189 protein-coding genes, 5 tRNA genes and 9 pseudogenes (1 of these 203 running past the window's edge) are annotated in these 229,070 nt (G+C 71.7%); 98 read left to right on the plus strand and 105 right to left on the minus strand.

What is annotated here, in order from left to right; translation table 11 throughout:
* Positions 1-628: 628 nt before the first annotated feature.
* A complete protein-coding gene (locus tag ACFYOV_RS14880) occupies positions 629-1,996 on the minus strand; it encodes an SGNH/GDSL hydrolase family protein (protein WP_389087398.1) in 1,368 nt (455 codons plus the stop codon).
* A 245-nt stretch (positions 1,997-2,241) separates the two neighbouring features.
* On the opposite strand from ACFYOV_RS14880, the gene ACFYOV_RS14885 reads away from it, so the two are divergent.
* The 3 genes from ACFYOV_RS14885 to ACFYOV_RS14895 all read left to right on the plus strand — a co-directional run bounded on the left by ACFYOV_RS14885 (position 2,242) and on the right by ACFYOV_RS14895 (position 5,798).
* Entirely contained in the window at positions 2,242-3,609 is a 1,368-nt protein-coding gene (locus tag ACFYOV_RS14885; RefSeq protein ID WP_389087400.1) for a DUF445 domain-containing protein, read from the plus strand.
* Positions 3,610-3,751: 142 nt separating this feature from the next.
* Positions 3,752-5,272, plus strand: coding sequence for an MFS transporter (locus ACFYOV_RS14890; RefSeq protein ID WP_389087403.1), 1,521 nt, complete (start codon positions 3,752-3,754; stop codon positions 5,270-5,272).
* Positions 5,273-5,438: 166 nt separating this feature from the next.
* On the plus strand, positions 5,439-5,798 hold the full coding sequence (locus ACFYOV_RS14895; protein WP_389087405.1) for a VOC family protein: 360 nt from the start codon (positions 5,439-5,441) through the stop codon (positions 5,796-5,798).
* 158 nt (positions 5,799-5,956) lie between these two features.
* Here the strand turns inward: ACFYOV_RS14895 and ACFYOV_RS14900 are convergent, their stop codons facing one another.
* On the minus strand, positions 5,957-6,262 hold the full coding sequence (locus tag ACFYOV_RS14900) for a hypothetical protein (protein ID WP_389087408.1): 306 nt from the start codon (positions 6,260-6,262) through the stop codon (positions 5,957-5,959).
* A gap of 178 nt (positions 6,263-6,440) precedes the next feature.
* On the opposite strand from ACFYOV_RS14900, the gene ACFYOV_RS14905 reads away from it, so the two are divergent.
* The 4 genes from ACFYOV_RS14905 (at position 6,441) to ACFYOV_RS14920 (ending at position 9,007) form a co-directional block, all read left to right on the plus strand.
* Positions 6,441-6,863 carry an Hsp20/alpha crystallin family protein gene (locus tag ACFYOV_RS14905; RefSeq protein WP_389087410.1) on the plus strand — a complete coding sequence of 141 codons (423 nt, stop codon included), beginning with the start codon at positions 6,441-6,443 and terminating at the stop codon, positions 6,861-6,863.
* Between the two features lie 121 nt (positions 6,864-6,984).
* Positions 6,985-7,461 (plus strand): DUF2267 domain-containing protein, encoded by a 477-nt coding sequence (locus ACFYOV_RS14910; protein WP_389087413.1) that lies wholly within the window; start codon positions 6,985-6,987, stop codon positions 7,459-7,461.
* A gap of 325 nt (positions 7,462-7,786) precedes the next feature.
* A complete protein-coding gene (locus ACFYOV_RS14915; protein ID WP_389087914.1) occupies positions 7,787-8,161 on the plus strand; it encodes a VOC family protein in 375 nt (124 codons plus the stop codon).
* Positions 8,162-8,437: 276 nt separating this feature from the next.
* Positions 8,438-9,007 (plus strand): hypothetical protein, encoded by a 570-nt coding sequence (locus tag ACFYOV_RS14920; protein WP_389087415.1) that lies wholly within the window; start codon positions 8,438-8,440, stop codon positions 9,005-9,007.
* A gap of 110 nt (positions 9,008-9,117) precedes the next feature.
* Here the strand turns inward: ACFYOV_RS14920 and ACFYOV_RS14925 are convergent, their stop codons facing one another.
* Both ACFYOV_RS14925 and ACFYOV_RS14930 read right to left on the minus strand, forming a co-directional pair.
* Positions 9,118-9,423: a transcriptional regulator gene (locus ACFYOV_RS14925; protein WP_389087417.1), complete on the minus strand. Its 306-nt coding sequence runs from the start codon at positions 9,421-9,423 to the stop codon at positions 9,118-9,120.
* Between the two features lies 1 nt (position 9,424).
* The gene (locus ACFYOV_RS14930; RefSeq protein WP_389087419.1) at positions 9,425-9,838 is read right to left on the minus strand and encodes a hypothetical protein; all 414 of its coding nucleotides are present in this window, start codon (positions 9,836-9,838) and stop codon (positions 9,425-9,427) included.
* A gap of 406 nt (positions 9,839-10,244) precedes the next feature.
* Between ACFYOV_RS14930 and ACFYOV_RS14935 the strand changes: the two genes are divergently transcribed.
* A complete protein-coding gene (locus ACFYOV_RS14935) occupies positions 10,245-10,841 on the plus strand; it encodes a GNAT family N-acetyltransferase (protein WP_389087422.1) in 597 nt (198 codons plus the stop codon).
* Positions 10,842-10,865: 24 nt separating this feature from the next.
* Here ACFYOV_RS14935 and ACFYOV_RS14940 read toward each other — a convergent pair whose 3' ends face one another.
* The 3 genes from ACFYOV_RS14940 to ACFYOV_RS14950 form a co-directional block, all read right to left on the minus strand.
* Positions 10,866-11,714, minus strand: coding sequence for a PhzF family phenazine biosynthesis protein (locus ACFYOV_RS14940; protein ID WP_389087424.1), 849 nt, complete (start codon positions 11,712-11,714; stop codon positions 10,866-10,868).
* Between the two features lie 149 nt (positions 11,715-11,863).
* Complete coding sequence (locus ACFYOV_RS14945; RefSeq protein ID WP_389087427.1) at positions 11,864-12,061, minus strand: DUF397 domain-containing protein; 198 nt, start codon at positions 12,059-12,061, stop codon at positions 11,864-11,866.
* Entirely contained in the window at positions 12,062-12,907 is an 846-nt protein-coding gene (locus ACFYOV_RS14950) for a helix-turn-helix domain-containing protein (protein WP_389087428.1), read from the minus strand.
* Between the two features lie 222 nt (positions 12,908-13,129).
* Between ACFYOV_RS14950 and ACFYOV_RS14955 the strand changes: the two genes are divergently transcribed.
* A complete protein-coding gene (locus ACFYOV_RS14955; RefSeq protein ID WP_389087431.1) occupies positions 13,130-13,750 on the plus strand; it encodes an ATP-binding protein in 621 nt (206 codons plus the stop codon).
* 12 nt (positions 13,751-13,762) lie between these two features.
* On the opposite strand, the gene ACFYOV_RS14960 is transcribed toward ACFYOV_RS14955, so the two are convergent.
* Complete coding sequence (locus ACFYOV_RS14960) at positions 13,763-14,494, minus strand: HNH endonuclease (protein ID WP_389087433.1); 732 nt, start codon at positions 14,492-14,494, stop codon at positions 13,763-13,765.
* A gap of 160 nt (positions 14,495-14,654) precedes the next feature.
* On the opposite strand from ACFYOV_RS14960, the gene ACFYOV_RS14965 reads away from it, so the two are divergent.
* Entirely contained in the window at positions 14,655-15,710 is a 1,056-nt protein-coding gene (locus ACFYOV_RS14965) for a DNA cytosine methyltransferase (protein ID WP_389087436.1), read from the plus strand.
* A gap of 15 nt (positions 15,711-15,725) precedes the next feature.
* Here the strand turns inward: ACFYOV_RS14965 and ACFYOV_RS14970 are convergent, their stop codons facing one another.
* The 7 genes from ACFYOV_RS14970 to ACFYOV_RS15000 form a co-directional block, all read right to left on the minus strand.
* The gene (locus tag ACFYOV_RS14970) at positions 15,726-16,199 is read right to left on the minus strand and encodes a very short patch repair endonuclease (protein ID WP_389087438.1); all 474 of its coding nucleotides are present in this window, start codon (positions 16,197-16,199) and stop codon (positions 15,726-15,728) included.
* 21 nt (positions 16,200-16,220) lie between these two features.
* The gene (locus tag ACFYOV_RS14975; protein WP_389087916.1) at positions 16,221-17,165 is read right to left on the minus strand and encodes a NaeI family type II restriction endonuclease; all 945 of its coding nucleotides are present in this window, start codon (positions 17,163-17,165) and stop codon (positions 16,221-16,223) included.
* A gap of 80 nt (positions 17,166-17,245) precedes the next feature.
* Positions 17,246-17,851, minus strand: coding sequence for a hypothetical protein (locus ACFYOV_RS14980; RefSeq protein ID WP_389087441.1), 606 nt, complete (start codon positions 17,849-17,851; stop codon positions 17,246-17,248).
* Positions 17,842-19,275: a PIN-like domain-containing protein gene (locus ACFYOV_RS14985; RefSeq protein WP_389087443.1), complete on the minus strand. Its 1,434-nt coding sequence runs from the start codon at positions 19,273-19,275 to the stop codon at positions 17,842-17,844. Before ACFYOV_RS14985 ends, ACFYOV_RS14980 begins: the two co-directional genes overlap by 10 nt.
* A 152-nt stretch (positions 19,276-19,427) precedes the next feature.
* On the minus strand, positions 19,428-25,010 hold the full coding sequence (locus ACFYOV_RS14990; protein ID WP_389087445.1) for a DEAD/DEAH box helicase: 5,583 nt from the start codon (positions 25,008-25,010) through the stop codon (positions 19,428-19,430).
* Positions 25,003-25,950, minus strand: a complete 948-nt coding sequence (locus tag ACFYOV_RS14995) for a hypothetical protein (RefSeq protein ID WP_389087448.1) — start codon at positions 25,948-25,950, stop codon at positions 25,003-25,005. Before ACFYOV_RS14995 ends, ACFYOV_RS14990 begins: the two co-directional genes overlap by 8 nt.
* A complete protein-coding gene (locus ACFYOV_RS15000; RefSeq protein WP_389087450.1) occupies positions 25,947-28,049 on the minus strand; it encodes a hypothetical protein in 2,103 nt (700 codons plus the stop codon). Before ACFYOV_RS15000 ends, ACFYOV_RS14995 begins: the two co-directional genes overlap by 4 nt.
* A 520-nt stretch (positions 28,050-28,569) precedes the next feature.
* On the opposite strand from ACFYOV_RS15000, the gene ACFYOV_RS15005 reads away from it, so the two are divergent.
* The gene (locus ACFYOV_RS15005) at positions 28,570-29,115 is read left to right on the plus strand and encodes a pyridoxamine 5'-phosphate oxidase family protein (RefSeq protein WP_389087452.1); all 546 of its coding nucleotides are present in this window, start codon (positions 28,570-28,572) and stop codon (positions 29,113-29,115) included.
* Positions 29,116-29,211: 96 nt separating this feature from the next.
* On the opposite strand, the gene ACFYOV_RS15010 is transcribed toward ACFYOV_RS15005, so the two are convergent.
* Positions 29,212-30,228 (minus strand): hypothetical protein, encoded by a 1,017-nt coding sequence (locus tag ACFYOV_RS15010; RefSeq protein WP_389087454.1) that lies wholly within the window; start codon positions 30,226-30,228, stop codon positions 29,212-29,214.
* 242 nt (positions 30,229-30,470) lie between these two features.
* On the opposite strand from ACFYOV_RS15010, the gene ACFYOV_RS15015 reads away from it, so the two are divergent.
* The 3 genes from ACFYOV_RS15015 to ACFYOV_RS15025 all read left to right on the plus strand — a co-directional run bounded on the left by ACFYOV_RS15015 (position 30,471) and on the right by ACFYOV_RS15025 (position 32,652).
* Positions 30,471-30,791 carry a DUF6412 domain-containing protein gene (locus ACFYOV_RS15015; protein ID WP_389087456.1) on the plus strand — a complete coding sequence of 107 codons (321 nt, stop codon included), beginning with the start codon at positions 30,471-30,473 and terminating at the stop codon, positions 30,789-30,791.
* Between the two features lie 135 nt (positions 30,792-30,926).
* Entirely contained in the window at positions 30,927-31,643 is a 717-nt protein-coding gene (locus ACFYOV_RS15020) for a YidC/Oxa1 family membrane protein insertase (protein WP_389087459.1), read from the plus strand.
* A 151-nt stretch (positions 31,644-31,794) separates the two neighbouring features.
* The gene (locus tag ACFYOV_RS15025; protein WP_389087461.1) at positions 31,795-32,652 is read left to right on the plus strand and encodes a fumarylacetoacetate hydrolase family protein; all 858 of its coding nucleotides are present in this window, start codon (positions 31,795-31,797) and stop codon (positions 32,650-32,652) included.
* Positions 32,653-32,789: 137 nt separating this feature from the next.
* Here the strand turns inward: ACFYOV_RS15025 and ACFYOV_RS15030 are convergent, their stop codons facing one another.
* Both ACFYOV_RS15030 and ACFYOV_RS15035 read right to left on the minus strand, forming a co-directional pair.
* Positions 32,790-33,308: a heme-degrading domain-containing protein gene (locus ACFYOV_RS15030; protein WP_389087463.1), complete on the minus strand. Its 519-nt coding sequence runs from the start codon at positions 33,306-33,308 to the stop codon at positions 32,790-32,792.
* Positions 33,305-34,378 (minus strand): Gfo/Idh/MocA family oxidoreductase, encoded by a 1,074-nt coding sequence (locus ACFYOV_RS15035; protein WP_389087465.1) that lies wholly within the window; start codon positions 34,376-34,378, stop codon positions 33,305-33,307. The genes ACFYOV_RS15030 and ACFYOV_RS15035 overlap by 4 nt, the downstream gene beginning before the upstream one ends.
* A gap of 56 nt (positions 34,379-34,434) precedes the next feature.
* Between ACFYOV_RS15035 and ACFYOV_RS15040 the strand changes: the two genes are divergently transcribed.
* The 6 genes from ACFYOV_RS15040 to ACFYOV_RS15065 all read left to right on the plus strand — a co-directional run bounded on the left by ACFYOV_RS15040 (position 34,435) and on the right by ACFYOV_RS15065 (position 40,144).
* Positions 34,435-35,550, plus strand: coding sequence for an ROK family protein (locus ACFYOV_RS15040; RefSeq protein WP_389087468.1), 1,116 nt, complete (start codon positions 34,435-34,437; stop codon positions 35,548-35,550).
* Positions 35,551-35,649: 99 nt separating this feature from the next.
* On the plus strand, positions 35,650-36,486 hold the full coding sequence (locus tag ACFYOV_RS15045) for a hypothetical protein (protein ID WP_389087470.1): 837 nt from the start codon (positions 35,650-35,652) through the stop codon (positions 36,484-36,486).
* Between the two features lie 227 nt (positions 36,487-36,713).
* A complete protein-coding gene (locus ACFYOV_RS15050) occupies positions 36,714-37,493 on the plus strand; it encodes an HAD-IIA family hydrolase (RefSeq protein ID WP_389087473.1) in 780 nt (259 codons plus the stop codon).
* Between the two features lie 127 nt (positions 37,494-37,620).
* The gene (locus ACFYOV_RS15055) at positions 37,621-38,175 is read left to right on the plus strand and encodes a hypothetical protein (protein WP_389087475.1); all 555 of its coding nucleotides are present in this window, start codon (positions 37,621-37,623) and stop codon (positions 38,173-38,175) included.
* Positions 38,176-38,177: 2 nt separating this feature from the next.
* The gene (locus tag ACFYOV_RS15060; protein ID WP_389087477.1) at positions 38,178-38,846 is read left to right on the plus strand and encodes a class F sortase; all 669 of its coding nucleotides are present in this window, start codon (positions 38,178-38,180) and stop codon (positions 38,844-38,846) included.
* Between the two features lie 263 nt (positions 38,847-39,109).
* On the plus strand, positions 39,110-40,144 hold the full coding sequence (locus ACFYOV_RS15065) for a glycoside hydrolase family 6 protein (protein WP_389087480.1): 1,035 nt from the start codon (positions 39,110-39,112) through the stop codon (positions 40,142-40,144).
* Between the two features lie 96 nt (positions 40,145-40,240).
* On the opposite strand, the gene ACFYOV_RS15070 is transcribed toward ACFYOV_RS15065, so the two are convergent.
* The 4 genes from ACFYOV_RS15070 to ACFYOV_RS15085 form a co-directional block, all read right to left on the minus strand.
* Positions 40,241-41,617 carry a M1 family metallopeptidase gene (locus ACFYOV_RS15070; protein ID WP_389087482.1) on the minus strand — a complete coding sequence of 459 codons (1,377 nt, stop codon included), beginning with the start codon at positions 41,615-41,617 and terminating at the stop codon, positions 40,241-40,243.
* A gap of 281 nt (positions 41,618-41,898) precedes the next feature.
* Positions 41,899-43,839, minus strand: coding sequence for a galactose oxidase-like domain-containing protein (locus ACFYOV_RS15075; RefSeq protein WP_389087485.1), 1,941 nt, complete (start codon positions 43,837-43,839; stop codon positions 41,899-41,901).
* Positions 43,836-45,848, minus strand: a complete 2,013-nt coding sequence (locus tag ACFYOV_RS15080; protein ID WP_389087487.1) for a glycosyltransferase family 2 protein — start codon at positions 45,846-45,848, stop codon at positions 43,836-43,838. The genes ACFYOV_RS15075 and ACFYOV_RS15080 overlap by 4 nt, the downstream gene beginning before the upstream one ends.
* A gap of 463 nt (positions 45,849-46,311) precedes the next feature.
* Positions 46,312-46,385: transfer RNA gene (locus ACFYOV_RS15085), tRNA-Lys, on the minus strand.
* Positions 46,386-46,580: 195 nt separating this feature from the next.
* Here ACFYOV_RS15085 and ACFYOV_RS15090 point away from each other — a divergent pair.
* The 4 genes from ACFYOV_RS15090 to ACFYOV_RS15105 all read left to right on the plus strand — a co-directional run bounded on the left by ACFYOV_RS15090 (position 46,581) and on the right by ACFYOV_RS15105 (position 50,458).
* A complete protein-coding gene (locus tag ACFYOV_RS15090; protein WP_389087490.1) occupies positions 46,581-47,915 on the plus strand; it encodes a peptidoglycan-binding protein in 1,335 nt (444 codons plus the stop codon).
* A gap of 94 nt (positions 47,916-48,009) precedes the next feature.
* Positions 48,010-49,140 carry an SPFH domain-containing protein gene (locus ACFYOV_RS15095; protein ID WP_389087492.1) on the plus strand — a complete coding sequence of 377 codons (1,131 nt, stop codon included), beginning with the start codon at positions 48,010-48,012 and terminating at the stop codon, positions 49,138-49,140.
* Between the two features lie 141 nt (positions 49,141-49,281).
* On the plus strand, positions 49,282-49,887 hold the full coding sequence (locus ACFYOV_RS15100; RefSeq protein WP_389087495.1) for a lytic polysaccharide monooxygenase: 606 nt from the start codon (positions 49,282-49,284) through the stop codon (positions 49,885-49,887).
* Positions 49,888-49,996: 109 nt separating this feature from the next.
* Positions 49,997-50,458 carry a hypothetical protein gene (locus ACFYOV_RS15105; RefSeq protein WP_389087497.1) on the plus strand — a complete coding sequence of 154 codons (462 nt, stop codon included), beginning with the start codon at positions 49,997-49,999 and terminating at the stop codon, positions 50,456-50,458.
* Between the two features lie 49 nt (positions 50,459-50,507).
* Here ACFYOV_RS15105 and ACFYOV_RS15110 read toward each other — a convergent pair.
* The 7 genes from ACFYOV_RS15110 to ehuB all read right to left on the minus strand — a co-directional run bounded on the left by ACFYOV_RS15110 (position 50,508) and on the right by ehuB (position 55,261).
* A tRNA-Lys gene (locus ACFYOV_RS15110) sits at positions 50,508-50,581 on the minus strand.
* 45 nt (positions 50,582-50,626) lie between these two features.
* The gene (locus tag ACFYOV_RS15115) at positions 50,627-51,427 is read right to left on the minus strand and encodes an IclR family transcriptional regulator (protein ID WP_389087500.1); all 801 of its coding nucleotides are present in this window, start codon (positions 51,425-51,427) and stop codon (positions 50,627-50,629) included.
* 192 nt (positions 51,428-51,619) lie between these two features.
* A complete protein-coding gene (locus ACFYOV_RS15120; RefSeq protein ID WP_389087502.1) occupies positions 51,620-52,069 on the minus strand; it encodes a hypothetical protein in 450 nt (149 codons plus the stop codon).
* Between the two features lie 130 nt (positions 52,070-52,199).
* Entirely contained in the window at positions 52,200-53,012 is an 813-nt protein-coding gene (ehuA, locus tag ACFYOV_RS15125) for an ectoine/hydroxyectoine ABC transporter ATP-binding protein EhuA (protein ID WP_389087504.1), read from the minus strand.
* The gene (gene ehuD, locus ACFYOV_RS15130; RefSeq protein ID WP_389087507.1) at positions 53,002-53,652 is read right to left on the minus strand and encodes an ectoine/hydroxyectoine ABC transporter permease subunit EhuD; all 651 of its coding nucleotides are present in this window, start codon (positions 53,650-53,652) and stop codon (positions 53,002-53,004) included. Before ehuD ends, ehuA begins: the two co-directional genes overlap by 11 nt.
* Positions 53,649-54,350, minus strand: coding sequence for an ectoine/hydroxyectoine ABC transporter permease subunit EhuC (ehuC, locus tag ACFYOV_RS15135; protein ID WP_389087509.1), 702 nt, complete (start codon positions 54,348-54,350; stop codon positions 53,649-53,651). Before ehuC ends, ehuD begins: the two co-directional genes overlap by 4 nt.
* Positions 54,347-55,261 (minus strand): ectoine/hydroxyectoine ABC transporter substrate-binding protein EhuB, encoded by a 915-nt coding sequence (gene ehuB, locus ACFYOV_RS15140; RefSeq protein WP_389087512.1) that lies wholly within the window; start codon positions 55,259-55,261, stop codon positions 54,347-54,349. The genes ehuC and ehuB overlap by 4 nt, the downstream gene beginning before the upstream one ends.
* Positions 55,262-55,358: 97 nt before the next feature.
* Here ehuB and ACFYOV_RS15145 point away from each other — a divergent pair, with 97 nt between their 5' ends.
* Positions 55,359-55,853, plus strand: a complete 495-nt coding sequence (locus ACFYOV_RS15145) for a DUF3830 family protein (protein ID WP_389087514.1) — start codon at positions 55,359-55,361, stop codon at positions 55,851-55,853.
* On the opposite strand, the gene ACFYOV_RS15150 is transcribed toward ACFYOV_RS15145, so the two are convergent.
* Complete coding sequence (locus ACFYOV_RS15150; RefSeq protein WP_389087515.1) at positions 55,834-57,237, minus strand: amidase; 1,404 nt, start codon at positions 57,235-57,237, stop codon at positions 55,834-55,836. The genes ACFYOV_RS15145 and ACFYOV_RS15150 overlap by 20 nt on opposite strands.
* A 17-nt stretch (positions 57,238-57,254) precedes the next feature.
* Positions 57,255-58,208 carry a D-2-hydroxyacid dehydrogenase gene (locus ACFYOV_RS15155; RefSeq protein WP_389087518.1) on the minus strand — a complete coding sequence of 318 codons (954 nt, stop codon included), beginning with the start codon at positions 58,206-58,208 and terminating at the stop codon, positions 57,255-57,257.
* A gap of 171 nt (positions 58,209-58,379) precedes the next feature.
* On the opposite strand from ACFYOV_RS15155, the gene ACFYOV_RS15160 reads away from it, so the two are divergent.
* From ACFYOV_RS15160 to ACFYOV_RS15170, 3 genes are all read left to right on the plus strand, one after another.
* Positions 58,380-59,243, plus strand: coding sequence for an aspartate/glutamate racemase family protein (locus tag ACFYOV_RS15160; RefSeq protein ID WP_389087919.1), 864 nt, complete (start codon positions 58,380-58,382; stop codon positions 59,241-59,243).
* Positions 59,240-59,971 carry a decarboxylase gene (locus tag ACFYOV_RS15165; protein WP_389087520.1) on the plus strand — a complete coding sequence of 244 codons (732 nt, stop codon included), beginning with the start codon at positions 59,240-59,242 and terminating at the stop codon, positions 59,969-59,971. Before ACFYOV_RS15160 ends, ACFYOV_RS15165 begins: the two co-directional genes overlap by 4 nt.
* A 722-nt stretch (positions 59,972-60,693) precedes the next feature.
* The gene (locus tag ACFYOV_RS15170; protein ID WP_389087523.1) at positions 60,694-61,800 is read left to right on the plus strand and encodes an LLM class flavin-dependent oxidoreductase; all 1,107 of its coding nucleotides are present in this window, start codon (positions 60,694-60,696) and stop codon (positions 61,798-61,800) included.
* On the opposite strand, the gene ACFYOV_RS15175 is transcribed toward ACFYOV_RS15170, so the two are convergent.
* Positions 61,776-63,656 (minus strand): putative bifunctional diguanylate cyclase/phosphodiesterase, encoded by a 1,881-nt coding sequence (locus tag ACFYOV_RS15175; protein ID WP_389087525.1) that lies wholly within the window; start codon positions 63,654-63,656, stop codon positions 61,776-61,778. The genes ACFYOV_RS15170 and ACFYOV_RS15175 overlap by 25 nt on opposite strands.
* Before the next feature lie 416 nt (positions 63,657-64,072).
* Between ACFYOV_RS15175 and ACFYOV_RS15180 the strand changes: the two genes are divergently transcribed.
* Positions 64,073-65,311, plus strand: coding sequence for a M6 family metalloprotease domain-containing protein (locus tag ACFYOV_RS15180; protein ID WP_389087527.1), 1,239 nt, complete (start codon positions 64,073-64,075; stop codon positions 65,309-65,311).
* 64 nt (positions 65,312-65,375) lie between these two features.
* On the opposite strand, the gene ACFYOV_RS15185 is transcribed toward ACFYOV_RS15180, so the two are convergent.
* From ACFYOV_RS15185 to ACFYOV_RS15215, 7 genes are all read right to left on the minus strand, one after another.
* Positions 65,376-65,449: transfer RNA gene (locus ACFYOV_RS15185), tRNA-Lys, on the minus strand.
* A complete protein-coding gene (locus ACFYOV_RS15190) occupies positions 65,440-66,123 on the minus strand; it encodes a bifunctional DNA primase/polymerase (RefSeq protein ID WP_389087921.1) in 684 nt (227 codons plus the stop codon). Before ACFYOV_RS15190 ends, ACFYOV_RS15185 begins: the two co-directional genes overlap by 10 nt.
* A 64-nt stretch (positions 66,124-66,187) precedes the next feature.
* Positions 66,188-66,553 (minus strand): hypothetical protein, encoded by a 366-nt coding sequence (locus ACFYOV_RS15195; protein ID WP_389087530.1) that lies wholly within the window; start codon positions 66,551-66,553, stop codon positions 66,188-66,190.
* Between the two features lie 192 nt (positions 66,554-66,745).
* Positions 66,746-68,122, minus strand: a complete 1,377-nt coding sequence (locus ACFYOV_RS15200; protein ID WP_389087532.1) for an AAA domain-containing protein — start codon at positions 68,120-68,122, stop codon at positions 66,746-66,748.
* A complete protein-coding gene (locus ACFYOV_RS15205; protein ID WP_389087534.1) occupies positions 68,119-69,768 on the minus strand; it encodes a hypothetical protein in 1,650 nt (549 codons plus the stop codon). The genes ACFYOV_RS15200 and ACFYOV_RS15205 overlap by 4 nt, the downstream gene beginning before the upstream one ends.
* On the minus strand, positions 69,759-70,937 hold the full coding sequence (locus ACFYOV_RS15210) for a hypothetical protein (RefSeq protein WP_389087537.1): 1,179 nt from the start codon (positions 70,935-70,937) through the stop codon (positions 69,759-69,761). Before ACFYOV_RS15210 ends, ACFYOV_RS15205 begins: the two co-directional genes overlap by 10 nt.
* A complete protein-coding gene (locus ACFYOV_RS15215; RefSeq protein WP_389087539.1) occupies positions 70,888-71,895 on the minus strand; it encodes a phosphatase PAP2 family protein in 1,008 nt (335 codons plus the stop codon). Before ACFYOV_RS15215 ends, ACFYOV_RS15210 begins: the two co-directional genes overlap by 50 nt.
* A gap of 184 nt (positions 71,896-72,079) precedes the next feature.
* Between ACFYOV_RS15215 and ACFYOV_RS15220 the strand changes: the two genes are divergently transcribed.
* The gene (locus ACFYOV_RS15220; RefSeq protein WP_389087541.1) at positions 72,080-72,676 is read left to right on the plus strand and encodes a histidine phosphatase family protein; all 597 of its coding nucleotides are present in this window, start codon (positions 72,080-72,082) and stop codon (positions 72,674-72,676) included.
* 144 nt (positions 72,677-72,820) lie between these two features.
* Here ACFYOV_RS15220 and ACFYOV_RS15225 read toward each other — a convergent pair whose 3' ends face one another.
* Positions 72,821-74,266, minus strand: coding sequence for a hypothetical protein (locus ACFYOV_RS15225; RefSeq protein ID WP_389087544.1), 1,446 nt, complete (start codon positions 74,264-74,266; stop codon positions 72,821-72,823).
* A 284-nt stretch (positions 74,267-74,550) separates the two neighbouring features.
* Here ACFYOV_RS15225 and ACFYOV_RS15230 point away from each other — a divergent pair, with 284 nt between their 5' ends.
* Both ACFYOV_RS15230 and ACFYOV_RS15235 read left to right on the plus strand, forming a co-directional pair.
* Entirely contained in the window at positions 74,551-74,973 is a 423-nt protein-coding gene (locus ACFYOV_RS15230; RefSeq protein WP_389087546.1) for a hypothetical protein, read from the plus strand.
* Positions 74,974-75,061: 88 nt separating this feature from the next.
* A complete protein-coding gene (locus ACFYOV_RS15235) occupies positions 75,062-75,931 on the plus strand; it encodes a spermidine synthase (RefSeq protein WP_389087548.1) in 870 nt (289 codons plus the stop codon).
* Positions 75,932-76,154: 223 nt separating this feature from the next.
* On the opposite strand, the gene ACFYOV_RS15240 is transcribed toward ACFYOV_RS15235, so the two are convergent.
* The gene (locus ACFYOV_RS15240; RefSeq protein ID WP_389087551.1) at positions 76,155-76,709 is read right to left on the minus strand and encodes a hypothetical protein; all 555 of its coding nucleotides are present in this window, start codon (positions 76,707-76,709) and stop codon (positions 76,155-76,157) included.
* Positions 76,710-76,820: 111 nt separating this feature from the next.
* Here ACFYOV_RS15240 and ACFYOV_RS15245 point away from each other — a divergent pair, with 111 nt between their 5' ends.
* The 3 genes from ACFYOV_RS15245 to ACFYOV_RS15255 all read left to right on the plus strand — a co-directional run bounded on the left by ACFYOV_RS15245 (position 76,821) and on the right by ACFYOV_RS15255 (position 80,586).
* Positions 76,821-77,540 carry a response regulator transcription factor gene (locus ACFYOV_RS15245; protein WP_389087553.1) on the plus strand — a complete coding sequence of 240 codons (720 nt, stop codon included), beginning with the start codon at positions 76,821-76,823 and terminating at the stop codon, positions 77,538-77,540.
* Positions 77,537-78,946 carry a sensor histidine kinase gene (locus ACFYOV_RS15250; RefSeq protein ID WP_389087555.1) on the plus strand — a complete coding sequence of 470 codons (1,410 nt, stop codon included), beginning with the start codon at positions 77,537-77,539 and terminating at the stop codon, positions 78,944-78,946. The genes ACFYOV_RS15245 and ACFYOV_RS15250 overlap by 4 nt, the downstream gene beginning before the upstream one ends.
* Positions 78,947-79,113: 167 nt before the next feature.
* Positions 79,114-80,586 carry a cellulose binding domain-containing protein gene (locus ACFYOV_RS15255; protein ID WP_389087557.1) on the plus strand — a complete coding sequence of 491 codons (1,473 nt, stop codon included), beginning with the start codon at positions 79,114-79,116 and terminating at the stop codon, positions 80,584-80,586.
* Positions 80,587-80,768: 182 nt separating this feature from the next.
* Here the strand turns inward: ACFYOV_RS15255 and ACFYOV_RS15260 are convergent, their stop codons facing one another.
* The 4 genes from ACFYOV_RS15260 to ACFYOV_RS15275 all read right to left on the minus strand — a co-directional run bounded on the left by ACFYOV_RS15260 (position 80,769) and on the right by ACFYOV_RS15275 (position 85,605).
* Positions 80,769-82,208: a GH1 family beta-glucosidase gene (locus ACFYOV_RS15260; protein ID WP_389087560.1), complete on the minus strand. Its 1,440-nt coding sequence runs from the start codon at positions 82,206-82,208 to the stop codon at positions 80,769-80,771.
* Positions 82,209-82,306: 98 nt separating this feature from the next.
* Positions 82,307-83,212 carry a carbohydrate ABC transporter permease gene (locus ACFYOV_RS15265; protein WP_389087562.1) on the minus strand — a complete coding sequence of 302 codons (906 nt, stop codon included), beginning with the start codon at positions 83,210-83,212 and terminating at the stop codon, positions 82,307-82,309.
* A gap of 12 nt (positions 83,213-83,224) precedes the next feature.
* The gene (locus ACFYOV_RS15270) at positions 83,225-84,238 is read right to left on the minus strand and encodes a carbohydrate ABC transporter permease (protein WP_389087923.1); all 1,014 of its coding nucleotides are present in this window, start codon (positions 84,236-84,238) and stop codon (positions 83,225-83,227) included.
* Between the two features lie 5 nt (positions 84,239-84,243).
* Positions 84,244-85,605, minus strand: a complete 1,362-nt coding sequence (locus ACFYOV_RS15275; RefSeq protein WP_389087564.1) for an ABC transporter substrate-binding protein — start codon at positions 85,603-85,605, stop codon at positions 84,244-84,246.
* A gap of 345 nt (positions 85,606-85,950) precedes the next feature.
* Here ACFYOV_RS15275 and ACFYOV_RS15280 point away from each other — a divergent pair, with 345 nt between their 5' ends.
* Entirely contained in the window at positions 85,951-87,006 is a 1,056-nt protein-coding gene (locus ACFYOV_RS15280; protein WP_389087567.1) for a LacI family DNA-binding transcriptional regulator, read from the plus strand.
* A 211-nt stretch (positions 87,007-87,217) separates the two neighbouring features.
* Positions 87,218-87,358 (plus strand): hypothetical protein, encoded by a 141-nt coding sequence (locus ACFYOV_RS15285; protein WP_389087569.1) that lies wholly within the window; start codon positions 87,218-87,220, stop codon positions 87,356-87,358.
* A 90-nt stretch (positions 87,359-87,448) separates the two neighbouring features.
* Here the strand turns inward: ACFYOV_RS15285 and ACFYOV_RS15290 are convergent.
* From ACFYOV_RS15290 to ACFYOV_RS15300, 3 genes and pseudogenes are all read right to left on the minus strand, one after another.
* Positions 87,449-87,521 (minus strand) — tRNA-His (locus ACFYOV_RS15290).
* Between the two features lie 115 nt (positions 87,522-87,636).
* The gene (gene orn, locus ACFYOV_RS15295; protein ID WP_389087572.1) at positions 87,637-88,239 is read right to left on the minus strand and encodes an oligoribonuclease; all 603 of its coding nucleotides are present in this window, start codon (positions 88,237-88,239) and stop codon (positions 87,637-87,639) included.
* 161 nt (positions 88,240-88,400) lie between these two features.
* A pseudogene (locus ACFYOV_RS15300) lies at positions 88,401-89,719 on the minus strand (helix-turn-helix domain-containing protein).
* A gap of 949 nt (positions 89,720-90,668) precedes the next feature.
* Between ACFYOV_RS15300 and ACFYOV_RS15305 the strand changes: the two are divergent.
* Positions 90,669-91,196 carry a universal stress protein gene (locus ACFYOV_RS15305; RefSeq protein WP_389087574.1) on the plus strand — a complete coding sequence of 176 codons (528 nt, stop codon included), beginning with the start codon at positions 90,669-90,671 and terminating at the stop codon, positions 91,194-91,196.
* Positions 91,197-91,304: 108 nt separating this feature from the next.
* On the opposite strand, the gene glmS is transcribed toward ACFYOV_RS15305, so the two are convergent.
* The 3 genes from glmS to ACFYOV_RS15320 all read right to left on the minus strand — a co-directional run bounded on the left by glmS (position 91,305) and on the right by ACFYOV_RS15320 (position 94,338).
* Positions 91,305-93,122, minus strand: a complete 1,818-nt coding sequence (glmS, locus tag ACFYOV_RS15310) for a glutamine--fructose-6-phosphate transaminase (isomerizing) (RefSeq protein ID WP_389087576.1) — start codon at positions 93,120-93,122, stop codon at positions 91,305-91,307.
* 12 nt (positions 93,123-93,134) lie between these two features.
* Positions 93,135-93,392 carry a hypothetical protein gene (locus ACFYOV_RS15315; RefSeq protein WP_030869322.1) on the minus strand — a complete coding sequence of 86 codons (258 nt, stop codon included), beginning with the start codon at positions 93,390-93,392 and terminating at the stop codon, positions 93,135-93,137.
* A 64-nt stretch (positions 93,393-93,456) separates the two neighbouring features.
* The gene (locus tag ACFYOV_RS15320) at positions 93,457-94,338 is read right to left on the minus strand and encodes a DUF4429 domain-containing protein (protein WP_389087579.1); all 882 of its coding nucleotides are present in this window, start codon (positions 94,336-94,338) and stop codon (positions 93,457-93,459) included.
* 131 nt (positions 94,339-94,469) lie between these two features.
* Between ACFYOV_RS15320 and ACFYOV_RS15325 the strand changes: the two genes are divergently transcribed.
* On the plus strand, positions 94,470-96,044 hold the full coding sequence (locus tag ACFYOV_RS15325) for a beta-N-acetylhexosaminidase (protein WP_389087581.1): 1,575 nt from the start codon (positions 94,470-94,472) through the stop codon (positions 96,042-96,044).
* Between the two features lie 61 nt (positions 96,045-96,105).
* Here ACFYOV_RS15325 and ACFYOV_RS15330 read toward each other — a convergent pair whose 3' ends face one another.
* The 6 genes from ACFYOV_RS15330 to ACFYOV_RS15355 form a co-directional block, all read right to left on the minus strand.
* Entirely contained in the window at positions 96,106-97,878 is a 1,773-nt protein-coding gene (locus tag ACFYOV_RS15330; RefSeq protein WP_389087583.1) for an IucA/IucC family protein, read from the minus strand.
* On the minus strand, positions 97,875-98,399 hold the full coding sequence (locus ACFYOV_RS15335) for a GNAT family N-acetyltransferase (RefSeq protein ID WP_389087586.1): 525 nt from the start codon (positions 98,397-98,399) through the stop codon (positions 97,875-97,877). The genes ACFYOV_RS15330 and ACFYOV_RS15335 overlap by 4 nt, the downstream gene beginning before the upstream one ends.
* Entirely contained in the window at positions 98,396-99,682 is a 1,287-nt protein-coding gene (locus tag ACFYOV_RS15340) for a lysine N(6)-hydroxylase/L-ornithine N(5)-oxygenase family protein (RefSeq protein WP_389087588.1), read from the minus strand. The genes ACFYOV_RS15335 and ACFYOV_RS15340 overlap by 4 nt, the downstream gene beginning before the upstream one ends.
* Entirely contained in the window at positions 99,666-101,108 is a 1,443-nt protein-coding gene (gene desA / locus ACFYOV_RS15345; RefSeq protein ID WP_389087591.1) for a lysine decarboxylase DesA, read from the minus strand. Before desA ends, ACFYOV_RS15340 begins: the two co-directional genes overlap by 17 nt.
* Before the next feature lie 143 nt (positions 101,109-101,251).
* On the minus strand, positions 101,252-102,151 hold the full coding sequence (locus tag ACFYOV_RS15350) for a siderophore-interacting protein (RefSeq protein WP_389087593.1): 900 nt from the start codon (positions 102,149-102,151) through the stop codon (positions 101,252-101,254).
* A gap of 55 nt (positions 102,152-102,206) precedes the next feature.
* Positions 102,207-103,253 carry an ABC transporter substrate-binding protein gene (locus ACFYOV_RS15355; protein ID WP_389087596.1) on the minus strand — a complete coding sequence of 349 codons (1,047 nt, stop codon included), beginning with the start codon at positions 103,251-103,253 and terminating at the stop codon, positions 102,207-102,209.
* Positions 103,254-103,436: 183 nt separating this feature from the next.
* Between ACFYOV_RS15355 and ACFYOV_RS15360 the strand changes: the two genes are divergently transcribed.
* Entirely contained in the window at positions 103,437-103,778 is a 342-nt protein-coding gene (locus ACFYOV_RS15360; RefSeq protein WP_389087598.1) for a hypothetical protein, read from the plus strand.
* Positions 103,779-103,823: 45 nt separating this feature from the next.
* On the opposite strand, the gene ACFYOV_RS15365 is transcribed toward ACFYOV_RS15360, so the two are convergent.
* The 4 genes from ACFYOV_RS15365 to ACFYOV_RS15380 are packed head-to-tail and all read right to left on the minus strand — an operon-like array spanning position 103,824 to position 109,584.
* Positions 103,824-104,984, minus strand: coding sequence for an acyl-CoA dehydrogenase family protein (locus ACFYOV_RS15365; protein ID WP_389087600.1), 1,161 nt, complete (start codon positions 104,982-104,984; stop codon positions 103,824-103,826).
* A 6-nt stretch (positions 104,985-104,990) separates the two neighbouring features.
* The gene (locus ACFYOV_RS15370; RefSeq protein ID WP_389087602.1) at positions 104,991-105,938 is read right to left on the minus strand and encodes a hydroxymethylglutaryl-CoA lyase; all 948 of its coding nucleotides are present in this window, start codon (positions 105,936-105,938) and stop codon (positions 104,991-104,993) included.
* Complete coding sequence (locus ACFYOV_RS15375; RefSeq protein ID WP_389087604.1) at positions 105,935-107,953, minus strand: acetyl/propionyl/methylcrotonyl-CoA carboxylase subunit alpha; 2,019 nt, start codon at positions 107,951-107,953, stop codon at positions 105,935-105,937. Before ACFYOV_RS15375 ends, ACFYOV_RS15370 begins: the two co-directional genes overlap by 4 nt.
* A gap of 14 nt (positions 107,954-107,967) precedes the next feature.
* Positions 107,968-109,584 (minus strand): carboxyl transferase domain-containing protein, encoded by a 1,617-nt coding sequence (locus tag ACFYOV_RS15380; RefSeq protein ID WP_389087607.1) that lies wholly within the window; start codon positions 109,582-109,584, stop codon positions 107,968-107,970.
* A gap of 87 nt (positions 109,585-109,671) precedes the next feature.
* Here ACFYOV_RS15380 and ACFYOV_RS15385 point away from each other — a divergent pair, with 87 nt between their 5' ends.
* The 3 genes from ACFYOV_RS15385 to ACFYOV_RS15395 all read left to right on the plus strand — a co-directional run bounded on the left by ACFYOV_RS15385 (position 109,672) and on the right by ACFYOV_RS15395 (position 112,490).
* Positions 109,672-110,268 carry a TetR/AcrR family transcriptional regulator gene (locus ACFYOV_RS15385; protein WP_389087609.1) on the plus strand — a complete coding sequence of 199 codons (597 nt, stop codon included), beginning with the start codon at positions 109,672-109,674 and terminating at the stop codon, positions 110,266-110,268.
* Between the two features lie 163 nt (positions 110,269-110,431).
* Positions 110,432-111,589 carry an acyl-CoA dehydrogenase family protein gene (locus ACFYOV_RS15390; protein WP_389087611.1) on the plus strand — a complete coding sequence of 386 codons (1,158 nt, stop codon included), beginning with the start codon at positions 110,432-110,434 and terminating at the stop codon, positions 111,587-111,589.
* Positions 111,590-111,620: 31 nt separating this feature from the next.
* The gene (locus ACFYOV_RS15395; protein ID WP_389087613.1) at positions 111,621-112,490 is read left to right on the plus strand and encodes an acyl-CoA thioesterase; all 870 of its coding nucleotides are present in this window, start codon (positions 111,621-111,623) and stop codon (positions 112,488-112,490) included.
* A 15-nt stretch (positions 112,491-112,505) separates the two neighbouring features.
* Here the strand turns inward: ACFYOV_RS15395 and ACFYOV_RS15400 are convergent, their stop codons facing one another.
* Together ACFYOV_RS15400 and ACFYOV_RS15405 are read right to left on the minus strand one after the other, a co-directional pair.
* Entirely contained in the window at positions 112,506-113,294 is a 789-nt protein-coding gene (locus ACFYOV_RS15400; RefSeq protein ID WP_389087615.1) for a phosphatase, read from the minus strand.
* A gap of 211 nt (positions 113,295-113,505) precedes the next feature.
* Entirely contained in the window at positions 113,506-114,993 is a 1,488-nt protein-coding gene (locus ACFYOV_RS15405; RefSeq protein WP_389087618.1) for a PucR family transcriptional regulator ligand-binding domain-containing protein, read from the minus strand.
* A 111-nt stretch (positions 114,994-115,104) separates the two neighbouring features.
* Here ACFYOV_RS15405 and speB point away from each other — a divergent pair, with 111 nt between their 5' ends.
* A complete protein-coding gene (speB, locus tag ACFYOV_RS15410) occupies positions 115,105-116,085 on the plus strand; it encodes an agmatinase (RefSeq protein WP_389087620.1) in 981 nt (326 codons plus the stop codon).
* Positions 116,082-117,767 (plus strand): thiamine pyrophosphate-binding protein, encoded by a 1,686-nt coding sequence (locus ACFYOV_RS15415; protein ID WP_389087623.1) that lies wholly within the window; start codon positions 116,082-116,084, stop codon positions 117,765-117,767. The genes speB and ACFYOV_RS15415 overlap by 4 nt, the downstream gene beginning before the upstream one ends.
* 52 nt (positions 117,768-117,819) lie before the next feature.
* Here ACFYOV_RS15415 and ACFYOV_RS15420 read toward each other — a convergent pair whose 3' ends face one another.
* Positions 117,820-118,623, minus strand: a complete 804-nt coding sequence (locus tag ACFYOV_RS15420) for an endonuclease I family protein (protein WP_389087625.1) — start codon at positions 118,621-118,623, stop codon at positions 117,820-117,822.
* A 159-nt stretch (positions 118,624-118,782) separates the two neighbouring features.
* Here ACFYOV_RS15420 and ACFYOV_RS15425 point away from each other — a divergent pair, with 159 nt between their 5' ends.
* From ACFYOV_RS15425 to ACFYOV_RS15445, 5 genes and pseudogenes are all read left to right on the plus strand, one after another.
* On the plus strand, positions 118,783-119,634 hold the full coding sequence (locus ACFYOV_RS15425; RefSeq protein ID WP_389087628.1) for a serine hydrolase: 852 nt from the start codon (positions 118,783-118,785) through the stop codon (positions 119,632-119,634).
* A 59-nt stretch (positions 119,635-119,693) separates the two neighbouring features.
* Positions 119,694-120,714, plus strand: a pseudogene (locus ACFYOV_RS15430) (esterase-like activity of phytase family protein).
* A 95-nt stretch (positions 120,715-120,809) separates the two neighbouring features.
* Positions 120,810-124,574 carry an ABC transporter ATP-binding protein gene (locus ACFYOV_RS15435; protein WP_389087630.1) on the plus strand — a complete coding sequence of 1,255 codons (3,765 nt, stop codon included), beginning with the start codon at positions 120,810-120,812 and terminating at the stop codon, positions 124,572-124,574.
* 99 nt (positions 124,575-124,673) lie between these two features.
* Positions 124,674-125,060, plus strand: a complete 387-nt coding sequence (locus tag ACFYOV_RS15440) for a hypothetical protein (RefSeq protein WP_389087633.1) — start codon at positions 124,674-124,676, stop codon at positions 125,058-125,060.
* A gap of 145 nt (positions 125,061-125,205) precedes the next feature.
* Positions 125,206-126,639, plus strand: coding sequence for a S28 family serine protease (locus tag ACFYOV_RS15445; RefSeq protein WP_389087635.1), 1,434 nt, complete (start codon positions 125,206-125,208; stop codon positions 126,637-126,639).
* Here the strand turns inward: ACFYOV_RS15445 and ACFYOV_RS15450 are convergent.
* From ACFYOV_RS15450 to ACFYOV_RS15460, 3 genes are all read right to left on the minus strand, one after another.
* A complete protein-coding gene (locus ACFYOV_RS15450) occupies positions 126,636-127,301 on the minus strand; it encodes a hypothetical protein (RefSeq protein WP_389087637.1) in 666 nt (221 codons plus the stop codon). The genes ACFYOV_RS15445 and ACFYOV_RS15450 overlap by 4 nt on opposite strands.
* A 159-nt stretch (positions 127,302-127,460) precedes the next feature.
* Positions 127,461-129,305 carry a glycoside hydrolase family 3 protein gene (locus ACFYOV_RS15455; RefSeq protein ID WP_389087639.1) on the minus strand — a complete coding sequence of 615 codons (1,845 nt, stop codon included), beginning with the start codon at positions 129,303-129,305 and terminating at the stop codon, positions 127,461-127,463.
* Between the two features lie 538 nt (positions 129,306-129,843).
* Complete coding sequence (locus tag ACFYOV_RS15460; RefSeq protein ID WP_389087641.1) at positions 129,844-130,791, minus strand: LysR family transcriptional regulator; 948 nt, start codon at positions 130,789-130,791, stop codon at positions 129,844-129,846.
* A gap of 150 nt (positions 130,792-130,941) precedes the next feature.
* Between ACFYOV_RS15460 and ACFYOV_RS15465 the strand changes: the two genes are divergently transcribed.
* Together ACFYOV_RS15465 and ACFYOV_RS15470 are read left to right on the plus strand one after the other, a co-directional pair.
* Positions 130,942-131,907: an EamA family transporter gene (locus ACFYOV_RS15465; RefSeq protein WP_389087644.1), complete on the plus strand. Its 966-nt coding sequence runs from the start codon at positions 130,942-130,944 to the stop codon at positions 131,905-131,907.
* Positions 131,904-132,542 carry a GNAT family N-acetyltransferase gene (locus tag ACFYOV_RS15470; RefSeq protein WP_389087646.1) on the plus strand — a complete coding sequence of 213 codons (639 nt, stop codon included), beginning with the start codon at positions 131,904-131,906 and terminating at the stop codon, positions 132,540-132,542. Before ACFYOV_RS15465 ends, ACFYOV_RS15470 begins: the two co-directional genes overlap by 4 nt.
* A 214-nt stretch (positions 132,543-132,756) precedes the next feature.
* Here the strand turns inward: ACFYOV_RS15470 and ACFYOV_RS15475 are convergent, their stop codons facing one another.
* The 3 genes from ACFYOV_RS15475 to ACFYOV_RS15485 all read right to left on the minus strand — a co-directional run bounded on the left by ACFYOV_RS15475 (position 132,757) and on the right by ACFYOV_RS15485 (position 135,718).
* Positions 132,757-133,557, minus strand: coding sequence for a sugar phosphate isomerase/epimerase family protein (locus ACFYOV_RS15475; RefSeq protein ID WP_389087648.1), 801 nt, complete (start codon positions 133,555-133,557; stop codon positions 132,757-132,759).
* A 102-nt stretch (positions 133,558-133,659) separates the two neighbouring features.
* Positions 133,660-134,271 (minus strand): dihydrofolate reductase family protein, encoded by a 612-nt coding sequence (locus tag ACFYOV_RS15480; RefSeq protein ID WP_389087650.1) that lies wholly within the window; start codon positions 134,269-134,271, stop codon positions 133,660-133,662.
* Between the two features lie 400 nt (positions 134,272-134,671).
* On the minus strand, positions 134,672-135,718 hold the full coding sequence (locus tag ACFYOV_RS15485) for a LacI family DNA-binding transcriptional regulator (RefSeq protein WP_389087652.1): 1,047 nt from the start codon (positions 135,716-135,718) through the stop codon (positions 134,672-134,674).
* Positions 135,719-135,951: 233 nt separating this feature from the next.
* Between ACFYOV_RS15485 and ACFYOV_RS15490 the strand changes: the two are divergent.
* Both ACFYOV_RS15490 and ACFYOV_RS15495 read left to right on the plus strand, forming a co-directional pair.
* A pseudogene (locus ACFYOV_RS15490) lies at positions 135,952-136,137 on the plus strand (hypothetical protein); the annotation flags it as partial.
* A 34-nt stretch (positions 136,138-136,171) separates the two neighbouring features.
* Positions 136,172-136,353 (plus strand): annotated as a pseudogene (locus tag ACFYOV_RS15495) (DUF993 family protein); the annotation flags it as partial.
* A gap of 252 nt (positions 136,354-136,605) precedes the next feature.
* Here the strand turns inward: ACFYOV_RS15495 and ACFYOV_RS15500 are convergent.
* Both ACFYOV_RS15500 and ACFYOV_RS15505 read right to left on the minus strand, forming a co-directional pair.
* Positions 136,606-137,508, minus strand: a complete 903-nt coding sequence (locus ACFYOV_RS15500) for a ribokinase (RefSeq protein ID WP_389087655.1) — start codon at positions 137,506-137,508, stop codon at positions 136,606-136,608.
* Between the two features lie 129 nt (positions 137,509-137,637).
* The gene (locus ACFYOV_RS15505) at positions 137,638-138,048 is read right to left on the minus strand and encodes an ATP-binding protein (protein WP_389087657.1); all 411 of its coding nucleotides are present in this window, start codon (positions 138,046-138,048) and stop codon (positions 137,638-137,640) included.
* A gap of 221 nt (positions 138,049-138,269) precedes the next feature.
* Here ACFYOV_RS15505 and ACFYOV_RS15510 point away from each other — a divergent pair, with 221 nt between their 5' ends.
* From ACFYOV_RS15510 to ACFYOV_RS15525, 4 genes are all read left to right on the plus strand, one after another.
* Positions 138,270-139,106, plus strand: coding sequence for a helix-turn-helix domain-containing protein (locus ACFYOV_RS15510; RefSeq protein WP_389087660.1), 837 nt, complete (start codon positions 138,270-138,272; stop codon positions 139,104-139,106).
* A 10-nt stretch (positions 139,107-139,116) separates the two neighbouring features.
* Positions 139,117-139,302, plus strand: coding sequence for a DUF397 domain-containing protein (locus ACFYOV_RS15515; protein ID WP_389087662.1), 186 nt, complete (start codon positions 139,117-139,119; stop codon positions 139,300-139,302).
* Positions 139,303-139,341: 39 nt separating this feature from the next.
* A complete protein-coding gene (locus ACFYOV_RS15520; RefSeq protein WP_389087664.1) occupies positions 139,342-141,648 on the plus strand; it encodes an ATP-dependent RecD-like DNA helicase in 2,307 nt (768 codons plus the stop codon).
* 178 nt (positions 141,649-141,826) lie between these two features.
* Positions 141,827-143,116, plus strand: a complete 1,290-nt coding sequence (locus tag ACFYOV_RS15525; protein WP_389087667.1) for a citrate synthase — start codon at positions 141,827-141,829, stop codon at positions 143,114-143,116.
* Positions 143,117-143,656: 540 nt separating this feature from the next.
* Here ACFYOV_RS15525 and ACFYOV_RS15530 read toward each other — a convergent pair.
* The 3 genes from ACFYOV_RS15530 to ACFYOV_RS15540 form a co-directional block, all read right to left on the minus strand.
* A complete protein-coding gene (locus ACFYOV_RS15530) occupies positions 143,657-145,942 on the minus strand; it encodes a heavy metal translocating P-type ATPase (RefSeq protein WP_389087669.1) in 2,286 nt (761 codons plus the stop codon).
* Positions 145,943-146,125: 183 nt separating this feature from the next.
* Positions 146,126-146,365: a heavy-metal-associated domain-containing protein gene (locus tag ACFYOV_RS15535; protein ID WP_389087672.1), complete on the minus strand. Its 240-nt coding sequence runs from the start codon at positions 146,363-146,365 to the stop codon at positions 146,126-146,128.
* 81 nt (positions 146,366-146,446) lie between these two features.
* Complete coding sequence (locus tag ACFYOV_RS15540; protein ID WP_389087674.1) at positions 146,447-147,094, minus strand: TetR/AcrR family transcriptional regulator; 648 nt, start codon at positions 147,092-147,094, stop codon at positions 146,447-146,449.
* Between the two features lie 204 nt (positions 147,095-147,298).
* Between ACFYOV_RS15540 and ACFYOV_RS15545 the strand changes: the two genes are divergently transcribed.
* Positions 147,299-149,581, plus strand: a complete 2,283-nt coding sequence (locus ACFYOV_RS15545) for an MMPL family transporter (protein ID WP_389087676.1) — start codon at positions 147,299-147,301, stop codon at positions 149,579-149,581.
* A gap of 125 nt (positions 149,582-149,706) precedes the next feature.
* A complete protein-coding gene (locus ACFYOV_RS15550; protein ID WP_389087926.1) occupies positions 149,707-150,750 on the plus strand; it encodes a zinc-dependent alcohol dehydrogenase family protein in 1,044 nt (347 codons plus the stop codon).
* A gap of 130 nt (positions 150,751-150,880) precedes the next feature.
* Here ACFYOV_RS15550 and ACFYOV_RS15555 read toward each other — a convergent pair whose 3' ends face one another.
* The gene (locus tag ACFYOV_RS15555; RefSeq protein WP_389087677.1) at positions 150,881-151,081 is read right to left on the minus strand and encodes a helix-turn-helix transcriptional regulator; all 201 of its coding nucleotides are present in this window, start codon (positions 151,079-151,081) and stop codon (positions 150,881-150,883) included.
* A gap of 429 nt (positions 151,082-151,510) precedes the next feature.
* Between ACFYOV_RS15555 and ACFYOV_RS15560 the strand changes: the two are divergent.
* The 4 genes and pseudogenes from ACFYOV_RS15560 to mmsA form a co-directional block, all read left to right on the plus strand.
* Positions 151,511-151,687: pseudogene (locus ACFYOV_RS15560) on the plus strand (5-dehydro-2-deoxygluconokinase); the annotation flags it as partial.
* Between the two features lie 100 nt (positions 151,688-151,787).
* Positions 151,788-151,886 (plus strand): annotated as a pseudogene (locus tag ACFYOV_RS15565) (5-deoxy-glucuronate isomerase); the annotation flags it as partial.
* 44 nt (positions 151,887-151,930) lie between these two features.
* Positions 151,931-152,122 (plus strand): annotated as a pseudogene (locus tag ACFYOV_RS15570) (3D-(3,5/4)-trihydroxycyclohexane-1,2-dione acylhydrolase (decyclizing)); the annotation flags it as partial.
* Between the two features lie 14 nt (positions 152,123-152,136).
* Entirely contained in the window at positions 152,137-153,639 is a 1,503-nt protein-coding gene (gene mmsA, locus ACFYOV_RS15575) for a CoA-acylating methylmalonate-semialdehyde dehydrogenase (protein WP_389087679.1), read from the plus strand.
* Positions 153,640-153,709: 70 nt separating this feature from the next.
* Here mmsA and ACFYOV_RS15580 read toward each other — a convergent pair whose 3' ends face one another.
* On the minus strand, positions 153,710-154,546 hold the full coding sequence (locus ACFYOV_RS15580; RefSeq protein ID WP_389087682.1) for a hypothetical protein: 837 nt from the start codon (positions 154,544-154,546) through the stop codon (positions 153,710-153,712).
* 350 nt (positions 154,547-154,896) lie between these two features.
* On the opposite strand from ACFYOV_RS15580, the gene ACFYOV_RS15585 reads away from it, so the two are divergent.
* The 12 genes from ACFYOV_RS15585 (at position 154,897) to ACFYOV_RS15640 (ending at position 167,000) form a co-directional block, all read left to right on the plus strand.
* Positions 154,897-156,312: an APC family permease gene (locus ACFYOV_RS15585; protein ID WP_389087684.1), complete on the plus strand. Its 1,416-nt coding sequence runs from the start codon at positions 154,897-154,899 to the stop codon at positions 156,310-156,312.
* 128 nt (positions 156,313-156,440) lie between these two features.
* On the plus strand, positions 156,441-159,101 hold the full coding sequence (locus ACFYOV_RS15590) for an alpha/beta fold hydrolase (RefSeq protein ID WP_389087687.1): 2,661 nt from the start codon (positions 156,441-156,443) through the stop codon (positions 159,099-159,101).
* Positions 159,098-160,051, plus strand: coding sequence for an ABC transporter permease (locus ACFYOV_RS15595; RefSeq protein ID WP_389087689.1), 954 nt, complete (start codon positions 159,098-159,100; stop codon positions 160,049-160,051). The genes ACFYOV_RS15590 and ACFYOV_RS15595 overlap by 4 nt, the downstream gene beginning before the upstream one ends.
* A gap of 409 nt (positions 160,052-160,460) precedes the next feature.
* Positions 160,461-160,814: a hypothetical protein gene (locus tag ACFYOV_RS15600; RefSeq protein WP_389087692.1), complete on the plus strand. Its 354-nt coding sequence runs from the start codon at positions 160,461-160,463 to the stop codon at positions 160,812-160,814.
* Positions 160,815-160,947: 133 nt separating this feature from the next.
* Positions 160,948-161,220: a hypothetical protein gene (locus ACFYOV_RS15605; RefSeq protein WP_389087694.1), complete on the plus strand. Its 273-nt coding sequence runs from the start codon at positions 160,948-160,950 to the stop codon at positions 161,218-161,220.
* 315 nt (positions 161,221-161,535) lie between these two features.
* Positions 161,536-161,796 (plus strand): hypothetical protein, encoded by a 261-nt coding sequence (locus ACFYOV_RS15610; RefSeq protein ID WP_389087696.1) that lies wholly within the window; start codon positions 161,536-161,538, stop codon positions 161,794-161,796.
* A 428-nt stretch (positions 161,797-162,224) separates the two neighbouring features.
* A complete protein-coding gene (locus ACFYOV_RS15615; protein ID WP_389087698.1) occupies positions 162,225-162,500 on the plus strand; it encodes a hypothetical protein in 276 nt (91 codons plus the stop codon).
* Between the two features lie 227 nt (positions 162,501-162,727).
* The gene (locus ACFYOV_RS15620) at positions 162,728-162,979 is read left to right on the plus strand and encodes a hypothetical protein (protein WP_389087700.1); all 252 of its coding nucleotides are present in this window, start codon (positions 162,728-162,730) and stop codon (positions 162,977-162,979) included.
* A gap of 868 nt (positions 162,980-163,847) precedes the next feature.
* Positions 163,848-164,570 (plus strand): LPXTG cell wall anchor domain-containing protein, encoded by a 723-nt coding sequence (locus tag ACFYOV_RS15625; protein ID WP_389087703.1) that lies wholly within the window; start codon positions 163,848-163,850, stop codon positions 164,568-164,570.
* A gap of 391 nt (positions 164,571-164,961) precedes the next feature.
* The gene (locus tag ACFYOV_RS15630) at positions 164,962-165,213 is read left to right on the plus strand and encodes a hypothetical protein (RefSeq protein ID WP_389087705.1); all 252 of its coding nucleotides are present in this window, start codon (positions 164,962-164,964) and stop codon (positions 165,211-165,213) included.
* 388 nt (positions 165,214-165,601) lie between these two features.
* Entirely contained in the window at positions 165,602-166,150 is a 549-nt protein-coding gene (locus ACFYOV_RS15635; RefSeq protein WP_389087708.1) for a tyrosinase family oxidase copper chaperone, read from the plus strand.
* A complete protein-coding gene (locus ACFYOV_RS15640) occupies positions 166,134-167,000 on the plus strand; it encodes a tyrosinase family protein (protein ID WP_389087710.1) in 867 nt (288 codons plus the stop codon). The genes ACFYOV_RS15635 and ACFYOV_RS15640 overlap by 17 nt, the downstream gene beginning before the upstream one ends.
* A gap of 621 nt (positions 167,001-167,621) precedes the next feature.
* On the opposite strand, the pseudogene ACFYOV_RS15645 reads toward ACFYOV_RS15640, so the two are convergent.
* The 4 genes and pseudogenes from ACFYOV_RS15645 to ACFYOV_RS15660 all read right to left on the minus strand — a co-directional run bounded on the left by ACFYOV_RS15645 (position 167,622) and on the right by ACFYOV_RS15660 (position 168,920).
* Positions 167,622-167,952 (minus strand): annotated as a pseudogene (locus ACFYOV_RS15645) (VOC family protein).
* A 33-nt stretch (positions 167,953-167,985) separates the two neighbouring features.
* On the minus strand, positions 167,986-168,444 hold the full coding sequence (locus ACFYOV_RS15650; RefSeq protein WP_389087713.1) for a type II toxin-antitoxin system VapC family toxin: 459 nt from the start codon (positions 168,442-168,444) through the stop codon (positions 167,986-167,988).
* Positions 168,434-168,703, minus strand: coding sequence for a type II toxin-antitoxin system Phd/YefM family antitoxin (locus ACFYOV_RS15655; protein WP_389087715.1), 270 nt, complete (start codon positions 168,701-168,703; stop codon positions 168,434-168,436). The genes ACFYOV_RS15650 and ACFYOV_RS15655 overlap by 11 nt, the downstream gene beginning before the upstream one ends.
* 144 nt (positions 168,704-168,847) lie before the next feature.
* Positions 168,848-168,920, minus strand: a tRNA-Arg gene (locus ACFYOV_RS15660).
* 322 nt (positions 168,921-169,242) lie between these two features.
* Between ACFYOV_RS15660 and ACFYOV_RS15665 the strand changes: the two genes are divergently transcribed.
* The 8 genes from ACFYOV_RS15665 (at position 169,243) to ACFYOV_RS15700 (ending at position 179,155) form a co-directional block, all read left to right on the plus strand.
* On the plus strand, positions 169,243-170,847 hold the full coding sequence (locus ACFYOV_RS15665) for a dynamin family protein (RefSeq protein WP_389087718.1): 1,605 nt from the start codon (positions 169,243-169,245) through the stop codon (positions 170,845-170,847).
* Between the two features lie 3 nt (positions 170,848-170,850).
* On the plus strand, positions 170,851-172,872 hold the full coding sequence (locus ACFYOV_RS15670) for a GTP-binding protein (protein ID WP_389087720.1): 2,022 nt from the start codon (positions 170,851-170,853) through the stop codon (positions 172,870-172,872).
* Positions 172,873-173,109: 237 nt separating this feature from the next.
* On the plus strand, positions 173,110-173,589 hold the full coding sequence (locus tag ACFYOV_RS15675) for a single-stranded DNA-binding protein (RefSeq protein ID WP_389087722.1): 480 nt from the start codon (positions 173,110-173,112) through the stop codon (positions 173,587-173,589).
* Between the two features lie 280 nt (positions 173,590-173,869).
* Positions 173,870-175,285, plus strand: coding sequence for a Cys-Gln thioester bond-forming surface protein (locus ACFYOV_RS15680; protein ID WP_389087724.1), 1,416 nt, complete (start codon positions 173,870-173,872; stop codon positions 175,283-175,285).
* 246 nt (positions 175,286-175,531) lie between these two features.
* Positions 175,532-176,050 carry a hypothetical protein gene (locus tag ACFYOV_RS15685; protein WP_389087727.1) on the plus strand — a complete coding sequence of 173 codons (519 nt, stop codon included), beginning with the start codon at positions 175,532-175,534 and terminating at the stop codon, positions 176,048-176,050.
* A 333-nt stretch (positions 176,051-176,383) separates the two neighbouring features.
* Complete coding sequence (ettA, locus tag ACFYOV_RS15690; RefSeq protein ID WP_389087729.1) at positions 176,384-178,048, plus strand: energy-dependent translational throttle protein EttA; 1,665 nt, start codon at positions 176,384-176,386, stop codon at positions 178,046-178,048.
* A 4-nt stretch (positions 178,049-178,052) separates the two neighbouring features.
* The gene (locus ACFYOV_RS15695) at positions 178,053-178,493 is read left to right on the plus strand and encodes an acyl-CoA thioesterase (RefSeq protein ID WP_389087732.1); all 441 of its coding nucleotides are present in this window, start codon (positions 178,053-178,055) and stop codon (positions 178,491-178,493) included.
* Positions 178,490-179,155, plus strand: a complete 666-nt coding sequence (locus ACFYOV_RS15700) for a hypothetical protein (RefSeq protein WP_389087734.1) — start codon at positions 178,490-178,492, stop codon at positions 179,153-179,155. Before ACFYOV_RS15695 ends, ACFYOV_RS15700 begins: the two co-directional genes overlap by 4 nt.
* Positions 179,156-179,438: 283 nt before the next feature.
* Here ACFYOV_RS15700 and ACFYOV_RS15705 read toward each other — a convergent pair whose 3' ends face one another.
* From ACFYOV_RS15705 to ACFYOV_RS15745, 9 genes are all read right to left on the minus strand, one after another.
* Complete coding sequence (locus ACFYOV_RS15705; RefSeq protein ID WP_389087736.1) at positions 179,439-179,852, minus strand: globin; 414 nt, start codon at positions 179,850-179,852, stop codon at positions 179,439-179,441.
* Positions 179,853-180,160: 308 nt separating this feature from the next.
* The gene (locus ACFYOV_RS15710) at positions 180,161-181,339 is read right to left on the minus strand and encodes an FHA domain-containing protein (RefSeq protein ID WP_389087738.1); all 1,179 of its coding nucleotides are present in this window, start codon (positions 181,337-181,339) and stop codon (positions 180,161-180,163) included.
* A gap of 81 nt (positions 181,340-181,420) precedes the next feature.
* Complete coding sequence (locus tag ACFYOV_RS15715) at positions 181,421-182,767, minus strand: VWA domain-containing protein (RefSeq protein WP_389087741.1); 1,347 nt, start codon at positions 182,765-182,767, stop codon at positions 181,421-181,423.
* Positions 182,768-182,923: 156 nt separating this feature from the next.
* Positions 182,924-184,438, minus strand: coding sequence for a PP2C family serine/threonine-protein phosphatase (locus ACFYOV_RS15720; protein WP_389087744.1), 1,515 nt, complete (start codon positions 184,436-184,438; stop codon positions 182,924-182,926).
* Positions 184,439-184,441: 3 nt separating this feature from the next.
* Positions 184,442-187,135 carry a tetratricopeptide repeat protein gene (locus ACFYOV_RS15725; protein ID WP_389087746.1) on the minus strand — a complete coding sequence of 898 codons (2,694 nt, stop codon included), beginning with the start codon at positions 187,133-187,135 and terminating at the stop codon, positions 184,442-184,444.
* Positions 187,136-187,157: 22 nt separating this feature from the next.
* On the minus strand, positions 187,158-188,492 hold the full coding sequence (locus ACFYOV_RS15730; protein WP_389087748.1) for a hypothetical protein: 1,335 nt from the start codon (positions 188,490-188,492) through the stop codon (positions 187,158-187,160).
* Positions 188,493-188,638: 146 nt separating this feature from the next.
* Positions 188,639-189,688, minus strand: a complete 1,050-nt coding sequence (locus tag ACFYOV_RS15735; RefSeq protein ID WP_389087750.1) for a glutamate ABC transporter substrate-binding protein — start codon at positions 189,686-189,688, stop codon at positions 188,639-188,641.
* 14 nt (positions 189,689-189,702) lie between these two features.
* The gene (locus ACFYOV_RS15740) at positions 189,703-191,082 is read right to left on the minus strand and encodes a hypothetical protein (protein WP_389087753.1); all 1,380 of its coding nucleotides are present in this window, start codon (positions 191,080-191,082) and stop codon (positions 189,703-189,705) included.
* Between the two features lie 405 nt (positions 191,083-191,487).
* Positions 191,488-192,576: a mechanosensitive ion channel family protein gene (locus ACFYOV_RS15745; RefSeq protein ID WP_389087755.1), complete on the minus strand. Its 1,089-nt coding sequence runs from the start codon at positions 192,574-192,576 to the stop codon at positions 191,488-191,490.
* A gap of 311 nt (positions 192,577-192,887) precedes the next feature.
* Here ACFYOV_RS15745 and ACFYOV_RS15750 point away from each other — a divergent pair, with 311 nt between their 5' ends.
* The gene (locus tag ACFYOV_RS15750) at positions 192,888-193,424 is read left to right on the plus strand and encodes an HNH endonuclease (protein ID WP_344642092.1); all 537 of its coding nucleotides are present in this window, start codon (positions 192,888-192,890) and stop codon (positions 193,422-193,424) included.
* 78 nt (positions 193,425-193,502) lie between these two features.
* Here ACFYOV_RS15750 and ACFYOV_RS15755 read toward each other — a convergent pair whose 3' ends face one another.
* The 4 genes from ACFYOV_RS15755 to ACFYOV_RS15770 form a co-directional block, all read right to left on the minus strand.
* Positions 193,503-194,846 (minus strand): FtsX-like permease family protein, encoded by a 1,344-nt coding sequence (locus tag ACFYOV_RS15755; RefSeq protein WP_389087758.1) that lies wholly within the window; start codon positions 194,844-194,846, stop codon positions 193,503-193,505.
* A complete protein-coding gene (locus tag ACFYOV_RS15760; RefSeq protein WP_389087760.1) occupies positions 194,843-195,553 on the minus strand; it encodes an ABC transporter ATP-binding protein in 711 nt (236 codons plus the stop codon). Before ACFYOV_RS15760 ends, ACFYOV_RS15755 begins: the two co-directional genes overlap by 4 nt.
* Positions 195,550-196,083 (minus strand): PadR family transcriptional regulator, encoded by a 534-nt coding sequence (locus tag ACFYOV_RS15765; RefSeq protein ID WP_389087762.1) that lies wholly within the window; start codon positions 196,081-196,083, stop codon positions 195,550-195,552. The genes ACFYOV_RS15760 and ACFYOV_RS15765 overlap by 4 nt, the downstream gene beginning before the upstream one ends.
* Positions 196,084-196,208: 125 nt before the next feature.
* A complete protein-coding gene (locus tag ACFYOV_RS15770) occupies positions 196,209-199,238 on the minus strand; it encodes a beta-N-acetylglucosaminidase domain-containing protein (protein ID WP_389087765.1) in 3,030 nt (1,009 codons plus the stop codon).
* A 247-nt stretch (positions 199,239-199,485) separates the two neighbouring features.
* On the opposite strand from ACFYOV_RS15770, the pseudogene ACFYOV_RS15775 reads away from it, so the two are divergent.
* The 3 genes and pseudogenes from ACFYOV_RS15775 to ACFYOV_RS15785 all read left to right on the plus strand — a co-directional run.
* Positions 199,486-199,716: pseudogene (locus ACFYOV_RS15775) on the plus strand (hypothetical protein); the annotation flags it as partial.
* Between the two features lie 168 nt (positions 199,717-199,884).
* Complete coding sequence (gene malQ / locus ACFYOV_RS15780) at positions 199,885-201,981, plus strand: 4-alpha-glucanotransferase (RefSeq protein WP_389087767.1); 2,097 nt, start codon at positions 199,885-199,887, stop codon at positions 201,979-201,981.
* Between the two features lie 345 nt (positions 201,982-202,326).
* Positions 202,327-202,602 (plus strand): hypothetical protein, encoded by a 276-nt coding sequence (locus ACFYOV_RS15785; RefSeq protein WP_389087769.1) that lies wholly within the window; start codon positions 202,327-202,329, stop codon positions 202,600-202,602.
* A gap of 148 nt (positions 202,603-202,750) precedes the next feature.
* On the opposite strand, the gene ACFYOV_RS15790 is transcribed toward ACFYOV_RS15785, so the two are convergent.
* Positions 202,751-203,413: a TetR family transcriptional regulator gene (locus ACFYOV_RS15790; protein WP_389087772.1), complete on the minus strand. Its 663-nt coding sequence runs from the start codon at positions 203,411-203,413 to the stop codon at positions 202,751-202,753.
* 128 nt (positions 203,414-203,541) lie between these two features.
* Here ACFYOV_RS15790 and ACFYOV_RS15795 point away from each other — a divergent pair, with 128 nt between their 5' ends.
* Complete coding sequence (locus tag ACFYOV_RS15795) at positions 203,542-204,984, plus strand: FAD-dependent monooxygenase (protein ID WP_389087774.1); 1,443 nt, start codon at positions 203,542-203,544, stop codon at positions 204,982-204,984.
* A 103-nt stretch (positions 204,985-205,087) separates the two neighbouring features.
* Here the strand turns inward: ACFYOV_RS15795 and ACFYOV_RS15800 are convergent, their stop codons facing one another.
* Entirely contained in the window at positions 205,088-205,606 is a 519-nt protein-coding gene (locus tag ACFYOV_RS15800) for a MarR family winged helix-turn-helix transcriptional regulator (RefSeq protein ID WP_389087777.1), read from the minus strand.
* A 136-nt stretch (positions 205,607-205,742) separates the two neighbouring features.
* Here ACFYOV_RS15800 and ACFYOV_RS15805 point away from each other — a divergent pair, with 136 nt between their 5' ends.
* A complete protein-coding gene (locus tag ACFYOV_RS15805; protein ID WP_389087779.1) occupies positions 205,743-206,723 on the plus strand; it encodes an EamA family transporter in 981 nt (326 codons plus the stop codon).
* A gap of 322 nt (positions 206,724-207,045) precedes the next feature.
* Here ACFYOV_RS15805 and pepN (ACFYOV_RS15810) read toward each other — a convergent pair whose 3' ends face one another.
* Positions 207,046-209,667 carry an aminopeptidase N gene (pepN, locus tag ACFYOV_RS15810; RefSeq protein WP_389087782.1) on the minus strand — a complete coding sequence of 874 codons (2,622 nt, stop codon included), beginning with the start codon at positions 209,665-209,667 and terminating at the stop codon, positions 207,046-207,048.
* Between the two features lie 196 nt (positions 209,668-209,863).
* Here pepN (ACFYOV_RS15810) and ACFYOV_RS15815 point away from each other — a divergent pair, with 196 nt between their 5' ends.
* On the plus strand, positions 209,864-210,343 hold the full coding sequence (locus ACFYOV_RS15815) for a DUF1203 domain-containing protein (RefSeq protein ID WP_389087784.1): 480 nt from the start codon (positions 209,864-209,866) through the stop codon (positions 210,341-210,343).
* Positions 210,344-210,702: 359 nt separating this feature from the next.
* Here ACFYOV_RS15815 and ACFYOV_RS15820 read toward each other — a convergent pair whose 3' ends face one another.
* A complete protein-coding gene (locus ACFYOV_RS15820; RefSeq protein WP_389087787.1) occupies positions 210,703-211,722 on the minus strand; it encodes an aspartate-semialdehyde dehydrogenase in 1,020 nt (339 codons plus the stop codon).
* A gap of 342 nt (positions 211,723-212,064) precedes the next feature.
* On the opposite strand from ACFYOV_RS15820, the gene ACFYOV_RS15825 reads away from it, so the two are divergent.
* Together ACFYOV_RS15825 and ACFYOV_RS15830 are read left to right on the plus strand one after the other, a co-directional pair.
* Complete coding sequence (locus ACFYOV_RS15825; protein ID WP_389087928.1) at positions 212,065-212,601, plus strand: RNA polymerase sigma factor; 537 nt, start codon at positions 212,065-212,067, stop codon at positions 212,599-212,601.
* A 1-nt stretch (position 212,602) separates the two neighbouring features.
* A complete protein-coding gene (locus tag ACFYOV_RS15830; RefSeq protein ID WP_389087789.1) occupies positions 212,603-213,910 on the plus strand; it encodes a hypothetical protein in 1,308 nt (435 codons plus the stop codon).
* Positions 213,911-213,974: 64 nt separating this feature from the next.
* Here the strand turns inward: ACFYOV_RS15830 and ACFYOV_RS15835 are convergent, their stop codons facing one another.
* Positions 213,975-217,280 carry a S8 family serine peptidase gene (locus tag ACFYOV_RS15835; RefSeq protein ID WP_389087792.1) on the minus strand — a complete coding sequence of 1,102 codons (3,306 nt, stop codon included), beginning with the start codon at positions 217,278-217,280 and terminating at the stop codon, positions 213,975-213,977.
* Between the two features lie 257 nt (positions 217,281-217,537).
* Positions 217,538-218,086, minus strand: a complete 549-nt coding sequence (locus tag ACFYOV_RS15840; protein WP_389087794.1) for a CGNR zinc finger domain-containing protein — start codon at positions 218,084-218,086, stop codon at positions 217,538-217,540.
* Between the two features lie 135 nt (positions 218,087-218,221).
* Here ACFYOV_RS15840 and ACFYOV_RS15845 point away from each other — a divergent pair, with 135 nt between their 5' ends.
* From ACFYOV_RS15845 to ACFYOV_RS15855, 3 genes are read left to right on the plus strand one after another with little or no spacing between them, the layout of a single operon-like run.
* Positions 218,222-218,665, plus strand: a complete 444-nt coding sequence (locus tag ACFYOV_RS15845) for a VOC family protein (RefSeq protein WP_389087797.1) — start codon at positions 218,222-218,224, stop codon at positions 218,663-218,665.
* A 14-nt stretch (positions 218,666-218,679) separates the two neighbouring features.
* A complete protein-coding gene (locus ACFYOV_RS15850) occupies positions 218,680-219,579 on the plus strand; it encodes a pyridoxamine 5'-phosphate oxidase family protein (RefSeq protein WP_389087799.1) in 900 nt (299 codons plus the stop codon).
* Between the two features lie 9 nt (positions 219,580-219,588).
* A complete protein-coding gene (locus ACFYOV_RS15855; RefSeq protein WP_389087802.1) occupies positions 219,589-220,047 on the plus strand; it encodes an NUDIX hydrolase in 459 nt (152 codons plus the stop codon).
* Between the two features lie 186 nt (positions 220,048-220,233).
* Here ACFYOV_RS15855 and ACFYOV_RS15860 read toward each other — a convergent pair whose 3' ends face one another.
* Positions 220,234-221,268, minus strand: coding sequence for a hypothetical protein (locus ACFYOV_RS15860; protein WP_389087804.1), 1,035 nt, complete (start codon positions 221,266-221,268; stop codon positions 220,234-220,236).
* Positions 221,269-221,672: 404 nt separating this feature from the next.
* A complete protein-coding gene (gene pepN / locus ACFYOV_RS15865) occupies positions 221,673-224,267 on the minus strand; it encodes an aminopeptidase N (protein WP_389087807.1) in 2,595 nt (864 codons plus the stop codon).
* Between the two features lie 137 nt (positions 224,268-224,404).
* On the opposite strand from pepN (ACFYOV_RS15865), the gene ACFYOV_RS15870 reads away from it, so the two are divergent.
* Positions 224,405-225,061, plus strand: coding sequence for a DsbA family protein (locus ACFYOV_RS15870; RefSeq protein WP_389087809.1), 657 nt, complete (start codon positions 224,405-224,407; stop codon positions 225,059-225,061).
* 3 nt (positions 225,062-225,064) lie between these two features.
* Here ACFYOV_RS15870 and ACFYOV_RS15875 read toward each other — a convergent pair whose 3' ends face one another.
* Together ACFYOV_RS15875 and ACFYOV_RS15880 are read right to left on the minus strand one after the other, a co-directional pair.
* The gene (locus ACFYOV_RS15875; protein ID WP_389087812.1) at positions 225,065-225,301 is read right to left on the minus strand and encodes a hypothetical protein; all 237 of its coding nucleotides are present in this window, start codon (positions 225,299-225,301) and stop codon (positions 225,065-225,067) included.
* 256 nt (positions 225,302-225,557) lie between these two features.
* A complete protein-coding gene (locus ACFYOV_RS15880; RefSeq protein WP_389087814.1) occupies positions 225,558-226,937 on the minus strand; it encodes an amino acid permease in 1,380 nt (459 codons plus the stop codon).
* Between the two features lie 477 nt (positions 226,938-227,414).
* Here ACFYOV_RS15880 and ACFYOV_RS15885 point away from each other — a divergent pair, with 477 nt between their 5' ends.
* Entirely contained in the window at positions 227,415-227,999 is a 585-nt protein-coding gene (locus ACFYOV_RS15885) for a biotin transporter BioY (protein WP_389087817.1), read from the plus strand.
* Here the strand turns inward: ACFYOV_RS15885 and ACFYOV_RS15890 are convergent.
* On the minus strand, positions 227,986-229,070 hold the 3' portion of the coding sequence (locus ACFYOV_RS15890; protein WP_389087819.1) for an FAD-binding oxidoreductase. 253 nt of this gene lie beyond the right edge of the window; only the last 1,085 of its 1,338 coding nucleotides appear in the window; its start codon lies off the right edge, out of view; it ends in the stop codon at positions 227,986-227,988. The two genes, ACFYOV_RS15885 and ACFYOV_RS15890, sit on opposite strands and share 14 nt — an antisense overlap.

Here is a 229,070-nt window from a genome sequence, read left to right on the forward strand (position 1 = left end):
GGCGGGGTGTCGGCCGTGGGGGTGCCTGCCGGGTGGCGGGGACGGGGCATGCGGCCCGGGGCGACCCCCGTGTGCCCGGGTGGGGCGCGGGTCGGCCCGGTGGGGGTCCGTGCTGTTTCCGCCTTGTTCCGCCGCGGGAGTTTGTCGTCGTCGTCCGTCGCGGGACGGCGCATGCCGTGAGCCGGTCGGCGGGGTGTCGGCCGTGGGGGTGCCTGCCGGGTGGCGGGGACGGGGCATGCGGCCCGGGGCGACCCCCGTGTGCCCGGGTGGGGCGCGGGTCGGCTGGGTGGGCGCGGGTGCTGCCTCGGCTGTCCAGCGCGGGGTCTGCCCGGCTCGCTCGTCGGCGGACTCCGTGCCATGAGCCCGGTCCTCGGGACGGAGGTCCGCCCACGGCGCTTGCGGCGCGAGCCACCCGCATTCCCAGCCCCGCGGTCTCCGCACTCGTCCGTGAGGATCGCCGTCCCGCACGGCGGCCACCGCCACGCGCCCCGACGCGTCCAACGCCGCCGCCGCGCTCCCGGTCCGTGCTTCCGGTCCGCGCTTCCGGTCCGCACCCGCCGCCGCGCTCCCGGTCCGTGCCTCCGTCCGCGCTCCCGGTCCGTACCGCCGGGTCGCGCCCCGTGTCGCCCTACAGCCGCGCCGGTGCCCCGCCCTTCAGGCTGTCCAGGTCGACCGCCGTGGCCATCCGGCGGTAGCCCTTGTCGCTGGGGTGGAGGTGGTCGCCGGAGTCGTAGTCGGCGCGGAAGCGGCGGGGGTCGTAGGGGTCCCGGAGGGCCTTGTCGAAGTCGGCGACCGCGTCGAAGACGCGCCCCGCACGGATCTCCGCGTTGATCCGCTGCCGTACCTCCTCGCGCGCGTCGGTGTAGCCGCGGTGGCCGCCGAACGGCATCAGCGTCGCCCCGACGACCTTCAGACCGCGGGCGTGGGCCCGGCCGACCAGGGTGCGCAGACCGGTGACGATCTTGTCCGGGTCGGCGGCGCCCGGATGGCGCAGGATGTCGTTGACGCCGAGGACGATGACCACGACCTTGACGTTCGGTCGGCCGAGGACGTCGCGCTCGAAGCGGTTCAGCCCACTGGCGTTCTCCGCGGGGCGTCCCAGACCGTCCGTGAGGACCCGGTTGCCGCTGATGCCCTCGTTGACGACGCTGTAGCGCGGCACGTCCCGCCCGGCCGCCCGCGCGGCCCGCAGCCGGTCGGACAGCACGTCCGGCCAACGGTTGTTGGCCCCCGGCGTCGAGGTGACGCCGTCGGTGAGCGAGTCGCCGAGGACGACGACCGTGCCGTCCGACTCGTTGCTCAGCACGTCCAGCGCGGTCACGTAGCGCCAGTACGACGTCCGCTCGGTGTACACCGCCCCCGTCAGGTCCCGGGTGTGCTCGCCCCGGGCCGCGTAGGAGACCTGGCGCGCGTGCGGGTGGTACGTGACCGGCCCCGAGGCGGTGGGGGAGTACGTGGTGATCAGCACGTCCCCGTCGTGCGGCACGGCGATGCGCACGGCGTCGCTCACCACCTGGCCCCCGGGCGGGACGACCACCGACGGGCTGCCGGCGAAACTGAGCGGGCGCAGGGTCCCGGCCAGTGCCGCCGCGGAGCCGGGGCCCGCGGCGACCGCGACCGAGGCGTGGGAGATGCTCAGCGGGGACTGGCCGTAGAGGTTGGACAGCGTGACGCGGGCACTCGTACCACCCGCGCTGGTGTGCACGACGTTGCGCACCGAGCGGCCCGCCAGGCCGGTCGTCTCGGTGCCTGGCTCGCCCCCGACCGGGGACGTGGCCCAGGAAGCGACCCAGGTGCCGGTGGACGCGGGTGCGGCCGGGTTGTTGTGGTCGGCCCGGCCGCCGGCCAGGGTGTCGCGGCCGGGCGTACCGGAGTCGGCCGCCACACCGACGTAGACGACGGCGGAAAGGGCCACGATCGCGGCGACCATCGCGGCGAGCAGGGCGAGGTGCTTCCCAGGAGGTGCCCCCGCGCCTCCGTCACGACCCTGGGTCATGCTCTTCTGTTCTCCTCGGGAGATGGGAGCCCGAGGCTCCGATCCGACGAGCCCATGATGCGCCATGGGCGTGGGGGAGCCGACGAGACCCCGGGCAGTCCCCCTCCGGACAGACGCCGGGAACTCCTGTTCCGTTCCGGGAGTCGGTCAGGAAGGGACAATTGTGGGCGGGATCACCGAGCGGGCGGACCGGACGGGCAGGTCGAGCGGGCGGTACGCACGGGTCGACCGGACGGGTGGAGCGAATGGATCAGGCGAAGACAGCAGCACAGGCAGAGCACGGCGCCGAGCGCGGTGAGCGGGGCGCCGGAGCCCAGCATGCCCGCGCCGGCGCCGCCGTGAACCGCGCGATGACCACCTTCAGCCCCGCGGACGAGGAGAAACGGCGCGGCGTACGCCGGATGAAGCTCACCGCCACCGGGCTGCTGCTGTTCGTCGCCCTGGTCTACGTCCTCGCCAAGTGGGCCTCCCACCAGGGTGCCGGCCCCTGGGCGGGCTATGTCGCCGCCGCCGCCGAGGCCGGCATGGTCGGCGCGCTCGCGGACTGGTTCGCGGTCACCGCCCTCTTCCGCCACCCCATGGGCCTGCCCATCCCGCACACCGCGATCATCCCCACCAAGAAGGACCAGCTCGGCGTCTCCCTCGGCGAGTTCGTCGGCGAGAACTTCCTCTCCGAGGACGTCGTACGGCTGCGGCTGCGCGCCGTCGGCATCGGCAGCCGGCTCGGCACCTGGCTCGCCGTGCCGGAACACGCCGACCGGGTCACCGCCGAACTGTCGGCCGCCCTGCGCGGCGCGCTGACCGTGCTGCGCGACTCCGACGTCCAGGCCGTGGTCGGTGAGGCCATCACCCGCCGCGCCGACGCCCAGGAGATCGCGCCCGGCATGGGCAAGATGCTCGAGAAGATCGTCGCCGACGGCGGTCACAAACGCGCCGTCGACCTCGTCGTCACCCGCGCGCACGACTGGCTGGTGCTGCACAGCGACTCCGTGATGGACGCCGTGCAGGGCGGCGCCCCCGGCTGGACCCCGAAGTTCGTCGACCGCAAGGTCGGTGAGCGCGTCTACAAGGAACTGCTGCGCTTCTGCGCCGAGATGCGGGACATGCCCGCCCACCCGGCGCGCGGCGCCCTCGACCGCTTCCTCACCGACTTCGCCTCCGACCTCCAGTCCGACAGCGACACCCGCGCCCGGGTGGAGCGCCTCAAGGGCGAGGTGCTCGGGCGCGGCGAGGTGCAGGACCTCATCGCCTCCGCGTGGACGGCCGTACGTTCCATGATCGTCTCCGCGGCCGAGGACGAGCGCAGCGAGCTGCGGCTGCGGGTGCGGGCCTCCCTGCTCTCCCTGGGCGCGCGGATGGCCGCCGACCCCAAGGTGCAGGCCAAGGTCGACGGCTGGGTGGAGGGCGCGGCGGTGTACGTGGTCACCACCTACCGCAAGGAGATCACCTCGCTGATCACCGACACCGTGGCGAGCTGGGACGCCGAGCACACCACGAAGAAGATCGAGGCGAACATCGGCCGCGACCTCCAGTTCATCCGCATCAACGGCACGGTGGTCGGCTCCCTGGCCGGACTGGCGATCTACACGGTGTCGCGGGCGCTGGGGGCGTAGCCCGCGGACGCGGCGCGCGTCGGCGGAGCGCGGGCGGCGCCCCACGGCGGGGCGCGGGCGCGGACGGCGGTTGCGCGGCGGGGCGTGAACGGGCCTGCCCCAGGGCACCCGAGGGGGGTTCGCTTCGCAGAGGAGGGGGCCCATGGCCATCGCGCAGGCCGAGTCCGGCCGGACCGTCACCACCAGTATCCCCGCCCGCCTGGACCGCCTGCCGTGGTCCCGCTGGCACTGGACGATCGTCATCGGTCTCGGCACCGTGTGGATCCTCGACGGCCTGGAGGTCACGGTCGTCGGCAACATCGCCGGGCGGCTGTCGGAGCCCGGCAGCGGACTGCCCATCACCTCCGGCGAGGTGACCGGCATCGCCGCCGCCCTGTACGTGGCCGGGGCCTGCCTGGGTGCCCTGTTCTGGGGCCGGCTGACCGACATCTGGGGGCGCAAAAAACTCTTCATGATCACCCTCGCGGTCTACCTGGGGGCCACCGCCCTGACCGCGATCGCCTTCGACACCTGGTGGTTCTTCCTCTTCCGCTTCCTCACCGGCTTCGGCATCGGCGGCGAGTACGCGGCCATCAACTCCGCGATCGACGAGCTGATCCCCGCGAAGTACCGGGGCCGCGTCGACCTGATGATCAACGGCAGCTTCTGGCTCGGCGCGATCGGCGGCTCCCTGCTGTCGATCGTCGCGCTCGACACCGCGATCTTCCCCGCGGACGTCGGCTGGCGCCTGACCTTCGCCCTCGGCGCGGTCCTCTCCCTGGTCATCCTCCTCGTACGCCGCCACGTCCCGGAGAGCCCGCGCTGGCTGCTCATCCACGGCCGCGAGGAGGAGGCGGAACACATCGTCTCCACCATCGAACGGCAGGTGGAGGCCGAGAAGGGCGAGCCGCTGCCGCGCGCCGAGGGTGAGCTGACCATCCATCAGCGCAAGAATGTCACCTTCCTGGAGATCGGCCGCACCGTCTTCGCGCGCTACCGCAGGCGGGCGGTCCTCGGCTTCTCCCTCTTCATCGGCCAGGCGTTCCTCTACAACGCCATCACCTTCGGCTTCGGCGCCATCCTGACCAAGTTCTTCGACGTGCCCAGCGGCAGCACCGGCTACTACTTCGCCGTGATCGCGCTCGGCAACTTCCTGGGCCCGCTGCTGCTCGGCAAGCTGTTCGACACGGTCGGCCGGCGCGTAATGATCTCCGGGACCTATCTGCTCTCCGGCCTGCTGCTGTTCGGCACCGCCTGGCTCTTCGACCAGGGCACGCTGAACGCCACCACGCTGACCGCCTGCTGGTGCGCGGTGCTGTTCTTCGCCTCGGCGGGCGCCTCCAGCGCCTACCTCACGGTCTCCGAGATCTTCCCGATGGAGACCCGCGCGATGTCCATCGCCTTCTTCTACGCCCTCGGCACCGCCGCCGGCGGCATCAGCGGCCCCCTGCTGTTCGCCGACCTGACCAGCACGGGCAAGGTCGGCGACACGGTCCTCGCCTTCCAGATCGGCGCCGGCCTGATGTGCGCGGCGGGCCTGGTGGCCGCGTTCCTCGCGGTCCGTGCGGAACGCCGTTCCCTGGAGGACATCGCCCAGCCGCTGACGGCGTCGTCGTCGCAGCTCAAGGGCACGGGGGCGACCACGGGCACCGCCTCGTCCTCCTCGTCGACGGCTACGGCGTAGGCATCCGGGTACGTCTCGTGGGTGCCCGGTTTCCGGGCGCCCCGCCGCCACCCCGGGTCGCCGCCGGCCCCGGGCGGGGACGGGACGGACGAGGAGAGCCGATGAGAGCGCCGACAAGAGCGCCGACAAGAACGCCGACAAGAACGCCGACGAGGAGCCGATCGCGATGACCGTGCGCAGGATCATGCCCGACGTCCAGGTCGCGTCCGAGGAGGCGATGCGCACCAGCTGCGACTTCTACGGCCTGCTCGGCTTCGAGGAGGCCATGGACATGGGCTGGATGGTGACCCTGGCGTCCCCCGCCAACCCCACCGCCCAGATCAGCTTCTTCACCGAGGAGCGCACTGCCCCGCTGGTCCCCGACCTGAGCGTGGAGGTGGAGGACGTCGACGCGGTGTACGAGCGGGTCCTGGCCTCGGGCGCGGAGGTGGTGCGGGAGATCCGGGACGAGGAGTGGGGCGTACGCCGCTTCTTCGTCCGTGACCCGAACGGGCGGGTGGTGAACGTGCTGACGCACCGGCGCTGACCCGGGGCCCGGCCGGAATCGAGCCGCTGACCACCGCTCAGGCGAGCCGCTCGACGCCCCCCCGCCCCGAGAACCGCCCTGACCTGGCCGCTCTTCAGCGACGCCGCTCTTCAGCCACGTCGCTCTTCAGCCACGGTGCTCCTCAACCGCGGTGCTCCTCAACCGCGCCGTCGGTCGGCGACCGCCCAGGACGCCGCCGCGACGGCGCCCGCCACCCCGAACACTGCCGGCCAGGCGCCCACCTTCTTGGCCAGCGGGTGGGATCCGGCGAAAGCGGCGACGTACGCGGCCGACAGCGCGCCCGCCGCCTTCCCGCCGGCCCGCTCCCGCCACTGCCGGGCGGCCGCGGCCCCCGCCACGGCGAGGACCGCGCCGCCCAGCTGCCGCTTCCTGGTCCAGCGGGCCACGCCGTACCCGCCAACGAGACCGCCCGCGGCCACCACCGAGCTGGGAACCTTCGCCATGATGCCTGCCTCCTGCCACTGAGCCACGCCACTACCGGATCCCCGAGGCTAACTCCCGCGATCCCGGGCCCCCTCGACTTGAGTCAGGGGTTGTCAAGTTTGTTCCCCCGAGCTATATAAGAAGGCGAGAACCGTAGGGCATCGCACGGATTGCACCTGAAGGAGGGAGTGAACTGTGATGCTCATGCGTACGGACCCGTTCCGTGAATTCGACCGGCTGGCGCAGCAGGTGTTCGAGTCCACCAGCCGCCCCTCGGCCATGCCGATGGACGCCTACCGGGCAGGTGACGACTTCGTCGTCCACTTCGATCTTCCCGGCATCGACCCGGAGAGCATCGAGCTGGACGTCGAGCGCAACGTCCTCAACGTGCGCGCCGAGCGCAGGTCCCCGGCCCCCGCGGACGCGGAGCTGGTGGTCGCCGAGCGCCCCACCGGCACCTTCACCCGCCAGCTCTTCCTCGGCGAGACGCTCGACACGGAGCGCATCGACGCGTCGTACGAAGCCGGCGTCCTGACCCTGCGTATCCCGGTGGCCGAGCAGGCCAAGCCCCGGCGCATCCGGATCACCGGCGGCGACAGCCGCAAGCAGATCAGCAGCTGACCCACGCACGAGAAGCGTCCCGCGGGCACCTCCCGCGGGACGCGCCCATGCCCGCCCGGCGCGTCCGGAGCCGCCACGCAGGCCCCGGCCGGCCCCGCAGGAGGAGAGGAGCACCAGACCAATGACCACGCTGACGCCGCAGAAGCCCGCGATCCCGAGCCAGGACCGGGCGATCCGCTCCCGCACCCGCCGTGACGACACCGGCTGGCAGCAACTGGTCGACGCGGTCAGGGAGTCGGGCCAGTACTCGACCAGAGCGGAGGCGGAAAGCGTCACCCGGATCGTCCTCTCCGCCCTCGGCGGCCACGTCGTCGGTGAGGAACGCGTCGACCTGGCCCGCGCCCTGCCCGAGGAGGCGGCGAGGGTGGTCGCCTCCCAGATCCCGGCGACTCGCGAGCTGGCGGCGGCGGAGTTCGTCGACTCGGTGGCGACCCGCATCGACGGCGCGACCCCGGCGACGGCCCGCTGGGACGTCAGCTCGGTCCTGAGCGTCCTGCCGTCCCTGGTCGGCGACGCCCTGATCACCCGCATCCTGACCCAACTTCCCCCGGGCTACGCCCTCCTGTTCGGCCGGGCGGAACTGACCCCGGCGGAGTAGACACACCCGCACCTGTCCGGAACCTCTCGACCGGCCGGGCCCCGCCCCCACCGCGTGCGGCGGTGAGGGCGGGGCCCGGCCGCGTCCGGCTCCTGGCCCGCTGTCCCCCGACCGCGGTCGAGCCCCTCCGTTTGCTCGCGTCCAGCCCGCGCCCACCACCCCCTGCGGGAGGCGGCCTCCCTACCCGGGCCGGAACCGTGCGGACGGGCCCCGCAATTCGTTCGACGTCCGCCCGCCCTCAGTGGATGCTGCGAGCGCCCAAGCAACCAAGCAACCAAGCAACCAAGCACCCTGCGACGCGGCCCCGGGAGGGACGTTGAACACCCTGCACCCCACCATCCGCCACATCACCTTCGACTGCACCGGCGACCCCTATGAACTGGCCCTGTTCTGGAGCGCCCTGCTGGGCAACCCCCTTGCCGACGACGACAAGCCGGGCGACCCCGAGGCCCTGATCGACGACCCCGCCGGAGGCCCCGGCCTGCTGTTCGTCCGTGTGGGCGAGGGCAAGTCGGCGAAGAACCGCCTTCACTTCGACCTGAAGCCCACCGGTCGCACCCGTGCGGAGGAAGTGGCACGGGCCCTGGCCCTAGGTGCCCGCCAACTGGCCGACCACACCCGCCCGGACGGCGGAGGCTGGGTGACCCTGTGCGACCCGGAAGGCAACGAATTCTGCATCGAGCGAGGCGACCTGGGCTGATCGCGGAGTTCGCCGTCCGCCGTCCGCCGACCGATCGACGGGTTTCGACACCGTGTGACGCCGTCCTCAGACGACGAACTCGTTGAATCCTAAATGCAATTACCTCAGATCTTCCTCAGCTCCGTGTCCGCGGTTTTGGGCCAACATGTCCCGTGTGATTAGGTGATCTTCGTCCGGCGCGCGGGGGAACTCCGGCACGAACGACCAACGTGCGTGCGCGCCCGACGAACTGATGGGGACACAGGTCTCCGCTCTTCCCTGACCAAGGAGCAGTTTGTGAATACCTTCCGCCGTCGTGCGGCGCTCGTTTCTCTCGTGTGCGCGGCCGCCGTCACTTTCAGCGGTGTCAGCACGGCGCATGCCGCCCCGCAGGGCCCGGCCGCCACTTCGGTGGCGGCGGAGGAAGTCTCCGAGCAGCAGATCGCCGAGCTGGCGAAGTTCCTGGAGGCCATGCACAGCGGTGAACTCACCGCAGCGGACGGGACGTTCGACCGTGCCGCCGCCGAAGCGAAGTTCGGCAAGGAATTCGCGGACGCGGTGGCGACCCAGCTCGCCGAACAGCGTGCGGCCGCCGTCAAGTCGAACTCGACGTCCGGGCCGGCTTTCGCCGCGAAGAAGGACAGCTACGGCAAGTGCCTGCTCAAGGCGGTGGGGCTGGGCGGTCTCGGCGGAGCCACGTCCGCCATCATGAACAAGCTGTCGGAGAAGAAGTGGTCCGACGCCGCCCGCCTCATCACCAAGGAAGCGGCCAAGCGCGGAATCAAGATCGCCGTGAAGGGCGGAGTGGTGGGGCTGGCCGCCACTCTCGCCGCCAGTGGTATCTGGTGCGCCACTCCCTGGGCGTAACGGCATTGAGGGCCTACGTACTCCGCTGAGGCCGTAGGGCTCGACCGCGACGACGGGGCGGGCTGTTCCCGGCCCGCCCCGTCGTCGTACCCGGAATTCCGCGTGTCCTGCTAATCCAGCTCCGCCTGGACGACCTTGCGGAGTTCCTCCAGATACTCCTGGAACTGTTCCCGTCCCGCAGGTGAGAGGCGGACACGGGTCACGGCATGCCGCCGCTCACGGAACTTCGCGATCTCGACCAGATTCTCCTTCTCCAGGATGCCCAACTGGCGGGACAGCTCGGACGTGGAGAGTTCCAGAGAATCCTGCAGATCGGCGAAGTTGATCTGCTGCACGTGTCTGAGCACACCCAGAATGGCGAGACGCGTGGGGGAATGCATCAGCGTGGTCAGGCGGGTACGGGGCTGCGGAGGCATGTCAGCGCCTCCACCGCAGCGCGAGGTAGCCGGCGAAAAGGGCGGTCGGCACCGCGGCCGCGACCAGAGCGCCCGCGAGCGCCACCGGGTTGTTCCACAACAGCCCGAGTCCGGGAATCGCCAGCGCCACGGGGACGAGGAAGGACATCCACTCCTCCACCTTGGTGTGCGGCCGTCGACCGGGGGCACGCAGGTGGTACCAGCGCCAGCGCAGTACGAGAGCGAGGGCCAGCAGCAGCACCACGCACCCCAGTACCACGGGGATCTCGACCGCGGCCGCACCGGCGAGCACGGCGCACAGCGCCAGGGCTGACAGCGCGCCCAGGACGCGCTCGCCGGTGGAGGCGGCTTGGGTCAGTACCGGCGCGCCCTCTACGGCGCGCAGCTGCTCTGCGGAGTTCACGTTCTCCCCCATGGATCTGTGGTCGCGGTGGTCGCTTGCTGTACCGGCAGCTTACGCATGTGGTTTCCAAATATGCAACTACTGCCGAGTCCGGCAACCAAAGACGACGGGACCAGGCGTTCGCCGTTCCCGGCGCACGCCGACTGACCGATCCGACCCGCCTCGACGCCGGGACGGGAGGCGGCGGCGGACCGTTCACTGACGACCTCTGCACCGACCGGGGCCCGTCGGGTCACCGCACCGCCGGCACCGCCCGTACCGCCGGCACCCCCTCACGGCCGCGCCGACCCGCGCCGGCCGCAACCCGCCGCGGCCCCCCAACCCGCCGTTGCTGCACCCAACTTGACGGACTTCCTGTGAGCCGGAGGTCACGCCCCCGCCCCACCGCTCGTGATCACCGGGGTGCAGAATGACCGGTATGCCGATGACGAACACCCCGAAGACGGCAACGACCGACGACGCCGCGTTCATCAGCCGCACCCTGGCCCGCGCGTTCGACGACGACCCGATGATGCGCTGGTTCTTCCCCGACGACACCTCCCGTGAGGAAGAACTGGCCCGCTACTACTCCACGCTCTTCACCCGCCAGTACGCGCACCACGCGGTCTGCGAGTACACGGAAGCGGCAGCCGCCTTCTGGGCCCCGGCCGAGGCGCAGGCCCAGGCCGTCCCGGACGCGGAGACCATCGCACAGCTCCGGAACATCCTCGGCGACCGCGCCCCCCTCTTCAGGGACGCCGTGGAGGCGGCCGCACGGCACACACCCCGGGAACCGCACTGGTACCTGGCGGTGATCGGTGCCGATCCGGCCGCCCAGGGCCGGGGCCACGGCGCCGCCCTCCTCCGCTCGGGCCTGTCCAAGGCCGACGCCGCCGGCCTCCCCGCCTACCTGGAGTCCTCCAAGTCCTCCAACCTCCCCTTCTACGAGCACTTCGGCTTCACGGTGCGCGAGGAGATCCAGCTCCCGGGAGGCGGCCCGACCCTGTGGGGGATGTGGCGGGAGCCGCGCGGCTGACCGGGCCCGGGTGATCCGGATGATCTAGGAACTGATCGGCACGGCGCCACCCGAAACACCGATCCCGCTGCCCGGTTCCGCCGCCACCGACACGACGATGGTGCTGGGCCGCCCCATGTCGTACCCCTGATACACGGTGACCTCGGCAGGAGCCTGTACGAGCCCCAGCTCGCGCAGGTACCCGCCGAAGGCGGCGGCAGCGGCCCCCGTGGCGGGATCCTCGACCACACCACCGGGCGGGAAGGGATTGCGGGCGTGGAACACGGTCGGCGCCTCACGGTGGACGAGGTCCACCGTGGTCCACCCCTCGCGCGCCATCAGCGCGGCCAGACCGTCGAAGTCGTAGTCGAGCCCGGCGAGCCGCCCCCGGTCGGAGACACCGACGATGGGATGCCAGGCACCGGCGTAGGCAACGCGCGGCGGCAGAGCGGGATCCATATCTCCGCGCGACCACCGAAGCGCCCCCAGCAACTCGTCCAGCACATCGTCCGCGAGGGGCTTGGTCTGCGGCGCCACGCTGACGAGGGTGGCGGTGACGGCCCCCTTGTCTTCCGCGCGCGTGGTGACGGTGACCGCCCCGGCCTGCGTCCGCAACCGCATCTCACCGACCCCGTGCCGCTCGGCGTACGCGACGGCCGTCGCGATGGTGGCATGCCCGCAGAACGACACCTCGGCCAGCGGACTGAAGTACCGCACCCCGAACTCACCGGTCGCTCCCTCTGGCGGCACAAGAAACGCCGTCTCGGAATACCCGACCTCGGCGGCAACGGCGAGCATCTCCGCCTCCCCGACCCCCCGGGCATCCAGCACGACCCCAGCGGGATTCCCACCCTCAGGCACGGCGGTGAACGCCGCATATCTCAAGATTTCCATGGGGGGACGCTATCGCGGGGTGTCTGGGGGGGGCCGGGGAAGGGGCGGCGGTTCCTCAGCCCCTTGGGGGCAGATCGAGCGCCATGACGTCATGAAGAGGCGTCTCACTAGCAGATTTGCGACGGCAAGGTTCGGAGCGCTTGGACCAGTCATGGAAGCTGGGCCGCGACGAACCTCCTCCAGGCCCGTGGTGACACGGTCAGCCACGGGCCCTCAGGGTGCTTTGAGTCACGTATGAGAATGCGCGACTGCACGAAGGCGGTCTCCACACACTCGGTGGCGTTGCCACCGCTGTACGACGACTTGAGCCACTTGGGCTCGAAGGCCACCTTGGGGCCACTGGACATTCAGAGCTCCTTGCGTGCGCGATGGATCAGGTCGGAGGAGGCCTCCATGTCCAACGCTTGTGCGCGAAGGTACTCGAACGCAAGTCTGTATCGGTCTAGTTCCTCCTCCTTCTCTAGGAAGAGGCAACCTGCGTGGTAGTCGACGTACACCACGTCGAGTGCCGGCTCGGGGCCGCCGATGATGACGAAGCTCCCCAGAGCCGCGGCGTGTGCTCCCTTGGCAAATGGCAGCACCTGGAGGGTGACGTGAGGAGACTCGTTGGCTTCCAGCAGCCGGTTGAGCTGCTCTTTCATGATCTGCGGTGATCCGACGACGCGACGGACGACTGACTCGTCGAGGATCGCCCACAGGTGCAGCGGCTTCCGGCGAGTAAGAATCTCCTGCCGCTTCATGCGAATATCGACCAGCCGCTCGATCTCCGTGTCGTCGAGAGGTACCTCATTGGCCCTCTGCAGCGCTGTGCTGTAGGCGCGAGTCTGAAGGAGTCCAGGCACATAGACGCAGCAGAAGTGGCTTTCGCGGACGGCTTCGTCCTCAAGTGTGAGAAGCAGGTTCATGCTCTCCGGAATGGATTCGGCGAAGGAACTCCACCACCCTTGCTGCTTGGCGCCTTTGGCCAGGCCGACGACAGCCTGACGCTCGGCTTCCGTCGCTCCGTACTCCCGGCACAGTGCGTCTACGACGATCCACTTGACCGGACCGGCCTGGGTCTCGTACCTGCTGACCGTTGCTTTGGACACACCGACGAGCCGCCCTGCCTCTTCAAGGGTTAGCCCCTTGCGGGCACGCAACTTGCGCATCATCGCGCCAAGTTGCCGACGACGGGTGGTGGTGCGGTCGGACATCGGACTCCTTCACGTTCGCCGGGCAGCAGGTTGCTCGCAGACCGTGATCAGGCTAGGCGCCCCCGGAGTCGGCCCACTATCGGATTCACTCGATAGATCCTCATGAGAAGTTACATAGTGAGAGTTCTCTGTGTCATGCTGCATCCGTAGACGGCTACGCAGCGCAGTCGCGCGGACACGGACGCGCTCGGCAGAGGCGTGGCCTTCTAGGGAGGAGAGGTCTTGAACTGCTACGACGTCACCGGACCCCGACTTCGCTGTGTGCTGCCCTTCCGGGCAGCGCCGACCGAAGTCGGCCTGCTGCGGAGAGCCACTGCGAAGCAGCTCAGCCGGTGGGGCGTACCCGGCCCGACGGATGAAGTAGAGCTGCTGGTGACAGAGCTGGCCACGAACGTCGTGAAGCACGTAGGTGAGGGCGCCGCAGCGACTCTGATCCTCGAAAGGCGAGGTGCGCTACTTCGCCTCGAAGTCCACGACAAGAGCCAGGAGACACCACAGGTCAGGGCAGGTGGCTGTGACCAAGAGTGTGGACGCGGCCTGCATTTACTTGCCGCACTGGCGGTGGACTGGGGCACCGTCCTGACCGCGGAGGGTAAAGCCGTGTGGTGCGAGGTCTCGATCAGTGAAGGGCAGGCCTGCCGACGTGTCGAGCGGGCTGTTGAGACGCTGGAGGCCTATCAGGCGGCCAACGGCGGCGTCGTCGCGCACAAGGCCGGGCTCGTAGAGTCAGCGGTGGAACTGATTGCCGACCTGCTTTACTGGACCACCGCCCGGGGACACGACCCAGATGACATCCTGGACCGCGCCCAGATGCACTACGAAGCAGAGATGGACGCGGCCTAGTGTCGGCAGCCGTCACGGCCTGCGCAGCTGCTTCCTCAGCTCTGCCGGAGTGCGCCAGGATCCTCCAGGACGACTGCGGTGGCACATTCGGTGACAGTTGGCACACACGCACGTCAGGTCGTCCAGCTTGGTCTCCCCGATACCGGAGACATGGAGAGGCGTGACGTGGTGCACTTCGATGTAGCCAACGCCCGTCTCTCCATAAGTGCTGGCGAAATCGAACTGGCACACCTCGCACCGCAAAGGGAGTCCGCGCTCCTCCACCTCCGCAATCTTGCGCCCGCGAAGCTTCGGGTCGCGCTCGCGGACGAGCGCCCGGCGGACCAGGAGGCGGCCTTCGACCGCTGTGGCGCCCGTCTCGTCCAGTTCTTCTGGCTGCGGCGGAAGCAGGTGAAGCTCGCCAGAGCCGATGCCCTCTTCGATGGCCTGCGCCGCCTGGACCATCTCGATCTCACGCTCGGTGAAGGCCTTGATCATGAGGAGTGTGGGCTTGCCGCAGCGCGTGGCCTTTCCGGAGTACCCGGCATGGTTAGTCATGAAGTCCGTAGTCTTCCGGCTGATGCTGTCGGGAGAGCGGAAGGCGGGCAAGGCGCGGGCTTCCGGCTCATGGATCGGCAAAGACCGGAGCAGCTCCGAGAGCTCGTGCACAGCAGGGTCCTTCGTGCGCAGCTCCCGCCACCCGTTCTTCACCACCAGCGCCCCGGCCAGCACCAGCTCGTCTTCAGCCCACGCAGGGATCCGCATGGGCCATATCGTATGAGTGTTCGGGAGGCGGAGGGGTGCGTTCAACCATCCGCGGTGCATGCTGCAAACTTGGGGAGTCTCGTTGTCAGTGGGGTCTGTCACCCTCAGTGATGGTGGATTGCAAGCTGTGTCTGCCGCCGAACGGCTGAAAGGAGGGGGCATGACCCGCACGAACAGGCTCAAGTACACCTCGGTGGAGATCTGTGCCGGAGCTGGCGGCCAGGCCGTAGGGCTGCACAATGCCGGGTTCAAGCACGCGGCCTTGATCGAGATCGACAGGGATGCATGCCAGACCCTCAGGACGAACATCGCACGGCACTCCGAGTGGGATGGCTGCAGAGTCATCGAAGCGGACCTGAAGAACTTTGATTCGGAGGAGCTGGGGCTAGAGTCAGGAACGCTTGACCTCCTGGCCGGTGGCGTGCCGTGCCCTCCGTTCTCGGCAGCCGGAAAGCAGCTGGGAGCGGATGACGAGCGCGATCTCTTCCCTACCATGCTTCGCCTCGTCGACGAACTGGAACCCAAGGCCGTCATGATCGAGAACGTGCGTGGTCTGCTCGATCCGAAGTTTGCCGAGTACCGCAAGGACATCGTGAACCGCCTGGAGTCCATGGGGTACGAGGTGTGCTACTGGGACCTCCTTGAAGCCAAGAACTACGGGGTACCGCAGCTCAGGCCCAGGGCCATCCTGGTGGCGATGAAGCCCGAGTACGCCAAGCACTTCCAGCACTCCAAGCCGGAGGAGCGCGAGATCGTCAGCGTGGGGCAGGCGTTGCACGACTCCATGCGTGCGCGCTATGACGCCGTTGCGAGTGACCCCAGGGCTGAGTTGGCCTTCAAACGTTGGTACGAGAAGGCCCTGGAGGGCGTGGCGCCCACAGTCGTCGGCGGTTCCAAGAAGCACGGTGGTGCTGACCTCGGTCCGACCCGGGCGAAGCGTGCGTGGGCCGAGCTGGGAGTCTGCGCTCTTGGGGTTGCGAATGAGCCGCACGAAATGAAGGACTCTGAGCGGGACTTGTTCGCCCCTGCCGGCCCGAAGCTCACGGTGACGCAAGCGGCCCTGATCCAGGGGTTCCCTGAGGACTGGAAGTTCTACGGCCGTAAGACGGCCGCGTATCGACAGGTCGGAAACGCCTTCCCACCCCCGGTCGCCCAAGCTGTCGGGGAACAGATCTATGCCGCTCTTGAGGCTGCTGCAGAGGTGCAACAGTCCTAAGGCACGGCGTGCCCTTCAGGACCGCTTCTTCCTCAGGCGGCTGACTGTCGCCGCGATCTTGACGGCGCAGTCCTCGGCTGGATCGTGCTCCCAGAAGCGGAGCACCGTCCAGCCTGCGGCTTGCAGCTGTTCATCTGTGTCACGATCACGGGCCATATTGCGAGCCACCTTGTCGGACCAGTAGCCAGAGTTGGTGCGTGGCGGCACGTAGTGTTTCGGGCACCCATGCCAGTAACAGCCGTCGATGAACACGGCTAGTTTGGCGGGACGGAAGACGATGTCGGCCGTTCGGCGAAGACCCGGGAGCGGTTTCGCGGCGACGCGGTACCGCAAGCCCTGGGCGTGCAGCAGGCTGCGGACAAGTCGCTCCGGCTTGGTGTCGCGACTGCGGATGGCCTGCATGTTGCGGCGGCGCGCCGCCGAAGACGCCCAGGAGCCTTCCGGGGCGACCCACGGTTCGTCGGCAGCGCCGTCAGTCTCTTTCTGCATACCTATCTCCGTCCGGACCACTCAGCCCGGCGTGTTTGTCTTCTTCTTCGTCTCAGGCAGCAGGGGAGCCCGCTCCGCTGGGTCGGCAGGGCCTGCCTCGGCCCAACGCCGACCTTCCAGCACCACGCTGGGCTGACCTTGGTGGTGCGGTTTAGCCTCGACAACACGAATGCTAACGTTCTCGCCCTCCTGGGGGACGGGGAGACCGAGCTGGGCAGCCACGGCTTGGTGGTTGGGATAGTCACCGCAGATCAAGATCCCCTCGTTGCGGAGCTTTTCACGGGCGCCGCCGTTGTAACGCACGCGCTTCATGTAGTCCTTCTGCTGCGCCACGGTTCGCACCACGGTGCGGCTTATGCGGCGCTTTTGCACGAGCCGGAACAGCTCGTTCACTCTTGCTTGACCGGGGCTTCGCTTTGAGCCGGAGCCGGCCGAGAAGATCGCCGCTCTGATGTCTGGGCTGATATGGAGGAGAAGATTCTCTTCCAAGGGCTCTTTGTGCCAGAGCCAGCTGACAAGTGAATGGTGCTCCCTGGTCAGTCGGAACTTTCCATCGCGGTTGCCCTTCTTTGTGACGTTCCCACTCGTCGTGAGTTTATCGCGATTGGCGCGCAGCAGCCCTGCACTCCATAGGCTCTGGTGATCGTCTGCCCACACCACAAGACAGATTTCATCCAGGGCTTCCGGTGGGATCATCCAGCCGTACAGCTTCTGCGAGAACTTACAGTCGACCTCGACTCCCTCAATGAGGTAGTCCATGTCGATGCCACTGGCGAATCCGAACTCCCGGAGCAGATTGATTTCGACCAGCGTGCCGGCATGCGTCTTCTCGGTCTTGTGAAGGTCGTCCCAGTCGTACCGGCCCGTGTGCTCACCGTCGAGAAGCTGATCGATGGTCTCCCGCAATACGCGAGCGAAACGCTCACCCTTGGGATCGAGGCCAAGAAGGTGCCCCCGCACGAGCATCAGTTCAGGATCATCGAAAACGCCAGGTGCGGGGCCGAAGTGTTCGAAGAGGGTCAAGTGGAGACTCCGAAATAGAGGTGTTAGGAATAGTGGTGCTCGAGGCGGCTCAGGATCTCTTGTTTTTCCTCGTGGCCCAGCCCTTTTGCTCTGGACACGCCCTGGAACACAAGGGTGTGAATCCGCTCACCATCGAGCTCAAGTGAGGTGAGGGTATAATGTCGGCGGCCGTTCACTGTTATGGCGGTGATATCAAGGCCAAGTTCCCGAAGCTCTCGTATTCGGCGCTCAGTATGAACGTCATCACCGTTGATTGTGCGAAGGCGGGCTATGTCGACGGGTTGCCCAAGTGACTGATGGAGGACGGCGAACAGCTCTTCATTCGCCTTCGTTCCGTATGGTACGTTGAGGTATTTTTCCGGTACGGCGCGTCCGAATCTGGCGAGCATTTCTTCCCGGATTCGTTCCCGCACCTCGTGGAACTTCTCGCCGGACGACGGCAGCTGCGACCTGATGAGGGACTGCATGGAATGAGCCAGCGTACGCTTGGCGAACAAGTATGCATCCAGGATATCGTCAGGTGACGCCTGTGGGTCTTCCAAGGCGGAGCTGAGCGCCCTGACTGCGAACTCGGTATTCGGCTTCAAACGCTGCCACGCCTGGAACGCTTCCCCGTTCTCTACCGCCACGTCGGATACCCCTCCTTGCGGATTTCTGCTGCTTGCTGAGCTGCGAGTCCGCGCAACATAGTGCGGTCTACTTGCGGGGTGCTGTCGATCAATTCCATAAACCAGGGAGCGATCCACGACGAGTCTCTGTGCAGCCACTCGCCTGGGGCGAAATCCGTGCCTGGCCGCCACAGCGGCGAGGGAGGATGTGGTCCTCTCCAAGCTGCCGCAATTTCAACGATGGGTTCGGAAGCCTCGCGTTCCCGGCGTCCCAGCTGTGTGGTCACACCGATCAGCCACCACTGGAACAGCCAGTGTGACGGGGACGTCGATTCGATGACGGACCGCAGAGTCGACGAGGTGAGCCCAACGGACTTGAGCGCTGCCAGGGCCGCCTCCTGTGGAGGTTGGAGACGCGTAGCATTCTCGGTTGTCACCACCGCTCGACCCATTGAAGCGAAGTCGAAGGCTTCTGAAACACGCTCGATCTCGGCGTACGTGTCATCGGCTAGTTCAGCATCCAAGAACTCCTTGATTCCCCCATAAAATTTCAGTTGCGTCTCTATTCTCAGGGAGGCGGAGGCTCGGCGTTGCAATTCATCGATGAGACTCGGCCATGGACGCGGACCGGAAGCGCCTGATTCCGACTGGTACCAGTCCTCTTTCGTGTCATTTGAGACGAAGAGCACGCGTCGCCTGTCTTCTGGTAGCTGGCTAACGTGCTCGATGAGCTCCTCCCATAGCAGGAAGTCGCCTGCTGACTGAAGCGGAGTTTCCTTTCCGGAGTCCGCGAATCCCGGCGGGATCTTGTTCGGAAAACGGAACGTCGTGGCATCCTCGATGCGTTTGCGCAGAACTTCGTCATCTGGCTGCTCGCCTATGCTGTCGCCGTACAGATCGGCGATGCGAGGTAGGATGGGATCCTCTGCATCGGAAGAGCTCAGTGCAAGTCCATGATCTGACTTCAACATGTCCAGATGACGCTTGAACGCCTGACGGTAAACATCCAAGTGCTGATCAACCAAGCCATCGGCGACCAGGCTATTCAGCTCGGCTATTTCTCCTTCTGCCCGGGCGTATTTATTGAGCTGCGCGCAGACGACATTGCGTGCTTCCACAATCGCCTTGCGTGCAGCCATGAGTTTCTTGTTGACCTCTGCGGCGGCGTCTGACAGCGCTCGCTTCCGTGACTCCAACGTGCTGCGACGACCTCGTACGAACTCAAGGCCCACTTGATACGGCATCCAGAGACGGCCAGCCGCCTGCTGGAGAGCTGCCAGAACCTCTTCCCGTGACGTCTCCGTGTACTCGTACAGGCTGAGGAGCACATTGGTATCGAGAACGATGATCCCGTCCTGAAAAAACGCACGGCGCTCCACGTCGTCTGCTGACGGCTGCGGCCGAAGCCATGCCGCGAATCGCTGCAACAGTACGGGGTCGCTCATATCCGCCTCCGGGTCAGCAACGACTAAAGTATTGAAGTGATCATCCTGGCACAGCCTGTCGGTGGCCGGAGGGTGTCTTTCCGGCCACCGATGCGTTCCTGGGCTGCCGGTCCCAACTGCTGTGCAATTGCCGTCTTCGCGGCCGACGACGACTAATGAGCGTCAAAGTCGGCGATCAGCGCCGTCACCCGTGCTGGAGCCTTGTCGAGAAGGAAGTCGTCGACGAAGATGACGTCCTGCGCCGGGCCACTATCCGACACCGCTGCGTCGCGGACCTCTCGGAGACGCGCGGACTGCAGCCCGTCATCAGCGGCTTCGAATGGACTCTTGGCAGCAACCCACAGGCGTTCCTCGAACAGCACAGCAGGCCCAGTGCCACCGAGATCGTCGACGAACTCTGCGTCTTCTGAAGGGAAATCTGATGCCCAGTTACTGAGCAGACTTCCTGCTGTCCTCATCAGGCGATCTGTGCCGGTCTGTCCTGTTTCGAGAATGGTCAGCAGCTCGCTGGCCAGCCGCCAGTCGAGCAGGCTGTGATAGGCCATGTTCGTGTAGTCGCGGAGGCACTCGTAGCAAGAACCGCGACAGTCCTTGCTGTGCCGACCTGACGCGAAGCTCCTCAGCATGCCCTTCGCTGTTTGCATGAGGTCTTTGAAGACCTCGGATTCGGCGAGGTGCGTGCAGTAGCCGGCACCGTTGTCCAGAGTGTCAGACAGGAAGGCGAATGTACGCGCCTCACGCGTCGTCGAGGCTGCACCGTGAATACCGGCTGCGATCTCGTTCGGCTGTACCTGGAGCACGGACCCTGCGGCAGTACGGAGCAGCGCAGCGAGGGAGAACCAGGCTGCCCGCCTTCCTGACCGATCATCTGGGAACCCAGTGCTTTGAGGAACGGAGGCAAGGTTCAGCCGTAGACCCCCTTCGGGCATCTCGCCTGCCTGCGGCCCGAGCAGGAACAAGTCAGTGAGCTGTGCCGCGCCGATCGCGGTACTCAAGATCTCGGAGTTCGACGCGACATCCCTCGTCAGCCACGGGTAGAGCTCTGCGGCTCCGGCCTCTAGGTAGGCACCGGACCAGTGGGCCGCGGGTTTCACCTTCGTGAAATCGAAGAGCCGACCGCCGTTGTCGTTGACCGCATATCGTCGCCCCTTCCCAGCGTGAACCACGAGGTTTGACTGCCTGAGCCTTTCCCGTGCATCCCGCTTAAGATTGGCAGCGGTCCTGGGCGCGAGGGACCGTGCCCGCCATGCGAAGTTGCCGTCGAAGTCGCGGGCTTTGCCGCCGCAGTAGAAGCCGGCCGGTTCCCGGAGCTGGATCTCGCGGTATGAACCATCCGCAGCTCCACAGGCGGGGCAGGGCTGGGGCGTGGTGTCATCGCTTGGCGTGGAAGGCATCTCCACCTCTTCCGCCAGATGACCGCATGCGCGGCAAATGCCGAGCGGGGCCGCCGGCCCAAGCGGCTCATCGACTGCCCGTGGCGTCCTGCCCGAGGGCTCAAACGCGACGACTCCGACAGCTGTGTGCACCCGGCCGTCCTTCACCGTCTCGGCACCGGGGGCGAACTGCGAGATGGCGATGTCCAGCGAACGGTCGATAGTGCCACTCGGTGGCCATGGATAAGAGTCAGCGGGGCGCTTGGTGTAGAGGTACCTGGCAGATGTGGGGAACCCGAACATCGGAAGCAGGCCAGACTCGGCTAGCCGTTGGCTGAGTTCATGGTGTCCGTGCTGCTTCGAGGCAATCGTCGTGACGAGTGGAACGAGTTTATCCGTGGCCCATTCCGCGGCATCTTCTGCTGCCCAGGCACCGCGAGTCATGTGGCCGAGTGCTTCGGCAAGATCACGGATTTCCGTCTCGTGTGACTTAAGCCATGTCGCCACTGTCTCTCTTAGGGCGAGCCAGTCAGAGCAGAGACCGAACTGGCCATGCACGTTGCGAGTGGGGTCGAGCGTCGCATCCGCGTCTGCTACTGGCCGCACCGCGTCAAACGCGCGACGGAGCACTTCAGCAGCAAGGACACGCTGGTAGATATCCTTCATGTCCGTGGACAGGTAGGGCCGTGGTGTCGCGTCGTTAGTGATGCGCTTCGGGTCCTGGAAGTAGTGCTCGTCGTGGCTACGGCCCCGGCACACGGTCAGCGCGAGTGCGACGGGAGAAGTGCGGCGTCCCGCCCGGCCCACCCGCTGCTGGTAGTTGAAGCGGGTCGGTGGCATGTTGGCCATGAGGACTGCGGATAGCGGCCCGATGTCCACGCCGGCTTCCATCGTCGTGGTGACCGAGAGGACGTCGAGAGTATCGGGAAGCCTGTGCTCCTGACCATCGAGGAAGATGCCCTGGAAGCGAGCCTGACGTGCCTGCGCATCAAGCCTGTCTGTCTGTCCAGTGAGTTCCGCGGCGCTGAGCCTGAACCGTCCGAGCTTCTCTGCGGCCAGCCACGAGTAGTAGTCGTCGTTGATCCCCTTGAACGCTTCAGGCTCGGCAGGCAGGGGGCGGCGGCACTTGGTGCAGAGGCCGACTCCGGGGTGGAGATGGCGCCGATAGCAGTTGGTACAGGTCCAGGACTGCTCGCGGCCGTGCCGCAGAGCGACATGGTCCGGCTGGATAAGGTAGTTGATGACTGCCGTTCCCCAGACCCGTTCCACAGTGGTCTGGAGATCGTCAGGATCCTGGCCTAGGTGATCAGCAGCGCTGGCCCAGAACTCCCGGAGCGCCTTGGGGGGCGAGTCCGCCGACGTGCGCAGCCCCGCGAAGCGGCGCATGTGCCCGAGAACCCGGAGGCTAGCGCGGGCGAGCGCCGCGTCCGAGGCCCTTTCAGCCTGAAGCGGCGCCTGGTCGCTTGCCAGGGTCAGCCAGCCCAAACCGAGGGACTCGAAGTCACGTCCCGCGCTGCCGAAAAGACCTGTCAGGAGTTCAATGCGAAGTGCTTCGCGGATCTCCTGGCGCAACTGCTCTTGCCGCTCGCTCAGGTGCAGGCTCGACCTCTGCCGGACCGTGCTGCTTTCGTTCTCAGGCCAGTGGTACAGCGTCGTCCAGGGCTGGGCGTCCATGCCCCTTTGGTAGGCCGTCTGCTGAAGGGAGGCCTTCGGACCTCCAGGGTTGACGCCCATCTGCACGAGGCGCTCTTCTACCGCTGCGGTATGGCTGTCCAGGCTAGGGACACGGCTGAGCGTGTTGTACAGCTCGGCTTCCTCAGCTGGGTCAGGCTCATCGTCGTCAAGGGCGTGTGCGAGGTCCGGGCTCTGCAGTTTCTCCCATCTGTCGTACACGTCTCTGTCCCGTGACCGAAGCCGCTTGCGGGCCGCTAGGGCCGCCGCCTTGTCGACAGCCTCTCCAGGGGGCTGACGGAAGAATGCGGATACCGTTGCAAGATCTGCGGCGGGGTCTCCTTGCTGGTCAACCTCTTCAGCCAGGAGCAGACGGATCAGGTCCTGGTAGTGCCGTAGCCCGAGTCCGGCGGAAAGCTTCGCGGCATCCTGTCGGCTGTCGGAGAAGAGCACGGCCTGCTTGTTGGGCAGCAGTGAAAGAATCCCTGTGGTCAATACTTGGTTGACCTTCTCGAAACCAGTGCGCATCGAGCGCACCGGTGTGCGCATGCGGCGGGGGTCCGTCAAGCTCAGGAATTCGTTCCCCAGGCGCTGAGTCTCCCAATCGTCGCCGCAGGAGGGACATTGAGTCGGAGCGGCGGGCAGATGCTCGGGCTTGAGGCGCCCGGGCCCTCTCTTGGAGCGCGGAACGCTGACATGGAATGACCAGCCAGTGTAGTTTCTGTGGTTCCGGAGCATGCCGGTGCGAGGATCGTATTTGCTGCGCCTGAACTCGAAACTGGCGCTCAACGCCCCCTTGTCGGAGCTGGCTTGCCAGGCGAGCTTGTTGGTGGCCGGCTCAGCCCGCTTGGGCCAGTAGACAACGTAATTGGCTGCGCTTGGCCCCAGCGCGGCGCCATCAGGCAATGAGTCGAGGTCTGGCAGATCGGCGAGCAGTCCAGCCTCGAACGGGCCTTCCTCTGCTTTGCGGAATGCTGACTCCGGAGCATATCCGCCGAGGAATACGTCTCCGCACGTCTGGCAGTACAGAAGCTCCAGCACTCGTGCGGTGCAGCTACAGCGGGGCGTGGGACGTGAATGCAGTTTCCCGACTGTCCTGTTCCTGGCACCTTCCGAACGGGGAGCGTCGGGACATGCAGCGTCTGAACACGCCCAAACCCCTGGGATGTTCCTGAAGAAGAGGTGACCGCGAAGCTTGGGTGCCTTCTTGTCGTCTGAGCACCGCAGGGCGGTGAGTACGCCCTTAAGTGCAGCTGCGCGCACGGCTGCATCTGCAGCGGGGAAGAGCCGAGCGGACACCTGCTTATCGAAGTCGGCGATGAGCCTGTCACCGTCTCGGAGGCTGTTAGTGAAAGCATCTGCTGCTCCAGACTCGGCGAGAATCGCATCTGCTTCCACGGGAGGTACGGACGTGCCGAGCGCCGCAAATTTGTCTGCGTGGCGAGAAATGTCGGTTCTAGTGTGTGAAGGCAGCTTGAGCCTTCCGCCGAGAACTTCGAAGCGATTCCTGTCCGCGCCGAAGAACTCCTCCAAGAACGCGAGGTCGCGAGACGCTTCGAGGGACGCGGAGGCCGCAATGATGCGGAATTTCTCTGGCTTGTCAGCGAGGCCGAGGCGATAGCTCAGGTTCCGAAGAAGATATGCGATCTCTGTACCTGCTGTTCCGCGATACATGTGCAGCTCATCGACAACCAGGGTGAAGCGTGCGTCAGGGACTTCTTGCAGCCACCGGCGTGTCTTCTCGAAGATGGTCGACTCGCGCGACCGCATCAGCATCACGTTGAGCATGCTGTAGTTGGTGATCAGGATGTCCGGCGGCGCCTGGATCATGTCCCAGCGGCATCGCATTTCTGCGCCGTCAAGCCTTGGAATGAAGAACCTGCCTTCAGTTCCCGCTTTTTGCGCCTGCCGTGAGCGCTCCTCAGTGGCAGTGAACTCTTTGCGCAGTGTTTTGACGCCAGCAGGTGATCCCACGTCTCCAGGAACGGGTGTCGCCCCGGTGTAGCGGCCGAAGTAGAACCGGTGGCCCGGACGGTTGCGCTTGAGCCATGCCCGCACTTCATCACTGTCCAGTGCCTTGCGCAGGCGCATCATCTGGTCGTCAACGAGCGCGTTCATGGGGTAGAGAACCATGGCACGGACGGCTGCGTGTCGGCCGTTTTCACCCGCTCGTTGCGGCTGATAACTGCCGTCGGGCGAGCCCCACCAGCGGTTCACAGGTTCCTTGGTCGCAGGCCAAGCGGCGGATTCGCGCACGAGGTCTGCGAGCACGGGCAGCATGAAGGACTCAGTCTTACCGGAGCCGGTACCCGCTGTAACCACGACATCGCGCCCGTGCCGAACCGCTGCGATCAGGGCTCGGTGCTGGTGCTCATAGAGTGCTGGAACGCCCTCCAACAGGCCAAGTTGCACCAGTTCCGCTAGTTCGGGCGCAGCGTCGGCCTCCTGAACCGACGCGGCGATCCCAGCATCCACTGTGGCGTACCGTGGCCGAACTTCCAGCAGCGGGTTGCGCCATGCACCGCCATCGTCGTCGAAGAGTTGCTGGCGCTCGCGCTCAAGACGATCGTCAGCGAGACCGAACGGCGTGTTGTAGTAACGGAAGAGGGCATCCTTGAGGTGCCCGAACGCCCCCAGGATGTCGAGTTCCTTCCCGGTGCCGCCGGGTTGTTCTGAGGCGATGTCACTCATTGCTCTCCCTAAGACGCTGCCCAAGCGATTCGGCGATCTTTATAGCGACGGCCTTGGGGACGTTGTCGTAGGCCAGGTTTTCGGCGTGCTCGTTGATGCGCGGAGCGAGGCCCGAGCACATGGTGGCGGTCCGTCTGTGCAGGTCTGGTAGCGGGTATCCCCAGTCAACGTACAGAGCGCCGAACTCTTCCCGCCCACAGTACTGTTCGGGGAGCCAGCGCAGTACGTCGGCGTCTGTGCTTTGCATTCTGAGTACGGCGTAGATGCCCTCCTCATGACTGGTCTCGTACCAGACTCCGTGCTGCAACACCTGGCAGACCCGTTTACCCTCGCGCTGCTTCAGCCTGTACAGCCCGTCTTTCTGCGGGCGCTTCACCCACTGATAGTCACCTCGGTCGAGGTCGTAATACTCCAGTGGCTTACCGAACTCGGGTGCAGATGCTCTAGTCTCCAGCCGCAATGGTGGTAGCAGTCCTGCACTTTGAAGGGCGAAGCAAGGGGAGTACAAGACACCTAGCTCTTCTGCCCACTTTGTTAGCCCGGCCTCATCATCGAACTGGATGAACAGGGAGACGGGCAGGGGGATGTCGCGTCGTGGACGATCGTTGGGGACTCGGTGGAGTTCGACCAGTCCGTCCCGTACGGCACTGTCGAGCTGGCGCTCAAAGGCTGCAGTCCTGCTTCCAGTCAGCACGGCCAGGCCTCGTGCCTGCGGCACCCTGGTCAGTACTGAAGGGGCGGCGCACCACCGCCTGTTGCGCCAATCGATGTCCATGTATCCGAGGGATACAGCGTCGCGAAGCCAGCGGCCGGGGGCTCCGGATTCGGCTTCAGGACAGTACCTGGCGGCAAGCCACCACATGCCCTGTTTGATGTCCGGCAGGGCACCCTTGCCCAGCTCACTCACCCAGCGCAGAAGCAGGTCCCCTGACTCGGTCATGGCGTCCCCCGTTTGCCACTGACAGCTTCTGCTGCCGCCACATAGTCAAGCCAAGCCGGCAGCCGTGAACGCGAAGCTGCACTCAGGACCGCGTACGCCCAGGCAAAGTCGTCTGCTGATGGCGAAGGGGGAGGGATGCCATCGGACGAGACAAGTGGTCGTACGGACCAACGGGTCGAGGTGCGGTAGGTCAACCAGACGTAGCCTTCCGGGACTTCGAGTCCCAGGCACGGGCCCAAAGCATCTTGCGGTAGCCGTTTCTGCATCCAGGTCGGAACTGACTGGCTCTTCACACGGTGCACGCCGCCGTCCGCAGCGATCAGCATCGCCTCCAAGACGGTCTGACGCACGATCTCCGGCCGGGGCAGGGCCCCGTTGTGGGGGGCGTATGCACCGCGGATAGCTGACTCAGTGCTGTCCACCTCAGTGAGTTCCCCCTCGGTGATGCCACGGCAGCGGTAACCGAGCGTCCCCGTCCCTGGAGGCAGTCCTTCATGCAGTCCGTCGTGCAGAGTGAAGACTTGGCTGCTGTCTTCTGTGCCGACGCGATGTGTTCCTTCTTCGAGAGGGACGACACATAGCGGAAAGGGGATGCGTGGATCAGCCCGGAGCACCTGGGGCTGGTCGTCGAGTACGACCTTCACCAGCCCGTCTGGTCCTTCACCAGAAGGAAGGAGGAGATCGGGGGCACCTCCGCAGAGGAAGTGGCCCGCGACGCCGATTCCACCCCGGTATTCATGGGCGATGCGGAGTCCTCCGGTGAGCTCGGAACGCTGCCTGATCTGAGGCTCCAGGACACGCACATGAGGGCCGCCCCGATCCAGGGTCCGAGTGAACGCTGTGCCATTAACCGCACGCACACCCTTGAACAGCTTCCAGCCCGGCGCTGGTGCAACGACTTCACGCACGGTGCGGCCGCCAAGGGCGCCGATCATGGACCGAACGTCCCGGACGGCCGGGTCTGCCGCGAGGATCCAGTGCTGTTCGCCGGGCTCGAAGTACTCGGTGCTCGCCCAGTCACCAAGTTGAGGATGCTTACGCAGCAGAATGACCTCTTGTGGTGCCCACTCTAGGACCAGAGTTTCGCCCTCAAGGCGTATCCCGTGCGCGAGTTGCTGATGGGAAGGAGTCAAGGACTCCATGCCGCCGTACATGCCGCCGTACTCCTCGCGGAGCACGAATGAGCGGCCTCCAGGCAGACCAACCTCGACCTCAGGAAGGCCTGGCACGACTTCGGCCAGCCATTCGAGGCGCTTGCCGTTGTCGGCCACCATGAGCCGCAGCCCTAGGGCCCGACGACGGTGGGCGCGCTCAGGTTCGTGGAGCGTCCCGTCCCAGTCGTCTGCGAGCCGCCTGAGGAGGCTGGCGATGAGGGTGTCGTCGATGTCAGGCGCATTCTCAAGTTCGCTGAGCAGCCGATGGGAGAGATGACGGTCGCGCCCAGCTGTCCACATGCGAAGCCGACGTAGCAGCTCGCGGCCCGACGCCTGGTTCGGATTGCGCGGCTGCAAGCGAGTGGCGGCGAAAAAGCGAGTGAGGACCTCCCTGTCCGAGCCCCGGATCAGCGCCTGTGAGATCGGATAGCCGATCTTCCAGTAGAAGTCGTCTGTGCTGATGGTGCTCGTGCCGTAGAGGCCGAGGGTCTGCTTCAGCCACGTGTCGAGCTGCTCCCACATCGCGGCAACGTCCGGAAACGAATGTTCCAGTCTGTTCGCGCGTGGGCTGCGTGGCTCCTCACCGAACACCTGGCCCCACCGGCCGTAGAAGTTGCTCTTGAGCATTCCGTCTGACGACGCCATGCGGGTGGCTGCCAACACCGACAGCGCCAGAACCGGAAGACTGGGCGGTGGTCCTACGGCCCCGCCGCGAGTCCATGATCCGCACGCATCCTGGACTCGGCAGAACAGCGGCTTCCCCTGGTTGATCCAGTTCAGCTCGGAGGCGACCGCTTGGGCTAGCCCTTCCTTGATGCCATTGCGGTCCGCAAGGGCCTTCTCTGTCTCGTCATCTACATACAGGACGATGCTTCGATGTGCATGGTCGTCCCCGAAGAACTCTGCCGAGAGAACCTCGTGCCACTGTCTGTACGCCGCCCTCATTGTTTCGCCCCCCTGACCGACCGCGGGCCTGCCGTGTCACGGAGCACTGGTGAAAGGAACCCGTTCAGGGGTCGCACTGTTCAGCCGAAGGCAGGGCCGTGTGTCCGCTGAGCAGGCCAAGCGGAAGGAACGCACTGCGTGCGTTTACAGCTCAAACACCTTACTCTGGAATGCTTTGATATGGCAGGCATATGCAGGGATCGCTGGGGGCGACGTTGACTGAGACATAGCTGTAGGACCGCCCGCTTCCTCGTAGTGTCGTGCCTCCGCGCCCCGCGTCAAGGGCGCTGTGCCTCGGCTGCGCCGATGGCCCTTCGGGCCACCCTGGACAACGGGGCGCTCCGGCACGGGGAAGAAGCGAGCGGGCGGCCCGGGGAGTGTGGGCCCTCCTGCCTCGGGGATGGGGCCGTTCGTGGGCACGGACCGGTGTGGTGTGACTGTGCTCCCCCAGACGTCGGCACCGAGCGCTGCCGGCCCCGGCTGTATAGCCTCGTTGGAAGGAGAGCGAGAGGAGTTCCGTATGACTCCGAAGCAGCCCACGACCGAGCTCGACGCCCGTTACAGCGCCGCGCTCAACCCGCGCCCCGGTGCGGACAGCGTCACCGCCACCGACTGGGCCGAGGTGCAGCGGCGGCTGCGGGACGCCGAGGTCTTCTGGATCACCACGGTGCGGACGGACGGCCGGCTGCATGTCACGCCGCTGATTGCCGCCTGGCACGACGGGGCGCTGTACTTCAGCACCGGGCAGGGCGAGCAGAAGGCGAAGAACCTGGCCGGCAACGCCCACTGCGCACTCACCACGGGGCACAACTCACTCTCCGGAGGCCTCGACATCGTGGTCGAGGGTACGGCGGAGCGGGTGACGGATCCGGCGCGGCAGGAGGAGGTCATCGCCTCGTTCGAGGCGCAGTACGGGGACCACATCACCTCGCCGAAGGGGGTCTTCTACGGCTTCGGCGACAACATCCGCAAGGGCACCGACCTGCTGTTCGCGGTGGCACCCGGCACGGCGTACGGCTTCGGGCACGACGGTCAGGTGTTCAGCCACACCCGCTATACCTTCTAGTCCTTGCGGGCCTGCGCCCTTTTTCCCCGGGGGCTGCGCATCTCGAGCCGCGCACCCTGCTGTGTGTCTCGAGGTGCGCGATTTCCCCGGGGCGCTTCAGGGCGCGGTGCCGTGGCAGGTCTCGTACGGGTGGGTCGAGCCGCACCAGCATGCGGCTCCCGGGTCCGGCGGCCACGCCACCGCCCGGCCCCGGGCTGCGAGCGTCGTCGCGTACTGGGGGAGCAGCGTGGCGTCCGCCGGGGAGGCGCCCTCCGAGGCCGCGAAGGCCTCGTAGGAGGGGACCGTGCCGGTGACGATGCCCAGGTTCGCGGTGCCCGAGGAGGCGAGTTCCCTCAGGGCCGCCTCTATCGTCGCGAGGTGGGTCTCGTAGGAGGGGTATTCGTCCGCCAGGGGCGGGTACGCCGCCAGCAGTTCCGCCAGTTCATGCGCCGGCCAGTGCAGGATCGCCACCGGGAAGGGGCGGGACAGGGCCTCCCGGTAGGCGCCGAGTTCCGCGCGGAGGCGGGAGATTTCGGCCTCCAGTTCCGCCGGGTTCTCCGAGCCCAGGGACCACACGCGCTTCGGGTCGTGGAGTTCGTCCAGCGTCACGGGGGACGAGTGCACCGAGTCCGCCAGGGTGTCCCACTCGTCGTGCGCCGCGCCCAGCATCCTGCGGACCCGGTGGCGGCCGAAGAGGAGGGGATGCGCGGCCTGCGGCGCTTCGGGGGCGTCGGTCAGCAGGAGGCGTACCGCCTCGGTGAACGTCTCGTGCGCCTGCTCGAGCTCGTCGTGGGCCTCCAGGGCCTCTGCGACGATCACCCAGGGGGCCGGGTCGCGCGGGGACGCCGTGCGGATGCCGTCGATGATCGCGCGGGCCTCCGCCTCGTGGCCGTACTCCCAGAGGTTGGACGCCTTCAGGGCGCGGACCAGGTACGGGTTCTCCAGGCCGGTGTCGGAGGTCAGGAGGCGGTCGTAGAGGGCGGTCGCGGCGGGGCGGTCGCCGGAGAGTTCCAGGTGGGCGGCGGCGCGCAGCAGCAGGGCCTCGGCGTCCTCGGGATACAGGCCGGCGGTCCGCTCCAGGCGTGCCGCTTCGGCGGTGTGGTCGACGTTTTCGGCAGGCGTGTCGGGGCGCATGGGGGACACCGTACTGCCGACAGCCGGCAAAGGTGAGGGAGCCGCAGGCCAGAGGGCGCCCCGGTGGCCGGGAGCGGAGGGCCGACACGGTCGTGCGCCGCCGCTCCCCTCCGGCCATGTCGGATTCCCGGGCCGGGAACCGGCACGCCGCGCCGGACGTTTCAAAAGGTGCCGGGTGCGGAATCGAGTCCGACCCGGATCAGCAGGTCGGTGTCGGCGTCAGGGAGAGGGGAGGGTGATCGGTGAACCGTAGCCGGGTCAACGCGCGCCCTGCCTTCCTCGTGCTCTTTCCTCTGTTCCAGGTCGTCCTCCTCGTCCTTCTGGACGCCGGTGGTCTTTCCGCCACCGTCGCGCTCGCCGCTACCGCCGCGGCCGGGACGGCGCTCGTCACCTGCGCGCTCGTCCTCGCGCGCTGCGCGCCCGCCGTGCCGCCCACCCGGGTGCGTACGGCCATACGCGACCGTGATCGGCGCACCGCCTTCCTGCCGCAACGCGACCCCGACGCCAAGGGGCGAATACGGCCCCGGGCACCCGGACACGCCCTCCCGGCGATCGCCACGTAGGGCACCCGCGGGGCCGTCCGGCCTCGTGTGACCCCGCGTGGGTCGTCATGCCGCCATGTCCCTACCTCACCCCGGTCATTTCGCGTCATCTCCCGGGGTGCTTCCGGCACGACGAGACCCCCGGAGGGCTCACCCTTGTCCGTCTTCGCCCACCTGGTCGGGCAACTGGCCGACCTGCTCCAGCCGTTGTTCGGCGCGTCCGCGGCGGCCGCCGCGATCGTCCTGTTCACCGCATGTGTACGACTCCTCGTCCACCCCCTGTCCCGGGCCGCCGCGCGCGGCCAGAAAGCGAGGGCCCAACTCCAGCCGAGGATCGCCGAGTTGCGCCGCAGACACGGGTGTGACCCGGAGAGGCTTCAGCGGGCCGTGCTCGAACTGCATGCGAAGGAGAAGGTGTCGCCGCTGGCGGGATGTCTGCCGAGCCTCTTCCAGGTACCGGCGCTCTTTCTCCTGTACTACCTGTTCTCCAGCGAGACGATCGGCGGCCGGCCCAACGAACTGCTCGGGCATCAGCTGCTCGCCGCGCCGCTCGGCGGGCGGTGGGCCGACGCGCTGGGGGACGGAGGCGCCTTCGGCGGGCCGGGGCTCGTCTACGCGGGGCTGTTCGCGGTCGTCCTGGTGGTCGCCGCCGTCAGTTACCGGCTGACCAAGCGGATGATGGCCGCGAACACCGCGCTGACCGGTGGTGACGTGGGGGAGCAGGTGCCGGGCATGGGGGCGGTGACCAGGGTGATGCCGTTCATGTCGTTCCTCACGCTCATCACCGTGGCCGTGATGCCGCTGGCCGCCGCGTTGTACGTGGTGACCAGTACGACATGGAGCGTGGTCGAGAGGGCCGCTCTCTACCGCTGAGAAAGGGGGCGGGGGGGCCGGGTCCGCTACGTGAACAAGGTCTTGCGGAGTGGACGGTGGCCTTGGAGGATCGACCAGGTCCTCCGACGGCTGCGCCCGGCCGCACCCCGCGCACGCGCCGGAGGGACCCGCGATCGAGGGAGACGTGATCATGAAGCTGCTGAGAGTCGGCACGGCGGGGCGGGAGCGGCCGGCGTTGCTCGACGCCGAGGGAACCCTGCGGGACCTGTCGGGTCTCGTCGCCGACATCGACGGGACGCTGCTCGCCGACGAGGCCGCCCTCGGCCGGATCCGGGCGGCCGCCGACGCGGGCGACCTGCCGGTGCTGGACGGGGTGGGGCTGCGGATCGGGCCGCCGCTGGCACGCATCGGCAAGATCGTCTGTATCGGGCTGAATTACCACGACCACGCGCGCGAGACGGGCGCCGAGCCGCCGACCGAGCCGGTGATCTTCTTCAAGGCGGCGGACACGGTCGTCGGGCCGAACGACACGGTGCTGGTGCCGCGCGGGTCCGTGAAGACCGACTGGGAGGTCGAACTGGCGGTCGTCATCGGGCGTACGGCGCGGTACCTGGAGACGGCGGAGGAAGGGCTCGCGCACGTCGCCGGGTACGCGGTGGCGCACGACGTGTCCGAGCGGGAGTTCCAGATCGAGCGGGGCGGCACCTGGGACAAGGGGAAGAACTGCGAGACGTTCAACCCGCTGGGGCCGTGGCTGGTGACCGCCGACGAGGTCGCCGACCCACAGAACCTGTCGCTGCGGCTCTGGGTCAACGGGGAGCTCAAGCAGGACGGCACGACCGCCGAGCAGATCTTCCCGGTGGGGGAGGTCGTGCGGTACGTCAGCCGGTTCATGACGCTGTACCCGGGTGACGTCGTCAACACCGGTACGCCGGCGGGGGTGGCGCTCGGGCAGCCGGAGCCGAAGCCGTTCCTGCGGGCCGGGGATGTGGTGGAGCTGCAGATCGAGGGGCTGGGGCGGCAGCGTCAGGAGTTCAAGGACGCGTAGCGCTCCGCGGGGGTGGGCGGGGGACTACGGGGCGGGGAGCCGCGGCTTCTTGTCGGCTGCGGGTTGTGTGTGGCCGGTCGCGCAGTTCCCCGCGCCCCTTTCAAGTGGGCCCCTCGCCCCGGAGAGGCCCCGTCGTGTCAGTACCCCTGGTCGTTCAGGAACCGTTCCAGGGCCTCCACCACCAGGCGGTGGTCCTGGAGCTGGGGGAGGCCGGAGACCGTCACCGCGCCGATCACGCCCACGCCCTCGACGGTGATGGGGAACGAGCCGCCGTGGGCCGCGTAGGTGTCGGGATCCAGGCGGGAGGACTCCTCGAACGTGGTGCCCTTGGCGCGGTGGCGGGCGCCCACGAGGTAGGAGGCGGAGCCGTAGCGCTCCACGACCCGGCGCTTGCGGGCGATCCAGGCGTCGTTGTCGGGCGTGGAGCCGGGCAGGGCGGCGTGGAAGAGCTGCTGGCCGGCGCGGTGGATGTCGATCGCGACCGGGGCCTGGCGCTCGCGGGCCAGCTCCACCATCAGCGAGCCCAGTGCCCAGGCGTCGTCGTGGGTGAACTGCCGGAACACCAGGCGCCGCTCCTGCGCCTCCAGCTCCTCGACGCCGGGGGTGAGCTCCGGGTGGAACTTGGGGGTGACTTCGGGGTGCTGATGGGGGGTCACAGGGTCACCGTCACCTTCTCGTGGGCGGAACGACGCGCCGCTTCCAGTACGTCCAGGGCGGCGGCCGCCTCCTGCGCGGTCACCGGGTTGGGGCCGCCGTCCCGCAGGGCCTTCGCCACGGCCGCGTAGTAGGCGGGGTAGTCGCCCGGCAGGGTCGGCACGACGCGCCCGCCGCCGGTCACCGGGGACTCCCCGGCGCCGATCCTGCCCCACAGCTCCTCAGGCTCCGCGCCCCACTCGCCGCCCCCGCCGGGCCGAGATCCCTCGCGCAGTGCTGCCTCCTGCGGATCCAGGCCGTGCTTCACGTAGCCCGCCTCGGAGCCGAGGACCCGGAAGCGCGGGCCGAGCTGGGCCGTGGTGGCGGAGACGTAGAGGTGGGAGCGGACGCCGTTCTCGTGCGTGAGCGCGATGAAGGTGTCGTCGTCGGTCCGCGCGCCCTCGCGGCGGATGTCCGACTCGGCGTACACGGAGGCCACCGGGCCGAAGAGGACGAGCGCCTGGTCGACGACATGGCTGCCGAGGTCGTAGAGCAGACCTCCGATCTCCGCGGGGTCGCCGGACTCCCGCCAGCCGCCCTTGAGCTGCGGCCGCCAGCGCTCGAAGCGGGACTCGAAGCGGTGGACGTCGCCCAGCTCGCCACGGGAGAGCAGGTCGCGCAGCGTGAGGAAGTCGTTGTCCCACCGCCGGTTCTGGAACACGGAGAGCAGCACCTCGCGCTCCTCGGCCAGCGCGGCCAGTTCGCGCGCCTCGTCCGCCGCGCCCGCGATCGGCTTGTCGACGACGACCGCCAGCCCGGATTTCAGGGCGGCGGTGGCGAGCGGGACGTGCGTCCTGTTCGGCGAGGCGATGACGACCAGGTCCAGCTCGGCGGCCCGGGTGAACAGGTCGTCCGGGGTGGCGGCGAGACGGACGTCCGGGAACTCGGCGTGGGCCTGCCGCTGCCGCTCGGGGTTCGAGGTGACCACCGTGTCGAGCGCGAGGCCCTCGGTCGCGGCGATCAGCGGGGCGTGGAACACGGAACCCGCGAGGCCGTAGCCGATCAGGCCGACGCGGAGGGGAGTGCCAGTCATGACTCCACTTTCGCAACGCTGTTGCCAAAGTGCAAGCACAGAATGAGAATGGGTGGGTGAACTGGACGAACGGCGCAAGCGGCGGCACGGGCGGGGGCGCGAATCTGCTCGCCCTGCGCCACCACAACACCGCGCTGGTCCTGGACCTGCTGCGCACGGCCGGCCCGGAGGGCATCAGCCGCCTGGAACTCGCCGAGCGCACCGGCCTCACCCCGCAGGCGGTCAGCAAGATCACCGCCCGGCTGCGGCAGGAGGGCCTCGCTGCGGAGGCCGGCCGCCGGGCGTCCACGGGCGGCAAGCCGCGTACGGTGCTGCGCCTGGTCCCGGAGGCCGGGTACGCGATCGGGGTCCACCTGGACCGCGACGAGCTGCGCACGGTCCTGGTCGACCTCAGGGGCACGGTGACGGCGGAGCGCCGGACCCCGCTGGACCTGGGGGCGGGCGCGGAGGCCGTGCTCGCCGTGGTGGCCGAGGAGACCGGGCGCCTCACCGCAGGCACCGCGGTCCCGTCCCTTCTCGGCGTCGGGGTGGCGCTGCCCGGCCCCCTCGACCACCGGCGCGGCGTCCTGCACCGTGTCACCGGCTTCCCGGAGTGGGACGGCTTCCCGCTGCGCGACGCGCTCGCCCGGCGCCTCGGCGTACCGGTGGTGGTCGACAAGGACACCAACGCGGCGGCCCTCGGCCTCGCGGCCGGCGGTGAGGGCGGCTCCTTCGCGTACCTGCACCTCGGTACGGGTCTGGGGGCCGGCCTGGTGATCGACGGAACCGTGCACCGGGGTGCGCGCACGGGCGCGGGGGAGTTCGGCCACCAGGTCGTCCAGCTCGACGGCCCGCCCTGCGGCTGCGGCGACCGGGGCTGTATCGAGGCGCTGTGCCTGGCCGCCGTGGCGCGCGGCGACACCCAGGAGGCGGCACGCGTGCTCGGCACCGGCGCCGCGAACCTGGTCGGCCTGCTGGACATCGACCTCGTCCTCCTCGGCGGGCGCACGATCGACGCGGCTCCCGCGCCCTTCATCGACGGAGTCGCCGCCGTCCTCACCGCCCAGGCCCACCGGGAGGGCCGGGCCGACGGCACCCTCCCCGTACGCCTCGCCCCCGGCGGCCCCCGGGGAGTCGCGGAGGGCGCGGCCCAGCTCCTGCTGGCGCCGTTGTTCGGAAGAGCCGAGGGGTGACCGCACCGGCACGGCCTCCCGCTGTCCGGGCGATTTTCATCTGAGCGTACGGAGCGCCGCCGCACCGCGCCCCTCCCCACCGGGCACAGTCACGTGTTCATGCGACTGTGCACACCCCTGCCCCTCTGCCTGGCCGCGGCGGCCACCCTCGTCTCCGTGCCGTTCCCGGCCCACGCGACCGGGAACGGCGCACAGCGCCCCCGCCCCACCTGCGCCGCTCCCGACGGCCGGTCCTTCCCCTTGGCCACCCGCATCCACGGCGGCCCCGGCTCCTACGAGGCCGGCGGCGGCTACGGCACCTGGTACCTGGACCTGAAGAACACCACCGGCCGGGTGTGCGAGGACGTGCACCCCGTCGTGGTCCTCGTCGACAGGGAACGCGCCCTCCGGCCGTCCCAGCCGACCCTGGAGTTCTTCGCCGGAAGCACGCCGCACCCCGTCCGGTTCGAGAGGACCGACCGGGACGAGCTGGTCGGCCCCTTCGACGACGGCTTCCCCGGCTTCACCGTCGGCCCCCACCGGACCCTCACCGTCAAGCTGCGACTCGCGATCACCTCGGACGCCGTGGCCAACGAGGTCACCGCCACCGCCGCGGTGGTCCAGCGCCGCGCGTCCGACGGCGACTGGGTCGGGCAGTCCGACGACTACCGCTTCCGCATCGACGCCGCGACCGCCCACCGGCCCCGCCCCGACACCCCGGGCACCGCCCAGCCCCCCGGCACCGGAGCCCCCACCGACCAGAGCGCCACCCCACCCCCGCCGGCACCGGAAACCGCCTCCCCCCTCCCCACCGCCCCCGGCACCGCCCCGCCCGGCCGTCCCCTCCCCGGACAGCTCGCCGGCACCGGCTTCCGCCCCCTCCACGCCGCCCTCACCGCCGCCGCCGTCCTGGTCACCGCGGCCGGCGTCCTGCTCCTGGCCCGCGGCCGCCGCTGACCCCGGCCCGCGGCCGCCGCCCACCGCGAGCCGCCGCCCCCGACCGCGACCGGGTGCGGGCCCCGGGCCCGGCTTCGGTGTCCTGCCGCGGTATACGGCGGCCCACATCTGGTACTGGGTGATCGACGGGGTCCGTCCGACCCTGTCCTGACTAGGCTGGGGGTGTCGGTACGCCGTGGTTCCGGCGCCCCAGTCCTGCCCGTACGCACGCCAGGAGTTCGACACACATGGCAGACCGCAAGCCCATAGAGTCATGGCTCACCGACATGGACGGGGTACTGATCCACGAGGGCGTACCGATCCCCGGCGCCGACGCCTTCATCAAGAAGCTCCGCGAGTCCGGCAAGCCCTTCCTGGTCCTCACCAACAACTCGATCTACACCCCGCGCGACCTGCACGCCCGGCTGCGCCGCATGGGCCTCGAGGTGCCGATCGAGAACATCTGGACCTCCGCGCTCGCCACTTCCAAGTTCCTCGACGACCAGCGCCCCAACGGATCGGCGTACGTCATCGGCGAGGCCGGTCTGACCACCGCGCTGCACGACATCGGCTACATCCTCACCGACCACGACCCCGACTACGTCGTCCTCGGCGAGACCCGCACCTACTCCTTCGAGGCCATGACCAAGGCGGTCCGCCTGATCAACGCCGGCGCCCGCTTCATCTGCACCAACCCCGACGAGACCGGCCCCTCCACCGAGGGGCCGCTCCCCGCGACCGGCGCGGTGGCCGCGCTGATCACCAAGGCGACCGGGAAGCAGCCGTACTTCGCCGGCAAGCCGAACCCGCTGATGATGCGCACCGGGCTCAACACCATCGGGGCGCACTCCGAGAGCAGCGCGATGATCGGCGACCGCATGGACACGGACGTGCTCGCGGGCATCGAGGCCGGGATGAAGACGTTCCTGGTGCTCACCGGGCTGACCGCGCCCGAGCAGGTGGAGAACTTCCCGTACCGCCCGTCGAAGGTCGTCGACTCCATCGCGGACCTCGTCGACCTGGTCTGACACCGGTTCCGCGCGGTGGCCCAAACCCCACCCGCGCCGGTGTCCACCCGTACGGAGCAGCGAACCCACCCCCGGGGATGCGGCACACCGCCGCGCGGGGGAGGCTCCAGACGACTGGAGGTTCACGATGGGTTCACTGCGCTTCACTCTGTGTACGACCGTCCTGGCTGCCGCGGCACTCGCCCCGGCGGCGTACGCCGCGGACGACGGGGGCATCTCGGTGACCCCGACGGCGCCCGCCCCCGGTACCGACGTCACCCTGAAGGTGGCCGAGTGCACCGAGCGCACGGCGGTCGCCGTGTCCGCGGCGTTCGTCTCCGAGGTACGGCTCACCGTCGCCGACGGCGTGCTCGTCGGGGAGAGCCGCGTCCGCTCCTCCCTCACCGCCGGCGTCTACGACGTGAAGGTCAACTGCGGCGAGAAGGAGCGCAAGGGCCTGATCACCGTCGCCCCCGCCCACCACAGGCCCGGGAACACGACCGAGCCGCCCACCGGCCGGGACACCCCCTCGCCCGTCGCCCCCGTGGCGGCCGGCGGAGGCGGCACCGCCCGGCTGTCCGCCACGGACACGGACGAGGAAGGGCCCGGCACGGGTCAGGTGGTGACCGGGCTGCTGCTGGCCTCGGTCGCGGGCGCGGCCGTCGTGCGCGGCCGGGTCCGGCGGAGCCGCGGAACGGGCTGACCATGTCCGACCACGATCACTCCCCGTCCGGCACCGGGCGCCTGATCACCGGCGTGGCCTGGGTGGTGCTGCTGCTCGGGCTCTGGATGTGGGGACGCGAGGTGACCGACGTACCGCCCGGTACCTCCGGCCCCACCACCGGCGACATGGCCGCGGCGGGCCGCCCGCCGCGGGTCGACCTCCCGCCCGCGCACCGCCCCCTGGGCGCCGCGCTGCCCCAGCGCCTCGACATCCCCGGCGTGGGCGTCCAGGCGCCGGTGGTCTCCCGCGGTCTGGACTCCGGCGGCGCGCCGGCACCCCCGCCCTTCGAGCAGCCCGGAGTGGTCGGCTGGTACAAGGGCGGGGCGGCGCCCGGGGCGGCGGGCACCGCGGTGATGGTCGGTCACGTCGACACCGAGTCCCGGCCCGCCGTCTTCTACAAGGTGAGCACGTTGCGCCCCGGCCAGAAGATCCGGGTGGTCCGCGCCGACGCCCGGGTCGCCGAGTTCACCATCGAGGACGTCCAGGTCCTCACCCGCGACGGCTTCGACGCCCACCAGGCCTACGGTCCGCGCCGCACCGGCCGGGCCGAACTGCGCCTGATCACCTGCGGCGGCAGCTTCGACCGGGCGAGCCGCTCCTACACCGCGAACGTCGTCGTCTCGGCGTACCTCACGGGAACCGCCCACTGAGCCCTCCGCCGTCACCCCACCGGACCCGCCCCCGTCCCCCGTCCCCCAGGGCTTGGCGTGCACCGCATCCCGCCCGCGTCACGTTTCGTGATCGTCGCAGGTGGCCGGCGGTCCGTCCGGCGGCGGGGACGCGCGGGCGGGTCCCGGGAGCCCGAGTGTCACAGGTCGTGGACCAAGGAGCGATCACGCTCGTGGCCCCCACCGGGCGTATGTCAGGATTGGGGCTCGGAACACGTGGAACAAGTGCACCCAAGGGGGGTTGGATGTACGGCAGCAGGGGGGTCGGGGCGTTCGCCGGGAGGCGGGCGGCCGCAGTGGTGCTGGGAGGAGCACTGCTGGTCACGGGGTGTTCCTCGGCCGACGACAAGGGTGAGGACACCGGCGGCGCGGCCGGCCCGGTGATCACGCAGCAGCCGAAGGAGTCCGCCCCCTACTGGGTCAACCCCGAGGGTCTCGCCGCGCGGAAGGTCGCCGAGCTCCGCAAGGACGGCAAGAAGGCGGAGGCCGAGCAGATCCGCAAGATCGCCGAGCAGCCCGTCGCCGAGTGGATCAGCCCGGAGAACCCCGAGGAACAGGCCCGCGGCTTCACCGAGGCCGCCGACAAGGCCGGCCGTACCGCGCTGCTCGTCCTCTACAACATCCCGCACCGCGACTGCGGCCAGTACTCCCAGGGCGGCGCCGCCGACGGCAACGCCTACCGCGGCTTCGTCGACGCCGTGGCCAAGGGCATCGGGGACCGCCCGGCGACCGTGATCCTGGAGCCCGACGCGATACTCCACCTCGTGGACGGCTGCACCCCGCAGCAGTTCCACGAGGAGCGCTACGACCTCCTCAAGGGCGCCGTCACCGAACTCGCCGGCCTGAAGAACACCAAGGTGTACCTGGACGCCGGCAACGCCGGCTGGGGCAACCTCGACCAGATATTCGATCCCCTCAAGCGGGCCGGGATCGACCAGGCCGACGGCTTCTCGGTGAACGTCTCCAACTTCTACTCCACCGGGGACTCCATCGCCTACGGCAAGCAGCTCTCCGCCAAGGTGGGCAACAAGCCCTTCGTCATCGACACCAGCCGCAACGGCAACGGCCCGTACACCGAGGGCTCCCCGGACGAGCGCTGGTGCAACCCGCCCGGCCGCGCCCTCGGCGAGACGCCCACGGTGAAGACGGCGGACCCGCTGGTCGACGCGTACCTGTGGGTCAAGCGCCCCGGCGAGTCGGACGGCGAGTGCAAGGGCGGCCCCAAGGCCGGCCAGTGGTGGGCGGACTACGCCCTCGAACTCGCCAAGGCCAGCGACTGACCCGGCCCCGGCGTCCGTCTTCAACGGATCCCGCCCGCAGCGGAACGACGTGAGACCGACCGCCGCCCGGTACGAGGTGGCGGCCCGGTCGCACCGTCACATCCGGGACGGCTTCTTCTCGTCGAAGAGCCAGACGTCGAAGAGCTGCTTCAGGTTCTTCCCGGACCTGGCCTCGCACAGGGCGACGAACTGTCCGGTGTCGGCGTTGCCGTGCCGGTGCTGTCGGGTCCAGGTGCGGAGAATGCCGAAGAAGATCTCGTCGCCGACGGCCTCACGCACCTTGTGCAGGACCATGGCTCCGCGGCCGTAGACGGGCGGGTCGGAGACGTGTGCCGCGTCGGGAGGATCGGCCGGAGGGAAGGCCCAGATGCCCTCGCTCTCGGGATCCGTACCGCCGTAGAAGTCCTCGAAGATCTCCTCGGTGTTCCTGCCGCCCCGCTCCTCCTCCCAGAGCCACTCCGCGTAGGTGGCCATGCCCTCGCTCAGCCAGATGTCCTTCCACCTGCGCGGGGTGACGGAGTTGCCGAACCACTGGTGCGCGAGCTCGTGCACGAGCAGTGACTCGTCCGGCGCCTCCTCGAAGTAGGGTTTGGTCTGCGTCTCCAGGGCGTAGCCGAGCCCGGGCAGATGGTCGACGACGGCGCCGGTGGACGAGAAGGGGTAGGGCCCGAAGCGTTCGCTCGCCCAGCCGACGATCTCGGGCACCAGAGCTTCGACGTGTGCGGCACTCGCGGACTCGTCGGGATCGGTGGCGATGTAGACGGGCAGGCCGTCCGCGGTCCAGCCCTTGTCGACCTCGAAGTAGCCGACGGAGACGTGGGCGAGGTAGCCGGCCATGGGCTCCCTGGTGCGCCAGTGCCGGGTCGTCTTCCCGCCCTTGTCCGCCTCCCCGGTCAACTCCCCGTTGGCGACCACGTCGTAGGGGTTGCCGTCCTCGTCTTCGGGCACGGTGACCGTGATGTCGTACGTGGCCTTGTCCGAGGGGTGGTGGTTGCCCGGGAACCAGGTCATGGAACCGGCAGGCTGGCCGAGGGCGGTCGAGCCGTCGTCGGTCTCGATCCAGCCTTCCAGGCTTCCGTCGTCGTCCTCGATCGTGCGGGGGGTGCCGTCATAGGTGACGACCGTCCTGAAGACGTCGCCGTCGTCGACCGGCTTCGCCGGTGTCACCAGCAACTCGTCCTTCTCACGGGCGTATGGGGCCTTCTCGCCCTGCACCGTGACCAGGCGGACCTGCAGCCCTGCCAGGTCCAGGTTGAAGCGGCTCAGGTCCTGGGTGGCGCGCGCTGTGATGACAGCCGTGCCCCTGAGACGGTTGGTCTCGGGCACGTAATCCAGGGACAGGCCGTAATGCGTCACGTCGTAGCCGCCATTGCCCAGTGCGGGAAACAGCCGGTCACCCACCCCGGCCGCGCCGGGCTTCGACGCCCCAGCGGCACCGTCCCCCGACATGGAGCCGGTGCAGGAGACCGTCATGGCCAGAAGGCACGCTGCGGCCGGAACCCAGCCGGGCCGACGGACGGGGGCCGACGGCCGAAGCCGGTGGTCATGCGTTCTCCCAGGGCTCATCTCGTGTCTCCAATCGATCGGGGGACGCGAGTGGTCAGAAACCCTCCACTGCCTCCGGGTTGCCCCGGGGCCGGTAAAACCTTTGTCGGAGGTCGGGGACCCTTCGGGCCGGGACACCGGCAAGGGGCGCCCTCCGCGGTCGCGGAGAACGCCCCTTGCCGGTGTTCGCTCCGGGTGAGCCGACGTGCTCAGGGCACCTTGACCCACTGCGCCCGGCTGGGCGTGCCCTCGCCGTCGGTCACGAACATCATGTACCAGCCCGCCTGCACCAGGTTCCGGTTCTTCGGCATCGTCACCGTGAGCCGGTCGCCGTCGGCCTCGAAGTCCAGCGCGACGGAGCGCTGATCCACGTCGGTGACGTGGGTGGTGGCGCTCGGCCGGATCAGCCGCACCTTCTTGACCGAGGCGGCGTCCTTCGAGGTGAAGGTGGCCGACTCGCCGTGTGCGATGGTCTTCGGGCCGCCCGACAGGTCGGGCTGCTCGCCGTCGCCGTACAGGTACGGCGGCGTGTAGATCTCGATGCGCTGCTCGAACTTGCCCGGCTTGGTGTTGGCCTTGTCGGCGAACAGCGAGTCGGAGCCGAAGAACATCACCCGGCCGTCGGGCAGCAGGATGGAGCCCGAGTGGTAGTTGCGGCCCACCAGCGGGTCGGCGACGCGCTTGAACTCGTTCTTCTCCGTGTCGTAGATCCGCGCCTGGAGGATGTTGGAGTCACCGCGGCCGCGGTAGTCCTCGGAGCCGCCGGACACCAGCACCTCGTCGTTCGGCAGGATCGAGGCCTGCGGGTAGCGGGTGCCCTTCTCCATGGAGGGGCCGTCCACGAAGCGCGGGCTGCCGGCCTTGAGGTCGACGATCCGGGTCTTCTCGCTGGCCTCGCGGGACTCGCCGACGCCGCCGCCGCCGATCACCATGTACTTCTCGTCCTGGGCCGGCGGCAGCAGCACGGTGCCGGACGTCTCCATCAGCTTGGGGTCGCTGAGCCCGGGGATCTTGGTGAACTTGTTGGTCTCCACGTCCCAGACGCCGGGGTCGCGGCCCACGTCGTCCGGCCCGTAGCCCGCGTTGGAGCCCGAGTAGAAGACCTTGCCGTTCTGCATCAGGAACAGCGCGGGGTAGGTCGGGAACTGGCGGACCTTCTCGGTGTAGGTCCACTTCTTGGTCTTCGGGTCGTAGATCTCGTTCTTGCCCGGGACCAACTGGCCTATGTCGTCGAGGCCGGAGACGCTGAGGATCTTCCCGTCGCTCAGGGTGGTGAGCGTCGGGTACCAGCGGGCCTCCTTCATCGGGTCGACCTTGATGTACTTCTCGGCCACGGGGTCGAACTCGTAGGCGTCCCGGATACCCTGGAAGTCCTTCTTGTCCAGGGCGAGCTTCTCGGCGATGCCGTACGTGTTGCGCGCGTCGACGCCGGTGAGGCCCTGCACGCGGTAGTTGTCCTGCGTGCCGGTCTCGTACTTGGCGCCTTCCTTCTGCGCCTCGACGTAGATGCGGCCGACGCCCGCGGTGGTGCCCAGGAACTCGCCGGTCGTCTTGTCGAAGTTCTTCTTGGCGCGCGGGACGAGCACCGGGTCCTTCGAGACGAAGGTCTTGCCGTTCTCCTTGCCGGTGAACCTGGTGCCCGCGGGCAGGGTGATCGGCTTGTCCGGGTTCTCGTTGTGGACGAGCATCAGGCCGCCGGCCTTCTGCACGTCACCCTTGAGCTTCTCGTACCGCTTGGTGCCGCCCGCGATCAACAGGTTGCCGTTGGCGAGCTGGGTGTGGCCCGTGCAGAACAGGTCGGACGGCGTCGGGACCTTCTTGATGGTGCCCTTGATCGGGTCCCAGATCCGCGTGTCGTACTTCTTCGCGTCGAAGTTGTCCTGGTTGTTGCCCGACCCCGCGACGAGCAGCACCTTGCCGGTGCGCAGCAGCGCCGCGTGGATCGTGTTCTGCCGGTACTCCTCGGGGAACTCGACGATCTCCCACTTGCCGTTGGCGGCCTTGTACTCGGGTTGATTGATCTTGTACTGGTGGTATTTCTCGGTGCCGACGCGATACAGCCACGGCCCGTTCATTCCGGCCAGCGCGAGTACCACCGCCGTGCCTATCGCGATCCGACGGGCGCGACGGCGGCCTGCACGGTCCTTCATTCCTTACGTCCCCCAAGTCCACCAAGGGCGATCTGCATGGTCTGGTCGTTGCCCGGGGCACCCCCGGGGCCCGCGGGCCCACCCGGTCCGGCGGCCGCGTCGGCCCAGCTGGGCCGGTCCTGCGGCGCGTGCGGCTGTCCCGCCTGCGGCAGTGGCCGGGTCCCCGGGTCCCCGCCGCCGTCCTGCGGCCGGCCCGCGGAGTGGGCGCCCGGCTTCTTCCGGTCCTGCCGCATGCCGTGGCGCCAGGCGAACATCGGCGCCGCCGTGATCAGCAGGGCGAACGTGGCCCAGGTCACCATCGCCGGGTGCGCGTGTCCGTAGACGATGCCGGCGGCGATGGAGCCACCGAAGATCAGGATGAAGTACCAGTGGTACCGGAAGGTGCCGAACCAGGTGTCCGGGCTCGCGGAGTCGCCCTTGGGTGTGACCACGAACTTGCTCTTGCGGCGCAGCACCGAGTCGATCAGCGCCTTCGCATAGAGCGGTGCCGACAGCGCGGACATGACCATGCCGGCCACACCGCCGGAGCCCTCCGGCTCGTGCGGCGAGACGTTGTGGCGGCGGTTCCAGACGTACAGGCCGATCTGCAGCGCGGAGGCGTTGCCGTAGAGCATCAGCCAGATGGTCGGGTCGATGTTCACACCCGAGGCGCCCAGGCCCAGGAACAGCGCACAGCTGAGCGCCGCCAGGATCCAGTTGAGGGCCGACATCGGGTAGAAGATGATCATCATCGTGTAGTTGAAGAGCTTGCTCGGCGGAAGCGAGAACCAGCCCTTCCAGTACTGCTTGAGGATCGTCTCGTACGTACCCCGCGACCAGCGCATCTGCTGGGTGAAGAAGTCCGTCCAGGCGTTGGGGCCCTCACCGACCGCGAGCACGTCCGGGGTGTAGACCGAGCGCCACTTGCGTCCCGTCGCCGGGTTCTTGGCGCGGTGCATCTCGAAGCCGGTCGCCATGTCCTCGGTGATCGAGTCGTACAGACCGCCGATCTGCTTGAGGGCCTTGATGCGCACGGCGTTGGAGGTGCCCACGAACATCGGAGCGCCGTAGGCGTTGCCGGCGCGCTGGATCAGCGCGTGGAAGAGGAACTGCTGCGACTCGGCGGCCTTGGTGACGAAGTTGTCGTAATTGCCGTAGACCTGGGGGCCGATGACGAAGCCGACGTCCGGGTCGCGGAAGAAGCCGAGCATCCGCTCCAGGTAGTTCGGCAGTGGCACGTGGTCGGTGTCGACGGAGGCGAAGAAGTCGTAGTCGTCGCCGTGCGCCTCGAGCCACGCGTTGTAGTTGCCGTGCTTGGTCTTGGCGCGGTGCGGGCCCTTGGCCTGGTTCCACTTCGCGACGCCCTTGCGGGAGAAGTGGTGCACGCCGAGGCGCTCGCAGACCGCCTTCACCTCGGGGTCGTCGCCCTCGTCGAGCAGCCAGACGTGCATGACGCCCCGGTGGCGGATCTTGACCGCCGCCTCCAGGGTCTTCGTCACCATCTCCAGCGGCTCCTTGCCGGGCACGAAGGAGGTGAGGAAAGCCACTCGCGTGCCGGTCTCGGGCACGACCGGGATCGGGTCGCGGGCGACCAGCGTGGCGTGCGCGTTCGACAGCACGTTCATGCAGCGGAAGAACTCGATCAGGCCGATCGAGACCAGCATCACCATGTCGAGGGTCGGCAGCCACTCGAACGCCGGATAGTCGCGCTCGGTCCAGTGCGAGGGCTGGAGCAGCCACACCAGCAGGACCAGCGACAGCACCGGGGCCGCGGCCAGCATCAGCGCGATGCGGATGCGGTGCGGCTCCTGCGAGATCAGCGAGCGGTACTGCACCTTGTACGGCTTGTTCGGATCGGGCTGGGTGAGGGGACCCGCGAGCCTGCTGTAGTGCTCGTAGTCGTATCTCGGCAGCGTCTTCTTGATCCGGCGGAACGCGCCCGTGTTTCCTGTCCGATGGGCAGGCACCCTGAGCTGGGTGGTCTGAGACGGGTCGTGGTCCCTCTCGGCGCCCGTCGGCGTCGACGTCATGAGTCATCCCCCCACACGCGGCAGCACCGCGTGTTTCGTCGCTTCCTTCCGTCTGTCCGGTCCCCCTCGACCCCACAGACGTGTCAGTGGTTGACCGCTGTCACCACGTCGTCCACACCTTATAGACACGGCACAGCGCCCTTCCGGTTGCATGATGCCCCCCTCGGCATCGGCGCACGACCGGGGCCCCACACCCCGAACCGTCAGCAACCGGTTTCCCGCCCCCAACTGCCGCGGACTCGCGGCAACTTGAAGAACCCAGGTTCTACGGTGTTCATCATGATCGCAAGATGCGAAACACGGGGTTCTCCGGTCATACCCGTCCATTGTGGCGACAGCGGGCGCCCGGCGGGGCCGCAGTTCCATACGTACGGCGAAGGGACCCCGCTCAACGGGACGTGGAGGGGATCAGGCCAAGAAACGGCGACGGGCCCCTCGCTCACGCGAAGGACCCGCCTGCCGGTGCGCCGCCAGGGACTCGAACCCCGGACCCGCTGATTAAGAGTCAGCTGCTCTAACCAACTGAGCTAGCGGCGCCTGCTGACGACGTAACTCTACAGGACCCCGGAGGGTGCTCCCGACCACCTCCCGGAGCCCGGGGCGGGCCGGCCGGGGGCTCCCGCGCTCCCGTACATCATTCGGACCGTCAACATGCGCGTGACGACGACAGTCGGGAGACTGATCTTCGTGCACAGGTGCGGAGTAATTCACCGGGAGTGTGAGGGGAATCGCATGGAGTCTCCGGTGTTCGAGGAATTCGATCCGGCTCACGACTGCGAATGCCCCGGCTGCGTTCACTGGAGGCGCGTCCTGCCGCATGCGCAGGCCGGCCGGAGGGTCGGCCATCCGGCTTCCGCCCCCCGGGGGCTCGCTCTCGCCCGGCCGGGGGGAACCGCCCTCGTCGTGGCCGCCGCTGCGCTCGGCGCACCGGCGGTCCCGGCCGTCGCGGCCCAGCCGGCCGGCCCTGCGGACCCCGCCGATCCCATCGTCATCGCAGGTCAGAGCACTGCGACACCCCAGGGGGCGCAGGCTCCGCTGCACGGCCCGAGCGGGGTGCCGGCCGGGCCGGTGAAGGCGTCGGCGACCACCCGTGCGGCCATCATCGCGAGGGCGGAGGCATGGGTCGCGGCGAAGGTTCCGTACAGCATGAACGCGTACTGGTCCGACGGTTACCGGCAGGACTGTTCGGGTTATGTGTCGATGGCCTGGAACCTCCCCCGGAACGAATGGACGGGCAGCCTGTCGAGCTATGCCGATCCCATTACCAAGGCGGAACTCCAGCCGGGGGACATCCTGCTCTTCCACAATGCGTCCGACCCCTTCCAGGGGTCCCACGTGGTCATTTTCGGCGGCTGGACGAATGCCGCGCGGACCCACTACACGGGTTACGAGCAGACCTCCCCGCACACCCGCCGGCAGACCACTCCCTACGCCTACTGGAGCAATTCCGCGCACTACGTCCCGTACCGCTACAGGGGGCTGACCGGCGACACCACGGGGGCCGAGCCGGGCGCCCCGGGGCCCGCGGCGCCGGCCGGGATGCCCTTCCCGGGGGCGGTGTATTTCGGCCCCGGCGCGAACAACCGGTACGTCACCGAACTCGGCCGGATGCTCACCGGACGCGGTGGCGCCCGCTTCTACGCGGTCGGGCCGGGACCGCGCTGGACCGAGGTGGACCGCAGGGCGACCCGGGCGTTCCAGCAGGCGCAGGGCTGGCAGGGCGCCGCCGCGGACGGGCTGCCCGGGCCGCTGACCTGGGACCTGCTGGTGACCGGCCGGGGCCGGGACATCCCGCCCGCGACCTCCGTCCCTCCGTCCTCGCACGGGGTGCCGGGCTACCCGGGCCGGGCGATGTTCCGGCCGGGCGCGGAGAACGCCCATGTCACGCAGCTGGGGGAGCAGCTGGTCAGGAAGGGGTTCGGCAGGTACTACACCTCCGGCCCGGGCCCGCGCTGGACCGAGGCCGACCGCCGGAACGTCGAGGCGTTCCAGCGCTCCCAGGGCTGGCGCGGCGGCGCGGCCGACGGCTATCCGGGCCCGGAGACCTGGCGCCGGCTCTTCTCGTGACACCCGCCCGGGGCCCGGTGCGACCGGTGGCCCCCCTTGACGTCCCGGAACTTTCCCCGCTGTGACGCGTCTGGCGCGGAGGCTGGAGGCACGCATGACCACGACCACGTCCCACACCCCCGAATCCGAGCAGCCCGCGGACAGCGGGACGGCGGCGCGCACCGCCCGGCTCATCCACACCGAGGCCACCACCAAGATCCCCGTCCACCTGCTGTTCCGCGACGATCCCGGCCCGGCGCCGGTGCAGTTGCGGCCCGCGGTGGTCGGGCGTCGGCGGGGCACGGGGGAACAGCCGCGCCTGCGGCGCCCGGCCGCCGAGCGGCCGCGTCCGGTGCCGCGGGTGGATCCGGACCTGGTGGAGCGGCCGGCCCGGGTGCTGCCCGGTGTCGCGGGGGTGCTGGTCGGCCTGTGCGGGGCGGCCGGCTGTGCGGCCGCCTCGTGGTGGGCGGGTGTGCTGCCGCCGTTCGCCGCCGGGGCGCTGGGGCTGCCCGCGCACGCCGGTGCGGCCGGGCCCGGCCCCGCGCAGTGGGCGGCCTGCGCCGGGGCCGGTGCCCTGACGCTGTTCGGCTTCGGCGGGCTGGCCCGCGGACGGACCGGGCGGGCCTGGGTGCTCGGCCTGTTCGGCCGCTACCGGGGGACCGTGCGGCGGACGGGGCTGCTGTGGGTGAACCCGCTGCTGCTGCGCCGCCGGGTCGACGTCCGGCTGCGGCACTGGCGCAGCGAGCCGGTGCCGGGGGCCGACCGCAACGGCGTGGCGCTGCGGGCGGTCGTGCTGGTGGTGTGGCGGGTGCGGGACACGGCGCGGGCGACGCTGGGCGTCGAGGACCACGAGAGGTATCTGCGCGAGTGCGTCGAAGCGGCGCTGCTCCGGGTCCCGGTGGAGGCTCCTGGCGCGGGCGGGGCGGCGATGGACGCGGCGCAGGAGGCGCTGACCCGGCAGGTGGCGGCGGACACCGCGGCGGTCGGGATCGAGGTGTTCGCGGTGCAGCCGGTCCGGGTGGAGTACGCCCCCGAGGTGGCCGCCGCGATGCACCGGCGCCGCATCACCGACCTGGACGCCCGGCACCGGGCGAGCGTGCTCACCTCGGTGGTCGACTCGGTGGAGGACACGGTGACCCGGCTGACCACGCGGGGACTGGTGGAGCTGGACGACTACGAACGCACGCTGCTGGTCAAGGACTTGACGGTGGCGTTCTGTGCGGGCCGGGGCGAGACGGGGGCCTGACGCGGTCGCAGGGCCCGGAGCGCCTGCCGGGGAACGGGACCCGTGATTGGTATGGACATGTTCAACTTGCGGCCATAACCTGAACTTGGTCTAGACCTGCACGGCTCACCGAAAATCCCCCACGCTTTCAGGAGCGGCAGCATGCGCACACGGACCAAGCTGTACGCAGCCGCGGTGGGACTGGCCACGACCGGAGCGCTCGTGCTCTCCTCCGGTGGTGCCAGCGGCCACGGCTACACCGACCTGCCGATCAGCCGGCAGAAGCTCTGCCAGAACGGCACGGTGACGAACTGCGGAGCCATCCAGTGGGAGCCGCAGAGCGTCGAGGGTCCCAAGGGATTCCCCGCCTCGGGCCCCGCCGACGGTCAGATCTGTTCGGGCAACAACACGCGGTTCGCCCAGCTCGACAGCCCGCGGACGCCCTCGGGGGGCGCCTGGCCCACCACCCGGGTGGCCGGCGGCCAGAACTACACCTTCCGGTGGCAGTTCACGGCCATGCACGCCACCACGGACTTCAAGTACTACGTCACCAAGCCGGGCTGGAACCAGGACCACAGGCTGGCCAGGTCCGATCTGAACCTCACCCCGTTCCTGACCGTCCCCTACGGCGGCCAGCGTCCGCCGCAGACGCTCTCCCACAGCGGCAGGCTGCCCTCCGGGCTGAGCGGGCACCACGTCATCCTCTCCGTGTGGACGATCGCCGACACGGGCAACGCGTTCTACGCCTGCTCGGACGTCACCTTCTGACACCGCGACAGTTCTGAGGATCCCTTGAGGCGCCGGTGCGGCCGGCGTGGGTAGCTTCGTCCCACGCCGCTCGCTCCGGGTGCGGCGTACCGACCTCGGGGGAACGATTATGGACGTGCTCTTCTACGGCGTGCCCGGCCTCATGACGGCCCTGGCGTGCTTCATGGCGTACCGGGTGGTGCGCCGCTGGCAGCAGATCCGCGCCGCCTGGAACAGCGGGCTGACCGCGGAGGGCCGCTGTGTGCGGGTGTTCACGTCGACCCGCGGTGGGGGCAACGACACCTCGGTGCGCACGGTGCTGCACCACGTGTACGAGTTCCTCACGCACGACGGCCGGGTGATCCGGTTCGAGGAGGAGGGCGGCCGGGCGACCGTGATCGAGGGCGACCACGTCACGGTGTACTACACCGGCGGCCCGCGGGTCGCGGCCACGGCCCAGGCGCCCAGCCCGGTGCGGCACAACCTGACCGCCTTCGGCGTGCTGACCTTCATCGCCGTGCTGGTGCTCTTCTGCGTCGGCTTCATCGTCGGATTCCACGAGGTGAGGTCGGCCGTGGAATTCCCGGGCTGACAGCCGGCACGTGAAAGGGCCCCTCGCTCCCACGAGAGGCCCTTCGCTGTGCGCCGCCAGGGACTCGAACCCCGGACCCGCTGATTAAGAGTCAGCTGCTCTAACCAACTGAGCTAGCGGCGCATGACTCCCGCCGTCCGCTTCCCGCGGCCGACGACGGAGAAAATACTACCTGGTCCCGAGGGGTGCTCCCGACCACCGCACATCGCCCTGGATCGCCATCGACAGCAGCAGCCCCGCGGCGTTCCGGTTCAGGGTCTCCGCGGCGCGGCGCAGCCGGTGGGCGTGCTCGACCGGGAGGGACAGCGCCAGGCAGCCCACCGAGGAGCCGGCCGTGACCGGGACGGCGGCGCAGACCGTGCCGATCGCGTACTCCTGCAGGTCCAGGACGGGGACGGTGGGCGGCTGGGCCTCCAGACGGGACAGCAGCAGCTTGTCGCTGGTGATCGTGCGGGAGGTGAGGCGGGCCATCCGGTGCCGGGCGAGGTGGTCGCGCCGGGCGTCCGGGTCGAGCTGGGTGAGCAGGCTCTTGCCGACCGCGGTGGCGTGCGCCGCGTGGCGGAAGTCCACCCACTCGTTGACCCTCGGCGCGGCCGGGCTGTCGGCGCAGTGCGTGACCCGCACCTCGCCGTCCACGTACCGGCTGAGGTAGACGGCGGCGCCGACCGAGTCGCGCAGCCGGTCCAGGGCGTGCTGGAGCCGGTCCCGCAGGGCCGCCTCGTGGTCCCGGGCCGCACCCAGGCGGGCGAAGGCCGTCCCGGTGACGTACGCCCCGTCGGTGATCTGCTCGACGTAGGCCTCCCGGCGCAGCATCCGCAGGAGGGTGGTCAGCCGCTCCTGGTGCAGCCCCGTCCGGTGGGCGATCTCGGTGTCGGTCACTCCGGTGGTGCGCCGCGCCACCGCGTCCAGGACGCGCAGGGCGTCCTGGACCGAGTGGTGCGGTGCGGTCGGCTCGTGCTTCAGCGCCACGGTTTCCCCCCGGCTCGCTTCTCGGGCCGTCGTCCGTACTACTGACTTGCCTGGCCCGTTCACGGTAGCCGCCCGCGGGCACCGGCGAACCGGCTTCCACGCGATCGGCATATGTCAGCGACCTGGGCCACCTCGTGCCCGTCGGTCTCCACGGGCACCCGGAGACCGACGGGACGGGGACCCGCCCGGGCCCTACGAGGTCGGGCTCCACCTCTCGCTGCCGACCCGCAGGAGGTCGTTGCCCTCCCACAGGCCGATGTTCCAGGCGAGGACGGCATTCTCCGGGATGTTGTCGGAGAAGCTGTCGCAGATCTGCCATCCGGCCGACGATCCGCTCAGCTCGTAGCAGCGGAAGTTGTCGCCGGTGGTGTTCACCTGGCCGCGCATCTCGATGTGGTGGCCGTCCGCCAGGTTGTCCTTGATCCAGAAGCGGTCGCCGTAGTGCTTGAAGCAGGCCGTGCCCGCGATGGCGCGGGGGTTCTCGTATCCGGGAACCGTCAGGCAGTGGGCGTCGATGGTGGGGGAGCTGCCCGCCGCCGTCGCCCTCTCGGTGTAGAGAGTGGCGGCGGAGGCGGTGGTGCCGAGCAGTGCCACCAGGGCTAAGGGGGCGCCCGTGCCGATCAAGGCGGTTCGGAGCTTCATGTCGGTCCTCGTTTCCCGGGGGAGTGGGTGAAGGGTCAGGTGGCCACCACTGTTCGTCTCCCCCGCGCGACGAACAGCGGTGACGTACGGCCCGGCCCGCCCGGGGCGTGGACGGCCGGGACGGTCCGGTTCACAGAACCGCGCTGAGGAACTCCCTCGTCCGTTCGTTCTCCGGGTCGTTGAAGATCCTGTCCGGGTGGCCGGACTCGATGACCCGGCCGCGGTCGAACATCAGCACGTCGTCGGAGATGTCGCGGGCGAAGCCCATCTCGTGGGTGACGCACAGCATCGTGATGTCGGTGCTGCGGGCGATGTCCCGCAGCACGTCGAGCACGCCGGCCACGAGTTCGGGGTCGAGGGCGGAGGTCACCTCGTCGAGCAGCAGCACCTGCGGCCGCATGGCCAGCGCCCGCGCGATCGCCACGCGCTGCTGCTGCCCGCCGGACAGCTGCGACGGGTAGGCGTCGGCCCTGTCGGCGAGGCCGACCATCTCGAGCAGCTCCTCGGCGCGCTGGTCCGCCTCGTCCCTGGACAGGCCGAGCACGGTCACCGGCGCCTCGGTGATGTTCCGTCGCACCTTCATGTGGGGGAAGAGGTTGAACTGCTGGAAGACCATGCCGATGTTCTTGCGGATCTCCCGGACCTGCTTCTCCGGCGCCGGGAAGAGCCGTTGTCCGCCGACGGTGATCGTTCCCTCGTCCGGCTCGGTCAGGGTCATGAGCAGCCGCAGGATCGTGGTTTTGCCGCTGCCCGACGGCCCGATCAGCGTGACGTGCTTGCCGGCCGCCACGGAGAAGTCGAGGCGGTCGAGGACGGTGTGGGACCCGAACCGCTTGGTGACCTTGTCGAACCGGACCAGCTCGGCTGGCCGGCCGCCGGCGCCGTCGACGGGACGGGTACCGGGTTCCTTCCCGGTGACGGGTGCGGTGGACTCAGCGGACAAGACGACGCTCCAGGGTTCGCAGAAGAAGGGAGGCCATGTAGGACAGCAGGACGAAGGCGACACCGACGACCGTGATGGGCTCGGTGAACTGGAAGGTGTTCCTGGCGAACAGCTGCGCCCGGCCCAGCATCTCCAGGACCGTGATCGCCATCAGCATCGGCGTGTCCTTGAGCATCGAGATGACGTAGTTGCCGAGGGCCGGGACGACCCGCCGCACGGCCTGCGGCAGGATCACCGCGGTCCAGGTGCGGCGCGTGGGCAGGTTCAGCGCCTTGGCGGCCTCCCACTGGCCCGCCGGCACGGCGTCGATGCCGGCGCGGTACACCTGCATCGTGTACGTCGAGTAGTGCAGGCCGATCGCGACGACACCGGTGGTCAGCGCCGACGCGGTGACGCCCCACTCCGGCAGCACGTAGAAGAGGAAGAAGAGCTGGACGAGCAGCGGGGTGTTGCGGACGAACTCCGTCACGGCGCCGACCGGCCAGGTCACCCAGCGCGTGGGCGCCCGCATCAGCAGCGCCCACACCAGACCCAGCAGGAACGAGATCAGCGAGCCGAGAACCAGCGCCTGGAGGGTGACGAGCAGGCCGTCCCAGAAGTACGGCAGGAAATCGGAGACCGCGTTCCAGTCCCAGTTCATCGGACCCCCTCGATCACGACCGGCTCGGCCGCCGCGGCCTCGCGCCGCGGCGCCTTGCCGACCCTCGCCTTCAGCCGCTTCTCCAGTCCGCGCATCCCCCGGGTGAGCAGGAAGGCGATCACGAAGTAGATCAGCAGGACGTACGCGTAGATCTCCGCGCTCTCCTGGAGGGCCAGGCGCACCAGGTTGCCGCTGAACGCCAGGTCGCCCATGCCCATGAGGGAGACCAGCGCGGTGCCCTTGAGCAGCTCGACCAGGAGGTTGGAGAAGGGCGGGATCATCTCCGGCACGGCCTGCGGCAGCAGAATCAGCCGCAGCCGCTGCCAGGGCGTGAAGCTCAGGGCGATGCCGCCCTCGCGCTGGGCCGGGTCCACCGCCGCGAGCGCGCCGCGCACGATCTCCGACCCGTACGCGCCGTACGTGAGGCCGAGCGCGAGGGTGCCCGCCCACAGTGGCACGAGCTGCCAGCCCAGGGCGACCGGCATCACGAAGAACACCCAGAACAGCATCACCAGGGCGGACGTGCCGCGGAACACCTCGGTGTAGAAGCCCGCGAGGAAGCGGACGACCCGCAGACGGTGGGTGCGCGCGATGCCGACGACGAACGAGACCGCGGCACCGAGCAGGGCGCTCAGCACCAGCAGCTGGACGGTGACCCAGACGCCCTTGAGTACGAGTTCCCACAGTCCCGTCGTCACGAGCCGCACAGCTCCTTCGCGGTCAGGTTCGTCATCTCGTCCTCGGTGAAACCGAAGGGGCGCAGGACACGCAGGAGTTCGCCGCTCTTCTTCATCCTGTGCAGCTCGACGTTGAAGGCGTCACGCAGCCTGGTCTCCGTGGGCCGGAACGCGAAGGCGCCGCCGTCGGTGTGCGGCCTGCCGTCCACGATCGGCCGGAACGGCTCGGTGACCTCCGCCTTCGTCGACTTCTTCACCACCTCCCGGGTGGTGAGCGCCGTACCGGCGAAGACGTCCACCCGCCCGGCCTCGACGGCGTTCAGCCCGGCGACCTGGTCCGGGACGACCATGATGTCGCCCTCCTCGTACCCGGCCTCGACCGCGTACTGGATTTCCGCGTAACCGGTACCGGTGGCGAACGTCGCCTTCTTCTCGACGACATCCTGGTAAGTGCGCAGCCCTTTCGGATTCCCCTTGCGCACGATGAACGCATCGAGCATCTGGTAATCGGGGTCCGAGAAGATGACCTGCTCGCAGCGCTCCGGGTTGACGTACATGCCGGCCGCCACGACATCGAACTGCTGCGCATTGAGCCCCGGGATCAGCGAACCGAACTCGGTCGGCACCGGCTGGACCCGGTCCACGCCGAGCCGTTTGAAAATGACCTTGGCCAGCTCCGGTGCCTCGCCGGTCAGCTCGCCGTTCCTGTCGATGTAGCCGAACGGGATCTCGCCGGCGATGCCCAAGCGGACGACGCCCGCCGCCCTGAGCCGGTCCAGCAGGTCACCGCCGTCCGTGCTCGCCTCGGTGGGCACGCGTGAGCAGCCCGCGACGCCCAGCGTGCCGAGCGCCGCGACCCCCGTGAGCAGCGTTCGGCGCGCGGGCCCGGAGGTCCCTCCGCGTCGTCTCCATGGGTGCAGTGGTGGAGCCATGGCGGCGCGGCTACCCGAAGTGATGCGACTTATTCGGTCCGGTTCCGGCCCCGTTCGGCGGTCGGGCGGTGTTGACCGGCGCGGGACCATGGGACGCATGGCCGACCGATATCTCGACATCTCGCTGGTCGCACGCGGTATCACGTGCAGGGCCCGGCTGCTCGACGACCGGGCGCCGCTCACCTGCGAGGCCGTGTGGAATTCCCTCCCGTTGTCCGGCGACGTCTACCACGCCAAATACGCCCGTAATGAGATCTACTCCCTGTTCCCGCCGTTCACGAAATCGGAGCCACCACTGGAAAATCCGACAGTCACCCCCATCCCGGGAGATCTCTGCTATTTCTCCTTTGCGGGCGCCGAACTGGGCACCAGGGCCTACGGCTACGACCGCGAGGTCCGTCCCGGGACCACGGTGGTGGACCTGGCCCTGTTCTACGAGCGCAACAACCTGCTGCTGAACGGCGACGTGGGCTGGGTGCCCGGCACCGTCTGGGGCGAGGTGACCGAGGGCCTGCCGGCCATGGCCGGGGCGTGCAACGACCTGTGGCGCAGCGGGGCGGCGGGGGAGACCCTCAGCTTCCGCCGGGCGTGACCGGGGCCGCCGTCCCGGACGCGTACAGCGCCTGGGCCGCCCGCAGGACCAGGGCGTCGCGGTGCCGGGCGGCCACGATCTGCACGCCGACGGGCAGCCCGTCGGTGTCCGTGCCGACGGGGACGGTCGCCGCCGGCTGCTGGGTCATGTTGAACGGGTAGGTGAACGGCGTCCAGCCGGTCCAGCGGTGGTGCCCGGAGCCCGCAGGCACCTCGGCGCCCGCCTCGAAGGCCGTGACCGGCAGCGTCGGGGTGACCAGCAGGTCGTGGTCCTCGTGGAAACGGCCCATGCGCCGGCCCAGGTCCATGCGGACGTCCACCGCGGCCAGGTAGTCCAGCGCCGAGAGGCGGGCGCCGGCCGCGCAGATCTCCCGCAGCCCCGGATCGAGCAGCGCACGCCGGTCCGGCCGCAGGTGCTGCACGACCCGGGCCGCACCGCTGAACCACAGGGTGTGGAAGGCGTCGACCGGGTCGGCGAACCGGGGATCGGTCTCGGTGACGCGGGCGCCCAGGTCCGCCAGCCGCCGCACCGCCCGCCCCACCCCTGCGGCGACTTCCGCGCGCACCGCCACCCGCCCGCCGAGCGCCGGCGAGTACGCGACGCGAAGCCCCCGCACCCCGCCCGCCAGTTCTGCCGTGAACGACTCCGGCGCCGGTCCGAGCGCCGACCAGTCCCGCGCGTCCGGCACCCCGATCACGTCCATCAGCAGCGCCGCGTCCGCCGCGTCCCGGGTCATCGGGCCCACGTGCGCCAGTGTCCCGAAGGCGCTCGCCGGGTACAGCGGCACCCTGCCGTACGTCGGCTTCAGCGCGAAGATCCCGCAGAAGGCCGCAGGGATGCGCACACTGCCACCGCCGTCCGTGCCCAGGGCCAGCGGACCCGCGCCCAGCGCCACGGCCGCCGCCGCGCCCCCGCTGGAGCCACCAGCGGTGCGCGTCGGGTCGTGCGGGTTGCGTGTGACGCCGGTGAGCGGGGAGTCCGTCACGCCCTTCCAGCCGAACTCCGGGGTGGTCGTCTTGCCGAGGAACACGGCGCCGTGCTCCCTCAGCCGGGCCACCGAGGGCGCGTCCTCGTCCCAGGGTCCGGCCGGGTCGACGGTCCGCGAACCGCGCAGGGTGGGGGAGCCGCGCAGCAGCAGGATGTCCTTCACCGTGACCGGCACCCCGTCCAGCAGCCCGCACGGCTCGCCGCGCCGCCACCGCCGCTCCGACTCCCGGGCCCGCTCCAGCGCGTCCTCGGCGGTGATCCGGGCGAACGCGTTCACCTCCGGCTGGATCGCCCGCGCCCGCTCCAGCACCGCGCGCGTCACCTCCACGGGACTGAACTCACCCCTGCGGTAGCCCTCGACGAGCCGGACGGCGGTCGCCTCGGTCAGCTCGGTCATGCACCCTCCCGGGGCCGTCAGTGTCCGGGCACGTATCCGCGCCGTTTGTCGACCACGTTCACCAGTGGCCCGCCCGCCGCCCAGCGCTCGAAGAGCTCCACGAACTGCGCGGCGAGCTCGTCCCGCCAGCCGACCGTGTCCCCGCTCATGTGCGGCGACACGATCAACCCCGGGACCCGCCACAGACGGTGGCCGGGGGCGAGCGGCTCGGTCCCGAAGACGTCGAGGGCGGCGCCCGCGAGCCGGCGCTGCTCCAGCGCCTCGGCCAGCGCGTCCTCGACGACCAGCGGTCCGCGGCCGACGTTGACGAAGTGCGCGGAGGGCAGCATCAGACCGAAGCGGCGGGCGTCGAACATGCCCCGGGTCCGCTCGGTCAGCGGAGCCGCGGCGATGACCCAGTCGGCGCGGGCGATCAGCCGGTCCAGGTCCTCGGGCCCGTGGACCCCGGGCCCCGCCGCCCGCCCGACCAGGGCCGTGATCACGCCCAGCGCCCCGAGCGTGCCGGCGACGGCCCGGCCGATCGGCCCCGACCCCACGACACAGGCACGGCTCCCGGCCAGCCTGCGCGACTCGCGGTGGAGCCAGGTGCGCTCCCGCTGGAGCTCCAGCGTCCGCGGCAGGTCCTTGGCCAGCGCCAGTACGAGCGCGGCGACGTACTCGGCGATCGGGCGGTCGAAGATCCCGCGCGCGTTGGTGACCACCGCGTCGGAGGCGGCCAGGTCCGGACCGAGCAGATGGTCCACGCCTGCGCTCGCCGTGTGCACCCAGCGCGGCCGTGGTCCCCGGCCGGGCCAGGCGGCGCGCACCGCCCGCGAGGTGAAGTCCCACACCAGCAGCACGTCGGCCCCCGGCAGCCGCTCGGCGAGCGTCGCGTCGTCCGCGTACTCGATCCGGACCCGGCCGGTGAGCCGGCCGAGGCGGGGCGGGGGGTCGGTGTCGGCGGCCAGGACGAGCAGGACGGGGATGGTCATGGGGCGCGGTTCCTCCGGGACGCCGGGAGGCGAAGGGTGCCGGGAGTCCGAGGACGCCGGACGTCTGAGATGCGCGGATTGACCACGCTCGCAGCCGAACCTACCGTCGTCAACACGGGCGTTCACCCGAACCGTTGCGTGCTCGTCTCCCCGCGTGAGGCCGGTGCTGACATGGACGTCTCCCTTCTCGGCGGATTGCCCGGCGGACCGGCCCCGCAGCGCGGTGTCGGTGTCATCGCCCCCTTCGACTTCGCGCTGGACCGCGAGCTGTGGCGCTGGGTGCCCGACGAGGTGTCCCTGCACCTGACCCGCACGCCGTACGTGCCGGTGGAGGTGAGCCTCGGTCTGGCCCGGCTGATCAGCGAGCACGAGACCCTCGGCGACGCGGTGCGCACCCTCGTCGCGGTCGCGCCCGAGGTCGTCGCCTACGCCTGTACGTCGGGCAGCTTCGTCGCCGGCATCGTGGGGGAGCGTGCGATGTGCGAGGCGATGAGCCGGGCGGGCGCGGTGCCGGCGATCACCACCTCGGGGGCGCTGCTGGAGGCACTGGCCGAGCTGGACGTGCGCCGGGTCGCGCTGGTGACGCCGTACACCGTGTCGGTGACGCGGGCCCTGGAGGGATACGTGGCGCAGGCGGGTGTCACGGTCACCGGCTGCGCGTACATGAGCCTCACCCGGCACATCTGGACGGTCACCTACCGGGAGGTCGTCGACATGGCCCGGCGGGCGGCGGTGCGCGGCCGGCTCGGGGCGGCGGAGGCGCTGTTCCTGTCCTGCACCAATCTGCCGACGTACGACGTGATCCCCCAACTGGAGGCCGAACTGCGCATACCGGTCATCTCGGCCAACCAGGTGACCATGTGGGCGGCGCTGCGCCGATTGGGTACCCGAGCGGTGGGGCCGTACCAGGCGCTGATCGACGCGTCGGCGCGGTCCGGTCCCGTACTGCCGGACCGGACGTCCGGTGGCGTGCTGCCGGACCAGGCGTCCGGTCCCGTACTGCCGGAAGAGACGCAGCAGGAAGGCTGGACATGACCGCACTGGGATTGCTCTACCCGGGCCACTCCGCCGAGGACGACTACCCGCGCATCGAGCAGTTGCTGGGCAGCGACATCCGGGTGGACCTGGTGCACACCGACATGGGGGAGGACGCCCACCGGGTGGACGCGCTGCGGGAGATGGGCTCGCCCGAACGGCTCGAGAGGGGCCTCGAGGAACTGCGGCTCACGGGCGCCGAGGCGGTGGTGTGGGCCTGCACCAGCGGCAGCTTCGTGCGCGGCTGGGACGGGGCCCACGAGCAGGTGCGGGGCCTGGCCCAGGCGGCGGGCATGCCGGCGTCCTCGACGTCCTTCGGCTTCGTGCACGCGCTGCGGGAGATCGAGGCGCGCCGGGTCGCGATCGGGGCGACCTACCCGGACGAGGTGACCGCGCTGTTCGCCGACTTCCTGCGGGCCGCCGGCGTGGAGGTGCTCGCGACGCGCAGCTCCGGGATCGTCACGGCGGCCGAGGTCGGCGCCTGGGGCGAGGCCGAACTGTTCGCGCTGGCCCGCGCGGCCGACCACCCGGACGCCGACGCCCTGCTCCTGCCGGACACGGCCCTGCACACGGCCGCCCACGTCCCCGCCCTGGAGAAGGACCTGGCGAAACCGGTCCTCACCGCCAACCAGGTCACCGTCTGGGAGGCCCTGCGCCTGGCCGACCGGAGGGTGAACGCACCGGAGCTGGGCGCGCTGTTCACCCGGGAGCCGATCGTGCAGGTGTGAGCGGACGGCGGTCGCGGGGCGCGCGCACCCGCGCCGCCCCTCCGCCACCCGAGCCGAGGCATGGCAGGCCGACGACCCGCGGTGCCGACGGGCCCGGCGCGGCGTGTGCGGGGTGCCCGTCGGCGCCGGCGCACCACCCGGCGTGACTGTGTCGGCGGCCGAGGTGCCGCCGTCGACGGTGGGGACGGACGGCACCGCAGGCGGTGGGCACGGCACCGTCGGCGGTGGCCTGCGGTGGCCTGCGGTGGCCTGCGGTGACCTGCGGTGCAGAGCGGGCCGGGGTTGGTCGGTGGGGTGCGTGGGGTGCGTGCCGGTGGCGAGGGCACGCCCCGGTACGAGACCGGCCTGGGCGGCATGCCGTCGTCGGCGGGGGTCTGCGGTGCCCGGCGGGCTCGGGTGGGTTCGCAGGGCGTGTGCGGTGTTGGCCGGTGGTGGTGTGCCGTCCGGTGGGAACGAGCCGGGGTCGAGGCGGCTCGTCGGCGGGCGGTCCGCCGGCGGCGCACGGCCCGGCGTGAACCGCCGACGGGCGCATGTCGGCGTCCGCGGTCGGGTGCGGCACCGTCGGCGGGCCGGGAACCGCTCGCTCTGCGGCGTACCCCGGTCTGCGCACCGGCCGGCGGGTGCCGCGGAGGCGCGGGACGGGCTCCGGCGGCGGAATAAGCGGGGACATCCTCCTGTTGGGTGACGGGCGTACGTGAACCGAGACAGGAGGCGCACCCACCGTGGCCGCAGACGACACCGCAGCAGACGAGATCCGAGGCGCGGCCCGGGGTGACGCGCCCGTGCCGCTGTCCGTGCTGGATCTGGTCACCGTGGGGGCCGGGCGCACCGCCGGTGACGCCCTGGGCACCAGCGTCGCCCTGTCCCGGCTCGCGGAGTCGCGCGGATTCCACCGCTACTGGGTCGCCGAGCACCACTCCATGCCCGGTGTCGCCTCCTCCTCGCCCGCGGTGATCCTGGCCCACCTCGCCGCCCGCACCGAGCGCATCCGGCTCGGCTCCGGCGGTGTCATGCTGCCCAACCACGCGCCGCTCGTCATCGCCGAGCAGTTCGGCACCCTGGAGGCCATGGCGCCGGGACGGATCGACCTCGGGCTGGGCCGTGCCCCGGGCACCGACGGCGCCACGGCCGCCGCGCTGCGCCGGACCGACCGGCCCGGTGAGGGCGCCGACGACTTCCCCCAGCAGCTCACCGAGCTGATCCGGTTCCTCGACGACGACTTCCCCGACGGCCACCCCTACCGGCGCGTCCACGCCGTACCCGGACCGGTCCAGGCCACCTCGCCCGGCGGTGTGCAGTCACCGCACCGGCCGCCGGTCTGGCTGCTCGGCTCCTCCGGGTTCAGCGCCCGGCTGGCCGGGATGCTCGGGCTGCCCTTCGCCTTCGCCCACCACTTCTCCGCGCAGAACACGATCCCCGCGCTGGACCTCTACCGCGAGACCTTCCGCCCCAGCGAGGTCCTCGACGCGCCGTACGCCCTCATCGGCGTCTCCGCGCTCGCGGCCGAGGACGAGCAGGAGGCCCGCCGCCAGGTGCTGGCCGCCGCGCTGAGCATGGTCCGGCTGCGCACCGGCCGTCCGGGACTGGTCCCCACCCCTGAGGAGGCGGAGGCGTACCCCTTCAGCCCGATGGAGCGGGAGTTCGTCGAGTCCTGGAACGCCAACGTGATCCACGGCACCCCGGACGAGGTCCGCGCCGGCCTGGACGACCTCCAGAAGCGCACCGGCGCCGACGAGTTGATGCTCACGGCCAACGCGCACAGCGGCGAGGTGCGTCTGCGTTCCTACGAACTCGTCGCGAACGCCTACGGATTGCCCACGCCCGCCTGAACCCCGGGCGTGCCCAGCAGTTCGGAGATGCGGTCCGGCGGGACCGGACGCGAGTACAGCCACCCCTGACCGGTGTCGCACCCGATCCGGCGCAGCCGGGTGGCCTGCGCCGAGGTCTCCACGCACTCGGCGGTGACCGTCAGGCCGAGCCGGTGGGCGAGCTGCACCATCGCCTCGACGATGGCCTCGTCCGCCGGGCTCGGCTGCGCCGCACGGCCCTCGTACTGGAAGCCCCGGACGAAGGAGCCGTCCAGCTTCAGCACCGACACCGGCAGCCGGCTGAGGTAGGCGAGATTCGAGTAGCCGGTGCCGAAGTCGTCGATGGCGATGCGCACACCCATGTCGCTGAGCGCCTTCAGGGCCTGCAACGGCCGGCCCGAGGAGCCCATCACCGCCGACTCGGTCAGCTCCAGTTGCAGCAGGTGCGGCGCGAGACCGGTCTCCGCCAGGGTCTCGGCGACGTCCGCGACCAGGTCGGAGTCCCACACCTGACGGACGGCCACGTTCACGCTGACGAAGATCGGCGGCTCGTCGGGGTGCTCCACCTGCCAGTCCCGGGCCTGCCGGCAGGCGGTGCGCAGCACCCAGCGGCCGAGCGGCACGATCGAGCCGTCCTCCTCCGCCAGGCCGATGAACCGGTTCGGTGTCAGCACCCCGAACTGCGGGTGGTTCCAGCGCACCAGCGCCTCCACGCCGTGCACCCGGTCGTCCTCCATGCCCACCAGCGGCTGGTACTCCAGCGTGAACTCGCCCCGGTCGATGGCGGGTCGGAGCGCGGAGGCGAGGGCCTGCCGGGTCATGCGGTGGGCGTTGCGCTCCGGGTCGAACAGCGTCCAGCGGGCCTTGCCGTCGGCCTTCGCCCAGTACAGCGTCGTGTCGGCGGCCTGCATCAGCGCGGTCGGTGTCGTGCCGGCGGCGTGCCGCTCCACCACGCCGATCGACGCGGAGACCGACAGCCGCTGACCCGAGAGGTCGAACGGGTCCTGGATCGTCGCGAGCAGCGACTCGGCCAGGTCGGCGAGCTGTTCCGTGCCGGTGGAGTCCTCCACCAGCAGTGCGAACTCGTCCCCGCCGAGCCGGGCCACCAGCGGTGCGACGGTTCTGGTACGGGCCGCCTCCTCCGCGCAGCGCATCAGGCGCTCGGCGACGGCGGCCAGCAGCCGGTCGCCGACGCGGTGCCCCAGGGTGTCGTTGACGGCCTTGAACCCGTCGAGGTCCAGGTAGCACAGCCCGATCCGGCCCGTCCCGCTGCGCTCGTAGGACTCCGCCTCCAGCGCGGCCGTCAGGCGCTCGAAGAAGAGGGTGCGGTTGGGCAACCGGGTCACCGGGTCGTGCATCTGCAAGTGGCGAAGGCGGGCCTGGAGCTCACGGCGGGCGCTGATGTCGGCGACGGACAGCAGCACGCCCCCGTCCCCGTCGGGCAGCGGTGCGACGGTCACCTGCACCCACAGCGAGTGGCCCTCCGGGTGCTTGAGCCGGCGGGTGCAGCGCAGCTTCGCCGGCCGGCCGTTCAGCATCTCCCGGTAGGCGTGCCCGGTGCGGGCGTCGGAGGTGAGGTCCACCAGATCGGCGGCGACGGCACCCGCCAGCGTGTCCGGGTCGGCGCCCAGCAGGGCGGCGAGACTGCCGTTGGCGCTGACCACCCTCCCCTCGCGGTCGACCACGGCCATCGCGAGCGGGGCGGCCGCGAAGACCGAGCGGTAGGACGGGGGCGAGGAACTTGTGGGCGGCGGGGACGGAGGGGCGGGCTGGGGTGGCGGTGGTTCCGTACGGGGAGACGTGTCGAACTCACTTTCTGTGACGATCGGCCGGTCGATATCCGCCGCGATCGCCGGCCCTTCGGACGTTCCGCTCACCGCTCGCTCCCGCAGTGCACTCGATCGCTGTCCGTGCAGGAAAGTCTCAGGAAAGTGTGCCGATCATAAAGGCCGTCCCCGGGTCCCACCAGCCACCGTCCGGTGTCAAGGACGGCCCCGCAACTTTGCCTGATCCGTTCCGTGCGCCGGTGGAGGGCTCCTTCGGGCCTCCCACCTGTGGTGACGCTGGGTGAAGGGGCGGGGGGTGTCGGTCGCCCGCGCGGGCGCGGAGGTCTCACCCGTCCGGTGCAGATAAACAGGGCGCAGTATGACAATCCACCACAGTCTGGGTGCGGTGTCCCGTGAACCGTCTCCCGGAGGTCCCCGTGCCGCGTCCGCTCCCGATGAGAGAGCTCGGTCGTGAGCTTCGAGAGGTTCTCGGGGGACTGGGCCGACCCGGTGTCCGGCGCACGCGGATGCGCAGCACGGCCGCCGTGTGCACCACCATGTCCGCGCTCGCGGCGACCTCCATGGTGACCGCCCCGTCGGTCGCCGAGCCCTTCTCCGCCGCGCCCTGCGCCCTGACCCGCACCGACGCGCACCACTCCGAGGGCCTGGACACCTGGAACGCCGCCTACCCACGCCCGACCCGTCGGCTGGACGCGGTCATGGTGTTCCTGTCCTTCCCGGACGCGCACCCCCTGACCACGCCCCGGGAACTCGTCGCCGACCACTTCCCGGAGACCACCCGCTTCTTCCAGCGGGCCTCCTACGGCAGGTTCACGCTCCGCCCGCACACCCTCCAGCACTGGATTCCCATGCCCCGCCCGTCCACCGCGTACGCCATGGAGCGCGACTGGACCGTCACGCACCGGGCGGCCTACCTGCGCGACGCGCTCGCCGCCACGGACCGGCACGTGGACTTCTCGCGGTACGACATCGTCTACTTCGTCGCCGACCCGGACGCCCCGGGCGTGGACTCCGACGCCACCAAGGTCGTCAACCTGGAAACCCCGCTGCGGGCGGACGGCACCGACATCCGCCGGGTGGTCACGGTGTTCGAGGAGCATCCGCCGGACCGGCTGGTCCTCGCCCACGAGACCGGCCACGTCTTCGACCTGCCGGACCTGTACCACCGCCCCGTGGACGGCAGGGGCGACTGGGACACCCATGTCGGCGACTGGGACCTGATGGGCAGCCAGTTCGCCCTGGCGCCCGACCTCTTCGGCTGGCACAAGTGGAAACTGGGCTGGCTGGAGCCCCGGCAGGTGCGGTGCGTGCGGGACGCGGGACCGGTGCGGCTGACGCTGGAGCCGCTGGGGGCGGGGCCGGGAACACCGGTGACCGGTGCCGCCGGGGCGCCGTCCTTCGGGCTCGGCCGGGGGACCAAGCTCGCGGTGGTGCGCACGGGCGGCGACAGCGTGCTCGCCTTCGAGGCGCGCGGCCCGGTGGGCAACGACGCGTCGGTCTGCCGTCAGGGGGTGCTGGTCTACCGCGTCAGCAGCGGCACCCGGTCCGGCGGCGGCCCCGTCGAGGTGATCGATGCCCACCCGGGCACCGGCGCGTGCCACGCGGAATCGGTCTACCCGCCCCTGGCCGACGCCCCCGTCGCCCTCGGCGAGAGCTTCACGGTGCCGGGGGAGGACGTACGGGTGGAGGTGGAGGGGCGCACGCCGTCCGGTGCCTGGACGGTGAAGATCACGGCCGGGGCATAGGCGGGAACGACGATGGCGAGGCCGCTCGCGCTCTCCGCGAACCTGCCTCGCCATCGACATCGTGTGCGCCGCCAGGGACTCGAACCCCGGACCCGCTGATTAAGAGTCAGCTGCTCTAACCAACTGAGCTAGCGGCGCCTGCTGACGTCGTAGACATTAGCACCCTGGTCGGCGGGAGGAAAAATCGATATCCGCACGGCCGCGCGGGCCGCCCGCACGGCCGCCCACAGCAGCACCTCCGGGCCCGGCAACCAGGGGTGACGCGTGTCCGGGGCCACCAGCCAGCGCGATCCCGGGCGGGCCGGTAACGAGACCGTCCGGGCCGGCGCCGGGACGGTCACCGCGTCGCCCGTGCCGTGGCAGAGCAGCGGCGGCACGGAGCCCGCACGCCCGTCCTCCCGGCCGTGCGCGCCCCACTCCTCCCACTTCAGCAGCGCGGGCAGTCGCTGTGCCGTCCCGGGCGCCGCGAAGAGCAGCATCCGGCCGCGGAACTCCGCCACCGGCCCGGAACCCGGCCCCTCGGCCCACATACGGTCCAGCATGCGCCGCCCGAAGATCGCGGGGGCGCTCACCACGTCGAAGGCGGCACCGCAGGGCAGGACGACCGGGGCGTGCGGGCGCTCCTCCCAGTGCGAGAGCGTGCTGCGCGGATACGTTCCTGCGGAGGCCAGCCAGGCGGCACCCTCGGGGGTGACACCACTGGCGTCGGAGGCATTCCGTGGGCTGCTCATGACGCCTACGTCTACCGGCCGTGCGGGAGCGGTTCCCCGGGGTTGCCGGAATCCGGGACACGGAGCGAGGGCGAGGGGTATCTTGCCCGCCTGGCATATGCCACGCCTGTTCGGTCAGCGGCGCCCGGACCCACCGGCGGCGGTCTCACACCGGCTCGGCGGGCCCCCGGTCCTCGCCGCCGCGCATCAGGTCGCGGCCGAACTCGACCATCTTCTTCGCATAGTCCTCGGTCCACTCGGCGCGCTCGGCGATGTCCGCCGCGGTCAGCCGGTCGAAGCGCCGGGGGTCGGCCAGCTGGGCCGCGGCCATCGCCTGGAACTCCACCGCACGGTCCGCCGCGGCGCGGAACGCGAGCGTCAGCTCCGTCGCCCGCTCCAACAGAGCGCGCGGATCGTCGATCGACTCCAGGTCGAAGAAGTGCTCCGGATCGGCGGCCGCTTCCGCGGGCTCGAAGAGCAGGGGCGCGGGGCGTAGCCGCGGTTGGTCACGACGCGGCCTGGGCTCCGCCATGTCTTCTCCTCCTCGTTCGTCAGGTCGGCCCGCTGCCGCCAGTGGGCCACCGTCCATTGTCCCGCGCCCCGCAAGAGGGCATCGCGCCGTCACCGGCGAGCGCCCGGCCACCACACGCCGCGCCGTACCCGCGCGGGTCGGCGCCGCGTCGCCAGTCCGGACACGCGGGCCGACCGTCGCGCGGGCCGCCGGTCAGGGCCGCCACACCACCCGGTGTTCCGCGAGATGCGCCAGCACCGCGTGGTTCGCCTCCCAGCCGTCCGGGAACTTCACGAGCGTGCCGAGCTGGACCGGCTCCGTGGACGGGTAGTCGTCCAGCAGCTCGCCCACCCCCGCCCGGCACACCACCACGCACGCGTGCCGGTGCCGGGAGGCCAGCACGCACAGCCGGCCCGTCTCCAGGTGGAAGGCGGTGGCGTCGGGGCGGCCGGACAGTGGGTGCAGGACCACCGTGACGTCGTACTCCCGCCCCTGCAGCCGGTTGGCGGTGTCGACGGTGACGTCCGTCACGCCCAGCTCCGCCAGCGCCGCCCGCACCGCCGCCGCCTGGTCGCGGTGCGCCGTGCCGACGGCGATCCGGTCCGCGGTCAGCGGCACGGGGTCCGCGGAGCGCTCCGAGACCGCCGCGCCGCCCCGGTCCAGCAGGCGCCGTACCACCGTCGCCACCGCCCGCACCGCCTCCGGATCGGTGCGCGGGGTGTGCCGGGCGGGCAGCTCCAGCAGACCCCAGCCGGACGCGGCCGCCTCGTCGATCACCCGGTCGGGGCCCGAGCCGTCCGACGGGACGCCGAACGCCAGCCGCCGATCACCGTGTCCGGTGCCGCTGCGGAACGGCGTGTACGGGTAGAACGCGTCCGACACCAGGGGCGCCGCCGAGGCCGGCAGCCGCCAGGACACCGGCAGACGGTGCTGCGGCAGGTCCGGGTTGTGGGCGAGCAGCGTGGTCACTGCGGACGCGGAGGGATCGTGGGACAGGCCGGCCCACTGCTCGCTGCCCACGACCGCGAACGGGTCGAGCTGGCCCGGATCGCCCACGAACAGCGCCCGCTCGAACAGCCCCGCCACCGCCAGCAGCGCGTCCGAGCGCATCTGGTACGCCTCGTCCACGATGGCGTGCCGCCACGGCTCGACGCCCTTGACGTGGGCCCACTTCGCCGCGGTCGACAGGACCACGTCCAGCCCCGCGAGATCGGCGGCCTTCGCCGACGTGCGGACGTTCGGCAGGGCGTCCAGGGCCTTGTCGTACGGGTCGGTGTCGCTGCTGTGCAGCCGGCCGACCGGCAGGTCCGGGTCCTTCTCGGCGAGCCGCAGCACCAGGTCGTCGACCTGCGCGTTGGTCTGCGCCACCACCATGAGCGGGCGACCCGCCGCGGCCAGTTCCAGGGCCGCGCGCACCACCAGCGTGGACTTGCCGGCGCCGGGCGGGGAGTCCACGACGACACCGCGCGCGGTGCCGTGCAGGGTGTCGTGCAGGATCGCGGCGGTGGCCCGGGCAGCGGCGGCCCCGGGGTCGAACCCGGCTCCGCCGGACCCCGAGTGGATCTCGGCGGACCGGGCCTCGGTGGTCACAGGACGTCCTCCTCGGTCACCGGGTCGGCGGGTTCGGCGGCCGGTTCCTCGCCGGGCGGGCCGCCGTGGGTCCACGGGGTCTCCTCCGGGTCGGGCAGCTTCGCGCCCCCGCGCGGTTCGTGCTCGAACAGCGTGAAGCACACGCGGTCGCCCTTCTCCGGCACGGATCCCTCCTCGGGCTCCTTGCCCCGGCCCATCCTGTCCAGGATCCGCAGCACGAGCAGCCGCTCCGCACCGCCCGGTACCCGCTCGCCGTCGGTGCCGTCCGCGCCGCCCACGCGGTCCTCGTCGGCGTACCCGGCGAACTCGGCCGTCTGCGGCTTGCCGCCCAGCGAGCGGTACACCCGGGTCCGCCCGCCCAGATGCGGGCGGTCGTCCGTGCGGACGGTGACCAGCGGGCGGGGGCTCGGCCGCTTGCTCTCGCTGTACGCCATGACGACGTCGACGACCTCGCCGGCGAACGCCTCCCCGGCCAGCCGCCGGGCCGCCATCGCCAGCGGATCGTCGAGCGCCTCCTGGGCCTCCAGGCGGGCCTGCTCCCGCTCCCGCGTGGCCAGCTTGGCGGCCGCGGTCACCGCGTCGTCACGGCGCGGCTGCGGCGGCTCGCCGGCCAGGACCCGGTCCCGGTGACCGGTGAACGACCAGCGGTCGCGCGTCCAGCGCTCCTCGACCCGGGCGCCCTCCGGCAGTTCCCGCAGCAGGTCCAGACCCCGCCACACCGCGTCCCAGGTGGGCCGCGTACGGCTCTCCACCAATGCCCGGACCTCTCGCTCGGCGGCGGTCAGGGCGCCGAGACGGTCGTCGGCCTCCAGACCGTCCTCGGCGGCGGCGAGCGCGGTGCGGGCGCGGTCGTAGCGCTCGATGGCCGGGGCGAGCAGCTTGTTGTCGAACGCCGGGTCGGTCGCCGGACCCGCGGGCGGACAGCGCAGCTGGCCGTCGGCGTCCCGGGCGAGCTCGGCCTCCCGCGCGGCCTCGGCGCCGGAGCGCCCCTCGGGAGGGTCGATCCAGGCGAGCAGCGCGCCCAGGTGCTGGTCCTCCAGGCCGGACTGCCCGGTGGCCCAGTGCCGGGCCAGCACGTCGGTCATCGCCAGCAGCAGCGACGAGCCGGGCACCCGGGCCCGCTCCCCGAAGTGCGTCAGCCACCGCCCGAGCAGCGGCACCCGGGGTGGCGCCGGGAACGGGGCCTGAGGGTCCTGTTCGGCCGTGCGCCGGAACCGCATGGAGCGGCCGAGCAGCCGGACCAGGTCGATGCCGGCGCGGCTCGGCACGATCAGCTGGGGAGCGTCCGCGCACAGCTCGACCTCGACCTTGACCCGCTTGCCGGTCTCCGGGTCGGTCTCCGAGCGCTCGGCGGCCTCCACCGAGCCGGCGTGGTCGTCGATGTAGGGCAGCACCACATCGGCCAGTTCGGCCAGGAACGCGAACCGCAGCTCCCGGTCGCGCGGCTGGGGGACCACCAGCAGGCGCGGCGCGTCCCGGTCCGTGCCCACCAGCGCGCCGAGCGGGGCGCCCGCCTCACCGGCGGTGGTGAGCGGCACGAACACCAGCGGCCGCCCGGACAGATGACGGTGCCGGACGGTGGCGGCCGGCTGGGCGCGGCCGGAGCCCACCGCCTCGAGGCGGGCGAGCGTGGCGATCAGCGACAAGGGGCCACCTCCCGCGCGGCGGCGGGGGCGCCCGGAGTGCCGGCGAGCGCCTCCGCGCGCAGCGCCGCCGCCCTGCGCAGGGCGGCCACGGCGGGATCGGCGGGATCACCGGCCTCGCCGCGGGCCGCCGCCAGGACGTCCTCCACCGTCGTCAAGCCGCCCAGCTCGGCACGGACCGGGCGGCCCAGGCAGGTCACGGCACCGGCCGCGAGGGAGCGGTCGCGGCAGTGGAAGGCCAGTTCGCAGGCGGACAGGCACTCCGGCGCGTAGGTCGCCGGGACCGACTCCACCGCCTGCGCCAGCCGGTCGGGCGGCAGTCCGGGCGAGAAGCAGGTGCCCTCGGGCAGCGCGTCGGCGATGTCCTGGATGCGGGTGAGCCGGGCCAGCTGGCGGGCCGTCACCGCACGCTGCTTGCGCACGTCGACGGCGGACGCGGTCGGCAGGTTGGAGAAGTCCTTGGGGCACACCAGCAGTACCCGGTGGCGCACGCGCGGGGGTGCGGCGCCCGGGGCGAGGTCGGGCGCGAGCCGCGCGGCGACGTCCTCCAGGGCCAGCACGTACACCGCCGCCTGGCGGGCCGCCGCGCCGACCTTGGCCGGGTCCGCGGCGCCGTCCAGCATCGGGAAGGACTTGATCTCGACGAGAGTCCAGCGGCCGTCCGGGTGCACCACCACGGCGTCCGGCTCCAGGAAGGCGGGGGAACCCGCTACGTCCAGCGCAAGCATCGGATGGTCGAGCAGCGTCCAGGCGCCCGCCGCCTCGGCGGCCTCGCGCAGCGCCAGTTCCGTACGCGCCCGGCGCCCCTCGGGGCCGGGCGCGCTCAGGTCGGGCACGCGTGCCGCGGCGGGCGGCTCGGCCGAGCGGTCCAGGCGCTCGTGGGCGAGGCGCAGCAGTTCCGTGCCGCCGTCCGCCTTGACCCTCGCCTCGAAGGCGTTGCCCCGGGTGAACGCGAACTGGGACTGACCGAAGACCGACGGCGAGCCCAGCGCGTTCGCGAGCGCCGCCTTGTCCACCCCGGCGCCGTCGAGGATGGCGCGCCGCCGGCAGCCCGGGTTGGCGGCGAGGGCGGCCAGGGCCCGGGCGTCCAGCGCCCTGGCCGGTACGTCCTCACCGCGCAGCTCAGCGAGCCGGTGCCGGAGCGCCTTCCCCCTCGTCCGAGGAGGAGGCACCGGGTTCGGCTCCTGTGTCGAACCGTGACTCGGGCTTCCGCTGCCGTGGAATTCGCTCACCCGCGGAAGTCTGGCATCCGGCACTGACAATCGTGGAACGAGTGCCGGAAGAAGCGGCGGCGACGGACACGGCGACCGGGGACGCGACGGGTGCCGCGGTCGGTGCCGCGACCGGGGCGAGGGCGGGCACGAAGCGCGCCTTGACCCGGTCCGCGTACCGCATCACGAGCGGGGTCAGCAGCAGTCCGGCGCCCATGACGGCGGCGCCCGCGGCGGCGTCCAGGAAGTAGTGGTTGGCGGTTCCCATCACCACGATCGTGGTCACCAGCGGATAGACGACGGCGGCCGTCCTCGTCGCCGGCGTGCGGCCGTGGCGCCACAGCATCACCCCGCACCACAGTGCCCAGCCGACGTGCAGACTCGGCATCGCCGCGTACTGGTTGGTCATCCCGCCCAGACCCCGCGGGGCGCTGGCCTCGGCGCCCCACCAGCCGTACGAGCTGTAGTGGGCCATCGTGTCCACGAAGCCGTGGCTCGCGTCGAGCAGCCGGGGCGGGCAGGTGGGCAGCAGGGTGAAGCCGATCAGACCGATGAAGGTGGAGGCCATCAGCCAGGTACGGGCGGCGCGGTAGTGCACCGCGCGGGACCGGAACAGCCAGACCAGGACGGCGGGCGTCACCAGGTAGTGCAGCGACGCGTACCAGAAGTCGGCCGGCACGCCCAGCCACGGCTCACGCGTGAAGAGGCGGTTCAGCGGGTGCTCGGCGTTGAGGTACAGAGCCTGCTCGATGCGCAGGATCGCCAGTCCGTGGTCCACGGCGTCGGCGACGTCGCCCCGCACGACCAGCCGCCCCGCCGAATAGCACGCGTACACGAGGACGATGAGCGGCAGCTCCGTCCACCAGCGCGGCCGGGGCGCAGAAATCGCCCCGGTGCCCGGTGTCTCGGTGTGCGGCATCCGATCGCCCTCCCCCTTCAACCTCGCGCGGCGCCCGTCGGCCGGCCAGTCACTCTACGGTGTACGTGCCCCCGTGAGGCACCCTCGGCCCTGATAGACGCGGAGATCGCCCGGCGGGTTGCCCGCGACGGGGGTGCGCGATGATGGAGGGGTTCCACCTGCGTATTGACCCGGAAGGTCTCCCATGGCACCGCGCATCCTGCTGGCCCGGCACGGACAGACCGAGTGGTCCCTCGCCGGGAAGCACACCGGCAGGACCGATGTGCCGCTCCTGGAGGAGGGCCGGCGGGGCGCCAAGCTGCTCGGGGAGCGGTTGCAGCGCGCCCCGTACGAGGGGCTGTCCGGCGTCGAGGTGCGCACGAGCCCACTCTCCCGCGCACGGGAGACCTGCGACCTTGCCGGGTTCGGCGGCCGCGCGCGGACCTGGGACACACTGGTGGAGTGGGACTACGGGGCGTACGAGGGCATGACTCCGGCCGAGATACAGGCCGTCCGCCCCGGCTGGCTGATCTGGCGGGACGGCGTTCCCGAGGGGGAGAGCCTCGCGGAGGTGACCGCACGCGCGGACGAGGTGGTGGCCTGGGCCCGCTCCGCCGACCGGGACGTGCTGGTCTTCGCCCACGGCCACATCCTCCGCTCCATCGGCGCCCGCTGGCTGGGCCTCCCCCTCGACTTCGCGGCCCGCATCCGCCTCAACCCGACGTCCCTGTCGGTCCTCGGCTGGGCCTACGGCGAGCCGGCCCTGGAGAGCTGGAACGACCTGGGCCATCTGGCGGCCTGAGACGGGGGCGCCGGCTCCGAGGGCGCCCGAGCCGGCTGCAGGGTGAGCGGCGGCGTCCGCCGGGAAGGGCCCGGCAAGGGGCGCGGCAAGGGGCGCGGCCTCCAGGGGCGGCGGTCCCGGCAGGGTGTGGCCCGCCGGGGCTCCTCACACCGCGCGGGGGAGGGCGGCGTAACGGTCGAGGAAGGCCGACACCCCGCAGGCGCGGCGGTGCGGCAGGAGGACCCGGGTGGTGCCGGCCAGCATGGACTGCACGCGGGAGGACTGGACCTGGCCGAGGAGGTCGAGCACCCGCATGCCCGCCCGGGCCGCCTCGTCGGGACGGCCGCCGCGGGCCAGGTCGTCGGCCAGTTCCGCCGTGTACAGCGCGATGTTGCGGGTGAAGTGCGGGTCCTGGAGCTCCGCCGCCCGCCGTGCGTGCCGGGCCGCCCGCGGCCAGTCGCCCAGCGTCGACCAGCACTGCGCCTCCAGCCCCTCCAGCTCGGCCTCGCCGTAGAAGCTCATCCACTCGGGGTCGGCCTCCGAGGGGCCGCGCTCGAAGTACGCCTGGGCCCGCGCGAGCGCCTGTTCGCAGCCCGTGCGGTCGGCGAGCCCGGCCCAGCCGCCCGCTTCCCGCAGGGCCAGCAGCGACATCAGCCGCGCCGAGCCCAGCGGCCGCGCGACCCGCTGCGCGGCCTGGGCGGCCCGCACCGCCTCCCGGGGCCGGCCCGCGTCGCGCGCGAGGAACGCCGTGTTGCAGAAGGCGTGCGCCTCCAGGTGTGCGTCACCGTTCATCCGGGCGGTGGCCAGTGCCTCCGCGTAGTGCGAGCGCGCGTCGTCGAAGCGGCCGGAGTCGTGCGCCAGCCACCCCACGGAGATGGCCAGTTCCCCCGCGCCCGAGTACAACCGGTCGGCTGTCCGCTGCCCGGTCGTGCCCGCGTCCAGCAGGGCGTAGGCGGCGCGCAACGGGGCCGCCGCGCGGCGGTAGAGACCGTCGGCGCCGTGCCGGTCGTCGAGCAGCCGGATCCGGCGGACGGCTTCTTCGAGGGCGCCCGCGTCGCTCGCCCCGGCGCGGCGCACGGCGCGCTGCGCGGCCGAGGCGTCCGGGGCGAACCCGAGCGGGCCCAGTGAGGCGGCGGCCACCGTGGCGCCCCCGCCGGTCATGAATGCGCGACGCAGCACGTCGCTCTCCTCGTGGTCGTGGTGCGTGTCGTACGGGTCCTGCATGTCATACGGCCGACGGGCCCCCTCGACCTCATCCGTGGGGTCCGCCGGATCCGCGACGGGGCCCGGCGGCGGGTCGCCGCCGTCCGTCCGCGCCTGGCGTCCGCGGACCGACGAGCGGGGCGCGAAGCCCAGGTCGGTCAGCGTGCGACCGGGGAACATGTGCAGGAACACCCGTTCGTAGGCGTAGTTGGGGCAGCGGATCTCACCCGTCTCGACCCGGTGCACGTACCGCGCGTCACAGCTGACCCGCTCCCCGATCTCGCGGGCGGCCCGGCGCACCGCCGCGGCGAACTCGGCCGGTGAGCGCGGTCCGCGCAGTTGCCGGAACACGAGGTTCGGCCGGGGCGGCCGGTCGGGCTGGGACGAGGGCACCGTTGACGACGCCATGGCCGGGTCCTCTCTGCGAACCGTCGAACCATGCCGGAATCAGGACGACTTGTCAGGGTGCCGCCCTGTTTCCGGCGGGCAAGAACGTACCGTCTGTGACGGAGTCGCCACGCGATGTTTGGCTACAAACCGGATATCTCATCCGTGATCCGCCATGAACTGCCATCCTTTGCGGCGGACTTTCGCCGTAGCCGTTGACGCCTTCGCGCGTTGAACCCGTGGACCGGGAGGCCCCCGACTCCCGGCCCCTCGTCCAAGCAGGGGTCCGTGTGGTGGAGGCCGGGATGATGACCAGCCGGAGCGACGATCCTCGAACGGCGCCGGGGAGACCGGGCCCGGCGGGGGAAGCCCCGCCACCCGTGCCCCCCGGGTGCGACGTGGTGACGGTGCCGGCCCGGCAGGGTCTGGAGGCGGTCGACATCCTGCGGCGCGGCGCCGCGGACGCCGTGGGACCCGTGCTGCACGACGGTGGTTGCACGCTCGGATTCCTGGTGCCGCCCGGGACGGCCGCGGCCTGGGACGTACCGGGCAGCACCTGTACGGAGACCGACGGCCGCGGTCTGAACCTCGCCCCCGAGCCCCCGGTCGAGGGCTCGGACTGGCTCCTGCCGCCCGAGGAGTCGGACCCGGCGACCGATCCGGCGCTGCTGCGGGCCGCGTTGGGCGAGGCGCAGCGGATGATCGAGGCGGCGGACAGCTGCCGGTGAGGTCCCGCCCCGGGAGGACGGAGTCCCACGGCGTTGCGGCGGGACGGCCCGGTGGGCGGTGGCACAGGCGGCTTGCGACAATGCCCCCATGGGAAGGTCCAGGAAGCCGGGGCGCCGGCAGGCGGTCGCCGAAGCGGTCGCCGAGAGCGTCGACGGCGGCCTCGCCCAGCTCATCCCGGACCGGGACCGCGCGCGGGCCTGGACGCTGCTGATCGACGGCGCCCCGCAGTCCCACGTCGACCTCGACGACCCGGCGTACCTCTCCTTCGAGTACCAGCGCCGCCTCGGCCACGTCGTCGACCTCGCCGCCCCGCCCGGCAGGCCCCTGCGGGCCGTGCATCTCGGCGGCGGCGCCTTCACCCTCGCCCGGTACGTGGCCGCCACCCGCCCCCGCTCCACCCAGCAGGTCGTCGAGCGGGACGAGGCGCTGGTCGGTCTGGTGCGCCGGGAGCTGCCGCTGGACCCCGGCGCCCGGATCCGGGTGCGTGCGGTGGACGCGCGCGAGGGGCTCGCCAAGGTGCCGGACGGCTGGGCCGACCTGGTCGTCGCCGACGTCTTCAGCGGGGCCCGCACCCCGGCCCACCTCACCTCGACCGAGTTCCTCGACGACGTGCGCCGGGCCCTCGGGCCCGGCGGGATCTACGCCGCCAACCTCGCCGACGGACCGCCGCTGGCCCATCTGCGCGGTCAGACAGCCACCGCCGCCGCCAGGTTCGCGGAGCTCGCGCTGATCGCCGACCCGGCGGTGCTGCGCGGCAAGCGCTTCGGCAACGCCGTCCTGGTCGCATCCGACAGGCCCCTGCCGATCGCCGAACTCACCCGCCGCGCCGCCTGCGACCCGCACCCCGGCCGGGTCCAGCACGGCCGCGAACTCACCGATTTCACCGGCGGCGCGCTGCCGGTGACGGACCTGGCCGCGGTCGCGTCCCCGGCGCCACCGGCGTCGGTCTTCCGCTGAACGACGCGCGGCACACCTGCCGTCGGTGTTCCCCAACGACGCGCGGCACACCTGCCGTCGGTGTTCCCGTACGGCGCGGTACGACCCTGCCGGTGTTCCCGTACGGCGCGGTACGACCCTGCCGGTGTTCCCGTACGGCGCGGTACGACCCTGCCGGTGTTCCCGTACGGCGCGGTCCCGGTTCGGCCGGTGTTCTCGAACGGCGTTGTCCCGCTCCGGCCGGTCAGTAGGTGCCGATCTCCACCCGCGGCGGCCCGTCGTGCCAGGTGCAGAAGACCGACACCCGGTCCGCGCCCGAGGCGAATTCCACCCGGATCCACGTCTCCGTCTTCCACACCTGCATCGACCAGCCCGCGCCCGGCGTCGCCGACACCAGGGACGCGGAGGTCTCGCCCAGGTCGAACACCGCCCGGCCGCCGTCGGTGTCGTAGCTCCTCACCCGGCCGGAGGCGGTCCGGGTCGGGGCGGGCGCGGGCGTGGCGCGGGACGGGCTCGGGGCCGGCTCGCGGGACCCCTCGCCGGGCCGCGGCGAAGGCTTTTGCGACGGTTCACCCGACGGCCGGGCGGTCCCGGTGCTCCCTGCGCCGGACGGCCGCCTCGTCGAGGAGGACACCGGTCTCGACTCCTGCGTGGTCTCCCCGGCCGCCACGACCGGAAGCGCGCGCGGCGGGTCGTAGGCGGTGCCCGCCATCACCGTGTGGACGCCCCACCACGACAGTGTGACCGCCGCGCCCGTGGCGAGCAGCCAGGCCAGTACGTGTACGAGTCCTCTGCGCATCGTCGGCCCATACTGCCCCACCGGTCCCACGGGTGTCGCGCGCGATGATGGTGTCCGCAGTTGTCCACAGGCCCCAACGGGCCCTGGCGGGCATGGCGTACGGTGCCGCTCATGGCAAGTGTGCTCGTGGTCGAGGACGACCAGTTCGTCCGCTCGGCGCTCATCCGGCACCTCACCGACGCCGCGCACACCGTGCGCAGCGTGGGGACGGCACTGGAGGCGCTGCGCGAGGTCGCCCATTTCCGGTTCGACGTGGTGATCCTGGACCTCGGACTGCCCGATCTGGACGGGTCCGAGGCCCTGAAGATGCTGCGCGGCATCACGGACGTCCCGGTGATCGTCGCCACCGCACGGGACGACGAGACCGAGGTCGTAAGGCTGTTGAACGCCGGCGCGGACGACTACCTGACCAAGCCCTTCTCGGTCGAACACCTCTCGGCCCGGATGGCGGCCGTGCTGCGCCGCGCCCGGTCCGGCGCCGGTGAGGCACCGCCGTCGCCCGTGATCCGGGTCGGCGGCCTGACCGTCGACCCGCTGCGCCGCCAGGCCGAACTGGACGGCGTACGACTGGACCTGACCCGGCGCGAGTTCGACCTGCTCGCCTTCCTCGCCGGGCGGCCCGGCGTCGTCGTCCCCCGCCGGGAACTGCTCGCCGAGGTGTGGCAGCAGTCCTACGGCGACGACCAGACCATCGACGTCCACCTGTCGTGGCTGCGGCGCAAGCTCGGGGAGACCGCCGCCCGGCCGCGCTATCTGCACACCCTGCGGGGCGTCGGCGTGAAGCTGGAGCCGCCCGGCGCGCAGGCCCCGGCAGCGGAGCCGCCGCGATGAGATGGGCCCTGGTGAAGGTGTCGCTGGCGGTGACCGCGATGGTCGTCGTCGCCTTCGCGGTACCGCTCGGCCTGGTCATCCGTGAGATGGCCCGCGACCGCGCCTTCTCCAACGCCGAGCGGGAGGCCGCCGCCGTCGCCCCGGCCCTGTCCATCACCACCGACCGCGACCAGCTCGAACGCGTCGTGGCCTCGGCCGGGTCCGGGACCGCCATGGCCGTGCACATCCCGGCCGGCGAGGGCGAACAGCCCCTCGACATCGGGCGGCAGCGGGCCGCCGACGAGGACATCGCCGCCGTGCGCGACATGGGCCGCGCCTCCACCTCCACCGTGCCCGGCGGCTCGACACTGCTCCAGCCGGTCGCGCTCAGCACCGGCGAGATCGCCGTGGTCGAGGTGTACGTGCCCGAGTCCGAGGTGACCAACGGGGTCGGCACGGCCTGGGCGGTGCTCGCCGGGGTCGGCGTCGCGCTCATCCTGGGCTCCGTGGCCGTCGCCGACCGGCTGGGCGTGCGGATGGTGCGGCCCGCGCAGCGCCTCGTCGAGGGGGCGCACGAGCTCGGGGAGGGCAAGCTGGGCGCCCGGGTGCCCGAGGACGGGCCGACCGAACTGCGGCTGGCGGCGGTGGCGTTCAACTCCATGGCCGACCAGGTCGTCCAACTGCTCGCCAACGAGCGGGAGCTGGCCGCCGACCTGTCCCACCGGCTGCGCACGCCGTTGACCGTGCTGCGGCTGAACGCCGCCTCCCTCGGGGACGGACCGGCCGCCGAGCAGACCCGGGCGGCGGTCGAGCAGCTGGAGCGTGAGGTGGACACCATCATCCGCACCGCCCGCGAGGCCAAGCCGCAGACGGCCGCGGCCGGACCCGGCGCCGGGTGCGACGCGGCCGAGGTGGTGCGCGAGCGGATGGCGTTCTGGTCGGCGCTCGCCGAGGACGAGGGCCGCAAGTGGCGGGTGGCCGGGGCCGACCGGCCGGTGCGCATCCCCGTGGCCCGCGCCGACCTGGCCGCCGCCCTCGACGCGCTGCTCGGCAACGTCTTCCGGCACACCCCCGAGGGCACCGCCTTCGCCGTCGACGTGCACAACGGCGAGGACGCGGTGATCGTGCTCGTCTCCGACGCGGGCCCCGGCATACCCGACCCCGAGGCCGCGATGGCCCGCGGCCGGGGCTCGGGCAGCGACGGCTCGACCGGCCTCGGCCTGGACATCGTGCGCCGGCTGGCGGAGTCGACCGGTGGGGACGTACGGATCGGTTCCTCGGTGCTCGGCGGGACCGAGGTGCGCCTGTGGATCCAGCTCGACGGCCGCGACCCGGCTCCCCGGCGGCGCGGGCACCGGGGCGCCGTGCGGCGGCGCCGGCCCGGCCGGCTGATCCCCAGCTTTAACCGGTCCCGATCCCTCCCTTAAGCGGACCCTAAGATCCTCAACTCCCTTCCGGATCAGGAAGTTTGTCCGATTCCGGCTCGCTAGCGTGCTGCTGCGTCCCCTCCCCCCGGGACGCTCGTGACCCCCCGCGTCCCCTTCCCCCCGGGGACGCTCGCGACATCCCCGTGAACAGCGAAGGCAGGCACGCGATGAGCACGCACCGGCGCAAGGTCAGTGGCAGGAACAAGGCGATCGGCGGCGTGGTCGCCGCGGCCGTGGCCGGCGGCGGCGCCCTCCTGTTCACCGGCACCGCCCAGGCGGCCGGCGTCGGCGCGGCGTACACCAGGACCAGCACCTGGTCGACCGGGTACACCGGCCAGTACGTGGTGAAGAACACCAGCGGCGAGCGGGACACCGACTGGAAGCTCGAGTTCGACCTGCCGGCCGGGTCCACGCTCGGTTCGCTGTGGAACGCCGAGTCCGAGGTGAGCGGACGGCACGTTACCGTCACACCGCCCACGTGGGACAGGGACGGCCTCGCCGCCGGCGAGTCGGTCACCGTCGGCTTCGTCGTCAACGGCACCGGCGACCCCACCGGCTGTCGCGTCGACGGCGCCGTGTGCTCGGCGGACGGCGGACCCACGCCGGAGCCCAGCGGCCGCCCCACCCAGACCCCGGCCCCGTCGCAGAGCCCCACACCGACCGGGACGCCGGCCCCGACCGGGACGCCCACCCCGACCCCCACCCCCGAGCCGACCGGGAGCACCGGCACCGGCACCCCCGCCGGCGCCGGATTCGCCCCGTACGTCGACACCTCCCTCTACCCCGCCTTCGATCTGATGGCGAGTGCCGAGGCGACCGGGGTGAAGAACTACAACCTCGCCTTCGTCACCGACGGCGGCGGCTGCACGCCCAAGTGGGGCGGGGTGACCGACCTCGGCGACAACGCCGTCGCCGGGCAGATCGGCGCGCTGCGCGCCAAGGGCGGTGACGTCCGCGTCTCCTTCGGCGGCGCGGCCGGCTCCGAACTGGGCACCACCTGCGCCTCGGTCGACCAGTTGGCGGCGGCCTACGGCAAGGTCGTGGACGCCTACAAGCTCACCAAGGTCGACTTCGACGTCGAGGGCGGCGCGCTGCCCAACGCCGCCGCGAACACCCGCCGCGCCCAGGCCATCGCCAAGCTCCAGAAGCAGCACCCGGACCTGAACGTCTCCTTCACCCTCCCGGTGATGCCCGAGGGACTGACCCAGGACGGCGTGAGCCTGCTCGCCGACGCCAGGAAGAACGGGGTGCGGATCGACGCCGTCAACATCATGGCGATGGACTACGGTCCCGCGTACAGCGGCGACATGGGCACCTACGCCGAGCAGGCCGCCACCGCCACCCAGGCCCAGATCAAGAGCGTGCTCCAGCTGAGCGACAGCGCGGCCTGGAAGACGGTCGCCGTCACCCCGATGATCGGCGTCAACGACGTCGTCACCGAGATCTTCACGGTCGAGGACGCCACCCAGCTGGTGAACTTCGCCAAGTCCAAGGGCCTGGGCTGGCTGTCGATGTGGTCCTCCACCCGCGACCAGCAGTGCCCCGGCGGCACCAAGCCCGCGGCCGACGCCACGTGCAGCTCGATCCTTCAGGACAGGTTCGCCTTCACCAAGGCGTTCGCGGCCCACAAGCAGCCGTGACGGCCCGGGCCGACCAGTAACCAGCACGAAGAACGGGGACGCGAGCGCCCCGGCCGGCACACCCCCCATCCGGCCGGGGCGCACGCAGGTCCACCGGGCGGTGCGGCGTACCGGAGCCCGGACACCCGTGCGGGGCGCGGCACTCCCCCGGGAACCGCGCCCCGCCCCCCGTCCCCGGGTGGCTAGATCCGCTCCGGCTCCGGGAGCGCGCCCGACCTGGCCGCCCGGGAGTACCACAGGGCGCTGGACTTCGGCGTCCGCTCGAGCGACGCGTAGTCCACGTACACCGCGCCGAAGCGCTTGCCGTAGCCGTACGCCCACTCGAAGTTGTCCATCAGGGACCACAGGAAGTAGCCGCGCACGTCCGCGCCGTCGGTGATTGCCCGGCGGACCTCCGAGAGGTGCCCGTGCAGATAGGCGATGCGCTCCGGGTCGTGCACCTTGCCGTCGGCGTCCGGCTTGTCGTCGTAGGCCGCGCCGTTCTCGGTGACGTACAGCGGCAGGCCCGGGGCCTCGCGGGTGTAGCGCATGATCAGCTCGTGCAGACCCGTCGGATCGATGGACCAGCCCATCTCGGTGCGCTCACCGGGCGACTGGTGGAAGACCACGTCGTCCGCGGCGGGCCACGGCGAGTGGTCGCTCGCCCCGTGACCGTCGGCCCGGGGGCCCTTCGCCGAGGGCTCGCCCGCCGAGACCAGGGTGGGCGTGTAGTAGTTCAGGCCGAGCGCGTCCAGTGGCTGGTGGATGAGGTCCAGGTCCCCGTCGAGGACGTACGACCAGTCGGTGAGCGACGAGGTCGCCTCCAGCAGCGACTCGGGGTAGGCGCCGTGGAGCATCGGGCCGTGGAAGATCCCGTTGGCCAGGTCGTCGATCCGGCGCACCGCGTCCAGGTCCGCCGGGTTCCCCGGCGACAGCGGGCGCACGACCGAGGAGTTGAGGCTCACGGCGACCGAGTTGCGGGTCGGCATCACCGAGCGCAGGGCCGTGGCGCCCAGACCGTGGGCCAGGTTCAGGTGATGGGCCGCCCGGAGCGAGGCCGCCGAGTCGGTGCGCCCGGGGGCGTGCACGCCGGAGGCGTAGCCCAGGAAGGCGCTGCACCAGGGCTCGTTGAGGGTGATCCACTGCTCCACCCGGTCACCGAGCGCCTCCCCGACGATCTGCGCGTACTCGGCGAAGCGGTGGGCGGTGTCGCGCTCCGGCCAGCCGCCCGCGTCCTCGAGCTCCTGCGGCAGGTCCCAGTGGTAGAGGGTGACGGCCGGCTTGATGCCGTGCGCCAGCAGCTCGTCGACCAGCCGGTGGTAGAAGTCCAGGCCGCGCTGCACGGCGGGGCCGCGGCCCGTGGGCTGCACCCGGGGCCAGGAGACGGAGAAGCGGTAGGCGTTCAGGCCCAGCTCCGCCATCAGCGCCACGTCGTCGCGGTACCGGTGGTAGTGGTCGACAGCGATGTCACCGGTCTCGCCGCCCGCCGTCCTGCCCGGCGTGTGGCTGAAGGTGTCCCAGATGGACGGGGTGCGTCCGTCCTCCCGCACCGCCCCCTCGATCTGGTACGCGGAGGTCGCGGCGCCCCAGAGGAAGGCGGGAGGAAAGGTCGCCGGGGTCGCCGGCGTTGCGGAGTCAGACATGGAAGCGCTCCCATAGATGGTCGTGGAAGACCGACGGGTAAGTGGAGGAGGTGAGGGGCCGAGGCGGCGGTGACCCGGCCCCGAGGGCGAGGCGGGCGTCAGCCCTTGACGGCGCCCTGCATGATGCCGCCCACGATCTGCTTGCCGAAGACCGCGAACACCAGCAGCAGTGGCAGCGTGCCCAGCAGGGCACCCGCCATGATCAGGGACTGGTCCGGGGTGTAGCCGCGGCCGAGGCCCGCGACCGCGACCTGAACGGTCGGGTTGCCGGTCTGGGTCAGCACCAGGAACGGCCACAGGAAGTCGTTCCAGGTCTGCACGAACATCAGCATGCCGAGCACGGCCATCGCCGGCCGCGCGGCCGGGAACACCACGTGCCAGACCACGCGCCAGCTGCTCGCGCCGTCGACCCGGGCGGCCTCGATGATCTCGTCGGGCAGCGCCTGGATCAGGTACTGCCGCATGAAGAACACGCCGAACGCGCTGACCAGTGACGGGAAGATGACCGCCTGGAGCTGGTCGGTCCAGTCCAGCTTGGCCACCATCATGTACAGCGGGATCACGCTGAGCTGCGGCGGCACCATCATCGTGCCGATGACGATCAGCATCAGCGCGTTGCGGCCCTTGAAGCGCAGCTTGGCGAAGGCGAACCCGGCGATCGTCGACAGCACCACGATGGTCACCGCCGAGATGCCCGCCACGATCGTGGTGTTGAGGAACGCCTCACCGAGGTTGGCGTCGTTCCAGGCGATCTCCAGGTTCTTGAACAGGTTGGAGCCGAACCAGACCGGCGGCGGGGTCTGCGCGAGGCGCTGGTTGTCACGGGAGGCGGCGATCGCCGTCCACACCAGCGGGAACAGCGAGACGATCGTGAAAAGGACCAGGATCGCGTACGCGATCGGGCCGCCGTGCAGCGTCCCGCCGGCCCGCGCCGACTTCGGCAGGCGTGAGCGCCTCTGCTCCTTGGCGGCGGTGGTGGCGGGGGGCGTGTCAGTCGTCGTCACGGCCGGAACTCCTTAACTACTGGCGCGCAGCCGGCGCGAGATGACGTAGTTGACGATGCCGATGACGATCAGGATCAGGAACATCGTCCAGGCGATCGCCGAGGCACGGCCCAGGTGCTGGTTCACCCAGCCCTGCTCGTACAGGTACAGGCCGAGCGTCTGGAACTGGTGCTCCGCGCCGCCGGACGCGCCCTTGTTGGCGTCGAACAGCAGCGGCTCGCCGAAGACCTGGCTCGCGCCGATCGTGGAGACGACCGCGGTGAACAGGATGGTCGGCCGCAGCGACGGCAGCGTCACGTGCAGGAACTGCTGCCAGCGGCTCGCGCCGTCCAGCGCCGCCGACTCGTACAGGTCCTGCGGGATCGCCTGCATCGCGGCCAGGTAGATCAGCGCGTTGTAGCCGGTCCAGCGCCAGATGATGATCGTCGAGACGGCGATCTGCGACGGCCACTTGTCGCCCTGCCAGTCGACCGGGGCGATCCCGGCGAGGTCCAGCGCCCAGTTGATCATGCCGTAGTCACGCCCGAAGAGCAGCACGAACACCAGGGAGGCGGCGGCGATCGAGGTGGCGTACGGCGCGAGCATCACGACCCGGTAGAAGGTCGAGGCGCGCAGCTTGTAGTTGAGGATGTGGGCGATGCCCATCGCCATCAGCAACTGAGGGACGGTCGAGATGATGCCGATGGTCAGGGTGTTCTTCGCCGCGTTCCAGAAGAACTCGTCGTCGAAGATGCGGGTGAAGTTCTTCAGCCCCACCCAGTTCATGTCGGTCGGGGCGGTCAGCTCCACCTGGTGCAGCGAGGCCCAGCCCGTGTAGACCAGCGGGAACAGACCGAAGGCGACGAACAGCAGGAAGAACGGGGAGACGAAGGCGTACGGGCTCCACCGCACGTCCCGCTGCCAGCGACGGGACAGCTTCGCCCGGCGTCGCTCGTCCGTGTCCGTGGGTACCGCGTCCTCGGGCGGGCGGCCCGGGGCCGCGCCCCCCTTGACGGGGAACGCGGCGGTGTCGTGGCGGGTGGCCATGCGGGTCACTTGTCCAGGTTGTTGTCGATGGTCTTGGTGGCCGTCTCCCAGGCCTCCTCGGGCGACTTGCCCTTCGTGACCAGGATGACGCCGTTGTCGGTCAGGCCCTGCTGGATGATCTGGTCCTTCGGGCCGATCACCTGGACCGGGATCTGCTTGGCGGCCTCGGAGAAGATCTTGCCGATCGGGGCGTCACCGGTCATGTCGTTCACCGCGCCGGTCACCTCGGTCATGGTGTACGTGGTCGGCGAGCTCGGGAAGCTGCCCTGCACCTCGAACAGCTTCGCCTGCTGCGCGGGCGCGGTCAGCCACGCGACCAGCTTCTTGGCCTCCTCGACGTTCTTGCCGCTCTTCGGCACGGTCAGGAAGGAGCCGCCCCAGTTGCCGGACTTGGGCGCCACGGCCACGTCCCACTTGCCGGCGGCGTCCGGCTGCGACTTGCCCTTGATGTAGCCGAGCATCCACGGCGGGCAGGCCATCGCGGCGAACTTGTTGTTGGCGATCGTCTGGTCCCAGGCCGGCTGGAACTGGGTCTGGGCGCCGATCAGGCCCTTCTCGGCGGCCTCCGCGGTCAGGTCGAAGGCCTGCTTGACGGCCGGGTTGGTCTTGTAGACGACCTCGCCGGAGGAGTCGTAGAACTTCTCCTCCTCACTGCTGAGGATCGCGTTGATCAGGCCACCGGGGGAGTCCATGAAGGTGGTGCCCTTGGGCGCCTTCTTCTGGTACCGCTCGCCGACTTCGACGAACTTCTCCCAGTCGCCCGCCCACAGCTCGGCGACCTTATCGCGCTCGGTGGGCAGCCCGGCCTTCTCGAACATGTCCTTGCGGTAGCAGATCGCCATCGGGCCGATGTCGGTGCCGAGGCCGATGGTCCGGCCGTCCTTGGTGGTGGCCTGCTCCCACTTCCAGTCCAGCCAGTCGCTCTTCTTGACGCCGGGAGCCTTGGAGAGGTCCTCGAGCTTGGCGGCCTGGGTGCCCACGATCTCGGCGATGTTGCCGACCTCGACGGCCTGGACGTCCTGGAGGCCGCTGTTGGTGGTCAGGTGGTTGAGCAGCGCCGGGTAGTAGTTCTCGTTCCGCTCGACAACGTTCTCGGCGATCTTGATCTTGGGGTTCAGCTTCTCGTACTCGGCGTAGAGACCGGCTTCCTTGAAGCCCATCGTGCCGAACAGGCCGAGCGTGATCGTGGTCTTGCCCTTGCCGCCGCCCGACGAGGAGCCGGAGTCGTCGTCTCCGCCGTCGTCGGCACAACCGGCCAGCAGCCCCGTGCTCAGCGCCACCACCGCTGCGACGGCCAGCGCCTTGCGGGCGATGGGCTTACCCCCGTTCGAGCGCAGCCGAGTGTGGGGGAGGGTACGTGCTCGCATTGCGTCCTCCTGTTGCCCTGACGTGCCGACCCCCCGGCCAACGGCATGGTTGGGCCCGTATCTTGCTCGCTGCGGCTCGGGCGGGGAACGTGCGGGTTGTGTATGTGTCAGGTACCGTGGGAGCGCTCCCACAAGTGATGTGTTGAAGAGTCGCCGGTCCGGGCGGGGGTGTCAAGGGAGGAAGCGCGGAGAAGGGCGTTCAGTTATCGGGACGTTAACTGGACTCAAGGGCTCCGCCGTCAGGCGTACCCGGGCCCCGATGCGGTGCGTGACGCGGAGGTCACCGCCGCTGACGGGGCTGTTAGATTCCAGGCCAGCGTGACATACGACGGAAGGCGGAGCCCAATGGCAAGCCACGGAGCGCGGGGCCGCAGCGGCGGCCGGCCGACCCTCGAAGAGGTGGCTGCGCGTGCCGGTGTCGGGCGCGGCACGGTCTCCCGCGTGATCAACGGCTCGCCCCGGGTGAGCGACGCCACCCGCGCCGCCGTGGAGGCGGCTGTCGCGGAGCTGGGTTACGTCCCGAACACCGCCGCCCGCGCCCTGGCCGCCAACCGCACGGACGCCATCGCCCTGGTGGTGCCCGAGCCGGAGACCCGGTTCTTCGCCGAGCCGTACTTCTCCGACATGCTGCGCGGTGTGGGGGCGGCACTGTCCGACACCGAGATGCAGCTGCTGCTGATCTTCGCCGGCAGTGACCGGGAGCGGCAGCGGCTCGCCCAGTATCTGGCCGCCCACCGGGTGGACGGGGTGCTGCTGGTCTCGGTGCACGCCGACGACCCGCTGCCGGACATGCTGGCCCAGCTGGAGATCCCCGCGGTGATCAGCGGCCCCCGGTCGGCCGCGGAGACGCTGACCTCGGTGGACTCCGACAACTACGGCGGCGCCCGGCAGGCCGTCGAGCACCTCATGAGCCGCGGCCGGCGCACGGTCGCGCACATCACCGGCCGCCTCGACGTCTACGGCGCGCAGCGGCGCATCGACGGGTACCGCGACGCCCTGCGCGACGGGGGGCACGAGGTGGACGAGCTGCTGATCGAACCGGGCGACTTCTCCGAGGACGGCGGCCGCCGTGCGATGGCCGCCCTGCTGGAGCGCCGTCCCGACCTGGACGCGGTCTTCGCGGCCTCGGACGTCACCGCGGCCGGCGCCCGTCACGCCCTGCGCGAGGCGGGTCGGCGCATCCCCGAGGACGTCGCGCTGGTCGGCTACGACGACTCGGCGATCGCCCGCCACCTGGACCCACCGCTGACCAGCGTGCGCCAGCCCATCGAGGAGATGGGCCGCCGGATGATCGACCTCCTGCTGGCCGAGGTGGCCGACCGCCGTCCGCCGGCCTCCCGGGGGCTGGAGCGGCGCCATGTGGTCCTGGCCACGCAACTGGTGCAGCGGGCGTCCTCCTGAACCGGATCGGACCCGGCGCTCGGGAACGCCCCGGTGCCCGGGCGCAGTCGGCACTTCGCTGAGCACTCCCGCCGAAGCCGCGCGGAGGTCCCGATGGCCGATCAGCCCCTCGACGAGCACTTCACCGAGGACGTCACCCTCCCCGACGGCCGCAGGATCGGCATCAGCGTCTACCCCGACGGCAGCATCCGGTTCCGGGTGCCTGCCCTACGTGCTCACCGAGGCGTACCTGAGCGGCAACCCGGAGCAGAACAGGGCGATCCTGAAGATCTCGCCGGGCAGGAAGGGAAGCAGCGCCTCGTACTACTGCACCGACCGGCCGGCGGGCCGGAACGACGGACGGGGCGAGTGACGATCGGAACCGGCGCCGCGACCGGGCCCGCGGAAAGCGACGAAAGAGGCCGGTGACTGCGTTCACGCAGTCACCGGCCTCTTTCCGGAGGGTGAGTGACGGGACTCGAACCCGCGGCATCCTGGACCACAACCAGGTGCTCTACCAGCTGAGCTACACCCACCATGACCGGCTTGGAGATCAGTGAGGTCCCCGACCGGCCGAGAAAAAGTGTACAGGGTCCGAAGGGGTGCTCGCGCACGCCTTTCCCGGCGGCCCCCGACGGGCCCCTGTCGCGCTCACTGAGCAGGCAGGACGTGCTTCGCGGCGATCTTCTTCGCGGTCTCCGAGTCGGGCCCGGGCTGCGGCACGAAGACGGCCTCGCGGTAGTAGCGCAGTTCCGCGATGGACTCGCGGATGTCGGCGAGGGCGCGATGGTTGCCGTTCTTCTCCGGGCTGTTGAAGTACGCCCTCGGGTACCAGCGGCGGGCCAGCTCCTTGACGCTGGAGACGTCGACGATCCGGTAGTGGAGGTAGTCCTCCAGCGTCGGCATGTCGCGCAGCAGGAAGCCGCGGTCGGTGCCGACGGAGTTCCCGCACAGCGGGGCCTTGCCGGGCTCCTTGACGTGCTCCTTCACGTACGCCAGGACCCTCTCCTCGGCGTCCTGCAGCGTCGTGCCGTGGGGGAGCTCGGCGAGCAGCCCGGACGCGGTGTGCATCTGACGCACCACCTCCGGCATCGTCTCCAGCGCCCGCTCCGGCGGACGGATGACGATGTCCACGCCCTCGCCGAGCACGTTCAGCTCGGAGTCGGTGACGAGGGCGGCCACCTCGATGAGCGCGTCGTCCGACAGCGAGAGGCCGGTCATCTCGCAGTCGATCCACACCATGCGATCGTTCATGTGTCTAACCTTACGGCGCGCCGTCGCGAATGGAGCCGCCCGGTAACCGGCGGGGTCCCTGAGGCGATCGGGTGTGGTGTGGCGTCAGGGGAATGGGCCGGGGGCTGATGCCTCCGGCCCGTTCTCCGTGCGTGGGCCCGCTCGGTCCGCCGACGGGTCCGTTACGTCGCGCTGCGCTGGCCCGGGACGCTCGCCCGCGTCGGCACATAGGCCTCACGGGCGTCCTGGGACGACGCCGCCGCCAGGGACGGGGCCTGGCCCAGTGCGCTCGCGGCCGTGCGCCGGGACTGGTACGGGACCGGGTTCTCCGGGTGCAGGGCGGCCGGTGCCTGGCCGGCGTGACCACCCGCATGCCCGGGGTGACCCGGCTGCCCGTGGTTCGGCTGCCCGGACGGGACGGGGCCCGGCGTGCCGGTGACGTCGGCGTCCTGGTTCCGTTCGGCCTGCGGCCGGCGGGCGCGGTACGCGGCCCGGTAGGCGGCCGGGGAGGACCCCAGCTGCCGCCGGAAGTGGCCGCGCAGCGCGACGGGGGAGCGGAAGCCGCAGCGGCCCGCCACCTCGTCCACCGAGTAGTCCGACGTCTCCAGCAGGCGCTGCGCCTGGAGGACCCGCTGCGTGATCAGCCACTGCAACGGGGCGCTGCCGGTCAGCGAGCGGAAGCGGCGGTCGAACGTACGACGGCTCATGTAGGCGCGCGCCGCCAGTGTCTCCACGTCGAACTGCTCGTGGAGGTGTTCCAGCGCCCAGGCGACGACTTCCGCGAGCGGGTCGGCGCCGATCTCCTCCGGTAAAGAGCGGTCCAGGTAGCGTTCCTGGCCTCGTAGCGTTCCTGGCCTCCGCTCCGGCGCGGCGGGACGACCAGGCGGCGGGCCAGTGCCCCGGCCGCCTCGTTGCCGTGATCCGTGCGCACGATGTGCAGGCACAGATCGATTCCGGCCGCCGTGCCCGCCGATGTCAGCACGTCGCCGTCGTCCACGAACAGCTCGCGTGGATCGACGTGCACCGACGGATAGCGCTTCGCCAGCGTCGGCGCGTACATCCAGTGTGTGGTCGCGGGCCGGCCGTCCAGCAGGCCCGCCGCCGCGAGGACGAAGGCGCCGGTGCACAGCCCGACGATGCGGGCACCCTCCTCATGGGCCCGGCGCAGCGCGTCGAGCGCCTCCTCCGGTGGCGGGGAGGTGATCGAACGCCAGGCCGGCACCACGACGGTGCCCGCCCGCGATATCGCCTCCAGGCCATGTGGCGCGGTGAGTTCCAGGCCCCCTGTGGTCCGCAGCGGGCCTTCCTCGCCGGCACTCACCAACAGGCGGTAGCGCGGCACGCCGGCGTCCTGGCGGTCAACCCCGAACACCGACAGCGGAATGGAACTCTCGAAGATGGGGCCGCCGCTGAACAGCAGCACCGCGACGATCTCCTTGCGGCGTCGCCCGGCGAGTTTCCGGGCCGCGGTTTCCGGCGCGGCAGTGGAGTCGTGGCTCATACTGCTAAGCCCCCCTCGGTGGTCGCGGCTCCTCGGTTGTGTCGCTCCTGCACGTTTCCCCTCGGTCCTGCACGAGTCCCCCGCCGTAAGACAGTCAAGATCGAATCTACTGTGTCCGGTCGCGCCCGGGTGGCCAGTTCGGCACCCGGCCCAATGTCGACTTGGCAACTTGGCGTGAAGCATTCGATCACGAAGCGTTGCACTCGTGGGGCGTGCAGGGAAGTGCGCCTCGTCGCGGTGGCCAATCCCCGTAGGGTGCGCAGCACCCCTGAGGCCCTTTCCGTGCAGGTGGAACGGGGGTTGGGGGGTGGTCGGGGCAGGGGATGCACGGGAACCAGAAGTTGGCTGAAAAGATGCGGGCGCGTGCGCGGAAACCGGTCAGCCGCCCGGTGTATCCCGGCCTTCCCGCCTCTCGGCGCGGCGAGTTGCTCCGCGCGGCGCACCGGCGGCCGGGTGGAGCCGGTGGCCGCCGTGGGCCCGGAACGGCACCCGCGGCGCCGGCCCGTGACGAGCCGCATAGCGGCGGCACGACCGGGGCGGGCGGACGGCCGCGGGCCGGCCGCGGCGGACCACCTCGCCCCGCCGCGGCGTCCGGTACGGGGCCGGTACCCCGTCCGGGCGGGGGCGGGCTCCGTGTGGCATGGCTCACGGGGTGCAACGCCCGGTCCGGCCGTCGGTCACCGTGCTCCGGTACGGTCGCGCAGGGCAAGCGGCCACTCTTCCGGTTCGTTGAATCCTGTGCAAACCGCCTGTACAGCGCAGCAACCATTGCGTTACGGGCGCCCCCTCGTGCATGCTCCGGGGAACCCGCCGGGCACCGTGGGCGGGATCTGGGCTTAGGAGGCGTGCCGCCGTACCCTTGGGGGTATGGGGTTGGGAAGATGATTCCCGGACACAGCTCCGCCGCACACTGTCGTCCCCCATAAAGGATCACAACGCCGAGACAGCCATGGCCGGTCACGAATTCTTCGAACCCGCGGACCGCAAGCGGCCGGTCGCCGATCCCACGGCGGCCGATCCCCTGGCGGAAGAGGAGTCGCGCCCCGCGTGCGACCCCGCGTTCAAGCACGGTGTGGTGGTCGGATTCGACGGTTCCACGTCCAGCGAGCGTGCCCTCGCCTACGCGATCGGCATGGCGCGGCGCTCCGGATCCGGGCTGATCATCGTCCATGTCGCCAACCGGCTGCCCACCACCGTGTGGGCGGGCTGCGAGCCCCCCGTCTTCGTGGACGTCCCGGACCACCGCACCGAGGTCCTCGGACTGGAACTGGCCTGCGCGGACTACCTCAGCGAGGTGCCCTGGATCCTGGTCGAGCGCGGCGGCGACATCTGCCACGAACTCGAGGAAGTGGGGCGGGAGTACGAGGCGGACGCCATCGTCGTCGGCTCCACGCACGGCGTCGTCGGCCGCATCTTCGGTTCGGTCGCCGGACGGCTGGCTAAGCGGGCGCAGCGGCCGGTCGTCGTCATCCCGTAGGCCCCTGCGAGGGAGTTGGGGCGCAGACCCCGCGGCAGTAACGACGCGCACAGCGACGGACCCCCGCGTACGACCGGCGTACGCGGGGGTCCGTCGTGCGGGCTGCGTCTACTCCACCGTCACCGACTTGGCGAGGTTGCGGGGCTTGTCGATGTCCCGGCCGAGGGCCAGGGCCGTGTGATAGGCGAGGAGTTGGAGGGGGATGCCCATCAGGATCGGGTCGAGCTCGTCCTCGTTCTTCGGGACGACGATCGTGTGGTCGGCCTTCTCCTGTTCCTGGTGGGCCACCGCCACGATGCGTCCGCTGCGGGCCTTGATCTCCTCCAGCGCCGCGCGGTTCTTCTCCAGCAGGTCGTCGTCGGGGACGATCGCCACCGTCGGCATCGCGGGCTCGATCAGTGCCAGCGGGCCGTGCTTGAGCTCGGAGGCCGGGTACGCCTCGGCGTGGATGTAGGAGACCTCCTTGAGCTTCAGGGAGGCCTCGCGGGCCACCGGGTAGCCCCGGACGCGGCCGATGAAGAGCATCGAGCGGGCCTCGGCGTACTGGAGGGCCAGCTTCTTGACGTCCTCCTCCTGCTTCATGATCTCGGCGATCTGACCCGGGAGCCGGCGCAGTCCCTCGATGATCCGCTTGCCGTCGCGCACCGACAGGTCACGGGTGCGGCCCAGGTGCAGGGCGAGCAGCGCGAAGGCGACCGTGGTGTTGGTGAAGCACTTGGTGGACACCACGCACACCTCGGGACCGGCGTGCACGTAGATGCCGCCGTCGGCCTCGCGGGCGATCGCCGACCCGACGACGTTGACCACGCCGAGGACCCGCGCGCCCTTGCGCTTGAGCTCCTGGACGGCGGCCAGCACGTCGTACGTCTCACCGGACTGCGAGACCGCGATGTACAGGGTGTCGGGGTCCACGACCGCGTTGCGGTAGCGGAACTCCGAGGCCGGCTCGGCGTCCGCGGGGATGCGCGCCAGTTCCTCGATCATCTGGGCGCCGATCATGCCCGCGTGGTACGACGTGCCGCAGCCGAGGATCTTCACGCGGCGGATGCGGCGGGCCTCGCGTGCGTCGAGGTTGAGACCGCCCAGGTGCACGGTGGAGAAGCGCTCGTCGATCCGGCCGCGCAGCACGCGGTCCACGGCCTCGGCCTGCTCGTGGATCTCCTTGTGCATGTAGGTGTCGTGGCCGCCCATGTCGTAGGAGGCGGCCTCCCACTCCACGGTGGTGGGCTCGGCGGTGGTGCGGGTGCCCTCGGTGGTGTAGGTGCGGAAGTCGTCCGCCTTGAGGGTGGCCATCTCGCCGTCGTCCAGGGTGACGACCTGCCGGGTGTGGGCGACGAGCGCGGCGATGTCCGAGGCGACGAACATCTCCTTCTCGCCGATGCCCAGCACGACGGGGGAGCCGTTGCGGGCGACGACGATGCGGTCCGGGAAGTCGGCGTGCAGCACGGCGATGCCGTACGTGCCCTCGATCAGCCGGACGGTCTCGCGGACCTTGTCCTCCAGCTTCTCGGCCTGCGAGCGGGCGATGAGGTGGGTGAGGACCTCGGTGTCCGTCTCGGAGAGGAACTCGACGCCGTCCGCCTCCAGCTTGCGGCGCAGGTCGGCGGCGTTGTCGATGATGCCGTTGTGGACGACGGCGACCTTGCCCTCGGCGTCCAGGTGCGGGTGGGCGTTCACGTCGGACGGGGCGCCGTGGGTGGCCCAGCGGGTGTGGGCGATGCCCGTGGTGCCCTTGAACCGCGCCGGGACCTTGGCCTCCAGGTCGCGGACCCGGCCCTTGGCCTTGACCATCTTCAGGCCGGCCGTCTTCGGGGACGTCACGACGATGCCCGCCGAGTCGTAGCCCCGGTACTCCAGGCGCTGGAGGCCCTCGAGCAGCAGGGGCGCGACCTCACGCCTGCCGATGTATCCGACGATTCCGCACATATGGATGTTTTCCTAGCCGTAGACGATGCGCCGCAGCTGCCTGAGCGAGAGCTCGGGCGGGGCCACGGCGCGATATCTGAGGTCCGCCTCGATCCGTTCGAAGATCGTCGCGTTCACCAGGCCCTGGGCCTGGAGCTCGCGGTGGCGGCGACGGACGTACTCCTCGGTCGTCTCGTCGAAGTAGGCGAGCACGTCCTGGATCACCCGCAGTGCCTCGCCCCGACTGAGGGGCGTGGACCGCGTCAGATGATCAACAAGTTCGTCGTGCACCCGGTAGATCCTGGAGTAAGGGAGAGTCTTCCGCAAGGATCCTGCCCGATTTCGGGCAGGCAGGCTACATCCGCTGGAGGACCGCCTGCTTCGCCAGGGTGAACTCCTCGTCCGTCAGCACCCCGGACCGGTGCAGCTCACCCAGCTCCCGCAGCCGTCGCAGCAGCGCGTCGTGGTCGTCCTCGGCGGGGGAGGCCGCGGCCGACGGGTGCGCGGCGTCCCGCCGCTCCGGGCGGTCGTCCGGGGCGGACGGGTGCGGCAGTCGGGCCTGGACGGCGGCCGCGACGAGCGCCATCAGGGGGTCCTTCTTGAACCCCCACAGCTCCACGGCGTTGGGGTCGTACTTGGCCGGGGCCTTGGTCGGGGCGTTCCTCACGGTGAACCGGAGATGGCCGTTCTCCAGGCCGGCCGCCGGCAGCCACTCCACCGCATCGATGTCCGCCAGCGCGAGCGTGCGGCTGCCGGCGGCGGCCTTGGCGTCCTCGGTCTTCCAGTTCCACTCCAGGCGCACCCGCTCGCCGTCGAAGCTCACGGTGCCGTCCCCGGCCGAGACGGACAGCGGCACGGACGGGCCGGGCAGCAGGAACCGCGTCATGGGGTCGGACGGCACCCGGTCGAGGAGCAGGGCGTTGCGGATCTCGTCCGTGACGTACTCGGCGACGCCGTAGCGGTCCGGTTCGACCACCAGCTGGTAGGGGTCGTGCGGCTCGGTGAGCCGGCCACCCGTCGCGTGCAGCAGCGGGTCGGCCCCGTCGCGCAGCCGCAGCCTGAGCCGTCCCGCCTTCTTCCCCTGCTCGAACGATATGCCCGCCAACGCGCCCAACGGCACCGTGAGTTCACCCAGCGTCCGCCGGAGCAGTCCTACGTTCTTGTCCCGTCCCGGAGTAAGGCGCAACGCGTCCCCGTCAAAAATCCACGTGCCGTCCTTCTGGATGATTTCCACCATGGGGTGATTGTTCCACCGGTTCTGCGGGAGAGTGGTCTATACCCCATCCGGCTTCCCTTGCGGAGCCCAGGAGTTGAGAGAAGGGAGCGCGTGTGAGACGGCAACGACGGCACCACCGGACGACTCCCCGCATGACCCGGCTGCTCGGATGCCTGCTGCTGGTCATGGCGGCCGGGGCCGGCACCGCCGGTGCGGCCCCCCGCACGGGCACGGAGGCGATCCCGCTGGACCGGGTGATCCCCGCGCCCGCCTCGGTGACACCGGGCGGATCCCCCTACCGCATCACCGAGGGAACCCGGATCCGGGTCGACCCCTCACGCGAGGCCCGACGGATCGGCGCGTACCTCGCCGGCCTCCTGCGCCCCTCCACCGGCCACCCCCTGCCGGTCACCGAGCAGGGCCGGGGCGGCATCCGGCTGCGGCTGGCGCAGGGTCCGTTCGGCGCCGAGGGCTACCGGCTCACCAGCGGCCCCTCCGGCGTCACCATCACCGCCGCGCGGCCCGCGGGCCTCTTCCACGGCGTCCAGACCCTGCGCCAACTCCTGCCCCCGGCCGTCGAGAAGGACTCCGTACAACCCGGCCCCTGGCTGATCGCCGGCGGCACCGTCGTGGACAGCCCGCGCTACGGCTGGCGCGGCGCCATGCTCGACGTCGCCCGGCACTTCTTCACCGTCGACGAGGTCAAGCGCTACATCGACCGAATCGCCCTCTACAAGCTCAACAAGCTGCACCTGCACCTGAGCGACGACCAGGGCTGGCGCATCGCGGTGGACTCCTGGCCACGCCTGGCCACCCACGGCGGCTCCACCGAGGTCGGCGGCGGCCCCGGCGGGTACTACACCAAGGCCGACTACAAGGAGATCGTCCGCTACGCCGCCTCCCGCCACCTGGAGGTCGTGCCCGAGATCGACATGCCGGGCCACACCAACGCCGCCCTCGCCTCCTACGCCGAGCTGAACTGCGACGGCGTGGCGCCCCCGCTCTACACCGGCATCGAGGTCGGCTTCAGCTCGCTGTGCGTCGGCAAGGAGATCACCTACGACTTCGTGGACGACGTGGTGCGCGAGCTGGCCGCGCTCACCCCGGGCCGCTACCTGCACATCGGCGGCGACGAGGCGCACTCCACCCCGCACCAGGACTTCGTGAAGTTCATGGACCGGGTGCAGCCGATCGTGGCCGAGTACGGCAAGACGGTCGTCGGCTGGCACCAGCTGACCGGCGCCGACCCGGCCAAGGGGGCGCTGGCCCAGTACTGGGGCCTGGACCGCACCAGTGAGCGGGAGAAGGAACAGGTCGCCGAGGCCGCCCGGGCCGGCACCGGGCTGATCCTCTCCCCGGCCGACCGGGCCTACCTCGACATGAAGTACGACAGGAGCACCCCGCTCGGGCTGTCCTGGGCGGGCTACGTCGAGGTACGGCGCTCCTACGACTGGGACCCGGGCGCGTATCTGCCGGGCGTGCCCGCCTCGGCGGTGCGCGGGGTCGAGGCGCCGCTGTGGACGGAGACCCTGGAGAACTCCGCCCATCTGGAGTACATGGCCTTCCCGAGGCTGCCCGGGATCGCCGAGCTGGGCTGGTCCCCGGCGGCCACGCACGACTGGGAGGACTACCGGCGGCGGCTCGCCGCCCAGGCGCCGCGCTGGGACGCCCTCGGGATCGGCTACCACCGCTCCCCCCAGGTGTCCTGGCCCGCCCGCGAGGGGTAGCGGACACGCACCGACGGGCACCCCGGAGGACCGTACTCCGGGGTGCCCGCTCGTTGGTGCGTCAGAATCCCGCGATCGGGTTCCGCAGGGTGCCGACCAGCTGAAGGGCCCCGGACGGGTCCGCGAGGTCCACCATCTGCCGGTTGTCGCGCAGCTGGAGCCGGTTGAGGCAGGACAGCGCGAACTCCGGCGCGAACATGTCGTACCGGGCGAACTTCTCGGCGAGTTCGGGCACCGACTCCTGGTACTCGCGGGTGACCTCGGCAACCGTGCGCCAGAAACCGTCCTCGTCCAGGATCCCCTCCTCGGCGAGGTGCGCGGCGAGGAAGCGGAAGAAGCAGTCGAAGACGTCTGTGAAGATCGACAGCAGTTTCTTGTCCTCGGGCACCTCCACCCGGATCCGTGAGACCTCCGGCGGCAGCACCGCGTCCGGGTCCATCACCGCGATCTCCTCGGCGATGTCCTTGTAGACGGCCCGCCGCACCACCCCGTCCTCCAGTACCAGGATCACGTTCTCGCCGTGCGGCATGAACACCAGGTCGTAGGCGTAGAAGCTGTGCAGCAGCGGCGTGTAGTAGGCGCGCAGGTAGTGCCGCAGCCACTCCTCGGGCGCCAGCCCCGACTGCTCGATCAGCGCGCCCGCGAGGGAGGCGCCCTCGTGGTCGACATGGACCAGGGAGGCCATGGTGGCGAGCGTCTCCCCGTCGCGCAGCGAGGGCACCGGGCTCTCCCGCCACAGTGCGGCCAGCATCTTGCGGTACGGCGAGTAGCGGTCGGTGGCCCGCTCGTACTCCAGGTGCCGGTAGCCGACCGCCGCCCGCTCGCGGATGATCGTCAGACCGGTCCCCTTCAGCACCGGGTCGCCCTCGATCAGCTGGGCCAGCCAGTCGTTGATCGCCGGGGTGGCCTCCATGTAGGCGGCCGACAGCCCGCGCATGAAGCCCATGTTCAGGACGGACAGGGCCGTCTTCACGTAGTGCTTGTGCGGGTGCGTCCGGTTGAAGAACGTCCGGATGGACTGCTGGGCCAGGTACTCGTCGTCGCCCTCGCCCAGGCAGACCAGATGCCGGCGGGCGACCTCGGCGGCGAAGGTGACGGACAGCTTGTTCCACCACTGCCAGGGGTGGACGGGGATCAACAGGTAGTCGGCCGGGTCCAGGCCCTGCCCGCGCAGGACACCGTGGAACCGTTCGACGGTCTCCTCGCCGAGTTCCTGTCGCACGAACGACTCGTAGGCGATGCCGGCCCCCGCCGTGAACGCCGCCCGCGAGCGGTGCGCGGCCAGCCACACCAGCCGCACCGGGCTCGCCGTCTCCGGCGCGTACGCCAGGTACTCGTGGACGCCGAAGCCGAGCCGTCCGTTGTTGGCGACGAAGCAGGGATGGCCTTCCGTCATGCCGGTCTCGATGTCCTGGAAACCGGCGCGGGCCAGCTCCGCGGAGGTGACGCGCGGCTTGGCGAGCTTGTAGCAGGTGCCGGACAGGGTGGAGGAGATCTCCTCCAGGTAGACCGGCAGGATTTCGTCGCTCAGGCCCAGCGACGACCGCAGCTCGGTGAAGAAGTCCAGTGCCGCGAGCGGCAGTTCCGCTCCGTCCCGGTGGCGGGTGAGGGAGGCGGCGTCCACCTGCCAGTGGTCCAGGGCGCGGCGGACGGCGGTGAAGCGGTAAGCGGTCAGGCCGTCGTCGCTGCGCACGACGTACGTGCCGGCGCCCGTCTCCTCGGGGGTGATCAGCCGCTCGTGCGCGAACTCGGCGATCGCCTTGCGGATCAGCAGGCGGTTGGCCGTCTCCCAGTGCTCGGGAGTCAGGTGGTTCACCGCGTCGGCCGGGGTCATGCGTGCACCGCCCTTTCGAACTGCTCGCGCGTGCAGAAGCTCAGCAGTGCCCTCTTCTCCGGTTTCCGGATCTCCCGCTCGGCGATGAAGCCGACGGCCTCGTTCAGGACGTGCACCGCCTTGTTGGAGAGGTCCGGTTCGACCACCACGCGGGCGGTCGCCGGGTCCTCGAACAGGTGGGCCATCACCGCGGTGATGACGGACCGGGTGAACCCGGGCACCGGCCGGTCGGTCGCCGGCACCAGGAAGTGCATGCCGACGTCCCCGGGCTCGGGCTCGTACAGGCCGACCAGTTCGCGGTGGGCGGGGTCGTACTTCTCCATCAGGAAGACCGGCTCGCCGTCCCTCAGGCCCAGGCAGGCGTGGTGGTGCTCGTCGGCCGCGATCTTCATGTACTCGCGCTCGACGTCCTCCAGCCGCGCGTCCTGCATCATCCAGTAGGCCGCCTTGGGGTGGGTGACCCAGGAGTGCAGCAGCTCGGCGTCCTTCAGGGGGTCGACGGGGCGGAACGTGAAGGTCATACGGAGAACTCCTGGAACGCGATCGACTTCTCGACGGGGTAGTACTCGGTGCCGAGCAGCTCGCGGATGATGCAGCTGTTGCGGTACGGGCCCATGCCCAGGTCGGGGCTGGTCACGCTGTGGGTGTGGACACCGGCGTTCTGGAGGAAGATGCCCCGGCCGGTGACGTCGATGGCGTAGTTGCGGGCCACGTCGAAGCGGCCGTGGCCGTCGAAGCGGATCCGGTCGCGGACCGGGTCCAGGAAGGCCGGCGGCTCGTAGTGGTAACCGGTGGCCAGCACCAGGCCGTCGGTGCGGATCTCGAAGTCCTTGTCCTGCTCGTCCTGGTGGAAGGCGAGGGTGTAGCCGCCGTCCTCGTAATGGGCGCCGGTCAGGGTGGAGTTGGTGAGCAGGCGGGTGGGGACCGGTTGGTCGCCGCTCTCGACGTCCTTCTGGTACAGAAGGTCGAAGATCGCGTCGATCAGGTCCGAGTTGATGCCCTTGAACAGGCCCTTCTGCTGCTTCTCCAGCCGGTAACGGGTCTCCTCGGGCAGCGCCCGGAAGTAGTCGATGTAGTCCGGGGAGGTCATCTCCAGGGTCAGCTTGGTGTACTCCAGCGGGAAGAACCGCGGGGAGCGGGTGACCCAGTTGAGCCGGTAGCCGTGGGCGTCGATCTCGGACAGCAGCTCGTAGTAGATCTCGGCGGCGCTCTGCCCGCTGCCGACGATCGTGATCGAGTCCTTCTGCTGGAGCTCCGCCTTGCGGTGCATGTACTGCGCGGTGTGGAGGAGGTCGCCCTCCAGCCCGCGGCACGCCTCCGGGACGTAGGGCACGGTGCCGGTCCCGAGCACCAGGTGCCGGGCGCGGTAGGTCTCGCCGCCGGCGGTCCGCACGGCGTAGACGCCGTCCTCGTGGGTCACCTCGGTCACGGTCGTGCCGAAGCGGATGCGGGACAGCTTCCCGGCGGCCCAGCGGCAGTAGTCGTCGTATTCGACCCGCAGCGGGTAGAAGTTCTCGCGGATGTAGAACGAGTACAGCCGGCCCTTCTCCTTCAGGTAGTTGAGGAAGGAGTACGGGGACGTCGGGTCGGCGAGGGTGACCAGGTCCGACATGAACGGCGTCTGGAGGTGGGCGCCGTCGAGGAACATCCCGGCGTGCCACTCGAAGTCCGCCTTGGACTCCAGGAAGACGCCGTTGAGCTCGTCGATGGGCTCGGTGAGGCAGGCGAGGCCGAGGTTGAAGGGACCCAGTCCGATCCCCACGAAGTCGTAGGTGGCGTCCGGGGCTTCAGGATGCGCGGTCAAGGGACTCTCCCAGGTACTGCTCGGCGTGGCCGGCGATCAGGTCGAGGACGGCGGCGATGTCGTCCGTCGTGGTCTCGGGGTTGAGAAGGGTGAACTTCAGGTAGTGCCGCCCGGCGACCTTGGTGCCGGCGACCACCGCGTCGCCGGAGGCGAACAGGGCCTTGCGGGCGTGCAGGTTGGCGCGGTCGATCTCGGCCGGGTCGGTGACGGCGGTGGGGATGTAGCGGAAGACCAGGGTGGACAGCGACGGCTCCACGACGACGTCGAAGCGCGGGTCGGCGGCCAGCAGTCTCCAGCCCTCGGCGGCCAGGTCGCAGACCTCGTCGAAGAGCTGCCCGATGCCGTCGGCGCCCATCACCCGCAGCGTCATCCACAGCTTGAGCGCGTCGAAGCGGCGGGTGGTCTGCAGGGACTTGTCCACCTGGTTGGGGATGCGCTCCTGCACCATGCGGCGCGGGTTGAGGTACTCCGCGTGGTAGGTGGCGTGCCGCAGCGTGGCCGCGTCGCGCACCAGCACGGCGGAGGAACTCACGGGCTGGAAGAAGGACTTGTGGTAGTCCACGGTGACCGAGTCGGCGCGCTCGATGCCGTCGATCCGGTCCCGGTACTTCAGCGAGGCGAGCAGACCGCAGCCGTAGGCGGCGTCCACGTGCATCCAGGCGCCGTACTGCTCGCACAGTTCGGCGACCTCGGGCAGCGGGTCGATGGAGCCGAAGTCGGTGGTGCCGGCGGTGGCGACGACGGCCATGGGCACGAGACCGGCCTCGACGCAGCGCTCGAGCTCGTGGGCGAGGGCGACCGTCTGCATCCGCTTGTCGTGGTCGACGGGGATCGGCACCACGGCGTCCTGCCCGAGGCCCAGCAGCTTCGCGGACTTCTTCACGCTGAAGTGGCTGACCTCGGAGGCGAAGATGCGCAGTGCCGCCGGGCTCTCGGTCTTGGCCTCCTCGCGGGCCAGCAGGAGCGCCTGGAGGTTGGACTGGGTGCCGCCGGAGGTGAACACGCCGTCCGCGGCCCGGCCGAGGCCGATGCGGGCGGCCGTCCAGTCGATCAGTCGCCGCTCGATGAGGGTGCCGCCGGCCGACTGGTCCCAGGTGTCCAGGGAGGAGTTGACGGCGGAGAGCACCGCCTCGCCGAGCACGGCCGGGATGACGACCGGGCAGTTGAGATGGGCCAGGTAGCGGGGGTGGTGGAAGTAGATCGCGTCCCGGAGGTAGACCTCCTCCAGTTCGTCCAGCGCCGCGGTGGTGTCGTGCAGCGGCCGGTCGAGGTCGATCTCCTCGATACGGGGGGAGAGGGCGTCGACCGTGATTCCGGTGAACGGCCTGTCAGTGGCGCCGAGTTTGGCGGCCACCCGCTCGACTCCTTCGGTCACGGAGCGGCGGTACTGCTCCGCGGTGGTGTCGTTGAGCAGGTGCGAGCGCATGTGGGGGTCCTCCGGTGGGGACGGTCCGGTGCGGGCGGGAGCGGGCCGCCTAACTTAGGTTAGCCTAACCTAAGTTTTGTCCAGGGTGCTTCTGCCCGGACCGTGACCGTGATCACGCAGCACGGGACCAACTCTTTTGCGCGTCAGCCCTGTTCGCGCAGCTGCTCCTCGGTCAGCCCCTGGCGCCAGTAGCCCACGAACGTCACGCGGCGGCGGTCGACACCCCGTTCGCCCACGAACAGCCGACGCACCTGCTTCACGCAGCCGGACTCGCCCGCGATCCACACGTACGGCCGTCCGCCGGACGGGAGTCGGGCGCAGCGGAGGCTGTCGAGGGCCATGGGGGAGCCCTCGCCTCCGGTGCCTCCGCTCCGCACGAACCAGGTGACCTCCGCGTCCGCCCGTGTGGGGAGGTCCTGGACGTCTCCCGGGTGCGGCACCTCGAGCCAGACCCGGGTCCGGGTGCCGGGCGGCAGCGTCTCGAGGATCGCGGCGGTGGCGGGCAGGGCCGTCTCGTCGGCCCAGATCAGCACGAGATCGGTGTCCTCGGGCAGCCGGAAGCGGATCGCCCGGTTGTCCGCCACCGCCGGGCCGAGCAGCAGCACGCGGTCACCGGCGCTCGCCCGCGCGGCCCAGCGGGAGGCGGGGCCGGCCTCGGTGGCGGGTGTGCCGGCCGGCCCGGTGGACGGGCCGGCGTCGGAGGTGACGCCGTGCAGGACGAAGTCGATGTCGACCTCGGTGGTGCGGCCGGCGGCGTCCGTGCGCAGCGCCCGGAGCGTGTACGACCGCATCACTGCCCGTACGTCGTCCGGGAGTTCGCGCCAGCCCTGCCACCACCCCTCGCCCAGTTCGACCGGCACGGCCGGTTCGCTCTGCCCCGGGTGCGGCAGGAACAGCGACAGCGACTGGTCACGCCCGTCGGAGCGGAAGTGGCGCAGGTCGGACCCGGCGAAGGTGACCCGGACCAAGGACGGGCCGAGCCGCCTCGTCCGTACGACCTGGAGGGCGAAGAAACGGAACGGGGCGGCCACGGCGGTGGTCACGGGCGGAACTCCGGGTGGGTGGAAGGTGTGGTGCCGGATGCCGTCCGGCGCCGGGTCAGCTGACCTTCTTGGCCTTCTCGAGGGCGGCGGCGAGGTTCTCGACCAGCGGCGCGCACTTGTCGTAGGACAGGATCGGCTCGGCCGAACGCGGGATGATCTGACCGGCCTTCACCGCGGGGAGCTTCTTCCAGGTCGCCTCGGTGATGTCGGCGGGCTGGATGGCCGAGGAGCGGTCGTCCATCATGATGATGTCGGCCTTGTGCTTGTCGACGTTCTCCCAGCTGAGGCTCTCGAACCAGCCGCCGGTCGCCTTCTTGTCCGCCTCCGAGGGCTCGACGAAGTTCACGCCCAGGGCCTTGAAGTACTCGAGGTCCACGGAGAGGTTGGTGCCGGAGACGTAGAACAGCTCCTGGCTCGCGGAGCCGGCCATCACCTTGATGTCGGGGTTGGCCTTGGCCGCCTTGCGCAGCCGCTCGGAGGCCTCCTCGAAGCGCTTCTTGGCGTCGGTGACCTTCGCGGCCTTCATGTCGGCGCCCAGGGACTCGGCCAGCTCCCACACCCGCTGGAGCGGCTGCGTCAGCTGACGGTCGAAGACGGATATGGCGACGCTCGGCGCCAGCTTGGCGATCTTCTCCTTGGACGCCTCGGGGACGTACCAGAGGGTGCCGGCGCTGTCGAAGGTGGTGCTGATCAGCACGTCGGGCGCGAGGGTGGCGTACTTCTCGACGTTGAACTGGTCCCAGACGTTGCCGAGTACGGTCACCTTGCTGATGTCCATGTCGCCGGCCTGGACGTCGGCCTTGCCGTCCTTGGTCTTGGTCGGGCCGAAGACGCCCTTGACCTCGATGCCGTAGTCGTACAGGGCCGCGGCCACGCCGGTGAAGGCCACGATGTTCGCGGGGACCTTGTCCAGCTTCACCGTGGTGCCGCGGTCGTCCTTGTAGGACCAGGGGCCGGACTTGGCGGCCGCCGTCGACTCCGAGCCGCCGTCCTTCTTCGCGTCGTCGCCGCCGCACGCGGTCACGAGGGCGCCGAGTCCGAGGGCGCCGCCGGCGGCGAGCAGTCCGCGACGGGAGAGGCGGGCGGTACGGGCATTCGACATGGCTGGGTCTGCTTTCGTGCGTACGGTGCCGATGGGTGCACGCCTGCGGGGCCCCTTGGCTGAAGACAGGCTTAGGTTAGCCTAACCTGATGCATTGTCCAGGGGGTGATCGGGTGCGCACCCGTCCGAGCGGCCGAAATGCCCGCCCTGTACCGTGATCACCGTCGGGCAAAGGGGGTTGCCGTGGATCGGGACCGACGCTGGGGCGTGCCGCTGGCCGGGAATCTGGTCCTCGGGGTGGTGGCCGTCCTGCCCCTGTGGCTGCTGATGATGTTCCTGGCGAACGACCCGCTGACGGAACTGGGCCTCGCCTCCGGTGAACCGGCCGACCGTGGTGCAGGACTCTCCCCGGCGGTGGCCCTGGCGGTGGCGTGGGCGCTCTTCCTCGCCGTGTGGCTGCCGTTCAACCTGCGGTCCCGCCCGAGGACGGGCGCGTCCGCCGCACGCTACTGGACCCTGAGCGCGGGCCTGGCCGTGACCCCGATGGCCGTGGTGGCGGGCCTGTCCTTCCTCGTCGACGGCTGAGCGGCCCGCGCCCCGGTGGGGCACGGGCCGCGATCATCCGAACGGTCAGCCGGCCAGGCCCAGTTCACGGGCGATCAGCATGCGCTGGACCTCGCTCGTGCCCTCGCCGATCTCCAGGATCTTGGAGTCGCGCCACATGCGGGCCACCGGGTACTCGTTCATGAAGCCGTACCCGCCGTGGATCTGGGTGGCGTCGCGGGCGTTGTCGACGGCGATCGTGGAGGAGTACAGCTTCGCGAGCGCCGCCTCCTTCTTGAAGGGCTCGCCGGCGACGAGGCGGCTGGCCGCGTCGCGCCAGGCGAGGCGGGCGGTGTGGGCCTTCATCTCCATGTCGGCGATCTTGAACTGGATCGCCTGGTTGGCGCCGATGGGGCGGCCGAAGGCGTGCCGCTCCTTGGCGTACTTCACCGACTCGTCGACACAGCCCTGCGCCAGACCCGTCGCCAGCGCGGCGATGGCGATGCGGCCCTCGTCGAGGATGCGCAGGAACTGGGCGTAGCCCCGGCCCTCCTCGCCGAGCAGGTTCTCCGCCGGGACCCGGACGTCCGAGAAGGACAGCTCACGCGTGTCCGAGGCGTTCCAGCCGACCTTCGAGTAGGGGGCCGCCACCGTGAACCCCGGGGTGCCGGACGGCACGATGATCGCGGAGATCAGCGGCTTGCCGTCGGGCTTGCGCCCGGTGACCGCCGTGACCGTGACCAGGCCCGTGATGTCGGTGCCCGAGTTGGTGATGAAGCACTTGGTGCCGTTGATGACCCACTCGTCCGTATCCGGGTCGAGCCGGGCCGTGGTGCGGGTCGCGCCCGCGTCGCTGCCGCCGTCCGGCTCGGTCAGGCCGAACGCACCCAGGATCTCGCCGGAGCACAGGCGGGGGAGCCACTCGCGCTTCTGCTCCTCGGTGCCGAACAGGTGGACCGGCATCGCGCCCAGCGAGACCCCGGCCTCCAGGGTGATGGCGACCGACGAGTCCACCCGCGCCAGCTCCTCCAGGGCCACGCCCAGCGCGAAGTAGTCGCCGCCCATACCGCCGTACTCCTCCGGGAAGGGCAGGCCGAACAGGCCCATGCGGCCCATCTCCCGCACTATCTCGTACGGGAACTCGTGCCGCTCGTAGAAGTCACCGATCTTCGGCGCCACGACGTCGTGCGCGAACTCCTCCACCGTGCGGCGGAGTTCTTCCAGTTCGGGGGAGAGCTTGTGGTCCATGGTCGTTCACTGCTCCTGGTGGGAGAGGGCTCGTACGGTGCGGGACGGGCTGGGTCGGCCCAGGCGGTCGGCCATCCAGACGCTTGTGGCGACGAGACGGCCGAGGTCGACCCCGGTGTCGATGCCGAGGCCCCGCAGCATCCACACGAGGTCTTCGGTGGCGAGATTGCCGGTGGCGGACTTCGCGTACGGACAGCCGCCCAGTCCGCCGGCGGAGGCGTCGACCGTGGTGACGCCGTGCCGCAGCGCGGCCAGCGTGTTGGACAGGGCCTGGCCGTAGGTGTCGTGGAAGTGCACGCCCAGCGCGGACACCGGCACGCCCGCCTCGGTGAGCGCCGTGAGCAGGGCGCCGACGTGGCCCGGGGTCGCCACCCCGATGGTGTCGCCCAGGCTCAGTTCGTCGCAGCCCATGTCCAGCAGGGCCCGGCAGACCTTCACCACCTGGGGGACCGGGACGGGGCCCTCCCAGGGGTCGCCGAAGCACATGGACAGATAGCCGCGCACATGGAGGTCCTCGCCCTTCGCCCGGCCCACCACCGGCTCGAACATGGCCAGGGCCTCGTCCACCGTGCGGTTGAGGTTGGCCTTGGCGAAGGACTCCGTGGCACTGGCGAAGACCGCCACCCGCCGCGCGCCCAGGGACAGCGCCCGGTCCAGGCCGCGTTCGTTCGGTACCAGGACGGGCAGGGCCACCGGCAGATCGCTCACCAGTGGGAACAGCTGCTCCGCGTCCGCCAGTTGGGGAACCCACCGGGGGTGGACGAAGCTCGTCGCCTCGATGGTGGTCAGGCCCGTGCCGGCCAGGCGGCGGACGAACTCCGCCTTCACCTCGACCGGGACGACCGTCTTCTCGTTCTGGAGGCCGTCGCGGGCGCCGACCTCGTGGATCCGCACGCGGGTGGGCAGGCCGGCGTCCGGTACGGCCATGGGCAGGCCCAGTTCCGTGGCGTTCACGCCGTCTCCTCCTCCGCCGGGGCGATGACCGCCAGCACTTGGTCCATGGCGACCGTGGTGCCGGGCGAGACGTCCAGTTCGGTGACCGTGCCGGCGTGCGGGGCGGAGATGACGTGCTCCATCTTCATCGCCTCCACCACCAGCAGGCTCTGGCCGGCCGTCACCTCGTCGCCGACGGCGACCTTCACCACCGTCACCGTGCCGGGCATCGGCGCGGTCAGCGAGTCGGCGCCGGCGTGCGCCGCGCGGGTGAGGGACGCGGCGACCGGGTCGTGGTCGCGCACCTGCCATGCGTCGCCGTCGCGGCCGAGCCAGGTGCCGTCCGGCAGGGCGGCGAAGGTGTGGGCGACCCCGTCGAGCAGGAAGGTGAACCGGTCCTCGCCCCCCGGCCGCGGGGACACGCCCCCGAAGGCCCGCAGCGGCGTGCCGGTCCCCGGCAGCAGCAGTTCCGTGCCGTGGTCCGCCGTGCCGCGCACCCGCACGGTCACCGGGTCCCGGCCCGGCACCCGCAGGTGGTGCTCGGTCCACGCCCGCGCTCCGCCCAGGCGCCAGCCGTCCGCGGCGGCGAACGGGTCGGCCCAGCCGGAACCGCCGGGGGGCGCGAGGCGGGCGTGGCGCAGCAGGGCCGCCGCCGCGTACACCTCCGTCGGCACCTCGTCCGGTACCAGCCCGTCCACCTCGCGCTCGACCAGCCCCGTGTCCAGCTCGCCCGAGACCACGGCCGGGTGCGCCAGCAGCCGCCGCAGGAACCCGGCGTTGGTCTGTACGCCCAGTGTGACCGTCTCCGCGAGCGCCGCGCGGAGCTTGCGCAGCGCGGTCGGGCGGTCGGGGCCGTAGGCGATCACCTTGGACAGCATCGGGTCGTACAGGCTGCCGACCTCGGTGCCCTCGCTGAGCCCGGAGTCGGTGCGCACTCCGTCGCCCTGCGGCTCGCGCAGCCGCAGCACGGTCCCACCGGAGGGCAGGAAGCCCCGCGCGGGGTCCTCGGCGCAGACCCGGGCCTCCACCGCGTGACCCGTCAGGCGGACGTCCTCCTGGCCGAAGGCCAGCCGCTCGCCGGCCGCCACCCGCAGCTGCCACTCCACCAGGTCCAGGCCCGTGATCAGCTCGGTGACCGGGTGCTCCACCTGCAGGCGGGTGTTCATCTCCATGAAGTAGTACGACGACGGGTCGCCGCCGGGGACGATGAACTCCACCGTGCCCGCGCCCCGGTAGCCGCAGGAGCGGGCCGCCTGGACCGCCGCCTCGCCCATCGCGGCCCGGGTCCGCTCGTCGAGCAGGACGCTGGGCGCCTCCTCGATGATCTTCTGGTGGCGGCGCTGGAGCGAGCACTCGCGCTCGCCGAGGTGCACCACGCCCCCGTGGCCGTCGGCCAGGACCTGGATCTCGATGTGCCGGGGGCGGTCGATCCACCGCTCGACCAGAAGGGTGTCGTCACCGAAGGACGCGCGGGCCTCGCGCCGGGCGGCGGCGATCTCGTCCGCCAGCCTCGCCGCGTCCCGGACCAGGCGCATGCCCTTGCCGCCGCCGCCCGCGGAGGGCTTGAGCAGCACCGGCATGCCGATCCCGCGGGCCGCTTCGGCCAGTTCCTCGTCGGTGAGGCCGCTGCCGCTCGAACCCGGCACCACCGGGACACCGGCCGCCTTCACGGTCTCCTTGGCGCGGATCTTGTCGCCCATGAGGGAGATCGCGTCGGCGGGGGGCCCGATGAACACCAGCCCCGCCTCGGCGCACGCCCGCGCGAAGCCGGCGTTCTCGGCGAGGAAGCCGTACCCGGGGTGGACCGCCCGGGCGCCGGTGCGGGCGGCTGCCTCGAGCAGCCGTTCCACCGACAGGTAGCTCTCGGCGGCCGGTGCGGGACCGATCCGCACCGCCGTGTCGGCCTCCCGGACGTGCCGGGCATCGGCGTCCGCGTCGGAGAAGACGGCCACCGAGCGCACGCCCATCGACCGCAGGGTGCGGATGACGCGGACGGCGATCTCGCCCCGGTTGGCCACAAGCACTGTCTCGAACATGATCGTCGGTTCCCTCACATCCGGAAGACGCCGAACTGGGGGTCGCCCAGTGGCGCGTTGGCGCACGCGGTCAGGGCCAGGCCCAGCACCTGCCGGGTCTCCAGCGGGTCGATCACGCCGTCGTCCCAGAGCCGGGCCGTCGCGTAGTAGGCGTTCCCCTGGCGCTCGTACTGCGCACGGATCGGGGCCTTGAAGGCGTCCTCCTCCTCGGCGGGCCAGTCCTCCCCGCGCGCCTCCATCTGGTCCCGCTTGACGGTCGCGAGGACCGAGGCGGCCTGCTCGCCGCCCATGACCGAGATCTTGGCGTTGGGCCACATCCACAGGAAGCGGGGGGAGTAGGCCCGGCCGCACATCGAGTAGTTGCCCGCGCCGTAGGAGCCGCCGACCACGACGGTCAGCTTCGGCACGCGGGTGCAGGCGACCGCGGTGACCATCTTGGCGCCGTGCTTGGCGATGCCGCCCGCCTCGTAGTCCCGGCCCACCATGAAGCCGGAGATGTTCTGCAGGAACACCAGCGGGATGCCGCGCTGGTCGCACAGCTCGATGAAGTGGGCGCCCTTCTGGGCGGACTCGGCGAACAGGATGCCGTTGTTGGCGACGATCCCCACCGGGTGGCCGTGGATCCGGGCGAAGCCGGTGACCAGGGTCTGCCCGAACTCCGCCTTGAACTCGGCGAAGCGCGAGCCGTCGACCACGCGGGCGATGATCTCGCGCACGTCGTAGGGGGTGCGGGAGTCCACCGGCACCGCGCCGTACAGCCCGGCCGGGTCGACCTTGGGCTCGACGGCCGGCTCGGCCTGCCAGGGCAGCGTGCCCCGCGCGGGGAGCGTGGAGACGATGTCGCGCACGATCCGCAGGGCGTGCGCGTCGTTCTCCGCGAGGTGGTCGGTCACGCCGGACACGCGGGAGTGCACCTCGCCGCCGCCCAGCTCCTCCGCGGTGACGACCTCGCCGGTGGCGGCCTTCACCAGGGGCGGGCCGCCGAGGAAGATCGTGCCCTGGTTGCGCACGATCACCGCCTCGTCGCTCATCGCCGGGACGTACGCCCCGCCGGCCGTGCAGGAGCCGAGCACCGCCGCGATCTGCGGGATGCCGGCACCCGACATGCGGGCCTGGTTGTAGAAGATCCGCCCGAAGTGGTCCCGGTCCGGGAACACCTCGTCCTGCATGGGCAGGAAGGCGCCGCCGGAGTCGACGAGGTACACACAGGGGAGACGGTTGTCGAGGGCCACCTCCTGCGCGCGGAGGTGCTTCTTCACCGTCATCGGGTAGTAGGTGCCGCCCTTGACGGTGGCGTCGTTGGCCACGACCACGCACTCCCGGCCGGCCACCCGCCCGATCCCGGCGATCACACCGGCCGCCGGGGCCTGGCCGTCGTACATCCCGTCGGCCGCGAGCGGGGCCAGCTCCAGGAAGGGCGAGCCGGGGTCGAGGAGGGTGTCCACACGGTCGCGCGGGAGCAGTTTCCCGCGCGCGGTGTGCCTCGCCCGCGCCTTCTCGCCGCCGCCGAGCGCCGCCGCGGCCAGCTTGGCGCGCAGCTCCTCGACGAGGGCGCGGTGCGCCTCCTCGTTGGCCCGAAAGGCCTCCGACGCGGGATCGGCCGCGCTGTGAAGCTCCGGTGCCTGTTGCATCCTGCGGGTCCCCTCACCTTGTTAATGAGCGTTAACGCATTTCCCTCAGGTTAACGACCGCTAACCTCGCTGTCTAGAATCGTCTTCATGGCCACCAGAACCGACGCCCCCACCCGCCGCGAGCAGATCCTCAAGGAAGCCGCCCGGCTGTTCGCCGACCGCGGCTTCCACGGCGTCGGGGTCGACGAGATAGGGGCCGCGGTCGGCATCAGCGGGCCGGGGCTGTACCGGCACTTCGCGGGCAAGGACGCGATGCTCGCGGAGCTGCTGGTCGGCATCAGCGACTCGCTGTTGACCGGCGCGAAACGGCGCCTGGAGGAGGCCGACGGGGTGGCCGCCTCGGAGGTCCTCGACTCGCTCATCGAGGGGCACATCGACTTCGCGCTCGACGACCGTCCTCTGATCACCCTGCACGACCGCGAGCTGGACCGCCTCCGGGACGCCGACCGCAAGCTGGTGCGCCAGCTCCAGCGGCAGTACGTCGAGCTGTGGGTCGAGGTGGTGCGCGAGGTGTACCCGGCACTGACCGAACCGGCCGCCCGTTCGGCGGTGCACTCGGTGTTCGGCCTGCTCAACTCCACCCCGCACCTGGGTCGACCCGGCTCCCTGCCCGGCCGCGACACCACGGCGGAGCTCCTGCACCGGATGGCCCGCGGCGCGTTCGCTGCGGCGGGCGGGCGCTGACGCCCGGCCGGGGGATCGGGGGATCCGCACGGTGGGGCGGTGTCCCGGTCGTCGCCGCGTGACGAGCGTTACGGTCCCCCTGCTCTGGACGTCTGTCCGTACTCGCCGGTATCTTTGATCTGAGCAAGCGCTTAGACATGCCCAGGTACGTGGAGGTGGCGCGGTGCGCCGTACGGTTTTCAACGAGGATCACGAGGCGTTCCGGGAGACCCTTCGCGCCTTCATCGAGGCAGAGGTCGTCCCCGTCTACGACGAGTGGTTCGCCGCCGGCCAGGCGCCGCGCGAGTTCTACTACAAGCTCGGTGAGCTGGGCATCTTCGGCATCAACGTGCCGGAGGAGTACGGCGGCGCGGGCCTGGACAGCCACAAGTTCGAGGCCGTCCTCTACGAGGAGACCGCCCGCGCGGGCGTCCAGTTCGGCGGTTCCGGCGTGCACGTGCTGCTCGCCCTGCCCTACATCAAGATGCTCGCCACCGACGAGCAGAAGAAGCGTTACCTGCCGAAGTTCGTCACCGGCGAGGAGATGTGGGCCATCGCGATGACCGAGCCGGGCACCGGCTCCGACCTCGCGGGCATGAAGACCACCGCCAAGCTCTCCGAGGACGGCACGCACTACGTCCTCAACGGCGCCAAGACCTTCATCACCGGCGGCGTGCACGCCGACAAGGTCATCGTCTGCGCCCGGACCTCCGCCCCGACCGCCGAGGACCGCCGCTTCGGCATCTCGCTCTTCGCCGTCGACACCAAGTCCGAGGGCTACTCCGTCGGCCGCAAGCTCGACAAGCTGGGCCTGCGCACCTCCGACACGGCCGAGCTGGCCTTCGTCGACGTCAAGGTGCCGGTCGAGGACCTCCTCGGCGAGGAGAACAAGGGCTTCTACTACCTCGGCCACAACCTGGCCTCCGAGCGCTGGGGCATCGCCTTCGGCGCCTACGCCCAGGCCAAGGCCGCCGTCCGGTTCGCCAAGCAGTACGTGCAGGAGCGCACCGTCTTCGGCAAGCCGGTCGCCCACTTCCAGAACACCAAGTTCGAGCTGGCCGCCTGCCAGGCCGAGGTGGACGCCGCCGAGGCCGTCGCCGACCGCGCCACCGAGGCCCTCGACGCCGGCGAGCTGACCCCGGCCGAGGCCGCCTCCGCCAAGCTGTTCTGCACCGAGGTCGCGCACCGCGTCATCGACCGCTGCCTCCAGCTGCACGGCGGCTACGGCTACATGAACGAGTACCCGATCGCCCGCCTGTACGCGGACAACCGGGTCAACCGCATCTACGGCGGCACCAGCGAGATCATGAAGACGATCATCGCGAAGGACATGGGCCTGTAGGGCTCGCGGAAGGATCTACACGACTGACCCCATGAGTCAGGCACTACAGGACCTGCTCGATCTGCTCGACCTGGAGCGGATCGAGCAGGACATCTTCCGCGGCCGGTCCCGTTCCGCCGTGGTCCCGCGCGTCTTCGGCGGCCAGGTCGCGGCCCAGGCCCTGGTCGCCGCCGGCCGGACGGTCCCCGAGGACCGTCCGGCGCACTCCCTGCACGCGTACTTCCTGCGCCCCGGCGATCCGGGCGCGCCCATCGTCTACAACGTCGACCGCATCCGCGACGGCCGCTCCTTCACCACCCGCCGGGTCGTCGCGGTCCAGCACGGGCAGCCGATCTTCCACCTCTCGGCGTCCTTCCAGACGTACGAAGAGGGCCTGGACCACCAGGCATCGATGCCGCCCGCGCCCGATCCCGCGACGCTGCCGACCTCCGAGCGGCGGATGCGCGGCTACGCGCACCTGGACCCGGCGGTCGTGGAGCGCTTCGTCCAGGCCCGCGCGGCGGTCGACCTGCGGTACGTGGACGAGCCGCCGTTCGGCCGCTACGGCGAGCCGCGCGAACCGCACTCGCAGGTGTGGTTCCGCACCAACGGCAAGCTCGCGGACGACCCCCTGCTGCACGTCGTCCTCGCCACGTACGTCTCCGACATGACGCTGCTGGATTCCGTGCTGCTCGCGCACGGCCGCGGCGGCTGGGCGGTGGGCGACGTGGTCGGCGCCTCCCTGGACCACGCGATGTGGTTCCACCGCCCGTTCCGCGCCGACGAGTGGCTGCTGTACGACCAGCAGTCCCCGACGGCCCACGGCGGCCGGGGCCTCGGCCAGGCCCGCATCTACACCCAGGACGGGCGGCTCGCGGTCTCCGTCATCCAGGAGGGCGTGGTGCGGGTCCCGCACGACTGACGGGACCCGCCGGGCTCAGACCAGCCCCGCCTCCGCCAGGAGGAACGCCGTCATCGGGTCGTAGTGGCGGGGGCTGGTGACGTGGTCGTCGAGGGGGACCGTGACCTGGACGGTGCCCTCGGCCTCCGCGAGGAACAGGGCCGGGTCGTTGCAGTCGGCGTAGCCGACGGAGTCGACGCCGTACTGCCCGGCCGCGCCCGCCCAGCCGTGGTCCGCGACGACCAGGTCGGGCAGGGGGCGGCCCTCGCGCTCCAGGGCGGTGAGGACGGCCTTCATCGGCTCGCCGGAGTGGGTGTGCCACAGCGTGGCGCCGTGCTCCAGCACCGCCACGTCGGCGAACTGCATCACGTACCCCTCGTCCGTGGCCAGCCCGTCCGGGATCACCACGATCTCGCAGCCGGCGGCCCGCAGCGCGGCGGCCGTGGCGCGGTGCACGTCGAGCAGACCGCCGGGGTGCCCGGTCGCGAACAGCACCCGCTGCCGGCCCTCCGCCGCCTTGCGCAGCCGCCCGGCCATCCGCTCCAGCGCGGCCACGGTCAGCTCCGGGTCGATGGTGTCCTGGCCGTACCGGTGCTCCGGGTCGTCGTTGACGCCGACCCGCTCCGCCATCACCGCGAGCACGTCCTGCTCGTCGCTCCAGCGGTCGCCGAGTTCCAGTCCGAGCCAGTAGTGGCGGTCGCCGTTCGCCAGCTTGCGGTAGTGGGAGAGGTTGTTCTCCCTCGGCGTGGCGACGTCGCCCGCTATGCGCGTGGCGACGAGGTGGTCGAGGAGCTCGGCGCGGCTGGGGGTCCCGGTTATCGGCATGCCCCCCATTGTGGAGCAGCGGTCCGGGGCCGTCCCTGGCGTATCGAGCGCTGGGACGTGCGTCACGTACTCAGGGACATCCGTACGGGTACTCAGGGCCCCGGCGTGCCCCGGGGTGCCCCGGCGTACACCGGCGTGCCCCGGCGGTACGGCGCGTACGACCCGGTACGGCGCGCACGACCGGTGCGCCGGATCCGGTACGCCGCGCGCGTCACGTGTGCCGCAGCACGAACCACAGCTCCATCCGTACGTCCGGGTCGTCCAGGTCCGCCTCCAGCAGGGCCGCGCACCGCGCGATCCGCTGCCGCACGGTGTTGCGGTGCACGGACAGCGCCACCGCGGTGCGGTCCCAACTGCCGTGCAGGCTCAGCCAGGTGCGCAGCGTGTCGGTGAGGGCCGGGGTGCCGGCCACCGGGGCGAGCAGCGTACGCGCGTGGGCCCGGGCGTCGGCCGCGGGGACCAGGTCGGCGAGGGCCGGGCGGGCGCCGTGCCGCACGAGCGGGGTGCGGGTGGCGCGGGCCCGGGACAGGGCGCGGGCCGCCTGGGTGTCGGCGGCCGGCCAGTCGCGCGGGGCGACGTCCGCGCTGACGCCCAGCGTCCAGCCGGGCAGCGCCTCCGGGGCCCGGTCGGCCGGCACCAGGACGCGCACCACCTCGCCCGCCAGGTCCACCAGCGCCGACCCGAGCGCGGCACCCAGCGCGGACGCCGCGACGGAGTCCGGTGCCTGCCCGTCCGGGCGGGCGTGCACCACCCGCCAGCGGTCCTGGCCCAGCAGCGGGGTCACCGCCTCCGGCGATGCGCCCAGCAGCAACCGCACCAGGGCGGCGGAGCGGGCCGCGCCCGTGCCGCTCTGGTGCTCGCCGGTGAGCAGCGACAGCAGGACGGCGGCCACCGAGGCGATGGTGTGGTCCCCGGGGTCGCGCCGCGGGGCGGCCACGCCCAGCACGAAGCCCCGGCCGGCGCCGAGGGCGTAGGCGGCCAGCCGGGTGCCGGCCACGGTGTCGCTCGCGGTGCCGGCCGCGCGGGTGCCGACCACGCCCGCCAGGTCCGCCAGCGCCGCTCGCACCTCGGCGCCCTGATCCCGCCCGGCCGCCGCCAGCCGCGCGCCCTCCGGCCCGTACAGCACCGCCGTGCCGTCCAGGCGCCGGGCCAGCTGCCGCAGCACCGAGGGGACCGGATCCGGACGGGCCGCCGCCGCGGCCAGGCTCTGCTGGGCCTCCGCCACCCGGCGCAGCTCCGCCAGCCGGGCCCGGGCCATCAGCTGCCACACCGCGCGGGCCACTCCCGAGAAGGTGGTCCGCGGTGGCACCTCGAGCAGCGGCAGCCCGTGTGTCCCGCACGCCTCGACCAGCGCGCCCGGCACGGTGTCGTGCACCGGAGCCACTCCGAAGCCGAGGGCCGCGCCGCCCGCCGCCACGACCCGGGAGACATAGGCGTCGAAGTACTCCGGTCCCGCGCCCGGCGGGATGTGCACGCCCGCCGACAGCAGCAGTTCCCCGCCCAGCAGGTAGGGGGAGGGGTCGGCCAGCTCGGAGGTGTGCGCCCCGTGGACCACGAGGCCGGGCCCGGCCGGTCCCGCGATCCGGCGCAGACCGAGGTCCTCGCGTGCCAGGAGCGCGTCCAGGGGTACGGGGGGTGTGGGCGGTGTGGTGGGCGCGGAGGGCAGCGCCGGATCGTGCACGGTGGACGTTTCCTCCATCAGGGGCACTCCGAATGGAGGAAACGTACACTTCCGGTGTGCCGGGGGGCCACCTAGCGTCGGATCGAGACCGGCTCCGACCCCTCCACCGTCCGAAGGAAAGCATCCCTCATGAGCAGCAACGAGACGCCCCGCGGCCCCGTCGACTCCTCCCGGGTCCCGCGGTACGCCGGCCCCGCCACCTTCGCCCGGCTGCCGCGCCTCGACGAGGTCGGCCGCGCCGACGTCGCCGTCGTGGGCGTGCCGTTCGACTCGGGTGTCTCCTACCGGCCCGGCGCCCGCTTCGGCGGCAACGCGATCCGCGAGGCGTCCCGGCTGCTGCGCCCGTACAACCCCGCCCAGGACGCCTCCCCGTTCGCCCTCGCGCAGGTGGCCGACGGCGGCGACATCGCCGTGAACCCCTTCAACATCAACGAGGCCGTGGAGACCGTGGAGGCCGCCGCCGACGAGCTGCTCGGCACCGGCGCCCGGCTGATGACCCTCGGCGGCGACCACACCATCGCGCTCCCGCTGCTGCGCTCGGTCGCCAAGAAGCACGGTCCGGTCGCCCTGCTCCACTTCGACGCCCACCTCGACACCTGGGACACCTACTTCGGCGCCGAGTACACCCACGGCACGCCGTTCCGCCGGGCCGTCGAGGAGGGCATCCTCGACACCTCCGCCCTCTCCCACGTCGGCACCCGAGGCCCGCTGTACGGCAAGCAGGACCTCACCGACGACGAGAAGATGGGCTTCGGCATCGTCACCTCCGCGGACGTCTACCGGCGCGGCGCCGACGAGGTCGCCGACCAGCTGCGTCAGCGCATCGGCGACCGTCCGCTGTACATCTCCATCGACATCGACTGCCTCGACCCGGCCCACGCCCCCGGCACCGGCACCCCCGAGGCCGGCGGCATGACCTCCCGCGAGCTGCTGGAGATCCTGCGCGGACTCGCCTCCTGCAACCTGGTCTCGGCGGACGTCGTCGAGGTGGCGCCCGCGTACGATCACGCCGAGATCACCTCGGTCGCCGCTTCCCACACGGCGTACGAGCTGACCACGATCATGTCCCGCCAGATCGCCGCCGCCCGTGAGGAGAACGAGGGCAAGTGACCCACGACCACGACCTGGTGCTCCGCCCCACCGCCGCGCAGAGGGAGGCCGCCCTCAGCCCTCCTCCCGGCCGCACCGGCGGGGACCTGGTCGTGGAGACGCTGGCCGGGCTCGGCGCGACCACCGTCTTCGGCCTGCCCGGCCAGCACGCCCTCGGCCTGTTCGACGCGCTGCGGCGGTCCGACCTGCGCTACGTCGGCCTGCGGATGGAGAACAACGCCGGGTTCGCGGCGGACGCGTACGGCCGGACCACCGGCGAGGCGGCCCCGCTGCTGCTGTCGACGGGTCCCGGCGCGCTGATGTCGCTGCCCGCGCTGCAGGAGGCGGCGGCGGCCTCCGCGCCGGTGCTGGCGATCTGCAGCCAGGTCCCGACGGCCGGGCTGGGCGGGGGCCGCCGGGGCTACCTGCACGAACTGCCCGACCAGGCGGCCTCGTTCCGGGGCGTGGTGAAGTCGGTCCACACGGTCCGCGCCGCCTCCCAGATCCCCTCCGCCGTCGCGGCGGCCTGGAAGTCGGCGCTGACCGCGCCGCACGGGCCGGTGTGGGTGGAGATCCCGCAGGACGTGCTGCTCGCGGAGACGGTACTTCCGGTGGTCACGGCGATGGACGCCACCCCGGACGAGCTGCCCCCGCGCCCCGAACTGATCGCACTGGCCGCCCACCTGCTGTCCCGTGCCGAGCGCCCGGCGATCGTCGCGGGCGGCGGCGTGATCCGTGCGGACGCCTCGGGCAAGCTGAGGCAGCTCGCCGAGCGGGTCTCCGCCCCGGTCGTCACCACCCCCGGCGGCAAGGGCGCGTTCCCCTGGAACCACCGGCTGTCGCTGCGGTCGTGGCTGGAGGACCGGCACACCACGGACTTCCTCGAGGACGCGGACGTGCTCCTGGTGATCGGGTCCGGGCTGGGCGAACTCTCCTCGAACTACCACACCTTCAGGCCGCGCGGCCGGGTGGTCCAGATCGAGGCGGACCTCGGCAAGCTGGAGTCCAACCACCCGGCCGTTGGCATTCACGCGGACGCGCGCCTCGCCCTCCAGGCGCTGCTGGAGACGGTCGAGCCGCGCGCGGACGAGACGGTGCCGGAGCGTGTCGGCGCGCTGCTGGCCGAGGTCGCCGAGCGCATCGGGGCCCAGGAACTCACCCTGGAACAAAGGGTGCTGACCGCGGTCCGGCGCGCCCTGCCCGCCGACTCGCCCTCCTTCTGGGACATGACGATCCTGGCCTACTGGGCCTGGTCCGCCTTCGACGCCAAGGGCCCCAACCTGCTGCACTCCGCCCAGGGCGCGGGCGGCCTCGGTTACGGCTTCCCGGCCGCCCTCGGCGCGGCGGTCGCCGACCCCACCCGCCCGGTGCTGGCGGTCTCCGGGGACGGTGGCGCCCTGTACTCCGTCGCCGAACTCGCCACGGCCCGCCAGCACGACCTCGACGTCACCTGGCTCGTCGTCGACGACGGCGGCTACGGCATCCTGCGCGAGTACATGACCGACGCGTTCGGCGGGACCACGGCGACGGAGCTGACCCGCCCGGACTTCGTGGCCCTGGCCCGGTCCTTCGGCGTGCCCGGGGTGCGCACCACCCCCGAGACCCTGGAACGGGACCTCGCCGAGGCCCTGTCGACGCCGGGCCCGTCGGTGGTGGTGCTCCCGGCGGTGCTGCGCATGTTCGCGCCGACGCACCTGGGCTGAACACCCGGCCGCCCGCCGACGCACCTGGGTCGAACGCCCGGCCGTACTCCGGCTACCAGATCGCCTCGACCCACTCCGGGTGGTCGATGAACGGGTTCCGGTTGCGCTGGTAGGAGGTGTGGATGACGTCGTTGCGCCGCTCCTCGAAGGCGCTGGGCGGGTCCTGCTCGTGCCACTGCTTCAGCACCGCCAGGCGGCCGTGGTACGGGGAAGTGCCGTTGGTGACGGAGTCGTTGGGCTCCAGGTCGGGCCAGCCGTCGGTGCCCTCGTAGCGGACGGCCATGTAGAGGATCATGCGGGCGACGTCGCCCTTGACCGTGTCGCGCGGTTCGAAGGAGTTCGCGTCGGTCAGGCTGCCGCCGCTGTGGGTGAAGGTGCTGCCGCCGTTGTCGAAGTCCTTGTTGCCGCGGATGTTGTTGACCTGCACGTCCTCGGGGCGCAGGTGGTGCAGGTCGGTGCCGGGGCCGGTGGCGGTGCCGAAGTCGCCGTGGGACTTGGCCCACACGTGCTCGCGGTTCCAGTCGCCGGTGTCGCCGCCGCTGAGGGACTTGCTGCGGGAGATGCCCGAGTACAGCAGGATCACGTTGTTGCTGTTGTTCGGGTCCTGGTCGGTGACCTTCAGGGCCTCCCAGACGGCGGAGTACGACAGCTTCGTCTGGTTGCTGATGATGGTGTTCAGCGCGGACTTCAGGCTCGAGCCGGTCTTGCCGACGGCGTTCCTGTAGTACGTGGAGTCGTACGCCGTGGTGGTCGCCGACGCCTCGGTCGCGGTCAGCGCGGGAGTGGTGAGGGCGGCCAGGACGGCGGCGGTGGCGAGGGCCACAGGCTTCCGGGCGCGTATGCGTGTGGCAGACATGTGGGGGTCCCATCTACGCGGGTTGATCGGGGAGCGCAGAGGAGACTGGCATGGACATGCAGTCATGTCCATGGCTTGAAATCGACGCACAGGTGACGACTCGCACAAACCTTCGTCGGCCGCTACAACGTTTCGGCCGTCCGGGCGGTCAACCCCTGCATGAATCGTGGGATTTCCCGCCGCGCCAGAGTGCTGGCGGCAGGCGCGGGCGCCGGTGTCCTGGTGCCGCTCGTCCTGGCCGCCGCGCCCGCCGCCGCGGTCACCCCTGCCGTGGCTTGCACCTCGGCCAGGGCCGGCCTCGCCGAGAAGCTGAAGAAGGACATCACCGCCGCGCTCGCCACCCGCGGGGGCACCGTCGCCGTCGGCCTGTACGACCGGACGACCGGGACGACCTGCACCCTGCGCGCGAGCACCCCCTTCGACTCCGCCAGCGTCGTCAAGGTGACCGTCCTGGCCACCCTGTTGTGGGACGCCAAGAAGACGAACCGGTATCTGACCGACCGCGAGGCGACCCTCGCCAAGGCCATGATCACCACGTCGGACAACGCCGCGACCTCCACCCTGTGGAAACAGCTCGGCACGACGAAGATCAAGGGTTTCCTCGCCGCCGCCGCCATGACGCAGACCGTGCCCGGCGCCAACGGTTACTGGGGCCTCACCCGGATCACCGTCACCGACCAGCAGAAACTGCTCAAGCTGATCACCGCCCGCAACGCGGTCCTCAGCGACAACTCACGTGCGTACATCCTCAAGTTGATGGGTCAGGTCGTCTCCTCGCAGCGCTGGGGCACCCCGTACGGAGTGCCGGCCGGAGTGACCGTCGGCGTCAAGAACGGCTGGCTGCAACGCTCCACCTACGGCTGGCGCGTGCACAGCGTCGGCACCTTCAAGGGCGGCGGCCACGACTACGTGATCACGGTGCTCTCCCACGGCAACAGCACGATGAACTACGGCATATCCACCATCCAGGCCGTGGCCAAAGTCATCCACCGCGACCTCGCGGCGAGTTGACCCGTAACGACGCGTCCTTCCGCCGGCCACCGGCCCGCCCTACGGTGACGTCCATGCGCCTGAGAATCCGCCTCGCCACCGCCACCGCCACCGCGGCCCTCGTGGCGGCCGGCTGCCTGACCGCCGCCGGCCCCGCGAGCGCCCGACCGGACGCCACCGGCGGGCGGCCGGACCACGCCTGCTCCCCGTCCGTCTCCATCGACAGCTTCTCCGACGCGCTCGACAAGACGACCCATGACGGCACCTTCGTGGGCAACCTCTCCGCGCTCGCCGTCGACCACTCCCACTCCCGGCTCCGCTCGAGCGGGGGGACCCCCACCGGCTCGCTCGCCGCCCTCTCCGACCGCTCCACCCTCTTCCGGCTCGACCCCCGCACCCTGCGGCCCCGGGGCGTGACCCCGCTCGCCGACGAGAGCGGCGCCCCCCTCGACTCCGAGGGACTGGTCGTCGACCGGGACGGCACCGCCCTCGTCTCCTCCGAGACCGAGCCCACCGTGCGCCGCCACTCCCGTGACGGGAAGATCCTCGACCGCCTCCCCGTGCCCGAGGAACTGCGCACCCGCGCCCGCGCCAACGGCACCTTCGAAGGGCTGACCCTCCTGCCCGGCGGCCGTACCCTGCTCGCCTCCATGGAGTACCCGCTCGCCGGCGACCCCGGCGACCTCGTCCGCTTCCAGACCTGGAGGCGCACCGCCCACGGCGGCTTCCGGCTCGGCGACCAGTACTCCTACCGGATCGACCCGGGCCTCGGCGTCTCCGAGGTCACCGCCGTGCCCGACGGCCGCCTGCTGGTCCTGGAGCGCGGCTACACCCCCGGTGTCGGCAACACCGTCCGCCTCTACTGGCCGAACGCCACCGCGCCGAGTACGGCAAGACCCTGCTCGCCGACCTCGCCGACTGCCCCTCCCTCGGCGCCACCGCCCAGCAGCCCCAGCCCAACCCGCTGCTCGACAACATCGAGGGCATGGTGATCACCGGCCGGGGCCCCCCCACGGCCGCCTGAAGGTGCTCCTGGTCAGCGACGACAACGAGAACGCCGCCCAGACGACCCGCCTCTACGCTCTGCGCGTACGCCTGTGACCCTTGCGGAGGGATGAAATCCGCATCCGCCCGTGTTGGTGCCTTCCGGAAGATCAGGTCGATCGGCCGCATCGGATCGGACGGAGGGCACCCGCGTGACAGCGCAACGGGGATGGGCACGGCGACTGGCCGGATACGCCTGGCGGTATCCCAAGGACGTCGTTCTCGCCCTGGGCGCGTCACTGGGCGGCATGGCCGTCATGGCGCTGGTCCCGCTGATCACCAAGGTGATCATCGACGACGTGATCGGTGACCACAGCCGCGCCATGGTGCCCTGGGCCGCCGCCCTGATCGGCGCCGCGGTCGTGGTCTACGTCCTGACCTACGTCCGCCGCTACTACGGCGGACGGCTCGCCCTCGACGTCCAGCACGACCTGCGGACCGAGATGTACGCGACGATCACCCGGCTCGACGGCAGACGCCAGGACGAGCTGTCCACCGGGCAGGTCGTCGGACGCGCCACCAGCGACCTCCAGCTGATCCAGGGCCTGCTCTTCATGCTGCCGATGACCATCGGCAACGTCCTGCTCTTCCTGATCTCCCTCGTGATCATGGCGTCGCTGTCGCTCCCGCTCACCCTGGTCGCGCTCGCCGTCGCCCCGGCCCTGTGGTGGATCGCCAAGCGCAGCCGCACCCGGCTGCACCCCTCCACCTGGTACGCCCAGGCCCAGGCCGCCGCCGTGGCCGGCGTGGTCGACGGCGCCGTCAGCGGCGTCCGCGTGGTCAAGGGCTTCGGGCAGGAGGAGCAGGAGACCGGCAAACTGCGGGAGGTCGGCCGGCGGCTGTACGCCGGACGGCTGCGCACCGTCCGGCTGAACGCCAGGTACACCCCCGCCCTCCAGGCCGTGCCCGCCCTCGGCCAGGTGGCCATGCTGGCGCTGGGCGGCTGGCTGGCGGTGCGCGGGCACATCACCCTCGGCACGTTCGTCGCCTTCTCCACCTACCTCGCCCAGCTCGTCGGCCCGGTCCGGATGCTCGCCGTGGTCCTCACCGTCGGCCAGCAGGCACGGGCCGGCACCGAGCGCGTCCTCGAGCTGATCGACACCGAGCCGTCCATGACCGACGGCACCAGGGACCTGCCCGCCGACGCCCCCGCCACCGTCGAGTTCGACGACGTCTCCTTCGGCTACGACCCCGAGCACCCCGTCCTGGACGGCCTCTCCTTCGAGATCCGCCCCGGCGAGACCCTCGCCGTCGTCGGCTCCTCCGGCTCCGGCAAGTCCACCCTCTCCCTGCTCCTGCCGCGTTTCTACGACGTCAGCCGCGGCGCCGTCCTGGTCGGCGGCCACGACGTGCGTGAACTGACCCAGGAGTCCCTGCGCGCGGCCATCGGACTGGTCCCCGAGGACTCCTTCCTGTTCTCCGACACCGTCCGCAACAACATCGCCTACGGCCGCCCGGACGCCACCGAGGAGCAGATCGTGGCCGCCGCCCGCGCGGCCCAGGCCGACCGGTTCATCGCCGAGCTGCCCGACGGCTACGACACCACGGTCGGCGAGCACGGCCTGACCCTCTCCGGCGGCCAGCGCCAGCGCATCGCCCTCGCCCGCGCCCTCCTCACCGACCCGCGTCTGCTGATCCTGGACGACGCGACCTCCGCCGTCGACGCCCGGGTCGAGCACGAGATCCACGAGGCGCTCAAGCACGTCATGCGGGGCCGCACCGCCCGTCCGTCGCCCGACCACCCCTCGACGAGCGCCGGCGCGCGCACCACCCTGTTGATCGCCCACCGACGCTCCACCCTCAACCTCGCCGACCGCATCGCCGTCCTCGACGGCGGCCGGCTCGCCGACCTCGGCACCCACGACGAGCTCCAGCGGCGCTGCGCCCTGTACCGCCGGCTGCTCACCGACCCCGACGAGCTCGGCGCCGTCTCCCCGGGCCACACCCCGCCCGCGGAGCCCCAGGAGGAGGACACCTCCGTACGCGCCGAGCTCGACGCCGAGTTCGACGCCGAGCGCGGGGTCACCCCGCGGCTGTGGACCGGCGACCGCGAGCCCAAGGACACCGCCCTGGCCGGCACCCCGGCCACCCCGGAGCTCCTCGCCCAGGTGGCGGCCCTGCCCCCGGCGACCGACGTCCCCGATGTGGACGAGGCGCGTGCCGTCCGGCCGGAGGGGTCCTACGGTCTGCGCCGGCTGCTGCGCGGCTTCGGCACGGCACTGCTGGTCAGCCTCGGCCTCGTCGCCGTGGACGCCGGCATGGGCCTGCTGCTGCCGGTGCTGATCCGGCACGGCATCGACCAGGGCGTCAGCCAGGCGGCCCTCGGCGCGGTCTGGGCCGCCTCCCTGCTGGGCCTGCTCACGGTCGCCGTCCAGTGGGCGGCGCAGATCGGCGAGACCCGGATGACCGGGCGCACCGGCGAACGCGTGCTCTACGCGCTGCGGCTGAAGATCTTCGCCCAGCTCCAGCGGCTCGGCCTCGACTACTACGAGCGCGAGCTGACCGGCCGGATCATGACCCGGATGACCACCGACGTCGACGCGCTGTCGACGTTCCTCCAGACGGGCCTGGTCACGGCGTTCGTCTCGGTGGTCACCTTCTTCGGCATCATGGCCGCCCTGCTGGTGATCGACGTGCAGCTCGCGCTCGTCGTCTTCGCCACCCTGCCCCTGCTGATCGTCGCCACGTACTTCTTCCGCCGGGCCAGCGTGAAGGCGTACGAGCTGGCCCGGGAGCGGGTGTCGGCGGTCAACGCTGACCTCCAGGAGTCGGTGTCCGGGCTGCGCATCGTCCAGGCCTTCCGGCGCGAGCGGGACGGCGGGCGGCGGTTCGCCGAGCGCAGCGCCGGTTACCGTGCCGCCCGTATCCGGGGCCAGTGGCTGATCTCGGTGTACTTCCCGTTCGTGCAGTTCCTGTCCTCGGCGGCGGCGGTGGGGGTGCTCGTGGTGGGCGGCGCCCGGGTGGACGACGGGACGCTGACGACCGGTGCGCTGGTGGCGTACCTGCTCTACATCGACCTGTTCTTCGCACCCGTGCAGCAGCTCTCCCAGGTCTTCGACGGCTACCAGCAGGCGTCGGTCTCCCTCGGCCGCATCCAGGAGCTGCTGCGGGAACCCACGTCCACCCGGTCCGCCGCCAAGCCGCTGGACGTGCCCTCCCTGCGGGGGGAGATCGCCTTCGACGACGTGCACTTCTCCTACCGGACCGACGACGGCACCGAGGAGGCGCTGAGAGGGATCGACCTGCGCATCCCGGCGGGGCAGACCGTCGCCTTCGTCGGCGAGACCGGGGCCGGCAAGTCCACCCTGGTCAAGCTGGTGGCCCGGTTCTACGACCCCACCGCCGGCCGGGTCACCGTGGACGGCACCGACCTGCGGGACCTCGACCTCACCGCGTACCGGCACCGGCTCGGCGTCGTCCCGCAGGAGGCGTACCTCTTCCCCGGCACCGTCCGCGACGCCATCGCCTACGGCCGCCCGGAGGCCACCGACGCGGAGGTCGAGGCGGCGGCCCGCGCGGTCGGGGCGCACGAGATGATCGCCACGCTGGAGGGCGGTTACCTGCACGAGGTCGCCGAGCGCGGGCGCAACCTCTCGGCCGGCCAGCGCCAGCTCGTTGCCCTGGCCCGCGCCGAACTGGTCGACCCCGACGTCCTGCTCCTCGACGAGGCCACGGCCGCCCTCGACCTGGCCACCGAGGCACAGGTCAACCACGCCACCGACCGTGTGGCCGGCCGCCGCACGACCCTGGTCGTCGCCCACCGCCTGACCACCGCCGCACGCGCCGACCGGGTGATCGTGATGGACCACGGCCGCGTCGCCGAGGACGGCACGCACGAGGAACTGCTGCGGCGCGACGGCACGTACGCCGAGCTGTGGCGGACGTTCGTGGGGGAGGACGTGCCGGCGGTGGCCTGACCCGGGTGTGTCACGGGTGCGCAACCATCCGGTGTACGTCATGCGTCCGTACACCCGTACGTCGTTGGTCGCGGCACGTGCGCTTGGGGAGGAACGGCATTGGGCAGTGGAGCGATACGCCGGCGGTTCGCGCTCGGTCTGGCCGTACTGACCGCCTCCGGGCTGCTGGCCGTCGCCGCGCCGACGGACGCGCACGCCGCGTCGCACTGTGCCGGACGCAAGGTCCGCACCCTGCCGTTCTCCACCGGCGCCGTGGAGGTGTACAAGCGCGGCGGCTACGTCTGCGCCGTCACCCTCGCCAAGAAGCCCGGCCCCGTACGGAAGATGATGGTGAGCGTCCGCGCCCGCGGCGGCCGGCCGGTCGCCGACGAGGGCCGCTACCGCCACCACGCCGGACCGGTGACCGTGCACGCCGGGCGGCGCTGCGTGTGGGTGAAGGGCAGGGTCGGCGGCGGCTCGATCAACTCCGGCTGGATCCTGTGCTGAACTCGCCCGTCCCACACCGGGGATGGGCCGACTCGCGACCCCTCGCATGTGCGCGCAGCACCGAGGGTTTCCCCTAGGTCCCCTGGTGCTGCCGGGAGTTGGTCCGCTAGCTTCCGGCGCACATCTGTCTCACAGGGGAGTGCGCATGCGCAAGGCGCTCAGATGGCTGCTGGCGCTCACGGTGCTCATAGGCACACTGAGTACGGCGGGGGCGGCCACCGCCGCCGAGCCGGACGCCACCGGCAGCACTGACATCAAGGAGAGACTGCTCTCCGTCCCGGGCATGAGCCTGGTCGAGGAGAAGCCGTACCCCGGGTACCGCTTCTTCGTCCTCAACTACACGCAGCCGGTCGACCACCGCAGCCCCGCCGAGGGCACGTTCCAGCAGCGGATCACCGTGCTGCACAAGGACACCGCACGGCCGACCGTCTTCCACACCAGCGGCTACAGCGTCTCCACCACGCCCCGCCGCAGCGAGCCGACCCAGATCGTGGACGGCAACCAGGTCTCCATGGAGTACCGCTTCTTCACCCCGTCCCGGCCCGAGCCGGCCGACTGGTCCAAGCTGGACATCTGGCAGGCCGCCAGCGACCAGCACCGCATCTTCAAGGCCCTGAAGAAGATCTACACCCAGAACTGGATCTCCACCGGCGGCTCCAAGGGCGGCATGACCGCCACCTACTACGAGCGCTTCTACCCGCGGGACATGGACGGCGTCGTCGCCTATGTCGCCCCCAACGACGTGGTCAACAAGGAGGACTCCGCCTACGACCGCTTCTTCGCGACCGTCGGCACCAAGGAGTGCCGCGACCGGCTGAACGCGGTGCAGCGCGAGGCGCTGGTGCGCCGCGAGCCGCTGGAGAAGAAGTACGAGGCATACGCCGCCGAGAACGGCTACACCTTCGACACCATCGGCAGCCTCGACCGCGCCTTCGAGGCCGTCGTCCTCGACTACGTGTGGGGCTTCTGGCAGTACAGCACCCTGAAGGACTGCGAGCAGATCCCGGCGGACGCAAAGAACGCCACCGACGACGAGATCTGGACCTCGATCGACACGATCTCCGGTTTCTCGTTCTACACGGACCAGGGCCTGAGCCCCTACACGCCGTACTACTACCAGGCCGGCACCCAGTTGGGCGCGCCGACCATCCGGTTCCCGCACATCGAGAAGCAGTACGTCCGCTACGGCTACCAGCCGCCGCGCCACTTCGTCCCCCGCTCGATCCCGATGCGGTTCGAGCCGTGGGTCATGCGCGACGTCGACCGCTGGGTGCGCGACAACGCCCGGCAGATGCTGTTCGTCTACGGCGAGAACGACCCGTGGGGCGCCGAGCCGTTCCGGCTGGGCCGCGGCGCGCGTGACTCCTACGTCCTGACCGCCCCCGGCATGAACCACGGCGCCAACGTGGCCGGGCTCGTCCCCGAGGAGAAGGCCCTCGCCACGGCCCGCATCCTCGACTGGGCGGACGTCACCCCGAGCACGGTGCGGGAGAACCCGGCGGCGGCCAGGCCGCTGGCCGGGTTCGACGCCAAGCTCGACCGGCAGGACGTGGAGAAGGAGCGCGTGCTGCGTCCCTAGCGGGGCGTGACGCGGGAGGACACCGGACGGGCACAGCCCACCGGTGACGGGCCACCGAGCCGGACGTAGAGGGCCGTGGACGCCGGGCAGTCGGACCTGGTGTTCACGGCCTTCGTCACCCGGTACTCCGGCCTCCTCCCGCCCGTGCCGTCACACGCGGTCTCGCGCACCCGGCCGCCGCCCAGGCCGTACACGCAGTCGCCGACCACGGTGCGCGGCCCGCCCCCGCCACCGGGGTCGCCCGGGTGCGGCGGCTGGAGGTTGCGCATGCAGGCGTAGCCGCGCGGGACCGTGCCGTCGCCGTCCTCGTCGGAGGAGGGGCGCTGCTCGCTGATGTGCAGCACGAAGTCCGTCGTCGGCGGGCAGGGCGGCCCCTCGCGGGCGGTGCCGTCGTGGCGGGCGATCACCCGGGCCGCCGCCCGCTCGCTGGTGCACGGCACCTCGGTGAAGCTGGTCCGGCCGAAGGAACTGCACTCGTCGACCGCGAGGAACACCGCTCCGTACCCGGTCGGCCGGGCCGGTCCGGGGGAGACCGTGGACCGCCCGCTCGGGCGGGTGATCTCCGCGCGGTCGCCGCCCGGCGGGCTCTGGCAGCCCGTCAGCAGGGCCGCGGACAGCGCCGTGACCGCGCACACCGCGCCGAGCGACCTTCTCACCTGCATGTCATCCCCCCGAACACCCCGTCCAGCGTGACCCCGCGAACCGGGTCACGCCAGACATGTGGGGCGCTTTGCGCACCCTGGTGGTGCCGCTCCGGGTGCGTGACGTACGGGCACTACGTCCGACGGCCACGCCCGTGACGCCGGGCGGACGTGCCGCGTCTAGTACGTCAGCCCGTGCCCTACGGGATACAGCACCGCCGCCGGGTCGTCCGCCCGCTGCACCGGCACCGGCAGCCTCCCGCGCGGCGCCACCCGGCCCGCGATGACCCGTGCCGCGGCCCGCAGTTCGACGTCGGTCCAGGAGTAGGTCGCGAGGTACGCCGGTACGCCGGGCAGCTGGGCCACGTCGTAGGGGTTGCGGACCGCCACCGCCACCACCGGCGTGCCGGTTGCCAGCAGGGCTTCCACCAGTCGCCGCTGGCCGCTGCCCGCCGTGACGTTGTACGTCCCGGCCACCACCGCGTCCGCCTCCCGCGCCGCCGCGACCGCCCGCGCGACGGCCGAGGCCGAGGGCGCGGTGCCGGTGGACATCGCGGTCGCCGTGAAGCCCAGCTCGCCCAGCGCGCCCGCGAGCACCGCGGTCGGCGGTCCGGTGGTGCCGGAGGGGGAGGCCGGGTCGGCGCCGACGACGAGCAGTCTCGGCTGCCGGCGCCGGGACAGCGGCAGCAGTCCGCCTTCGTTGACCAGCAGGGTGGTGGTGCGCTCGGCGATCCGGTCGGCCGCCGTGAGGTGGGCCCGGACACCGACCGCGCGGTCGACACCGTCCTGGCCGACGTAGGGCTGCCTGAACAGGCCGAGCCTCGCCTTCAGCCGCAGGATGCGCAGGATCGACTCGTCGAGCCGGGACTCGGTGAGCTCGCCGTCCCGGACGGCCTCCAGGACCGCGTTCCAGGCCACCTCCAGGGAGGGCGGGTTGAGCAGTTGGTCCACGCCCGCCTTCAGCGCCAGTACCGGTACCCGGTCGTCGCCGTACTTGGTCCGCACGCCCTCCATGCCGAGGGAGTCGGTGACCACCACCCCGTCGTAGCCCAGCTCCTCGCGCAGGATGCCGGTGAGGATCGGGTGGGAGAGGGTGGCCGGGTCGCCGGAGCCGTCGAGCGCCGGGACCACCAGGTGGGCGGTCATGAGGGAGTCGATGCCCGCCTCGATCGCCGCCCGGAACGGCGGCGCGTCCAGCGCCTCCCACTGCTCACGGCTGTGCGTGATGACCGGCAGGCCGGTGTGGCTGTCGACGGCGGTGTCGCCGTGCCCGGGGAAGTGCTTGGCGGTGGCCGCGACCCCCGAGCGCTGGTACCCGGTCACCTCGGCGGCGACCAGCGCGGCCACCGCCTCCGGGTCGGCGCCGAAGGACCGCACGCCGATGACCGGGTTGGCCGGGTTGACGTTCACGTCGGCCACCGGCGCGTAGTCCTGACGGATGCCCAGGGCGCGCAGCTCGCGCCCGGCGATCCGGCCGAGGGTGCGGGCGTCGGACCGCGAACCTCCCGCGCCCATGGCCATCGCCCCCGGGAACAGGGTCGCCGGTTTGCCGACGCGGGCGACGATGCCGTGCTCCTGGTCGGTGGAGATGAGCACCGGCAGGCCGCGCGGCAGCTGGAGGGACGCCCTCTGGATGCCGTCGGACAGGTCGGCGATCTGGTGCGGGTCGCGGGTGTTGTGCGCCCAGGAGAAGTAGATGATGCCGCCGACCCGGTACCTGGCGAGCAGCTCGGCGGCCGTCCGGACGCCGATCTCCTTGAGGTTGGCGTCGATGTCGGCCTGGTCGGGGGCGGTGGCCGAGTGGCCGTACACCCGCATGACGAACAGCTGGCCGACCTTCTCCTCGAGGGTCATCCGGGAGACGAGCGCCCGGAGCTTCGTGTCGTCGGGGGCGGCGGCCCCGGTGCCGGCCCGGGCGGTGCCGCCGACCGCCAGGGCGGTGGTGACGCCCGCCGTCGCGGCGAGGACGGTGCGTCTGGACGGATGTGCGGTGTTTCCCATGCTTCCCGTGCTGCTGTCGGGCACGTGCGCTCCTTTGGGAGGTGATCCGCGGGGATCCGCTGAAGGAAACTTCCAGGTGGTCACCAATATCCGGGAAGTTTCTGCCAGTCAAGGGAACGCACGGTACCCAACGAGGGGCCGCCGCCGGCGCATGGGAGGGGGGCGCGCCGACGGCGGCGTGCTGCCGGCCGCGGCACGGCGGAGAGGGTGGGTCGGGGGGCGGGCGCCGGCGCCCGGGGGCGCCCCCCCCCCCCCCCGGGCCGCCCCCCCCCCCCCCGGGGGGGGGGCGCGGGCGGGGCGGGGGGGCCCCGGGGGGGGGGGGGGGGGGGGGGGGGGGGGGGGGGGGGGGGGGCGGGGGGGGGGGGCGGGGGGGGGGGGGGGGGGGGGGGGGGGGGGCGGCCCCGCGGCCCCCCCCCCCCCCCCCCCCACACCGCACCACGGGGACTCGTCCGGCAACCGCGGGTTGGACGGACGCGGACGGGGACGGGTTCCCGTATGCGGGGGCAGCTTCCCGGAGTCGGTACGAGGGGGACCCGCGGGACGGGAGGAGTGCCGCGGGCGGCTACGCGGGCGACCCCGGTGCCGCCCCCGGTCGGCCGCGGGTGTGCGCCGCCACCTCGGGCCAGTGGCCGCGCAGGGTCCGCACCGTCTCCGCGATCGCCGGACGCCGCGCCGCGCCCGCGCGCCACAGCGCGTACAACCGCCGGACGGGCATGGGGTCGAGCGGCACCTCCACCACCCCCGCGGGAAGCGGGCCCCGCCCGAGCCGGGGGATCAGCGCGATACCGAGTCCGGCGGCGACCAGGGCGACCAGGGTGGGGTTCTCATCGGCCTGGTGCACGATGTCCGGCTCGTGACCGGCCGCGCGCAGGGTGCGCACCAGCCACTCGTGGCAGACCCGCCCCGGCGGCTGGCAGATCCACCGCTCACCGCCCAGCTCCTCCCGCCGCACCGCCGTACGGCCGGCGAAGGGGTGCCCCTCCGGGACGAGCAGATCGCACAGGTCGTCCCCGACGACCGCCTGCTCCACCCCCGCCGGGGCGGGCAGTGGCGCGATGTCCCAGTCGTGCGCGACGACGAGGTCGACCGCGCCCTTCGCGACCAGGTCCACCGACAGGTGCGGGTCGATCTCGGTGAGCCGGGTGTCGAGTGCGGGATGCCGCCGGGCCAGGTCGGCCAGCACGGAGGGCATCAGCCCGCGCGCCGCCGACGCGAAGGCCGCGATGGTCAGCCGGCCCGCGGGAACCCCGCGCCGCTCCTCCAGCTCGGTCTCCGCCCGCTCCACGATCGCCAGCAACTCCTGAGCCGCTGCCACCAGTTGATGCGCCTCGTCGGTGAGCCGCACGCCTCGGCCCTCGCGCTCGAGGAGCACGGTCCGGGTCTCCCGCTCCAGCTTGGCGATCTGCTGGGACACGGCGGAGGAGGTGTATCCGAGGGCCGCGGCGGCGGCACCGACGGTGCCGTGGACCGAGATGGCGTGCAGGGCGCGGAGCCGCTGGAGGTCGAGCATGGACGGCGGCTCCTTCTCGCTCGGCGGCGCGTGCGTACCCGTATGACGTGGCCGACCGGATCCCCGGGCGCGACCGATTAGACGTGCTTCATCCAACCATGCAGGAATCGTCGCTGGTGCTGAAGGGTTCCGGGCGGTGATCCTCGACGCATGCGCCCTTCCCACGTCCTGCTCGCCGTCCTCGTCGCCGCCGTCTGGGGGGTGAACTTCACGGTCATCGAACTCGGCCTCGACCACTTCCCGCCCCTGCTCTTCTCCGCCCTCCGCTTCCTCGCGGCCGCCGTCCCGGCCGTGTTCCTCGTCGGCCGCCCGAAGGTCGCCTGGAAGTGGATCGTGGCGGTCGGACTGGTGCTGGGCGTGGCCAAGTTCGGGCTGCTGTTCGTCGGGATGGATGCGGGGATGCCCGCCGGGCTGTCCTCCCTGGTGCTCCAGATCCAGGCGGTGTTCACCGCCCTGTTCGCCTTCGCGGTCCTCGGTGAACGCCCCGCCGGGATCCGGCTGGTGGGCATGGCGGTGGCCCTCGCCGGCATCGGTGTCGCGGCCGTCGACGAGGGCGCCTCGGGCCCGCTCGGCGCCTTCGCCCTGGTCGTCGCGGCGGCGGCCTGCTGGGGCGTTTCGAACGTGCTGACCCGCAGGGCCGCACCCCCGGACGCGCTGAACTTCATGGTGTGGGTCAGCACCGTTCCGGTCCTGCCCCTGCTGGCCCTCTCCCTCCTGGTGGAGGGCCCTTCGCGGGACCTGGAGGCGCTGCGCGGGCTGGACTGGCAGGGCGCCGGCACGGTGCTCTACGTCGCCTGGATCACCACGGTGTTCGGCTTCGGCGCCTGGGGCCTGCTGCTGCGCCGCCACCCCGCGTCCACGGTCGCGCCCTTCTCGCTGCTCGTCCCGGTGTTCGGCATGTCGTCGGCCGCGCTGTTCCTGGGCGAGTCGGTGACCCCGCTGCGCTGGGGGGCCGCGGCGCTGCTGGTGGGCGGGGTGGCGCTGGCCTCGGTCACGCCCCGGCGGCGGCAGGCGGCCACGGGGAGCGCAGAACTCGTTCGACGGGCCGGGTCCCTTGCGCGAGACTCCCGTCGTGCCACGAGCGTAGGAGCGACCGCGGAGGAGAGCGCACGGTGAGTTTCACCCTGGAAGGGCCGGTCCTCGAAGGCGCCTTGGTGCGTCTGGAGCCGCTGGAGCAGCGGCACACGGCCGATCTCGCGGTGGCGGCGGAGGAGGACCGGGACACCTACGCGTACACCTGGGTGCCGAGGTCCGACGAGGTCGGCGCCTACGTCGACGCCCAGCTCGCCCGCGCGGCCACCGGCCGGCTGGCCCCCTACGCCCAGGTGTCGCTCGCCACGGGCCGGGCGGTGGGCGCCACCTCGTACTGGGAGCCCCGCAGCTGGGTCAGCGACGACCGGCTCGACGCCATCGAGGTCGGCTTCACCTGGCTCGCCCGCTCGGCCCAGGGCACCGGCCTGAACGCCGAGTCCAAGCTGCTGCTCTTCGGGCACGCCTTCGAGCGGTGGGACGTCGCGCGCGTCGACCTGAAGACGGACGCTCGCAACACCCGCTCCCGCACGGCGATCGAACGCACGGGTGCCCGCTTCGAGGGCGTCCTGCGCAACTGGTCCCGCTCCTGGGTGCCGGGCGAGGAGGGCCGCCTGCGCGACTCCGCGGTCTACTCGATCACGACCGAGGAGTGGCCGGAGTGCCGGCGCCGGCTGAGGGAGCGGGTGGCACGGTGGTCGGCGGCGGCACGGACGGCGTGACACCGGGCGGGCGTGTACGGCGTGCCCCGGGGCGGGCGCGGTCGGCGGCCGTGGGCTTACGGGCGGCCGCTGGCCCACGTCGTCTCCGGGCCGCCGTCGCGCGGCTCCGGGGTGCTCGTGGCGACGTGCACCACCGCCGGCAGGCACAGCGGCGCGCCGATCACCGCTGACGGTCGCCGGGGCGGCCGCCGCGGTCGTCGTCCGGCGGCTTCTCTCAGGCCGATTCGTTGAGCAGGCGGGCCAGGTGGTCACGGCCGGGGGCGAGGAGGTCGGGGAGCGGGGCGGCGTTCTCGTGCCAGCGCTTCTCGTACTCCCAGCAGAGCCAGCCGTCCCAGCCGTGGCGGGAGAGGACCTCCACGCAGTCGGTCAGCGGGAGAACGCCGGCGCCGAGCGCGAGCGGTGTCGGGTCATCGGCGGAGGCGATGTCCTTGACCTGGACGTAGCCGAGGTGCGGGGAGAGGGCCGCGAAGCTCTCGGCCGGCTGCTCACCGCCCAGCCAGGTGTGCATCACGTCCCACAGGGCGCCGACCTGGCGGTGCCCCACCAGCCCGAGGACCCGCATCGCGTCGGCGGCGGTGCGGTGGGAGTCATGGGTCTCCAGCAGGACGCGCACTCCGAGGTCCGTGGCGTACTCGGCGGCCGTGCCCAGCCGCCGGGCGGCCGTCGCGTCGGCCTCCTCGGGGCTCTGGCCGGGGTCGCCGCCGGGGAGCACCCGGACGAAGGGAGCGCCCAGGTCGCGTGCGAGGTCCAGGAGGGAACGGAGCTCGGCGAGGACGGGCTCGTCGTCACCGGGCGCGGCGACCCGGGTGTATCCGGCGACCCCCAGCACCTCGACGCCGGCCGACTTGAACGCGGCCGCCACATCGGCCCGTTCGGAAGGTGTGAGATCCGGATGGACCGGTTCCTCGGGGTGGGCGCGCAGTTCGATGCCGTGGTAGCCGTGCGCGGTCGCGAGGCGCAGCACGTCGGTGAGAGGCATGCCGGGGACGCCGAGGGTGGAGAACGCCAGCTTCATGTGGACGGACCCTACCCGGGACCCCGCCGGTCACTCCTCCTCCGCGCCCGGGTGTCGCGGCTCCGGCCCCCGGGCCCCGTCCCACCCGGGCCGGCACACCGGTCAGCCCTCGTCGGACGCCGTCACACGGGCGGGGCGGTACACGCACACCTGCGCGCCCGTCTTGGCGGTCGTGGTGGAGACCAGCTCGAAGGGGTGCTTGGAGCCGTCCGTGGGGAAAATCGACTTGCCGCCGCCGAGGATCACCGGCATGACGATCAGCTGGAGCTCGTCGACCAGGTCCTCGCTCAGGAGCGTGCGGACGAGCGTGGGGCTGCCCATCATCGCCAGGTCGCCGCCCTCGGTCGCGCGCAGCTCACGGATGCGGCCGACGGCCTCCCCGGCGGGGATGAGGCGGGAGTTGTTCCAGGTCAGGTCCGACTCGCCGAGCGTGCCGGACACGACGTACTTCGGCAGGCTGTTCATCCGGTCGGCGAACGGGTCCCCGGCGCGCTCGGGCCACGCCCCGGCCATCGTCTGCCAGGTCCGCCGCCCGAACAGCAGCGCCTCGGCGTTCTGGATCCCCGCGTCGAAGGCACCGCCGAGCACCTCCGGGTCGAAGTACGGGTGCGACCAACCCCCGTGCGCGAACCCACCGTCGGTGTCCTCCTGGGGGCCACCGGGGGCCTGCACGACGCCGTCGAGGCTGATGAACTCGGTGATCACGATGCGCATGGAACTGCTCCTGCCGGCTTGCTCTGACGATGAACGCAACTACAGACCGACGCTAGCGCCGGAACTCATCGCCTCCACGGCAATTCGCCCGTGAGTGCCGAGAAAGCCGGAGGGCGCCACCAGCCGGAGGGGCGCCGACAGCCGGAGAGGAGCTGAGCGGAGTGCTGGAGAGGAGCTGACAGCTGCCGGACAGGGAGACGACAGGTGCCGGAGAGGAACCGACGGGAGCCGTCAGGCGCCGGGCTCCCGCGCCGTGAGGCGCCCGGGCCCCGGAAGAGCGGGAAGTGCCGTGAGGAGCCGAGACCCACCGGGACGTGAGGGGGTGGGGAGAGCCGCGTCCCAGGGAGCACGGCGAAGCGGCCCGTCAGGAGGCGAGCCGTTCCGCCCCGCCCGACGCCCGCTACTGCCGAGGCGCCCCCGTCGACCCCCGGACCATCAACTCCCCGCGCGCCGAGGCGATTCCGCCGGGCGGTGGTTCCTCCCGGCCCATCGCGACGCGTCCCGCGCGGGCACCCGCCTCCGCCAGGGGCAGGCGGACCGTCGTCAGCGCCGGCACCGCGTCGATGCTGAACGGAAGGTCGTCGAAGCCGGCCACCGAGACGTCCTGGGGGATGCGCAGCCCGGAGTCCCGCAGTGCCGCGCACGCGCCCAGCGCGACGGAGTCGTTCGCGGCCACGATCGCGGTCAACACCGGTTCCCTGCGAAGGAGTTCGAGTGTGGCCTCGTAACCGGACCGGCGGTCGTAGCGACCGTGCACGGTCCGGCGCGGGTCCTCCTCGATGCCGTGCGCGGCGAGCGCGGCCCGGTGTCCCTCGAGGCGGTGCCGGGTGGTCGTGTGCTCCTGAGGGCCGGCGATGTAACCGAGCCGCCGGTGCCCGAGGCCGATCAGGTGCTCGGTCAGTTCCTGGCCGCCGCCGCGGTTGTCGAAGGTAAGGGCGACCGCCCCGGTCTCCGGCGACGGCGGCCGTCCGCACAGCACCACCCGCGTCCCGGCGTCCGCCAGCTTGCGCATCTTCGCGTCCATCGCCGCCCGGTGCGCCGCGTCCTCGATCGCCCCGCCGGTCAGCACTACCGCCGCCGCGCGCTGCCGCTGGAGCAGCGTGAGGTAGGTCAGCTCGCGCTCCGGGGAGCCGCCCGTGTTGCACACGACCGCCAGCCGCTCCCCGCCCGCGCGCCCGCCCGGTCCCCCGATCTCGGACTGGATCGCGCTCGCCATGATCCCGAAGTACGGGTCGGCGATGTCGTTCACCAGGATCCCGACCAGGTCGGACGTGGCGGCGGCCAGCGCGCTCGCGGGGCCGTTGAGCACGTAGTCCAGCTCGTCCACGGCCTTCAGGACGCGCTCCCGGGTGGAGGCGGCCACGGGGTAGTTCCCGTTCAGCACGCGCGACACCGTCGCGGGGGAGACCTGCGCGCGGGCCGCCACGTCCGCCAGGGTCACCGTCATGTCTCGTCCTCCGCCTCGCGCAACTCGTCGTACGACGTCGTACACACCCAGGCCCATGGCCGTGGTTCCGAGCCGACCCTAAGGCCCACCGGTTCACTTGTTCGCTCCCTCGAACAAGTCCGGCCCGGCGGCGGGTTTGCCCGGATCGCTGTTCAGAGGCCGGCTTCCCTCTGGACAGAAAGAGCTTGCTGCTGCGTTCACCCGTCACCGCCGCTCCGATCGGCCGGTGTCGGGTGGGTCGTGCGCGGCGCGCGGATCGCGGACGAAGGAAGGACGGGACACGCAAAACGGTACGTATCACCATGAACGGTGTGACCGGGCGCATGGGCCACCGCCAGCACCTCGTCCGCTCCATCCTGGCCCTCCGCGAACAGGTCGGCCTCGACCTCGCGCCGAACTCGGCCGGGAGTCCTCGGCCGAGGGCCGCCGCATCGACGTGCCGGAGGTCTGCCTGTGACCCTCCGACTGCCCGACGCTCAGGGTCGGCTGCGGACCGACGACCCGCGCGCCGAGCCCCGCACGGCCACCTGGGGAAGCCCTTCACCTCACGTACGGTGTTCTCCGCCGCGCACGTCGTGGCCGATCCGTACGCCGACACCACCCCCGACGCACCGGCCGCCGTCGACTGGGACAGCGTAGGGACAGGGCCGGGGAACGGGCCGGGGAGAGGGGCCGGAAAAAATCCGGGAAGAATCCGGGAAGGCCGTGCAACCCTCCTCGTACCTCGCGGGTCGTACTTCGCGTCAGGACTTCTGAGGGGGGACCCGGGGGGGGATCCGAGGGGTTCTGACGGGGGAGGGGAAACCGAGGGGGCCCGGTCGTCGACCGAGCCCCCTCGAAGTTTCCGCGCTGCGGTCACCCCGCTGCCGCCCGCGCCGCCGTCACGCTCACACCGCCGCGACCTCCGCCGCCGTCGGGAAGGACGCCTGCGCCCCCTCCCTGGTCACCGTCACCGCCCCCACCCGCGCCGCGTAGGCCGCCGCCTCGACGAGCGACTCTCCCGAGCCCAGGCGCCAGGCCAGCGCGGCGGTGAACGCGTCGCCCGCGCCGGTCGTGTCCACGGCCCGCACCTCCACCGACGGCACCCGGGCGACCCCGTGCGACGAGGCCGCCAGCGCGCCCTCCCCGCCCAGCGTCACCACCACCGACCGCGGCCCCTTCGCCAGCAGCAGCCGTGCCCAGTCCTCGGGACGGTCGCTCACACAGGCCGCGCCCAGGATCACCCTCGCCTCGTGCTCGTTGACGATCAGCGGATCGCAGGCCGCCAGCACCTCGGAGGGCAGCGGACGCGGCGGCGAGGGGTTGAGCACGAACCGGCTGTCCGGCGCGAGGCAGCGGACCACCTCCACGACCGTCTCCAGTGGGATCTCCAACTGGGCGGAGACCACCCTGGAGGCGTGGAAGAGGCTCCCGGCGGCGCGCACGTCCTCCGGCGCGAGGCGGCCGTTGGCGCCCGGCGAGACGACGATGCTGTTGTCCCCGGACGGGTCCACCGTGATGAGCGCGACCCCGGTCGGCGCGCCGCCCACCAGCACACCCACCGTGTCGACCCCGGCCGCGCGCAGGGAGTCCAGCAGCAACCGCCCGTGGGCGTCGTCGCCGACCCGGGCCAGCAGGGCGGTGCGGCCCCCGAGCCGGGCCGCGGCGACCGCCTGGTTGGCCCCCTTGCCGCCGGGGTGGACGGCCAGGTCCGAGCCCAGCACCGTCTCCCCGGCGCCCGGCCGGCGTTCGACTCCGATCACCAGGTCGGCGTTGGCCGACCCCACTACCAGCAGGTCGTAGTCGTACATGGAAGCGGCTCCCCACGTCGTCGTGCGCGCAGCGCGTCGTTCACCGCGATCCTGCCCGCTCCGCCCGACGGCTGTCCGACGGACGCGCGAAGGCCGACCTGGACGGGGTGGGTGTTCGAGCGGGCCGCCTCACGCACCGGCCAGTTCGCACCACACGTACTTGCCCCGGTTGCCGTGCCGGGCCAGCGGTTGCCAGCCCCACAGGTCGGAGCAGGCCCGCACCAGCGCGAGCCCCCGCCCACCCTCGTCCTCGCCCACCCGCTCCAGGGGCACGGGTGGCTCCGGCGGTTCGGGATCGGCGTCCCACGCCCCGATCCGCAGCGTGCCCGGCGGCGACCAGCGCACCCGCAGCGCGGCCGGTCCCTTCGTGTGCCGCACGGCGTTGGACACCAACTCCGTGGCGAGCAGCTCGGCCGTGTCGACCAGGCCGATCAGACCGTGCATGGTCAGGATCAGCCGGAGGGTGCGGCGGCTGACGGTGACCGCTCGCACGTCGTTCGGGATGTACAGGGAGTACTCCCAGGGTTCGGCCTCGGACATGCGGCAACTCCCTTTGGCGGGTGGGGATGAGGAGGTGGGCCCGGTGTCATTGCCGCGGCCGTCGTGGCAGGACGGGGCGGTGCGCTTCCGGGATTCCGGCGTTTCCGCAGCGTGTGCGTCGCGTCACCGAACGTAGGGCTAACGTGTCATCCCAAGCAAGTCGATCGCGTAACCTGACCCCGAACGAGCTGCATGAGCAGGCGGGTTGAACGGAGCGATGGATGGTTCTGAGGCGCGAACCCACCGCACGCCAGGTGCGCCTGGGTGTCGAGCTGCGTCGGCTCCGTGATGCGGCAGGGCTCACCGCTCGTGAGGCGGCGGCACTGCTCGGGACGGGGCGCGTCCAGATCAGTCACATCGAGTCCGGCCTCACGGGCGTGAGTGAGCAGCGGCTCCGTCGTCTCGCGTCCCATTACGCCTGCACCGACGAGCGGTTCGTCGACGCCCTGGTCGCGATGGCCACCGACCGGACACGCGGCTGGTGGGAGGAGTACCGGGGGCTGCTGCCCACGTCCTTCCTCGACCTGTCCGAGCTGAACCATCACGCCTCGTTCCGGCGTGATGTCGCGATTCTGTATGTGCCCGGCCTGCTTCAGACGGAGGACTACGCCCGTGCCGTCTTCTCGGGCCGGGTGCCCCAACTCAGCGACGACGAGCTGGAACTGCGTGTCCGCCACCGAATGGCGTGCCAGGACATCACCGTTCCGTACGAGCTGGTCATCCACGAGGCGGCCCTGCGCATCAGGGTGAGTGACCGGGCCGCGACCCGGGCCCAACTCGCCAAGCTGCTGCAGCTCTCCGAGGCTGGCAACATCACCGTGCGCGTGATCCCGTTCGAACTGGACGGCTTCGCCAGGGCCGCCAGCACCATGACGTATGTGGGCGGCCCCGTTCCCAAACTGGACACGGTGGTGCGTGACGTGCCCCAGGGCTCCGCCTTCATCGACTCCGAAGCACAACTCAGCGCCTTTCGAACCCGTTTCCGTAAAGTGGAAGCCGTGTCGCTCGACCCCGAGCAGTCACGTGACTTCATCAACCGGCTGGCGAAAGAGTTGTGAGGCGCACCCCATGGACAACTGGCGGAAGTCGTCCTACTCAGGTCCCGACGACGGCAACGAGTGCGTAGAGATCGCGACCTCTCCCGCCCACGTCGCAGTCCGCGACTCGAAGACCCCGACCGGCCCCACCCTCACCTTCCCCGCCCGAACCTTCGCCGCCTTCCTCGAAGCCCTCAAGGCACCCTCCCACCCCTGACCCCCACCCGGTGTCACACCCCACCGGTACCGTCGGATCATGTCCAACCAGGCGGGGAGTCCCACCGGCGAGCGGCGGCTCGCCGAGCTCGAGGGTGTGCTGGAGCGCATCACCTACGCCAACGAGGAGAACGGCTACACCGTCGCCCGCGTCGACACCGGCCGGGGCAGCGCCGACCTCCTCACGGTCGTCGGAGCGCTGCTCGGCGCCCAGGTCGGTGAGTCGCTGCGGATGGAGGGCCGCTGGGGATCGCACCCGCAGTACGGCAAGCAGTTCCACGTCGAGAACTACACGACCGTCCTCCCCGCCACCGTGCAGGGCATCCGGCGCTACCTCGGCTCCGGCCTGGTCAAGGGCATCGGGCCGGTCTTCGCCGACCGCATCACCCAGCACTTCGGCGTGGAAACCCTGAGGATCATCGAGGAGGAGCCGAAGCGGCTCATCGAGGTCCCGGGTCTCGGCCCCAAGCGGACGAAGAAGATCGCCGACGCCTGGGAGGAGCAGAAGGCGATCAAGGAGGTCATGCTCTTCCTCCAGACCGTCGAGGTGTCGACGTCGATCGCGGTGCGCATCTACAAGAAGTACGGCGACGCCTCCATCTCCGTCGTGAAGAACCAGCCCTACCGGCTGGCCTCCGACGTCTGGGGCATCGGCTTCCTCACCGCCGACCGGATCGCCCGGTCCGTAGGCATCCCGCACGACAGTCCGGAGCGCGTCAAGGCGGGGCTCCAGTACGCCCTGTCCCAGTCCGCCGACCAGGGCCACTGCTTCCTGCCGGAGGAGCGGCTGATCGCGGACGCGGTCAAGCTGCTCCAGGTCGACACCGGTCTGGTCATCGAGTGCCTCGCGGAGCTGGCCGAGCCCCCGGAGGACGGCGACGACCCCGGCGTCGTACGGGAGAAGGTGCCCGGACCGGACGGCGGCGACCCCGTCACCGCCGTCTACCTCGTGCCGTTCCACCGCGCCGAGCTCTCCCTCTCCGCCCAGCTGCTGCGGCTGCTGCGCACCGACGAGGACCGCATGCCAGGCTTCCGCGACGTGGCCTGGGACAAGGCCCTGGCCTGGCTGAAGGGGCGGACCGGGGCCGAGCTCGCGCCGGAGCAGGAGGCGGCCGTGCGGCTGGCCCTCACCGAGAAGGTGGCCGTCCTCACCGGCGGGCCCGGCTGCGGCAAGTCCTTCACGGTCCGCTCGATCGTGGAGCTGGCCCGCGCCAAGAAGGCCAGGGTGGTGCTCGCCGCCCCGACCGGCCGCGCCGCGAAGCGCCTGGCCGAGCTGACCGGCGCGGAGGCGTCCACCGTGCACCGCCTGCTGGAGCTCAAGCCCGGCGGCGACGCGGCCTACGACCGGGACCGGCCGCTGGAGGCCGACCTGGTGGTGGTCGACGAGGCGTCCATGCTCGACCTGCTGCTCGCCAACAAGCTGGTCAAGGCCGTGCCGCCCGGTGCCCACCTCCTTTTCGTCGGCGACGTGGACCAGTTGCCCAGCGTCGGCGCCGGGGAGGTGCTGCGGGACCTGCTGGCCGACGGCGGGCCGATCCCCGCGGTCCGGCTCACCCGGGTCTTCCGCCAGGCCCAGCAGTCCGGCGTGGTGACCAACGCTCACCGGATCAACGCCGGACAGCACCCGGTCACCGACGGCATAAAGGACTTCTTCCTCTTCGTCGAGGACGACACCGAGGAGGCCGGTCGGCTCACCGTGGACGTGGCCGCCCGCCGCATTCCGGCCAGGTTCGGCCTCGACCCCCGCCGGGACGTGCAGGTGCTGGCGCCGATGCACCGGGGACCGGCGGGTGCCGGCACCCTCAACGGGCTCCTTCAGCAGGCCGTCACCCCCGGCCGCCCCGACCTGCCCGAGAAGCGGTTCGGCGGCCGGGTCTTCCGCGTCGGCGACAAGGTCACCCAGATTCGCAACAATTATGAGAAAGGGAAGAACGGTGTCTTCAACGGCACCGTGGGCGTGGTCACGTCGCTCGACCCGGTCGACCAGCGCCTGACGGTGCTGACGGACGAGGACGAGGAGGTGCCCTACGACTTCGACGAGCTGGACGAACTGGCGCACGCCTACGCGGTGACCATCCACCGCTCCCAGGGCAGCGAGTATCCGGCGGTGGTCGTCCCGGTCACCACGGGCGCGTGGATGATGCTCCAGCGCAACCTGCTGTACACGGCGGTCACCCGGGCGAAGCGGCTGGTCGTCCTCGTCGGGTCCCGCAAGGCGATCGGGCAGGCGGTGCGCACCGTCTCCGCGGGACGCCGCTGCACGGCCCTGGCGTTCCGCCTCTCAGGGGCCCGTGTCACACCCGTGAGCGGGCCGTCATCAAAAAATGATCGATCAAATGAGTCGTGAAGGTCACACAGCACTTCCGCAAGAGGAACTCAAGGGGCAGGATGGGCAAGTTGACGGCACTGAGTGCCGCCAATAGGCCCGATGGTCGACCCCGAGTGCACTCTCCTGAGCCAAGTGGGGGAAGGTAGAGACAGTCAGGGCACCTCGAAGATGAGGCACAACGTCGGTGAGGGAAGACGTGAGCGACAACTCTGTAGTACTGCGGTACGACGGCAGCGAGTACACCTACCCGGTGATCGACAGCACCGTCGGTGACAAGGGCTTCGACATCGGAAAGCTCCGCGCCCAGACCGGACTGGTGACACTGGACAGCGGCTACGGCAACACCGCCGCGTACAAATCCGCGATCACCTATCTGGACGGCGAGGCCGGCATCCTCCGGTACCGCGGCTACCCGATCGAGCAGCTGGCCGAGCGCTCCACCTTCCTGGAGGTCGCCTACCTGCTGATCAACGGCGAGCTGCCGACCGTCGACCAGCTCACCGCGTTCAAGAACGACATCACGCAGCACACCCTGCTGCACGAGGACGTCAAGAACTTCTACCGGGGCTTCCCGCGCGACGCCCACCCGATGGCCATGCTGTCCTCGGTCGTCTCGGCGCTGTCCACCTTCTACCAGGACAGCCACAACCCGTTCGACGAGCGCCAGCGCAACCTCTCCACGATCCGGCTGCTGGCCAAGCTGCCGACGATCGCGGCGTACGCGTACAAGAAGTCGATCGGCCACCCGTTCGTCTACCCGCGCAACGACCTCGGCTACGTCGAGAACTTCCTGCGCATGACCTTCTCGGTCCCCGCCCAGGAGTACGAGCTCGACCCGATCGTGGTCTCCGCGCTGGACAAGCTGCTGATCCTGCACGCGGACCACGAGCAGAACTGTTCGACCTCCACGGTGCGCCTGGTCGGCTCCTCCCAGGCGAACATGTTCGCCTCGATCTCCGCCGGCATCAACGCCCTGTGGGGCCCGCTGCACGGCGGCGCCAACCAGTCGGTGCTGGAGATGCTCGAGGGCATCCGCGACTCCGGCGGCGACGTGGACTCCTTCATCCGCAAGGTGAAGAACAAGGAGGACGGCGTCCGCCTGATGGGCTTCGGCCACCGGGTCTACAAGAACTTCGACCCGCGCGCAAAGATCATCAAGGCCGCCGCGCACGATGTGCTCTCCGCTCTCGGCAAGTCCGACGAGCTGCTGGACATCGCGCTCAAGCTGGAGGAGCACGCGCTCTCCGACGACTACTTCGTCTCGCGCAGCCTCTACCCGAACGTCGACTTCTACACCGGCCTGATCTACCGGGCCATGGGCTTCCCGACCGAGATGTTCACGGTCCTGTTCGCCCTCGGCCGTCTTCCGGGCTGGATCGCCCAGTGGCACGAGATGATCAAGGAGCCGGGTTCCCGCATCGGTCGCCCGCGCCAGATCTACACGGGTGTCGTCCAGCGCGACTTCGTCCCGGTCGAGGAGCGCTGACCACAGCGCTGAGCCGCATCACAGGGCCCCGTGCACGCCGGACGTGTGCGGGGCCGCTGGGCGAGCCACAGGAATGAAGAAGGCGCCCCGAACCGCCGGTCCCCCCACGGGCCGACGACCAGGGCGCCTTCCCATGTCCCGGTGCGGATTCCCCCCACGGGATCCGGCCGGGCGTCTGTGAGGACAGCGCCTGAATCGCTGTGTGCGGTCTGCCGGGACAGCGCACGCCCGGGAGGGCCGCTCAAAGCTTCCCGGTGTACGTGCCCCGGCAACGCATCTCTGGGAAGGTCCCCCAAGACATTCCCAGATGTCAGGAAGCGCCCCCCAAGACGCTGCCCGACATCGCCAACTTAGACCTTCGAACCCCTTCGATGGTTACGTTCACATCACTGTGATCTGCGTCTCTTGCATCTGTCCGTTAGATACGCAAGAGACCGCATATTGCTGGCGGGACACAAGCGTAAGGATGATGCGCGAGCCTTGTGAAGAGCTTATGTGAGGGGCGTACCGGACTCCAGGGGTACGTCCCAACTTGAGACCTCAACGAAACGCCCGCAGGCGCAGACTGTTCGTCACCACGAAGACGGAGGAGAAGGCCATCGCGGCCCCCGCGATCATCGGGTTGAGCAGCCCGGCGGCGGCCAGCGGCAGCGCGGCCACGTTGTAGCCGAACGCCCACACGAGGTTCCCCTTGATCGTGGCGAGCGTCCTGCGGGACAGCCGGATCGCGTCCGCGGCGACCCGCAGATCACCGCGCACCAGCGTCAGGTCGCCCGCCTCGATCGCCGCGTCGGTGCCCGTGCCCATGGCCAGGCCCAGATCGGCGGTGGCGAGCGCGGCGGCGTCGTTGACGCCGTCGCCGACCATGGCCACCGTCCGGCCCTCGTCCTGGAGCCGGCGTACGACGGCGACCTTGTCCTCCGGCAGCACCTCGGCGATCACCCGGTCGATGCCCACGGCCCCGCCGACCGCCTCCGCAACCGTCCGGTTGTCGCCGGTCAGCAGCACGGGGGTGAGCCCCAGGGCGCGCAGCTCGCGCACCGCCTCGGCGCTGGTCTCCTTCACCGCGTCCGCCACGGCGAGGACCCCGCGCGCCGTCCCGTCCCAGCCGACCACGACCGCCGTGCGCCCTTCCGACTCGGCCCGCTCGCGGGCCCGCTCCAGCTCCGGTGGGAGCGTGTCGTGCAGGCGTCCCACGGTCACCTCGTGGCCCTCCACACGCCCGCGCACGCCCCGGCCGGGCACGTTCTCGAAATCCTCGGCGGTTGGCAGCGCGCCCACGCGCTCCTCGGCGCCGGCGGCCACGGCCCGGGCGACGGGGTGCTCGGAGGCGTGCTCCAGGGCGCCCGCGAGCCGCAGCACCTCCTTCTCGTCGGTGCCCTCGGCGGCGTACACCTCCTGGAGCGCCATCCGGCCGGTCGTCACCGTGCCGGTCTTGTCCAGGACCACGGTGTCGACCCGGCGGGTGGACTCCAGGACCTCGGGGCCCTTGATGAGGATGCCGAGCTGGGCACCGCGTCCGGTGCCGACCATCAGCGCGGTCGGCGTGGCGAGCCCGAGGGCGCACGGGCAGGCGATGATCAGGACGGCGACGGCCGCGGTGAACGCGGCGACGGTGTCGCCGGTGGTGCCGAGCCATCCCCCGAAAGTGCCCGCGGCGATCAGCAGCACCACCGGGACGAAGATCCCGGAGATCCGGTCGGCGAGGCGCTGCACCTCGGCCTTGCCGTTCTGCGCGTCCTCCACCAGCTTCGCCATCCGGGCGAGCTGGGTGTCGGCGCCGACCCGGGTGGCCTCGACCACCAGCCGGCCCCCGGCGTTGACGGTGGCACCGGTGACGGTGTCGCCGACGGTGACGTCCACCGGCACGGACTCGCCGGTCAGCATGGAGGCGTCCACGGCGGAGGAGCCCTCGACCACCCTGCCGTCGGTGGCGATCTTCTCCCCGGGGCGCACCACGAACCGGTCGCCCACGGCCAGCCGCTGCGCCGGGATCCGCACCTCGCGCCCGTCGCGCAGTACGGCCACGTCCTTGGCGCCCAGCTCCATCAGGGCCCGCAGGGCCGCCCCCGCGCGGCGCTTCGAGCGGGCCTCGAGATAACGGCCGAGCAGGATGAAGGCGGTGACGCCGGCGGCGACCTCGAGGTAGATCGTGGCGGCGCCGTCGGCGCGCGAGACGGTGAGCTCGAAGGGGTGCCGCATGCCGGGCATGCCCGCGTCGCCGAGGAACAGCGCCCACAGGGACCAGCCGAAGGCGGCGAGCGTGCCGACCGATACCAGTGTGTCCATGGTGGCCGCGCCGTGCCGGAGGTTGGTCCAGGCGGCCCGGTGGAAGGGGAGCGCGCCCCAGACGACGACCGGGGCGGCGAGGGTCAGCGAGAGCCACTGCCAGTTGTCGAACTGGAGCGGCGGAACCATCGCCAGCAGGACGACGGGGAGCGCGAGGAGCGCGGAGACGGTCAGCCGGCGGCGCAGGGCTGCCGACTGCGGATCCTGCTCGGTTGCCTCGGTGCCGGGCGCCGCGTCGGTGGGGGGCTCCTCCGGCGGCGGCGCGGGCTCCTCGGCGGTGTAGCCGGTCTTCACCACGGTCGCTATCAGGTCGGCGACCTCGGTGCCGGCCGGGTAGCTGATCCGGGCCTTCTCCGTGGCGTAGTTCACCGTGGCGGTGACGCCGTCCATCCGGTTGAGCTTCTTCTCGACGCGGGCCGCGCAGGAGGCGCAGGTCATCCCGCCGATGAGCAGCTCGACCTCGGCGGCCGGCGGGGCGTCCGGACCGGCCGGGCCGTCCTGGGTCGCCGGTGCCTTGTCGGTGCTGGTGCTCGTCATGTCCGTACTCCAGAGGGGGCCGGTGACGCCGGACTCGGGGGCCGGACTCGGGCGTCGGGCTCGAACGTCGGAAACGCGCTTTCCGGGCCGGTGCGCCCGTGTCCGCTCCGGGTCCGGGCGGCGGACGGCCGGGCCGTACGGGGCCGGGTGCGGCCGGCACGGCCCGGTGCCGACCGGCGGGGCTCAGGCCCGGCCGGCGAGCTCGTAGCCGGCCTCGTCGACGGCGGCGCGCACGGCCTCCTCGTCGAGCGGGGCCGCGGAGACGACGGTGACCTCACCGGTGGAGGCGATCGCCTTCACGGAGCTGACCCCGGCGATCTGGGAGATCTCGCCGGAGACGGCGCCCTCGCAGTGTCCGCAGGTCATGCCGGTCACCTTGTAGACGGTGGTGACGGAACCCTGGTTGTCGGTCTGGGCGGTCATGTCGTTGCTCCTCGTCGAGACGGGCGGGGTCCAGGAGGCCCGAGGGGGCCCACTTCACTCAGCTTATACCCCTCGGGGGTATCAGTCCATGACCATCGGGTTCAGATAGCGCAGGAGCACCTTCTTCAGTTCCGCGACGTACGCCTCGCGCTCGGCGCCCTCGTGGGCCAGGACCAGTTCGAGGCCGGAGGTGTAGATCCCCACGCACATGCGGGCGGTGCGGGCGACCTCGTCGGGGGGCGTCCCGGGAAGGAGCGGCGCGAGCAGTGCCTCCACCCGGGCGACCAGGGTGGTGTGCAGGGCGTCGTGCGCCTCGGCGATGCGGCCGGGGACGTCGGGGCCGTGCAGCAGGGCGAAGAAGACCGGGTGGCGGCAGTTGAAGTCGATGAAGCGGTCGACGGTGGCGGCGATGGTCTGCTCGAGCGGTGTCGCGGGGTCGGCCGGCGCGAGGGCCTGGCCGTAGGTCTCCCGCATCTCGTCCATCAGTCGCTCGCCGAGCTCGATCGCGATCGCTTCCTTGTTGGGGAAGAACTGGTAGAGCGTGCCCGGCGAGACGCCTGCCTCCCGGGCAATGGCGTTGGTGCTGGCGGCCGTGTAACCGGTGGAGCAGAAGACGGAGGCGGCGGCCTCGAGCAGCTGGGCCACGCGTCGCTCGCCACGTGCCTGCCTGCGGCGGGGCCGCTCCTCGGCGGTCTGCTCCTTCTCGGGCTTCTCGGTCCTGTCGGGCACGCGTTTTCCCCAGTCCTCCGCACGCGATTGACAAACACGAGCGAGTACTCGCATTCTGATGAAACGCGAGCGATCTCTCGTGTTTGCCAGTGTATGGCAACGGCACAGTCATGCCACCCGCCCGCGCACCGCGCGAGGCGAAGCCCGGTCACGGGGGCACGGGGTTCCGGGGGCACGGATGCATGGTGAAGGGGACACCGCAGGATGACGAACGAAGTCAAGGACCCACCGCGCGTCGGGGGCTGGACCCGCCTCGTGACCGCCCGGCCCCGGCTCGCGCTGCTGGCGGCCCTGGTGCTCACGGTGCTCGCCGTGCTGGCCGGCAGCGGAGTCGCCGACCGCATGGGCAGCGGCGGCTGGGAGGACCCGGCCGCCGAGTCCACCTACGCCACCGAGGCGCTGGAGCGCGCCTTCCCCGACTCCCAGCCCAATGTCCTGCTGCTGGTCGACGCGGGGGGCGCCTCCGTGGACGATCCGGCGGTCGCCGCCGAGGCCGAGCGGCTCGCCACCCGCCTGGCCGGCGAGCGGGGCGTCACCGGCGTCGGCTCCTACTGGCGCACCGGCGCCCCCACCCTGCGCTCCGAGGACGGTCACGAGGCACTGATCGCCGCCCGCCTCACCGGCGACGAGACGGCCATGGGCGAGACGCTGGACCGTATCGCCCCCTCCTTCCGCGGCGAGCACGGCGCCGTGGAGGTCCGCGTCGGCGGCCCCGTCGCCGTGCGGCACGAGATGCAGACGATCATCCAGGAGGACCTGCTGCGGGCCGAGATGATCGCCCTGCCGGTGACCCTGGTGCTGCTCGTGATGGTCTTCGGCAGCGCTGTCGCGGCCCTGCTGCCGCTGGGCATCGGCATCATCGCCATCCTCGGCACCAACGCGATCCTGCGGGCACTCACGGAGTTCACCGACGTGTCCGTCTTCGCGATGAACCTCACCACCGCCCTCGGACTCGGCCTCGCGATCGACTACGCCCTGTTCATCGTCCGCCGCTTCCGCGAGGAGCTGTCCAGCGGCGCCGAGCCCCTCGCCGCGGTCGGCACCACCCTGCGCACGGCCGGCCGCACGGTCCTCTTCTCCGCCCTGACGGTCGCCGTGTCGCTGGCCGCGATGCTGCTCTTCCCCCAGTACTTCCTGCGGTCCTTCGCCTACGCCGGGATGGCCGTGGTCCTGCTGGCCGCGGCCGCCGCCCTGGTCCTGCTCCCGGCGGCCCTGGTCCTGCTCGGCCGGCGGGTGAACTCCCTCGACCTCAGGCGCCTGTTCCGCCGCGGGCGCCCGGCGCGGCCCGCCACCGAGGAGGGCGCCGCCTGGGGTCGCACGGCCGGGCTCGTCATGCGCCGCGCCCCCTTCTTCGCCCTGGGTACCACCGCCGTACTGGTCCTGCTCGGACTGCCCTTCCTGGGCGTGAAGTTCGGCACGGCGGACGACCGCCAGCTGCCCTCCACCGCCGAGTCCCGCGCCGTCCAGCAGCACATCCGCGAGGGCTTCCCCGGCACCCCCGGAGGCGGCCTCGAAGTGCTCGCCGAGGGTCGCGCCACACCGGCGCAGTACACCGCCTACAAGGAGCGGATCGCCGCCCTGCCGGAGGTGGTGCGGGTCGACGGGCCGCTGGTGAAGGGCGACGCGGCCTATTTCACCGTGCTGCCCGAGGGGGAGGCCGTCGACGAGCCCGCCCAGCGCCTGGTGGACGACCTCCGCGCGGTGGACGCCCCCTTCGACACCAAGGTGACGGGCGCGGCGGCGGTCCTGGTCGACTCCAAGGAGGCCATAGCCGAACGCCTCCCCGAGGCGGCCGCCTTCATCGCGATCGTCACCCTGCTCCTGGTCTTCCTGCTCACCGGCAGCGTGCTGATACCGGTGCAGGCGGTTCTGCTCAACGCCCTCAGCCTGACCGCCATGTTCGGTGCCATGGTCTGGATCTTCCAGGACGGCCACCTCTCCGGCCTGCTCGGTTTCACCAGCCCCGGGTCCATCGAGACGACCCTCCCCGTCCTGATGTTCTGCGTGGCCTTCGGCCTCTCGATGGACTACGGCGTGTTCCTGCTCTCCCGGATCAAGGAGGAGTACGACCACACGGGTGACCACGACGGGGCGGTCCGCCACGGCGTGCGGCGCACGGGCGGTCTGATCACCGCGGCGGCGGTCATCCTGGCGGTCGTCATGGTGGCGATCGGCACCTCCCGCGTCACCAACACCAAGATGCTGGGCCTGGGCATCGCCCTGGCGGTCCTGATGGACGCGATGATCGTTCGCACCCTCCTGGTGCCCTCGGTCATGCGTCTCACCGGCCGCGCCACCTGGTGGGCCCCCCGCCCCCTGCGCCGCTTCCACGAGCGCTTCGGCCTGACCGAGGGGGACTCCGCACCACGGGGCGACGCCTCCGGAGCGATACCCGACCCCGCCGGCGCCGGGACCGACGGGACGGCGGGGACGGACGCGCCCGGCGGGGCCGAGGGTGCTCGCGCCACGGCGGAGGCGCGGAGATAGCGTTTCGGTCGTAGGTGGTGACCGCCGGGACGGCAGCGGAGGTTCGCCGGGGCCGCGCCGAGGCCGCTGCGCGGCGGCCCCGGCGCTCCCGCTCCCTCCGGTGGGCGAGGAAGGGCGGTCCCGTGATGCGGGCGGTGGTGTTCGAGCGGTTCGGGGAGCCGGCCGAGGTGCGGGAGGTGGCCGATCCGGCCCCCGCGGAGCACGGGATCGTCGTGCGGGTCGAGGCCACCGGGCTGTGCCGCAGCGACTGGCACGGCTGGCAGGGACACGATCCGGACATCACGCTGCCGCACGTCCCGGGGCACGAACTCGCCGGGGTCGTCGAGGCGGTCGGGGCCGGGGTCACCGGCCACCGGATCGGCGACCGGGTCACTGTGCCGTTCGTGTGCGCCTGCGGGAGCTGTCCGGCCTGCGCGGCCGGGGACCAGCAGGTGTGCGAGCGGCAGACCCAGCCCGGCTTCACGCACTGGGGCTCCTTCGCCCAGTACGTGGCACTGGACCACGCCGACGTGAACGTGGTCCCCGTCCCCGAGGAGCTGTCCTTCCCCACCGCCGCCTCCCTCGGCTGCCGCTTCGCGACGGCCTACCGCGCGGTGGTGCAGCAGGGCCGGGCCGCCGCGGGGGAGTGGGTCGCGGTGCACGGCTGCGGCGGGGTCGGCCTGTCGGCCGTGATGATCGCGGCGGCGGCCGGTGCCCGCGTCGTCGCCGTCGACGTGTCACCGCGGGCGCTGGAGCTGGCGCGGCAGTTCGGCGCGGCGCTGTGCCTGGACGCCTCCACGACCGGTGACACGGCGCAGGCGGTCCGCGAGCTCACCGGCGGAGGCGCCCACCTCTCCCTCGACGCCCTCGGCTCGCCCGTCACCTGTGCCGCCTCCGTCAACGGCCTGCGCCGGCGCGGTCGCCACGTCCAGGTCGGCCTGTTGCCCTCGCCGGAGGGCACGACCCCGGTGCCGATGGCCCGCGCCATCGCCCTGGAGCTGGAACTGCTGGGCAGCCACGGCATGGCCGCGCACACCTACCCCCCGATGCTGGAGCTGGTCCGCGCGGGCGTGTTGCGCCCCGACCTGCTGGTGACGTCCACCATCGGGCTCGGCGCCGTCCCGTCGGCCCTGGCGGCGATGGGCTCGGCGCCCGGAGCGGGCGTGACCGTCATCGAGCCCTGGAGCTGAGTCCCGGCCGAGGCGCCATCGAGTGTCCGCGCGGCGCCGAATCCCCGTTGAGACGGCACCGGCTGGCTGCGCGGTGCGAGGACGCCCGTGGCCCCCACACCGCGGCGGGGGCACAGGCGTCGCGGTGCCTTCAGCCCTCCCTGCGGCCCCGGTTGCCCGGCCGGTTGGCGACCCACGCCCGGACGGTGTCCGCGTACCAGTACGGCTTGCCGGCCTCGGTGTGGTCGGGCGGGGGCAGCAGACCGTGCTTGCGGTAGGAGCGCACGGTGTCCGGCTGCACCTTGATGTGCGCCGCGATGTCCTTGTAGGACCACAGCCTTCGGTCGGTCATGTATTGCACCTCCCCGCGCGCACCGCGGCGGCGGCCGGGGATGGCCGTCAGGGGGAGCCGGGTGCTGCGCTGGCGATCACCAAGCGTTGTGCCCGGTGAACGAGCCCCGCCCCGGCCGGGGCAGGGGCTGTGGACCGGGTGTGACGGAAGACCCGTGCAGCCGGGACATATGTGACGGGACTCGCGCCTTTGTGACACGGATGGTGCAAACGGATACGCCGTTCCATCGGCGCGTCGGGTTGACCGCGCGATTCAAGCGATCCAAGCGCCCTCGCTCGACCCGCCTGACGAGATCTCGTCCATATGTCTGGACAAAGCATTGACATGGCTTCCTCCCCGGGGCTAGAACCGGGGGAGCCGCGCGAGGCGAACGACGGGGGACCGCCGTGACCGACGCGGCCGACGGCGTGGAGGCGCGAAGGGAATGCGATGGCGTACGACCTGATCACCATGGGGCGCATCGGAGTGGACGCCTGTCCGCTCCCGACCGGCGTCCCGCTGCCGCGGGTCACGTCCTTCGGCGCGCTCCTGGGCGGCTCGACCGCCGAGGTCGTGGTCGCCGCCACCCCCGTCGGGCGCCGTACCGCGCTGATCACCCGCACCGGCGCCACCCGTATGAACACACGGGTAGGCACCGGTGGGGAGTCCCGGGACCGGCAGGGCGGACCGGGCGGGGTCACCGGCCTCGCGCGGCCGCCCGCGCACCCGGGCACAGAACGCCTCCGGCGCGGAAGGCCGCTTTGCTTTGGCAGGAGCGAAGTGCGAGCGACGACTCCCCGCCCGCTACGGCCCCGCGCCGGAGGTCCACCCCCGCGGCACCCCGCACCCGAGGCCCCCGGGGCGGTGCCCGCCGACGCGCGGGCCGCCGACATGCCCACATGTGTCTACGCGGAGACCAAAACGGCCGACACTGTGTCGGGCGCGCCCTCCGCCAAGGGCTGGTGGGATGGATCCGTGGCCGCGACCGCGCCACGGCCGTCCGCGGTCACGGCACCCGAGCTGTACGAACGGCACGTCTTCACCCGACGCCGCCATCTGTGAAGGAGTTCTCGGTCATGACGAAGATCGTCAACCACTGGATCGGCGGCAAGACCGCCGAAGGCGCCTCGGGTACCTACGGGCCGGTGACGAACCCGGCGACCGGCGAGGTCACCACGAAGGTCGCGTTCGCCTCCGTCGAGGAGGTGGACGCCGCGGTCGCCTCCGCCAAGGAGGCGTTCTCGACCTGGGGCCAGTCGTCCCTGGCCCAGCGGACGTCGATCCTGTTCCGGTTCCGCGCGCTGCTGGACGCGCACCGCGACGAGATCGCCGCGCTGATCACCGCCGAGCACGGCAAGGTGCACTCCGACGCCCTCGGCGAGGTGGCGCGCGGCCTGGAGATCGTCGATCTGGCCTGCGGGATCAGCGTGCAGCTCAAGGGTGAGCTGTCCACGCAGGTCGCCAGCCGGGTCGACGTCTCCTCGATCCGCCAGCCGCTGGGCGTGGTCGCCGGCATCACGCCGTTCAACTTCCCGGCGATGGTGCCGATGTGGATGTTCCCGATCGCCATCGCCTGCGGCAACACGTTCGTGCTGAAGCCGAGCGAGAAGGACCCGTCGGCCTCGATCCGCCTTGCCGAACTGCTGGCCGAGGCCGGGCTGCCGGACGGCGTGTTCAACGTCGTGCACGGCGACAAGGTGGCCGTCGACCGCCTGCTGGAGCACCCCGACGTCAAGGCGGTCTCCTTCGTGGGCTCCACCCCGATCGCCCGCTACATCCACACCACCGCCTCGGCCCGCGGCAAGCGCGTCCAGGCCCTCGGCGGTGCCAAGAACCACATGCTGGTCCTGCCCGACGCCGACCTCGACGCGGCGGCCGACGCGGCCGTGAGCGCCGCCTACGGCTCGGCGGGCGAGCGCTGCATGGCGATCTCCGCGGTCGTCGCCGTCGGTGCGACCGGCGACACGCTGGTGGAGAAGATCCGTGAGCGCGCCGAGAAGATCAGGATCGGCCCCGGTGACGACCCGGCCTCCGAGATGGGCCCGCTGATCACCAAGGAGCACCGCGACAAGGTGGCGTCCTACGTCACCGGCGCGGCGGCCGAGGGCTGCGAGGTCGTTCTCGACGGCACCGGCCACACGGTCGACGGCCACGAGAGCGGCCACTGGATCGGCATCTCCCTGCTCGACAGGGTGCCGACGTCGGCGAGGGCGTACCGGGACGAGATCTTCGGCCCGGTGCTGTGCGTGCTGCGTGCGGAGACGTACGAGGAGGGCCTGGCGCTGATCAACGCCTCCCCGTTCGGCAACGGCACCGCGATCTTCACGCGGGACGGCGGAGCGGCCCGCCGCTTCCAGCTGGAGGTCGAGGCGGGCATGGTCGGCGTGAACGTGCCGATCCCGGTCCCCGTGGGCTACCACTCCTTCGGCGGCTGGAAGGACTCCCTCTTCGGCGACCACCACATCTACGGCAACGACGGCACCCACTTCTACACCCGGGGCAAGGTCGTCACCACCCGCTGGCCGGACCCGGCCGACGCCCCGGCGGGCGTCGACCTGGGCTTCCCGCGCAACCACTGAGCGGCGCGGACATCACCGGTCCGTCCCGCCCCGGTCCCGGGGCGGGACGGACCGGTAGCCGTGTGCCGCCTCAGCCCGCCTGGCCGCCGGCCTCCTTCACCACGTCCGTCAGGTCCCCGGTCTCCGCGGCGGGCGGAGCCTCGATCTCCTCGGTCGCGCCGAACTTGTCGAAGTCCATCGTCACCGTCATGGAACCGATCTTCTGCTTCAGGCGCACCGGCAGGTCGTCGGCCCCCACCCAGACGTCCATGGTGACCGAGCCGCCGCCCGTCATGGAGTTGGCCAGGCTCCCCTCGGCGCCGTAGACGTCCTTCAGCTTGCCCATGTCGTCCTTGTCGAGCACGGCACGGTAGTGCCTCGTGGACTTCCCGTTGACGGACTCCTTGCCGAGGTCCTCGACGTCGCTCGCGTACTTGAGGCTCTTCATGGACGCCGACGGGCTGCCGCCCCCGGCGCTGCTGAGCGCGTCGGCGCCCGCCTCCCCGAACACGGCCGACCCGTCGATCTTCATCCACTCCTTGCCCGCGAGCGGGCCGGAGGGCTGCGGGTCGACGTCGTAGTAGTAGGCGCCGTCCACGAACAGGGTGCGCACGGTCGGGGAGTCCGTCAGCTGCTGCATCTGCGCGGCCTCGGTGTCCATCTCGACGTCGAGGGCGTAGCCGTCGCCCCAGGAGTAGGTGCCGTCCATGGAGATCGGCTCGCCGGTGCCCAGATCGGTCGTCGTCCTGACCTCGGCCGACCCCAGTTCCTCGGTCCGGTCGGTCGCCCGGCCCAGCGCCGCCATGATGGTGTCGGCGTTGTCCACGGCCTCGGCCGCCGTCCTCGCGCCGTCCGCGCCGCACGCGGACGTCGCGGCCATCGCCGCGGCCGTCAGTCCCACCCAGGCCGCGGTGTACCTCAGCTTCATGAGTCCCCACCCGATTGCTGTGTTTGTGTGATCGCTGTGATCCGACTGTGCGAGGACTCTATCGGGCCCCTCGGACAGCGTCCGGATACCGGACGGCGCACAGTTTTTTCGGGGCACTCCCTGCGGTTCCCGCACCCTTCAAAGGGCTTGAAGGGGCAGTCAAAAGTGCTGATTTCCTTTGCTGGGCGACCTCAGATCAACGGATTCCGTAGGTGAACCCCCATTGACGCGCTGTTTTCGTCGGGGTTCCATCTGCGCCGGGAGCGGACGAGAAACACGTACGACCATCCGCCGGAGGCGATAGCGCTCCCGCCCCGACCCTCACCGCACGAGTCGATCGGAACCGCTCCATGACCGACACGCTCCGCCCTGTCGACACCGCCGTCCCCGAAGCGCCCGGCCGTCCGACACCGGACGGCAGTCCCAAGACGCTCAAGCGTTCCATCGGAGTCGTCGGCGGTACGCTGCTGACCCTCTCGTGCGTGACCCCCGCCTCCACGTTGTTCGTGGTCGTCCCCGACCTGTTCGGCTCGCTGGGCACCGCCACCGCGCTCACCATCGCCATCGGTTCCCTGCTGTGCGTCGCCGTCGCCTTCTGCTACTCCGAGCTCGGCACCCTCGTCCCCAGCGCGGGCGGCGAGTACGCGATGGTCTCCACGCTGGCCGGGCGGCTCGCGGGCTGGCTGGTGTTCGTGATGTCCCTGCTGGTCGTGATGATCGTGCCGCCCGTGATCGCGATGGGCACCGCCGACTACCTCGAACCGGTCGTCCACCTCGACCCGTCGATGGCGGGCGCCGGTGTCATGCTGCTCGCCACCCTCGCCGGCCTGCTCGACCTGCGCGCCAACGCCTGGATCACCGGCGTCTTCCTGGTCCTGGAGGTCATCGCCGCGGCCGTGGTCGCCGTGCTCGGCTTCGCCCACACCGAGCGCGGCCTCGACAGCCTCGCCTCGATGGAGGTGGCCGGCGCCGACGGCGGCCCCGACACCGTGACCGCGCTGCTGGTCGTCTCCGGACTCGCCATCGCCCTGTTCATCACCCAGGGCTTCTCCACGGCCGTCTACCTCTCCGAGGAACTCGACAACCCCCGCGTCAACGTCGCCCGCACCGTGCTGGCCACCCTCGCCATCTCCGCCGTCATCATCCTGGTCCCGGTCGTCGCCATCACCCTGGGCGCCTCCGGCCTCGCGGAGCTGACCGGCGGCGACATCTCCACCATGATCACCGCCTGGTCCAACACCGCCGTGGGCACGTTCGTCAGCCTGTGCGTGGCCCTGGCCATCGTCAACGCCGGCATCGTCATGGTCATCCAGAACTCACGCGTCTTGTTCGCCTCCGCCCGCGACAGGGCCTGGCCCGAGCCGGTCAACAACGTCTTCTCCCGGCTCGGCCGCTTCGGTTCCCCCTGGGTCGCCACCCTCGCCGTCGGCGTCCCCGGCGCGGCCCTGTGCTTCGTCGACCTGGACACCCTGTACGGCGTCACCGGTGTCTCCGTCACCGGCATGTACCTGCTGGTCGCCGTCGCCGCCCTGCTCTCCCGCCGCGGCCACCACCGCCACGCCCGCGCCTGGCGCATGCCGCTCTGGCCCGTCGTACCGGTCCTGCTCATCGTGGTGCTGGCCTACATCCTCACCCAGCAGGAGACCGCCCACCTCCTGCTGACCGGCGGCATCACGGCCCTGGCCACCCTCTACTGGGTCTTCTACCTCCGCCCCCGCACCACCACCCGCTGGCTGGTGACGCTTCCGGAGGACGCACGCTCCTGAACCGGGCACGGGCCGCTGCGGCGTACCGCGGACGCGGTACGTGGGGCCGGCCCGTACACCCCGGGGAGGTGCCGAGGTTCGGTCTCCGGTCGGCACCCCACCGACGGCTCACCCCGTACCGTTGACGCATGGATCTTCGACTGCCCGGACTGCGAGGGCTCAGGGCGCGACCGCCACGGCGGCCTCGGCGGATCGTCTCCGCCGTGGCCGCCGTCGCCGTCCTCGCCGGTGCGGGCACGTGGACCGCCGTCGCCTCCGACGACGCGCCCGCGGTGCGCCGCACCGACCGGGTCATCGGCACGGGCGACGGGGTGCGCCTGGACACCTCGTACTTCACCGCCGGTCCCGGCCGCCGCCCCGCCGTGCTGCTCGGGCACGGCTTCGGCGGCAGCAAGGACGACGTGCGCCGGCAGGCCGAGGACCTCGCCCGGGACGGCTACGCGGTGCTCACCTGGTCCGCGCGCGGCTTCGGCCGGTCCACCGGCCGGATCGGGCTGAACGATCCCGAGGGCGAGGTCGCCGACGCCTCCCGGCTGATCGACTGGCTGGCGAAACGCCCCGAGGTCCGGCTGGACGAAGCGGGAGACCCGCGCGTGGGCGTGGCCGGCGGCTCCTACGGGGGCGCCCTCGCCCTGCTCGCCGCCGGCCACGACGACCGGGTGGACGCCATCGCCCCGTCGATCACCTACTTCGACCTCGCCGACGCCCTCTTCCCCAACGGGGTCTTCAAGAAGCTCTGGGCCGGCGTCTTCTTCACCTCCGGCGGCGGCTGCGACCGGTTCGAGCCCGAGCTGTGCCGGATGTACGAGCGGGTCGCCGAGTCCGGCACCCCGGACGCCGAGGCGCGGAAGCTGCTTCAGGAGCGCTCGCCGTCCGCCGTCGCCGACCGCATCGACGTCCCCACCCTCCTGCTCCAGGGCCAGTCCGACTCACTCTTCCCGCTCGGCCAGGCCGACGCGGCGGCGAAGGCCGTGCAGGCCAACGGCGCTCCGGTCCACGTCGACTGGATCGCCGGCGGCCACGACGGCGGCGACCCGGAGACCGACCGTGTCCAGGCGCGCGTCACCTCCTGGTTCGACCGCCACCTCAAGGGCGAGGAGCGCGCCGACACCGGACCCGCCTTCCGCGTCACCCGCACCGGAGGCGTCGACTCCACCGACGGACGGGCCCAGCTGCGCGGCGCCGCCGCGGACAGCTACCCCGGGCTGGGAAGCGGACGCCGGTCCTTCCACCTCACCGGAGGCGAGCAGAGCTTCGACAACCCGGCCGGCGCGAGCCCGCCCGCCGTCTCCGCCCTCCCCGGCCTCGGCGGCTCCGGCGGCCTCTCGCAGCTCTCCTCCCTCGGCGTCGGCGTCTCGCTGGACTTCCCCGGCCAGCACGCCCGCTTCGACTCCGCCCCCCTGGCCACCGACCTGCGCCTCACCGGATCGCCGACGGCCACCGTCCACGTGCGCTCCACCAGCGAGGACGCCGTCCTCTTCGCCAAGGTCTACGACGTCGGCCCGGACGGCAGGCAGCAGGTACTGCCCTCCCAGCTCGTCACGCCCCTGCGCGTCGAGGGCGCCGGATCCGGCAAGGACGTGACGATCACGCTCCCGGCCGTCGACCACGAGGTCGACAAGGGACACCGCCTGCGCCTCGTCCTCGCCTCCACCGACCTCGGCTACGCCTCCCCGGCCGCACCGGCGACCCACAGCGTCTCCCTGAAGAGCCACCTCACGGTGCCCACCGCACCCGGCGTGACCACCGCGGCCGCCCCGCTGCCCGCGTGGGTGTGGTGGCTGCCCCTCACCGGCGCCGCCGTCGCCCTCGCCCTGCTGCTCACCGGCCGCCGCCGCACCACCGCCCCGGCACCCGACCCGGACCTGGCCGACGTGCCGCTGCTGATCACCGGCCTGAGCAAGCGCTACGCCCGCTCCGCCGACCGGTACGCCGTGCAGGATCTCTCCTTCCGCGTCGAGAAGGGCCAGGTCCTCGGCCTGCTCGGCCCGAACGGCGCAGGCAAGACCACCACCCTGCGCATGCTCATGGGCCTCATCAAGCCCGACGGTGGCGGAATCCGCGTCTTCGGCCACGCCGTCCGCCCCGGCGCTCCGGTGCTCTCCCGCGTCGGCGCCTTCGTCGAGGGCGCCGGCTTCCTGCCGCACCTGTCCGGCCGGGAGAACCTGGAGCTGTACTGGCGCGCCACCGGTCGCCCGCCGGGGGACGCCCACCTGGAGGAGGCCCTCGAGATCGCCGGCCTCGGCGACGCCCTCGCCCGCGCGGTGCGCACCTACTCCCAGGGCATGCGCCAGCGCCTGGCCATCGCGCAGGCCATGCTCGGCCTGCCGGACCTGCTCATCCTCGACGAGCCGACCAACGGCCTCGACCCGCCCCAGATCCGCGAGATGCGCGAGGTGATGATCCGGTACGCCGCCGCGGGCCGCACCGTGATCGTCTCCAGCCATCTGCTGGCGGAGGTCGAGCAGTCCTGCACCCACCTCGTGGTCATGGACCGCGGCCGGCTCGTCCAGGCGGGCCCCGTGCACGAGATCGTCGGTTCCGGCGACACCCTGCTCGTCGGCACCGCCACGCCCGTGGACGAGCCGCTCACCGAGAAGGTCGCCGCACTGCCCGGCGTGGCGTCGGCCGTGCGCACCGACGACGGCCTGCTGATCCGGCTCGACGCCGACGGCACCGCCGCGCGCCTGGTCGCCGAGCTGGTCCGGCTGGATGTGCCCGTGGCGTCGGTGGGCCCGCACCGCCGCCTCGAGGACGCCTTCCTCACCCTGATCGGAGGAACCGCATGAGCAGGCCCGCCGAGCGCACCGACCCGGTCGGGCGCACCGAAACGGTTGAGAGCGCCGATGCCACCGAGCGCGTCGTGCACGCCGAGCCCGTCGATGCCGCGGTGCCCGCCGGGGTCGCCGCCGGCTACCGCGCGGGCCGCACACTGCCCCTCCGGGTGGAGCTGATCCGGCAGCTCAAGCGCCGCCGCACGCTCGTCATGGGCGCGATCCTCGCCGTCCTGCCCTTCGTGCTGGTCGTCGCCTTCGCCATCGGCGGCGAGCCGGAAGGCCGCGACAACCGGATCACCCTGATGGACACCGCCACGGCGTCCGGCGCCAACTTCGCCGCGGTCAATCTGTTCGTCTCGGCGGGCTTCCTGCTGGTCATCCCGGTCGCCCTGTTCTGCGGGGACACGGTCGCCTCGGAGGCCGGGTGGTCGTCCCTGCGCTACCTGCTCGCCGCCCCGGTGCCCCGGATGCGGTTGCTGTGGTCCAAGCTGGTCGTCGGGCTCGGGCTGAGCCTCGCCGCGATGGTCCTGCTGCCCGTGGTCGCGCTCGCCGTGGGCACGGCCGCCTACGGCTGGGGCCCGCTGCAGATCCCCACCGGCGGCGCACTGGACGCCGGAACGGCCGCGCAGCGGCTCGTGATCGTCGTGGCGTACATCTTCGTGTCCCAACTGGTCACCGCCGGGCTCGCGTTCTGGCTCTCGACCCGCACCGACGCCCCGCTGGGCGCGGTCGGGGGCGCGGTCGGCCTGACCATCGTCGGCAATGTCCTGGACGCGGTCACCGCCCTCGGTCACTGGCGGGACTTCCTGCCCGCGCACTGGCAGTTCGCCTGGGCGGACGCCGTCCAGCCGACCCCCGAGTGGTCCGGCATGATCCAGGGCACCGCCGTCTCGATGACGTACGCGCTCGTGCTGTTCGCGCTGGCCTTCCGCGGTTTCGCTCGCAAGGACGTGGTGTCGTAGGCCGACAGACCGTCCAACGGCATCAACGGGCCGCCAGGACCTGCCGGTACCGCATTCCCGGCCGCAAAGCCGAGGGTGGGCCGGGAGTCCGCCGCGGCCGAGGAGACCGTCGCGGTGCGGGCCTCCGCGACCGGCGAGGACGACTCCGCCGGGCGGACCGGCCGCTGTTTCCGTCGCCGAGGGTTCAGACGGCAGGCGGCGCAGGAGACTTGCCCGCCGCATCGTCAGGCGGACACGGACTCCTCCGGCATGCACTCAATCGGCGTCCTGTGCGGGCGGCACGGCGCGGCATGCGTTGCGGACGCGATACACGTGTGATCACATCTCCCCGAAAAGGCGCATAAGTGACAGTCAGGCGCCGATGGGGCCGACCGCGACGGTGCGGCCCGACTGACAACCGGGAGGACCGATGCTTCACCGCAAGCTCCGTTCGGCGGCCACCGTGCTGCTGGCATCCGCGCCGCTCTTCGCCGCCGTACCCGCCCAAGCCGCGCAGGCCGCTCCCCAGCAGGCCTTTCCCTGCGCCGTCGCCATCCAGAAGATCAGCAACGAGGTGACCAGCACGATCACCCTCACGGTCGTCTGCGACGTGACCCGGACCGTCACGGCGAGCATCACCGTGAACGGCGCCGAACTCGTCAGCCTGGAACGCACGGTCCAGGCCGGGGTGAGCGAGAGCCTCACCGTCACCACGCCGCGGGTCCCGCAGGTGTGCGCCACGCTCGAGACCGACGGCGAGAGCACCACGGTCTGCACTCCCTGAGACCGAGCGCATGACCCCCGAAAAGGTGTGCACCTCGCTTGGTGCGTCCAAACGGGTGTATCGGAAGTACGGGGTAAGAGCGACGACTGTTATCGTCTGCGACGAGTCGGACACGATCCGTAAGGAGGGTCGTGTGCGTGAAGAAATCGGAGACGCAATGCAGAAGCTCAAGAAGGTCGCGACCGTTGCGGTCATGGTCGGCGGCCTCGGCCTGGTCGGCGGCGGAGTGGCCAGCGCCAACGCGGCCCACGGCCTCGGCGACTACCCCGACGACATCGCCGTGAACAACCTCCAGGTTGTGGAGTGCGAGCAGTCGTTCGATTCTGACACCCTCACCCTCGTCGGCCCGGAGCTGGGCGACCAGGAAGCGAACGTCGGCAACTTCTGCACGGTGATCGGCGACTGATCGCAGCGCGCATTACAGGGGAGTCGGCCCCGCACCCACGTGCGGGACCGGCTCCCCTGCTCGTTTTTCCGGCTGTCTCTCGGTCGCCTGTCGACGGCGCGCCCCCCATTCCCCGCTCGGATGCGGGCGCGGAGCCACTTTCGCTCTCCGGTCGAAAAGGTGACCTTCGATTTTGTTTTCCAGAAAAGGCTCGCCACTTCGTTCGGGGCACCCGTCGGGTGTGTCAGTAATGCGGGCGCGGAGTGGGCGGGTTATCGTCTGTGACGAATCATGCACGGTCCGTTAAGAGGTCCGTGCGTAGGAATCGGAGATGCAATGCAGAAGCTCAAGAGGGTCGCGACCGTTGCGGCCATGGTCGGCGGTCTCGGTCTGGTCGGCGGCGGAGTCGCCAGCGCCAGCGCCAACTACGACCACGACCACGACTACCCCTTCGACATCGTCATCGGCAACGCCCAGTTCGTCGAGTGCGACCAGTCGTTCGACGCCGGCACGGTGACCCTGGTTCCGCCGACCACCGGTGACCAGGAAGTGAACATCGGCAACGAGTGCACGGTTGTCGGATCCGTCGAGGACTGACTCCAGCGCGCCCGCGCAGAGTCGGGTCCTGCCCCTTGCGGAGCAGGACCCGACTGCTGTTTCCGGGGGTCGGTCGTCGATCCTCCGGGCCGTGACCGGAGAAGACGCCTGCGGCCGGCTGGGCGGAGGAACCCCTTGAGGTCCTTCGCCCAGCCGGCCGCAGGCGTCTTGCGTCGCGGCTGCCGGCTTTTCACCGCTCAAAGCTGCGACAGCTGAAAACCATGCAGGCATTTCCTCCGATGATCGTCGGAAATTCCAATGCGAGTATGCGGTGTGCGTACACCTGAGCGACCCTTGCAGCCGTCGATCATGAATAGGCTGCATAGCTCTATTAGCTGCACCCATTCGGGTGTGTTGGGAATCGTGGGTTTAGGGCATTGGGTGCTATCGTCAGTGACGAGTCGGGCACGGTCCGTAAGGAGGGTCGTGTGCGTGAAGAAATCGGAGACACGATGCGCAAGCTCAAGAAGGCCGCGGCCGTTGCATTCATGGTCGGCGGGATCGGCATGGTCGGTGGCGGAGTGGCCAGCGCCAACGCCGGCGGCGACTTCCCGCCGGACGTCGTCATCGACAACCTGCAGGTCGTCGAGTGCGAGCAGGACTTCGACGCCGGTACCCTCGGCCCCATCGCCGCCCCGATCACCGGCGACCAGGAGCTGAACGTCGGCAACTCCTGCGAGGTCGTCGGTTCCATCGAGGACTGATTTGCAGCCCACTGCGTGGAGTCGGGTCTCGCACGACTGGTGCGAGACCCGCTCTTCGCTCCCCGCCGTGCCCAAAGTTCTCCCGGACTGGCCGGCTTGGACAGCGGGGAACAAGAAGGAATTCGCGGGAATGGGCTGTCGGGTAGAACAGCTTGACAGTCCCTTTGCTGCGTTGGTTGAGGCCGCGACGTTCGGTAGTGGCCGCGAGTCAACACATGGAGATACACGTGCGCAGGTTCAAGAAGGTCATGCTGATGACGTCCGTCGCCAGCGGCCTCACCCTGGCGGTCGCCGGTTCCGCGCAGGCCGCGTCCTGTGACAGTGAGCCCCCCGCGCCCACCATCGAGAACGCCCAGTTCCTCGACTGCGAGCAGGAGTTCGAGGCCTCGCTGGTGACGATCAATGCGCCGGTCAGCGTCCTGGGCGAGAGCGTGACGAACGTCGGCAACTTCTGCACGCAGGTTGCCCCCAGCGAGTGATCGATCGATCGTACGGCGGCTGATCGAGGGGGTGAGCCCTCGGATGGAAACGGGCTTACCCCTGGCGCGCCGGAGAAGAACGGTGTGCGGCGCGACGGCCGGCCGCCGATGAAGGCCCACCGGGCTCGGTATTCCGCACGAGTCGGGTGCCCGGCAGGGAGATTCCTGATATTCCCATGAGGAACAGCTGAATAAAAGTGGGTTTCTCTGCATGCGTGCGGAGTGAATTCACATGCTGTCGGCGGCCGTCCTCATGATGGTCGCTGACGCGTTTTCGGTGAGTGGATGCAGCGCCTTCCCTGCGGGATTTACATACATTCCGGAGCCGTTCGGGTGAAACTTGACGGCCGCTCGCCCGAACGTGTATCACCTGCTTGATGCAAAATCCCTCCTGATGCACCATCGACCCATTCTTCAGCCGAAGAGATGTGGGTGGATTCGCGCCTCGGAGGAATTATGGACGGTACGATCATCCTGCCGCGGTGTCCGGAGACGGGGAAGGCATCGTTCCGTACCGAATCACAGGCCAGGGGCTGGCTGATCAAACAGCCACTCCTGGATAAAATCCCCGACCGTATCTATCGATGCTCGAATTGCTGGTACTGGCATTTCACCGGATCCCATCACTGGACCAGTCAGGCAATCAAGCGGCAGCGAAACCACGGGAGGCGTGAAGCCACTCCTCGGCGCACCGGCAGAAAGCGGCGGCGGAACTGACTAGCCAGTCCCTTCCCCTTCCGCCGGACGTTCCCGGACTGGCATTCCTCCAGGCCCGACGGGAGCCGGCCCATGGGTCGACCCGGGGTCCGGGCCGGCACCTCCCGCTTCTTCGATCAGAAAGACGACTGAATTGCGACAGAACCTGAGCATGGGATTGGTCGTGGCAGGTGCCGCGACGAGCATCCTGTCGCTGTGCGGTATGCCGGCCTTCGCCGACTCGCAGGCCGAAGGGACTCTTGGGGGAACGCTCGGGACCCTCTCGGGGCTCAGCGCACCCGGAGTTCCGGACGGCGATGCCGGGGCAGCCTGCTCCACCGACGCGGAAGGCCGCGCCGCCTACGGCGCATCCGCCCAGAGCTCCTGCGCCGGTGAAGCGCCGGCCGCCGGCACCTCGCAGGCAGGCGCCCAGGCCGCCGCCGGCGACTACGGCGACCAGGGCGACGACAGTGATCGTGGCGACGCCGGCGGCACCGATGCGGGCGGTAACGGCGAAGAGTCCTCGGGCAGCGACGCGGAGGGCTACGGCGAAGGGTCCTCCGGCAGCGACGCGGAGGGTAACGGCGAAGAGTCCTCCGGCTACGGCGACGAGCCGGGCGGTTACGGCGAAGAACCCGGTGGTTACGGGGACACGCCGACCCCCACGCCCCCGACGTCCCCGCCCGCCACCACGCCGCCCGCGGAGCCTCCCGCCGAGTCGTCGGAGCCGCCCGCCACACCGAGGACCGAGCCGCCCGCCGCGCCGCCGGCCCAGCGGCCGTCCCTCCCCGACACCGGCGGCGGTGAGCAGGCGGTCATGGCCTCGGGCGCTGCCGCGCTGCTGGTCACGGGCGTCGTCCTGTACCGACGGGGTCGCGCCGCGTCCCACCGCTAGAACCCCACCGGAGTGCCGGACGAACCCGCTCCGGTACATGCCCCGGCACTTCCGGGAATGCGGACCTTGCTCTCAGGAGGCCGACTGCGCGCCGTGCGGAGTCGGCCTCCGGTGTTTCCACGGTTCCGTCCATCAGGAATGCACGTGCTCGGTGAGCGTGTCCGGCCGACCACCCCGCAGACGTGCTCACGCCGGCCGTTGACATCGGGAATGCGATGATCCGCTGGTGCAAGGATGAGTAAGGCACACGAAGCGTTTCCGTCTTCCGGGTGAGCTTGCTCCGGGCCTTCGGAAAATCGGGCCGAGGGGGTTTCCCCGGCAACCGGCGATCGTTGGACGTGGTGAAGCAATTCCCTCCGGCGACCCGCGAGTTGCCGAAGAAAGGAACACCATGAAGTCTCTGAAGGCCGCCGCCGTCATCGCCGGGTCCCTGATCGCGGCGGGCGTCGCCACCCCCGCGTTCGCCCAGGACGGCATCGGCGCCAAGGCCGCCGACCTCCCCGGAGTCGTGCACGACGCCACCCACGAGTCCGTCCAGGTGGGCCCGGTGCAGCAGTCCGTGAGCGAGCTCGACTCGCAGGGCACCACCGGCTCCGCGGTGGGTTCCCTCCAGGACGTGACGGGTTCCGTCGGCAGCCTGTAAGACGGCCGGCTGCTCGTCGTCTCCACGGAGACGTTTCCAGACCCGTGCGAGCGCCCGCAGCTGGATCGATCGGGAATCCCGGTGGCCTGATCATCGGGATTCCGACCCCTCGAAGCGCGCAGCGCGAGTGGTCCGCTCCGGAGCGAGCGGCGCACGTAGGCGTCACAGAACGGCGGTGGACACCGCGGCCCAACACCGTTGCGGGTGCCGGACGGCGCTGGGCGCGCACGAGCCACCTCAACCATCGACAGCCCTGTCCTTGCGAGCCGGCCGTTGCGGCACGCTCGCCGTCGCCCCGGGCGGCGGGACCTCGGCGTGGCCATCGACAACCGGGCTGCCCCGCGTGCCGTGGCAACAACGGTGGTCCAGGGGAGAGTCAGGAGGAGCCGTGACCGGATCGGTGAAGAACACAGTCAACTCCGCGGGAGCGGCGGCCGGACACCCGCGTCCCGTGGTGAGTGCTCCGGCAGCCCCCGACGCCGCCGCGTGCCCGCCGGCCGGTGACGGCCGCCCCTCGGCCGCCACTGGTCACAGGAAGGGCAAGGCGCGGCGCCGGGTGCTTCAGGGACTGCTCGCGTCGGGCGCCGGGGCGGTCCTCGCACCGGTCCTGTCGGCATCGGGCTCGAGCGAGCCCGACGAGGAGCGCTTCTCCGAGACCTATCGCCGACGGCGGATCGCCGGGGTGAGGCACCGCGGGCGGACCGGGGAGCACGGCGCGTGGCACGTCACCGTGGACGGGCGTCCGCTGCACGTGATGCGGCGCGCGGACGGCAGTTGGATGACCATGGTCGACCACTACGAGTCCTACCCCACGCCGTTGGCCGCCGTACGCGCGGCCGTGGACGAGCTCGGCCCGATCGCGGAGCTGGGCGCACCGGACGGAAGTGACCGCGGCGACGCGGCCGGGAGGGGGCACCACCATGGTGTACACGCGTAAGGACGTCAGCACGCTCACCCGGTCCGAGCGGCGGCGGTTCGTCAACGCACTGCTCGAGGTCAAACGCCGAGGCGAGTACGAGCGGTTCGTGCGGATGCACATCGAGTACTACGTGCCGGACGGCGAGTCCGGACTGCGCGTCGCCCACATGGCCCCGTCCTTCCTGCCGTGGCACCGCAGGTTCCTGCTGGACTTCGAGCGGACGCTGCGCCGCGTCGACGACTCCGTCACCTTGCCGTACTGGGACTGGACCCTCAACCGGAGCACCACGGGCACGCCGTGGACCGAGGATCTGCTCGGCGGCACCGGAAGGCGTTCCGACCGCCAGGTGATGACCGGCCCGTTCGCCTACCGCAACGGCAGGTGGACCATCAAGGAGGGGATCACCGACACCCCCTACCTGATGCGTGACTTGGGACGCTCCCGGGACCCGATCTCCCTGCCCGCTCCCAGGGACGTGAAGACGGTTCTCGACGATCCCGTGTACGACGCTTCCCCGTGGGACTCCACGTCCACGAAGGGCTTCCGCAACAAGGTGGAAGGGTGGGGACCGGGACGCGGTCCCGCTTCGTGGCGCACTCACAACAGGGTCCACCGTTGGGTCGGCGGCCATATGCTCGGCGGTGCCTCCGTCAATGACCCCGTCTTCTGGCTGCATCACGCATACGTCGACCTCTTGTGGTCCCGCTGGCAGCAACGGCACCGGAATGCCCGTTATCTGCCCGCGAAACCGCCGGCCCGCGGTGATGCCCAGTACCGCCGGGTCGTCGCGCGGCATCAGCCGATGCCGCCCTGGGACGTGTCGCCGCAGCAGGTGGAGGAGCACAGCGCCATCTACCGCTACGCGTGAGGTGGCGAGCCCGCGCGCTGTCGCGGGGCACTGGCTGGTCCGGGGTCCCACACGAACGCGTTACAGCCATGGACCCCGCCATGGACCCAGCCGTGAGGGACCGCGGCACAGCCGGGAACGGTCGGCGATCCGACGGTCGTCTCGAGCCCGCGTCGGCAGAGTGCCGATCCTCGCCCGTGAGGGCCGCCTGGACGCCTCAGTGGCGGGTGGCCCGCCGGAAAGCATCGCGCCGGCTGATCCGCATTGTCCGGCGTGAACCCGCCGTATGTGACACGGCCACCCGCGAGCATGCGGCGGCAGCCGGACAGCAGGGCGTGTGGCCCTTGATCACCAAGAGGTCGCCCGGCGTCGTCGTGGTGGCCGCCGCCCGGCCATGACCAGCGAAAGCCCTCCCCGCGGGGAGGGCGGAGACGTACGCCCCCGGCAGGACTCGAACCTGCGGCCAGCGCTCAGCAGGTGTGAGGGGTTGAGCGATGTGCTCACCTGCGTCTTCGCTGGTCGCTCGCGAACGATTGCCGTCAAAGCGCTTGCCGTCATTTCCGGGGGACTTTTGGCTGACGACCGCCCCTCGTGCCTTCGCCCTGGCTCCTGGGGACAGGGCGAAGGCACATTCGCGGCCTCTCAGTCGATGCATAACTCGTTGCCCTCGATGTCCAGCATCGGGACGCATGAATCATTGCCGTCGGACAGCGTGCGCACGTGCGCCGCACTGAGCGGGACCAGTCGTGCGCATTCCGCCTCAAGTGCGGCGAGGCGCTCTTCCCCCACGAGCCCGGTACCGACGCGCACATCAAGATGCACCCGGTTCTTGGCGGCCTTCCCCTCGGGGACGCGCTGGAGTACAGCCGCGGGCCCACACCTGAGGGATCGACGCAGGCGAACCAGGAATCCTCTGCTCAGGTGGCTGCGAGCGATGGAAATCGTCCCACGTGGCGTCTTGGGGTAACTGTATGGGCGCGTGCCGGCACCGAGGCTCCAGAGAGTACTACCGGTCGTGCAGGATCTCGGGCCGGGTGACGGGCACGACGGTGATCAAGTCGTCGAGGCCCTTGAAGTCGTCGGGGTTGGTGGTGAACAGGGGGAGTCCCTCGGCGGCTGCGACGGCGGCGATCATCAGGTCGGCCACACGGCGACGGCGCTTGAGGCCTGCGGAGACGACGGCGGCGCAGATTCTGCCGTAGATGCGGGCCGCCTCCACGTCGAAGGGGATGGGGTCGAATTCGTTTGCGGCGCGCTGCAGGACGTCCATGCGGCGGGCCCGCTCGGCGTGTTCGTCGTAGTCGCTCGTCTCGTCGGTACGGCGTACCTGGTGAGGGCCTGCGGAGAGTTCCGCGAGCGTGATGGCGCTGATGGCCATCTCGGCGGGCAGCTCGTCGGCGTCGATCCACTTGCGCAGGATCATGATGTTGGTATCGAGGAGGCCCTGCTCGTGCTCAACGGGCATACGGGTCGTCCAACTGCTGCTCGACGACGGCGTCCTGGTCGTCGCGGAAGGCGTCCAGCGAGATGTCAGGGGCGGTACGTGACATGGCCGCGAACTCGGCGCGGGGCACGAAGCGGCGACGACGGCGGAGCGGGATCAGCTCGCCGACACGATGCCCGTCGCGGGTGACGGTGAACGCCTGTCCTCCCTGAACGGCGTCCATGATCTCTTGGGAACGGGTGCGCAGATCGCGCTGAGTGATCTCCGGCTGCGCTGTCACGTGCCCACGATAGCCAAGGGTGTGCTACCTGGCGCTACACCCTTACCCGAGATTGCGGGTAGGCGAAGGCGCCTGCTCGTAGAGCTATGTGCATCTGGACACGAAAAAGCCCCTCACGCGTTTCCGCAGGTGAGAGGCTATCTGCGCCCCCGGCAGGACTCGAACCTGCGGCCAAGCGCTTAGAAGGCGCCTGCTCTATCCACTGAGCTACGGGGGCCGGGTGTGGTGGCCTCTGTCGTGGTGCCCGGGTGTGGGCGGGTCCCTGACGTCGCCGGGGACAAGGATAGGGCTCCCGCGTCCTTGCCCCTGCCGCTTCGCCTCCGTGGCTCGATGTGGAGGTTCGGTGAAGCGGTCCTGATAATCGCAGGCAGGTACGAATCGTGCACCGCTTTTGGTGTCTCGGGCCATCGGGTGTTGTGCACTCGTTATGCCTGGAGTGCGCCCGTGCCCCGGTCATCCCTTCCGTCCCTTCTGTCCGGTCGGCGCGCAGGTGCACGCATATGCTTCAGAATTCCCCCAAAATTGGGCATTCTTCACATGTGGTGACCTTGGACGTACGGCCTCAGCTGCTCGACGCACTCTCCGCCCTGCGCGACCGTGTCGCCGCCGCGCGCTTCCCTCTGCCCCTGGCGGGGGCCCCACGCGCGCGTGCCAGCCGCGACGAACTCCTGGCGCAGCTCGACGACTATCTGGTGCCCCGCCTGAGAGAGCCCGAAGCGCCCCTGCTGGTCGTCATCGGGGGATCGACCGGGGCCGGGAAGTCCACCCTGGTGAACTCCCTCGTGGGACAACGGGTCAGCGAGGCGGGCGTGCTGCGGCCGACGACACGGACACCGGTGCTGGTCTGCCATCCGGAGGACCAGCACTGGTTCAGCGGTATGAGGGTGCTGCCCGACCTCACGCGTGTGTGGACGCGTCGGCAGGACACCGCGGAGGACCTGCTGCTGCCGGGCGAGAACCCCGCACGTGTGCTGCGGGTCGAGACCGTCGACACGCTGCCGCCCGGCCTCGCCCTCCTCGACGCGCCCGACATCGACTCCCTGGTGGCCGACAACCGGGTGCTCGCCGCGGAACTCGTCTGCGCCGCGGACATCTGGGTCATGGTCACCACCGCCGCCCGCTACGCCGACGCCGTGCCCTGGCACATGCTGCGCACCGCCAAGGAGTACGACGTCACCCTGGTGACCGTCCTGGACCGGGTGCCCCACCAGGTGGTGTCCGAGGTGTCCCGGCAGTACGGCGCGCTGCTCACCAAGGCCGGACTCGGCCACGTACCGCGCTTCACCGTGCCGGAGCTGCCCGAGTCGGCCTGGGGCGGCGGACTGCTGCCCGCCACGGCCGTGGCGCCGCTGCGCACCTGGCTGGTCCACCAGGCACAGGACCCCGCCGCCCGCGGGCACGTCATGGCCCGCACCGCCTATGGGGTCCTCGATTCCCTGAAGTCGCGGATGCCCGAACTGGCCGGCGCCGCCGCCGCACAGTACGCGGCCTCCCTGCGGCTCACCTCCGCCGTCGACGCCGCCTTCGACAGCGAGTACGCGCGTGTGCGGGGGAGGTTGCAGGCCGGGGCCGTGCTCTCCGGGGACGCGCTCAAGCGGTGGCGTGCCTTCCCGCTCGACTGCACTCCGGGCGAGCTCCTCGACACCTTGGTCGAGAGCCTGAGCACGCTCCTGCTGTGCGCCGTCACCGCCGCCGACGAACGCGTCTCCAACGCCTGGCGGCGCGAACCGGCCGCGGCCGCCCCCGAGCTGGCCGACCGCGAAGCCCCGGAGAGCATCGAGCACCGCATCGGAATGGCGGTACGGCGCTGGCGGCGCGAGCTCGAGGAGTGCGCCGAGGAGGAGGTCCGCGACCTCGACCGCGGGACCCCGCCCGAACCCGAGATGGTCGCCGCGCTCGTCGCCACCACACTGTTGGGCGGCCGCAGGGCGCGGAGCGCCGGTGAGGGGCTGGCCGAGCGGATCGGCGCGCACGGCGCGGTGCGGATGCGCGACCGGGGAAGCCGGCTGCTCACCGAACACGTCGACCGCATCGTGCACACCGAACGCCAGCGCCGTCTGTCCCCGATCGACGCGCTCGAGGTGCATCCGGAACACCAGGCCGAACTCATCGCCGCCCTGTCGCTACTGCAGAAGGAGAGGTGACCGGTGACCGCCGTCACTGACCAGGACCACACCGAGCACCCGGACCGCTCCGCCCACACAGGGGACTCCGGTCACCGCGGGGACGCGGCCGGGCCTGCCGGGGACGACCGGGCGGAACCGGACGAGCGCGCCGCCGTGGGGAGGACGAGGCCGCCCGAGGAGACAGCCGGCGAGGACCCAACGCGCGTGCGAAGCGATGACGGCCACGCGCGCGTGCGCAGTGATGACGGCCACGCGCGCGTGCGAAGCGATGACGGCGACGCACGCGTATGGAACGCCGACGGTGCCGTCCGCACGGATGCCTCCGGCCGCTCGGACGGCGCGGGCGCCTGGGGCGACGGTCTGATCGCGCGGCGGGTGAACGAGGACGAGGGCGCGGAGCGGCCGTTCCCGGCGACGGAGAGCCGGGCGCCCGCAGCGTCGGCCGTGACCCCCCTGGCGTACGACGCGCCGCTGCAGTCGCGGCTCGACGCGCTGCGCGAGCTGGTGGGGCTGTCCCGCACCCGGCTCGACAGCCGCACCCTTGCCGAGGCGGGCCGGGTCCTGGACGAGGCCGCCGCTCGGCGCAGGCTGTCCGGACAGCACACCGTGGTGGCCATCGCGGGCGCCACCGGCAGCGGCAAGTCGCAGCTGTTCAACACGCTCGCCGGCGTTGCCATTTCGGAGACCGGCGTACGACGGCCGACCACCGCCGCACCCATCGCCTGCAGTTGGAGCGACGGCGCGGCGAGCCTCATCGAACGCCTCGGCATCCCACCCCGGTTGCGGCGCCGCCCACTTCAGACGACGGCGGACGCGGACACACAGCTGCGCGGGCTGGTCCTGATCGACCTGCCCGACCACGACTCGGCGGCCGTGCAGCACCGCGAACAGGTGGACCGGATCCTGGCGCTGGTCGACGCGGTCATCTGGGTCGTGGACCCGGAGAAGTACGCCGACGCCATGCTGCACGAGCGCTACCTGCGGCCCATGGCCGCCCACGCGGAGGTCATGTTCGTCGTCCTCAACCAGACGGACCGGCTGCCCGGGGAGGCCGCCGAGCAGGTCCTGGACGATCTGCGGCGGCTGCTCGACGAGGACGGCATCGCCCTCGGCGAGTACGGCGAACCGGGCACGACCGTGCTCGCGCTGTCCGCGCTCACCGGCGACGGGGTCGGTGAACTGCGGGAGGCGCTCGGCCGGTTCGTGACCGAGCGCGGCGCCGCCGCCCGGCGGATCTCGGCGGACGTGGACATCGCCGCGGCGGGGCTGTGGCCCGTCTACGCCACACGTCGCAGGACCGGGCTCAGCGAGGAGGCACGGGAGGAGTTCTCGGCCCGTCTCGCGGATGCCGTCGGCGCCACCGCGGCGGGCGAGGCGGCCGAACGCGCCTGGCTCCGCAACGCCAACCGCGCCTGCGGCACACCCTGGCTGCGCCTGTGGCGCTGGTGCCGGGACCGGCGCGAGCCGCCGACGGGACGGCTCCCACTGCGCGGACAGCCGGAAGAGGAGACCACGGCCCGCCAGCGTGTGGAGCAGGCGGTGCGCACAGTGGCCGACCGCGCCTCGACCGGGCTTCCGGCACCGTGGGCACAGGCGGTGCGCGAGGCGGCGGTGCGCGGCTCCCAAGGGCTGCCGGAGGCACTGGACGAGCTGGTCGCGCGTGCGGGACTGCCGCCGGGCAGACCACCGCGGCCCGGGTGGTGGCCGACGGCCGTGCTGGCCCAGGCGTCGATGACGATCATTCAGTTCGTGGGAGGGCTCTGGCTGCTGGGTCAGATCATCGGCTTCATGGCCCCGAACCTGGGCGTGCCGGTGCTGCTGATGCTGATCGGCATCGTCGGCGGCCCGCTCATCGAGTGGAGCTGCCGCATGGCGGCCCGGGGCCCGGCCCGGCGCTACGGCCTGGAGGCGGAGAGACGTTTGCGTGAGGCGGCCGCCGGCTGCGGACGGGCGAGAGTACTGGACCCGGTGGCGGCGGAGCTGTTGCGGTACCGGGAGGTGCGGGAGCAGTACGGGAGGGTCGTGGGGGTGGGCGGCGGCTGACCCGGGCCCCGGGGGACCGCCGAAACCCTCTCGAGGGGACCCGTTCGGGTGGTGGGGTTTTCCACAGCGTGGTTGGGGTCCACAGCGCTCAGCGGGCCCGGCCCGGCAGAGGCAGTCTGGTTGCGCGGTGATCGCGACGCGGTTCGCGGTCGCCGCGACAGACGCAGCCGTACGGGACGGGCCCGTACGCGTATCAGCCCGCGCCGGTGCCGGCGTCCGGGCGAGGGAGGGAACGCGATGAACGAGACGATGGTCTGTGCGGTGGGCAACGTGGCGACGCAGCCGGTGTACCGGGAGCTGGCATCAGGGCCTTCGGCGAGGTTCCGGCTCGCGGTCACAGCACGCTACTGGGACCGCGAGAAGGGCACGTGGACGGACGGGCACACCAACTTCTTCACGGTGTGGGCCAACCGGCAGCTCGCCACCAACGCCGCGGCCTCGCTGTCCGTGGGGGAGCCGGTGATCGTGCAGGGCCGGCTCAAGGTGCGCACGGAGACGCGGGAGGGGCAGCAGGCGAGGACCTCGGCGGACATCGACGCGGTCACGATCGGCCATGACCTCGCGCGCGGCACGTCCGCCTTCAAGCGCACGCACAGGGCCGAGCCCGGGGCGGCGGCAGCGAGCCGACCGGAGCCCAACTGGGAGACGGGTCCCGAGGATTCTGAGGTTGTGGCGGCACCGGCCCAACGTCAGTCGCTGTCAACGGCAGTGACATGACGTCAGGGGTTTCGCGGCCCTCGGAGTCGGCCTGAGCGAACCACGGCTTATCGACGTATCCATGCTGATCCGCACCGCATGGATGCGTCGATGCACCCCTCTCACCGGCGAGTTCGCGATAACGATTCCGATTCGGATCACCCGCTCGACGGGATCACCGGTTGGCGCGGTCTGCCTCGTCCCTAGGATGCCGGACATGGCTTCCGGGGCTCCGGGGGCCTGTGATTCTGCTGGTGGGACCGCCCCCCACATCAACGGGTCCCGCTCGGAAGGGAATTCGGTGTTCACTTCGTTCTCTGCGTTGTCCGCGCGTGGGCGTGGGGCGGCAGCCCGCCTGACCTCCTGCACGCTGGTGTCCGGACTGGTCGCCGCCGGTGTGATGGCCGGCGCGGGCACGGCCGGCGCCGACGACGGGACGGTGCGGGGCGAGGGCGGGGCGATCGCGTCCATAGCCGGGCTCAAGACCTACGGCGGGGCAGTGATACACGCCGACACCGGGGACCAGCAGGTGTCGGCGGGGCTGTTCGAGATGTCCGTCGAGGGCGGCGGCATGCTCCAGACGTACTGCGTCGACATCCACACCCCGACGCAGCAGGACGCGAGGTACCACGAGACCCCCTGGGCCGGGACGTCACTGGGCACCAACGAGGACGCCGGCCGGATCCGCTGGATCCTGCGGAACTCCTACCCGCAGGTGAACGACCTCGCGGCGCTGGCCCGGGTGGCGGGCGTGCGCGGCGGGCTCACCGAGCAGGATGCCGCGGCGGGCACACAGGTCGCGATCTGGCGCCACTCCGACGGCGTGAACGTGGACGCCGTCGACCCGCAGGCGGAGCAGCTCGCGGACTACCTGGAGGAGAACGCCCGTGACCTGCCGGAGCCCAGGGCGTCGCTGACCCTGGAACCGCCTGCGGTGTCCGGACGCCCGGGCGAGAAGCTCGGCCCCGTGACGGTGCGCACGGATGCGCGCAGCGTGACGGTCTCACCGCCGGCGGACGCCGCCACCAGCGGGGTGCGGATCGTCGGCGCGGACGGCAAGCCCGTCACGACCGCTGCCGACGGCAGCGAAATATTCTTCGAGGTGCCCGAGGACGCGGCGGCGGACACGGCCGAGCTGACCGTGGCGGCGTCGACCACCGTGCCGGTCGGCCGCGCCTTCGCCTCCGAGAGTCGCAGCCAGACGCAGATCCTGGCCGGGTCCAGCGAGTCGACCGTCACGGCGACGGCGAGCGCGAGCTGGGCGGAGGAGGGCGCCGTACCCGCGCTGTCCGCCGCGGAGAACTGCGAGGCGGGCGGGGTGGACATCACCGCCACCAACAAGGGCGACAAGCCCTTCACCTTCGAACTGGCCGGACTGGAGCACACGGTCGCCGCGGGCACGTCCCGCACGGTGACGGTTCCGCTGAGCGAGGACCGGGCGTACGACTTCACGGTCCGGGGGCCGGGCGGCTTCGAGAAGCGGTTCACCGGCATGCTGGACTGCCGGACCAAGGCCGCCGAGGCGGGCACCACAACCCAGACGCTGAGCGAGCCGAACCCCACCCCCCTGGGCGGCACGTCCCCCGACACCAACCTCGCCGAAACCGGTGCCTCCGGCATCACCCCGTGGATCGCCGGCATCGCCGTCACGCTCGTGGTACTCGGCGGAGCGTCCCTGATCGTCATCCGCCGCAGGCAGCCGCCGGCACAGGACTGACCACCGCGCCGTGATCACCCGCGCCGAAACGTCTCCCGGCCGAAGCGTCTCCCGGCCAAAGTCGCTACGCCGACCGCCGGGACCCGTGGTCGCACGGGACGTGTTGACGGGCAACGACCCTGTCGTTCGAGACCAGGACCATCGGCTGGGGAACGGGACGTTCGGCCCCTGTTCAGCCTGCGTCAGCGAGCAACAGTGGGTCGTGAGAGGAGATCTCGGTCCTCAGCCTGGACGGAGGTGAGGATCATGAGTAAGTCCTCATCTGTAGAGGCGAAGGCGTCCCATGGCCCATCGTGGCGTCACTTTGTCAGGCACTACTTCGAAATGGTCGCGGCGATGGTCGTCGGGATGGCCGTCCTGGCACCGGTGTGGGTGCTGATCTTCTGGCTTCTCGGCCACTCCAGCGTGCTCGACTACGCCGATGTCCACGCGCTGGTGATGGCCATCGACATGACGATCGGCATGTCGGTGTGGATGCGCTACCGCGGTCACGGCTGGGCCGGCATCGCAGAGATGGCGGGCGCGATGTTCGTTCCGTTCCTCGTCTTCTTCGGCCCGTACTGGGCGGGCCTGGTGTCCGGCGAGGCGATGCTCACCCTCGGGCATGTGCTGATGCTTCCATGCATGCTCCTCGTCATGCTCCGACGTCGCGACGAGTACTCACAGGATCATCAGCGGCATCGTTGGCATTCGGCCAAGCAGCTGCGGTACAGCGCTGAAGTACGGTCACCGCGTCGGCCAGAGGTGACCCACCTGAGCCACTGATACCCGTAGTCAGGAGGCAAGGCCTCGCATCGAGGAGGCACGGCCCGGGTCCCGGGCCGTGCCCCTTTCGTGCCGGAACACGCGGGGACCCACGCGGAACCGCAGCGCCGAGAGGAGCAACGACAAGAGGTCAGCCAGTCGTCCGGGAGCCGTGCGGGGGTGCCCGAGGCCGGACCTGCCGTGACCGACAGTGACGGGTGAGTCCGAGCCCTCCCCCCACGAACCCCGAGGTCACAGCCCCCCACCCAGACGCGTTTCCACCCAGGGGTGGCGGTACGGCAAGATGGGGTGTATCTGCCCACTGCCAGATTTCAAGCTGCCGGACGGTTTCTCTTGGCTGAGTTCATTTACACCATGCGCAAGGCGCGCAAAGCGCACGGCGACAAGGTGATCCTCGACGACGTCACCCTGAACTTCCTGCCGGGGGCGAAGATCGGCGTCGTCGGCCCGAACGGCGCCGGTAAGTCGACCGTTCTGAAGATCATGGCGGGGCTGGAGCAGCCGTCCAACGGTGACGCGTTCCTGTCTCCCGGGTACAGCGTCGGCATCCTGCTCCAGGAGCCCCCGCTGAACGAGGAGAAGACCGTCCTGGAGAACGTCCAGGAGGGTGTCGCCGAGATCAAGGGCAAGCTCGACCGGTTCAACGAGATCGCCGAGCTCATGGCGACCGACTACTCCGACGCGCTGCTCGACGAGATGGGCAAGCTGCAGGAGGAGCTCGACCACGCCAACGCCTGGGACCTCGACGCCCAGCTCGAGCAGGCCATGGACGCCCTGGGCTGCCCGCCCGGCGACTGGCCCGTCACCAACCTCTCCGGTGGTGAGCGCCGCCGCGTCGCGCTGTGCAAGCTGCTGCTCGAGCAGCCCGACCTGCTGCTGCTCGACGAGCCCACGAACCACCTCGACGCCGAGTCGGTGAACTGGCTGGAGCAGCACCTCGCCAAGTACGAGGGGACCGTCGTGGCCATCACCCACGACCGCTACTTCCTCGACAACGTCGCCGAGTGGATCCTCGAGCTCGACCGCGGTCGCGCCTACCCGTACGAGGGCAACTACTCCACGTACCTGGAGACCAAGGCCACCCGTCTCAAGGTCGAGGGCCAGAAGGACGCCAAGCGGCAGAAGCGGCTCAAGGAAGAGCTCGAGTGGGTGCGGTCCAACGCCAAGGGGCGTCAGGCCAAGTCCAAGGCGCGTCTCGCCCGCTACGAGGAGATGGCCGCCGAGGCCGAGAAGATGCGGAAGCTGGACTTCGAGGAGATCCAGATCCCGCCGGGCCCGCGCCTGGGCAACGTCGTCGTCGAGGTGAACAACCTCAGCAAGGCGTTCGGCGAGAAGGTCCTCATCGACGATCTGTCGTTCACGCTTCCGCGGAACGGGATCGTCGGCGTCATCGGCCCCAACGGCGCCGGCAAGACCACCCTGTTCAAGATGATCCAGGGTCTGGAGAAGCCCGACTCCGGCACGATCAAGGTCGGCGAGACCGTCAAGATCTCCTACGTCGACCAGAGCCGCGAGAACATCGACCCCAAGAAGACGCTGTGGGCCGTCGTCTCCGACGAGCTGGACTACATCAACGTCGGACAGGTCGAGATGCCCTCGCGGGCCTACGTCTCCGCCTTCGGGTTCAAGGGACCGGACCAGCAGAAGCCGGCCGGTGTGCTCTCCGGCGGTGAGCGCAACCGCCTGAACCTCGCGCTCACCCTCAAGCAGGGCGGCAACCTGCTGCTCCTCGACGAGCCGACCAACGACCTCGACGTCGAGACCCTCAGCAGCCTCGAGAACGCGCTGCTCGAGTTCCCGGGCTGCGCCGTGGTCGTCTCCCACGACCGGTGGTTCCTGGACCGTGTGGCGACGCACATCCTCGCCTACGAGGGCGACTCCAAGTGGTTCTGGTTCGAGGGCAACTTCGAGTCGTACGAGAAGAACAAGATCGAGCGGCTCGGCCCGGACGCGGCGCGTCCGCACCGCGCCACCTACAAGAAGCTGACCCGGGGCTGATCTCTTGCGGCACATCTACCGCTGCCCGCTGCGCTGGGCGGACATGGACGCGTACGGCCACGTCAACAACGTGGTCTTCCTCCGCTACCTGGAGGAGGCCCGTATCGACTTCCTGTTCCGCCCGGACAAGGACTTCCAGCAGGGGTCGGTGGTGGCGCGCCACGAGATCGACTACAAGCGGCAGCTCGTCCACCGGCATCACCCGGTCGACATCGAGCTGTGGGTCACCGAGATCAGGGCGGCGTCCTTCACCATCGCCTACGAGGTGAAGGACGGCGACCAGGTCTACGTCCGGGCGTCGACCGTGATCGTGCCGTTCGACTTCGAGGCCCAGCGTCCGCGCCGCATCACCGCGGAGGAGCGCGAGTTCCTCCGGGAGTACACGGACGACGCCGTCGGCGCGGACGCCGATGCCGACGCGGAGGAGGGGGCCGTCGCCGCATGACGGTGCTCCATCTGGCCGACGAGGGGGAGGCCGCCGATCTCGCGGCCTTCCTCTCCCGGCTGCTCCACTACGACCGTGCCGCCGCGGTGCGCCTCCAGGCGTCCGGCACCGCGCTGGCCGTGTTCGGCAGGCCGCCCTCCTTCGAGGTGCTGGCGATCCGCGCGGTGCGGCTCGCCAAACCGTACGAGAACGGGCTCGACGTCACCCTCGACGTGACCGTCTCCGCGGGGGAACTGCTGGAGTCGGTGGACGAGGCGGGTGCCACCGCCCGCGTGCCGGGCGTGATCACCGGGCCGCCGTGGGCCGGCGTGCTGCCGCCGCGCGGCGGCTGGCGTCCCGAGCCGGGGCTGCCGGCGTCCGACGTGCTGCGGGGACTGGTCCTCGCCGCCGTCGCGGAGTTCCGGACGCGCACCGAGGAGCTGGCGCCCGAGCGGCGCGGCAGGAGCGAGCTGGACCGCATCGGGCGGGAGATCTGGACCCGCACGGTCGGGGAGACCGGCCTCCCGGTACGGGCGGTGCACGCCGCCCAGTCACTCGGGTTCCTGCGGGGCGGAGAGCCCGCGCTGTTCTCCTCGGGTCCCTGGCTCCGGCTGCGCACGCCCTACGGTTCCGTCGCCGTGCGGCGGGCGGGGCTCGGGGCGCTCGGGCTCAGCGTGCGCTGAGCCTTTCCGTCGCGCACGCTGAGTGCTCAGTCCCGTTCGTTCGCTGAGCGCTCGGTCCCGTTCGTTCACTGTCGTCTTCTGGCGGACGGCGATGTGCGATGGCGTGGGGAACCGCTCGTGGGTGATGTGGTGGTGCAGCCGTGCGGGGTGCGCGCGTGCCTGCGTCGGGCCGGACCTCGCCGGCCCGCCGGTGACCTCCACCCGAGCCCCCGCGCTGTCCCCGCCTGATCGGATTCCGGCGATCGGGGACCGGAATCCTTACGTCCAGGGTGTGCTCAGCCGATCACTCCGGGGCGTTGATCATCGACGCCGCCGCGTACGTCAGGTACTTCCACAGCGTCTGCTCGTGCTCCTCGGACAGGCCGAGTTCGTCCACGGCGTCCCGCATGTGCCGCAGCCAGGCGTCGTGCGCTGCACGGTCCACCGTGAACGGGACGTGCCGCATCCGCAGGCGCGGGTGGCCGCGGTTCTCGCTGTAGGTCGTGGGACCGCCCCAGTACTGGATGAGGAAGAGCCGCAGTCGCTCCTCGGCCGGGCCCAGGTCCTCCTCGGGGTACATGGGCCGCAGCAGCGGGTCCTCGGCCACCCCCTGGTAGAAACGGTGGACCAGCCGGCGGAAGGTCTCCTCACCGCCGACCTGCTCGTAGAAGGTCTGCTCCTGAAGCGTGCCGCGCCGAATCTCTGTCACGCCGTCCATGGTCTCAGACCGGGCGGGATAGGACTCAAGCCCCAGGTCCGGCCCGGAACCCGGCCCCGGACCGCGGCGGGAGGTCCGGCGGGGGTGGGAGGAGGACCGGCCGGGCCCGGGAGGGGATCCGAGGGCCCGGCAGAGGACCCGGGCGGGACGTACGGCCACGAGGCGGACGGCCATGGGGCGGGAGGCCATGGGGCGGACGGCCATGGGGCGGGAGGCCATGGGGCGGACCGTCGAGGGGCGGACGCCCGAGGGGCGGCAGCCGGAGATCCGGCTGCCGCCCCTGCGTGCTCGTGGTACGCCGCGGGCGCTCAGGCCCGGCGGACGGTGATCGTCGTCCAGGCGCCCACGTGGACCCGGTCGCCGTCCTGGAGCGGGACCGGGACGAAGGGCTGGATCGGTTCGTCCGAGCCGTTGACCGTCGTGCCGTTCGTCGAGTTCTGGTCGACGACCGCCCAGCTGCCGTCCGGCTGCTGGACCAGCACCGCGTGCTGGTGCGAGACGCCCGGGTCCTCCGGCGGCGTCGACAGGTCGATGTCCGGGGTGTCACCGGTGGAGTGCCGGCGCCGGCCGATGGTGATCTGGTTACCGGTGAGCGTGCGCTGCTGCTCGGGCGAGTACGCGGGCAGGTTCAAGCCCGCGGCCTCGGGGCCGGAACGCTGCATCATCGCCATGAAGTACTCGCGGTCCGGACCGATCGTGACGATCCAGCTCGTCGGGCCCTGCGGCTCGTGCGGCTGCTGGGGGAAACCTCCGGGGCCGGGAGGCGCCTGGGTCGCGCCCGGCTGCGGATAGCCGTACCCGCCGTGCTGACCGGGACCACCGGCACCGCCGGGACCACCGGGACCACCGGACGGCGGGGAGAGCAGCCAGTCGTCGTCACCGCCGAAGGACGGGCCGCCCTGCGGGCCCCGGCCGGTCTCCTGCGGGAACCCGGGCGGGGCCGCCGGACCGGGCTGGTAGCCCTGCGGGCCCCCGCCGGGACCGCCGTGGCCACCTGGACCGCCGTGGCCGCCGGGACCGGGCGGCGGCGGGGTCGGGCGCGACGGGTCGCCGCCGAAGCCGTGCGGGCCCGGCGGGATCGGCTCGGCCGGCCGGTTCATCTGCGAGGGCCGCGAGCCCTGGTACTCGTAGGAGTCACCGCCGCCGTACGACGGGCCGGGCGGCTGCTGGAAGCGCGCGCCCGGGCCGGGCGCCGGCGGGCGCGGGGCGGGTGGGGTGTAGGAGGTCGCCGTGTTCGTCAGGAAGTTCCACCGGCACTCCTCGCAGAACGGCGCGCCGCCCTCGCGCGGCGTACGGCACTGCGGGCACAGCTCCGGCTGGCCGCCGAAACCGCCGGGGCCGCCCGGGCCGCCGGGAGGCGGGAAACCGTAGCCACCGCCGGGCGGCGGCGGAGGGGGAGGTGGAGGCACGGCACCCGTCATGCGGTGACCGCAGACCTCGCACCAGTCGTCGGAACCCGACTGGTGTCCGTTCGGGCAGGTCGGCATGTCGGCGCTTCCCCCTCTCCTTGTCCGGCCGTTTCCGGCCGGTTTCTCCAACCCCAAGGGGTCAGGCTCGGTTGCTTTCAGTCACTTCTTTACACGAACGGTCTTGGTGGACCGAGTCTCGAGTGTCATCTCGTCGGCCTCCTCGACCTTCGCCTTCAATCGCACAGTACCGGTCGCGGCGTCCACGACGTCCACCACCTTCGACAGCAGTTTGGCAGTATCCGCGTTGCCGGACGCACTCGCGAGCTGAACGGCGCGGCCCAGTTTGGCCGTTGCTCCATCGAAATCGCCCGCTTTGCGCAGATCGAGCCCCTGCTGGATGACTTGGGCCAGTTCGGCCTGCCCGGTGTAGTGGGCGACCTGGGGGTTGATCGACGTGGAGGCGGCCATGTCGTCGGTCCACACGGCCCGCACCAGACCCTGCGCGCCGAGGTTCTCCACACTGCCGTCGGGCTGCGGAATCACCAGCGACAGCCGGGCCGCCAGCATCTCCTGGCCGAGACCCGCGGGCGGAACCTCCACGCACAGGTGGTAGTCACGGGACTCGTCCCCCCAGGAACCCAGGGGGTAGTCGCCGGCGCGCGGCCCCGCCTCGGTGCGGCGGTCGGTCAGTTCCTCGACCGTCGGCGCGACCTGCTTGAAGAACTTCACAGTCGTGCCGACCGGAGTCCACAGCCGCAGGGAGACGTCCGCGACCTCCTTGCCCATCGCCGTTTCCATCATCCGCGTGAAGTCGGCGGCCAGACCGGCCGGGTCGGCGACGATGTCGGCGGTACCGAGCAGCGCCGAGGCGATCCCTGTGACTTCTTTCACTTCCCAGTCGGTGCCCACTCCGCGCGCGTCACAGGTGAACCGCCCGGCGCACGCGTCCAGCGCCGCCTTCAGCTCCTCGGGGGCCTCGTGCTCGTTGCGCCCGTCGGTGAGCAGGATGCCGTGCCGGATCGCCACGTCCTGTGACGACAGCAGCCGGTCGGCCAGCCGCAGCCAGGTGCCGATGGCCGTGCCCCCGCCCGCGCTCAGCTTGCGCAGCGCCAGCTTGGCCTGCTCCCGGGTGGTGGTGTCGGCCACCGCGAGGCGCCCCGCGCCCGGGTAGACCTCCTTGGCCACGTGCGTGCCGCCGACCACCGCGAAGTGCACGCCGTCGCGCAGGGCGTCGATGGCGGCGGCCGTGGCGTCGCGGGCGTTGCGCATCTTGGTCGGCGGGTAGTCCATCGACCCGGAGCAGTCGACCATCAGGACGACGGCCGCCGAGGGGCCCCGCCCGGGTGCGTAGACGTGGGGTGCAGCCACCGCGCTGCCGATGGTGCCGCCGCCGGTCGCGGTCACCGTGACGACCGCGTTGACCTCCCGGCCGCCCTGGGGCAGGTACTCGTTCTGGTACACGTCCACCGAGAACTGAGGCACGTTGGACTTCGAGAATTTGGCCATGCCTGCTTCGATCCCCCTCAGGTGCCCCGACGGCGCGGGGCGACGACGGATGGCGGACCGGTCCCCTCCGGTCCGTTGAGGTGTCCTCGTGCGAGGTGTCCCCGTGCGAGGCGTCCCGCGCGGCGCCCGGTCCCGTCCGGACGCCGCCGCGGATCCTCAGGCCGATCCTGCCCCCTGCGGGGTGGCCGGGAACGGGACGAGGGCCACTGTTACGTTGTCGTGGCCGCCGCCGTCGAGAGCGTGGCCGACCAGCACCCGGGCGCCGTGCAGCGGGCGCGCGACGGCGTCGGTGGGCACCGCCTCGGCCATCTCGTCCGCCGATTCGGCGTAGTTCCACAGGCCGTCGGTGCAGACCACGACCAGTCCGGGCCGGTCCGGCTTGAACGACGCGGTGTGCGGCTCCAGTTCGTAGGCGTCGGCGCCGAGCCAGCCGGTGATGGCGTGGGCGCGCTGGTCGGCGTACGCCTCCGCCTCGCCCATCAGGCCCGCGGCGACCATCTGCGCGGCCCAGGAGTCGTCCTCGGTGAGCCGGGCGGCCGGTGCGGAGCGGTCCACCGGCACCCAGTAGGCGCGGCTGTCGCCGACCCAGCCGACGACCAGCAGGCCGTTGGTCACCACGGTGCCGACGATGGTGCAGGCCGGGGCGTTCTGGTGCGGGGCCTGCTCGCGGGCGGTGGCGGGCTCGTCGGCCAGCGCGTTGACCGCGTCGGCGGCGGCCACGATCGCGTCGTGCATCGCCTGCTGTGGGTGCGTGCCGCGCGGCAGTGCCGCGAGCAGCGACTCGCTCGCCGCGCGGGAGGCGGCCAGCGAGGCGTCGTCCGGGCGGGTCGCCGAGGAGACGCCGTCGCAGACGATCGCCACGGACACGGGGGAGCCGTCCGGCAGCGTGGTCGTGGCCACGGCGAAGGCGTCCTCGTTGCGGTGGTGGCGCAGGCCACGGTCGCTGACCGCGGCCACGGGGCCGCATTCCTGTTCCATGTGGTCCCGTTCGCGTGGCTGGGCGTGGCCGCAGTTCTCACAGTAGCCGTCGTCGTCCACCCGGCCCGCCCGGCACGCCACGCACACCGCGCCGGTGGCCTGCGCGGGCTCGGCGGCCACGCGCGGATCCGGCGCCTGGAGGGGGTACTCGTCGGGCTGCGCGGGCGGGTGGACGCCGCCGGACTGCTCGGTGGGGTGGACGGCCTCGGGCTGCGGGGCCTGCCGCGGCGCCGGGGGAGTGTCCGCCGGTACGGCCGGCGGCTCGGGACGGTCGAAGCGCACGCCGGACGCCGGCACCGGCGGTGCCGCCGGCGGGGGCGGAGGCACCGGCGTGCCCTGGGCCGGGAGCCCGGGCGTGACGGGGGGCTGCGCCGCGGGCTCGCCGGACGCGGGGGAGGCCGGGTTCGTGCCCCCGGAGTGGTCCGGCCGGTGCGCGGGGGCGGCGCCGGCCGCAGTGGGCGCGGGCCAGGCCGGTGCGGCGGGCGGCGCCGCGGGGGGACGCGGGTGGTCCCGGTCGGCGCCGCCCGGGGCGGGCACCGAGCCGTTCAGGGCGATCGTCGGATGGTCCTGCGGCCGTGCGGGGACCGCGGACAGGTCGTATCCGCACGCCCCGCAGAAGCGGTCACCCGACTCCAGGGGTTCCGCGCAGCTCGGGCACTTGGACAGAGCGGCCTGCTGAGGCATCTGCGACATCAACTACACCCACGTCCGGGGGCGGTAACGGTTGGCACGTTCCACCAGGTCGATCCTCTCCTCGCCGCTGCGAGCCAGCCGGGCCAGCGTGCGGTACGAACGCTCCAGGCCGAAGCGCAGGCCCCGCTCGTCCAGACCGCTGCCGAGCAGCATCCGTCCCCCGGCGGCGGGATCGACGGAACCCCGGCCCCCGGAGAGTACCCAGTCCAGCGCACAACCGAGGACCTCGGCCGACAACTGCTCGCGCCGCGCCGGATCCAGACCGAACGCCTCCAGGGCCTCGACCTGCCCGGCGGCTGCGGTCAGGTCGTCCAGGAACGGTACGTCACCGGCGGCGGTGCGTCCCCGCAGGCGGGCGCGCACGGCGGCCACACGTGCGGCCGTGTAGTGGATGGACGACTCCGGCACCGACTCCAGGGTGCGTACGGCCCCTTGCCGGTCCCCGGTCGCGAGCCGCACGCGGGCCAGGCCGAACGCGGCGCTCACGTGGCTCGGGTCGGTCGACCACACCAGGCGGTAGTACTCGGCGGCGTTGTCCAGCTGGCCCAGCACCTCCGCGCACAGCCCCAGCGCCAGCTTGGGCGCGATCTCGCCGGGGAAGGCGTCGTAGATCGCGTCGAAGGACAGCGCGGCGGCCTCGTGGTCGCCGGTGACGAGGGCGGCCACGCCCCGGTACCAGACCACCCGCCAGTCGTCCGGGTCCTGCTCCTCCAGCGTGCGCAGCGTCTCCAGCGCGGCTCCCGCCTCGCCGGTCTCCAGCCGGGCGCGGATCTCGCGCAGCCGGGTCTCCGTCGACGGGGCCGGCGCCGCGGCCAGGGCGTTGATCAGCTCGCCGGGGGCCGAGGCCACCAGGCCCGCGAGGAAACCGGCGTTGGGGTCGGAGGGATCGACCCGTGGCACCGGCAGCGCCAGCGCGGCGGCGGGACGGTCGACGGGCCTGACCAGCCCGGCGGCGGGCCGGCCGGCGGACGCGGGCCGTGCCGGGCCGGGGGACGGCGCGGGGAGCGCCGGACCGGAGGACGGCGCGGGGAGGGACGACGCGGGGAGCGCGGGGCCGTTCGACGGGAACGCGCCCGCCGGAGCGGGTTGACCGGCACGGACGGGCGTGCGGCGCCGACCGCGCGGCTGGGGCACACGGGCGCCCAGGAGGGAGACCTCGCCGTGCTCCTTCGGGAACAACTCCGTGTCGGTCACCCGCGGTTCCGGCCCGAACAGCGTGGACAGGGCCGGGCGGGCGCGGCCCGTCTGGAGTGACACGACCTCCCGCAGCACGCCCGTGAGCTGCTCGGACATCTCCTGCGCGGAGGCGAACCGGCGGGCCGGGTCCGGATCGGTGGCCCGGACCAGCAGCCGGTAGAACGACTCGTACTGCCGGAAGACCTCGATGTGGTCCGGGTCGGGCAGCGAGTCCACGAAGACGTTGGTGTAGCCCTGGAAGTCGAACGTGAGGACGGCAAGCGTCCGGGCGACGGTGTACAGGTCGGAAGCCACCGAGGGACCCGCCTCGGCGACTTCCGGTGCCTGGTAGCCGACGGTGCCGTAGATGGCCGACTCGTCGTCGTCCGTCCTGCGCACCGCGCCCATGTCGATCAGCTTGAGCTGGTCCTCGGTCTGGATCGCGTTGTCGACCTTGAAGTCGCAGTACAGCAGGTTGCGGCTGTGCAGATGGCCCAACGCCTCCAGCGCCTCGATGCCGTACGCGCACGCCTGCTCGACCGGCAGCGGATCGCGTCTGCCCTCCGGCGTGCGGCGGCCGTTGGCGATCTCCTTGAGCGACTTGCCGCCGACGTACTCCATGACGATGTAGCCGTCGAGGGAGCCCGTGCGCTGGTCGAGGTGCTCCACGAAGTTGTAGATCCGCACGATGTTGGCGTGCTCGATCTCCGCGAGGAAGCGCCGCTCGGAGATCGCCGCCGCCATCGCGTCCTGGTCGCCCGTGTCCAGCAGGCCCTTCAGCACCACCCAGCGGTCGGAGACCGCGCGGTCCACCGCGAGGTAGATCCAGCCCAGGCCGCCGTGCGCCAGGCAGCCGACCACCTCGTACTGGCCGTGCACCACGTCCCCGGACCTCAGCTTGGGGACGAACGAGTACGGGTGACCGCACTTGGTGCAGAAGCCCTCCGTGCGCCCCGCCCGGCCGCCGCGGGCCCGGCCGACCGGCGCCCCGCAGTCCGAGCGCGAGCAGAATCGCTTCCTCTCGGGCACCTCGGGGTTGTCCAGCACCATCCGGCGCGGGTCCGGCCGCGGGATCGGGGGCACCTGGACCAGCCCCGCGCCCAGCCGGCCCCGGGTGGAGGAGCCGGCGGCCGAGCCGGAGCTGCGCACCGACACCGAGCGGCCCGTGCTGCGGCCCGACAGCGAGCGCGAGAGCCGCCCCGACACCGAGCGACGGGACTTCGACGACTGCGACGACGTGCGGGTACTGCGGCTGCCGGAACGGGAGCTGCGGCTGCCGCTGCCCGACGAGCCCTTGCCGCCGCCGGTGATGCCGGTCGGGGACGAGGGGACCATGCCGGTCGCCGACACGACGGGCGCGAGGCCGCAGGTGTCGCAGTACAGCTCGCCGCCGCCGACGTCCTCGTAGGTCCCGCCGCAGCCGGGCCGTTGGCAGGTGCCCGGGGGGCGCTGCGGTGCGGAGCCCTGCTCCTGCTCCTGTCCCTGCGTCGGCCCCTGGTTCCGGATGTCCGGCTGGCTCATGACGTCGCCTCCCCCTTGTCGCTCATGCGCCGGGCCCCCTTCGGTCCTCGGGCACGCCCCGACCGGGCACGCCGTGGGGGCCTTGGGCCGGTCCGCCTCGGCCCGGCACCCGCGGGGCGGTGCCGAGCACGTCGGCCGCCGCCTGCTGATAGCGCAGCACGGCCTGCTCGGCGGCGCGAAGATCGCAGGGCGCGCTCCACAGCATGCGGCGCGCCTTCTCGTACCGCTCGACCAGCACCGGGTCCTCCGCGAGGCCGTGCCGGGCGACCTTCGCCTTGTACGCGTCGAGCCGGCCGCGCAGTTCCGCGCGCACCGCCAGTGGAGCGGTGACCGCGGTCAACGACTCCCGGGCGCGCAGCAGTTCGTCCTCCGCCTTCTGCTCCAACGACTCCAGCAGCGGGGACAGCCGGTGCCACTGGGCGTGCCTGCGGTACTCCGCGGCCGTCGCCAGCTGCTCCTGGAGCACGGTCGGCGGTCCGCTGACCACGGGCACCTCGGTCGCCGCGATCTTCGCCAGCACCTCGCCGCGGGCGGTGCGGGCCTCCGCCAGGGTGCGGTCGGCGCGCGACAGTACGTCCCGCAGCCTGACGATGCGCTTCTCCGCGTCCTGACGGACCGTCAATACCGCGTCGATCTCCCGGCGCACGTCCTCCAGCGCGCGGGCCTCCCGGTCGTACACCGTGGTGTCCGGCTTGCCCCCGCCCGGCGCCGAACTGCCCTCCGCCGGCTTCCAGAACGCCAGCGGGTCCGACACCACCTGCTCGCGCAGCCTGGTCAGGGTGCGCGTGATCCGTTCCAGGTCGTCGCCCGCCGGATGCTCGCCGGGCCGTACGCCGACGGAGTGCGCGAGCCTGCGGGTGCGTTGGAGCTCGGCGGCCAGTAAATCGATGCGGGCGGGCAGCGCCGACCACACCGCGTCGGCGGCGACGACCATGTCCAGCGAGGACGCGTACAGTTCGTTCATGCGGTCGACAAGGGTGGCCAGGGAGTAGCGCTCGCTGAGCCGGCCGCCGACGCCGGCGACGGTGACGCACTCGCCGCGCAGCAGTTCCGTCAGCTCCACCAGGTCCTCACGGCTGGACCAGCGGCGGCGGGCCCGGATCTCGCGGGCGGTGCGCAGCGCGCCGCTGTAGGCGTCGAAGTGCGACCACAGCAGCGTGATCGACGCCTCGGTCGCCGCCCAGCGTTCCTCGGTGAGGCCGGTCAGCCCGGCGCCCTCCAGAAGCCTTCTGCCCGCGTGGTCCTGGAGGGCGAGGAGCGAGGTCTCGATCGCCTCGTGCTCTGCGCCGAGCCGCGCCAGCGCACGGTCCACCTCGTCCCGGTCCATCACCGGCCCGGTGGGGTCCGTGTCGCCCATCGATCACCTCTCGCTGCGGGTCATTGTCTTCTGCGGGTGGAGTTGTGGTGGTTGTGGTGGTTGTGGTGGGGGTCTGGAGTCGTCCGTCCTTGGCCGTTCGTCGTTGGTCGTCCGTCGTTCGTCGTGCTTCCCGGCCGGGTGCTGCGTCAGTTCTCGCGCAGGTATTCCGGAGCAGGGGGCTCCGACTTCGATGAATCCCCGCCCAGCGTCGCCGACAACCACCTCTCGTACGACGCCTGCCAGCCGTTGGTGTCGTCCTGGCGGAAGTCCACGAGAATCCGGTTGACCCGGCGTACCAGATCGTCCGCGTCCTTCTTCATCGCCACGCCGTAGTACTCGGTCGTGAAGGCGTCGCCCTTGAGCTGGACCGTCGGATCCTGTGCCGCCTGGCTCGCCGCGAGCGCGCCGTCGGTGACCACGGCGTCCACCTCGCCGAGTTGCAGCCGCACCAGGCAGTCCAGCTGGTTGGGAACGGTGGTGCGGATGTCGGCGGACGCCGGCAGCCTGCCCGCCTTCCGGTCCTCCTCCAGCTTCGCGTACGCCGTCGAACCCGCCGCCGTGCAGATCTCCTGCTCCGCGAGCGTCCCGTCGTAGCCCTTGATCGAGGACGACCTGGGCGCCAGGACCTGCTGGCCCGTCTTGAAGTACGGGGCGGAGAACGCCACGTCGGCGAGGCGGGTGCAGTTGATCGTCATGGTGCGGACCACCATGTCGACCCGGCCGTCCTGGATCGCCGGGATGCGCTGGTCCGTCGGGATCGCCTTGAACTGCACTGCGTCCGGGTCGCCGAGTATGTCCTCGGCTATGCGGTGCACCAGGTCGATGTCGAAGCCCTCCAGCTCCCCGCTGTCACCGCTGTTCGGGTTCCGGTAGCCCCAGCGGTAGCTGTTCTGGTCCACGCCCACGACCAGCTTGCGCTTCTCGCCCCGGCGGTTCTTGATCGCCTCGATCGTGGGGCCGTCCGCGCCGGACGGGGACAGCGTCTGCTTCTCCGGCTCGGTGCAGTCCTCCTCCGCCCTCGCCTGCGCGGCCCCGGTCACGCCGTGCCCGACGGTGTCCGCGGCCCCGGCGGCGCCCCCCGGGGAGCCGGTGCACGGCAGCAGCAGTGCGAAGAGCAGGGCCACGGCGCAGGCGGCCGCCATCGCGCCCACTCCGCCCCAGCCCCTCAGACCGGCCCGCACGCGTCGCGCGAACATCCCCACGCCCCCTCTCACCGGTACTCCGACAGCCTGCGGCCGATGCCCAGCAGCGCGCCGGCCGCACCCAGGACCGCCAGGACGGCCGCGCCCACCGGCAGGCCGGTCAGCGCGTCCCGGCCGTCACCGGCTGCCGCCCTGAACTCCGCCTGCTCGTGGGTCAGCGCGTCCGCCAGGTTCTTGTCGACGCTGTCGAAGCACTCGCCGGTGGCGCCCTTCGCGCCGATCACCATGTCCAGCGCCTGCTGGTAGTTGCCGTTCTCGTCCTGCTCACGGGCGGCCCCGTGGCGCTTCTTCCACTCCGTCATGTTGGCCACCGCCGCGGTGACCGGCTTCGCGCCGGAGTCGTCGTCGGCCAGCTCGCGGGCCCGTTCCAGGCCCTGGCCGAGGGTGCTTATGTCCCGCTCGAAGGCGTGGTCGTAGGCGTCGAAGGTGTCCTCGCCGACCTTCTTCGTCTCCGCGCCGCGCGCCACGAGCGTCAGGTTCTCGTTGCCGCGCGCCCTCAGCGAGGCGATACGGGCGTCGTGCAGGACGTTCAGTGAGCGGACGCCCTGGTCGCGGGACTCGTCGAGGCCGGCGCGGGCGACGCTGTGGCCGACGACCAGCCACAGCAGGACGACCGTGGCCGCCGCCGTCGCCGCGACGAGGCCGTGGTTCAGCACCCGGTGGGTGCGCAGGTAGGTGCGGCGCTGGGCCCAGGCGAGGGCGGCCAGTGCCACGACGCCGAGGGCGAGGGCGGCCCAGGGGTACGGCGTCGCGTCCGCGTAGTCCGACTGGAGGCGCTGCTTCTCCTTGGCGTAGAGGTCCTCCGCCGCCGGGAGCATCTCGTTCTGCATCTTCTCGTTCGCGTACCGCAGATAGGCGCCGCCGACGGGGAAGCCCTGGCGGTTGTAGGTGCGGGCGCGCTCCACCAGGCCCTTGTACTCGGGGAGCAGGCGGTTGAGCTTCGTGATCGTCGCCGCGGAGGGGGAGCCCGGGTCGGAGTTGGCGGCGGCGTTGACGAGTTTGGCGGCCGCGGTGCGGATGTCCTTCTCGTAGCGCTCGCGGGTCGCGGCGGACTCGTGGCCGCCGGCCAGGAAGCCGCTGGAGGCGGCCGTGTTGGCGTCCGCGAGGGAGCGGTAGATGTCGGCGGCGTCCGAGCTGAGGGGCTGGCTGCTGGTGAGGACGTCGTCGGCGGCCGCGGCCCGGTCGGTCATCTGCCAGGCGGTGACGGCGCCGAAGGCGACGACGAGGAGGGCGAGGACGGCGCCGATGATGCGCAGACGGCCGGGTTCCGTGGTGGCGGCGGCGCGGAGGCGGTCGACGCCCTCGGCGAAGGCGGTGCGGCGGGGGGAGGGCGGGGTGGACGGCGTGGGGTCCGGTGGTGCTGCCAGGCTGCCCGGCGTGTGTGTCACTGCTGACCTCCCCCATGGTCATCCGTCGCGGCAAGTATCGCTGCCGGGGGCGACCTTCGCACCGGGCTTGGCGCGATCTTGATGCGATTGCAGCACTACCCCCTGAGCGCTACCCCCTCAGGAACACGCGGGGAGTATCTGTTCGGTTCCCCGGTGCGGACTCGGTGGGGGTCGGCGCTCCCGTGCCGGTGGCGCCGGCGCCGACGCGGGTCGGGTGGAGGTGAGGGCCCGGTGCGCAGGCCCCGGACGGGGCGGGACGCCGCGCGAGGGGGGAACGGGCGAGAGGGCGCACCCAACCGGCGAGAGGGCGCACCCAACGGGCGAGAGGGCGCACCCAACCGGCGAGAGGGCGGCACCCGGGGTTTCCGGTTGCCGCCCTCTTGCGCCGGCCGTCGGCGGCGCCGGCTACTTCGTGGTGCTCGGCGGGGTCAGCGGGGACGCGGCCATCGACTGCGGGGAGCCCGTGCTCGCGTAGGCCGAGGGGGGCGCGACGCCCGCCGTGGGGTCCGGGGCGGCCTCCACGTCCTCCGTGGCCGTGGCGCCGCCCACGATGCGGATGTCGGCCGCGTCGAAGGCGCGCTTGATGCGCCAGCGCAGTTCGCGCTCCACGGTGAGGGACTTGCCGGGCATGGTCTTCGCCGAGACGCGGACCACCATCGAGTCCAGCAGCACCGAATCAAGGCCCAGCACCTCGATCGGGCTCCACAGGAGCTCGTTCCAGGGCTCCTCCTTGCCCGTCTTCTCGGCGACCTCGACGAGCGTGGCCTTCACCCGGTCCAGGTCCTCCTCCGCGCGGACGGTGACGTCCACGTTGGCCGTCGCCCAGCCCTGGGAGAGGTTGCCGATGCGCTTGACCTCGCCGTTGCGCACGTACCAGATCTCGCCGTTGTCACCGCGCAGCTTGGTCACGCGCAGGCCGACCTCGATCACCTCGCCGGAGGCGACGCCCGCGTCGATGGTGTCGCCGACGCCGTACTGGTCCTCCAGGATCATGAAGACCCCGGAGAGGAAGTCCGTCACCAGGTTGCGCGCGCCGAAACCGATCGCCACACCGGCGACACCGGCCGAGGCCAGCAGCGGCGCCAGATTGATCTGGAAGGTGCCCAGCACCATCAGCGCGGCCGTGCCCAGGATCAGGAACGAGGCCACCGAGCGCAGCACCGAGCCGATCGCCTGGGACCGCTGGCGCCGCCGCTCGGCGTTGACCAGCAGACCGCCGAGCGAGGAGCCGTCCACGGCCTGGCCGGTGCGGGACATGCGGTCGATCAGCTTGGTGATCGCCCGCCGCAGCACCACTCTCAGCACCGCCGCGATCACCACGATCAGCAGGACCCTGAGGCCGATCGCGAGCCACGTCGACCAGTTCTGCTCCACCCAGCCGGCCGCGTCGGTGGCCGTCTCCTGGGCGTCCTGGAGCGAGGGGACCACCGGTGTCTGGGACTGCGAGGGTGTCGGTGAGGGGCCGTCGGCCAGTGAGACGGCGGACAAGGACACGAGAGGTACCTCCAGGTGCACGTCTGCCCCGTGCGGCGGTCGGGTCGGACAGGTCACGGAAAGGTCACCGGCGCGGGCAGAACCACCACACTAACGGGGCATTGTGGGGGGATCGGCCGGATGTGTGAAGAAGAGACGGCCCTCACCCGGGCTTGAACAGGCCATGATCCTGGGGATGCTTCTGGATGTGGTCGAAAACACTCCCAGCCCGTTACCGGCACATGGTGGCGCTTCCACCAGGCATGAGGGGAGACTGACTACGAAATCGTCCCGGCGCGAGCCACGCGCCGCCGGCGTACAAGGAGGCATCCGTGCCGCATGTCCTGGTCCTCAACGCGTCGTACGAGCCGCTCGGCGTCGTACCGCTCCGCCGCGCGCTCGTCCTCGTCCTCGAGAACAAGGCCGTATGCCTCGAGGAGTCCGGCGCCTATCTGCACAGCGCGACCGTCACAGTCCCCGCACCCAGCGTGGTCCGGCTCAAGCGATTCGTGCGGGTTCCCTACCGGGGGCCCGTACCTCTGACCCGCCGGGCGCTGTTCGCCCGCGACGGGGGCCGGTGCATGTACTGCGGTGGCGTCGCAACCAGCGTCGACCACGTCGTCCCGCGCAGCCGCGGGGGCAAGCACGTCTGGGACAACGTGGTGGCCTCGTGCCGCCGCTGCAACCACGTGAAGGCCGACCGTCACCTGTTCGAGCTGGGCTGGCGCCTGCGCCACAAACCCGCCCCGCCCACCGGCCTGGCCTGGCGCATCATCGGCACCGGCCATAGGGACCCGCGCTGGCTGCCGTACTTGCAGCCGTACGGCGCGGACGACGCCCTGGCCCGGATCGACGGCATTTCCGCCTGACGACGATCCGGGCCTTCGTATGGGCGGACGACCGGGCGACCGTCCCCGGGGAACCCCCGTTCCCCCGGGGAGGCCGCCTCAGACGTACCGCAGCTCCGCCGGGCGGACCGCGCGGCCGAGCAGGGGCAGCGCGGTGGCGGTGGCCAGCAGACAGACCCCGTACACGGCCACCGGCACCAGCAGCGCCGCCCACGGCACCGACCAGCCGCCGCCCTCGGCGAGCGAGGCGTAGCCCGTGCCGATCGCTGCCCCGCCGACGCCCGCGACCAGGACGGACGGCGCCAGCGGCAGGGCGGTCTCGAGCAGCAGCGCCCGGCCGAGCACCGCCCGCGGCACCCCGGCGGCGACCTGTGCGGCGAGCGTGCGGCGGCGGGTGACCAGCGACTCGGCGGTGCCCACGGCCAGCCCCGACAGGGTGATCAGGAAGGCGGCGCCGATGGCCGCGGCGGTCAGGTCGAGCCCGGTGGTGTAGAAGGACCGGTCCTCCGCCAGGTGCTTGCCGGAGTCCAGCACCTGGAGCATGACGTGCCGGATGCCGACGAAGCCGGTGCCCACGACCGTCACCAGTAGCACGGCCGTGTGGGTGCGGGCCGCCGCCCACGGGTCGTCACGCAGCCGTTCCGCCGCGATGAGGACGGCCGGGTCGCCGGTGCGGGCGGCCAGCAGCCGGCCCGTCAGCCGGGAGGTCGTGCCGACCAGCCACAGTGCGCCCGCCCCGGTCAGCGCGAGGACCGAGACGACCAGCACGGGCCCCGTGGGCACGGTGCCGGGGCGGCGGTCCAGACTGAGGTACGAGGCGAACAGCGCGCCCAGGAACAGCGCCACCGCACCGAGGAACAGCAGCCCGGGGCGGCTCCTCGGCCGTGTTCGGCGCACCGTGCCCAGCGGCGAGGCGACCACCCGGCGCAGCGTCAGCGCGCCGACCAGCGCGCCGGCCACCGGCACCGCCACCGCCACCGCGGCGATCCCCGCCCAGGCCCACGTCGACGGGTGGTCCCACAAACGGACCACCAGCAGGAGGCAGGACAGGGTGGCGACCGCCGACCCGGCAAGACAGGTCAGCCCGGTCTCGGCCGCGGCGATCCGCCGCACCTGCCAGGGCGTGGCGCCGGCCAGCCGCAGCCCGGCGAGCCGCCGGTCCCGGTGCACCGCGCCGAGACGGGCGCCCTGGCCGACGAAGCCGAGCACGGGGATCAGCAGGAGCAGCAGCGCGGCGACCGTGCCCGCCCGCTCGCCGGGACTGTTCAGCAGGCCGTCGGCGACCGGGATCGCGTGGTGCCCGCGCAGCGACCCGAGCACGACCGCCGCCAGGGCCAGTGCGCTCGCCAGGAGCGCGCCGACGCCGGTGAGCGCGATCCGCCACCACTCGTGGCGGTCGGATCCGCGCACCAGGTGCCAGGCCAGCCTCAGGTCCGCCGTCACCGCGTCACCTCCACGACCGTCGCGTCCTCGGCCACGACGGTGCCGTCGCGCAACGACACCTCACGGTCCGCGTAGGCCGCCGTCTGGGCGTCGTGCGTGATCAGCAGAACGGCAGTGCCCGACTCGCGGGCCGTGTGCGCCAGGGCCGTCATCGCCTGCTCGGCCGCCAGGGAGTCCAGTGCGCCCGTCGGCTCGTCCGCGAACACCACCTTCGGGCCTGTCACCAGGGCCCGGGCCAGGGCGGTCCGCTGGGCCTGGCCACCGCTCATCTCGCCGGGGCGCAGCCCCTCCTGGCCCCGCACCCCGAACCGCTCCAGCCACTCCCCGGCCCGCTCGTGCGCCCGGGACCGGGACGCACCGGCCAGCAGCAGCGGCAGCGCGACGTTGTCCAGTGCCGTCAGCTCCGGGATGAGCTGACCGAACTGGAAGACCACACCGAAGTCGGTGCGGCGCAGCATGCTCAGCCGCTTCTCCGGCAGCTGGTCGAGCCGCTGCCCGCGGTACGTGACGGAACCCCTGTCCGGGCGGACGATGCCCGCCAGGCAGTGCAGCAGCGTCGACTTGCCACTGCCGCTGGCGCCGGTCACCGCGAGCACCTCGCCGGTCAGCAGGTCGAGCGACGCGCCGCGCAGGGCGGGTGTCCTGCCGTGCGTCTTGACCAGATCACGGGCCACGAGGAGCGGTTCCCCGGGGGCTGCCTTGTTCATGCTGTGTCGACCTCCGCGGTCAGGGTGGTGAGCCGGGCCGCCGTGGTGTGCATCCAGCGGAGGTCGGCGTCGAGGTGGTTGAGGGCGTAGTCCGCCGAGAGCACGGTTGCCAGGTCGGCGCCCTTCGCGGTCTTGACCGCGGTGAGCTCGCGCATCCGCTCCATGTGGGCGGCGCGCTGGGCCCGCAGGTAGGCGGCCGGGTCGCCCCCGGAAAGGATCGACACGACGACCTTGGCGAAGATCTCGTTCGTCACGAACGGTGCGGGCGGGGCGGTCTCCCCGGCCCAGCGGGACAGTTCACCTGTCCCCTCGTCCGTCGAGCGGTACGTCGTCCGCTCCGGGCCGCCGTCCGAGTCCGTGCCGTCGATCTCGGCGAGACCGTCCCGCACCAGGCGCTGCAACGTCGTGTACACCTGCCCGTAGGCCAGCGGGCGGGCCTGCGGGAAGCGCTCGTCGTGGCGTCGCTTCAGGTCGTAGCCGTGGCTCGGTCCCGACGCGAGCAGACCCAGCAGGATGTGACGGATGCTCATGCCGCATTATGCACCACGTACATGTACTGAGTGAATAGCGATCACCAAAGAGGTCGTTCCATACGCTCATGGACGCACGCGGGCCCGGGTGCACGCCTCACGCGTTTACACGGGCACGCGATGGCTCACTCCGCGACCGCGTACGCCTCCACCGACCACAGCGAGTAGCCGAAGCGCGTCGCCCGCTTCTCGCCCTGGACGCGGACGTGGCGGACGCCGGGTTCGTCCATCCGCAGCGTCTCCCGGCCGCCGCGGGCGCCGCGCACCGTCGCCGCGGTGCGCCAGTCGCGGCCGTCCGCCGAGACCTCGACGCGGTACGCCGACGGGTGGGCGTCCTGCCAGTGCAGGGCGACGCGGCCCAGCCGCACCGGGCGCTCCAGCTCCACCTGCCACCAGGCGTCGTCCTCGGCCGGGGACGACCAGCGGGTCGTGGGGTCGCCGTCGCCGGCGGCCGACGCGGGGAAGTCCGGGGTCTCGTCGGCCGAGGAGCTCGCCCGGCCGGTGCGGGCCAGGTCGGGTCCGGCGGTGCGGGGCACGGCGTACACCGTGAGCGTGCGGGTCGTCCCGCCGAAGCCGAGCCGGACCTCGTACGGCCGTGACGGCGTCCCCGGCGCCACGCTCACCTCGACCGGCACCTCCACCGGCGTACCGCGCGGGACCGTCACCGGGTCCTTCGGCACCCGGACCCGGACGCCCTTCGGCGCCTCGGCGGTCACCCGGCCGCGCAGCTCCGCGGGGCGCTGCGACCCGAGGGTGAGCGTGAGCCGCCGGGTCCCGCCGATGTCGGCGTCCGCGCGGTCGCCGTCCGGCAGCTCGAGCGAGGTGGCGGGGGAGTCCGCGAACCAGGGGACGAGATGGCGGACCCGGGCGGGGTCGTCCGTGCCGGTGACGCGCAGGGCGTCGACCGGGCCGAGGGCGGGTCCGGCCTCCGGGCGCCTGCCATCGGCTGCCCCGCCCCGCCCGCCGGCCTTCCGGTCACCGGCGCCGGGGGCTTCCGGCGCGGGCGGTGCTCCGGGTACGGCCAGTTCCGTCGCCCCCGTGGACGACAGGGGGCCCAGGGCCTGCCAGCCCCTGCCGGGGACGTGCGCCTCGACGGTGCCCCGGGTGGCGGGGTCGGTCAGGACCGTCACGGCGGTGAGGGCACGGGGGCGCGGCAGACGGAGCGTGGGGTCGTCCGTCGCCGCGCCGGGGGCCGCGGGGGGCTCGCGGTCGACGCCCGCCCACGCCTCGTACGCCTTCTGCGCGCGGCTCAGGAACGGGTCCAGCACGCCCTCGCCGACCGTCACCCGGGACGGCTTCAGCCGCGCCCGCTGCTCACCGAGCCTGCGGTACGCCGTCCAGGCGGCGCCCGCGTCCCCGGCCTGCTGGGCGCGCAGCATGTCCAGCGCGGTCGTGCCGGCGCCGCCGTAGCGGGCCAGTTGCGCGGCCCAGGGGGCGACCTCGACGGCGAGCGGTGTGCCGGACAGGCGGCCCGGCAGGTCCCGCAGAACCGCGAAGGCGTCGCGCAGCCGGGTGGCCGCAGCCGTCCCGCCCGTGCCCCGCGCGGCCGTCCGGGCCCGCCAGAACTCCTCCAGCAGGGGGCGCAGATACGCCGACTCCTCGCCGCCGAGCACCGACGACGCGTCGTTCCCCGCGAGCGCCGCCAGCGCCTCCTCGCGCCGGGCGTCACCGCCGGCGAGGTCGGCGATCGCGGCCCGCCAGGACTCCTCCGGGTGGTAGTTCCGCGGGTTCCAGGCGAAGTCCGCGGCGGTGAACAGCGGGATGCGGGAGGCCTCCGGCTGCTCCATCGCGTTGGCGAGCAGTGCGGCCGAACCGGCGGCGACCGCCGGTTCGCGGCCCTGATAGGGGCCGAGGAAGATCCGGCCGGGGGCGTAGTCGTTGACCGGGTAGTTGTCCATCGTCACGAGTGGGTGTCCGAACACCTCGCGCGCTCGGGCCACTTCGCTCCCCGTGATGGTGCGCGGGACCACCCCGACCCCCGTCCACGCCACCTCGACGCCCGCGTCCAGCGCCTCGGCCAGGGCCCGCCGGTACGGCGTCGAGCCGTCCTCGTAGAACTCCGTGGGCATCAAAGACAGGGCGGGCGCCCCGGGGGGACGCGCCGTCAGGTGACGCGCCACGGCGTTCGCCACGTGCGCCTGGGCGCGGGCGGCCGCCTCCGGGCCCGAGCCGAAGCGCTCGGCGTCCGCCCCGCAGTGCCACTCGCTGTAGCTGACGTCCTGGAACTGGAGCTGGAAGGCGTCGAAGCCCAGCGCCCGCATCGCGTCGAGCTTGCGGACCAGTGCCCGCAGGTCGTCGTCCGAGGAGAAGCACATCGCCTGGCCGGGGGCCACCGCCCAGCCGAGCGTGACGTGGTTGCGCCGGGCCCGCTCCGCCAGCTCCCGGAACTCCGCCTGCCGCCCGGCCGGGTACGGCTCGCGCCAGCGTGCCTGACGGTAGAGGTCGTCGCCGGGCGCGTACAGGTACCGGTTCTGCTTGGTGCGGCCCATGAAGTCCAGGTGCTCCAGCCGTTGCCGGTGCGTCCACGGCGTGCCGTAGAAACCCTCGGTGACGCCCCGCACGGCGGTGCCCGGCCAGTCCCGCACCGCCGCCGCGGCGAAGGTTCCGTCGGCGCGCAGCAGCCGGCGCAGCGTCTGCACGGCGTGGAACAGACCGTCCTCGCCGGCGCCGGTCAGGGAGACCGCGCCCCGGCCGGTGGTCAGCGTGTAGCCGCCGGCGGGGAGGGCGCGCTGGGGGTCGTCGGTGGGTGGTTCCGCCCCCAGGCGCACTTCGAGCGCCCCCCTGGGCTTCGGTGCGCCGGGGGCGGTGAACCGGCGCGCCCCGGCCTCCCGCAGCAGTGTGCGCAGGGCGTCGAGCGTGTACCGGTCGACCGTGGCGTCCGTGATCAGCGCGACCTCTTCGGTCACCGCCACCGGGGCGCCGCCCGCGCGCAGGGACTGGGGACGCGGCCAGAGCGACGGGCCCGCCTCCTCGACCGCCCCCGGAGCGGGTGCGGCGGTCGTCCCCGGGGCGGGTGACGTGGTCGTACCGGGTCCGGGTGACGTGGTCGTACCGGGGTCCGGTGGCGCCGCGACGGCGGCGGGCATCGAGCCCAGGGTTCCGGCGACGACGGCGAACGCGAGGACGGCCGCCCTCTTCCCGCGGCGCGGCTGCACAGGCCCCTCCTCATGCCCTACCGTGTCCGATTCGTTGCGGAGACGTTGTCGAGTGGTGTCGAGCCCACCATTTCTGCGGTGAACGTGTCAATGACAGTGGCCGTTGTGCCGAGTTTGTCCTACCGGGCGCCGAGGAACGGGAAGAGAATGTGAACAGGAGCACGTTGTCCGTCTTCGTGCGTCTGGCTTCGCGCTCGCTGGGTAGGGCTGCGACAACCCCAAGCGATGTTCGACGAGGAGGCCACCCGTGGCTGCACCGGCATACGTCCCGTCCCCCGCCCTGTCCAAACCCGCGGCGGACCCGTCCGCCGACACCGGCACCCACCTGTGCGCCTTCGGCGCGGAAGGGACGTGCGCCGAGATCCCGCTCACCAGCGAGCCCCCGCTGCCCGACACCGAACCCCTCACGAGCGAGCCCCCGCTCGCCGACGCCGCGCTGACCAGCGAATCCGACGCCTTCGCCGACGCCTCCGGTCTCACGGACCCGTCCGGCCTCCTGGACACCGACCCCTCTGGCCTCCTGGACACCGACCCCTCCGGCCTCGTCGCCGCCGGACCCTCCGGTCCGACGGACGGCGACCCCTCCGGTCTTACGGTCCCTCCCGGCCTCGACGCCTTCCCGGCCCAGTACCGCCCGGAGCACTAAGTGAGCGCGCCAGGGCCGGCCGAGCCCCCTTCCGAGGACCTGTCACGGCTCGCCGCCCTGTACGGCGTGGCCACCTCCTACAGCCCCTCCCCGGACCGGACGGTCGCCGCCTCGGCCACCGCCGTCACCCTCGCCCTCGCCGCCCTCGGTGTGGACGCCGGCACCCCGCAGGCCGTCCGTGACGCGCTCACCGCCCGCGAGCGGGAACTGGGCGAGCGCCTGCTGCCGCCCACCGTGGTCTCCTGGGGCACCGACCCACCGGCCGCGCTCGCCGCGCTCCCCGACGGCACCCGGCTGCGCGTCCGCACCGAGCAGGGCGAGACCCGCGCCTCGGCCGACCACCTCCCGCCCGGCGTGCACGACGTCACCGCCACCGCCCCGGACGGCCGCACCGCGCGGGCCCACCTGATCGTCGCCCCGCCCCGGCTGCCCGCGGCCCCCGGACGCGCCTACGGCCTCCTGGTGCAGCTCTACTCGCTGCTGTCCCGCACCTCCTGGGGCATGGGCGACCTCGGTGACCTGCGTGAACTCGCCGACTGGGCCGGGCGCTCCCTCGGTGCCGGATTCGTGCAGGTCAACCCCCTGCACGCGGCCGTCCCCGGCACCCCCACCGACCCCTCCCCCTACCGCCCCTCCTCCCGCCGCTTCCCCGACCCCGTCCACCTGCGCGTCGAGGACGTCCCCGAGTTCGCGTACGTCGACGACCACGCCCGCGTGCGGGCCCTGCGGGAGCGGGCCGCACGGCTGCGCGAGGCCGTGCTGGACAAGGGCGGGCTGATCGACCGGGACGCGGTGTGGGAGGCCAAGCGGGAGGCGCTGGAACTGATGCGGGACGTGCCGCTCGGGCCCGGCCGGCACGCCGCCTACTGCGACTTCCTCGCCGAACAGGGCCAGGCCCTGGAGGACCACGCCACCTGGTGCGCGCTCGCCGAGGTGCACGGCTCCGACTGGCACCGCTGGCCCGCCGGACTGCGCGACCCGCGCTCCACCGAGACCGCCCACGCCCGCCGCGAGCTGCTGGACCGCGTCGACTTCCACTCCCGCCTCGCCTGGCTCACCGACGCCCAGCTCACCGCCGCCCAGCGCACCGCGCGGGAGGCCGGGATGCCGGTGGGGATCGTCCACGACCTCGCCGTCGGGGTCCACCCGGGCGGCGCCGACGCCTGGGCCCAGCAGGACCACTTCGCCGCCGGGATGTCGATCGGCGCCCCACCGGACGCCTTCAACGCGCGCGGCCAGGACTGGGGCCTGCCGCCCTGGCGCCCCGACCGGCTCGCCGCCTCCGGCTACGAGCCCTTCCGTGCCCTGCTCAAGGCCCTCTTCCGGTACACCGGCGCCCTGCGCATCGACCACGTGATGGGACTGTTCCGGCTGTGGTGGGTCCCCCAGGGCCATCCGCCCACCGAGGGCACCTACGTCCGCTACGACGCCGAGGCCATGCTCGCCGTGCTCGTGCTGGAGGCCTCCCGGGCCGGTGCGCTGGTGATCGGCGAGGACCTGGGCACCGTCGAGCCCGGGGTGCGCGAGACGCTGCGCGCCCGTGGCGTCCACGGCACCTCCGTGCTGTGGTTCGAGCGGGACTGGGCGGGCGACGGCAGGCCGCTGCCGCCGGAGGAATGGCGCGCCGACTGCCTCGCCACCGCCACCACCCACGACCTGCCGCCCACCGCGTCCCGCCTCACCGGCGAACACGTCGACCTCCGCGACAGGCTCGGGCTGCTCACCCGCCCCCTGCCCGAGGAGCGCGCGGAGGCCGCCGCCGACACCGGGGAGTGGCTGGAGCTGCTGTCCCGGCTCGGCCTGCTGGAGGGCACGGGCGGCGGCACCGACGCGTCGTCGGAAGAGGCCGAGATCCAGGCCGTCCACCGCTATCTGCTGCGCACCCCGGCCCGCATGATCGGCGTCTGGCTCCCCGACGGCGTCGGCGACCGGCGCCCGCAGAACCTCCCCGGCACCTGGGACCAGTACCCGAACTGGCGCCTGCCGATCGCCGACGCGCGGGGACGGCCGGTGACGCTGGAGGACCTGGCGGCGTCACCGAGACTGCGTGCGCTGCTCGGAGTCCTGCGCGGGGACTCCGGTGGCGGTGCCGTCTAGGGCCGCCGGTGGCGGGTGTGCGCGGGAACGGCGGTGGCGGCCTGCGCGGCAACCCCGGTGGCGGGCCTGCGTGGCAGTCCGGCGACCGGGGCCTGTGTGGGAATGCTGGTGGCGACGCCTGCGTGGCACCTCCGACGACCGGGCCTGCTTGGGGACCCCGGCGGCATCCCTGCCCCGACCCCGCCGGCGGCACGCCCCGCCCGTCCGCGACCGAGGTGCCGGGCCGTCCGGGCCGGCAGCGGGGGCCGACTCCGGGGCGGCGGCCCGTGACGGCCGCGGCGGCGCGGGGCCGTGTACGCCACCCCGGCCGCGCGCTCGCCACCGGCGTTCGCTACCTTGGGCACCGTGGACAAGAAGAACGCCCTGCGCGCCGGCGCCCTGGCAGCCGGTACGACGCTGATGATGCTGCTCATGACGTCCCCCGCGCTCGCGCTCAACCGCGACGACGGTGACGACCCCGGCACGGGCCTGAGCGTCATCGAGACCCTGGGCCTCTATGTCGTGGCTCCGATCGCGCTGTTCGTGGTCATCGCCGGCCTGGTGATGATCGGCGACAAGTCGCACAAGCGGAAGGACACGACCAGCTCCAACATCCGCGTCAAGGCCGACTCCAAGGCCTGAACCCGCTCCCGCGAGCGCGGTCGCCCGGGTCGCCCGGTTTTCCGAGGGCGCCGTCCCCCGCCGTACGCAGGCACACGTGCCGCGTGCGTGCGCCGGGGACGGCGCCCTCTGTGCTGCCCGGGCCGGTCCCGGCCGAAGGGCCCGACGCTCAGACGCCCGGATGCGGTGCCGTCAGATAGCGCTGGAGCGTCGGCCCCAGCCACGCCACGATCTCCTCCCGGGCCAGGTCGACCGCGGGCGGCAGGCGCAGGACGTACCGGGTGAGCGCCAGCCCGAGCAGCTGGGAGGTGACGAGCGCGGCCCGCACCGGGACCTGCTCGGGGTCGGGGCAGACCCGCTCGACGACGGGGAGGATCTGGTCCCGGAAGATGCCCTGCGTCCGCTCGGCACCGGCCCGGCTGGTGGCGGCGACCCGGAGCAGGGCGGTGAGCACCTCGTTGTCCTCCCACAGGGCGAGGAAGTGCCGCGCCAGGGCCCGGCCGGCCTCCTGCCGGGGCAGCCCGGCCAGGTCGGGCAGCTGGAGATCGACGGCGACGGCCGCGGCGAACAGGCCCTCCTTGTTGCCGTAGTAGCGCATCACCATCGAGGGGTCGATCCCCGCGTCCCTGGCGATGGCGCGGATGGTCGCCCGCTCGTACCCGTCGGCGGCGAACCGCTCGCGCGCGGCGTCGAGGATGGCGGCACGGGTGGCGTCGGAGCGGCGCACCGACGAGGACGGCGGGCGCGGCGCGGACCGCGCCGCGGACCGCGGCGGGGGCGAGGCCGCGGCCGGTGGGCCGGCTCCGGGCGCTGTCGGCTTGCTGTCAGGCATGCCAACGAGTGTAGGCCAACATGTGTAGGCCAACAACTGTTGACCTCTTGGGTCGAACGGCCTACGGTGATGTCAGCGAAGTCAACACTTGTTGGCCAACAGCTGTAGGCCACTCTTAGGAGGCCCGGATGAACGGCACCACCCGCTCCGTCATCGTCGTCGGCGCCGGACCCACCGGTCTGCTCCTGGCGGGGGACCTCGCCACCGCCGGTGTCCCCGTCACCCTCGTCGAGAAGCGACCGCGCCGGATCAGCAACCTCTCCCGCGCCTTCGTCCTGCACGCCCGCACTCTGGAGCAGCTCGACTCCCGGGGCCTCGCCGACGAGCTGGAGGCGGTCGGCCGCCCGCTGGACCGGCTGCGCCTGTACGACCGGCTCTCCCTCGACCTGAGCACCCTTCCCTCCCGCTACCACCACGTCCTCCTCGTCCCGCAGTACGAGGTCGAGAAGGTCCTGCTGCGACGGGCCACGGAAGCAGGGGTGGACTTCCGGTACGAGACGCAGGTGACCGGCCTGACGCAGGACCCGGACGGCGTGACCGTGCGCGTCACCGGCCCCGCGGGGGAGCCGGAGGAACTGCGGGCCGCGTACGCCGTCGGCACCGACGGGATGCGCAGCGCCGTGCGGAACGCGGTCGGGCTGCCGTTTCCAGGGCGGTCGGTGATCCGCTCCGTGGTGCTCGCAGACGTGCGGCTCGCCGAGGAGCCCGAGACGCCGCTCACCGTCAATGCCGTCGGGGACGTCTTCGCCTTTCTCGCGCCGTTCGGCGACGGCTACCACCGGGTCATCGCCTGGCACCGGGGCCGCGACATCCCCGAGGACCGGCCCGTGGGCCTGGAGGAGGTCAAGGAGATCACCCGGCTCGCCCTCGGCCGCGACTTCGGGATGCACGACGCCCGCTGGACGTCCCGCTTCCACAGCGACGAACGCCAGGCGCCCGCCTACCGCGTGGGGCGGGTCTTCCTCGCCGGCGACGCCGCGCACGTGCACACCCCGGCCGGCGGCCAGGGCATGAACACCGGCATGCAGGACGCGGCCAACCTCGGCTGGAAGCTCGCCCAGGTGCTGGGCGGGCACGCCCCCGACTCCCTCCTCGACACCTACCAGGCCGAACGGCACCCCGTCGGCAGGGCGGTGCTGCGCAGCAGCGGCGGCATCGTCCGGCTCGCCATGGCCCGGCGCCCCTGGACGCTGGCGCTGCGCGCGGCCGTGGCGACCGTCGTCCAGCACGTCGCCCCGGTGCGCCGCCGGGCGGTCGGCCAGGTCACGGGCATCGGCGTCCGCTACGCCGCCCCCTCCGGCGCGCACCGCATGACCGGCCTGCGCGTCCCCGACGTGGCGCTGGCCGGCGGAGGACGGCTGCACCAGGTCCTGAACGGCAGGCGGTTCGTGCTGATCACGCCGGAGCCCTACGACGACGGGGGCGGTCGCAAGGACCGGCTGGCGGTGGAGCGCTGGGAGGGGGAGCGCCGTACGACCCTGCTGGTGCGGCCCGACGGGTATGTCGCCTGGGCGTCGGACGACGCCGCGCCGCTCGCCGTCGAGGCGGCGCTCGCCGCCCACGTGGGGTGAGCGGCCCCGCTGTCCCTCGGTGCGCTCTCGCCGCCGACGTGGGGTGAGCGGCCCCGCTGTCCCTCGGTGCGCTCTCGCCGCCGACGTGGGGTGAGCGGCCCGGCTACCCCTCGGTGGCCAGCAGCAGATCGCGGAGCAGGTCGGCCAGCTGCCCGGCCCGTTCCTCGCTCAGGGCGGACAGTGCCTCGGCCTGGACGGCGAGGCCCGCGCCGACCGCCTCGTCGATGAGGTCGAGCCCCCGGTCCGTGAGCGTGACCTGGAGCCCCCGGCGGTCGTGCGGGTCGGGGGAGCGACGCAGCAGCCCCGCCCGTTCCAGCTTGTCGAGGCGTCCCGTCATCCCGCCGGTGGTGAGCATCAGCGTGGCCGACAGCCGGCGGGGCGAGAGGGTGTAGGGCTCGCCGGAGCGGCGCAGCGTGGCCAGGACGTCGAACTCGCCGCGGGAGATGCCGTATCCGGCGTACGCCTTCTCCATCCGGTCGCCCATCGCCCGGGACAGGCGGTAGACGCGGCCGAAGACCTCCATGGCGGTGGTGTCCAGGTCCGGCCGGACCACCGCCCACTGCTCGATGATCGCGTCGACCGGGTCCCTGCGCCGCTCGGAGCGTGCACTCGTCGCACTCATGCGGCGAGTATCCGCCGCCGTTCCGTCACCCGCAAGAAAGTAGCTGGGCGACAAGTGGATCGACAGTAAGTAGCTTGCGATTAAGTTGCTTGGCGCTAAGCTACTTCTGCCGACCTACTCCAAGGGGTGCGCCACCATGGCTGTCGCGAACCGTGCCACGCTCATCACCCTGACCGCGCTCGCCCCCGTCTCCTGGGGCACCACCTACGCGGTCACCACCGAGTTCCTCCCGGCCGACCGCCCCCTGTTCACCGGTCTGATGCGTGCCCTGCCCGCCGGACTGCTGCTGCTCGCCCTCGCCCGGGTCCTGCCCCGCGGGGCCTGGTGGGGGAGGGCGGCGGTGCTCGGCGCGCTGAACATCGGCGCGTTCTTCCCGCTGCTGTTCCTCTCCGCGTACCGGCTGCCCGGAGGCATGGCCGCGGCGGTCGGCTCGGTAGGGCCGCTGTTCGTGGTCGGCCTCGCGGCGTTGCTGCTGGGGCAGCGGCCGACCGTGCGCACCGTGCTCACCGGGGTGGTGGCCGCCCTCGGCGTCAGCCTCGTGGTCCTGAAGGCGACCGGCGCGCTGGACCCGGTCGGCGTGCTCGCGGCGCTCGCCTCCACGGCGTCCATGTCCACCGGCACCGTGCTCACCAAGCGCTGGGGCCTGCCCGAGGGGGTCGGCCCGCTCGCCCTGACCGGCTGGCAGCTCACCGCGGGAGGGCTGCTCGTCGCACCGGTCGCCTTCCTGGTCGAGGGCGCGCCGCCGGCGATGGACGGCGGGGCGATCGGCGGATACCTGTACCTGGCCCTGGGGAACACGGCGGTCGGGTACTGGCTCTGGGTCCGCGGCATCGGCCGGCTGAACGCCACCCAGGTCACCTTCCTCGGCCCGCTGTCCCCGTTGACCGCGGCCGTGGTCGGCTGGGTGGCGATGGGGCAGGCGCTGACGCCGGTGCAGTTGGCGGGCATGGCGCTGGCCTTCGGGGCGACGGTGGCCGGGCAGATCGCTCCCCGCAGCCGCAGGGCCACCGCGCGGCCCGCGTCCTCCGCCGCCGCATCGTTGGGGTCGTCCAGTCCCACGGAACGCGACGCCCGGGAGGACGTGCCGGACCGCACGGCCCCGGCACTGCGCCGGTAGGCATCCTGCCGCCTGCCGCCTGCCGCCTGCCGCTTCTGTCGCCAGCCGCCGGCCGCCGGCCGCTCGCTGCCGGAGGTCGGGCGGGCGACCCGCTGACGCTGCAGACGCGGCCCGCGGGCCGGCCGGCCGACGGTCCGACCGGTCGCGCAGGCACCCGCGGAGGCCGTGGCGACCAAGGCGAACCGGCCCCGGCCCCCGGCGGTGGTCGTACCGCCGATGACCCGTCGGGACGCCGCGGGGCCGGCCGAGGCCGGCAGAGCAGCGAGAGGGGCGCCCGGTACTGCACCGGGCGCCCCTCGGGCCGTACGGGATGTGCGGGGTGCTACCCGGCGGTCGCCGCGGTCGCCGCGTCCGCCGACTGGGCGCGCAGGGCCCGCTCCACGCCCGCGCGGGACTCCGAGACCAGGCGGCGCAGGGCCGCGTTCGGTTCCGCGGTGGCCAGCCAGGCGTCCGTCTTGTCCAGCGTCTCGCGGGAGACCTGGACCGCCGGGTAGAGACCGACCGCGATCTGCTGGGCCATCTCGTGCGAGCGGGACTCCCAGACGTCCTTCAGTGCCTCGAAGTACCGGTCCGTGTACGGCGCCAGCAGCTCGCGCTGGTCGGTCTGCACGAAGCCGGCGATGACCGCCTCCTGGACGGCGTTCGGCAGCTTGTCCGACTCGACGACCGAGGCCCACGCCTCCGCCTTGGCCTCCGGGGTCGGGCGGGCGGCGCGGGCGGTGGCGGCGTGCCGCTCGCCGGCCGCCGTCCTGTCCCGCTCGTACTCCGCCGCGATCTCCGACTCGTCGAAGCGGCCCACCGCCGCGAGCCGCTGCACGAACGCCCAGCGCAGCTCCGTGTCCACGGCCAGCCCCTCGACGGTCTGCGTGCCGGCCAGCAGTCCCTCCAGCAGGTCCAGCTGCTCCGGGGTGCGGGCCGTCGCCGCGAACGCCCGCGCCCACGCCAGCTGGTGGTCACCGGCCGGCTCGGCGGCCCGCAGGTGGGCCAGCGTGGCGTCGGTCCAGCGGGCCAGCAGGCTCTCGCGGGCGGCGGGCGCGGCGTACAGGTCGATCGCCAGCTTCACCTGGCGGTGCAGCGACTGCACGACACCGATGTCGGACTCCTTGCCGATGCCCGACAGGACGAGGCTGAGGTAGTCGCGGGCGGCGAGCTCGGCGTCCCGGGTCATGTCCCAGGCCGACGCCCAGCACAGGGCCCGCGGGAGTGACTCCGCGAAGTCGCCCAGGTGCTCGGTCACGACGGCCAGCGACCGCTCGTCCAGGCGGACCTTGGCGTACGACAGGTCGTCGTCGTTGAGCAGCACCACCGCCGGGCGCGGCCGGCCCACCAGCTGCGGTACGGCGGTCAGCTCGCCGTCCACGTCCAGCTCGACCCGTTCCCCGCGCACGAGCTTGCCGCTCGCCGCGTCGAGGTCGTACAGGCCCACCGCGATGCGGTGCGGGCGCAGGGTCGGCTCGCCCTTCGCTCCGGCCGGGAGGGCCGGGGCCTCCTGGCGGATGCCGAAGGAGGTGATGACGCCCTCGGCGTCCGTCTCGAGCTCCGGCCGCAGGACGTTGATGCCGGCCGTCTCCAGCCACTTCCCCGACCAGGTGCTCAGGTCACGGCCGGAGGTCTCCTCGAGGGCGCCCAGCAGGTCGGACAGTCGCGTGTTGCCGTACGCGTGGCGCTTGAAGTACGCCTGCACGCCGCGGAAGAACTCGTCCTCGCCGACGTAGGCCACCAGCTGCTTCAGCACGGAGGCGCCCTTGGCGTACGTGATGCCGTCGAAGTTGACCAGCACGTCGTCCAGGTCGCGGATGTCCGCCATGATCGGGTGCGTGGACGGCAGCTGGTCCTGGCGGTAGGCCCAGGTCTTCATCGAGTTCGCGAAGGTCGTCCACGAGTGCGGCCACTTCGAGCCCGGCGCCGCCGCCTGGCAGGCGATGGAGGTGTACGTGGCGAACGACTCGTTCAGCCACAGGTCGTTCCACCACTCCATGGTGACCAGGTCGCCGAACCACATGTGGGCCAGCTCGTGCAGGATGGTCTCCGCGCGCACCTCGTACGCCGCGTCCGTCACCTTCGACCGGAAGACGTACTGGTCGCGGATCGTCACCGCGCCCGCGTTCTCCATCGCGCCGGCGTTGAACTCCGGCACGAACAGCTGGTCGTACTTCTCGAAGGGGTACGCGTAGTCGAACTTCTCCTGGAACCAGTCGAAGCCCTGCCGGGTCACCTCGAAGATCGCGTCCGCGTCCAGGTACTCGGCGAGCGAGGGCCGGCAGTAGATGCCCAGCGGCACCGACTGGCCGTCCTTCTCGTACACGCTGTGCACGGAGTGGTAGGGGCCGACGATCAGGGCCGTGACGTACGTCGAGATGCGCGGGGTCGGCTCGAAGACCCACACGTTGTCCTGGGGCTCGGGAGTGGGCGAGTTGGAGATGACCGTCCAGCCCTCGGGCGCCCGCACGGTGAACTGGAACGTCGCCTTCAGGTCCGGCTGCTCGAAACTCGCGAACACGCGGCGGGCGTCCGGGACCTCGAACTGGGTGTAGAGGTACGCCTGGTCGTCGACCGGGTCGACGAACCTGTGCAGGCCCTCACCGGTGTTGGTGTAGGCGCAGTCGGCGCTCACCCGCAGGACGTTGCGGCCCTCGAGCAGCCCGGGCAGGGCGATGCGGGAGTCCTTGAAGACCTCGGCCGGATCGAGGGGGTCCCCGTTCAGGATCACCTCGTGCACGGTCGGAGCCACCAGGTCGATGAAGGACTCGGCTCCTCCCCCGCTCGCGGCTTCGTCGGAGAGGGAGGTGCCCTCATCGGCGACGTCGAAGCGCACCGTGGTCACGGACCGGTAGGTACCGCCCTCCTGCGCGCCGGAGAGATCGAGTTCGATCTCGTACGAGTCAACGGTCAGCAGCTTCGCCCGCCGCTGCGCCTCTTCGCGAGTCAGGTTTGTGCCAGGCACGCGGTCATCTCCTCGTTATGTGTGGGTTGCGTCATCCTTCCACGGGACGTCGCGATCGGGCGACGACGAAGCCGCGCCATGGGGATACCCCTGTATCGGGCCCGGACGTACGGGGGTGGGGACGGATGCGGAGGGACGCGAAGACGATGTCCGCATCCCGCCGGTGGCCGGGGGCGCGGGACGCCAGCCTGGGAAGATGACGAACCACATCGCACGTCCCGTCCCCGCGCCGGTGCTCGAGGAACTGCTGACCGCCGACGACGCGGGCCGCCCGGCCGCCCCCTTCGTCGACACCGAGGGGGGCGCCCCGCTGCGCTGCTGCCTGCGTGCCGGCGAGCCCGGCGAGTCCCTCGCCCTCGTCTCCTACGCCCCGCTGCGCCGCTGGGCCGCCGAGACGGGCGTGGACCCGGGCGCGTACGACGAACAGGGCCCCGTCTTCATCCACGCCGGGAAGTGCGCGGGGCCGGACGGGGAGGAGCAGCTGCCCTTCACCGGCGCCCACCGCGTGCTGCGCCGCTACGGCGCCGACGGGCGCATCCTGGGCGGACGGCTGGTCGAGGCGCCCGAGGACTTCGCGCCCGCCCTCGCGGAGGCGTTCACCGACCCGGCGGTGGCGCTGGTGCACGTGCGGGCGGTGGAGTACGGCTGTTTCCTGTACGAGGTCCGCCGTGGCTGAGCGTCCGCCGGACTGGGCCGGGTCCCGGTCCCCTGGTGGCGCCCGGGTCCGTCCCCTCGGCCCCACGCCTGGCGCGCCACGGGCCGTCGGCCCCGATCCGCAGCAGGCCGCCGGGCGCCTGGCGGGGAGCGCGGCGCGGAAGGGGCGGCACCGAGCAGGGCCGCACTGGAAGGGGGCCGCACGGAGGGGCCCCACGGAAAGGGGGCCGCACGGAGGGGCCACACGGAAAGGGGGCCACACGGAAGGGGGCCACACGGAAGGGGGCCACACGGAAGGGGGCGGTCACCTCGTACCGGTGACCGCCCCCGGGATGCGGGTCCGCGCAGGGTGTGCCGCGACGGCGTCCCGCGGGTGACGCGTTACTCGCCGGAGAGTTCCGCCGCGACCAGCTCCGCGATCTGCACGGCGTTCAGGGCCGCGCCCTTGCGGAGGTTGTCGTTGGAGACGAACAGGGCCAGGCCGTGCTCCACCGTCTCGTCGCGGCGGATGCGGCCGACGTAGGACGGGTCCTTGCCGGCGGCCTGGAGCGGGGTGGGGATGTCGGTCAGGACGACACCGGGGGCGTCCGCCAGCAGCTCGGTCGCGCGCTCGACGCTGATCGGGCGGGCGAAACGGGCGTTGACCTGGAGGGAGTGGCCGGAGAAGACCGGTACGCGCACACAGGTGCCGGACACCTTGAGGTCGGGGATCTCCAGGATCTTGCGGGACTCGTTGCGCAGCTTCTGCTCCTCGTCGGTCTCGTGCAGACCGTCGTCCACGAGGTTGCCGGCGAAGGGCAGCACGTTGAAGGCGATGGGTCGCTTGTAGACGCCGGGCTCCGGGAAGTCGACCGCCTCGCCGTCGTGGGTCAGCCTGTCGGCGTCGGCGATCACCTTCTGCGCCTGGCCGTGCAGCTCGGCGACGCCCGCGAGACCGGAGCCGGACACCGCCTGGTAGGTGGCGACGACCAGCGCTTCCAGGCCCGCCTCCTCGTGCAGCGGACGCAGGACCGGCATCGCGGCCATGGTGGTGCAGTTCGGGTTGGCGATGATGCCCTTGGGGCGGTCGGCGATCGCGTGCGGGTTCACCTCGGAGACGACGAGCGGCACCTCGGGGTCCTTGCGCCAGGCCGAGGAGTTGTCGATCACGACGGCGCCCTGCGAGGCGACCTTCTCGGCCAGCGCCCTGGAGGTGGCGCCGCCCGCGGAGAACAGGACGATGTCCAGGCCGGTGTAGTCGGCGGTGGAGGCGTCCTCCACCGTGACGCCGTCCAGCTCCGTGCCCGCGGAGCGGGCCGAGGCGAACAGACGCAGCTCCGTGACCGGGAAGTTCCGCTCCTTGAGGATCCTGCGCATGACCGTGCCCACCTGACCGGTGGCTCCGACGATTCCGACCCTCACGGTGACTCCCTCTCCTGCGTCCTACGCGTTGCTGTTGCCTGGCCTCGGCCTTTCCATCATGCGGCCGACCACGGCCCGCCTGTCCAATTCTTTGCGCGCTCTGCCCGCACAGTGGGACGCCCCGGCGGTGACCGCCGGTCGCGGACCTTCGGCGGCCACCCCGCTGAGCTGGAGGAATTCAGCCGGTGGAAGCCCTGGGCCGCAAGGTCCCCTGCCCGGACCTGCGTCGGCCACACGACGGTGTGACATACGCCTCGGTCGGCTCCGGGAAAACGATCCGCGCGGTCCGAACGTTCCGGGCGGGAGCGGCGTCGTAGGAGAAACGGCGTGAGGGGGTGGCCAGTGCTGCGCGGAAGGACCCGGCGCGGCCGGGGGGCGTACGTCGCCGCGGACGACGACCCGCTGGACGCGGCGCAGGAACGCCGGGTGCGGGCGGTGCTCGCCCTGGGCGGGGTACCGCAGGCGGACCTGTCGGACGGGGTGCAGCAGGTCCGCCTGCGGCTGCTGGAACGGGCCGCGAGCGGGCGCGAGGCTCCCCGGGACGTCTCGGCCTGGGCGGCGGTGGTCGCCTCCCACCTCGCCATGGACTGGCACCGGGCCAAGCGCCGCCAGGAGCGGCTCGGCGAGCGCCTCGCCGTGCTGCACCCGACGGAGCTGCCCTCCGGCGAGGAGACCAGCCTGCTGTCCCTCGCCGTCGCCCGGGGCCTGGACGCGCTGCCCGACGCCCAGCGCCAGGTCGTCGTGCTCCGCTTCTACGCCGACCTGCCGGTGCGTTCCATCGCCGACCAGCTCGGCGTCCCGGAGGGCACGGTCAAGAGCAGGCTGCACACGGCGGTACGCGCCCTGCGCACCCGCCTGCACGAGGACGAGGTGGTGTGACATGCCCGCCCGCGACGACGAGTACGACGGCACCGGGCCCGGTGGCGCCCGGCCCGGGTACAGCGGCACCGGGGACGCGCGGCCCGACCGCAGCCGGTACGGGGGCCGTGAGCGCGACGACGTGCGGCCCGGCGGCGTGGCGTCCGGGGCCACCGGCCATACGGGCCGCCTGCCCGGGGACGCCCCGTCCGGCGGCAGCACGCCGGGTGACGCCGGGTTCGACTGCAGCGCGCCGGGTGACGCCGGGTTCGACGGCACGGGTCCCGGCGACGAGGGGGACGGGATCCGGTACGGCGGCGTGGACGCGCTGATGACGGCGATCCTGGAGGACGACGGGGACGCGTCCGGCGTGCTGCCCGAGCGGGCCCGGCGGGACCCCGCCTTCACGGCCGCCCGTGACGCCGCCGCCGCCGACCTCGTACTGCTGCGGCAGCAGCTCGGCCTGATCGGGGAGGCCCTGGCCGCCCCCGTCGAGGTCACCCAGGCGGAGACCACGGAGGCGGAGCCGACGGCCGGAGGAGCGGAGGCAGGGGCGCCGCCGGGGCGAGACGGGGCCGTGCGGCCCGGGAGCGGACCGCAGACCGCCGGCCGGCCGCAGGCCCAAGGGCGACGGCGGGACGGCGTGGCGGCCACGGGCACGGGACGGCAGAGCGGACCGGGGCCGCGCGGCTCCGGCCCGGAGACGGCGCCGCCCCGACCGGCCCCCCACCCGCCGCTGAGGCCCCGCGGCGACCACCCCCCGCACACCCCCGAGCCCGCCCACGGGCCCCGCGTCCGGCCTGCGTCCGAGCGCCCCCGCCCCACCCCGCGTCGCCCCCGGCGTCCGCTCGGGGCCGCGCTCGGTGTTCTGGTCGCCGCCGCCGCGGCCACCGTGGTCCTCGGTGTGGGGTGGCTGGTCGCACAGCCCGGGGGAGGGGTCGGCGGAGCGGACGACAAGTCCGCCGCGCAGTCGGACTCCGCCGCCAAGGAGGCGGGTGACACCGCCTTCGGCAGCCCCCGCCGTCTGGCCTGCGCCCGGCTGGTGGCCGAGGGCACCGTCGCCGCCGTCGAACCGGTGCCGGGCCGGGACCACGAGCGGGTCACGCTGGAGGTGACCCGGTCCTACAAGGGCGACGGCACGAGCGAGGTCACCTTCCCGTACGAGCGGGACGCAGGGCCCCGGCTCCGCGCCGGCGACGAGGTGCTGGTCGGCCTGCCCTCCGACGGCGACTTCCCGGACGCCGTGGTCACCGGCGAGCGGGCCATCGCCCACGAGCGGGCCGGGATCCTCGCGGCGCTCCCCGCGTCGCGCACCCTGCCCTGCGGGTGACGGGCACGGCGAAGGGGCGGGCGCCCGTACGGACACCCGCCCCTCTGCCGTGCGACTGCGGCCGTTACGGAACGACCTTCTCGATGGTCACGCTGCCGGTGCCCGCGACCGTGCCGCGCGCGTTGACCAGCTGGACCCGTCCGAAGAACTCACGTCCCTCGGGAGCCGCCGCGGCGGCCGTGACCTTGGCGGAGACGGTGGCAGACTCGCCCGTGCCGAGCTTCACCGGGGACTCGTCGACCGCGACACCGCCCAGCGAGGCGGCGAAGAACACGTCACGGTAGTCGTAGTCGGTGGAACCGGCCGGAACCGCGTAGCCCACGACCTCGATCGTGTACGTACCGGCGGCCGGGGAGGCGATGGAGACCGACTCCTCCGAGTCGCCGTCGGCGGCCTGGCCGACGACCTTGCCGTCCTTGGAGACCGTCAGGTCCAGGTCGGCGGAGGCGTCGGAGACGTTGCCGATGGCCACGTCGAGCCGCGTGGCGCCCTCGGGCACCTCCACCGTGGTCGTCTGCGTCTCACCGGTCCTGATGGCGGGACGGTCGGTCTTGGCCGAGCCGAGCGGGCCGCCCACCAGCTTGCCGTCGAGCGCGGCGAGCTTGTTGGTGACCTTCCAGGAGGCGTCGGCCGGGGTGCCGACCTTCGCCTCGGGCACGGTCACGGTCTCCGGCTCGAAGGCCGCGCCGAGGACGGCGACGTCCAGCTTGTAGGGGTTGTCGAGCAGCGGCGAGGTGCGGCGCGACTCGACCTCGATCTCCCAGACGCCCGGCTGCGGGTCCGCGTACGAACGCAGGTCCGGACGGCAGACGTTGGCCGGGTTGTTGTAGTTCGGGTAGCAGTTGATCGTCGACGTCGGGTCGCTCGGGACGCCGTACGGGTGGATGGCGATGAACCGGGTCTGGCTCTTGTCCTTCAGCCCGCTCATCGCGATCTCCAGCGTCTTCGCGCCCTCGGGGACGGTCACGAAGTACGACTTGTGGCTGTTGCGCTGGACCGAACCGGAGGCGGAGAAGGAGTGGTTCAGCGGCGCGGAGACGACCACGGTGCTGAGGACCTGCTTGTCGATGCCCTCGGTGCGCGGGTCGTCGACCTCGAGGATCGCGCTCTTGATGCCGGCGGAGCCGGGAGCGGCCTGGACCTTGACGGTGACCGGCTTGTTCAGCGGCAGACCGACCTCGTCCGAGCCGACGATCCTGAAGGTGCGGCCCGTGTTGTTCTCGAAGTGCAGCTCGTGCCTGATCGTGCGGTCGGCGCCGGACGTACGGGTGATCGTGAGGTCGTACGTCTTCTTCTGGCCGGCCTTGAGACCGCCTTCGCGGTCGTAGAGGCCGGTGCCCCGACCGGGCGTCTTCAGGAACTGGTCGAGCGCGGTGTCGACCGGCGCCTGCACCGTGTACGCGTGCGAGGTGGCACCGTCACGGATCGCGTCCCAGGCGTCCCCGAGGTTGATCAGGCCGGCGCCCTCCTCGTGGGCCTGCACACCCCTGATGTGGTCGGCGGTGGAGGTGAGGGCGGTGCGCAGCGTCGCGGGCGTGAGGTCGATGCCCTTGCGCTTCGCGGCCGACAGCAGCAGCGCCGCGGAGCCGGCGGCCTGCGGGGAGGCCATCGAGGTGCCCTGGAGCATGCCGTAGCCGGCCGGCAGCTTGTAGCCCGCCTCGGCGACCGGGGCGCCCGGCAGCCAGGTCTGGATGGTGTTGATCGACGCGCCGGGCGCGACCAGCGTCGGCGCGAAGCCACCGTCCTCACGCGGACCGCGCGAGGAGAACGGCATCATCGCGTAGTCCTTCTCCACGACCGAGCCGTAGTTGGCGGCCCAGGTCTCCTGGGAGACGGAGGCGCCGACCGAGATGACCTTGTCGGCCAGGGACGGGTCGCCGATGGTGTTGGTGCCGGGGCCGGAGTTGCCCGCGGAGATCACCAGCTGGACGCCGTACTCGTCGATCAGGCGGGTGTACAGCTCGGCGCGGGCGTTGTTGCCGTCGTTCAGCGCGGGCAGACCGCCGATGGACATGTTGACGATGTCGACGCCGCGCTTGGTGACGAGGTCGATCATGCCCTCGGTGAGCGCGACGTTGGTGCAGCCGCCGGTCCAGGTGCAGGCGCGGGAGGAGACGATCTTCGCGCCGGGGGCGGCGCCGTTCATCTTCCCGCCGAACAGCCCGTGGGCGGCGGTGATGCCGGCGACGTGCGTGCCGTGCTCGGACTCGATGACGCCGATGTTGACGAAGTCGAGCTTCTTGCCGACCCAGTCACCGCCGTAGGGGTCCATCGGGACGTCCTTGCGGATCTCCACGACGAACGGCTGGCGCTCGGCGACGTCGGTGGACGGGTCGTCGGTGCCGAAGTACCCGACCTGGAAACCGTCCTTGTACGGCTTCATCGGGGTGTCGTCGCCGAAGTCCTGGTTGTTGTTCAGGTCGACGCGGACCGTGCCGGCCGCGGCGTCGTAGAGCACGCCCCAGGAGTCGGTGGTGTCGCCGTCGCGGTTGGCATCGCCGGCCGCGTCGCCACCGGTGGTGTACGACTCCAGGAAGGTGCTGATCCGGTAGGCACCCTCCGGCGCCTGCCAGGTCTTGCCGCCGAACGTGAACGTCGGCCCGGAGACGGCGGAGGCCATCGGGCGCCAGGTCCGGTCGCTGTCCACGATCGGGTCGGTCGCCGTGACCCAGTCGACGATCTTGCGCTCGCCGGTGGTGGTCTTCTGCAGCGCCGGGTGGCCGAGGTCCACGCCCGAGTCGAGGACGCCGATGGTGATGCCGCGGCCGTCCGCCTTCGGGTGCTCCTCGACGAAGTCGACGGCGCCGGTCTCGAAGGACGGGTTGTACGGGTTCTCGGCGGGCGTGTTCTTCCCGGGGGCCGGGTAGGCGGCGGTGCCCTCGGTGCCGGCCTGCTTCGCGGTGTCCGCGCTCGGCGCCGGGTCGTCCAGCGGGATTTCTTCGCGCAGGTCGATGCCGTGCACGGAGGAGAGCTTGGCGGCGGAGGAGATGGCCGCGTCCGCCTTGGCGGTGGGCACGGTGGCGCGGACGTAGCCCAGCTCGTCGTGGGTCCGGCCGACCGAACCGCCCTTGACCGCGTCCAACTGCTCGGCGACCTGCTCGGTCTTCCCGGGCGCGGTGGCGATCATCATCGTGACGTACTTGGCGCCGTCGGCCTTGGCCTCGGCGAGCAGATCCGCGTCGTCCGAACCGAGCTTCCTGGGCGCGGACTTGACGTCACCGTCGACGGGCGCGGCGGCCGGCGCGTCGGCGGCGAACGCCAGGGGTATCGGCGCGGCCGCGGAGAGCGCGGCGACGAGACCGGCGGCCACCGCGATGCGGGCCACGCGTCTCGCGCCCGCCATCGGGTCGCGCTGGGGGGTGTGGGTCATCGGCATCCCTTGACGTAAAGGAACGATCGTGGAGCGACCGGAGCCGATCGGCCCTGGCCGCGACGGTCCGGTATGCGATACCGGACGATCGCTGAGCCTTACGCAAGGGGTAGATGTTTGGCGAGGGTTGACCGAACCGAAATGGATGTATGGGGAAAACCCCCGGTGCACTTTTGGGGAGATGAGACCTCGAAGGCGACAAGTCGCCCCCGGCGCACCGTGACGGGTGTCCGTTGGGTGGACGGCGGGCGCGCGCCTCAGGCGTCCTTCGTCCGCGCGTAGTGGCGGGACGCCTTCGCCCGGTTGCCGCACGCGGCCATGGAGCACCAGCGACGGGTGCCGTTGCGCGAGGTGTCGAAGAAGTGCAGGACGCAGGCCTCGTGGGCGCAGGCGCGGATCCGGTCGGCGGCGGTGGCCAGCAGCCGCAGGTAGTCGCGGGCGGCGAGCCAGGCCGGGCCCCAGGAGGGGTCGTCGAACTCGGGGCGCTCGCCCGGCCCGTCGACCGTGAGCGTGGCTCGGATCCGTCCGTGCGCCAGAACGGCGTCGACCCCACGCGCGCCCTCGTCCAGTGACCCGTCCACCGCGCGCAACAGGGCGTCCCGGGCGTCCAGGGTGTGGCGCAGGGTCGCCGCGTCGGCGGTGAAGCGGTCGTCCAGCCCGTTGGCCCGCAGCCACACCGCCAGCCCGTCGGTGCCGGTGAGCAGGTCCCGCGGGGCGCCCTCGTGGACCCATCGCGTGTTGAGCAGGTCGAGCGACAGCGGCTCGCCGGTGAGCGGGCGCGGGTCGAGGAGGTCCTGGGGCGACATGGGGGGCTCCCTTCCGTACTAACCAGTCAAGGGTACGTGACCGGTTGACGCTCGAGTGTCTAACCGCTAAGTTCTCTTTCACTGGTTAGTCCGGCGCCCCGCCCGCCGCGGGGCCCGACGAAAGGACGGACACCCATGACCCTGCGCACCGGCCACATCGGCCTGAACGTCACCGATCTCGACCGCTCGCTCGCCTTCTACCGGGACCTCCTCGGCTTCACCCTGATCGGCGAGGGCAAGGAGGAGGGCAGGCGCTACGCGTTCCTCGGTGACGGCCGCAGCCTCGTGATCGCGCTCTGGCAGCAGGCGGACGGGCCGTACGACGCCGTCCGTGCCGGGCTGCACCACCTCGCCCTCGAGGCCGACTCGATCGAGCGGGTCAGGGAGTACGAGGCGGCCCTGCGCGCCCACGGCACCGACTTCGCCTACGAGGGCGTCGTCGCCCACGCGGAGGGCGCGGCCTCCGGCGGCATCTTCTTCCACGACCCGGACGGCACCCGTCTGGAGATCTCCGTGCCCAGCGGCGCCGAGGGCGCCCCGGCACCCCACCAGTCGGCTCCCACCTGCGGGTTCTTCTAGAAAGGCGTACCGCCATGACGGACACCGCGGCCGTGTACCACGCCGGCTCGCGCACCGTGCAGGAGCGGGTCGGCGTCCGCGACCACGCCGACCACGTCGGCCGGTCCATCGGGCAGGACATCAAACCGGTGGCCGCGGCGTTCCTCGCACTCCAGCCGCTGCTGGTGGTCGGGGCCGCCGCCCCGGACACCGGCCGGGTGTGGGCCTCCCCGCTCACCGGCGCTCCCGGCTTCGTCCGCGCCACCGGCCCGCGGCGGATGTCGGTCACCGGGGGGCCCGGCCCCGCCGACCCGCTCTCCACCGCCCTCGCCACCGACGGAACCAGGGTCGGCACCATCGCCCTGGATCCGCGCACCCGCCGCCGCATGCGCCTCAACGGCCGGCTCCGGCTTACCGCCGGGGGCTTCGCCGTCGAGGCGGACCGGGTGTTCGCCAACTGCCCCAAGTACCTCCAGAGGAGGCGAAGCTACGAGACGGTCGCCGGCCGCATCCCGGGATCAGCCCGCCGGACACCCGAACTGACCGATGCACAGCGGGCGTTCGTCACCGGGGCCGACACCTTCTTCATCGCCACCGTGCACGCGGACGGAGCCGACGCCAGCCACCGCGGCGGCAACCCCGGCTTCGTACGGGTGACCTCGCCGACCGAGCTGACCTGGCGCGACTATCCGGGCAACGCCATGTTCCTCACCCTCGGCAACCTGGCCGCCGACCCGCGCGCCGGACTGCTCTTCCTGGACTGGACGACCGGCACCACCCTCGCCCTCACCGGTGAGGCCCGCGCCGGGTTCACCCCCGACGGGGAGCGCCGGGTCCGCTTCACCGTCACCGGAACGGTGCAGACCCCGAACGCGCTCCCTCTGCGCTGGTCCGCGCCCGAATACTCACCTGCCAATCCCCAGCCGCCGGGTTAACGTCCGGTAGTGCGACGAAAGTTGAGGGTGGCGGCCTACGCCGTGTGCGTGCGTGACGGACAGCTCCTGCTCGCCCGGTCCCCGGGCCCCGGAGGCCTCCCCGAGTGGGTGCTTCCGGGCGGAGGCATGGAGCACGGCGAGGACCCCTACGACACCGTACGGCGGGAGGTCGAGGAGGAGACCGGGTACCGCATCGAGGTCACCGGACTGCTCGGTGTGAACTCCACCCGGCGCACCTTCCCCGGCCGCCGCCTCGGACGCGCCGTCGACCACCACGGCGTACGGCTCGTCTACGAGGGCCGGATCACGGGCGGCGCACTGCGCCACGAGATCGGCGGTTCCACGAACCTCGCCGCCTGGCAGCCCCTGGACGCCGTCCCGGGGCTGGTTCGCGTCCGCATGGTCGACATCGGCCTGCGGCTGTGGCGGAAACGCCCGGTGGTGGGCCGGGTGGACCCGGAGGGGTAGGGCCCAGGGCCTGTCGTGTGGATCACGCCGCGGACGCGGGGGTCCGGAAGGCGCATCAGCGGCGTTGTCGACCGGTGCCGGCGCTCCGCGTCGACGCCCTCGCCGCCCTGCAGCCGCACGCACCGGATCCCGCTCACGGTGATGACAGGCCGCCGTTCACCCCGCGTCCCGATCGGACGACAGGCCCTAGCGCGGCAGCACCACCACGTATGCCGCCGGGTCGCGTTCCGCTGAGGCCACCAGGGCCGTGCGGACCACCGTCGCCTGCTGCTCCGGCGCGTCCCGGAGCGTGCGCGGGGATACCCGGACGACCGTGATGCCGAGCCGCTCCAGGTGCTCGCGCTTGCGGACGTACTCCGCCCACCGCGCGTCGTCCCGCCGGGGCGCCCGCGTGTCCAGCTCGACCGCCACCGCGTGCTCCGGCCAGTAGGCGTCCAGGTCGCCGAGGTGCGGACCGCCCGGCAGGCGCAGGTCGACGTTCCAGACGGGGTCCGGCAGACCGTGGTCGCGCACCATCCGGTACAGCCGCTCCTCCGCGACGGCCCGGCCCTCCGCCACCAGCGTGTCCACCGCGCCCACCACCTGCGGCCGGTTCAGCAACCGCGCCCGGGTCAGCTCCCGTACCACCGCGGCCGGTTCGCAGTGACCGGCCCGCACCGCCTCCGTCAGCAGCCGGCGCACCGCACCCGCGTCCTCCAGGCCCGCCACCGCGTCCGCCAGCGCCCTCGGTACCGGCGCCACCGGCACCCCGCCCACCTGCTGCGGGACGGGCAGCGAGGAGGTGCGGACGATCCGGGCACAGCCGGCCGAACGCAGCCGGCGCAGGCGCGGCACCAGCACGTCGACGGTGTTGAGGGTGGGCAGTGGGGGAGCGGAGGAGAAGCCGTGCAGGGTCAGCGCGGCGAGCCCGGTGATCACCGCCTCCGGGTACGGGGGCGCCGACGCCGGGTCCCCGCCGGGCTGCGCGGGGACGCCCGTGGTGCGTTCCCGCGCGGCGTACAGCACCGCCGCGTGCAGCCGCTCCGCACCGGTCGGCGGCCCCGGGTGGAGCAGGACCACGCCGGGCAGGAGCTGCTGCCAGGGGCCACCGGGCCGGCACCGCTCGCCGGTCTCCGCGGCCGGGATCCCGTGCCGGCGCAGCTGAGCGGTCGTCAGCACGCGGCGGGGGCCGTCGGCGAGGTGGTGCAGGGGGCGGGGAGAGAGCGGCGTGTTGTGGTTCATGCCCGGCAATTTCCCGCGTCCTGTCCGCCGCCGAACCGTTGTTACACGTCCGTCGACAAACGGGGACAAGCCCACTCGAAGGGACGTGTGTTCGGACCCGGAAGTCGCTGGTTGTCGGGAGGCGGGAGGGGGTTACGGCCTTGTACGACCGGATTTCGTAACGGTTCCGAACCCGCGGCCGCAAGCCGCGTCGGAGAGTCCCATTCGGAACCCGCGTCGGAGAGTCCCATCCGGAACCCGCACCGGGGAGCCGGGCCAGGAACTCGCGTCCGGGAGAGCCCGCAGGGCCCCGGACCCGGCGTCGGCACGGGAGGGAGCGTGGGGCGGGGGCGCCGGGTACGGGGCAGCGCCACGGGGGTCGGGCGCCGGGGCAGGGGAGGCGGGCCGTGCCCCGGCGCCGGGGATCAGGCGGCCGCCGCGTCGCGGGCCTGTCCGCGCAGGGCACGCGCCAGGTCGTCCCTGGCCTCCAGGACCAGGCGGCGCAGCGCCGGGGCCGCGTCCTCGTGGGCCGAGAGCCACGCGTCCGTCGCGTCGAGCGTCGCCTGCGAGTCCTGCAGCGACGGGAACAGGCCCCGCACCACGTCCATGCCGATCTGGATCGACCGCTCGGTCCACACGCGCTCGATCGCCGCGAAATACTGCTGCGCGTACGGCGCCAGCAGCTCCCGCTGGGAGCCCTGCGCGAAGCCCGAGATCGTCGCCTCCACCAGCGCGTTGGACAGCGCGTCGGACTCCACGACCTGCGCCCACGCCTGCGCCTTCACGGCGGCCGACGGGCGGGCGGCCAGACAGCGGACCTGGTGGCGCCTGCCGGAGGCGGTGTCGTCCCGGGCCAGCTCCTCGGCCAGCGCCTTCTCGTCCGCCACCCCGTGTGCGGCCAGCGGCTCCAGGAACGCCCAGCGCAGCTCCTGGTCGACGTCGAGGCCCTCCACCGTCGCCGTGCCGGACAGCAGGTCCTGGAGCAGCTGGAGGTCGCCCGGAGCGGAGGCCACCCGGGCGAAGAACCGCGCCCAGGACAACTGCTGCTCGCTGCCCGCCCGCGCGGCCTCCAGCTCGCGCCGGGCACCCTCGGCGAGCAGCCGGCCGCCGGTTTCGCGCCGGCCGGGCGCCGTGTAGTGGACGAGCGCCGACTCGGCCCACGTGTGCAGCATCTGGAGCACGCCGATGTCGGACTCGCGCCCGGCGAACCGCAGCACCAGGTCCACGAAGTCCCGCGCGGGCAGCAGTGCGTCCCGGGTGAGGTTCCACAGCGCCGACCAGCACAGGGCGCGGGCCAGCGGGTCGGTCAGCGCGCCCAGGTGCTCGCGCAGCGTGGCCAGCGAGGTCTCGTCGAAGCGGATCTTGCAGTACGTCAGGTCGTCGTCGTTGACCAGCACCAGCTCCGGCGCCTCGGCCCCGGCCAGCTCCGACACGACCGTACGGGCGCCGTCGACGTCCGCCTCGGCGCGCGCGTAGCGCTCCAGGGTGCCCGAGCCGGTGCGCCGGTACAGGCCCACCGCCACGCGGTGCGGGCGCAGTTCGGGGTGCGACTCGGCCGCCTCCTGCACCACGGCCAGCTCGTCGATCCGCCCGTCGGTGTCCAGCAGCACCTGCGGGGTGAGGGAGTTGACGCCCGCCGTCTGGAGCCAGGCCCGCGACCAGGCGGTCATGTCCCGCCCACTGGTCTCCTCCAGCACCGACAGCAGGTCGCCCAGGCGCGTGTTGCCGTACGCGTGCCGCTTGAAGTAGCGCCGGGCGCCCTCGAGGAACGCGTCCTGGCCGACGTACGCCACCAGCTGCTTGAGCACGGACGCGCCCTTGGCGTAGGTGATGCCGTCGAAGTTCAGCTTGGCGTCCTGCAGGTCGCGGATGTCCGCGGTGATCGGGTGGGTGGAGGGCAGCTGGTCGGCGCGGTACGCCCACGCCTTGCGCCGGTTGGCGAAGGTGATCCAGCCGTCCTCGAAGCGGGTCGCGCCGACCAGGGAGAAGGCGCCCATGAAGTCCGCGAAGGACTCCTTCAGCCACAGGTCGTCCCACCACTCCATGGTGACCAGGTCGCCGAACCACATGTGCGCCATCTCGTGCAGCACCACGTTGGCCCGGCCCTCGTAGGACGCCCGGGTCACCTTGCCCCGGAAGATGAACTCCTCGCGGAACGTCACCAGCCCCGGGTTCTCCATCGCGCCCAGGTTGTACTCGGGCACGAACGCCTGGTCGTACTTGCCGAACGGGTACGGGTAGTCGAAGTTGTCGTGGAAGAAGTCCAGGCCCTGCTTGGTCACGAGGAACACGTCGTCGGCGTCGAAGTACGGGGCGAGTCCCTTGCGGCACATGGCGCCGAGCGGGATCTCCAGCCGCGTGCCGTCCCCGAGCACCCGTTCGTAGCTGTCGGTCACGTAGTGATAGGGGCCCGCCACCACACAGGTGATGTACGTGGAGATCGGCTTGGTCTCCGCGAACCGCCAGACTCCGTCCACGAGTTCACCGGCGCCGTTGCTCCACACCGTCCAGCCCTCGGGGGCGCGCACCTCGAAGCGGAAGGGTGCCTTGAGGTCCGGCTGCTCGAAATTGGCGAAGACCCGCCGGGAGTCGGCCGGCTCGTACTGGGTGTACAGGTACACCTCGCCGTCCTCGGGGTCGACGAAGCGGTGCATGCCCTCGCCGGTGCGGGAGTAGGCGCACCGGGCGTCCACGACAAGCTCGTTGTCCGCGGCCAGGTCCTCCAGCAGGATCCGGGTCCCGTCGAAGACCTCCGCGGGGTCGAGGTCGCGCCCGTTGAGGGAGACGGCCGTCACGGCGGGTGCGACCAGGTCCGCGAAGCTGCTCGCGCCCGGTTCGGCACAGCGGAACCGGAGGGTGGTGACGGACCGGAAGGTCCGGGCCCCGTCCCCCTCGTCCCCGCCGTTCGCGTCGGCGCCGTCGATCGCCGAACGCAGGTCGAGGGACACCTCGTACCCGTCGACGGACAGCAGGGCGGCCCGCTCCCGGGCCTCCTCGCGGGTCAGATTCTCACCGGGCACGGCGGCACTCCTCATGCGTCGTCGACATGGCTGAACAGCACCGATCCTGCCATGTGCCCCTGACCGGAGACAGCCGGGAATGGCCGGGACGAGACCCGGCGTTGCCATGGACAGACCCTTCGTCCACGAGGAGCGACATGTCGGACACGTCCCCTGATACCCCCGTCACCCCGGTCGACTTCTGGTTCGACCCGCTGTGCCCGTGGGCCTGGATGACCTCGCGCTGGGTGCTGGAGGTGGAGAAGGTGCGGAACATCGAGGTGCGTTGGCACCTGATGAGCCTCGCCGTGCTCAACGAGGACAAGCTCGACGAGCTTCCCGCCGAGTACCGGGAACTGCTCGAGACCAAGGCGTGGGGACCGGTCCGGGTCGTCATCGCGGCCCAGCAGGAGCACGGCGCCGAGGTCCTCGGCGACCTCTACACCGCGCTCGGCACCCGCATCCACAACCGGGACGAGGGCCCGGGTAAGGAGACCGTCGCCGCCGCGCTGAAGGACGTCGGCCTGCCCGGGTCCCTCATGGACCACTGGGACTCCACCCCCTACGAGGCCGAGTTGCGCGCCTCGCACAAGGAGGGCATCGAGAAGGTGGGCCAGGACGTCGGAACCCCGGTCATCGCGGTGCCCGGCGCGGACGGCGAGCAGATGGCCTTCTTCGGCCCCGTGGTCACCCCGACCCCCAAGGGCGAGGAGGCCGCCCGCCTGTGGGACGGCGCCCTCGCGGTGGCCTCCGTCCCCGGCTTCTACGAGATCAAGCGGACGCGGACGAAGGGCCCCGACTTCAGCAACCTGTGACGCTCAATCGATCACCGGCATCTTGATGGGCCGGGCGAACGGCTTCTTGTTCCCTCCCGTGCGCAGGTTGCGGCACTGTGCGCCGCTGTCCTGGTCCAGCACGTTGACGCAGAGCCAGAACTCGCTGACGCTCGCCCGGCCCAGCCGTTCCTTGAGCGATTCCTGCTCCGCCCTGTTCAGTCCGCGGTGCTGCTGGTCCGAGTCGCAGGTCCAGCAGAACAGCATCTTCGGTGTGGTCATTGCGTCACGATGGCCCGGATCGCCGCATACCGGAAGCCCCCGCGGGTCCTGTCCCCGCGGGGGCCTCCTTCTTTTCCGCCTGCCGGGTGAACGGTGAGAAGACGATCACAAGGCAGGGGCCGGGCCGTTCGGCCCTCACTCTTGCATACATCTTGCAACTGCATGGAAGTGGCAGCAATAGGGGTGCGGGTGCTCCCGGAACGGGGAAGGCCCCCGCGTGCCGTCCACGCGAGGGCCCTCCCGGAGCGGGGCGCGGTCAGTCCCGGCCGCGCGTCCGCTGCCAGGCGTAGCCCAGAGCCGCCAGGACCAGCGTCATCGCGCCGGTCGAGAACAGCTGCACACGCGTGTGCGGCTCCCGGGCCATCAGGACGAAGATCCCCGCCATCCCGGCCAGCGCCACCCACGTCAGCCACGGGAACGCCCACATCCGCACGGCCAGCCGCTCCGGCGCCTCCCGCTCCAGCCGGCGGCGCAGCCGCAGCTGCGAGACCGCGATGAAGATCCAGACCACCAGGATCACGGCACCGATCATGTTCAGCAGCCAGGGGAACACGTCGTCGGGCCGCCAGTAGCTCAGCAGCACGCACAGGAAGCCGAACACCGAGGAGGCCAGCACGGCGATGCGCGGAACCCCGCCGGACACCCGGCCCAGCGCCTTCGGGCCCTGCCCGCGCCGCACCAGCGAGTAGCCGATGCGCGAGGCGCCGTAGATGTTGGCGTTCATCGCGGACAGCAGCGCCACCAGCACGACGACGTTCATCAGCTGACCGGCGCCCGGGATGCCCAGGCGGTCCAGTGCCGCGACGTAGGGGCCGTTCTCGACGACCGCCGGCGAGTCCCACGGCACCAGGGTGACGATGACCGCCATCGAGCCGATGTAGAACACCGCGATCCGCCACATCGCGGTGCGCACCGCGCTCGCCACGCCCTTGACCGGGTCCTCCGACTCGGCCGCCGCGATGGTGACCGTCTCGAGGCCGCCGTAGGCGAAGACCGACGCCAGCAGGCCGACCACCAGGCCCTCGGCACCGTTCGGGAGGAAGTCGGTCAGGTGCGAGGCGCCCGGCGAGTCCGTGCCCGGCAGCACCCCGGCCACCGCCAGTGTCCCGAGCACCAGGAACAGCGTGATCGCGCCGACCTTCAGGGCCGCGAACCAGAACTCGAACTCGCCGAAGTTCTTCACGGCGGCCAGGTTGGTGGCGCAGAAGACCACCATGAACAGCGCCACCCACGCCCACTCGGGCGTGCCCGGCAGCCAGCCGGTGACGATCTTCGCGGCGCCGATGCCCTCCAGCCCGACGGCCGTGCACAGCAGCACCCAGAACGACCAGCCCGCGGTGAACCCGGCCCAGGGTCCGATCGCCCGCTCGGCGTGCGCGGAGAAGGAACCCGACGACGGATACGCGGCCGACATCTCGCCGAGCATCCGCATCACCAGCATCACGAGGAGGCCGGAGGCGGTGTAGGCGAGGACGATCGAAGGTCCGGCGGCGGCGATCCCGGCCCCCGACCCGACGAACAGACCGGCGCCGATGACACCGCCGAGGGCGATCATCGACAGGTGGCGCTGCTTCAGGCCGTGGGAGAGGGAGGCGCCGTCCGCCGCGGTGGGCGTCTCTGCGGTGGTGCGGGGCATGGGGCGCGGCTCGTCCAATGCGTACGGGGGCACAAACGCCCCCCAGTCTCGGTGCCCTCACCGGTGATCGGGCGTGACTGCCCAGCATGCGGACGCCCACGGCACGGACAGTGTCCGGACGGTCACGCGGTCGGCCCGTCGTCGCGGAACCGACGGGTGGCCCGGCAGGGTCGCGGCCGAGCCGGCGGACAGCCGCTCGGCGTTCACCGCGCCCGTGCGCGCTCCCGTCGCGTCCGCACAGGAGGAGGATCGGCCCCGTTTGGAGGGTCCCTACAGCCGCCTTTACACCGGGGTCTGTTGGCGAAACCACCTCACCTCAGTGACCGGCGTCACGCCGTACCGGCGGTCACTCGTGCCGTTTGTCGGAAGCCCACCAACAGCCTGTTCGACCCTTTGTCGAGCGCTGACGGTGATCGGCGCTGGGGAGCAGGTATAGCGTCACCGTGTCCCGAACTGCCCTCACCCCGCGGAGTCCCCATGAGCACCGCTGCCGCCACCTCCACCCGCACCGGTCTGGTCCTCGCCGACCTGCTCCCGGCCTCCCGCGTCCGTGACGCCGCGCTCGTGCTGGGCGGCGCCGCCCTCACCGGGCTCGCCGCCCAGCTGTCCGTCCCCGTGCCGGGCTCCCCGGTGCCGGTGACCGGACAGACCTTCGCCGCGCTGCTGGTCGGTACCACGCTCGGCGCCCGCCGCGGCTTCCTGTCGCTCGCGCTGTACGCGCTGGCGGGCGTCGCCGGTGTGCCGTGGTTCGCGCAGGGCACGTCCGGCGCCGCGATGCCGTCCTTCGGCTACATCATCGGCATGCTGCTCGCCGCCACCGCCGTGGGCGCCCTGGCCCGTCGCGGCGCCGACCGCAACGCCTGGCGCATGGCGGGCACCATGGTGCTCGGCGAGGCGATCATCTACGCCGTGGGCGTGCCCTACCTGGCCCTCGCCACCGGCATGTCCGCATCCGCCGCGATCGCGGCCGGCCTCACCCCGTTCCTCATCGGCGACGCGCTGAAGGCGGCCCTGGCGATGGGCGTGCTGCCCACCGCCTGGGCCTTCGTCAACAAGCGCTGACGTCCGCGGTCGCGCGGAAGAGGCTCGCCGGGTCGTACCGATCCCTCACCCCGGCGAGCCTCTTCGCCGTTCCGGCGTCGTACAGCCCCTCGGGCCGGTCGCCCGCGCCGAAGGCGAAGTTGACCGCCCGGCCGAGCGTCACCGGGGCCAGGAGTGCGAACGCCGGGTCGAGCACCGCCCGCCCCCGCTCCCGCCCGCCCATGGCCAGCAGCCGTACCAGGAACCGGCCCTCGCGGTACGGCACCGCGTTCGGCGCGGGCCGGGCGAGCGCCCCACCCAGCTGGTTGACCTGCACCACGCACATCACGGGCGCCGCGTCCGGCCCCGTCAGGTCGAGCACCCGCCCGGCCGCCGCCACGTCCAGCTCCCGCAGTACCGCCCCTTCCCCGTAATAGGCGTGCGGGACGGCCGGATCGCCGTGGATGGTGTGGCTCTCGGTGTACGGCATCTCGCGCACCGAGTCCTCCAGCAGCGGCCCGAGCCCGCGCAACGGGGCCACGAGCCGCTCCCCGTCGGCGGCGCTGCCGGTGTACGCGACCCGCACGGACACCACGTGGCGCCCGCGCAGTCGCGGCGGCATCGCGGGCACGTCCGGATACGGGACGGCGGCGAAGGAGGAGGTCAGCGCGTCGGGCACGGTCCGCGTCCACTCCTCGTACGCCCGCAGCAGCCCGGTCGGGTCCGCCCGGCGCGCGTCGAAGGCCAGCGAGCCGCCGTACAGCCGGCGCACCGGCACCAGGCCGATCTCCATCGCGGTGACGACACCGAGGCCGTGCCCGCCGCCGAGCAGCGCCCCGTACAGGTCGGCGTCGCCGTCGCGGGTCACCCGGCGGGTCCGGCCGTCCGCCGTGACGACGTCGAGTGCGCGCACGTGGTCGGCGGCGTATCCGAACTCCCGGGCCAGCACGCCGATTCCGCCGCCGAGGGTGTACCCCACGGCTCCGACGCCCGGCGAGGATCCGTTGAGCGGCGCCAGCCCCGACGGCGCGGCGGCGGCCACCACCTGTGCCCAGCGGACGCCCGCCTGGACGCGGGCGGTCCGGGTGCCGGGGTCGATCCGCACCCCGTCCA

Origin of the sequence: Streptomyces sp. NPDC005931 (assembly GCF_042871235.1) — a bacterium.
Classification (GTDB): Bacteria; Actinomycetota; Actinomycetes; order Streptomycetales; family Streptomycetaceae; genus Streptomyces.

Bases quoted from the DNA above. Each gene is read 5' to 3' on its own strand.
- ACFYOV_RS14905 (WP_389087410.1), top strand. From the start codon at position 6,441: ATGCTCATGCGTACGGACCCGTTCCGTGAATTCGACCGGCTGGCGCAG.
- ACFYOV_RS15885 (WP_389087817.1), top strand. From the start codon at position 227,415: ATGAGCACCGCTGCCGCCACCTCCACCCGCACCGGTCTGGTCCTCGCC.
- ACFYOV_RS15845 (WP_389087797.1), top strand. From the start codon at position 218,222: ATGACCCTGCGCACCGGCCACATCGGCCTGAACGTCACCGATCTCGAC.
- ACFYOV_RS14990 (WP_389087445.1), bottom strand. From the start codon at position 25,010: ATGAGTGACATCGCCTCAGAACAACCCGGCGGCACCGGGAAGGAACTC.
- ACFYOV_RS15485 (WP_389087652.1), bottom strand. From the start codon at position 135,718: ATGACGGTGACCCTGGCGGACGTGGCGGCCCGCGCGCAGGTCTCCCCC.
- ACFYOV_RS15760 (WP_389087760.1), bottom strand. From the start codon at position 195,553: ATGAACAAGGCAGCCCCCGGGGAACCGCTCCTCGTGGCCCGTGATCTG.
- ACFYOV_RS15590 (WP_389087687.1), top strand. From the start codon at position 156,441: ATGGATCTTCGACTGCCCGGACTGCGAGGGCTCAGGGCGCGACCGCCA.
- ACFYOV_RS14975 (WP_389087916.1), bottom strand. From the start codon at position 17,165: ATGCTCGTGCGGGGGCACCTTCTTGGCCTCGATCCCAAGGGTGAGCGT.
- ACFYOV_RS15250 (WP_389087555.1), top strand. From the start codon at position 77,537: ATGAGATGGGCCCTGGTGAAGGTGTCGCTGGCGGTGACCGCGATGGTC.
- ACFYOV_RS15465 (WP_389087644.1), top strand. From the start codon at position 130,942: ATGCGCCCTTCCCACGTCCTGCTCGCCGTCCTCGTCGCCGCCGTCTGG.
- ACFYOV_RS14890 (WP_389087403.1), top strand. From the start codon at position 3,752: ATGGCCATCGCGCAGGCCGAGTCCGGCCGGACCGTCACCACCAGTATC.
- ACFYOV_RS15270 (WP_389087923.1), bottom strand. From the start codon at position 84,238: ATGGCCACCCGCCACGACACCGCCGCGTTCCCCGTCAAGGGGGGCGCG.
- ACFYOV_RS15710 (WP_389087738.1), bottom strand. From the start codon at position 181,339: ATGCCGACCTGCCCGAACGGACACCAGTCGGGTTCCGACGACTGGTGC.
- glmS (WP_389087576.1), bottom strand. From the start codon at position 93,122: ATGTGCGGAATCGTCGGATACATCGGCAGGCGTGAGGTCGCGCCCCTG.
- ACFYOV_RS15100 (WP_389087495.1), top strand. From the start codon at position 49,282: ATGCGCACACGGACCAAGCTGTACGCAGCCGCGGTGGGACTGGCCACG.
- speB (WP_389087620.1), top strand. From the start codon at position 115,105: ATGAGCAGCAACGAGACGCCCCGCGGCCCCGTCGACTCCTCCCGGGTC.
- ACFYOV_RS15240 (WP_389087551.1), bottom strand. From the start codon at position 76,709: ATGCGCAGAGGACTCGTACACGTACTGGCCTGGCTGCTCGCCACGGGC.
- ACFYOV_RS15005 (WP_389087452.1), top strand. From the start codon at position 28,570: ATGACTCCGAAGCAGCCCACGACCGAGCTCGACGCCCGTTACAGCGCC.
- ACFYOV_RS15640 (WP_389087710.1), top strand. From the start codon at position 166,134: ATGGTGTACACGCGTAAGGACGTCAGCACGCTCACCCGGTCCGAGCGG.
- ACFYOV_RS14940 (WP_389087424.1), bottom strand. From the start codon at position 11,714: ATGGAAATCTTGAGATATGCGGCGTTCACCGCCGTGCCTGAGGGTGGG.
- ACFYOV_RS15600 (WP_389087692.1), top strand. From the start codon at position 160,461: ATGCTTCACCGCAAGCTCCGTTCGGCGGCCACCGTGCTGCTGGCATCC.
- ACFYOV_RS15840 (WP_389087794.1), bottom strand. From the start codon at position 218,086: ATGTCGCCCCAGGACCTCCTCGACCCGCGCCCGCTCACCGGCGAGCCG.
- ACFYOV_RS15095 (WP_389087492.1), top strand. From the start codon at position 48,010: ATGACCACGACCACGTCCCACACCCCCGAATCCGAGCAGCCCGCGGAC.
- ACFYOV_RS15335 (WP_389087586.1), bottom strand. From the start codon at position 98,399: ATGACCTTCACGTTCCGCCCCGTCGACCCCCTGAAGGACGCCGAGCTG.
- ACFYOV_RS15305 (WP_389087574.1), top strand. From the start codon at position 90,669: ATGGCCGGTCACGAATTCTTCGAACCCGCGGACCGCAAGCGGCCGGTC.
- ACFYOV_RS15155 (WP_389087518.1), bottom strand. From the start codon at position 58,208: ATGACCATCCCCGTCCTGCTCGTCCTGGCCGCCGACACCGACCCCCCG.
- ACFYOV_RS15395 (WP_389087613.1), top strand. From the start codon at position 111,621: ATGAGTCAGGCACTACAGGACCTGCTCGATCTGCTCGACCTGGAGCGG.
- ACFYOV_RS15520 (WP_389087664.1), top strand. From the start codon at position 139,342: ATGTCCAACCAGGCGGGGAGTCCCACCGGCGAGCGGCGGCTCGCCGAG.
- ACFYOV_RS15035 (WP_389087465.1), bottom strand. From the start codon at position 34,378: ATGACTGGCACTCCCCTCCGCGTCGGCCTGATCGGCTACGGCCTCGCG.
- ACFYOV_RS15045 (WP_389087470.1), top strand. From the start codon at position 35,650: ATGCGACTGTGCACACCCCTGCCCCTCTGCCTGGCCGCGGCGGCCACC.
- ACFYOV_RS15830 (WP_389087789.1), top strand. From the start codon at position 212,603: ATGCCCGCCCGCGACGACGAGTACGACGGCACCGGGCCCGGTGGCGCC.
- ACFYOV_RS15730 (WP_389087748.1), bottom strand. From the start codon at position 188,492: ATGGGCGACACGGACCCCACCGGGCCGGTGATGGACCGGGACGAGGTG.
- ACFYOV_RS15450 (WP_389087637.1), bottom strand. From the start codon at position 127,301: ATGCAGGTGAGAAGGTCGCTCGGCGCGGTGTGCGCGGTCACGGCGCTG.
- ACFYOV_RS15880 (WP_389087814.1), bottom strand. From the start codon at position 226,937: ATGCCCCGCACCACCGCAGAGACGCCCACCGCGGCGGACGGCGCCTCC.
- ACFYOV_RS15195 (WP_389087530.1), bottom strand. From the start codon at position 66,553: ATGGCGGAGCCCAGGCCGCGTCGTGACCAACCGCGGCTACGCCCCGCG.
- ACFYOV_RS15180 (WP_389087527.1), top strand. From the start codon at position 64,073: ATGCGCAGCACGGCCGCCGTGTGCACCACCATGTCCGCGCTCGCGGCG.
- ACFYOV_RS15260 (WP_389087560.1), bottom strand. From the start codon at position 82,208: ATGTCTGACTCCGCAACGCCGGCGACCCCGGCGACCTTTCCTCCCGCC.
- orn (WP_389087572.1), bottom strand. From the start codon at position 88,239: ATGAACGATCGCATGGTGTGGATCGACTGCGAGATGACCGGCCTCTCG.
- ACFYOV_RS15225 (WP_389087544.1), bottom strand. From the start codon at position 74,266: ATGGCGTCGTCAACGGTGCCCTCGTCCCAGCCCGACCGGCCGCCCCGG.
- ACFYOV_RS15075 (WP_389087485.1), bottom strand. From the start codon at position 43,839: ATGAAGGACCGTGCAGGCCGCCGTCGCGCCCGTCGGATCGCGATAGGC.
- ACFYOV_RS15065 (WP_389087480.1), top strand. From the start codon at position 39,110: ATGTACGGCAGCAGGGGGGTCGGGGCGTTCGCCGGGAGGCGGGCGGCC.
- ACFYOV_RS15550 (WP_389087926.1), top strand. From the start codon at position 149,707: ATGCGGGCGGTGGTGTTCGAGCGGTTCGGGGAGCCGGCCGAGGTGCGG.
- ACFYOV_RS15255 (WP_389087557.1), top strand. From the start codon at position 79,114: ATGAGCACGCACCGGCGCAAGGTCAGTGGCAGGAACAAGGCGATCGGC.
- ACFYOV_RS15220 (WP_389087541.1), top strand. From the start codon at position 72,080: ATGGCACCGCGCATCCTGCTGGCCCGGCACGGACAGACCGAGTGGTCC.
- ACFYOV_RS15800 (WP_389087777.1), bottom strand. From the start codon at position 205,606: ATGAGTGCGACGAGTGCACGCTCCGAGCGGCGCAGGGACCCGGTCGAC.
- mmsA (WP_389087679.1), top strand. From the start codon at position 152,137: ATGACGAAGATCGTCAACCACTGGATCGGCGGCAAGACCGCCGAAGGC.
- ACFYOV_RS14900 (WP_389087408.1), bottom strand. From the start codon at position 6,262: ATGGCGAAGGTTCCCAGCTCGGTGGTGGCCGCGGGCGGTCTCGTTGGC.
- ACFYOV_RS15400 (WP_389087615.1), bottom strand. From the start codon at position 113,294: ATGCCGATAACCGGGACCCCCAGCCGCGCCGAGCTCCTCGACCACCTC.
- ACFYOV_RS14965 (WP_389087436.1), top strand. From the start codon at position 14,655: ATGACCCGCACGAACAGGCTCAAGTACACCTCGGTGGAGATCTGTGCC.
- ACFYOV_RS15475 (WP_389087648.1), bottom strand. From the start codon at position 133,557: ATGAAGCTGGCGTTCTCCACCCTCGGCGTCCCCGGCATGCCTCTCACC.
- ACFYOV_RS14945 (WP_389087427.1), bottom strand. From the start codon at position 12,061: ATGTCCAGTGGCCCCAAGGTGGCCTTCGAGCCCAAGTGGCTCAAGTCG.
- ACFYOV_RS15010 (WP_389087454.1), bottom strand. From the start codon at position 30,228: ATGCGCCCCGACACGCCTGCCGAAAACGTCGACCACACCGCCGAAGCG.
- ACFYOV_RS15275 (WP_389087564.1), bottom strand. From the start codon at position 85,605: ATGCGAGCACGTACCCTCCCCCACACTCGGCTGCGCTCGAACGGGGGT.
- ACFYOV_RS15875 (WP_389087812.1), bottom strand. From the start codon at position 225,301: ATGACCACACCGAAGATGCTGTTCTGCTGGACCTGCGACTCGGACCAG.
- ACFYOV_RS15795 (WP_389087774.1), top strand. From the start codon at position 203,542: ATGAACGGCACCACCCGCTCCGTCATCGTCGTCGGCGCCGGACCCACC.
- ACFYOV_RS15120 (WP_389087502.1), bottom strand. From the start codon at position 52,069: ATGAAGCTCCGAACCGCCTTGATCGGCACGGGCGCCCCCTTAGCCCTG.
- ACFYOV_RS14995 (WP_389087448.1), bottom strand. From the start codon at position 25,950: ATGACCGAGTCAGGGGACCTGCTTCTGCGCTGGGTGAGTGAGCTGGGC.
- ACFYOV_RS15515 (WP_389087662.1), top strand. From the start codon at position 139,117: ATGGACAACTGGCGGAAGTCGTCCTACTCAGGTCCCGACGACGGCAAC.
- ACFYOV_RS15505 (WP_389087657.1), bottom strand. From the start codon at position 138,048: ATGTCCGAGGCCGAACCCTGGGAGTACTCCCTGTACATCCCGAACGAC.
- ACFYOV_RS15445 (WP_389087635.1), top strand. From the start codon at position 125,206: ATGCGCAAGGCGCTCAGATGGCTGCTGGCGCTCACGGTGCTCATAGGC.
- ACFYOV_RS15650 (WP_389087713.1), bottom strand. From the start codon at position 168,444: ATGCCCGTTGAGCACGAGCAGGGCCTCCTCGATACCAACATCATGATC.
- ACFYOV_RS15405 (WP_389087618.1), bottom strand. From the start codon at position 114,993: ATGGAGGAAACGTCCACCGTGCACGATCCGGCGCTGCCCTCCGCGCCC.
- ACFYOV_RS15160 (WP_389087919.1), top strand. From the start codon at position 58,380: ATGGACGTCTCCCTTCTCGGCGGATTGCCCGGCGGACCGGCCCCGCAG.
- ACFYOV_RS15330 (WP_389087583.1), bottom strand. From the start codon at position 97,878: ATGACCCCGGCCGACGCGGTGAACCACCTGACTCCCGAGCACTGGGAG.
- ACFYOV_RS15700 (WP_389087734.1), top strand. From the start codon at position 178,490: ATGACGGTGCTCCATCTGGCCGACGAGGGGGAGGCCGCCGATCTCGCG.
- ACFYOV_RS15725 (WP_389087746.1), bottom strand. From the start codon at position 187,135: ATGAGCCAGCCGGACATCCGGAACCAGGGGCCGACGCAGGGACAGGAG.
- ACFYOV_RS15070 (WP_389087482.1), bottom strand. From the start codon at position 41,617: ATGACGGTCTCCTGCACCGGCTCCATGTCGGGGGACGGTGCCGCTGGG.
- ACFYOV_RS15535 (WP_389087672.1), bottom strand. From the start codon at position 146,365: ATGACCGCCCAGACCGACAACCAGGGTTCCGTCACCACCGTCTACAAG.
- ACFYOV_RS14930 (WP_389087419.1), bottom strand. From the start codon at position 9,838: ATGGGGGAGAACGTGAACTCCGCAGAGCAGCTGCGCGCCGTAGAGGGC.
- ACFYOV_RS14925 (WP_389087417.1), bottom strand. From the start codon at position 9,423: ATGCCTCCGCAGCCCCGTACCCGCCTGACCACGCTGATGCATTCCCCC.
- ACFYOV_RS15145 (WP_389087514.1), top strand. From the start codon at position 55,359: ATGGCCGACCGATATCTCGACATCTCGCTGGTCGCACGCGGTATCACG.
- ACFYOV_RS15860 (WP_389087804.1), bottom strand. From the start codon at position 221,268: ATGAACCACAACACGCCGCTCTCTCCCCGCCCCCTGCACCACCTCGCC.
- ACFYOV_RS14960 (WP_389087433.1), bottom strand. From the start codon at position 14,494: ATGCGGATCCCTGCGTGGGCTGAAGACGAGCTGGTGCTGGCCGGGGCG.
- ACFYOV_RS15215 (WP_389087539.1), bottom strand. From the start codon at position 71,895: ATGCCGCACACCGAGACACCGGGCACCGGGGCGATTTCTGCGCCCCGG.
- ACFYOV_RS15720 (WP_389087744.1), bottom strand. From the start codon at position 184,438: ATGTCGCAGATGCCTCAGCAGGCCGCTCTGTCCAAGTGCCCGAGCTGC.
- ACFYOV_RS15480 (WP_389087650.1), bottom strand. From the start codon at position 134,271: ATGCGCATCGTGATCACCGAGTTCATCAGCCTCGACGGCGTCGTGCAG.
- ACFYOV_RS15090 (WP_389087490.1), top strand. From the start codon at position 46,581: ATGGAGTCTCCGGTGTTCGAGGAATTCGATCCGGCTCACGACTGCGAA.
- ACFYOV_RS14950 (WP_389087428.1), bottom strand. From the start codon at position 12,907: ATGTCCGACCGCACCACCACCCGTCGTCGGCAACTTGGCGCGATGATG.
- ACFYOV_RS14895 (WP_389087405.1), top strand. From the start codon at position 5,439: ATGACCGTGCGCAGGATCATGCCCGACGTCCAGGTCGCGTCCGAGGAG.
- ACFYOV_RS15705 (WP_389087736.1), bottom strand. From the start codon at position 179,852: ATGGACGGCGTGACAGAGATTCGGCGCGGCACGCTTCAGGAGCAGACC.
- ACFYOV_RS15610 (WP_389087696.1), top strand. From the start codon at position 161,536: ATGCAGAAGCTCAAGAGGGTCGCGACCGTTGCGGCCATGGTCGGCGGT.
- ACFYOV_RS15500 (WP_389087655.1), bottom strand. From the start codon at position 137,508: ATGTACGACTACGACCTGCTGGTAGTGGGGTCGGCCAACGCCGACCTG.
- ACFYOV_RS14935 (WP_389087422.1), top strand. From the start codon at position 10,245: ATGCCGATGACGAACACCCCGAAGACGGCAACGACCGACGACGCCGCG.
- ACFYOV_RS15765 (WP_389087762.1), bottom strand. From the start codon at position 196,083: ATGAGCATCCGTCACATCCTGCTGGGTCTGCTCGCGTCGGGACCGAGC.
- ACFYOV_RS15835 (WP_389087792.1), bottom strand. From the start codon at position 217,280: ATGACCCACACCCCCCAGCGCGACCCGATGGCGGGCGCGAGACGCGTG.
- ACFYOV_RS15585 (WP_389087684.1), top strand. From the start codon at position 154,897: ATGACCGACACGCTCCGCCCTGTCGACACCGCCGTCCCCGAAGCGCCC.
- ACFYOV_RS15545 (WP_389087676.1), top strand. From the start codon at position 147,299: ATGACGAACGAAGTCAAGGACCCACCGCGCGTCGGGGGCTGGACCCGC.
- ACFYOV_RS15105 (WP_389087497.1), top strand. From the start codon at position 49,997: ATGGACGTGCTCTTCTACGGCGTGCCCGGCCTCATGACGGCCCTGGCG.
- ACFYOV_RS15080 (WP_389087487.1), bottom strand. From the start codon at position 45,848: ATGACGTCGACGCCGACGGGCGCCGAGAGGGACCACGACCCGTCTCAG.
- ehuB (WP_389087512.1), bottom strand. From the start codon at position 55,261: ATGGCTCCACCACTGCACCCATGGAGACGACGCGGAGGGACCTCCGGG.
- ACFYOV_RS15365 (WP_389087600.1), bottom strand. From the start codon at position 104,984: ATGGACCACAAGCTCTCCCCCGAACTGGAAGAACTCCGCCGCACGGTG.
- ACFYOV_RS15325 (WP_389087581.1), top strand. From the start codon at position 94,470: ATGACCCGGCTGCTCGGATGCCTGCTGCTGGTCATGGCGGCCGGGGCC.
- ACFYOV_RS14880 (WP_389087398.1), bottom strand. From the start codon at position 1,996: ATGACCCAGGGTCGTGACGGAGGCGCGGGGGCACCTCCTGGGAAGCAC.
- ACFYOV_RS15595 (WP_389087689.1), top strand. From the start codon at position 159,098: ATGAGCAGGCCCGCCGAGCGCACCGACCCGGTCGGGCGCACCGAAACG.
- ACFYOV_RS15420 (WP_389087625.1), bottom strand. From the start codon at position 118,623: ATGTCTGCCACACGCATACGCGCCCGGAAGCCTGTGGCCCTCGCCACC.
- ACFYOV_RS15790 (WP_389087772.1), bottom strand. From the start codon at position 203,413: ATGCCTGACAGCAAGCCGACAGCGCCCGGAGCCGGCCCACCGGCCGCG.
- ACFYOV_RS15510 (WP_389087660.1), top strand. From the start codon at position 138,270: ATGGTTCTGAGGCGCGAACCCACCGCACGCCAGGTGCGCCTGGGTGTC.
- ACFYOV_RS15850 (WP_389087799.1), top strand. From the start codon at position 218,680: ATGACGGACACCGCGGCCGTGTACCACGCCGGCTCGCGCACCGTGCAG.
- ACFYOV_RS15055 (WP_389087475.1), top strand. From the start codon at position 37,621: ATGGGTTCACTGCGCTTCACTCTGTGTACGACCGTCCTGGCTGCCGCG.
- ACFYOV_RS15870 (WP_389087809.1), top strand. From the start codon at position 224,405: ATGTCGGACACGTCCCCTGATACCCCCGTCACCCCGGTCGACTTCTGG.
- ACFYOV_RS15715 (WP_389087741.1), bottom strand. From the start codon at position 182,767: ATGGCCAAATTCTCGAAGTCCAACGTGCCTCAGTTCTCGGTGGACGTG.
- ACFYOV_RS15815 (WP_389087784.1), top strand. From the start codon at position 209,864: ATGACGAACCACATCGCACGTCCCGTCCCCGCGCCGGTGCTCGAGGAA.
- ACFYOV_RS15150 (WP_389087515.1), bottom strand. From the start codon at position 57,237: ATGACCGAGCTGACCGAGGCGACCGCCGTCCGGCTCGTCGAGGGCTAC.
- ACFYOV_RS15165 (WP_389087520.1), top strand. From the start codon at position 59,240: ATGACCGCACTGGGATTGCTCTACCCGGGCCACTCCGCCGAGGACGAC.
- ACFYOV_RS15060 (WP_389087477.1), top strand. From the start codon at position 38,178: ATGTCCGACCACGATCACTCCCCGTCCGGCACCGGGCGCCTGATCACC.
- ACFYOV_RS15050 (WP_389087473.1), top strand. From the start codon at position 36,714: ATGGCAGACCGCAAGCCCATAGAGTCATGGCTCACCGACATGGACGGG.
- ACFYOV_RS15735 (WP_389087750.1), bottom strand. From the start codon at position 189,688: ATGTTCGCGCGACGCGTGCGGGCCGGTCTGAGGGGCTGGGGCGGAGTG.
- ACFYOV_RS15805 (WP_389087779.1), top strand. From the start codon at position 205,743: ATGGCTGTCGCGAACCGTGCCACGCTCATCACCCTGACCGCGCTCGCC.
- ACFYOV_RS14885 (WP_389087400.1), top strand. From the start codon at position 2,242: ATGGATCAGGCGAAGACAGCAGCACAGGCAGAGCACGGCGCCGAGCGC.
- ACFYOV_RS15385 (WP_389087609.1), top strand. From the start codon at position 109,672: ATGGCCACCAGAACCGACGCCCCCACCCGCCGCGAGCAGATCCTCAAG.
- ACFYOV_RS15230 (WP_389087546.1), top strand. From the start codon at position 74,551: ATGATGACCAGCCGGAGCGACGATCCTCGAACGGCGCCGGGGAGACCG.
- ACFYOV_RS15025 (WP_389087461.1), top strand. From the start codon at position 31,795: ATGAAGCTGCTGAGAGTCGGCACGGCGGGGCGGGAGCGGCCGGCGTTG.
- ACFYOV_RS15000 (WP_389087450.1), bottom strand. From the start codon at position 28,049: ATGAGGGCGGCGTACAGACAGTGGCACGAGGTTCTCTCGGCAGAGTTC.
- desA (WP_389087591.1), bottom strand. From the start codon at position 101,108: ATGCGCTCGCACCTGCTCAACGACACCACCGCGGAGCAGTACCGCCGC.
- ACFYOV_RS15625 (WP_389087703.1), top strand. From the start codon at position 163,848: ATGGGATTGGTCGTGGCAGGTGCCGCGACGAGCATCCTGTCGCTGTGC.
- ACFYOV_RS15530 (WP_389087669.1), bottom strand. From the start codon at position 145,942: ATGACGAGCACCAGCACCGACAAGGCACCGGCGACCCAGGACGGCCCG.
- ACFYOV_RS15630 (WP_389087705.1), top strand. From the start codon at position 164,962: ATGAAGTCTCTGAAGGCCGCCGCCGTCATCGCCGGGTCCCTGATCGCG.
- ACFYOV_RS14970 (WP_389087438.1), bottom strand. From the start codon at position 16,199: ATGCAGAAAGAGACTGACGGCGCTGCCGACGAACCGTGGGTCGCCCCG.
- ACFYOV_RS15235 (WP_389087548.1), top strand. From the start codon at position 75,062: ATGGGAAGGTCCAGGAAGCCGGGGCGCCGGCAGGCGGTCGCCGAAGCG.
- ACFYOV_RS15375 (WP_389087604.1), bottom strand. From the start codon at position 107,953: ATGTTCGAGACAGTGCTTGTGGCCAACCGGGGCGAGATCGCCGTCCGC.
- ACFYOV_RS15675 (WP_389087722.1), top strand. From the start codon at position 173,110: ATGAACGAGACGATGGTCTGTGCGGTGGGCAACGTGGCGACGCAGCCG.
- ACFYOV_RS15245 (WP_389087553.1), top strand. From the start codon at position 76,821: ATGGCAAGTGTGCTCGTGGTCGAGGACGACCAGTTCGTCCGCTCGGCG.
- ACFYOV_RS15355 (WP_389087596.1), bottom strand. From the start codon at position 103,253: ATGTCGAATGCCCGTACCGCCCGCCTCTCCCGTCGCGGACTGCTCGCC.
- ACFYOV_RS15425 (WP_389087628.1), top strand. From the start codon at position 118,783: ATGAATCGTGGGATTTCCCGCCGCGCCAGAGTGCTGGCGGCAGGCGCG.
- ACFYOV_RS15320 (WP_389087579.1), bottom strand. From the start codon at position 94,338: ATGGTGGAAATCATCCAGAAGGACGGCACGTGGATTTTTGACGGGGAC.
- ACFYOV_RS14985 (WP_389087443.1), bottom strand. From the start codon at position 19,275: ATGAGCGACCCCGTACTGTTGCAGCGATTCGCGGCATGGCTTCGGCCG.
- ACFYOV_RS15580 (WP_389087682.1), bottom strand. From the start codon at position 154,546: ATGAAGCTGAGGTACACCGCGGCCTGGGTGGGACTGACGGCCGCGGCG.
- ACFYOV_RS15555 (WP_389087677.1), bottom strand. From the start codon at position 151,081: ATGACCGACCGAAGGCTGTGGTCCTACAAGGACATCGCGGCGCACATC.
- ACFYOV_RS15460 (WP_389087641.1), bottom strand. From the start codon at position 130,791: ATGCTCGACCTCCAGCGGCTCCGCGCCCTGCACGCCATCTCGGTCCAC.
- ACFYOV_RS15380 (WP_389087607.1), bottom strand. From the start codon at position 109,584: ATGCAACAGGCACCGGAGCTTCACAGCGCGGCCGATCCCGCGTCGGAG.
- ACFYOV_RS14910 (WP_389087413.1), top strand. From the start codon at position 6,985: ATGACCACGCTGACGCCGCAGAAGCCCGCGATCCCGAGCCAGGACCGG.
- ACFYOV_RS15280 (WP_389087567.1), top strand. From the start codon at position 85,951: ATGGCAAGCCACGGAGCGCGGGGCCGCAGCGGCGGCCGGCCGACCCTC.
- ehuD (WP_389087507.1), bottom strand. From the start codon at position 53,652: ATGAACTGGGACTGGAACGCGGTCTCCGATTTCCTGCCGTACTTCTGG.
- ACFYOV_RS15685 (WP_389087727.1), top strand. From the start codon at position 175,532: ATGAGTAAGTCCTCATCTGTAGAGGCGAAGGCGTCCCATGGCCCATCG.